The organism is Janthinobacterium violaceinigrum (genome assembly GCF_009208555.1).
In the GTDB taxonomy this organism is placed as follows: domain Bacteria; phylum Pseudomonadota; class Gammaproteobacteria; order Burkholderiales; family Burkholderiaceae_D; genus Janthinobacterium; species Janthinobacterium violaceinigrum.
In genome coordinates, this window is the sequence record NZ_WFLI01000010.1 from 1 (window position 1) to 206,853 (window position 206,853).

General features: G+C 63.5%; 172 protein-coding genes and 12 tRNA genes. 124 read left to right on the plus strand and 60 right to left on the minus strand.

Going from position 1 to position 206,853, the window contains the following annotated elements; genetic code table 11:
* Positions 1-93 precede the first annotated feature (93 nt).
* The 9 genes from GCN75_RS10660 to GCN75_RS10700 all read left to right on the plus strand — a co-directional run bounded on the left by GCN75_RS10660 (position 94) and on the right by GCN75_RS10700 (position 10,916).
* Entirely contained in the window at positions 94-459 is a 366-nt protein-coding gene (locus tag GCN75_RS10660) for a hypothetical protein (RefSeq protein WP_226941301.1), read from the plus strand.
* Positions 460-469: 10 nt separating this feature from the next.
* Positions 470-2,110, plus strand: a complete 1,641-nt coding sequence (locus GCN75_RS10665) for a GMC family oxidoreductase (protein ID WP_152282515.1) — start codon at positions 470-472, stop codon at positions 2,108-2,110.
* Positions 2,107-3,066, plus strand: coding sequence for an esterase/lipase family protein (locus GCN75_RS10670; protein ID WP_152282516.1), 960 nt, complete (start codon positions 2,107-2,109; stop codon positions 3,064-3,066). Before GCN75_RS10665 ends, GCN75_RS10670 begins: the two co-directional genes overlap by 4 nt.
* A 301-nt stretch (positions 3,067-3,367) precedes the next feature.
* Positions 3,368-7,006, plus strand: coding sequence for an EAL domain-containing protein (locus GCN75_RS10675; protein ID WP_152282517.1), 3,639 nt, complete (start codon positions 3,368-3,370; stop codon positions 7,004-7,006).
* 149 nt (positions 7,007-7,155) lie between these two features.
* Positions 7,156-7,821: a phasin family protein gene (locus GCN75_RS10680; RefSeq protein ID WP_152282518.1), complete on the plus strand. Its 666-nt coding sequence runs from the start codon at positions 7,156-7,158 to the stop codon at positions 7,819-7,821.
* Between the two features lie 139 nt (positions 7,822-7,960).
* A complete protein-coding gene (locus GCN75_RS10685; RefSeq protein ID WP_034758777.1) occupies positions 7,961-8,632 on the plus strand; it encodes a TetR/AcrR family transcriptional regulator in 672 nt (223 codons plus the stop codon).
* A gap of 49 nt (positions 8,633-8,681) precedes the next feature.
* Positions 8,682-9,455 (plus strand): tetratricopeptide repeat protein, encoded by a 774-nt coding sequence (locus GCN75_RS10690; RefSeq protein WP_152282519.1) that lies wholly within the window; start codon positions 8,682-8,684, stop codon positions 9,453-9,455.
* 11 nt (positions 9,456-9,466) lie between these two features.
* Positions 9,467-10,012 (plus strand): LOG family protein, encoded by a 546-nt coding sequence (locus GCN75_RS10695; protein WP_193317465.1) that lies wholly within the window; start codon positions 9,467-9,469, stop codon positions 10,010-10,012.
* A 301-nt stretch (positions 10,013-10,313) separates the two neighbouring features.
* Positions 10,314-10,916, plus strand: a complete 603-nt coding sequence (locus GCN75_RS10700; RefSeq protein ID WP_405002801.1) for a PEP-CTERM sorting domain-containing protein — start codon at positions 10,314-10,316, stop codon at positions 10,914-10,916.
* A gap of 132 nt (positions 10,917-11,048) precedes the next feature.
* Here GCN75_RS10700 and GCN75_RS10705 read toward each other — a convergent pair whose 3' ends face one another.
* The 3 genes from GCN75_RS10705 to GCN75_RS10715 form a co-directional block, all read right to left on the minus strand.
* Positions 11,049-11,561, minus strand: coding sequence for a YgjP-like metallopeptidase domain-containing protein (locus GCN75_RS10705; RefSeq protein WP_152282639.1), 513 nt, complete (start codon positions 11,559-11,561; stop codon positions 11,049-11,051).
* A gap of 148 nt (positions 11,562-11,709) precedes the next feature.
* Positions 11,710-12,123 (minus strand): KGG domain-containing protein, encoded by a 414-nt coding sequence (locus GCN75_RS10710; protein WP_152282521.1) that lies wholly within the window; start codon positions 12,121-12,123, stop codon positions 11,710-11,712.
* A 35-nt stretch (positions 12,124-12,158) separates the two neighbouring features.
* Positions 12,159-12,671 carry a phasin family protein gene (locus tag GCN75_RS10715; protein ID WP_152282522.1) on the minus strand — a complete coding sequence of 171 codons (513 nt, stop codon included), beginning with the start codon at positions 12,669-12,671 and terminating at the stop codon, positions 12,159-12,161.
* A gap of 345 nt (positions 12,672-13,016) precedes the next feature.
* On the opposite strand from GCN75_RS10715, the gene purU reads away from it, so the two are divergent.
* On the plus strand, positions 13,017-13,898 hold the full coding sequence (purU, locus tag GCN75_RS10720) for a formyltetrahydrofolate deformylase (RefSeq protein WP_152282523.1): 882 nt from the start codon (positions 13,017-13,019) through the stop codon (positions 13,896-13,898).
* A gap of 50 nt (positions 13,899-13,948) precedes the next feature.
* Complete coding sequence (locus GCN75_RS10725) at positions 13,949-14,491, plus strand: YaeQ family protein (RefSeq protein ID WP_070291303.1); 543 nt, start codon at positions 13,949-13,951, stop codon at positions 14,489-14,491.
* Positions 14,492-14,551: 60 nt separating this feature from the next.
* On the opposite strand, the gene GCN75_RS10730 is transcribed toward GCN75_RS10725, so the two are convergent.
* The gene (locus tag GCN75_RS10730; RefSeq protein ID WP_152282524.1) at positions 14,552-15,337 is read right to left on the minus strand and encodes a head GIN domain-containing protein; all 786 of its coding nucleotides are present in this window, start codon (positions 15,335-15,337) and stop codon (positions 14,552-14,554) included.
* A 188-nt stretch (positions 15,338-15,525) separates the two neighbouring features.
* Between GCN75_RS10730 and GCN75_RS10735 the strand changes: the two genes are divergently transcribed.
* Entirely contained in the window at positions 15,526-16,161 is a 636-nt protein-coding gene (locus GCN75_RS10735; protein ID WP_152282525.1) for an SAM-dependent methyltransferase, read from the plus strand.
* Positions 16,162-16,275: 114 nt separating this feature from the next.
* On the opposite strand, the gene GCN75_RS10740 is transcribed toward GCN75_RS10735, so the two are convergent.
* Both GCN75_RS10740 and GCN75_RS10745 read right to left on the minus strand, forming a co-directional pair.
* Positions 16,276-17,550: a c-type cytochrome gene (locus tag GCN75_RS10740; protein WP_152282526.1), complete on the minus strand. Its 1,275-nt coding sequence runs from the start codon at positions 17,548-17,550 to the stop codon at positions 16,276-16,278.
* Entirely contained in the window at positions 17,547-18,281 is a 735-nt protein-coding gene (locus GCN75_RS10745) for a c-type cytochrome (RefSeq protein ID WP_152282527.1), read from the minus strand. The genes GCN75_RS10740 and GCN75_RS10745 overlap by 4 nt, the downstream gene beginning before the upstream one ends.
* Positions 18,282-18,421: 140 nt before the next feature.
* Here GCN75_RS10745 and GCN75_RS10750 point away from each other — a divergent pair, with 140 nt between their 5' ends.
* On the plus strand, positions 18,422-19,834 hold the full coding sequence (locus GCN75_RS10750; RefSeq protein WP_152282528.1) for an aminotransferase-like domain-containing protein: 1,413 nt from the start codon (positions 18,422-18,424) through the stop codon (positions 19,832-19,834).
* A gap of 101 nt (positions 19,835-19,935) precedes the next feature.
* Positions 19,936-20,283, plus strand: coding sequence for a DUF4870 domain-containing protein (locus tag GCN75_RS10755; RefSeq protein WP_152258157.1), 348 nt, complete (start codon positions 19,936-19,938; stop codon positions 20,281-20,283).
* 21 nt (positions 20,284-20,304) lie between these two features.
* On the opposite strand, the gene GCN75_RS10760 is transcribed toward GCN75_RS10755, so the two are convergent.
* Genes GCN75_RS10760 through GCN75_RS10770 form a run of 3 tightly spaced genes read right to left on the minus strand, consistent with a single transcriptional unit; the run spans position 20,305 to position 21,944 of the window.
* Positions 20,305-20,733: an SMI1/KNR4 family protein gene (locus GCN75_RS10760; RefSeq protein ID WP_152282529.1), complete on the minus strand. Its 429-nt coding sequence runs from the start codon at positions 20,731-20,733 to the stop codon at positions 20,305-20,307.
* 44 nt (positions 20,734-20,777) lie between these two features.
* Positions 20,778-21,425 (minus strand): 3'-5' exonuclease, encoded by a 648-nt coding sequence (locus tag GCN75_RS10765; protein ID WP_152282530.1) that lies wholly within the window; start codon positions 21,423-21,425, stop codon positions 20,778-20,780.
* 9 nt (positions 21,426-21,434) lie between these two features.
* Positions 21,435-21,944, minus strand: coding sequence for a ProQ/FINO family protein (locus GCN75_RS10770; RefSeq protein WP_034758713.1), 510 nt, complete (start codon positions 21,942-21,944; stop codon positions 21,435-21,437).
* Positions 21,945-22,505: 561 nt separating this feature from the next.
* Between GCN75_RS10770 and rpoD the strand changes: the two genes are divergently transcribed.
* Complete coding sequence (rpoD, locus tag GCN75_RS10775) at positions 22,506-25,049, plus strand: RNA polymerase sigma factor RpoD (protein ID WP_152282531.1); 2,544 nt, start codon at positions 22,506-22,508, stop codon at positions 25,047-25,049.
* Between the two features lie 66 nt (positions 25,050-25,115).
* On the opposite strand, the gene GCN75_RS10780 is transcribed toward rpoD, so the two are convergent.
* From GCN75_RS10780 to ppc, 3 genes are all read right to left on the minus strand, one after another.
* Positions 25,116-26,255 carry an HAF repeat-containing protein gene (locus GCN75_RS10780; RefSeq protein WP_152282532.1) on the minus strand — a complete coding sequence of 380 codons (1,140 nt, stop codon included), beginning with the start codon at positions 26,253-26,255 and terminating at the stop codon, positions 25,116-25,118.
* A 55-nt stretch (positions 26,256-26,310) separates the two neighbouring features.
* On the minus strand, positions 26,311-28,104 hold the full coding sequence (locus GCN75_RS10785) for a PAS domain-containing sensor histidine kinase (protein ID WP_193317455.1): 1,794 nt from the start codon (positions 28,102-28,104) through the stop codon (positions 26,311-26,313).
* Between the two features lie 175 nt (positions 28,105-28,279).
* Positions 28,280-31,120 (minus strand): phosphoenolpyruvate carboxylase, encoded by a 2,841-nt coding sequence (gene ppc / locus GCN75_RS10790; RefSeq protein WP_152282534.1) that lies wholly within the window; start codon positions 31,118-31,120, stop codon positions 28,280-28,282.
* Positions 31,121-31,363: 243 nt separating this feature from the next.
* Here ppc and hemC point away from each other — a divergent pair, with 243 nt between their 5' ends.
* From hemC to GCN75_RS10810, 4 genes are read left to right on the plus strand one after another with little or no spacing between them, the layout of a single operon-like run.
* Positions 31,364-32,368 carry a hydroxymethylbilane synthase gene (gene hemC, locus GCN75_RS10795; protein WP_152282535.1) on the plus strand — a complete coding sequence of 335 codons (1,005 nt, stop codon included), beginning with the start codon at positions 31,364-31,366 and terminating at the stop codon, positions 32,366-32,368.
* Positions 32,361-33,143, plus strand: coding sequence for a uroporphyrinogen-III synthase (locus GCN75_RS10800; RefSeq protein WP_152282536.1), 783 nt, complete (start codon positions 32,361-32,363; stop codon positions 33,141-33,143). Before hemC ends, GCN75_RS10800 begins: the two co-directional genes overlap by 8 nt.
* On the plus strand, positions 33,140-34,294 hold the full coding sequence (locus tag GCN75_RS10805; RefSeq protein WP_152282537.1) for a uroporphyrinogen-III C-methyltransferase: 1,155 nt from the start codon (positions 33,140-33,142) through the stop codon (positions 34,292-34,294). Before GCN75_RS10800 ends, GCN75_RS10805 begins: the two co-directional genes overlap by 4 nt.
* Before the next feature lie 4 nt (positions 34,295-34,298).
* On the plus strand, positions 34,299-35,495 hold the full coding sequence (locus GCN75_RS10810; protein ID WP_152282538.1) for a heme biosynthesis protein HemY: 1,197 nt from the start codon (positions 34,299-34,301) through the stop codon (positions 35,493-35,495).
* A 109-nt stretch (positions 35,496-35,604) separates the two neighbouring features.
* On the opposite strand, the gene GCN75_RS10815 is transcribed toward GCN75_RS10810, so the two are convergent.
* Positions 35,605-38,031 carry a membrane-bound PQQ-dependent dehydrogenase, glucose/quinate/shikimate family gene (locus GCN75_RS10815; protein WP_193317456.1) on the minus strand — a complete coding sequence of 809 codons (2,427 nt, stop codon included), beginning with the start codon at positions 38,029-38,031 and terminating at the stop codon, positions 35,605-35,607.
* A 659-nt stretch (positions 38,032-38,690) separates the two neighbouring features.
* Here GCN75_RS10815 and ppa point away from each other — a divergent pair.
* On the plus strand, positions 38,691-39,239 hold the full coding sequence (gene ppa / locus GCN75_RS10820; protein WP_071324543.1) for an inorganic diphosphatase: 549 nt from the start codon (positions 38,691-38,693) through the stop codon (positions 39,237-39,239).
* 215 nt (positions 39,240-39,454) lie between these two features.
* On the plus strand, positions 39,455-40,015 hold the full coding sequence (locus GCN75_RS10825) for an HdeD family acid-resistance protein (RefSeq protein ID WP_152282540.1): 561 nt from the start codon (positions 39,455-39,457) through the stop codon (positions 40,013-40,015).
* A gap of 56 nt (positions 40,016-40,071) precedes the next feature.
* Here GCN75_RS10825 and GCN75_RS10830 read toward each other — a convergent pair whose 3' ends face one another.
* Complete coding sequence (locus GCN75_RS10830) at positions 40,072-41,229, minus strand: GNAT family N-acetyltransferase (RefSeq protein ID WP_152282640.1); 1,158 nt, start codon at positions 41,227-41,229, stop codon at positions 40,072-40,074.
* Positions 41,230-41,331: 102 nt separating this feature from the next.
* On the opposite strand from GCN75_RS10830, the gene GCN75_RS10835 reads away from it, so the two are divergent.
* Both GCN75_RS10835 and GCN75_RS10840 read left to right on the plus strand, forming a co-directional pair.
* Positions 41,332-42,948, plus strand: coding sequence for an NAD+ synthase (locus GCN75_RS10835; RefSeq protein WP_152282541.1), 1,617 nt, complete (start codon positions 41,332-41,334; stop codon positions 42,946-42,948).
* Positions 42,949-42,989: 41 nt separating this feature from the next.
* Complete coding sequence (locus GCN75_RS10840) at positions 42,990-43,328, plus strand: P-II family nitrogen regulator (RefSeq protein ID WP_034758685.1); 339 nt, start codon at positions 42,990-42,992, stop codon at positions 43,326-43,328.
* A gap of 25 nt (positions 43,329-43,353) precedes the next feature.
* Here the strand turns inward: GCN75_RS10840 and GCN75_RS10845 are convergent, their stop codons facing one another.
* From GCN75_RS10845 to trxB, 3 genes are all read right to left on the minus strand, one after another.
* Positions 43,354-43,983, minus strand: coding sequence for a trimeric intracellular cation channel family protein (locus GCN75_RS10845; RefSeq protein WP_034786156.1), 630 nt, complete (start codon positions 43,981-43,983; stop codon positions 43,354-43,356).
* Between the two features lie 123 nt (positions 43,984-44,106).
* Positions 44,107-44,781: a Smr/MutS family protein gene (locus GCN75_RS10850; protein WP_152282542.1), complete on the minus strand. Its 675-nt coding sequence runs from the start codon at positions 44,779-44,781 to the stop codon at positions 44,107-44,109.
* Positions 44,782-44,788: 7 nt separating this feature from the next.
* Complete coding sequence (gene trxB / locus GCN75_RS10855; RefSeq protein ID WP_034786153.1) at positions 44,789-45,742, minus strand: thioredoxin-disulfide reductase; 954 nt, start codon at positions 45,740-45,742, stop codon at positions 44,789-44,791.
* 216 nt (positions 45,743-45,958) lie between these two features.
* Here trxB and GCN75_RS10860 point away from each other — a divergent pair, with 216 nt between their 5' ends.
* From GCN75_RS10860 to GCN75_RS10870, 3 genes are all read left to right on the plus strand, one after another.
* Entirely contained in the window at positions 45,959-48,313 is a 2,355-nt protein-coding gene (locus GCN75_RS10860; RefSeq protein ID WP_152282543.1) for a DNA translocase FtsK, read from the plus strand.
* A gap of 19 nt (positions 48,314-48,332) precedes the next feature.
* Positions 48,333-48,989, plus strand: coding sequence for an outer membrane lipoprotein chaperone LolA (gene lolA, locus GCN75_RS10865; protein ID WP_152258174.1), 657 nt, complete (start codon positions 48,333-48,335; stop codon positions 48,987-48,989).
* A 69-nt stretch (positions 48,990-49,058) separates the two neighbouring features.
* Positions 49,059-50,366 (plus strand): replication-associated recombination protein A, encoded by a 1,308-nt coding sequence (locus tag GCN75_RS10870; protein WP_152282544.1) that lies wholly within the window; start codon positions 49,059-49,061, stop codon positions 50,364-50,366.
* 3 nt (positions 50,367-50,369) lie between these two features.
* Here the strand turns inward: GCN75_RS10870 and GCN75_RS10875 are convergent, their stop codons facing one another.
* Together GCN75_RS10875 and GCN75_RS10880 are read right to left on the minus strand one after the other, a co-directional pair.
* Entirely contained in the window at positions 50,370-51,110 is a 741-nt protein-coding gene (locus GCN75_RS10875) for an NAD-dependent epimerase/dehydratase family protein (RefSeq protein WP_152282545.1), read from the minus strand.
* Positions 51,107-51,397, minus strand: coding sequence for a DUF2917 domain-containing protein (locus tag GCN75_RS10880; RefSeq protein ID WP_193317457.1), 291 nt, complete (start codon positions 51,395-51,397; stop codon positions 51,107-51,109). Before GCN75_RS10880 ends, GCN75_RS10875 begins: the two co-directional genes overlap by 4 nt.
* Before the next feature lie 180 nt (positions 51,398-51,577).
* On the opposite strand from GCN75_RS10880, the gene GCN75_RS10885 reads away from it, so the two are divergent.
* The 5 genes from GCN75_RS10885 (at position 51,578) to GCN75_RS10905 (ending at position 55,427) form a co-directional block, all read left to right on the plus strand.
* On the plus strand, positions 51,578-52,999 hold the full coding sequence (locus tag GCN75_RS10885; RefSeq protein ID WP_152258178.1) for an aminotransferase-like domain-containing protein: 1,422 nt from the start codon (positions 51,578-51,580) through the stop codon (positions 52,997-52,999).
* A gap of 149 nt (positions 53,000-53,148) precedes the next feature.
* Positions 53,149-53,352 carry a hypothetical protein gene (locus GCN75_RS10890; protein ID WP_152282547.1) on the plus strand — a complete coding sequence of 68 codons (204 nt, stop codon included), beginning with the start codon at positions 53,149-53,151 and terminating at the stop codon, positions 53,350-53,352.
* 147 nt (positions 53,353-53,499) lie between these two features.
* Positions 53,500-54,789, plus strand: a complete 1,290-nt coding sequence (serS, locus tag GCN75_RS10895) for a serine--tRNA ligase (RefSeq protein WP_152282548.1) — start codon at positions 53,500-53,502, stop codon at positions 54,787-54,789.
* 111 nt (positions 54,790-54,900) lie between these two features.
* Positions 54,901-54,990 (plus strand) — tRNA-Ser (locus GCN75_RS10900).
* A 347-nt stretch (positions 54,991-55,337) separates the two neighbouring features.
* A tRNA-Ser gene (locus GCN75_RS10905) sits at positions 55,338-55,427 on the plus strand.
* A gap of 162 nt (positions 55,428-55,589) precedes the next feature.
* Here the strand turns inward: GCN75_RS10905 and GCN75_RS10910 are convergent.
* Positions 55,590-56,210, minus strand: a complete 621-nt coding sequence (locus tag GCN75_RS10910; RefSeq protein ID WP_152282549.1) for a hypothetical protein — start codon at positions 56,208-56,210, stop codon at positions 55,590-55,592.
* Positions 56,211-56,337: 127 nt separating this feature from the next.
* Here GCN75_RS10910 and hisC point away from each other — a divergent pair, with 127 nt between their 5' ends.
* From hisC to GCN75_RS10965, 11 genes are all read left to right on the plus strand, one after another.
* The gene (gene hisC / locus GCN75_RS10915) at positions 56,338-57,393 is read left to right on the plus strand and encodes a histidinol-phosphate transaminase (protein ID WP_152282550.1); all 1,056 of its coding nucleotides are present in this window, start codon (positions 56,338-56,340) and stop codon (positions 57,391-57,393) included.
* 154 nt (positions 57,394-57,547) lie between these two features.
* Positions 57,548-57,877, plus strand: a complete 330-nt coding sequence (locus GCN75_RS10920) for a PadR family transcriptional regulator (protein ID WP_152282551.1) — start codon at positions 57,548-57,550, stop codon at positions 57,875-57,877.
* 11 nt (positions 57,878-57,888) lie between these two features.
* On the plus strand, positions 57,889-58,419 hold the full coding sequence (locus GCN75_RS10925) for a DUF2812 domain-containing protein (RefSeq protein WP_152282552.1): 531 nt from the start codon (positions 57,889-57,891) through the stop codon (positions 58,417-58,419).
* An 80-nt stretch (positions 58,420-58,499) separates the two neighbouring features.
* Complete coding sequence (locus GCN75_RS10930; RefSeq protein ID WP_152282553.1) at positions 58,500-59,369, plus strand: NAD(P)-dependent oxidoreductase; 870 nt, start codon at positions 58,500-58,502, stop codon at positions 59,367-59,369.
* Between the two features lie 204 nt (positions 59,370-59,573).
* Positions 59,574-60,638: a YeiH family protein gene (locus tag GCN75_RS10935; protein WP_099664805.1), complete on the plus strand. Its 1,065-nt coding sequence runs from the start codon at positions 59,574-59,576 to the stop codon at positions 60,636-60,638.
* 16 nt (positions 60,639-60,654) lie between these two features.
* Complete coding sequence (locus GCN75_RS10940; protein WP_152282554.1) at positions 60,655-62,004, plus strand: D-amino acid dehydrogenase; 1,350 nt, start codon at positions 60,655-60,657, stop codon at positions 62,002-62,004.
* 29 nt (positions 62,005-62,033) lie between these two features.
* A complete protein-coding gene (locus GCN75_RS10945; RefSeq protein ID WP_152282555.1) occupies positions 62,034-62,843 on the plus strand; it encodes a thiazole synthase in 810 nt (269 codons plus the stop codon).
* 83 nt (positions 62,844-62,926) lie between these two features.
* Positions 62,927-63,937, plus strand: coding sequence for a porin (locus tag GCN75_RS10950; RefSeq protein ID WP_152282556.1), 1,011 nt, complete (start codon positions 62,927-62,929; stop codon positions 63,935-63,937).
* 226 nt (positions 63,938-64,163) lie between these two features.
* Positions 64,164-65,978: a sulfoacetaldehyde acetyltransferase gene (gene xsc / locus GCN75_RS10955; protein ID WP_152282557.1), complete on the plus strand. Its 1,815-nt coding sequence runs from the start codon at positions 64,164-64,166 to the stop codon at positions 65,976-65,978.
* A gap of 216 nt (positions 65,979-66,194) precedes the next feature.
* On the plus strand, positions 66,195-67,196 hold the full coding sequence (gene pta / locus GCN75_RS10960) for a phosphate acetyltransferase (RefSeq protein WP_152282558.1): 1,002 nt from the start codon (positions 66,195-66,197) through the stop codon (positions 67,194-67,196).
* Position 67,197: 1 nt separating this feature from the next.
* On the plus strand, positions 67,198-67,959 hold the full coding sequence (locus GCN75_RS10965) for a sulfite exporter TauE/SafE family protein (protein WP_226941287.1): 762 nt from the start codon (positions 67,198-67,200) through the stop codon (positions 67,957-67,959).
* On the opposite strand, the gene GCN75_RS10970 is transcribed toward GCN75_RS10965, so the two are convergent.
* Positions 67,956-69,353 carry an RtcB family protein gene (locus GCN75_RS10970; protein ID WP_193317458.1) on the minus strand — a complete coding sequence of 466 codons (1,398 nt, stop codon included), beginning with the start codon at positions 69,351-69,353 and terminating at the stop codon, positions 67,956-67,958. The genes GCN75_RS10965 and GCN75_RS10970 overlap by 4 nt on opposite strands.
* A gap of 447 nt (positions 69,354-69,800) precedes the next feature.
* Here GCN75_RS10970 and GCN75_RS10975 point away from each other — a divergent pair, with 447 nt between their 5' ends.
* The 3 genes from GCN75_RS10975 to GCN75_RS10985 all read left to right on the plus strand — a co-directional run bounded on the left by GCN75_RS10975 (position 69,801) and on the right by GCN75_RS10985 (position 72,973).
* Positions 69,801-70,688, plus strand: coding sequence for an RNA ligase family protein (locus GCN75_RS10975; RefSeq protein ID WP_152282561.1), 888 nt, complete (start codon positions 69,801-69,803; stop codon positions 70,686-70,688).
* Positions 70,685-71,824, plus strand: a complete 1,140-nt coding sequence (locus GCN75_RS10980; RefSeq protein WP_152282562.1) for an AAA family ATPase — start codon at positions 70,685-70,687, stop codon at positions 71,822-71,824. Before GCN75_RS10975 ends, GCN75_RS10980 begins: the two co-directional genes overlap by 4 nt.
* Positions 71,825-72,052: 228 nt before the next feature.
* Complete coding sequence (locus tag GCN75_RS10985) at positions 72,053-72,973, plus strand: NAD(P)H-binding protein (RefSeq protein ID WP_193317459.1); 921 nt, start codon at positions 72,053-72,055, stop codon at positions 72,971-72,973.
* Between the two features lie 3 nt (positions 72,974-72,976).
* Here the strand turns inward: GCN75_RS10985 and GCN75_RS10990 are convergent, their stop codons facing one another.
* The 3 genes from GCN75_RS10990 to GCN75_RS11000 are packed head-to-tail and all read right to left on the minus strand — an operon-like array spanning position 72,977 to position 76,553.
* Positions 72,977-74,707, minus strand: coding sequence for a cobaltochelatase CobT-related protein (locus GCN75_RS10990; RefSeq protein WP_152282564.1), 1,731 nt, complete (start codon positions 74,705-74,707; stop codon positions 72,977-72,979).
* A complete protein-coding gene (locus GCN75_RS10995) occupies positions 74,704-75,678 on the minus strand; it encodes an AAA family ATPase (protein WP_226941288.1) in 975 nt (324 codons plus the stop codon). Before GCN75_RS10995 ends, GCN75_RS10990 begins: the two co-directional genes overlap by 4 nt.
* 38 nt (positions 75,679-75,716) lie before the next feature.
* Entirely contained in the window at positions 75,717-76,553 is an 837-nt protein-coding gene (locus GCN75_RS11000) for an IclR family transcriptional regulator (RefSeq protein WP_369811606.1), read from the minus strand.
* A 213-nt stretch (positions 76,554-76,766) separates the two neighbouring features.
* Between GCN75_RS11000 and xsc (GCN75_RS11005) the strand changes: the two genes are divergently transcribed.
* The 14 genes from xsc (GCN75_RS11005) to GCN75_RS11070 all read left to right on the plus strand — a co-directional run bounded on the left by xsc (GCN75_RS11005) (position 76,767) and on the right by GCN75_RS11070 (position 104,302).
* On the plus strand, positions 76,767-78,584 hold the full coding sequence (xsc, locus tag GCN75_RS11005) for a sulfoacetaldehyde acetyltransferase (RefSeq protein WP_152282642.1): 1,818 nt from the start codon (positions 76,767-76,769) through the stop codon (positions 78,582-78,584).
* A 297-nt stretch (positions 78,585-78,881) separates the two neighbouring features.
* Complete coding sequence (locus GCN75_RS11010) at positions 78,882-79,286, plus strand: nuclear transport factor 2 family protein (protein ID WP_152258195.1); 405 nt, start codon at positions 78,882-78,884, stop codon at positions 79,284-79,286.
* 25 nt (positions 79,287-79,311) lie between these two features.
* Positions 79,312-80,751, plus strand: a complete 1,440-nt coding sequence (locus tag GCN75_RS11015) for an NAD(P)/FAD-dependent oxidoreductase (protein WP_152282565.1) — start codon at positions 79,312-79,314, stop codon at positions 80,749-80,751.
* Positions 80,752-80,876: 125 nt separating this feature from the next.
* A complete protein-coding gene (tauA, locus tag GCN75_RS11020) occupies positions 80,877-81,929 on the plus strand; it encodes a taurine ABC transporter substrate-binding protein (RefSeq protein ID WP_405002802.1) in 1,053 nt (350 codons plus the stop codon).
* Positions 81,930-82,013: 84 nt separating this feature from the next.
* Entirely contained in the window at positions 82,014-82,829 is an 816-nt protein-coding gene (locus tag GCN75_RS11025; RefSeq protein ID WP_070219220.1) for a taurine ABC transporter ATP-binding protein, read from the plus strand.
* A gap of 79 nt (positions 82,830-82,908) precedes the next feature.
* A complete protein-coding gene (locus GCN75_RS11030; RefSeq protein WP_058049276.1) occupies positions 82,909-83,703 on the plus strand; it encodes an ABC transporter permease subunit in 795 nt (264 codons plus the stop codon).
* A gap of 280 nt (positions 83,704-83,983) precedes the next feature.
* A complete protein-coding gene (locus GCN75_RS11035) occupies positions 83,984-85,417 on the plus strand; it encodes an amino acid permease (protein WP_152282567.1) in 1,434 nt (477 codons plus the stop codon).
* The gene (gene sorA / locus GCN75_RS11040) at positions 85,410-86,630 is read left to right on the plus strand and encodes a SorA family sulfite dehydrogenase catalytic subunit (RefSeq protein WP_152282568.1); all 1,221 of its coding nucleotides are present in this window, start codon (positions 85,410-85,412) and stop codon (positions 86,628-86,630) included. Before GCN75_RS11035 ends, sorA begins: the two co-directional genes overlap by 8 nt.
* 10 nt (positions 86,631-86,640) lie before the next feature.
* Positions 86,641-87,258: a SorB family sulfite dehydrogenase c-type cytochrome subunit gene (gene sorB, locus GCN75_RS11045; RefSeq protein WP_152282569.1), complete on the plus strand. Its 618-nt coding sequence runs from the start codon at positions 86,641-86,643 to the stop codon at positions 87,256-87,258.
* Between the two features lie 661 nt (positions 87,259-87,919).
* Entirely contained in the window at positions 87,920-89,578 is a 1,659-nt protein-coding gene (locus GCN75_RS11050; RefSeq protein WP_226941290.1) for a ShlB/FhaC/HecB family hemolysin secretion/activation protein, read from the plus strand.
* Positions 89,579-89,722: 144 nt separating this feature from the next.
* On the plus strand, positions 89,723-99,067 hold the full coding sequence (locus GCN75_RS11055; protein ID WP_193317461.1) for a YDG domain-containing protein: 9,345 nt from the start codon (positions 89,723-89,725) through the stop codon (positions 99,065-99,067).
* A gap of 153 nt (positions 99,068-99,220) precedes the next feature.
* Complete coding sequence (locus GCN75_RS11060; protein WP_152282572.1) at positions 99,221-100,063, plus strand: sulfotransferase family protein; 843 nt, start codon at positions 99,221-99,223, stop codon at positions 100,061-100,063.
* 289 nt (positions 100,064-100,352) lie between these two features.
* Positions 100,353-101,810, plus strand: coding sequence for a glycoside hydrolase family 19 protein (locus tag GCN75_RS11065; protein WP_226941292.1), 1,458 nt, complete (start codon positions 100,353-100,355; stop codon positions 101,808-101,810).
* Positions 101,811-101,923: 113 nt separating this feature from the next.
* The gene (locus GCN75_RS11070; RefSeq protein WP_152282573.1) at positions 101,924-104,302 is read left to right on the plus strand and encodes a chitinase C-terminal domain-containing protein; all 2,379 of its coding nucleotides are present in this window, start codon (positions 101,924-101,926) and stop codon (positions 104,300-104,302) included.
* Between the two features lie 119 nt (positions 104,303-104,421).
* Here GCN75_RS11070 and GCN75_RS11075 read toward each other — a convergent pair whose 3' ends face one another.
* Positions 104,422-105,690, minus strand: a complete 1,269-nt coding sequence (locus GCN75_RS11075; protein ID WP_152282574.1) for a maltoporin — start codon at positions 105,688-105,690, stop codon at positions 104,422-104,424.
* A 310-nt stretch (positions 105,691-106,000) separates the two neighbouring features.
* On the opposite strand from GCN75_RS11075, the gene GCN75_RS11080 reads away from it, so the two are divergent.
* The 8 genes from GCN75_RS11080 to GCN75_RS11115 all read left to right on the plus strand — a co-directional run bounded on the left by GCN75_RS11080 (position 106,001) and on the right by GCN75_RS11115 (position 115,837).
* Positions 106,001-107,311: an ABC transporter substrate-binding protein gene (locus GCN75_RS11080; protein ID WP_152282575.1), complete on the plus strand. Its 1,311-nt coding sequence runs from the start codon at positions 106,001-106,003 to the stop codon at positions 107,309-107,311.
* 115 nt (positions 107,312-107,426) lie between these two features.
* Entirely contained in the window at positions 107,427-108,287 is an 861-nt protein-coding gene (locus tag GCN75_RS11085) for a carbohydrate ABC transporter permease (protein WP_152282576.1), read from the plus strand.
* 10 nt (positions 108,288-108,297) lie between these two features.
* A complete protein-coding gene (locus GCN75_RS11090; protein WP_070219870.1) occupies positions 108,298-109,116 on the plus strand; it encodes a carbohydrate ABC transporter permease in 819 nt (272 codons plus the stop codon).
* A gap of 147 nt (positions 109,117-109,263) precedes the next feature.
* A complete protein-coding gene (locus GCN75_RS11095) occupies positions 109,264-110,313 on the plus strand; it encodes an ABC transporter ATP-binding protein (protein WP_152282577.1) in 1,050 nt (349 codons plus the stop codon).
* Positions 110,313-111,794: a mannitol dehydrogenase family protein gene (locus GCN75_RS11100; RefSeq protein WP_193317462.1), complete on the plus strand. Its 1,482-nt coding sequence runs from the start codon at positions 110,313-110,315 to the stop codon at positions 111,792-111,794. Before GCN75_RS11095 ends, GCN75_RS11100 begins: the two co-directional genes overlap by 1 nt.
* 15 nt (positions 111,795-111,809) lie before the next feature.
* The gene (locus tag GCN75_RS11105) at positions 111,810-112,727 is read left to right on the plus strand and encodes a helix-turn-helix domain-containing protein (protein ID WP_152257202.1); all 918 of its coding nucleotides are present in this window, start codon (positions 111,810-111,812) and stop codon (positions 112,725-112,727) included.
* 55 nt (positions 112,728-112,782) lie between these two features.
* The gene (locus GCN75_RS11110; RefSeq protein ID WP_152282578.1) at positions 112,783-113,709 is read left to right on the plus strand and encodes a helix-turn-helix domain-containing protein; all 927 of its coding nucleotides are present in this window, start codon (positions 112,783-112,785) and stop codon (positions 113,707-113,709) included.
* 73 nt (positions 113,710-113,782) lie between these two features.
* Positions 113,783-115,837 carry an esterase-like activity of phytase family protein gene (locus GCN75_RS11115; RefSeq protein WP_152282579.1) on the plus strand — a complete coding sequence of 685 codons (2,055 nt, stop codon included), beginning with the start codon at positions 113,783-113,785 and terminating at the stop codon, positions 115,835-115,837.
* 170 nt (positions 115,838-116,007) lie between these two features.
* Here GCN75_RS11115 and GCN75_RS11120 read toward each other — a convergent pair whose 3' ends face one another.
* Together GCN75_RS11120 and GCN75_RS11125 are read right to left on the minus strand one after the other, a co-directional pair.
* A complete protein-coding gene (locus GCN75_RS11120) occupies positions 116,008-118,092 on the minus strand; it encodes a S9 family peptidase (protein ID WP_152282580.1) in 2,085 nt (694 codons plus the stop codon).
* Between the two features lie 118 nt (positions 118,093-118,210).
* Positions 118,211-118,918: a glutathione S-transferase family protein gene (locus tag GCN75_RS11125; RefSeq protein ID WP_152282581.1), complete on the minus strand. Its 708-nt coding sequence runs from the start codon at positions 118,916-118,918 to the stop codon at positions 118,211-118,213.
* Between the two features lie 114 nt (positions 118,919-119,032).
* On the opposite strand from GCN75_RS11125, the gene GCN75_RS11130 reads away from it, so the two are divergent.
* From GCN75_RS11130 to GCN75_RS11140, 3 genes are all read left to right on the plus strand, one after another.
* Positions 119,033-119,398, plus strand: a complete 366-nt coding sequence (locus tag GCN75_RS11130; protein ID WP_152282582.1) for a winged helix-turn-helix transcriptional regulator — start codon at positions 119,033-119,035, stop codon at positions 119,396-119,398.
* Positions 119,399-119,459: 61 nt separating this feature from the next.
* The gene (locus GCN75_RS11135; RefSeq protein ID WP_152282583.1) at positions 119,460-120,056 is read left to right on the plus strand and encodes a hypothetical protein; all 597 of its coding nucleotides are present in this window, start codon (positions 119,460-119,462) and stop codon (positions 120,054-120,056) included.
* Positions 120,057-120,303: 247 nt separating this feature from the next.
* A complete protein-coding gene (locus tag GCN75_RS11140) occupies positions 120,304-121,956 on the plus strand; it encodes a methyl-accepting chemotaxis protein (protein ID WP_152282584.1) in 1,653 nt (550 codons plus the stop codon).
* Here the strand turns inward: GCN75_RS11140 and GCN75_RS11145 are convergent.
* From GCN75_RS11145 to GCN75_RS11155, 3 genes are all read right to left on the minus strand, one after another.
* Positions 121,928-122,812, minus strand: coding sequence for a DUF2071 domain-containing protein (locus tag GCN75_RS11145; protein WP_226941293.1), 885 nt, complete (start codon positions 122,810-122,812; stop codon positions 121,928-121,930). The genes GCN75_RS11140 and GCN75_RS11145 overlap by 29 nt on opposite strands.
* Positions 122,813-122,879: 67 nt before the next feature.
* Positions 122,880-123,662, minus strand: a complete 783-nt coding sequence (locus GCN75_RS11150; protein WP_152282585.1) for a 3-hydroxybutyrate dehydrogenase — start codon at positions 123,660-123,662, stop codon at positions 122,880-122,882.
* Between the two features lie 92 nt (positions 123,663-123,754).
* The gene (locus tag GCN75_RS11155; protein ID WP_152282586.1) at positions 123,755-124,831 is read right to left on the minus strand and encodes an AraC family transcriptional regulator; all 1,077 of its coding nucleotides are present in this window, start codon (positions 124,829-124,831) and stop codon (positions 123,755-123,757) included.
* A gap of 127 nt (positions 124,832-124,958) precedes the next feature.
* On the opposite strand from GCN75_RS11155, the gene GCN75_RS11160 reads away from it, so the two are divergent.
* From GCN75_RS11160 to GCN75_RS11180, 5 genes are all read left to right on the plus strand, one after another.
* Positions 124,959-126,569: an FAD-binding oxidoreductase gene (locus GCN75_RS11160; protein WP_152282587.1), complete on the plus strand. Its 1,611-nt coding sequence runs from the start codon at positions 124,959-124,961 to the stop codon at positions 126,567-126,569.
* Positions 126,566-128,149 (plus strand): glycerol-3-phosphate dehydrogenase/oxidase, encoded by a 1,584-nt coding sequence (locus GCN75_RS11165; RefSeq protein WP_152282588.1) that lies wholly within the window; start codon positions 126,566-126,568, stop codon positions 128,147-128,149. The genes GCN75_RS11160 and GCN75_RS11165 overlap by 4 nt, the downstream gene beginning before the upstream one ends.
* Before the next feature lie 72 nt (positions 128,150-128,221).
* Entirely contained in the window at positions 128,222-128,527 is a 306-nt protein-coding gene (locus GCN75_RS11170; RefSeq protein ID WP_152282589.1) for a hypothetical protein, read from the plus strand.
* Between the two features lie 3 nt (positions 128,528-128,530).
* Positions 128,531-130,108 carry an FGGY-family carbohydrate kinase gene (locus tag GCN75_RS11175; protein ID WP_152282590.1) on the plus strand — a complete coding sequence of 526 codons (1,578 nt, stop codon included), beginning with the start codon at positions 128,531-128,533 and terminating at the stop codon, positions 130,106-130,108.
* Between the two features lie 251 nt (positions 130,109-130,359).
* The gene (locus GCN75_RS11180; protein ID WP_152282591.1) at positions 130,360-132,663 is read left to right on the plus strand and encodes a TonB-dependent hemoglobin/transferrin/lactoferrin family receptor; all 2,304 of its coding nucleotides are present in this window, start codon (positions 130,360-130,362) and stop codon (positions 132,661-132,663) included.
* A 113-nt stretch (positions 132,664-132,776) separates the two neighbouring features.
* Here GCN75_RS11180 and GCN75_RS11185 read toward each other — a convergent pair whose 3' ends face one another.
* Complete coding sequence (locus GCN75_RS11185; protein ID WP_152282592.1) at positions 132,777-134,135, minus strand: diguanylate cyclase domain-containing protein; 1,359 nt, start codon at positions 134,133-134,135, stop codon at positions 132,777-132,779.
* Between GCN75_RS11185 and GCN75_RS11190 the strand changes: the two genes are divergently transcribed.
* Positions 134,019-134,450 carry a hypothetical protein gene (locus GCN75_RS11190; RefSeq protein ID WP_193317468.1) on the plus strand — a complete coding sequence of 144 codons (432 nt, stop codon included), beginning with the start codon at positions 134,019-134,021 and terminating at the stop codon, positions 134,448-134,450. The two genes, GCN75_RS11185 and GCN75_RS11190, sit on opposite strands and share 117 nt — an antisense overlap.
* A gap of 89 nt (positions 134,451-134,539) precedes the next feature.
* Here GCN75_RS11190 and GCN75_RS11195 read toward each other — a convergent pair whose 3' ends face one another.
* A complete protein-coding gene (locus GCN75_RS11195; RefSeq protein ID WP_152282594.1) occupies positions 134,540-135,733 on the minus strand; it encodes an aminotransferase-like domain-containing protein in 1,194 nt (397 codons plus the stop codon).
* 176 nt (positions 135,734-135,909) lie between these two features.
* A complete protein-coding gene (locus GCN75_RS11200) occupies positions 135,910-136,821 on the minus strand; it encodes a DMT family transporter (protein WP_152282595.1) in 912 nt (303 codons plus the stop codon).
* Between the two features lie 134 nt (positions 136,822-136,955).
* Here GCN75_RS11200 and GCN75_RS11205 point away from each other — a divergent pair, with 134 nt between their 5' ends.
* The 4 genes from GCN75_RS11205 to GCN75_RS11220 all read left to right on the plus strand — a co-directional run bounded on the left by GCN75_RS11205 (position 136,956) and on the right by GCN75_RS11220 (position 141,292).
* Positions 136,956-138,374, plus strand: coding sequence for an aminotransferase-like domain-containing protein (locus GCN75_RS11205; RefSeq protein WP_226941294.1), 1,419 nt, complete (start codon positions 136,956-136,958; stop codon positions 138,372-138,374).
* A gap of 98 nt (positions 138,375-138,472) precedes the next feature.
* The gene (htpG, locus tag GCN75_RS11210) at positions 138,473-140,392 is read left to right on the plus strand and encodes a molecular chaperone HtpG (protein WP_152282596.1); all 1,920 of its coding nucleotides are present in this window, start codon (positions 138,473-138,475) and stop codon (positions 140,390-140,392) included.
* A 187-nt stretch (positions 140,393-140,579) separates the two neighbouring features.
* The gene (locus tag GCN75_RS11215; protein WP_152282597.1) at positions 140,580-140,930 is read left to right on the plus strand and encodes a hypothetical protein; all 351 of its coding nucleotides are present in this window, start codon (positions 140,580-140,582) and stop codon (positions 140,928-140,930) included.
* Positions 140,927-141,292 (plus strand): hypothetical protein, encoded by a 366-nt coding sequence (locus tag GCN75_RS11220; RefSeq protein WP_152282598.1) that lies wholly within the window; start codon positions 140,927-140,929, stop codon positions 141,290-141,292. Before GCN75_RS11215 ends, GCN75_RS11220 begins: the two co-directional genes overlap by 4 nt.
* On the opposite strand, the gene GCN75_RS11225 is transcribed toward GCN75_RS11220, so the two are convergent.
* Complete coding sequence (locus tag GCN75_RS11225; RefSeq protein WP_152282599.1) at positions 141,269-142,000, minus strand: alpha/beta fold hydrolase; 732 nt, start codon at positions 141,998-142,000, stop codon at positions 141,269-141,271. The two genes, GCN75_RS11220 and GCN75_RS11225, sit on opposite strands and share 24 nt — an antisense overlap.
* Positions 142,001-142,134: 134 nt before the next feature.
* On the opposite strand from GCN75_RS11225, the gene GCN75_RS11230 reads away from it, so the two are divergent.
* The gene (locus GCN75_RS11230) at positions 142,135-143,172 is read left to right on the plus strand and encodes a hypothetical protein (protein ID WP_152282600.1); all 1,038 of its coding nucleotides are present in this window, start codon (positions 142,135-142,137) and stop codon (positions 143,170-143,172) included.
* A gap of 2 nt (positions 143,173-143,174) precedes the next feature.
* Here the strand turns inward: GCN75_RS11230 and GCN75_RS11235 are convergent, their stop codons facing one another.
* From GCN75_RS11235 to kynU, 5 genes are all read right to left on the minus strand, one after another.
* Complete coding sequence (locus tag GCN75_RS11235; protein WP_152282601.1) at positions 143,175-144,200, minus strand: leucine-rich repeat domain-containing protein; 1,026 nt, start codon at positions 144,198-144,200, stop codon at positions 143,175-143,177.
* 2 nt (positions 144,201-144,202) lie between these two features.
* Positions 144,203-146,257, minus strand: a complete 2,055-nt coding sequence (locus GCN75_RS11240) for a toxin-antitoxin system YwqK family antitoxin (protein WP_152282602.1) — start codon at positions 146,255-146,257, stop codon at positions 144,203-144,205.
* A gap of 95 nt (positions 146,258-146,352) precedes the next feature.
* On the minus strand, positions 146,353-146,898 hold the full coding sequence (locus GCN75_RS11245) for an RBBP9/YdeN family alpha/beta hydrolase (RefSeq protein ID WP_152282603.1): 546 nt from the start codon (positions 146,896-146,898) through the stop codon (positions 146,353-146,355).
* Between the two features lie 139 nt (positions 146,899-147,037).
* Complete coding sequence (gene kynA / locus GCN75_RS11250) at positions 147,038-147,928, minus strand: tryptophan 2,3-dioxygenase (protein ID WP_152282604.1); 891 nt, start codon at positions 147,926-147,928, stop codon at positions 147,038-147,040.
* A gap of 8 nt (positions 147,929-147,936) precedes the next feature.
* Positions 147,937-149,187, minus strand: a complete 1,251-nt coding sequence (gene kynU / locus GCN75_RS11255; protein WP_152257171.1) for a kynureninase — start codon at positions 149,185-149,187, stop codon at positions 147,937-147,939.
* 607 nt (positions 149,188-149,794) lie between these two features.
* Between kynU and flhD the strand changes: the two genes are divergently transcribed.
* The 14 genes from flhD to cheY all read left to right on the plus strand — a co-directional run bounded on the left by flhD (position 149,795) and on the right by cheY (position 162,735).
* Positions 149,795-150,112 carry a flagellar transcriptional regulator FlhD gene (gene flhD, locus GCN75_RS11260; protein ID WP_034758381.1) on the plus strand — a complete coding sequence of 106 codons (318 nt, stop codon included), beginning with the start codon at positions 149,795-149,797 and terminating at the stop codon, positions 150,110-150,112.
* A 51-nt stretch (positions 150,113-150,163) separates the two neighbouring features.
* Positions 150,164-150,727, plus strand: a complete 564-nt coding sequence (flhC, locus tag GCN75_RS11265) for a flagellar transcriptional regulator FlhC (RefSeq protein WP_152282605.1) — start codon at positions 150,164-150,166, stop codon at positions 150,725-150,727.
* A gap of 109 nt (positions 150,728-150,836) precedes the next feature.
* On the plus strand, positions 150,837-151,598 hold the full coding sequence (locus tag GCN75_RS11270) for a class I SAM-dependent methyltransferase (protein WP_152282606.1): 762 nt from the start codon (positions 150,837-150,839) through the stop codon (positions 151,596-151,598).
* Positions 151,599-151,816: 218 nt separating this feature from the next.
* Positions 151,817-152,677, plus strand: coding sequence for a flagellar motor stator protein MotA (motA, locus tag GCN75_RS11275; protein ID WP_152257168.1), 861 nt, complete (start codon positions 151,817-151,819; stop codon positions 152,675-152,677).
* A 58-nt stretch (positions 152,678-152,735) separates the two neighbouring features.
* Entirely contained in the window at positions 152,736-153,713 is a 978-nt protein-coding gene (motB, locus tag GCN75_RS11280; protein WP_152282607.1) for a flagellar motor protein MotB, read from the plus strand.
* 46 nt (positions 153,714-153,759) lie between these two features.
* A complete protein-coding gene (locus GCN75_RS11285) occupies positions 153,760-154,308 on the plus strand; it encodes a chemotaxis protein (RefSeq protein WP_152257165.1) in 549 nt (182 codons plus the stop codon).
* Between the two features lie 83 nt (positions 154,309-154,391).
* The gene (locus GCN75_RS11290) at positions 154,392-154,757 is read left to right on the plus strand and encodes a response regulator (protein ID WP_034758362.1); all 366 of its coding nucleotides are present in this window, start codon (positions 154,392-154,394) and stop codon (positions 154,755-154,757) included.
* Positions 154,758-154,800: 43 nt separating this feature from the next.
* A complete protein-coding gene (gene cheA / locus GCN75_RS11295; RefSeq protein ID WP_152282608.1) occupies positions 154,801-157,002 on the plus strand; it encodes a chemotaxis protein CheA in 2,202 nt (733 codons plus the stop codon).
* Positions 157,003-157,032: 30 nt separating this feature from the next.
* The gene (locus GCN75_RS11300; protein ID WP_152257163.1) at positions 157,033-157,539 is read left to right on the plus strand and encodes a chemotaxis protein CheW; all 507 of its coding nucleotides are present in this window, start codon (positions 157,033-157,035) and stop codon (positions 157,537-157,539) included.
* Between the two features lie 195 nt (positions 157,540-157,734).
* Entirely contained in the window at positions 157,735-159,447 is a 1,713-nt protein-coding gene (locus GCN75_RS11305; protein ID WP_152282609.1) for a methyl-accepting chemotaxis protein, read from the plus strand.
* Between the two features lie 70 nt (positions 159,448-159,517).
* Positions 159,518-160,390, plus strand: coding sequence for a CheR family methyltransferase (locus GCN75_RS11310; protein WP_070278818.1), 873 nt, complete (start codon positions 159,518-159,520; stop codon positions 160,388-160,390).
* Between the two features lie 9 nt (positions 160,391-160,399).
* A complete protein-coding gene (gene cheD, locus GCN75_RS11315) occupies positions 160,400-161,008 on the plus strand; it encodes a chemoreceptor glutamine deamidase CheD (protein ID WP_131378402.1) in 609 nt (202 codons plus the stop codon).
* Between the two features lie 110 nt (positions 161,009-161,118).
* Complete coding sequence (locus GCN75_RS11320) at positions 161,119-162,189, plus strand: protein-glutamate methylesterase/protein-glutamine glutaminase (protein WP_152282610.1); 1,071 nt, start codon at positions 161,119-161,121, stop codon at positions 162,187-162,189.
* Positions 162,190-162,336: 147 nt separating this feature from the next.
* Positions 162,337-162,735: a chemotaxis response regulator CheY gene (cheY, locus tag GCN75_RS11325; RefSeq protein WP_010396677.1), complete on the plus strand. Its 399-nt coding sequence runs from the start codon at positions 162,337-162,339 to the stop codon at positions 162,733-162,735.
* A 73-nt stretch (positions 162,736-162,808) separates the two neighbouring features.
* Here the strand turns inward: cheY and GCN75_RS11330 are convergent, their stop codons facing one another.
* Positions 162,809-163,561: an SDR family oxidoreductase gene (locus tag GCN75_RS11330; protein WP_152282611.1), complete on the minus strand. Its 753-nt coding sequence runs from the start codon at positions 163,559-163,561 to the stop codon at positions 162,809-162,811.
* A gap of 294 nt (positions 163,562-163,855) precedes the next feature.
* Here GCN75_RS11330 and GCN75_RS11335 point away from each other — a divergent pair, with 294 nt between their 5' ends.
* Positions 163,856-164,320: a hypothetical protein gene (locus tag GCN75_RS11335; RefSeq protein ID WP_152282612.1), complete on the plus strand. Its 465-nt coding sequence runs from the start codon at positions 163,856-163,858 to the stop codon at positions 164,318-164,320.
* A 77-nt stretch (positions 164,321-164,397) separates the two neighbouring features.
* On the opposite strand, the gene panC is transcribed toward GCN75_RS11335, so the two are convergent.
* From panC to metG, 5 genes are all read right to left on the minus strand, one after another.
* Positions 164,398-165,237: a pantoate--beta-alanine ligase gene (gene panC / locus GCN75_RS11340; protein WP_152282613.1), complete on the minus strand. Its 840-nt coding sequence runs from the start codon at positions 165,235-165,237 to the stop codon at positions 164,398-164,400.
* A 54-nt stretch (positions 165,238-165,291) separates the two neighbouring features.
* Positions 165,292-166,224, minus strand: coding sequence for a segregation and condensation protein A (locus GCN75_RS11345; protein WP_152282614.1), 933 nt, complete (start codon positions 166,222-166,224; stop codon positions 165,292-165,294).
* Between the two features lie 17 nt (positions 166,225-166,241).
* Positions 166,242-166,451 (minus strand): DUF3460 family protein, encoded by a 210-nt coding sequence (locus GCN75_RS11350; RefSeq protein ID WP_035826611.1) that lies wholly within the window; start codon positions 166,449-166,451, stop codon positions 166,242-166,244.
* Between the two features lie 108 nt (positions 166,452-166,559).
* Positions 166,560-167,039 (minus strand): GNAT family N-acetyltransferase, encoded by a 480-nt coding sequence (locus tag GCN75_RS11355; protein ID WP_152257213.1) that lies wholly within the window; start codon positions 167,037-167,039, stop codon positions 166,560-166,562.
* Positions 167,040-167,058: 19 nt separating this feature from the next.
* Entirely contained in the window at positions 167,059-169,221 is a 2,163-nt protein-coding gene (metG, locus tag GCN75_RS11360; protein WP_152257154.1) for a methionine--tRNA ligase, read from the minus strand.
* 160 nt (positions 169,222-169,381) lie between these two features.
* On the opposite strand from metG, the gene apbC reads away from it, so the two are divergent.
* The 4 genes from apbC to GCN75_RS11380 all read left to right on the plus strand — a co-directional run bounded on the left by apbC (position 169,382) and on the right by GCN75_RS11380 (position 174,013).
* Positions 169,382-170,470: an iron-sulfur cluster carrier protein ApbC gene (gene apbC / locus GCN75_RS11365; RefSeq protein WP_128139888.1), complete on the plus strand. Its 1,089-nt coding sequence runs from the start codon at positions 169,382-169,384 to the stop codon at positions 170,468-170,470.
* A 148-nt stretch (positions 170,471-170,618) separates the two neighbouring features.
* Positions 170,619-171,026: a DUF4399 domain-containing protein gene (locus tag GCN75_RS11370; protein ID WP_152257152.1), complete on the plus strand. Its 408-nt coding sequence runs from the start codon at positions 170,619-170,621 to the stop codon at positions 171,024-171,026.
* A gap of 175 nt (positions 171,027-171,201) precedes the next feature.
* Complete coding sequence (locus GCN75_RS11375; protein WP_152282615.1) at positions 171,202-172,890, plus strand: alkaline phosphatase family protein; 1,689 nt, start codon at positions 171,202-171,204, stop codon at positions 172,888-172,890.
* A 160-nt stretch (positions 172,891-173,050) separates the two neighbouring features.
* Positions 173,051-174,013, plus strand: coding sequence for a hypothetical protein (locus GCN75_RS11380; RefSeq protein WP_152257151.1), 963 nt, complete (start codon positions 173,051-173,053; stop codon positions 174,011-174,013).
* Between the two features lie 15 nt (positions 174,014-174,028).
* On the opposite strand, the gene GCN75_RS11385 is transcribed toward GCN75_RS11380, so the two are convergent.
* The gene (locus tag GCN75_RS11385) at positions 174,029-175,591 is read right to left on the minus strand and encodes a phospholipase D family protein (protein ID WP_152282616.1); all 1,563 of its coding nucleotides are present in this window, start codon (positions 175,589-175,591) and stop codon (positions 174,029-174,031) included.
* A 62-nt stretch (positions 175,592-175,653) separates the two neighbouring features.
* Entirely contained in the window at positions 175,654-176,892 is a 1,239-nt protein-coding gene (lysA, locus tag GCN75_RS11390) for a diaminopimelate decarboxylase (RefSeq protein WP_152282617.1), read from the minus strand.
* 102 nt (positions 176,893-176,994) lie between these two features.
* Between lysA and GCN75_RS11395 the strand changes: the two genes are divergently transcribed.
* The 18 genes from GCN75_RS11395 to aqpZ all read left to right on the plus strand — a co-directional run bounded on the left by GCN75_RS11395 (position 176,995) and on the right by aqpZ (position 188,240).
* Positions 176,995-177,906 carry a LysR family transcriptional regulator gene (locus GCN75_RS11395; protein WP_152282618.1) on the plus strand — a complete coding sequence of 304 codons (912 nt, stop codon included), beginning with the start codon at positions 176,995-176,997 and terminating at the stop codon, positions 177,904-177,906.
* Positions 177,907-177,976: 70 nt separating this feature from the next.
* On the plus strand, positions 177,977-179,383 hold the full coding sequence (gltX, locus tag GCN75_RS11400; protein WP_152282619.1) for a glutamate--tRNA ligase: 1,407 nt from the start codon (positions 177,977-177,979) through the stop codon (positions 179,381-179,383).
* Between the two features lie 124 nt (positions 179,384-179,507).
* Positions 179,508-179,583, plus strand: a tRNA-Ala gene (locus tag GCN75_RS11405).
* 67 nt (positions 179,584-179,650) lie between these two features.
* Positions 179,651-179,726 (plus strand) — tRNA-Glu (locus tag GCN75_RS11410).
* A gap of 134 nt (positions 179,727-179,860) precedes the next feature.
* Positions 179,861-179,936 (plus strand) — tRNA-Ala (locus GCN75_RS11415).
* Positions 179,937-179,974: 38 nt separating this feature from the next.
* Positions 179,975-180,050, plus strand: a tRNA-Glu gene (locus GCN75_RS11420).
* A gap of 49 nt (positions 180,051-180,099) precedes the next feature.
* A tRNA-Ala gene (locus GCN75_RS11425) sits at positions 180,100-180,175 on the plus strand.
* A gap of 807 nt (positions 180,176-180,982) precedes the next feature.
* A complete protein-coding gene (locus tag GCN75_RS11430; protein ID WP_226941295.1) occupies positions 180,983-181,933 on the plus strand; it encodes a DUF5694 domain-containing protein in 951 nt (316 codons plus the stop codon).
* Positions 181,934-182,174: 241 nt separating this feature from the next.
* Positions 182,175-182,250 (plus strand) — tRNA-Glu (locus GCN75_RS11435).
* Positions 182,251-182,374: 124 nt separating this feature from the next.
* Positions 182,375-182,450 (plus strand) — tRNA-Glu (locus GCN75_RS11440).
* A gap of 57 nt (positions 182,451-182,507) precedes the next feature.
* Positions 182,508-182,583: transfer RNA gene (locus GCN75_RS11445), tRNA-Glu, on the plus strand.
* 100 nt (positions 182,584-182,683) lie between these two features.
* On the plus strand, positions 182,684-183,853 hold the full coding sequence (gene earP / locus GCN75_RS11450) for an elongation factor P maturation arginine rhamnosyltransferase EarP (protein WP_152282621.1): 1,170 nt from the start codon (positions 182,684-182,686) through the stop codon (positions 183,851-183,853).
* Positions 183,854-183,989: 136 nt separating this feature from the next.
* A complete protein-coding gene (locus GCN75_RS11455; RefSeq protein ID WP_034778059.1) occupies positions 183,990-184,565 on the plus strand; it encodes an elongation factor P in 576 nt (191 codons plus the stop codon).
* A 207-nt stretch (positions 184,566-184,772) separates the two neighbouring features.
* Positions 184,773-185,951: an amidase family protein gene (locus tag GCN75_RS11460; protein WP_226941297.1), complete on the plus strand. Its 1,179-nt coding sequence runs from the start codon at positions 184,773-184,775 to the stop codon at positions 185,949-185,951.
* Positions 185,952-185,979: 28 nt separating this feature from the next.
* Entirely contained in the window at positions 185,980-186,390 is a 411-nt protein-coding gene (locus GCN75_RS11465) for a hypothetical protein (protein ID WP_152282622.1), read from the plus strand.
* Positions 186,391-186,455: 65 nt separating this feature from the next.
* Positions 186,456-186,914, plus strand: a complete 459-nt coding sequence (locus GCN75_RS11470; protein ID WP_193317463.1) for an Ivy family c-type lysozyme inhibitor — start codon at positions 186,456-186,458, stop codon at positions 186,912-186,914.
* Positions 186,914-187,324 (plus strand): GNAT family N-acetyltransferase, encoded by a 411-nt coding sequence (locus tag GCN75_RS11475; protein WP_152282624.1) that lies wholly within the window; start codon positions 186,914-186,916, stop codon positions 187,322-187,324. The genes GCN75_RS11470 and GCN75_RS11475 overlap by 1 nt, the downstream gene beginning before the upstream one ends.
* Positions 187,325-187,544: 220 nt before the next feature.
* The gene (gene aqpZ / locus GCN75_RS11480; RefSeq protein ID WP_152282625.1) at positions 187,545-188,240 is read left to right on the plus strand and encodes an aquaporin Z; all 696 of its coding nucleotides are present in this window, start codon (positions 187,545-187,547) and stop codon (positions 188,238-188,240) included.
* A gap of 37 nt (positions 188,241-188,277) precedes the next feature.
* On the opposite strand, the gene GCN75_RS11485 is transcribed toward aqpZ, so the two are convergent.
* Complete coding sequence (locus tag GCN75_RS11485; protein WP_152282626.1) at positions 188,278-189,108, minus strand: AraC family transcriptional regulator; 831 nt, start codon at positions 189,106-189,108, stop codon at positions 188,278-188,280.
* A gap of 127 nt (positions 189,109-189,235) precedes the next feature.
* Between GCN75_RS11485 and GCN75_RS11490 the strand changes: the two genes are divergently transcribed.
* The 4 genes from GCN75_RS11490 (at position 189,236) to GCN75_RS11505 (ending at position 193,268) form a co-directional block, all read left to right on the plus strand.
* Entirely contained in the window at positions 189,236-190,477 is a 1,242-nt protein-coding gene (locus tag GCN75_RS11490) for an MFS transporter (protein WP_152282627.1), read from the plus strand.
* Between the two features lie 236 nt (positions 190,478-190,713).
* The gene (cysS, locus tag GCN75_RS11495) at positions 190,714-192,090 is read left to right on the plus strand and encodes a cysteine--tRNA ligase (protein WP_152282628.1); all 1,377 of its coding nucleotides are present in this window, start codon (positions 190,714-190,716) and stop codon (positions 192,088-192,090) included.
* Positions 192,091-192,145: 55 nt separating this feature from the next.
* Positions 192,146-192,724 (plus strand): hypothetical protein, encoded by a 579-nt coding sequence (locus GCN75_RS11500; RefSeq protein WP_152282629.1) that lies wholly within the window; start codon positions 192,146-192,148, stop codon positions 192,722-192,724.
* Positions 192,717-193,268 carry a hypothetical protein gene (locus GCN75_RS11505; protein ID WP_152282630.1) on the plus strand — a complete coding sequence of 184 codons (552 nt, stop codon included), beginning with the start codon at positions 192,717-192,719 and terminating at the stop codon, positions 193,266-193,268. Before GCN75_RS11500 ends, GCN75_RS11505 begins: the two co-directional genes overlap by 8 nt.
* Here the strand turns inward: GCN75_RS11505 and dbpA are convergent.
* From dbpA to GCN75_RS11535, 6 genes are all read right to left on the minus strand, one after another.
* The gene (dbpA, locus tag GCN75_RS11510; protein ID WP_152282631.1) at positions 193,255-194,682 is read right to left on the minus strand and encodes an ATP-dependent RNA helicase DbpA; all 1,428 of its coding nucleotides are present in this window, start codon (positions 194,680-194,682) and stop codon (positions 193,255-193,257) included. The genes GCN75_RS11505 and dbpA overlap by 14 nt on opposite strands.
* Before the next feature lie 109 nt (positions 194,683-194,791).
* Complete coding sequence (locus GCN75_RS11515; protein WP_152257135.1) at positions 194,792-195,028, minus strand: hypothetical protein; 237 nt, start codon at positions 195,026-195,028, stop codon at positions 194,792-194,794.
* Positions 195,029-195,240: 212 nt separating this feature from the next.
* Entirely contained in the window at positions 195,241-196,932 is a 1,692-nt protein-coding gene (locus GCN75_RS11520) for an acid phosphatase (RefSeq protein WP_405002803.1), read from the minus strand.
* A gap of 75 nt (positions 196,933-197,007) precedes the next feature.
* A complete protein-coding gene (locus GCN75_RS11525) occupies positions 197,008-199,452 on the minus strand; it encodes a TonB-dependent siderophore receptor (RefSeq protein WP_226941299.1) in 2,445 nt (814 codons plus the stop codon).
* Between the two features lie 159 nt (positions 199,453-199,611).
* Positions 199,612-200,634: a FecR domain-containing protein gene (locus tag GCN75_RS11530; RefSeq protein ID WP_152282633.1), complete on the minus strand. Its 1,023-nt coding sequence runs from the start codon at positions 200,632-200,634 to the stop codon at positions 199,612-199,614.
* 1 nt (position 200,635) lies between these two features.
* The gene (locus tag GCN75_RS11535; protein ID WP_152282634.1) at positions 200,636-201,154 is read right to left on the minus strand and encodes a sigma-70 family RNA polymerase sigma factor; all 519 of its coding nucleotides are present in this window, start codon (positions 201,152-201,154) and stop codon (positions 200,636-200,638) included.
* A 271-nt stretch (positions 201,155-201,425) separates the two neighbouring features.
* Here GCN75_RS11535 and GCN75_RS11540 point away from each other — a divergent pair, with 271 nt between their 5' ends.
* Positions 201,426-202,043, plus strand: coding sequence for a hypothetical protein (locus GCN75_RS11540; protein WP_152282635.1), 618 nt, complete (start codon positions 201,426-201,428; stop codon positions 202,041-202,043).
* A 59-nt stretch (positions 202,044-202,102) separates the two neighbouring features.
* On the opposite strand, the gene GCN75_RS11545 is transcribed toward GCN75_RS11540, so the two are convergent.
* The 5 genes from GCN75_RS11545 to GCN75_RS11565 all read right to left on the minus strand — a co-directional run bounded on the left by GCN75_RS11545 (position 202,103) and on the right by GCN75_RS11565 (position 204,897).
* Positions 202,103-202,179: transfer RNA gene (locus GCN75_RS11545), tRNA-Met, on the minus strand.
* A 142-nt stretch (positions 202,180-202,321) separates the two neighbouring features.
* A tRNA-Met gene (locus GCN75_RS11550) sits at positions 202,322-202,398 on the minus strand.
* A 101-nt stretch (positions 202,399-202,499) separates the two neighbouring features.
* Complete coding sequence (locus GCN75_RS11555; protein WP_152282636.1) at positions 202,500-203,678, minus strand: methyltransferase; 1,179 nt, start codon at positions 203,676-203,678, stop codon at positions 202,500-202,502.
* Positions 203,679-203,737: 59 nt separating this feature from the next.
* The gene (locus tag GCN75_RS11560) at positions 203,738-204,616 is read right to left on the minus strand and encodes a hypothetical protein (protein ID WP_152282637.1); all 879 of its coding nucleotides are present in this window, start codon (positions 204,614-204,616) and stop codon (positions 203,738-203,740) included.
* A gap of 71 nt (positions 204,617-204,687) precedes the next feature.
* On the minus strand, positions 204,688-204,897 hold the full coding sequence (locus GCN75_RS11565; protein ID WP_034755039.1) for a hypothetical protein: 210 nt from the start codon (positions 204,895-204,897) through the stop codon (positions 204,688-204,690).
* Between the two features lie 178 nt (positions 204,898-205,075).
* On the opposite strand from GCN75_RS11565, the gene GCN75_RS29165 reads away from it, so the two are divergent.
* Positions 205,076-205,243, plus strand: coding sequence for a hypothetical protein (locus tag GCN75_RS29165; RefSeq protein ID WP_193317067.1), 168 nt, complete (start codon positions 205,076-205,078; stop codon positions 205,241-205,243).
* 16 nt (positions 205,244-205,259) lie between these two features.
* Here the strand turns inward: GCN75_RS29165 and GCN75_RS29920 are convergent.
* Positions 205,260-206,853 (minus strand): SbcC/MukB-like Walker B domain-containing protein (locus GCN75_RS29920; protein WP_319633286.1); only part of this gene is annotated, 1,594 nt, incomplete at its 5' end.

The window sequence follows — 206,853 nt, forward strand, 5'->3', positions numbered from 1 at the left end:
TGCTGCGCAAGGTGAGCCTGCTGTGCAGCGACCAGGTCGACCTTGTCGGGCGATGGCGAGGCGCGCGCGGCGCTGGCGGCCATCGTGCCGGCCATGCTGGGCGAGGCCTTGCCGCCATCGCAAGCGGCGGCGCGGGCGGCGGCGCTCGATGGCGCCATCGCCGGCGTGGAGACGGCCATCCATGGCTTGCCCCTGGCGGCCCAGCAAGAGGTGCAGGACCTGTTCGGCTTGCTGGCGCTGGCGCCCGCGCGGCGCTTTGTCGCCGGCGTAAAAGATGGCTGGCGCGAAGCCGATCCGGCCCAGGTGGCGGCCTTTCTGCAGTCGTGGCGCACGCACCGCCTGGCCACCCTGCAGACGGCCTACCTGGCCCTGCACGACCTGATCCTCGGCGCCTGGTATGCCGATGCCGCCCACTGGGCCGCCATCGGCTACCCGGGACCGCTGCCCGAACTGAGCTGACAAGGCCACCATGAGCACATCTCCCATACCCGACCCCATCGCCATCGGCGTGGCCAGCGGCTGGCACGTCACCGACGCCAGCAGCATGACGGAAGACCGCACGCTGGAGGCTGACGTAGTCGTCATCGGCAGCGGCGCCGGCGGCGGCGTGACGGCGGAAATCCTCGCGCTGGCCGGCCTGAAAGTGCTGATCGTCGAAGAGGGCGGCCTGAAGTCCTCGCGCGACTTCAAGATGCGCGAAGCGGACGCGTATCCCGCGCTGTACCAGGAGTCGGCTGCGCGCAAGACGCGCGACAAGGCCATCAATATCCTGCAGGGACGCACGGTGGGCGGTTCCACCACCGTCAACTGGACCTCGAGTTTTCGCACGCCGCCCGGCACCCTGGAATACTGGCGCAAGCATTTCGGCCTGGTTGGCTACTCGGTGGACGCCATGGCGCCGTGGTTCGCCATGATGGAGCGGCGCCTGCACGTGAGCGACTGGGCCGCGCCGCCCAATGAAAACAACGACTTGCTGCGCCGTGGCGCTACCGCGCTGGGCATACCCACGGCCGCCATCCGGCGCAACGTGAACGGCTGCTGGAACCTCGGCTACTGCGGCATGGGCTGCCCCACGAACGCCAAGCAGTCGATGCTGGTGACGACGATACCCGCGGCGCTGGCGCTGGGCGCGGGCCTGCTCGTGCATGCGCGCGCCCAGCGTTTCCTCTTCAAGGGCGAGCGCATCGACAGCCTGCAGGTGACGGCGCTCGACGGGGCGGGCCAGGCGCCCACGGGCGTGCGCATCACGGTGCGCGCCAAACACTTCGTGCTGGCCGGCGGCGCCATCAACTCGCCGGCGCTGCTGCTGCGCTCGCAGGCGCCCGACCCGCACGGTTTGCTGGGCCGGCGCACCTTCCTGCATCCGACGGTGATCTCGGCGGGGCTGTTCCCGCAGCGGGTCGACGCGTATGCGGGCGCGCCGCAGACGATCTATTCCGATCACTTCCTGCACACGGCGCCCATCGATGGCCCCATCGGCTACAAGCTCGAAGCGCCGCCCCTGCACCCGCTGCTGATGGCCACCACCATGGGCGGCTTCGGCGACGAACATGCGCGCACCATGCGCGAATTCCCCCATGCGCATGGCTTGCTGGCGCTGCTGCGCGACGGTTTTCACCACGATTCGGCGGGCGGCAGCGTGTCGCTCGACGGCTTCGGCGCGCCCGTGCTCGACTATCCGCTCACGCCCTTCATCTGGGATGGCGTGCGGCGCGCGCTGCTGACGATGGCGGAAATCCAGTTCGCGGCCGGCGCGCGGAGCGTGTATCCCGTGCACGAGCTGGCCAGCCACTACACCAGCTGGGCGCAGGCGAAACAGGCCATCGGCGACTTGCCGATGCAGGCGCTGCTGGCCCGGGTGGTGTCGGCCCACGTGATGGGCGGCTGCGCCATGTCGGACGATGCGCGCCTGGGTGTGACGGGCGCCGATGGCCGCTACCACGGCGTGCGCAACCTGTCCGTGCACGACGGCTCGCTGTTTCCCACCTCGATAGGCGCCAATCCGCAGCTGACGATCTATGCGCTGGCCGCGCGCCTGGCCAGCGGCCTGGCGCAGCAATTGACGGGAAAACCGGCCCCCGTGCCCATGCCCGCCCCAGCGGCCGCATGATCGCGCGCATCCTCAGGTGGCTGATGCTGCTGCAGGTGCTGGCCGTGCTGGCGGTGGCATACCTGGCCAGGCAGGCGTGGGGCGTGGCCTCGCCGGTGCTGGCCCTGCTGCTGGCGGCCGCCATGCTGCTGGCCGTGCGCGCGCTGATCGTGGCGCGCAATTTCTGGGAAAGCCGGCGCCAGGGCAGTCCCGTGCCGCCCGCTTGCCAGCTGGACGCCCTGGGCGCCGCGCGCCTGTTTGTCGGCGAGCTGCGCGCCACGCTGTGGACCTCGTCGTGGGGCATGCTGCGCCCGCGCCTGCATGCGGCCGACGGCATCGCGGCTGGCCAGGGCTTGCCGGTGCTGCTGGTGCACGGTTATGTGTGCAATGGCGGCTACTGGACAAAGCTGAGCCGGGAGCTGGCCCAGGCGGGCATCGTGCACAAGGCGATCGACCTGGAACCCATCGATGCCAGCATCGACGGCTACGTGGCGCAAGTGGAGCAGGCGCTGCAGGCGTTGTGCACGCTCACGGGCAAGCCGCAAGCCATCATCGTCGCGCACAGCATGGGCGGCCTGGTGGCGCGTGCCTGGCTGCGCCACTACGGCGCCGCCCGCGTGGCGCGCATCATTACCATCGGCACGCCGCACCACGGCACGGCGCTGGCCAAGCTGGCGGCGGGGACGAATGCGCGCCAGATGAGCCGTATCGATGGCGCGCCCAGCGGCTGGCTGACGCAGCTGGCCGCCAGCGAGACGGAGGAAACGCGGGCCCTGATCACGTCGATTTACTCGCACCACGATAATATTGTCGCGCCACAATCATCGGCGCATTTGCCCGGCGCGCGCAATCTTGCCTTCGGCGGCATCGGCCACGTGGCGCTGGCCAGCGATGCGCGCGTGCTGCGTCAGCTGTTAGCGGAAATCACTATCAAGTACGAAGCCGCCCAGCCCCCGTCTTGCCCCCATTTTCCCTGAGTCGTGTTGTGTTTTATCTGCATGGCAAGACTGTCTGTTTTGACTCTGCTGTTGCCTCCGTTTAACAGGCGCACGCCTAGAAAATCCTGTTTTCCACTGGCGTCCTGTATTAAGCTAGCATCAGGAAGGCAGCGGCCAGCGATGATTGCCGAGGCCGCAGTTGCCGCCCCATGGCGTTCCGTACGCGACATATTTGCGGGGGGCATGGCAGAATGTTGTAGGATTATTATGTTGACCGCGCAAGCGGAAAGATGGGTGCAGGCAGAAAATGAGTCCATGCAGTTTTTATTGGGGGTGCTAATTGTCCGCACGTATCCTGATTATCGAAGATAACGCCACCAATATGGAATTGATGGTGTACCTGTTGCGTGCCTTCGGGTACACGCCGCTGGCCGCCTATGACGGCGAAGAGGGCGTGCGCATGGCGCGCAGCGAATTGCCGGACTTGATCATCTGCGACGTGCATTTGCCCAAGCTCGACGGCTATGGCGTGGTGGCGGAGCTGAAGAAAGACCCGCTGCTGCGCAAGATCCCTGCCCTGGCCGTGACGGCGCTGGCCATGGTGGGCGACCGCGAACGCCTGCTCGAAGCGGGCTTCAACGGGTATATCGGCAAACCGATCGAGCCCGACCTGTTCGTGGCGGAGCTGGAATCTTTTTTACCCGGGGCGCCGTCGACGCCAGTTAAAAACGACATAGCTACGATACTGATCGTCGATGATCATGTGCTGAACCGCGAGTTCCTGACCGCGCTGCTGGGCTACGGCGGCCACCGCCTGCTGGAGGCGGCCAATGGCGCCGACGCGCTGGAAGTGCTGCGCACGGAGCGGCCGGACCTGATCATCTCCGACATCCTGATGCCGAACATGGACGGCTACGAATTCGTCACGCGCGTGCATGCCGATCCCGCGCTGGCCGACGTGCCCATCATCTTCTATACGGCCACCTACCGCGAGCAGGAAGCGATCTTGCTGGCGCAGGCGTGCGGCGTGCGCTGGGTGCTGCCCAAGCCGTCCGACCCCGAAGTCATCGTGCGCACGGTCAATGAAGCGCTGGGACTGATGCCGGCGGCGACGCAGGTGCCGGACGCGCCGGGCGCCGGCGGCAGCACGGCCCCGCCCGCCACGGGCAAGCTGGCCGGCATCGAGCACCAGGTCAGCGGCTACCTCGACGAACTCGAGTCCAGCAGCCAGCAGATTTCGCAGCTGGCCAGCCAGCGCGAGGGCCAGGCCGCCATTCCCGAAGACCTGGCCATCATGACGGAGCGCCTGTCGCGTTCTCTATCGAGCCTGCAGGCGGTGAGCCTGCGCCTGACGGCCCTGATCGAACTGGGCATCGAGCTGGGCGCCGAACGCGATCCGCGCGCCTTGATCGAGGCGGGCTGCAAGGTGGCGCAGAATATCTGCGTCTCCAAATACGCCTGCATCGGCGTGCTGGAAGAGGGCGCCGAAAAGCTCAGTTATTTTTCCTCGTGCGGCGCCGAGAAAAACCTCGAACGCATCGCCAGCGCGCCGCGCACGGGCATCCTGAGCCGCTTGCTGGAACAGCGCCAGCCCTACCGGGTGAACGGCTTGAAGGGCGACCCCGGCGCGCTGGGCCTGCCCGATACGCACCCGCCCGTGCACTCTTTCCTGGGCGTCGCCATCGCCTCGCGCGAACGCAGCCACGGCTGGCTGTACCTGGTCGACAAGCTGGGAGCGAACGAGTTTTCCGAAGTCGACGAGCGCGTCGCCGCCACGGTGGCGGCGCAGATCGCCGTCGCCTACGACAACCTGCTGCTGTACGACGAGATCAAGCGCCACCACGAGCAGCTGACCCTGGACATGGCGGCGCGCATCCGCCTCGATGAAGACTTGCGCCGCTTCCGCCTGGCGATGGACGCCACGGCGGACGCGATTTTCCTCGTCGACCGCGCCGGCATGTGCTTCGTCGACGTCAACCAGACTGCCTGCCGCATGCTGGGCTTCGAGCGCGAGGATTTCCTGCGCGTGGGGCCGGGCCGCGCGAGCGAGGGCGAGACGCAGCTGGAAGAACTGTACAACAAGCTGCTGGCGGGCGACCAGGGCGGCCCCATGACGGAATTGCAGCTGCAGCGCAAGGATGGCTCGCCGCTGTCGGTGGAAGTGCAGCGGCGCACCCTGCGCTCGGGGCAGAGCTGGATCCTGGTGGCCGTGGCGCGCGATATCACCGAGCGCAAGGATGCCGAGCAGCGCCTGATGAAGCTGGCCCATTTCGATACCTTGACGGGCTTGCCGAACCGCAGCCAGTTCTACGCCTCGCTGACCCATTCGCTGGCCCAGGCGGCCGAACACCAGTGGGCCGTGGCCGTGCTGTTCATGGACATCGACCGCTTCAAGAATATCAACGACACCTTGGGCCACACCATCGGCGACGACCTGCTGCGCCAGTTTTCCAGCCGCCTCGTCGATTGCCTGCGCGTGCGCGACACCATCGGCCGCTTTGGCGGCGATGAATTTGCCACCATCCTGCTGCTGCCCGAAGGCGCCCAGCATGCCGTGGGCGTGGTCGACAAGATCCGCGAAGCAATGCGCAAGCCCTTCGACTTGCAGGGGCACGAGGTGACGGTCACGGTCAGCATCGGCATTTCCGTGTACCCCGACGATGGCGTCGATGCCGACACCCTGATCCAATATGCCGACACGGCCATGTACCGCGCCAAGGAAGCGGGCCGCGATGCCTTCCGCTTCTTCACGGCGGAAATGAACGCGCAGTCGATGGCGCGGCTGGACATGGAAAACGCGCTGCGGCGCGCCATCGACAACGAGGAATTCGTGCTGTTCTTCCAGCCCAAGGTGAACATCATCTCGGGACGCATCAGCGGTGCCGAGGCGCTGATACGCTGGCGCCGCCCCGGCCACGGCATGGTGTCGCCGGCCCTGTTCATCCCCCTGCTGGAAGAAACGGGGCTGATCGTGCGCGTCGGTAACTGGGTGCTCGACGAGGCTTGCAGGAAGATCAGCGAATGGGGCGCCAGCAGCATCGGCCCCGTGCACCTGTCGGTGAATGTGTCGGGCATCCAGTTTTTCGTCGGCGGCCTGGAAGAAGAGGTGCTCAAGGCGATCCGCAAGCACGAGATCGCGCCCGAGCTGCTGGAACTGGAGCTGACGGAAAGCTCGCTGATGTCGAATGCCGAGGAAACCATCGCCGTGCTGCGCAACCTGAAGGCGCTGGGCATCCAGATTTCCATCGACGATTTCGGCACCGGCTATTCCAGCCTGGCCTACCTGAAGCGCTTCCCCATCGACAAGCTGAAGATCGATATCGCCTTCGTGCGCGAAGTGACCAGCAATCCGGACGACGCGGCCATCGTGCTGGCCATCATCAGCATGGCGCACAGCATGAAGCTCGAGGTGATCGCCGAAGGCGTGGAAAACGATGCGCAGCTGGCCTACCTGCGGCGCCACGGCTGCGACGAGATGCAGGGCTATTATTTCAGCCGCCCCGTGCCGCACGAGGAGTTCGAGCAGATGCTGATGGGCGGCAAGCTGCTGCAGGCGCCGCAGGATGCCGGCGGGGAAGAGCAGCAAACCTTGCTGATCGTCGACGACGATGTCTTCATGCTCGACGTGCTCAGCGACTTCCTGGCGCAGGACGGCTACCGCATCCTCACGGCGCAGACGGCGGCCGAGGGCTTCGACATCCTCGCGCGCCACAAGGTGCAGGTGATCCTGTGCGACCAGTGCATGCCGCTCATGAGCGGCACCGAATTCATGGAGCGGGTCAAGCACCTGTGCCCCGACACCTTCCGCATCATGCTGTCGGCCTTTGCCGACCTGACCCCCATCATGGCGGCCATCAACCGCGGCGCCGTCGACCGCTTCTATACGAAGCCGTGGAAAGGCGCCGTGCTGCGCGAGAATATCCGCGAAGGCTTCCGCCTGCACAAGCTGCTGCACGGCCCCGTGAAAGCGGCGGCCTAGGCACCGCCGCGCAAGCCGCCGGCCGGGCGTGCGCTGGCGCACGTTTAGAAGCCAATTTCTATCGAATTAGACTCCCGTCTCTAGTTTTGCTCACTAGAATAAAAAACATCCATGATGTGGCATGGCCTTTCAGATGACGGGAGCTGGCGATGGTGAAGAAATTGAAGGAGCTGACGGAAGACAAGGAACTGGCAAGCGCCGTGCGCTCGTCCGCGCAGCAGATCTGGCAAGCGGGCCTCGGGGCCTTTGCCAAGGCGCAGGAAGAGGGTGGTCGCGTGTTTTCCAAGCTGGTCAAGGAAGGCACGGAATTCCAGAAGCGGGCCGAAGACAAGGTGGCCGGTGTCAGCGACAGCGTCAGCAAGCTGGCCGATGGCGTGGGCAAGCAGGCCAGCGGGTCCTGGGACAAGCTCGAACAAGTGTTTGAAGAGCGCGTCGCGCGCGCGCTGGCCACCATCGGCGTGCCCCGGCAAGACGATATCACCGCGCTGCACGCAAAGATCGATGCCTTGAGCCTGCAGGTGGCGGCGTTGTCGGCCAAGGCCGCGCCGGTGGCCAAACCGAAGACTGCGGCCAAGCCCGCCGTGAAGGCGGCGCCGAAAGCGGCACCGAAAACCGTCTCGAAAGCGGTGCCGAAAGCCGCGCCGAAAACAGTCGTCGCCAAGGCCCCGGCCAAGCCGGCAGCCAAGGCTGCGCCGCGTGCCGCGGCCACGCCTGCGAGCAAGGCAGTGAGCAAGCCAGCAAGCAAACCAGAAAGCAAGGCGGCGAGCAAGCCAGTGACTAAGTCTTCGGCGCAGAAAAAAGCACCGTCCGCCTGAGTTGGCGCCGCATCCTGCCCGGCCTGCTCGCGCAGGCTTTTTTTTGCCTCCGGTTTTCACCGGCGCCGGGGGGCGGAGTGTTTCATTACGGCTATTTTAGGTGGTATGCTTGCGGCAGAACACAGAGAGATTGCCCGCCATGCTACAAAAAGCACCACGCCGTACCCGCGAACGCATCCTGGAGTTGTCGCTGCGCCTGTTCAATGAGTTTGGTGAGCCGAATATCACGACGACCGTGATTGCGGAAGAGATGAACATTTCGCCGGGAAACCTGTATTACCACTTCCGCAACAAGGACGACATCGTCAATTCGATCTTCGTCCAGTTCGAGGCGGAAATCGAACGCATCCTGACCGTGCCCGACGGGCGCCGTTCGAATATCGAGGATGTCTGGCTGTACCTGCACCTGATGTTCGAACTGATCTGGCGCTACCGCTTTTTCTATCGCGACCTCAACGATTTGCTGTCGCGCAACCGCAAGCTGGAACTGCACTTCAAGCTGATCCTGGCGCACAAGATCAAGGTGGCCACGCAGCTGTGCGAAGATTTGCGCAGTGAACAGTCGCTGGAAGCGTCGGACATGGAAGTCGCTGCGATGGCGACGAATATGGTGGTCGTTGCCACCTACTGGCTGTCGTACGAGTATGTGCGCAACCCGCGCAAGTACAGCGAGCAGCAATCGATGTCCGATGCGCTGGCACGCGGCTGCTACCAGGTGCTGTCCCTGATCGGGCCGTATTTACGCAACGAAACGCATTTGTTGTTTCGCAAACTGTCGGAAGAGTATGTGACCAAACTCAAGAACGACTGACGGGGCCGCTGGCGGCAAGGCGGCAAGTCGTTATTTACAGGAGAGATGTATGGCTTGGAAACAATTTCCCTATCCGGATGACGCATATGTCTACACGCCGCAGACCCTGGCGGCGGCCTGGGCCCGCCTGCATGCGGGCGACGTGGAACCCTTTCCCACGCACCCGGCATTGGTGCAAGCCTGGCTGGCCTTTCACGCGGGCGACTTCGAGCGCGCGGCCAAGCTGGGCCTGGCCGTTGGCGTGCCCGGCTATGCGGTAGCGCACAAGGCCACCTGCATCTACGCCACGCACCTGGAAGTGAGCGACAGCCAGAAACTCGACATGTACGAAGAAGTGGCGGAACGCTGCGAGCGCCAGCAGAGTGAGCAGCCGGACAATCCGGCCGGTTACTACTGGCATGCCTACAGCCTGGGCCGCTATGCGCTGGGCACTTCCGTCGTCAAGGCCCTGGCGCAGGGCATGGGCGCGCGCGTGCGCAACAGCCTGGACCGCACGATGACGGTGGCGCCCATGCATGCGGAAGCGCATATTGCGTTTGGGATTTATCATACGGAAATTATCGACAAGGTCGGTGCCATGATCGGCAACCTGACGTATGGCGCCAACAAGGAAGACGGCTATCAGCACTTCAAGACGGCGCTGGCCCTGACGCCGTATTCGGCGCTGGCGCACAGCGAATATGCGCGCGCCTTGAACATGCTCGACGGAAAGAAAAAGCTGGCGGAAGCGCTGGCCCTGTATGAAAAGGCGGCCGACTGCGTGGCTCTGGACGCCAAGGAACGCCTCGAGGTCGAGGCGGCGATCGATGAACTGAAAGGGTAAGGATTACTGTGATCAAGGCTTTATGTGTGTACTGCGGCGCCAATGCGGGCGTCTCGCCGGACTATGCCGTGGCGGCGCGCGAACTGGCGCGCGTGCTGGTGGCGGAAAATATTTCACTGGTATATGGCGGCGGCAAGGTTGGCCTGATGGGCGTGATCGCCGATGAAGTGCTGCGCCTGGGCGGCGAAGTGACGGGCGTGATTCCCACCCAACTGGTCGAACGCGAAGTGGGGCACACGGGCTTGACGCGCCAGTTCATCGTGAAGGACATGCATGAGCGCAAGGCGATGATGGCCAGCCTGTCCGACGCCTTCATCGCCATGCCCGGCGGCTATGGCACCCTGGAAGAACTGTTCGAGATGCTCACGTGGGCCCAGCTGGGCCTGCATGCCAAGCCCATCGGCTTGCTCAATGTCGACGGTTTTTATGACGGCTTGATTGCTTTCGTGCAAAACGGCAAGGAGCAGGGCTTCATCCGTCCGCAGCACGCGGCCTTCCTCAACGCCGATGCCGATCCGGCAGCGCTGGTGCAGCGCCTGAAGGAGTGCGCACCCTAGCGCCACCGTAGCCCAGCGAGACAGCCATGCCCTGAAAAGTGCATGGCTTTTTTTATTTCTACACGGAAAAATTGATCAAGCTCAATAAATTAATTAATAAAAATATGGCCACAATGTTTCCTATGAGGCATGTTTTTTTGAAAATGAAGATGCTTTTTATGCATTAATGTGTTCTACTGGAATTGTTCAAAAGACAGGCATGTCGGACACCCAGCGAGGCGCCTCCCGTTTCCCGCTACGACGCCTAAGTATTGCAAGTTGCCACAACCTCGCTACTTCATCATTTTGAAAGGATGCAATTGTGAAACCAATGACCCTCTTGCGCGCGACTGCTGTCGCTGCCATCCTCGCCGCCGGCGGCGCCCACGCTCAAACCACCATCATCGGCTTTGATCCGCTGGAACAACCCGGCATCCTCGGCTCCGTCTTCGATTCCTATTCCGAAGGCGGCTACAATTTCGACAGCAGCTTCCTGGGCTTGCTCAGTTCTGCCCATCAAAGCAACTTTGCCTATGCGGGCTCGGCCGGCCTTGGCGCCACGGTGCTGACGACAACCACATTGAGCCGTAACGATGGGGCCGCATTCTCGCTGAGCTCGATCAGCCTGGCCGATTTCGTGAGCTTGCCTGGCCCCTACGACGTGACGTTCGTCGGCAATAAGGTAGGCGGCGGCACGGTGACCCAGACCTTCAGCCTCGATGGCAGCCATAATTTCAGCAATTACACGTTCACGGGTTTCAACAACCTGCTCTCGGCAACGTGGCAGGAGGGCGCCTTGCACACCTTCCAGGTCGACAATGTTGCCGCCAGCGTCAGCGCCGTGCCGGAACCGGCCACCTACGGCATGATGCTGGGCGGACTGGGTCTGCTGGCCTTCCTGCGCCGCCGCAAGAACGCCGCCTGAGCCTGACGCCACCTGATACCGGCCACGCCGGCGCATGCGCAAGCCGCCGCCCGTTTTAGCCGGCGGCGATGCCCACAGGCTGGCGCCCGTCACAACGCCCCGGAGTTCCTCCGGGGCGTTGTCATTCGTGCGTCACGACCACAGACGCTGGCCGGACAGGTCGAGCTGGGTCAGGTACAGGCGCACGTCGAATTCGTACTGGTGGTACTGCGGTTCCATATACGTGCACAGCTTGTAGAATGCCTTGTCGTGCTGTTTTTCCTTCACATGCGCCAGTTCGTGCACGGCGATCATGCGCAGGAATTCCAGCGGCACTTCCTTGAACATGGTGGCCACGCGGATTTCATGCTTGGCCTTGAGCTTGCCGCCTTGCACGCGCGAGATCGAGGTATGCAAGCCCAGCGCATGCTGGATCACATGGATCTTGCTGTCGAACGCCACCTTGTTGATGGGTTCGGCATTGCGCAGGAATTCATTCTTCAAGTCTTGCACGTACTGGTACAGCGCCTTGTCGTTGCGCACATCGTGCGCATTCGGGTAGCGTTTTAACAGGACGTCGCCCAGCTTGTCCTGTGCGATCAGTTGCTGCACTTGCGATTGCGTTTGTTCGGAATAGGCGCTCAGGTATTTCAGGGATGGCTGCATGCGGGGACGGGCGGGATGGAAGGCGAGGCGAGAATGTACCATACCGCCGCGTCCGGCGCTGCGCCAGTCCCGGCACGGGGTTGCCATGGCCGCCCCGTGCCGTCGTCAAGCGCCCCGTGCTGCCGGGTCGGTCAGCCCGGTAGCCCGGTCAGCCCTTGTCGTCTTCGTCCTTGCCGCCCTGCCGGCCAGTGCGCCCCTGTTCGGTGCGCCCTTGCTCGGTGCTGCCGGCGCGCGTGGCCGTGCCGCTGCGGTTTTCATTGGCGCGTTGGGCCGATTGCCGGCTTTCGCCACCCTTGCGGCCGATTTCCGCCATGTGTTCACGGTTGCGGCTGACGGCTTCGCCGCCTTTCTGCCCGGCCCGGCGCGCTTCTTCCGAGTCGAATTCATGTGCCGTGCCCTTTTGATGGGCTGCCTGGCCGCCCTTGCTGGCGATTTCGCGTTGCTGCTCCTCATTCATGGCGGCAAAGCCCCGTTTGCTCGTGCCTTTGGCGCTGCCCGATTCGCCCGCTTTCTGGCTGCTGCCAGCGCCTTTGCCTTGCTCATTACCTTGATTGTTAGCCATGTCGGTCTCCTTGCTGTCGAGTGGGTATCAGATGCTCAATGCGCCTGATCGGATTGTCTGCCCGTATCGCGGCTGCGGCCCGCGCCGTCGCGGTGGCCCGTGATCTGCATTTTTTCGATCATTTCACGCTGGCGCTGCGTGGCTTTTTCCGTTTCTTCGGCCGTCTTGCGCACCACTTCATCAGCGAAGGCCACGGCCGTGCGGCTGGTTTCGGGCAGGTGGTTCTCTGCCGTGCGGTTCATTTCGACATTGGCGTTGGCGACGAGATTGCCGAGTTGCTGCTGGTACTGGCGCAGCTTGTCGCTACCCGGCTGCAACTGGGCCGCGGCCAGCGACAGGAACTCGCCCGTGTCGCGCGCGCACAGCAGTCGCTGGCTGGCGTTGCTCCATTCCTGCAGCAGGTCTTGCGCCAGCCGCAGGTGCAGTTCGCTCAATTGCTGCGCCGTATCGAACAGCTTGCGCGACAGTTCCGTAGCGAAATTGCACTGGGCCTCCAGATGGGACTTCAGGGCGGGGCTGAGACTGGGGGGAATACTGTTTGTGAACATGTTCTACCTCAATGAAAAACTGATCCAGGAAACACCCGGTGCACCGGATGCGGCGTATGGTGAGACAAGCAAAGGGATAGACGCCGGATGGCGTGCCAGGTTCCACGCCAGATGCCGGTTTGGCGCGAGAATGGTGCCTGGCTGAGGGAAAAACGCGATGACTTTGCGTTAGATCAAATGAACGTGAATTGGCTTGCCGCCGTCGGCCGCCATGCTGCTTGTGTGGAAAATGCAGGTTTACGGGCCCGGCCGTGCGACAATAGCCGGCTCGCGGCAGCGCAGCCGATGGCCGGCGCGCGTGGCTGAGCCGAGCATAGCCCTACTTTTTTGCCTTATTCCGCGACCATGACGCATCCCGAATACATCCTGACCCTGTCCTGCCTGGACCAGCGCGGCATCGTGCACCGCGTGTCCGGCTTCCTGGCCGAACGCGGCTGCAACATCCTCGATTCCGCCCAGTTCGGCGACCAGGAATCCCAGCTGTTCTTCATGCGCGTGCATTTCGCGCTGGAAGACGGCGCCGTCAGCGACGCCCAGCTGCGCAGCGACTTTGCCGACCTGTCGCAAGCCATGCAGTTGAATGGCCCTTTCCACGGCCAGCTGCACGATGCGCGCGTCAAGCCGCGCGTGATGCTGATGGTGTCGAAGATCGGCCATTGCCTGAACGATTTGCTGTTCCGCTACAAGAGCGGCTTGCTGAACGTGGAAATTCCCGCCATCGTGTCGAACCACATGGAGTTCTACCAGCTGGCGGCCAGCTACAATATTCCGTTCCACCACCTGCCGCTGGCGGCGGGCGCGCCGGAAGCGGCCAAGCTGGCGCAGGAAGCGAAGATCGTCGACTTGATGGACACGCACAAGATCGACCTGGTGGTGCTGGCGCGCTACATGCAGATCCTGTCGCCGGGCCTGTGCCAGGCGCTGGACGGCCGCGCCATCAATATCCACCATTCCTTCCTGCCCAGCTTCAAGGGCGCCAAGCCGTATGCGCAGGCGCACCACCGCGGCGTCAAGCTGATCGGCGCGACGGCCCACTTCGTCACAGGCGACCTGGATGAAGGCCCGATCATCGAACAGGACGTCGAGCGCGTTGACCACGCGATGGATGCGGAGACCCTGACGGCCATCGGCCGCGACGTCGAGTGCGTGGTGCTGGCGCGCGCCGTCAAATGGTTCGTCGAGCACCGCATCCTGAAAAATGGCGACAAGACGGTCGTCTTCCGCTAAATTGGCGGACAGCATTTACTTACCTGATTGATTACTGAGACAGAAATACGATGGCCCTTAAAGCAACAATTTTCAAAGCCGATCTGCAGATCGCCGACATGGACCGCAATTACTACCAGGATCACGCGCTGACCCTGGCGCGCCACCCGTCCGAAACGGACGAGCGCATGATGGTGCGCCTGCTGGCATTTGCCATCCACGCCGACGAGGCGCTGACCTTCACCAAGGGCCTGTTCGACACGGAGGAGCCCGACCTGTGGCAGAAGGATCTGACGGGCGCCATCCAGCTGTGGATCGAGGTGGGCCAGCCGGACGAAAAACGCATTCTGAAGGCCTGCGGCCGTTCGGAACAGGTGATCGTCTACAGCTATGGCGCAACCAGCCACATCTGGTGGAAGCAGATCGCGAACAAGCTGGAACGGGCGAAGAACCTGACCGTGATCAATTTGCCGTCGGAAGCGGCGCAAGACATGAGCAAGCTGGCGCAGCGCACGATGCAGCTGCAGTGCACGATCCAGGATGGCCAGATCTGGCTGACGGACAGCGTCAACACGGTGCTGATCGACCGCGAACCGGTGAAGCCGGCCCGCTGATTCCGGCTGTGTGCAATGCAAAAAGCCCGGAGCGATCCGGGCTTTTGTCATTGCGGGCGCTTAATTCGGCGCCGCGCCCAGGCGTCGGATGCTGCTCGAACGCTGCATGCTGCGGCTGATGCGCGGGTCGCCGTAGTAGCTGACTTCGCCCGAGCCGCCGATGCTGATGGTCAGGTCGTCCTTGGCCCACACTTCCGCCTCGCCCGAGCCGCCGATGCTCACCTGCACTTCGCGCGCGCCCAGGCGGCCTGCCTGGATATTGCCCGAGCCGCCGATCGATGCCGTCAGCTGCTCCGTCTTGCCGCTGGCCTTGAAGTTGCCGCTGCCGCCGATGGCCACGGACACCATGCGGCTGTCGAGATCGCGCGCGTGGATGGAGCCGGAGCCGCCCACGTCGAAGCGCAGCTTCTCTGCGCGCAAGCCCGTCGCCGTGATGTTGCCCGAACCGCCCACGCTGATGCGCTCCACCTGGCGCGCCTGGATGACGATGTTCAGGCTGCTCTGGCGGAAATTCGCGTTGCGCTTGGCGGGGCGGATGCGCAGGGTGCCGTTTTCCACCGCCGTCTCGATCAGGGGCAGGATATTGTCGTCGGCTTCGATGGTGATGCTATCCGTGTTGCCGATGCGCAGCTCGACCGTGCCCGGCACGTTCAGCGCCACGCCATGGAAACTGCCGACCTCGCGCGTCTGCTTTTGCAGCTTGCCGCTGCCCTGGATGCTGTTGCCGGAAATCCAGTCGAGCGGCGACGCCAGCGCCGGCGTGGCCGGAAGGGCCAGCGCGCAGGCGGCCAGCAGCAGGGCGGTGGCGGCACGGGCCTGGCGGGGATGGAAAAGTGGATGTGTCATTCTTGCTCCCTGTTTTGAATTGGTATGCCTGCATGGTATGCGAGCCGGCCGCGCTTGCGTACCGCGCTGCGACAGACTGCGGCAGCGGCGGCACAGAATGCAGGAGGATGCGACAGGATGGCATGAGGTATCATGCGGGTATTGGACATACGACGACCGGCAGGTGCCGGTCCCACTACTGGAATTACATGCTGATCATCACCATCAAACAGGGCAAGGAAAAGAGCTTGCTGGGCCAATCGTGGATTTACGCGTCCGCGATTGAAAAAGTCGAAGGCAAGCCGCAGGAAAAAATGAAGCCGGGCTCGACTGCCATCGTGCAAAGCTCGTCGAAGCAGTTCATCGCCCGCGCCGCCTACAATTCGAAGTCGCAGATCCGCGCGCGCATCTGGAGCTTCAAGGAAGACGAACCCGTCGACCACGCGCTGATCAAGCGCCGGGTCAAGGCCGCCATCGAGAAAAAATTAACTGCCATTAAGAAAGCGGGCGAGAACCAGCTGCTGACCCTGATCAAGGGCGAAGACGAGGGCTTGCCGGGCCTGGTGGTGCAGCTGTTTGGCGGCGTGCAAGGCTACCTGATCTGCGAATTCAACGCGGGCGGCGTCGATGCGTGGAAAGTGGCCATCGTGCAATCGCTGATGGCCTCCACGGGCTGCGCGAACGTGTACGAGCGTTGCGACGACCTGATGCGCAAGGGCGAAGGCTTGCCCCTGATCGACGGCGCCCTGGCCGGCGAAGAGCCGCCCGATGAAGTCATGCTGACAGACAATGGCGTGCGCTATGCGCTGGACCTGAAGACGGGGCACAAGAGCAAGTTCCGTTGAGGACTGCTGTTTGCGATGAAAAAAACCGGCGCTGGCCGGTTTTTTTTCGTATGCGTGCCTGCAAGACGTTTAGGGCAAGGCGATGCAAGCCGCCATGGACGTCCTGCAGGCGCCTTACTCCAGCGGCACGCTGCGGTATTTGTTCACCTCCAGCGCCGACACGGCGGGCGCATCATTGCCCCACGAGGCGCGCAGATACGTGACCACGGCGGCCACTTCGGCGTCATCCATGACGGGGCCGAACGGCGGCATGCCGTAGGGGCGCGGGTTGCCGCTGGTTCCGGGCGCGAAGCCGCCGTTGAGCACGAGGCGAATGGCGTTGACGGCCGAGACGGTTGTCAGCGCACGGTTGCCGGCCAGCGGCGGGTAGCCGGGCGGCACGCCCTTGCCGTCGTCCCCATGGCAGCTTGCGCATTGCGCCTCGTACAGCTTGGCGCCCAGCGCCAGTTGCTGCCGGGCTTGCTCCGACGTGTCGCGCGGCGTCCGTTTGACCGCTTGCGCGGGGCCGGGCAAGCTTTTCAGGTACACGGCCATCGCCTGCACGTCGGCCGAGCCCATGTGCTGCAAGCTTTGCCGCACCACCTCGGCCATGGGGCCGAAGACGGTGGCGCGCGGCGACACGCCCGTTTGCAGCAATTCCACGATATGCGCCGTGTCCCAGTCGCCCAGGCCCGCTTCCGCGTCCGACGTCAGCGACGGCGCGTACCAGCCCAGCACGGGGATCAGGCCGCCCGACAGGCCGTCGTCGCTGCCGCCCAGGGTGGTGCGGCTGCTATGGCAGGCGCTGCAGTGGCCCAGGCCCTGCACCAGGTAGGCGCCGCGGTTCCATTCCATGCTTTTTTCCGTCAGCGGCTGGTACACGCCCTGCTTGAAGTACAGCGCGCGCCAGGCGGCCAGCGCGATCTGCTGGTTGTAGGGGAAGCGCAGCGCGTGCGGCGCGTTTGCCTGCCGGTGCGGCGGCACGCTCTGGAAATACGCGTACAGGGCGTCGCTGTCTTCGCGCTGCACCTTGGTGTAGTTGGTGTAAGGAAAGGCCGGATACAGCAGGCGGCCGTCTTTCGACTTGCCGTTGTGGATGGCGCGCCAGAAATCGTCGGCCGTCCAGCTGCCGATGCCCGTTTCCCTGTCGGCCGTGATGTTGGGCGAGAGCACCTTGCCGAACGGCGTCTGCAAGGCCCGTCCCCCCGCGTACGGCACGCCGCCGCGCGTCGTGTGGCAAGCCATGCAGTCGCCCGCCTTGGCCAGGTAGGCGCCGCGCGCGACCAGTTGGTCCCGGCTCAGGGTGCTGGCAACAGCGGGCGGGCCTAGGTCGTCGTCCGGGTACAGCAGGAATGTGGCGCTGCCGCCGGCGATCAGCACGAGGCCGGCCGCGATCATCCATTTTTTCATGGCGCCACCTGTGCGCTGGAACCGGGTACGCCGCCGCAGTGCAGCGGCAAGGGCAGGGCGATGCTGGCGGCGGGGCGCGCGTCGGCGCTGGCCACCTGCGTACCCAGCCAGGCCGAGACGGCACCCACGTCGGCGTCCGACAGGCGCTGGGCCACTTGCGCCATGCAGTCGGGTGCGTGGGCGCGGCGGATGCCGTTCTTCCACGCGCCCAGCTGGGCGTTGATGTAGTCGCGCGGCAAGCCCAGCAAGCCGGGGATGGCGGGCGCCACGCCGGCCAGCTTCTCGCCGTGACAGGCGATACAGGCAGGAATCTTCTTGCCGGGATCGCCGTGCAGCACCAGCTGCTTGCCCCGCGCCAGGGCTGCCGTGCCGGCCCCGCTGGGCTGGGCCGGCGGCGGGGCAGGGTGCTGCGCCGCGAAGTGATCGGCGATTTCACGTAGGTAGTCGTCCGGCAAGTGCTCGACCATGTAGTTCATCATCGGATACTGGCGCCTTCCCTCGCGGAAATTGAGCAGCTGGTTGTACAGGTAGCCGGCCGGCTTGCCGGCGATGCGGGGAAAGAAGGCGTCGTGGCGTTCCTTAGGCGCATGGCAGGCCGTGCACGCCTTGATGCGCTGTTCCAGGCTGTCGTGGCTGGCGGAGACGGCGGCGGGCGCGGCCAGCACCATGCCGGGCAGCGCGGCGGCCAGGGCCAGCAGGGAGAGGGAATGCAGTTGCCTGGAAAGTCGCATGGAAAGATCACCTGTCTCGTCGGTCGGTATGGCGTGCCGGTGTTGCTCCCCGGATGTTGTTACCCTAGCATATAACGTGTGCTGTCACGGTGACAGGATCAGTTGTGCAATAAAACTACGGATCAGTTTGAGGAGCAGGGTTGAAACGATATGAGGAATTGGCGGAAGAAGTGGCCGCCATGATAGCCACGCAGCTGTTGCTGCCGGGCGATAAATTGCCCTCCGTGCGCCAGCAGCATGCGCGCAGGGGCGTGAGCCCGTCGACGGTGTTCCAGGCCTACTATTTGCTCGAGGCGCGGGGCATGATCGTCTCGCGTCCCCGCTCCGGCTATTACGTGGCGCCGCAGCGCGCCGCGCTGGCCCCCGAGCCGGACAGCTCGCATCCGCTCGAGGCCAGCACCACCGTCGATGTCAGCGACCTCGTGTTCGAAGTGCTGGGCGCCGCGGGCGCGCGCGATATCGTGCCCTTCGGTTCGGCCTTTCCCAGTCCCCATCTGTTCCCGATGGAACGGCTGGCACGGGCCGTGTCGGCCAGCATGCGCCGCCTCGACCCGTGGAGCACCGTCACCGATTTATCCCTGGGCAATGCCGAACTGCGCCGCCAGATCGCCCTGCGCTACCAGCTCGACGGCGTACCCGTTTCCAGCGACGACATCGTCATCACGAATGGCGCGCTGGAAGCGCTGAACCTGTGCCTGCAAGCCGTCACGCGGCCCGGCGACACGGTGCTGATCGAGTCGCCCAGCTTCTATGCCTGTCTGCAGGCGCTGGAGCGGCTGGAACTCAAAGCTGTCGAGATCGCCACCAGCCCGCGCGACGGGGTCGACCTGGCGGCACTCGAGGAATTGCTGCAGCGTCACCAGCCCAAGGCGTGTTGGCTGATGACGAGCTTTCAGAATCCCCTGGGCAGCCTGATGCCGCCGGAAAAGAAGCGCGCGTTGGTCGCGTTGCTGGCGCGCCATGGCGTGCCCCTGATCGAGGATGACGTGTATGGCGAGCTGTACTTCGGCAAACAGCGCCCGGGCTTGACGAAAAGCCACGACAGCGCGGGGCTCGTCATGCATTGCAGCTCGTTTTCCAAGACCCTGGCGCCCGGTTTCCGGCTGGGCTGGGCCGTGGCGGGCCGTTACGCGCGCCAGGTCGAGCGATTGAAACTGACGACCAGCCTGTCGGCGCCGATTCCGCTGCAGATGGCGCTGGCCGATTACCTGGCGCAGGGCGGCTACGACCGCCATTTGCGCCAGCTGCGGCTGACCCTGGCGGCGCAGCAAAACACCATGCTGCAAGCGATCGCCGTGCATTTTCCGCCTGGCACGCGGGTCACGCGGCCGCAGGGCGGCTATTTCGTCTGGGTGGAGATGCCCGCCAGTGTCGACGCGCTGGCCTTGCACCGCAGCGCGCTGGCGGCCGGCATCAGCATCGCGCCCGGCCCCATCTTTTCCGCCACGCGCGCGTTTCGCCACTGCGTCCGCCTCAATTACGGCCACCCGTGGAGCCCGCAGCTGGAAGAGGCCATCGCCACCCTGGGACGGCTGGCGCAGGCGGCGGCATAAGGGCGCATGCAAAAAAAGTCCCTGGTGGCAGCAAGTGTTTCATTCCAAAAAGAAATATTGCTGTTATATTGATGTATCTATAACTAATGATGGGAATGATAATGGATAACACGCAGCCGGAAGTGGGTCGTACGCAAGATACGACGATCGCCATCCTGTCCCACGTTGGCGGCCTGTTCACCAGCTGGGTGGCGCCGCTGATCATTTATTTGATCAAGAAAGACGATGCGGATAAATTCTCGGCCGAGAACGCCCGCGAAGCGCTCAATTTCCAGATCACCCTGATCATCTGGTATTTCGCCTGCTTCATCCTGTCGTTCGTGCTGATCGGCCTGTTCCTGTTCTGGGTGGTGGCGCTGGCCAACCTGGTGTGCTCGATCGTCGCGGCCGTCAAGGCCAGCAACGGCGTCACCTACCGCTATCCCTTGACCTTGCGCCTCGTCAAGTAAGGCTGTACGGCCTGCCGGGTGTCAGCCCGGGCGGCCGGGCAGCGCCAGGAATGCGGCAAAGCCGGGCGCCACCGTGGTGGTGGCGCCGGTTTCGTGCGACCACAGCACGACTGCCGGTTCGCCCGTCGCCTCCGTTTGCGCATAGTCAAAACAATAGTAATCGCCCGTGCCGAATTGGGCAAAGGGCAGCAGGCTGCCGGCGTCGGTGCCGGACCCGTCCATATTCTCCAGCCACTGCTGCCAGTCTTCCTGGTAGTGGCGCGTAATCGATTCCCACGTCTTGCGCGCGTTGGCCGCATCGTAGACGGGAAACACGCTCAAGGCACCCAGCGCGCGGCCATTGTTCACCAATAACCATTGCACGAAGGACGGGGGCAGCGCGCGCCCCAGCGCCTGTTCGGCGGCCGCGATCGCGGCGGGCGTGGTGCCGGTCGATGTATTTTTGTTCATGAGAATATGTGACGGTGCCGGCCAGGCGCGGTGGCTGTACCGGTTCAGGCAGGCACGGCGGGCGGCGCCGGCGGCGTGCTGGCGCGCGGGGCCTTCTGCGGCGCGACCTTGCCGCCGTCAGCGATCCAGCGGCGGTACACGCGCAGGGCCACTTGCGCATCGTCGGCCGCGTACAGGATCTGCTTTTCCGTCAGGCGCGCGGTGGCCCAGTTGGTGGTGGAGATCTTTTTCGATTTCTGCAGGTGCAGGCCGAAGAACTTGGCCACGGCCGTCTTCGCGCCCAGGTCGTTGCGCTGGCCGCCGCGCAGGGCGACGGACAGGTCGAGCACCTGGGCCGGCGCGATGCCCAGCTTGTTGCGCAGGCGCTTGACGTCGTCGGACAGGCCGAAGCCCACCTTCAAGGTGGTGGTCGATTCGAGGATGGCTTTCAGTTCGGCCAGGGCCGGGGCCGGCGTGCTGCCCACCTGGAACAGGTAGGCGATGTCGTCGGTGGCCAGCTGGATCAGGTGCGGTCCCGTGGAGGACTCGCCCTTGACGAACGTCGGCTTCGATTCCGTATCGAAGCCGATGGCGTCCGCTGCCAGCAGGGCAGCCATGGCTGCCCTGGCGTCGTCACTGGTGCGTACCAGCTTGACGTGGTCGAGTGCGATGCCTTGATACGGGGGCAGTGGCGGTGCGGCAGCTGTGTCCATGAAACCGGATCAGCCTTTGCGCGAGAATTTCGCGGTCAGCTGATTCAGTTTTTCCAGGCGCAAACGGTTCGCTTCTTCGGCGGCAGCGGCGTCGCGTTCGGCTTTCTTGCGCTCGGCTTCTTTCTTGAAGCGTTGCTGCAATACTTGCGTGGCGTGGTCGCGGTGCGTTTGCGTCACTTCCGCGCCGGCTGTGCCGTCGAGGTCGTAGCGTACCTTGGCTTTTTCCATCACGCGCAGGTAGCGCAGCGAACCCGTGTGGATGCCCAGCGCCGTGCGCATCAGCTTGCGGTCCAGGTCCGGCAGGCGCGCCAGGATCTGCTTGTCGATACCGATCGACAAGGGCAGGCAATCGCGGAATGGCGGGAATTGCTCCTGGAACTGCTTGAGCAGCGCGCGCGCGGTCAGGCCGGCAGGCGCCGGCGTGGTCGCTGCGGCCGGTGCCGCCGCTGGGGCTGCATCGACTGGCGTGTCAGGAGTGGTGGCTTGCTGGTCTGGCGTGGAGCTGGTCATCGACATCATTGGTTGGGCTATAAAAGGGGAGCATAGCACGCGCCACAGGCAAGTGCATTGTCTTTTTTGGCAACTTGCACTGCGATAGGCGGGTCCGCACTACAGCGGCCACAGCGCGAAATGCGGGAAATGTGTATAATGTCGGCTTGCGCTGATGACTGGACCCCATGTTTGACGGTCTGGCTCAGGTGTGCAGGGGATAGGAGCAGTGCGGTGCAGGGCCATGATTATTGACATTTTTGATATCAGATATTTTGCTTATCAATTATCCAGATAACTGGCCTTCGTGCATAATCTTGCTCTCCGCTGTGTCTTCACTGAACAACAATAGATTCAAGCCCGTTCTGGTACGGGCTTTTTTTCATTCCGCAATGTACATCGCTTATTTATCTGACCCGGCTTCGGCCCCGCCGCCGCTGGATGCGCGGGCTTTGAACGTCCCGATAGACAGGCGCCGCTGCCGTTAACGGCAGCCGCAACAATACGCTCCATCGAGTCCGGTTTCGCAGGCTTAGGTGGAATCATTCACTTCGCGCCGACACCATCTGGTCTCGCATTAAGAGATATCTCATGAAGAATACGCCAAAAACTTTAACGTTGTCCGCCAAGGCGCCACGCCCAGCCGCGGCACCGCTTGCCGTACCAAAAACGACTTTATCTTACTTCATCGATAATGCGCAAGCGAATCCGGAAGCCACCGTCACGACGGCGCCTACCGTTGTCACCGTCGTCAAGAAAAGCCGCTCGCGCCTGGCTGCCGTGCCGCCCGCCGAAACGGTAGCGGAAGCAGCGGTTGCCGCGCCCGTGGCCGAGGCTGCCGAAGCCGTAGAAGCGGCGCCCGCCAAGACGCCGAGCGTCAAGGTGGCGCCAAGCGCCAAGGCAGCGCCTGCGCCGCGCAAGGTCAGCGAAAGCGCCGCCACGAACAAAGTGGTGACGGCAGCCCGTTCGAAAGTCGTGCGCGCCAAGCCCGAAGCGGCGCCCGTGACCATCATTACCGGTGCGCAAGTGGTCAGCAAGACCACGGACGCCGATGCCCTGGCCGCCATCGATACTTCGAATTACTTCTTGCCGACCGTCAAGGTTCCGGGCCGCCGCGGCCGCAAGCCCAGCGAATTCACGCCGGAAAACGATGAAGTGGCAGCACTGAACGCCGTCGAGCGCGCCGAACTGAAGGCCGTGTCGAAAGCGCGCGACCGCAAGGCCAAGGGCGGCCTGGCGGACGCGCTGGGAGATCCGGAAGCATCGGCAGCGGACCTGGAACGCCGTCGCAAGCAGATCACGGGCTTGATCAACATGGGCAAGGAACGCGGTTTCCTCACCTATGCCGAGATCAATGACCAATTGCCAGAAAACATCATCGATCCGGAAGCCATCGAAGGCATCATCGCCACGTTCAACGACATGGGCATCGCCGTCTACGAGCGCGCCCCTGACGCGGAAAGCCTGTTGTTGACCGACAACGTCGCCACCGTCACCAGCGACGATGAAGTGGAAGCGGCTGCCGCGACCGCCCTGTCGACGGTCGATTCCGACTTCGGCCGCACCACCGACCCTGTGCGCATGTACATGCGTGAAATGGGCGCCGTGGCGCTGCTGACGCGCGAAGGCGAGATCGAGATCGCCAAGCGCATCGAAGGCGGCCTGAAGGACATGATCCAGGCGATTTCCGCCTGCCCCACCACGATCGGCGAAATCGTTGCCCTGTCGCAAAAAATCGCGCGCGACGAAATCAAGGTCGATGAAGTGGTCGACGGCTTTGTCGATTTGAACGAAAGCAATGCTCCGGCACCTGCTGCCGCCGCGCCTGTCGCCGCCAGCGGCGACGACGAGGAAGAGGAAGAGGAAGCCGAGGAAGAAGACGGCGACGCCAATGGCGGCGCGGCCGGTTTCTCCAGCGAGCAATTGGCCCAGCTGAAAAAGAATGCGTTGGAGAAATTCAACGTCATTTCCACGCAGTACGACAAGATGCGCAAGGCGCCCGAGGGTTACAACTCGAAAGCCTACGTCAAGGCGCAGGAAGCCATTTCGCAGGAATTGCTGGGCATCCGCTTCACGGCCAAGGTCGTGGAAAAGCTGTGCGACACCCTGCGCGGCCAGATGGAAGAAGTGCGCCACATCGAGCGCGCCGTGCTGGAATTGTGCGTGAACAAATGCGGCATGCCGCGCGCCCACTTCATCAAGGTATTCCCGGGCAATGAATGCGACCTGGAATGGGTCGACCGCGAAGTCGACTGCAAGTACCCGTACAGCGCCATCCTCAGCCGCAACGTGCCTGCCGTCAAGGAACTGCAAAAGAAGATGATCGACCTGCAAGCGCGCGTGGCCCTGCCGCTGGCGGACTTGCGCAAGATCAACAAGCAGATGGCTGCCGGCGAAAAGCGCGCCCGTCACGCGAAACGCGAAATGACGGTCGCCAACTTGCGCCTGGTCATTTCGATCGCCAAGAAATACATCAACCGCGGCTTGCAATTCCTCGACCTGATCCAGGAAGGCAACATCGGCTTGCTGAAGGCCGTCGACAAGTTCGAATACCGCCGCGGCTACAAGTTCTCGACCTACGCCACCTGGTGGATCCGCCAGGCCATCACGCGGTCGATCGCCGACATGGCCCGCACCATCCGCGTGCCCGTGCACATGATCGAAACGATCAACAAGATGAACCGCATCTCGCGCCAGATCATGCAGGAAACGGGCAGCGAGCCGGACCTGGCGACCCTGGCCGTCAAGATGGAAATGCCGGAGAACAAGGTGCGCGAAATCATGAAGATCGCGAAAGAGCCGATTTCCATGGAAACGCCGATGGGCGAAGATGGCGATTCGCAACTGGGCGACTTCATCGAAGACAACACCACCCTGGCGCCGCTGGACGCCGCGCTGCACGCGTCGATGCGCAACGTGATCAAGGAAGTGCTGGACTCCCTGACGCCGCGCGAAGCGAAAGTGCTGCGTATGCGTTATGGCGTGGAAATGTCGAACGACCACACGCTGGAAGAAGTGGGCAAGCAGTTCGACGTGACGCGCGAGCGTATCCGCCAGATCGAAGCGAAAGCCATGAGCAAGCTGCGCCAGCCTTCGCGTTCGGACAAGCTGAAAACCTTCTTGACTCAAAATTAAGTAGTCAACAGGCAATAAAAAAGGAGGCGCGGGCCTCCTTTTTTTACGCTCGTGCCGCGCGCGGCCTTACAGGAAGTGCATGCGCTGGCCCGCCAGGCCCGCGCGGTGGCGGCGCTGCAGCTTGTACAGCAGCACGCCGCTGGCGGAGATGAGGAAGGTGATGACCAGCCAGTCCAGCGGGTTGCTGCGGTGCGGCGCGGGAGCCGCCTGCGACGGCACGGCGAAGGCCTGGAACTTGTGCCCCGTGTAGATGGCGCCCACCACCAGGCCCGCATCCGTGATCTTGTTGGTCAGATACAGGCCGTCGTCGCGGCGGCGCACCGTCATCACGCCTTCCTTGTAGACAAAAGTCATCGGCTCATAGCCGTTGATGTTGACGCTGCCGACCACGTGTCCGGCCGCGTTGACGGCCGTGGCGTAGCTGTCGCCCTGGCCGATCAGGGCGCCCAGGTCGAGCATGCGCTTGCCGTCCCAGGCAAATGCGTGCCAGCGGCGTTTCTCCGTTTCCGACGCACCCACGATCAGGCCCGCGTCATTGATGGCGGTGGCCGAGCTGATGCGTCCGCCGGGCAGGGTGCCGATTTCCTGCATGCCCGTGCCGGGCCGGTAGACGAAGGCGCGGCGGAAGCCGTCGCTGCGCTGCGCCGTGCCCACCACCACGCCATGCGTGTTCAGACCGCTGGCATAGCTGCTGGCGCCGCCCAGGGTGCCCAGGTCTTGCAGGCTGTGATCGGCTTTCGTGACGAAGGCGTGGAAGTCGCCGCCGCTCGTATCGGCATAGCCGGCGATCGTGCCGTCGCGCGTGATGGCCGTGGCATAGCTGCTGGTGCCGCCCAGGGTGCCCAGGTCGCGCATGCCGCCCGCATCCTCAAAGCGGAAGGCATGCCAGGCGCCGCTGGCCGTCTGCGCGGAACCCACCACCACGCCATGGGTATTGATGGCCTTGGTGAAACCTTCATTGCCGCCCAAGGTGCCCAGCTCGCGGATGCGGCCATGCTGATACGTCACGGCGCGGCGCCGTCCTTCTTCCTCCAGGATGACGCCGGCCACCAGGCCAGCGGGATTGAGGTCGGATGCGATGCTGCCATTGCCATCCCTTTCGCCAAAGCCGCGTTCGGCATAGATGGCGGCGCTGGCGCCGGGAACGGCGGCCAGCAGGAGCAGGCCGAGCAATGGGGTGCGGAAGCAGGAGAACCGTGGCAGCATGTTAGTTTCCTCAAAGAAAAAACCCACTATACTTTTTTATGCTGAAAATGCATACTTAATTTGCTACTGTTTTTACTAATTTTTGTATTTCATCATTGTCGGCCGGCGCGGCAGCCTGCTGCGGCAGATAGATGGCCAGCGCCGTGCCCCGGCCCGCCTGGCTGTCGATGCGCAGCTCGCCGCCCAGTGCGTGGACTCGTTCGCGTATGCTTTTCAGGCCGAAGGCGGCCCGCTTGCCGTGGTCGCCCGGCTGCATGCCGATGCCGTTGTCGCTGATGCGCAGCACGATGGCGTCTGCATCCTGCGCCAGCGCCACTTCCACTTCGCTGGCCTGGGCGTGGCGCACGATGTTCGACAGCGATTCCTGCAGGACGCGGAAGATGGCCGACGTCTGGCGCTGGTCCAGGCCCAGGTCGGGCGCCTCGCTGTCGAGCGTGAGGCGGTAGCGGATGGGACCGCGGTTCTCCATCTGGCGTATCAGCCATTCGGCTGCCGGGCCCAGTCCCAGTTCCAGGGTGCTCGGGTGCAAGTCGTTGATGATGGTGCGCACGGAACGGATGGTGGTGTCGATGGTGTCGAGCACGCGCTGCGCGTGGCGGTGCAGGCGCGGGTGGGTGCGGGCCGTGCGCGCATGCAGCAGCGACACATCGATGCGCAGCACCATCAGGTTCTGGCCCAGGTCGTCGTGGATGTCGAGCGCGATGCGGCGCCTTTCCTCTTCCTTGATGGTCTGCTGGTGGTCGGTCAGTTCGCGCAGCTGGGCCAGGGTGCGTTCCAGGTTTTCCTCGTTGCGCTTGCTGTCGGTGATGTCGATGGCCATGGCGATGATCATCTGCGGCTGGCCGTCCGCGTCGAACACGGGTTTCTTGTGCGTCTGCAGCAAGCGATTTTCCTGCAGCTGCGCGTTCCATACCAGTTCTTCGCGGATCACCACCTGGCGGCTGGCAAACGCTTCCTGGTCCGCCGCCTGAAAGTCTTTGGTCTGTTCCTCGGGAAAATGCTGGACGTCGCGTCCTTCGGCGATGTCTTGCTGGCGGACGCCCCATTGCTGTTCGCAAGCCTGGTTCATCAGCACGACGCGCGAATCGGCATCCTTGAGGAACAGCGACAGGGGCATCATGGAAATGATGTCCTGCAGCCGCTCTTCGCTGCGGGCCAGCGCCGCTTCCGTTTGCGCGCGCATGGCGATTTCCGCGGACAGCTGGATATTCAGGTCGAGCAGCTGGGCCGTGCGCAGGGCCACGCGGTTTTCCAGCTCCGCATGGGCCAGGCTCAATGCGTGTTCGGCCCGCTTGTGTTCGGTGATGTCGCTGATCAGCACGAGCGCGCCCGTCAGGCGTCCCTGGCGGTCGTGCAGGCGCCGCCCGCTGAGCATGGCCCAGCGGTCCGTGCCGTCGCTGTGCTGGAAATGCAGTTCGCCCATGCAGCTTTGCTCGGCCGCGCGGCGTAGCGGACACAGGCGCTGCAAGGTGGCTTCATCGTGGAATTCATCCATCGAGTGGCCCAGCAAGGCTTCCGGCGGGAGGCCCAGCATGTCGCACAGCCGCTGGTTGATCTGCAAGATCGTGCCTTGCGCATCCGTCTGCCACATGCCGTCCTGGGCCGTCTCGGCCAGGTCGCGGTAGCGCATGGCGCTGGCGTCGAGCTGCTGGCGCGTGCTGGCCAGGTGGGTGCGCAGCTTGTGCATCAGCCACAGGGCCGTGCTGGCGGCAGCCAGCAGCAGCAGGGCCAGCCCGGCGTGCTCCCAGAAACCGAGCTCCGACCAGGCTACGCCCGCCAGCCAGCCCAGCATGATCAGGACGAGGGCGGCGCATGCCGCGCTCAGCGTTTCAATTGACCATTTGCTCATCCGCGTCCCTGGCGTCATGGTTGGCCGCTGCGGTGCGCAGGGGGCCGGAGTGGGGAAGTATCCGACGCTAGTGTAATACCAGATGTTGTTTTCTTGAGAATATTTTTCCAACAGGAAAGCAAAAAGGCCGGCCCTTGCGGTGCCGGCCCCTGCTTGCCGATGGCCGTCGGCGCGATCAGCCCGTGTTGCGCAGGCCTGCGGCCACGCCGTTGATCGACAGCTGGATGCCGCGGTGCACGCGCTCGTCGATCCGGCTTTCCGCCGACAGGGCGCGGTTGCGCTTGATCAATTCCACCTGCAAGTGGTTCAGCGGGTCGAGATAGGCAAAGCGGTTCTGGATCGAGCGGGCCAGCAGCGGATTGCCCGCCAGGCGCTCCGTATTGCCGGTGATCAGTTCCAGGCAGCGCAAGGTGTTGCCGTGCTCGTCAGTGATGCGCTTGTAGATGCGTTCGCGCAAGCCCTGGTCCGCCACCAGTTCCGCGTAGCGCGAGGCAATGGCCAGGTCCGTCTTGGCCAGCACCATGTCCATGTTCGACAGCAGCGTGGCAAAGAATGGCCAGCGCGCGTACATGGCGCGCAGGGTGGCGATCTTTTCATCTTTCGTGCCGCCTTCCGCCTCGTTGATCCAGGCCTCGATGGCGCTGCCGAAGCCGAACCAGCCCGGCAGCAGCAAGCGGCACTGGCCCCAGGAAAAGCCCCAGGGAATGGCGCGCAAGTCTTCGATGCGCTGGTTGGCCTTGCGCGAAGCGGGGCGCGAACCGAGGTTCAGCTCGGCGATTTCCGCGATCGGCGTGGCCGAGAAGAAATACTCCGTAAAGCCCGGCGTCTCGTACACGAGGTGGCGGTAAGCGTGGTAGGCCAGGTCCGACAGCTGCGCCATCACGGCTTCGAACTGCGCCAGCTCGCTGGCATGGGCCGGGCTGGCCGCCTGCGGCGCCAGGCTCGCTTCCAGGGTGGCCGCGACCAGCAATTCCAGGTTGCGCCGGCCGATTTCCGCATTGGAAAACTTCGAGGCGATGATCTCGCCCTGTTCCGTCAGGCGGATCTGGCCGTTGACGGTGCCCGGCGGCTGGGCCAGGATGGCTTCGTAGCTGGGTCCGCCGCCGCGGCCCACGGTGCCGCCGCGGCCATGGAACAGGCGCAGCTTGACGCCCGCCTTCTGGAAGTCCGCGACCAGCGCCAGTTCCGCCTTGTACAGTTCCCAGTTCGACGTGAGGAAGCCGCCATCCTTGTTCGAATCGGAATAGCCGAGCATGACTTCCTGCAGCTGTCCCTGCTTGGCGATCAATTGCTGGACCAGCGGCAAGGCCATGAGCTGGCTCATGATGCCGGCCGCGCGCTGCAGGTCCGGTATCGTTTCGAACAGGGGGATGACCATCAGCTCGCAGCGGCTGTCGCCAGTCTGCCAGTCCGTGCGCAGCAAGCCCGTTTCCTTTTGCAGCAGCAGCACTTCCAGCAGGTCGGACACGGTTTCCGTGTGCGAGATGATGTAGTTGCGGATGGCCCGCGCGCCGTAGCGCTGGCGGATGTCGCGCGCCGCGCGCAGGATGGCCAGTTCGGAATCCGTTTCCGTGGCGTAGCTGATGTAGGGCGAGTACAGCAGGCGGGGCTGGGCCAGTTCGCTCAGCAGCAGCGCTTCCTTGTCCGCCTCGGACAGGGCCGTGTAGTCGGCGGCCACGCCGCTTTTGGCGAACAGGTCGGCCAGCACGCGCTCGTGCACGTCGGACGTCTGGCGCATGTCCAGCGAGGCCAGGTGGAAGCCGAAGATGTCGGCCGCGCGCGCCAGCGTGGCCAGGCGGGGGCGCACGAGGGCGGCGCCGTGGTGCGATTCGAGCGAGGCGACGATGGTGCGCAGGTCGGCCACGAACGCGGCCGCGTCAGGATAGGCGGCCGCCGCGCCCACTTCCTTGCGCAGGATGTTGGTGGCGCCCAGGGCGCGCGCGGTGGCGGCCAGGCGCGCATAGATGCCGATCAGGGCGCGGCGGTACGGTTCGTCGCTGCGGTGGGGCGAAGCGTCCGGCGACTGGTCGGCCAGCGCCTGCAGTTCGGCGCTCACGCCCACCATCAGGGTCGAGACGGACAGTTCCGCGCCCAGAGTGTGCACTTCGTCGAGGTAGAAATCGAGGATGGTGGTGGCGTGGCGCGCCAGCGCATGCTGCATGGTGCCCGCATTGACGTTGGGATTGCCGTCGCGGTCGCCGCCGATCCAGCTGCCCATCTGCACGTAGGCGGCATTGATCGGTTCGATGGTGCCGTCGCCGTTCGGGTATTCGGCGGCGATATCGTCCTCGATATCGTCATACAGGCCCGGCAGCTCGCGCAAGAAGGTGATGCGGTAATAGGACAGGGCGTTTTCGATCTCGTCGGCCACCGTCAGCTTCGAGTAGCGCAGCATGCGCGTCTGCCACAGGGTGGCCACGCGCGAGCGCAGCAGCTGCATATTGGCTTGCCGTTCCTTCGGCGTCTGCGGCAGGTCGCGCTCGGCCAGCAGGCGGGCGATGTCGTGTTCGGCGTCGAGGATGCTCTTGCGCTGCACTTCCGTCGGGTGGGCCGTCAGCACGGGAGCGATCAGCGCGTCCTGGAAGAAGGTGTCGACCGTCTTGCGGGGCACGCCGGCCAGGCGCAGTTTTTTCAGCGCGAAGCTGACGCTGCCCTTTTGCGCGGGCGAGCCGGCCAGCAGGTGGGCGCGGCGGCGGCGGATGTGGTGCTGGTCTTCCGCGATATTGGCCAGGTGCGAAAAATAGGAAAAGGCGCGCACGACGGAAATCGTCTGTTCGCGGCTCAGTTCCTTGAGCATGGCGTCGAGTTCCAGCGCGGCGCCCGCGTCCGCTTCGCGGCGGAAGCGCACGGAGGTCTGGCGTATGGTTTCCACCACATTGAAGACGGCGTCGCCTTCCTGTTCGCGCAGCACGTCGCCCAGCAGGCGGCCCAGCAGGCGGATGTCTTCTTTCAGTGGGGCGTCCTTGTCGGAGCCGGCCGCTGGAACTATTTCTGGTGCTACTGCGTCATTGAGCATAATAAAGAACCAAAGTAAGTGTAAAAGCAAGGGAATGAGGATCGCACCGGGCGTTTGGCCGCAGAGGGGAGGGGGCGCATGATAAAATTTGTGGTCTTCAACATGGACGCTAGCCTGACTTGGCCTTCTAGGCTAAGCGATAACGATTATAGCGACGCCAGGCGCCATCCGATACAAAATTGATATCAGACGGGCGAAATGGCAACGATAATGACAACGACAGCCACAGCGAAAGAACTTGTTTTGAAAGCATCCGAATTGACCCCGAACGAATTGCATATTCCTGCCCGCCTGGTGATCGCCACGCGCGAGAGCCGCCTTGCCATGTGGCAAGCTGAACACGTGCGCGCCCGCCTGGCCGCCCTGTATCCGCAGTGTAGCGTTGAAATTCTCGGCATGACCACACGCGGCGACCAGATTCTCGACCGCGCCCTGTCCAAGGTAGGCGGCAAGGGCCTGTTCGTCAAGGAGCTGGAAGTGGCGATGGAAGAAGGCCGCGCCGACCTGGCCGTGCATTCGCTGAAAGACGTGCCGATGGAGTTGCCGGAAGGCTTTGCCCTGGCCGCCATCCTCGAGCGCGAAGACCCGCGCGATGCGTTCGTGTCCAACGATTACGCCAGCCTGGCCGAGTTGCCGCACGGCGCCGTCGTGGGCACCAGCAGCCTGCGCCGCCAGTCGCTGATCGCCGCGCGCTATCCGCACCTGACGATTCTGCCCCTGCGCGGCAACCTCGACACGCGCTTGGGCAAGCTGGACCGTGGCGACTACGCGGCCATCATCCTGGCCGCCGCCGGCCTGAAACGCCTGGGCCTGGCGTCGCGCATCCGCGCCGTGCTGGCGCCGGAAGACAGCCTGCCGGCCGCCGGCCAGGGCGCCATGGCGATCGAGATCCGCGGCGCACGCGCCGACGGCGCCGACCTGACGCGCCTGCTGGCGCCGCTGAACCATACGGCCACGGCGCACGCCGTCACGGCCGAGCGCAAGGTGTCGAAGATCTTCGGCGGCAGCTGCCAGATTCCCCTGGCCGCGTTCGCCACCGTCGACGGCGAACAGATGCGCCTGCGCGCCATGGTCGCCACGCCGGACGGCGCGCGCATGGCCAGCGCCGATGTCAGCGGTGCGGCCGATGCGCCGGAACTGCTGGGCGAACAGGTGGCCGAACTGCTGCGCGGGCAAGATGCCGCCGGCATCCTCGCCTCGTGTGCCGTGACGCCCGACAACCATGAAGGCCTGGCGCCGCATGCCTGACACCGTGGTGATCACGCGGCCCGCGGCGCAAGCGGGGCCGCTGGCGGCCCGGATCGCGGCGCTGGGCTGGCCCGTGACCCTGCTGCCGCTGCTGGAAATTCACGCGCTTGACGGCGCAGACGAGTGCGCGCAGCTGCAAGCCGTGCTGGCCCGCCTGCGCGACTATGACCTGGTGGCGTTCGTTTCGCCCAACGCCATCGACTGCGTCTTTGCCCACCTGCCCGCCTGGCCGGCCGGCCTGCCGCTGGCCGTGGTGGGCGAGGGCAGCCGTCTGGCGCTGGCCGCCCACGGCGTCACGGACGCGAATGCGGCCATCACGAGTCCGCTGGATACGGCGCGCAGCGATTCCGAACACCTGTTATTGGCGCTGGACTTGCCGGCCCTGCACGGCAAGCGCGTGCTGATCGTGCGCGGCGATGGCGGACGCGATTACCTGGCCGACGGCTTGCGCGCGGCCGGTGCCAGTGTCGAGTTCGTCACCGCCTACCGGCGCAAGGTGCCGAGGCTGACCCCCGCCTTGCGGGCGACCCTGGAAAACCTGTTGCAGCATAATAACGACTGGATCATCACCAGCTCGGAAGCGCTGCGCGGCTTGCTGGCGCTGCTCGAGGAATTGGATGGCAAAAAGATAGCTGTTGCGAAAATGCAACAGCAGCATCTGATCGTGCCGCACGCCCGCATTGCACAAACGGCGGCGGCCTTGGGTTTTGCCCGTGTCACCCTGACAGGATCAGGCGACGCAGGAGTGCTCGCCGCGTTACAATCACGACCATGAACGAAATGCCTACACTCTCCGAACCGAATGCAACGCCTGGCAGCGCCGTGAAGACGGCGCCGCAGGCGGCCGACCAACCCGCTGGCCGTGCGCCGACCCTGCTCGAACAGCTGCAAAAGCCCATGAGCATTGCCGTCATCGTGCTGGCCGTGCTGCTGGCTGCGCAAAGCTGGTCGACCAGCAAGCAGATCCGCAACCTGCGCGAAGAAGTGGCCAAGCGCCTGCAAAAAGGCGATGTCAGCAATGCCGAAACGGGCGTGCTGGCGCGCAACGTGCAAGAAGGCACGAAAGAGCTGCAAATCAAGGTGGGCGCGCTGGAAAACCGCCAGAGCGAAACGCAAAGCCAGCAGCTGGCGCTTGAGCAACTGTATAACGACCTGTCGAAGAACCGCGACGAGTGGGCGCTGACGGAAATCGAGCAAGTGCTGTCGACGGCCAGCCAGCAGCTGCAACTGGCCGGCAACGTGCCCGGCGCGCTGATCGCCCTGCAAAACGCGGACCGCAGCCTGTCGCGCTCCGACAAGCCGCAATTCATCACCATCCGCCGCGCCATCGGCCGCGACATGGAAAAACTCAAGGCCCTGCCCAGCGTCGATTCGACGGGCGTGGCCCTGCGCCTCGATGCCGTGATCGCCCAGATCGACTCGCTGCCGATGCTGTCCGATGAAACGCCGGCCTTGCCGGCCGCACCGGAAAAACCGGGCAAGGCCAAGGCCAAGCCGGCGCGCGATGCTAGCGGCAAGCTGGTGGGACCGCCGGAGCCGGAACCGCTGCTGCAAAGAGTACGCGACGGCTTCAATACGTGGAGCGGCGACATGTGGAGCGATGTGCGTCAATTGATCCGCATCCGCCGCGTCGATACGCCGGAAGCGCTGATGCTGTCGCCGACGCAATCGTATTTCTTGCGCGAAAACGTCAAGCTGCGCCTGCTCAATGCCCGCATGGCCTTGTTGTCGCGTAATGAAACGGCGTTCCGCAACGACTTGATCGCTGCCCAGGATGCGCTGGCCAAGTATTTCGATACGCGCGCCAAGAGCACGCAGACGGCGCAAGCGCTGCTGCGCCAGGTGCAGGCCAGCAACCTGGCCATCGAAATGCCAACCTTGTCCGACAGCCTGACGGCTGTGCGCAACTACAAAGCGAAGTCCTGAGCCCATGCGTCTATTTCTCTGGTTACTCGCCCTGATGGCCGCGGCGATCGGTATCGCCGTGACGGCCCGTTTCAACCCCGGCAACGTGGTGCTGTTCTATCCGCCATACCGCATCGACCTGTCGCTGAACTTCTTCCTGTTGATGCAGGTCGTGCTGTTCGTGCTGCTGTACCTGCTGGTGCGCGCCGTGCGCGCCACCGTGCGCATGCCGGCGCAAGTGGCGGCCTACCGCCGGCGCAAGCGTGAGCGCGATGGCAACAAGGGCTTGCGCGAAGCCTTGAAAGCCCTGTTCGAAGGGCGTTTCGGCCATGCGGAAAAAGCCGCCTTGCGCGCCGCCGAACTGGAAGAAAATGCGGGCCTGGCCGCGCTGATCGGCGCGCGCGCCGCGCATCGCATGCGCCAGTCCGAACGCCGCGACAGCTGGCTGGCCCGCGTCGAGGACGACGCCAGCCTGAAGACGGCCCGGTTGATGACGGTGACGGAATTGCTGGTCGACGACCACCAGCCGGAAGCGGCGCTGGCCGCCGTGCGCGAACTCAACGCCAGCGGCACGCGCCACATCCACGCGCTGCAATGGTCGCTCAAGGCCGAGCAGCAGGCGAAGAACTGGCCGGAAGTGCTGCGTCTCGTGCGCTCGCTGGACAAGCACCGCGCCCTGCATCCGGCCCTGTCGTCGCGCCTGCGCGAGCTGGCCTACGACCATTTGCTGTCCGACCCGTCGCATGACGCCGAATCGCTGATGCGCGTCTGGTCCACCGTGCCCAGCGCGGACAGGGTCAAGCCGTATATCGCCTGCCGCGCCGCCACGGCCCTGAATGCGCGCGGCCTGCACGACGAAGCGCGCCTCGTGTGCGAAGAGTCGCTGGCCGCCGACTGGGACGAGCGCGTCGTGCGCGCTTACCGCGAAGCGGCGGCGCCAGCCGGCACGCCGGCCCTGCTGCTGCAGATCGAACATTGCGAGCAATGGATGAAGCAGCGTCCGCTGGATGCGGAACTGGCGCTGACCCTGGGCACCTTGTGCCTCAAGCAAAAGCTGTGGGGCAAGGCCCAGCGCCACCTGGAACAGGCGCTGTCCGACGCGAACGAGCCGCAAATGGTGCGCGACGCCCACCTGAAGCTGGCGCAGATGCACGATGCCTTGCAGCAGACGGAACAGGCCGCCGCCCATTACCGGCAGTGCGCGCTGGCCACCATCCTGTAAGCCGTTTTATCAGCCAATTCGCCAGACGTAAAAAAGCCGTTCAGTGCAGACTGAACGGCTTTTTTTATGCGCACGCCATGGCGGCGTGCGCTGCTTTACTTCTTCTGGCTTACTTCTTCGCTGCGGCAGTACCTTCCGGCAAGGCATACGCGATCAGGGTGTCGCTCATCTTCGTGCCCAGCGAACCGTGGCCGCCGGCCATGACGACGACGAACTGGCGTCCCGACTTGTTCGACACATAGCTCATCGGCGTAGCCTGGCCGCCTGCCGGCAAGCGGGCTTTCCAGATCACCTTGCCGTTGCTGACGTCGTAGCCGCGGATGTAGTAGTCGAGCGTGCTGCTGAGGAAGGTCACGCCGCCACCCGTGGTGACCATGCCGCCCAGGCTGGGCACGCCCAGCGGCAAGGGGATCGGCACGGGACCGCTGTCGCGCGTGGTGCCGTTCTTGTGCATCCACACTTTTTTCATGGTGCGCAGGTCGACGGCGGCCACATAGCCCCACGGCGGTGCCTGGCATGGGAAGCCCAGCGGCGACAAGAATGCCTTGATTTCCACGGCGAACGGTACGCCCGTCTGCGGCTGCAAGCCCATTTCGCCGCCCGTACCGCCCTTGGCCGTCGTTTCCGCGCGCGGCACGAGTTTTTCCAGGAAGCCCATGTAGTCAGGGTTGACGATCAACAACTGGCGCACGGGGTCGATGGCTGCGCCGCCCCATTCGAAGATGCCCAGCGGGCCCGGCGAGATGACGGCGCCCTTGCCCGCCGTTTGCGGCGTGAACGGGCCTTCATAGCGGCGTTCCTTGAAGATGATGCGGCAGGCGAGCTGGTCGAACGGCGTCGTGCCCCACATGTCCGCTTCGCTGATATTGCGCTCAGGCAGGAAGGTGAGGGCCGAGAACGGCTGCGTGGGCGACAGGGTGTCGCCAGCGGCAGGATTGCTCGTTGGCACGGGTTTTTCCGGCGCCGGCACCACCAGGCTGCCGTCGCGGCGGTCGATCACGTAGATGTCGCCCCGTTTTGTCGTGGCCACCACGGACGGTACCTTGCCTTTTGGCGTGTCGATGTCGACCAGGCTGGGCTGGCCGCCGATGTCCATGTCCCAGATATCGTGGTGCACGGTCTGGTAGACCCAGCGCACCTTGCCCGTCGCCAGGTCCAGCGCGACGATGGCGCTGTTGAATTTCTCGCCATTCTTGTTGCGGTTACCGCCCCAGGTATCGGGGGTTTCATTGCCCATCGGAATGTAGACCATGCCCAGCTTTTCATCGATGCTGGCCACGCCCCACGAATTGGGCGAGTTGTTGGTGTAGTTCTTGCCTTCAGGGAAGGGCTGCGTATCTTCCGGCGTGGCCGGGTCCCAGTTCCACAGCAGCTTGCCCGTGACGGGATCGTAGCCGCGGATCACGCCCGAAGGCTCTTCCGTCGAGTGGTTGTCCGTCACGCTGGCGGCGATCACGGCCACGTTTTGCGCCACGGCCGGCGGCGAGGTGGGCATCAGGAAACCGCGCTTGATCATGGCCATGTTTTTATACAGGTTGACGACGCCGTTGTTGCCAAAGCTCTTGCACGACTCGCCCGTATCGGCGTTGACGGCGATCATGGTGCCATCCATGGTGGGTGCCAGGATGCGGCGCGGGCATTCCATGCTGGCGGCCTCGGGGGCAGGGTTGTTCTTCGCGCGGCCCGCGTTGACGTCCCAGTAGGCGACACCGCGGCAGATCATGTGCTGGTAGCTGGCCGCATCGCGGTTGATCTTCGGATCGTGGCGCCAGAGCTCCTTGCCCGTGTCCGGGTTCAGGGCGATGACGATATTGTGCGGCGTGCACAGGTACAGCATGTCGTTGACCTTCAGCGGCGTGACTTCATTGGCGATTTCGCCCGGGTCGTTGGGGCCCTTGAAGTCGCCCGTGTGGTAGGTCCAGGCCTCTTTCAGGCCGGAAATATTGGCGGGCGTGATCTGCGCGGCAGGCGCGTAGCGGTCGCCATAGCCGGAGCGGCCATAGGCGGACCAGTCGTTGTGCTCGACGCCGGGCGCCAGGTCGCCGGTGGCCGTGGCGGCCATGTTCTCGGCCGGCACGTCGCCATGCAGGTCATGGTAGTCCTGGAACAGGGCGATGACGCCGGCGATGACGGTCAGGGCCACCGCGGCGGACAGGGCCGTCTTGCCGGCCGACGGCTGTTTCGCTGCGGCGGGTGGCGCCAGGCGGCGGCTGACGAAGGGCAGCAGCAGCCAGACGGCGGCGGCAAACCAGATGTCGAGGCGCGGCAGCAATTGCCACCAGTCGAATTTCACTTCAATGAGGGACCAGACCAGGGTGGCGAACAGCAGCAGCGCCATGAACGGTTGCGCGCTGCGCTTGCCCTGGAACACCAATACGCCGGCCACGAGCATGCCGATGCCGGCCAGCAAGTAGTACCAGGAGCCGCCAAGACTGGCCAGCCAGATGCCGCCGCCCAGCAGGGCGAGGCCAAGCAGAATGAAAATAACGCCGGTGACCTTTAATAAAGGACCGGGCCGGAAAGAGGGAATCATCATATTCCTTTTTGCAAGGATTTATCGGTGGCGCCTGGGTGGCGCCATATTGAATTCAGGGAAGGCGTCGATTGCAGAATATACAAAGTTTGGAATCACCAGAATGTGACAGTTTATCAGAATTGATGATTATCTTCCGGTCGTGCCATTTTTTGGCAGGCACGCCATTTGAATCAAATAAATGCTTCAAATAAGCGCAAATATTATGCTGGATCAGGGGCTTGCGGGGCTGGAAGGCAGGCGGGGCGGCGATGTTTGGAGAGTGGCGCAATAATGGGAGTGGATTGCGGAGCGGGCCATAATAAATCTGTTGTTATAAGTGGCTGCAAAAAATGCAATGCCAATTATAATAACCACGTTTATCGAGCGGGAATATTCAAATGGAAATATGCAGGGGTTTTCCGTATTAATTAAGATGTATGCGTAGTATTGCTTAGGTGTTTATGCTTATTATTTCCTGTGCCTTGTTTATTCTCTCGCCAGGCAGGCGCGGCGGCCGGGAAAGGCAAATGGGCGGCAGGCTGCGCGCGTTGGGCTATGGTCCATGGCACTGTTGCTGGCGTGATGCGCAAAACGCCGGCGGGCCGCTGCTGCATCGCACAAGCTGCCTGTACTTCGCTATAATTGCGCGGTTAAAACACAATCCGCTAATGAGGAACCCCATGAGTTTGAATAACGTCTCTTCCGGCCGCGATCTGCCGAACGATTTCAACGTCGTCATCGAAATCCCGATGAACGCCGATCCGATCAAGTACGAAGTCGACAAGGAAAGCGGCGCGATCTTCGTCGATCGCTTCATGGGTACCGCCATGCATTACCCGTGCAACTACGGCTACGTGCCGAACACCCTGTCGCCCGATGGCGACCCGGTCGACGTGCTGGTCATCACCCCGTTCCCGCTGATCCCTGGCGTGGTCGTGCGCTGCCGTCCTATCGGCGTGCTGAAAATGACCGACGAGTCGGGCGAAGACGCGAAAGTGCTGGCCGTGCCAGTCGACAAGGTCCTGTCGATCTACAGCCACTGGCAAAAGCCGGAAGACTTGAACGAACTGCGCCTGCGCCAGATCCAGCATTTCTTCGAGCACTACAAAGATCTGGAAAAAGGCAAATGGGTCAAGATCGACGGCTGGTATGGTCCTGAAGTCGCCAAGGAAGAAATCCTCGGCGGCGTCGCCGCCTACAAGGCAGATGCTGAGAAAGCCGCTTCCTAAGTAATCCCCCGCGCGGAACACGGCGGCTTGCCGCCCGTTTCCTGCCGTGTGCGAGTAAAAAACGCCCCCTGCTATGATGGCCGGAGGCGTTTTTTTTTTTGCCGACAACATCAGGCTTCCGATGGCTGAAGCTGTTTGAGTGCGTCTAATTTGTTGTCAAAAATTCAATTTCGCAATAATTAAGGGGAGGTGATATGTATTCTGAGCATTTATTGATGCGTTCCTGGTGGGTGCTGGCCCTGCGTGGCCTGGCGGCGCTCGCCTTTGGCGCGATCACCCTGGCCTGGCCCGGCGTGACGGTGTTGTCGCTGCTGATGGTGTTTGCCGCGTATGCGCTGCTCGGCGGCGGCGTGTCCGTCGTCGGCGCGTTCAGCAACCGCAAGCATGGCGGCGACTGGTGGGCCTTGCTGCTGCTGGGCATCTGCGGCCTGGCCGTCGGTATCCTGACCATCGTCTACCCGCTGCTGACGACGTTTGCCTTGATCGTCATGATCGGCGTCAATGCCCTCGTGTCGGGCGTGTTCGATATCGTGCTGGCGATCCGTTTGCGCAAGGTCATCCATGGTGAATGGCTGCTGGTGCTCAATGCCGTCATTTCCATCCTGTTCGGCATCCTGATCCTCGTCTTCCCCGCGGCCGGCACGTTTGCCCTCGTGTGGATGATCGGCGTGTATGCCTTGCTGACGGGTATCTTGCTGCTGACCTTGGCGTGGCGCGCGTACAAGCTGAAAAAGGACGGCGCCTTCGGCAGCCATTCCGGCCGCTCGGCCGCCTGATCCCGCTTGCGTGTCCGCGAGCGCTCCCCGCCAGCCGGCCGGGAGCGCTTTTGCTTTCAGGGCGCCGTTGCGGCGCGAAACGGGCTGTGCTCGTTCAATTCATCGAGGTAGGCATCGATGCCGCCCCGTTCCCGTTCGAGGAAGCGCTGCACGGCGTCGGCAAAGGCCGGGTGCGCCAGCCAGTGGGCGGACCAGGTCTTTTGCGGCAGGAAGCCCCGCGCCATCTTGTGCTCTCCTTGCGCGCCCCCTTCGAAGGTGGCGATGCCGTTGGCGATGCAAAACTCCAGCGGCTGGTAATACGCCGTCTCGAAATGCAGGCAGGGCACGTGCTCGAGCGCGCCCCAGTAGCGGCCATACAGGGTGTCGTCCGTGTGGATCACGAGCGAGGCGGCAATGGCCCGGCCTTCGCGCTCGGCGATCACCAGTAAAATGTTCTGCGGCATGGTGGCGCCGATGCGGCGGAAGAAGTCCAGCGACAGATAGGGCGAGGACCGGTGTTCCGCATAGGTATTGCTGTAGCAGCGGTGGAACAGCTTCCAGTCGGCATCCGTCGCCTCCACCCCGCGCACCTGGCGCATGACGACGCCCGCTTCCTGCACCTTGCGCCGCTCGGCACGGATATTCTTGCGCTTCTTGTGTTCCAGGGTGGCCAGGAATTGCTCGAAATCCGTGTAGCCGGGATTGAGCCAGTGAAACTGCACGCCACTACGCATCAAATAGCCGGCTTCCGCCAGCTGGCGCGCCTCGCTTTCCGGCGGGAACAGGATGTGGCAGGACGACACCTCGGCCGCTTGCTGTTGCGCCTGCAGGAAGGCCAGCAGGGCGGCGCGCGCCTGGCCATTGCGGGCCAGCAAGCGCGTGCCGCTGACGGGCGTAAATGGTATCGCGGACAATAGTTTCGGGTAATATTCAAGGCCATGCTGCTGATAGGCATCGGCCCAGGCCCAGTCGAACACGTATTCGCCATACGAGTGCTGCTTCAGGTACAGGGGCAGGGCGGCGGCCAGGGTCTCGCCTTGCCACAGTGCCAGGTAATTCGGTTGCCAGCCCGTGTCGGCGCTGGCGCAGCCGGACTCGTGCAGCGCGTGCAGAAAGGCGTAGGAAAGGAAGGGATTGACCTCCGCCTTGGCCTCCGCCTGGCTTGCCAGCAGTTCAGACCAGGCCGCTTCGCCAATTTCAGCCAGGGTCGAGACGATAGCCGTGCGATAATTCATTGTTGTAGTGTGCATTCATCACTCTCGGGGCGCCACCACCGGCCTGCGCGCCCCTGTCTTGTTCTTGTTTAATAAAATTAATAAAACGAAATTTCCACCATCATGACAGTCAAAGTCGCAATTGCTCAAATGAATAGTACGGTCGGCGATCTGGCCGGCAACCGTGCCAAGATCTTCGACCTTTCCCGCCGCGCCTTTGAAGCGGGCGCCGATATCGTGCTCACGCCGGAACTGTCGCTGGTCGGCTATCCACCCGAGGACCTGCTGCTGCGCAATGCATTCTACGCAAAAACGCAGGAAGCGTTTGCGGGGCTGGCCGCCGATCTTGCCCAGTTCAAGGATTTGCACGTGGTGGTGGGCTTGCCCCTGCAAGATGAAAAGGGCGTGCGCCACAATGCCGCCTCCGTGCTGCTGAACGGCGAAGTGCTGGGCACCTACCGCAAGCACGATTTGCCGAACACGACCGTGTTCGATGAAAAACGTTACTTTACCTCGTCCGACCAGGCGTTCGTGTTTGGCGTGAAGGGCGTGCGTTTCGGCATCAATATCTGCGAAGACACGTGGTTCGAGCATGCGCCCATGCGCGCCCGCGCCGCTGGCGCGCAAGTGCTGCTGGTGCCGAATGGCTCGCCCTACCATATGAACAAGCAGCATTTGCGCTATGAAACCATGCGCCAGAACGTCAGCGCGCAAGGCATGGCGCTCGTGTACGCCAACCTGGTGGGTGGCCAGGATGAGCTGATCTTCGATGGCGACTCGTTTGTCATGGATGCGGCCGGCACGATCTGCGCCCAGCTGCGCCATTTCGAGGAAGACTTGCAACTGGTCGAGTTCGACGGCGCCACGCCCGTGCCGCAGGCGCTGGCTGCGCCGCTGACGACGGAAGCGCAGGTGTACCAGGCGCTGGTGCTGGGCGTGCGCGACTACATCGGCAAGAACGGCTTCCCCGGCGTGCTGATCGGCATGTCGGGCGGCGTCGATTCCGCCCTGACCTTGGCCATCGCCGTCGATGCGCTGGGCGCCGACAAGGTGCGCGCCGTCATGATGCCGTCGCAATTTACGGCCGATATCTCGTGGATCGACTCGCGCGACATGGTAAAACGCCTCAATGTGCGCTACGATGAAATTCCGATCAAGCAAACCTTCGACGCTTTCCGCGCCACCCTGGCCGGCGAGTTCGCGGGGCTGGCGGAAGACGCGACGGAAGAAAACATCCAGGCCCGCATCCGCGGCACCTTGCTGATGGCCCTGTCGAACAAGCATGGCAGCATCGTGCTGACGACGGGCAACAAGAGCGAGATGGCCGTCGGCTATTGCACCCTGTACGGCGACATGGCAGGCGGCTTTGCCGTCATCAAGGATATCGCCAAGACCCTCGTGTACCGCCTGTGCGCGTACCGCAACGGGGTGTCGGAGGTGATACCCGAGCGCATCTTGACGCGGGGACCGTCGGCCGAATTGCGCGCCGACCAGCTGGACCAGGATTCCTTGCCGCCGTATGACGTGCTCGACGGCATCATGCAGCTGTACATGGAAGAAAACCGGCCGATCGCCGACATTATCGAGGCTGGCTACCCGCCGGCCGACGTGGCGAAAATCACGCGCCTGATCAAGATCAATGAATACAAGCGGCGCCAGTCGCCGGTGGGCATCCGCGTCACGCACCGTGGCTTTGGCCGCGACTGGCGTTACCCCATCACGTCGAAGTTTTACGAATAAGCAGCCATCTGTCCACAATCCAACAATTTTAAGGAGTAGCCATGAAACAGATTACCGCCATCATCAAACCATTCAAGCTCGACGAAGTACGCGAGGCTTTGGCCGATGTGAACGTGACGGGCTTGACCGTGACGGAAGTGAAGGGCTTTGGCCGCCAGAAGGGCCATACCGAGCTGTACCGTGGCGCCGAGTACGTGGTCGACTTCTTGCCGAAAGTTAAAGTCGAAGTGGTGGTGGACGACAGCGTGTCGGAACTGGTGGTCGACGCCATCATCAAGGCTGCCCGCACGGGCAAGATCGGCGATGGCAAGATCTTCGTGCGCGACGTGGAGCAGGTCATCCGCATCCGCACGGGCGAGACCGGCCCCGACGCGGTGTAAGTGTTTCAGCTGGGGCCGCTGACTTTCAGCGCCCCAGCCGCATGTCGAATTTCCAGCAAATCAGGCGCAAGATCGTGATGCCGCTGGCGCTGGTCCACAGCGCGAAGTCGTGCTCGGCGCCGAAATGCATCTGCAGCAAATAAGCCCAGCAGCCGAAAAACGCGCAGATGGCGTAGGGTTTGCCGTCACGAAACACCATCGGCACTTCGTTGCAGACGATGTCGCGCATCACGCCGCCGAAAATCCCCGTAATCACCCCCATCATCGAGGCAATAAAGATCGGCATGCCGGCACGCATCGCTTCAGCCACCCCCGCGATGGCAAACATGCCCAGGCCGATGGCGTCGGCAATGACGATCAGGCGTTCCGAGACGATCTGGCGCAAATGCTGGATCAGGGGAGCGGCCGTCAGGGCCAGCACGAAGATGAGAATGGCGTATTCCTGGTGCGAAACCCAGAACAGAGGCCGCTTGTCGAGCAGGATGTCGCGCAGGGTGCCGCCGCCGAATGCCGTGATGAAGGCCACGACGAACACGCCGACCAGGTCCATGCGCTTGCGGCGCGCTTCGATGAAGCCGGAAAACGCGCCCACCAGGATGGCGATGACCTCAATGATCTTGATCAGCGAGCCAGGCGGCAATTGGGGTGGCATCATGGGTGGAGCGCTTGAGCAGGAAATAATTGTCACAGGTTAACATGACACGGCCCCGAATGGTGACAAACGGGGCCGTGTGCGGTGCGGAACTGGTGACTGAATGGTAATTGCTTGCTGTCAAGCCTAGCGGATGGGCTGCAAGGCTGCCGAGAGCAGCACGACGAGGGCGCCATCGCCCCCTTCGGAGCGGCGTGCCTGGCAAAAGGCGATGACTTCATCCTTTTGCACGAGCCAGCTGTGCACCATCGATTTCAAGACCGGTTCCTGGCCTTTCGAGCCGAAACCCTTGCCGTGGATCACGCGCACGCAGCGCAGCTTGCGCCGCGCCGCCTGGTTCAGGAAGGCGCCGATGCCGTCGCGTGCCTCGTCGCGGCGCAAGCCGTGCAAGTCCAGCTCATCCTGGATGGGCCAGTGGCCCTTGCGCATCTTCTTGACCACGTCCGGTCCCACGCCGGGGCGGGCGTAGTTCAGGGCGGGATCGTTTTCCAGGTAATGGTCGACCTCGAACAAGTCCGACAGCGACTCGCGCAGCACGGCCGCGTCGTCCTCTGCCGGCGTCAGCTTGCGCGCCGGCTGCTGGGCGCTTGCCGTACCCGTCTTCGGCAGGCTGGGCACGTAGCGGTCCGACTCGGGCAGGCGCTTGACGCCGCCGATGCTGGCCTTGAACAGATTGCTTTCCACGGCCTGCACCTGGACTTGCCTGGCGCGCTCCGCTTCAGCCTGGGCGCGCGCGTCCGCCTGTTCCTTGAGCTGCTTGCTGACCGCTTTCAGGTCGGCAAAGTCTTTCATCGACGCCATGCGACGCTTACTCCTGGCCTTCCAGGTAGCGCTGGGCGTCCAGTGCTGCCATGCAACCCGTACCGGCGCTGGTGATGGCCTGGCGGTAGATATGGTCCTGCACGTCGCCGGCGGCAAACACGCCCGGCGCGCTGGTGGCGGTGGCCATGCCTTCCAGGCCCGTTTTCGTCTTGATGTAGCCGTTGTGCATTTCCAGCTGGCCTTCGAAGATGCCCGTGTTCGGCTTGTGGCCGATGGCGATGAATACGCCGTGCACGCTCAATGCCTCGACCTTGCCGTCGATGGTCGATTTGATGTTCAGGCCCGTGACGCCGCCTTCGTTGCCCGTCACTTCGTCCAGGGTGTGGTTATATTTCAACACGATCTTGCCTTCGGCAACCTTGGCGTTCAGGCGGTCGATCAGGATCGCTTCCGCGCGGAACTTGTCGCGGCGGTGGATCAGGGTGACTTTATTGGCGATATTCGACAGGTACAGCGCTTCTTCCACGGCCGTATTGCCGCCGCCGACTACGGCCACTTCCTGGTTGCGGTAGAAGAAACCATCGCAGGTGGCGCAGGCGGACACGCCCTTGCCCATGAATTCCGCTTCCGATGGCAGGCCCAGGTATTGCGCGGACGCGCCCGTGGCGATGATCAGGGTGTCGCACGTGTATTCGTGGCTGTCGCCCTTCAGGCGGATCGGTTTTTCGTTCAGGAACGTGGTGTGGATGTGGTCAAACACGATTTCCGTATTGAAGCGCTCGGCGTGCTGCAGCAAGCGCTGCATCAGGTCCGGGCCTTGCACGCCCATGGGGTCGCCGGGCCAGTTTTCCACGTCGGTGGTGGTCATCAGCTGGCCGCCTTGTTCCACGCCGGTCACCAGCATCGGGTTCAGGTTGGCGCGCGCGGCGTAGACGGCGGCGCTGTAGCCGGCGGGGCCGGAGCCGAGGATCAAAACGCGGGCGTGTTTGGTAGTGGTCATAATGAGGCTTCTCTATGAGTGGGGTCTATCCGAATTGGGGGCATACGCGCGAAGAACAAGGGCGTATTGCGCTTGCGCAAGCAATCCCCGATTATAGACCAAGCCGCCTGTGGCGACGAATCGTGGGGCCGCCCGGGGCATATATGGCTTAGAATACTTCCTTATTATGGGAAATTCCCTTTCAGAAACATTTTTCACCTTGCAGCGCTTCCCAGAATGACTAAACCAGCCCAGGCCAATCAAAATAGCTACACCCGTAAACCGGTCGAACGCCGGCCCCTGCCCAACCGGCTGGTGCGGCTGCTGTCCGAGGCGCGCTGGTTCGCGCTGGCCGCGTTTGCCCTGTATTTCGTGCTGATACTGGCCAGCTTCCACAAGCTCGACCCGGGCTGGTCGCATGCCACGTCCGTCGACAAGGTCGCCAACCTGGGCGGCAAGCTGGGCGCGACCCTGTCCGATCTGTTGCTGTATATCTTCGGCTTTTCCGCCTGGTGGTGGTGCGTCTGGCTGCTGCGCACGGTGTGGAATGGCTATCGCCGCCTGAGTAAGCGCTTCCTGCTGGAAGAGGAAGACGTGGAGCGCGAGCACCATGTCGAGATGCTGATCCGCATCGTCGGCTTTTCCATCATGCTGATCGGCAGCATGGGCCTCGAATACCTGCGCATGGCGAAAAGCCTGCACGTGCAGCTGCCGCGCGAGCCGGGCGGCGTGCTGGGCCAGCTAGTGGGCCACTCGGCCCACGTGGCCTTTGGTTTCACGGGCGCCACTTTATTACTGTTGCTGCTGTTCGGCCTCGGTTTCAGCCTGTTCTTCCATGTGTCCTGGCTGCAAGTGGCCGAGCGCATCGGCGGTGCCATCGAAGACGCTTTCAACTGGTTCGTGCTGCGCTACCAGGACCGCGAAGACCGTCGCCAGGGCGAAGTGGCCGCCGTGCGCCGCGACGAAGTGGTGGTCATCGAACGGGCCAAGCACGTGGAAAAGCACGTGGCTGCGCCGCCCATGAAGATCGAGCCGCAGGTGGTGACCGTGGTGAAATCGGAACGCGTGGAAAAAGAGCGCCAGGCCCATCTGTTCGAAGGCCTGGGCGATGGCAAGCTGCCGCCCCTGTCGCTGCTGGACGAAGCGCCGCCCGTGGTGGAAACGGTGTCCGTGGAAACGCTGGAATTCACGAGCCGTCTGATCGAAAAGAAATTGTCGGACTTTGGCGTGGATGCCAAGGTAGTGGCCGCTTACCCCGGGCCCGTCGTCACGCGCTATGAAATCGAGCCGGCCACGGGCGTCAAGGGCAGCCAGATCGTGGGCCTGGCGCGCGACCTGGCCCGTTCGCTGTCGCTCACGTCCATCCGCGTGGTGGAAACCATTCCCGGCAAGAATTACATGGCTTTGGAGTTGCCGAACAGCAAGCGCCAGATCGTGCGCCTGACGGAAATCCTCGGCTCCAAGGTCTACAACGATGGCGTGTCCAGCCTGACGATTGCGCTGGGCAAGGATATCGCGGGCAAGCCCGTCGTGGCCGACCTGGCCAAGATGCCCCACTTGCTGGTGGCCGGTACCACCGGTTCCGGCAAATCCGTGGGCATCAATGCGACGATCCTGTCGCTGCTGTACAAATCCGACCCGCTCGACGTGCGCCTGATCCTGATCGATCCGAAGATGCTGGAAATGTCCGTCTACGAAGGCATTCCCCATTTGCTGGCGCCCGTCGTGACGGACATGCGCCAGGCCGGCCATGCGCTGAACTGGGCCGTGAACGAGATGGAACGCCGCTACAAGCTGATGAGCAAGATGGGCGTGCGTAACCTGGCCGGCTACAACGCCAAGATTGCCGACGCGAAAAAGCGCGAAGAGCACATCCCGAATCCGTTCAGCCTGACGCCGGATTCGCCGGAACCGCTGGAAAAACTGCCGACCATCGTCATCATCATCGACGAGCTGGCCGATCTGATGATGGTGGTGGGCAAAAAAGTCGAGGAATTGATCGCGCGTATCGCGCAAAAGGCGCGCGCCGCCGGCTTGCACTTGATTCTGGCCACTCAGCGCCCATCTGTAGATGTGATCACGGGCTTGATCAAGGCGAACATTCCCACGCGTATCGCCTTCCAGGTGTCGTCCAAGATCGACTCGCGCACCATTCTCGACCAGATGGGCGCGGAAACCCTGCTGGGCATGGGCGACATGCTGTACATGCCGCCCGGCACCGGCTTGCCGATGCGCGTGCACGGCGCGTTTGTTTCCGATGAGGAAGTCCACCGCGTCGTCAGCCATTTGAAGCTGCAGGGCGAACCGAATTACATCGAGGGCATCCTCGAAGGCGGCACCCTGGAAGGCGACGGCGCCGAAGGCGGCGTGCCGGGCGAGGGCGGCGGCGAGGCCGATGCCCTGTACGACCAGGCCGTGGCGGTGGTGCTGAAAAACCGCCGCGCCTCGATTTCGCTGGTGCAGCGTCATTTGCGCATCGGCTACAACCGCGCCGCCCGCCTGCTTGAGCAGATGGAGCAGAGCGGGGTGGTATCAACCATGCAATCCAACGGCAACCGGGACATCCTGGTGCCGGCGGCCAGTGCGGAATAAGACAAGAAGGATAGAAAGAATGCAGAACACGACTTTCGCAGCAAAAATGATGATCGGTGCGGCCAGTGTCGCCTGCAGCCTGCTGTTCGCGGCCAGCGCCTCGGCCAGCGCCCTCGAGCAATTCAAGAGCTTTGCCGCCGGCACCAAGTCGGCCAAGGGCGAGTTCGTGCAGCGCCAGGTCAAGAAGGCGGACGCCAGCGGCAAGGCGAAAGTGTCGACGCCAGCCAGCGGCACCTTCGAGTTTGCCCGCCCAGGCAAGTTCATCTGGACTTATCTGAAGCCGTACGAGCAGCTGCTGCAAGCGGACGGCGACAAGCTGTATATCTACGACAAGGACTTGAGCCAGGTGACGGTCAAGAAACTGGGCGACGCGCTCGGTTCTTCGCCCGCTGCCATCCTGTTTGGCAGCAACGACCTGGAAAAGAATTTCACCCTGGCGGAAGCGGGTACGCGCGACGGCCTGGAATGGCTGAAAGCCACGCCGAAAGCCAAGGATACGACGTTCGACGAAATCACCATCGGCCTGCGCAACGGCGTGCCCGAAGCGATGGAATTGCGCGACTCGTTCGGTCAGACGTCGGTGCTGGCGTTCAAGAACTTCCAGAAAAATCCGGCCTTATCCGCCGATCACTTTAAATTTGTCATGCCCAAGGGCGCGGATGTGATTAATAATTAATTTTTCGCAGACTGTCATTGACCGGCCTCGCACCATGCGGGGCCTTTGCATTCTTACCCGGTAAATATTATGGCGGATCTCTTTTCCACCGCACCGCGCCAGCCGCTGGCCGAAGCCTTGCGGCCATCCACCCTGAACGAAGTCATCGGCCAGACGCATTTGCTGGGCGCGGGCAAGCCGCTGCGCCTCGCGTTCGAGGCGGGCAAGGCCCATTCGATGATCCTCTGGGGACCGCCCGGCGTGGGCAAGACCACCCTGGCGCGCCTGATGGCGAACGCGTTCGACAGCGAATTCATCGCGCTGTCGGCCGTGTTTGCCGGCGTAAAAGATATCCGCGCCGCCATGGACCAGGCCCGCCACAGCCTGGACCAGTTCGGCAAGCACACTTTATTGTTCGTCGATGAAATCCACCGGTTTAACAAGTCGCAGCAGGACGCCTTGCTGCCCTTCGTGGAATCGGGCCTCGTGACCTTCATCGGCGCGACGACGGAAAACCCCAGCTTTGAAGTCAATTCGGCGCTGCTGTCGCGCGCGCAAGTGTATGTACTCAAATCGCTCAACGAAGACGAGATGAAGCAGTTGCTGGCCAAGGCGCAGTCGACGGCCCTGACGCACCTGACGTTTGACGCAGCGGCGGCCGACACCCTGATCGGCTATGCGGATGGCGATGCGCGGCGCTTCTTGAACTTGCTGGAGCAGGCCGAGACGGCCGCCAGCTCGACGGGCACGACCACGATCGACGCGGCTTTCGTCGACAACGCGCTGACCCTCAATTCGCGCCGTTTCGACAAGGGCGGCGACAATTTCTATGACCAGATTTCTGCCCTGCACAAGTCCGTGCGCGGTTCGAACCCCGATGCGGCCCTGTACTGGTTTTGCCGCATGATCGACGGCGGCGCCGACCCCCGCTACCTGTCGCGGCGCATCGTGCGCATGGCCTGGGAAGACATCGGCCTGGCCGACCCCCGCGCCCTGACCATGGCCAACGACGCGGCGGAAACGTATGAACGCCTGGGTTCGCCAGAAGGCGAGCTGGCGCTGGGCCAGGCCGTGATCTACCTGGCCATTGCCGCGAAGAGCAATGCCGGCTACAACGCCTTCAACACGGCCATGGCCTTCGTCAAGAAAGATAAATCGAAGGAAGTGCCCGTGCACTTGCGTAATGCGCCGACCAAGCTGATGAAGGAACTGGGCTACGGCCACGCCTACCGCTACGCGCATGACGAGCCCGATGCCTATGCGGCAGGAGAAACATATTTTCCGGACGGCATGGCGGAGCCGGGCTGGTACCAGCCCGTGCCCCGCGGCCTGGAAAGCAAGATCGCCGATAAATTGGCGTGGTTGCGCGAGCTGGACAGGAAGGCAGGGAAGGGCTGAGGCTTACAGGCCCAGCAAAGTAAAACCGTCATCCTGCGGCGCGTAGCCCACCAGCTGGCGCGTCGCCGCAATCGACAGCCGCTTGTAGCGGTTGTCCGACACGCCATGCACGACGTGGTAGCCGGGCGGCACGTCAGCGCTGATGCAACGGGCCAGCAACTGCACCACGTCGCGTTCGCTGATGAAGGCGGCGATGTCGCGTGCGCTGTGCTGTTGACCATGCTCAAACCGCGCCACGTTGGCGATGCGCACGGCAATCGCCGTCATGCCATGCTGGTGCGCGAACGCGGAGGCCACGCCTTCGCCGAAGGCCTTGCTGGCGCCATACATATTGGCGGGCCGGGCCGGCATGTGCTCGTGCACCTGCACATCGAGCGGATAGCCTTCGATGGCTTGCGCACTGCTGGCAAACACCACTCTTTTCACGCCTTGCGCCTGTGCCGCGCGGAAGATGTTGTGCGTGCCGATGATGTTCGGCTGCAGCAGCTGCGTGTCGAAGTCGGCGCTGGCATGGGGCACGCCGGCCAGGTGCAGCACCACGTCGATATCGGCGCAGGCGGCCAGGCAGGCGGCGTAGTCGCCCACGTCGAGCGGAATGGACGGGCAGGGCGCTGGCGCCAGCCCGTCAGTGTGCAGGTCGGCCAGGCGCAGGGAGAATTCCCCGTGCCGGCGCTTCCAGAAAACGGTGCCGATGACGCCGGCGGCGCCCGTGACGAGGACGCGCAGTGGTGATGCTTGAGTCATGTATTCCTAATATGCAAGGTGTGAGGCAGTGCCAGGTTCAGCCAGCGCAGCAGGGCGGGACGCGGTGCGGCCGTGCCATGGACGCGGATGTGTCCGCTACCCACGGCTTCGACCAGCACCAGGCCGTCATTCGGGATCGTGTAGCGCTCGCCGCTGCGCAGCACGCAATCCTCGAACTGGGCGTAGGCCGTGATCCACGCCGTGCCGGACAGGCATTCGATCACCTTCGCATGCGCTTTTTCCAGGCGCAAGGGCCGTTCGCTGCGTAATTCATGGTCGGTATGCATGGCATCGCTCCTGTTGTGCTGACAGGAACAGCTTAGGCCCTTGCTGCCAACCATGACAGATGCAGGAAAACGAAATTGTGATGAATACAGTGCACTTCATCGTACACTGTGCTTGTCAAAAAACTCGGTAACTGTATCTGTGCGGGCCACGCGCGGCAGCCGCATACTGAAGGGATGAACATGAGTACGCACACGAATCTGTACGAGCATCTGGCCAACGAGCTGGGCGCCCTGATCGACGCGCGCGTATTCGCGCCCGGCGACCGCCTGCCGTCGATCCGCCACCTGGCGCAGCAAAAGCGCATCTCCATCAGTACCGTGATGCAAGCCTTGCGCCTGATGGAAGACCGGGGGCAGGTCGATGCGCGGCCCCAGTCCGGCTATTTCGTGCGCCACCGGGCGCCGCGCCGGCCCTGCAGCGCGGACGCCCAGCACTTGAAGGAGCCGGCCTTTGTCGGCATCAACAACCTCTTGATGCGCGTGCTGAAGGAGAACGAGACGCGCGACGTGGTGCAGCTGGGCACGGCCTGGCCGCCCGACGAGATTCTGCCCATCAAACGCATGCAGCGCACCATCAGCGCCGTGGCGCGGCGCGATCCCGTCCTGCTCAGCAAGGTCAGCTGCTATGACATCAGCGAAGGCAATTTCCTGCGCCAGGTCACGCGTCGCGCGCTGGACTGGGGCAAGCTGGACCCGCAAGAAATCGTCGTGACGAATTCCTGCACGGAAGCGATCAGCCTGTGCCTGCGCGCCGTGGCCAAGCCGGGCGACACCATCGCCATCGAGTCGGCCACGTATTTCGTGCTGCTGCAGATGATCGAAAGCCTGGGCATGAAGGCGCTGGAAATTCCCACCGACCCGAAGACGGGACCGTCGCTCGACGCGCTGGAGCTGGCCCTGCGCGCCGGCCTCGTGCAAGCGTGTCTGTTCGTGCCGAACGCGAACAATCCGCTCGGTTGCGTCATGCCGGAAGCAAACAAGAAGCGGCTGGCGGGCCTGCTGTCGGAATTCAATATTCCGTTGGTGGAAGACGACGTGTATGGCGACCTGTGCTTTGCACCGCAGCGTCCGTGGCCCGTGAAAGCCTACGACACGAGCGGCAACGTCTTATTGTGCTCCTCGTTTTCCAAGGCCATCACGCCCGCGTCGCGCGTGGGCTACGTGCTGGCCGGGCGTTTCGCCCAGGAAGTGGCCCTGCTCAAGACCGTGTCGAGCGGTGCCACCAGCCATTTCTTCCAGGCCGTGCTGGCCGACTTTTTGGAAGGCAGCAGCTACGACCAGCAATTGCGCAAGATGCGGCGCACGCTGGTGCAGCGCATCGCGCGCATGTCCGACGCCGTGGCGGCGCACTTTCCGGCGGACTGCATGCTGTCCGAGCCGCAGGGCGGTTTTGTGCTGTGGGTACAGATGCCGCCGCAAGTCGATGCGCTGGCCCTGCACGGCCAGGCCATCGCGGAAGGCGTGGCGTATATGCCGGGCCAGTTGTTCTCGGCTTCGGGCAAGTTCGGCAATTATCTGCGCCTCAATTGCGGCAATGCGTGGACGCCGCGCATCGAGCAGGCTATCGGCCGTCTGGGGCGTCTGGTCAAGGACGCCTTGTAACTGTTCCCCGCGCTTCAGTCCCCGTTTTTCACCGTTCGCTCCCTGTTTTTCGCCGCTGGTCGCAAGCCGGTGGCGTCTTGCCTACGCGTTGGCTAAAGTACCACCATACCAAGCGCAGTCAAATAAACAAACCAACCAGGAGTTACATCATGAACGCACTGAAAAACATGGAAATCGCCTTTATCGCCGCCGCCGTCATCGCGATCGGCACCAGCTTCGCCACCGCCGGCGCGAATACGGTCGAGGTGAGCGCCAGCAGCACCGTGATCGCCCAGGCTGCCGACAGCAAGATGCCGGTCGTTACCGTCAGCGCCCGCCGCCTGACGGCTGCCGAAAAAGCGGCCTTTATCTGAGCGCCAGCCTGAGCATCGGATGTAAAGCGGGCGCGGGTGCCCAGCCAGGCTGCCATGACGATGGCGGGCCGTGTGCAAAACTCATAATGAACTGAACGGGTCTTGGTACAATGGATGCTTTCGATACATCGGCACCGCCATCCACCCATGATAGATATCCAACTTCTCCGTAAAGACATCGCCACTGTTGCCGCCCGCCTGGCAACGCGCAAATTCCAGCTCGACGTGGCAGGTTTCAACGCCCTCGAAGCCGAACGCAAGGCGATCCAGACGCGCACCGAAGAGCTGCAGGGCAAGCGCAACGCGCTGTCCAAGCAAATCGGCATGTTGAAAGGCAAGGGGGAAGACACCTCGGTCGTGATGGCGCAAGTGGCTGGCCTGGGCGACGAATTGAAAGCCGATGAAGCAGCGCTGACCCTCGTGCAAGCCAAGCTGAGCGAATTCATCATGGCCGTGCCGAACCTGCCGCACGAATCGGCCCCCGTGGGTACGGACGAGTCGGGCAACGTGGAAGTGCGCAAAGTGGGCACGCCGCGCACCTTCGATTTCGAAGTCAAGGATCACGTCGACGTGGGCGCCCCGCTGGGCCTGGACTTCGAAGTGGCCACCAAGCTGACCGGTTCGCGCTTCTCCGTCATGAAGGGCGGCATCGCCCGCCTGCACCGCGCGCTGGCGCAATTCATGCTCAACACGCACGTGGACGAGCATGGCTACACGGAATGCTATACCCCTTACATGGTCAATGCCGATTCGCTGCGCGGCACGGGCCAGCTGCCGAAATTCGAAGCCGATCTGTTCTCGGTGAAAAAAGGCGGCGTGGAAGGCGAGGGCGAGACCTTCTACCTGATCCCCACCTCGGAAGTGTCGCTGACCAACATCGCGCGCGACGAGATCCTGGCGCTTGACCAGCTGCCCCTGAAAATGACGGCCCATACGCCATGCTTCCGCTCGGAAGCGGGCAGCTACGGCCGCGACACGCGCGGCATGATCCGCCAGCACCAGTTCGACAAGGTGGAAATGGTACAGGTCGTGCATCCGGACACGTCGTACCAGGTGCTGGAAGAAATGGTCGGCCACGCGGAAACGATTCTGCAACGCCTGGGCTTGCCATACCGCGTGATGTCGCTGTGCACGGGCGACATGGGCTTTACGGCCACCAAGACCTTCGACCTGGAAGTGTGGCTGCCGGCGCAGAACACCTACCGCGAAATCTCGTCCCTGTCGAACACGGAAGCCTTCCAGGCCCGCCGCATGCAGGCGCGTTTCCGCAACGCGGCCGGCAAGCCGGAACTGGTGCACACCCTGAACGGCTCCGGCCTGGCAGTGGGCCGCACCCTGGTCGCCGTGTTGGAAAACTACCAGCAGGCAGACGGCAGCGTCGAGATCCCGCCAGTGCTGCGTCCGTATATGGGCGGCCTGACGCATCTGAAGGCATAAAAGCTTCAGGCAGCCCGGTGAATGGAAGGCGCAAAATAGTCCTTCCATTTTCTCAAGCGGCTGCTATAATCTTGCCTTCCCGCAGCAATGCAGGAAAAGACCGCAGCAAATGGAGAGGTGGCAGAGTGGTCGAATGTACTTGACTCGAAATCAAGCGTACGTTAAATCGTACCGTGGGTTCGAATCCCACCCTCTCCGCCAGAACAAATAAAAAAAGCTCCCGCAAGGGAGCTTTTTTTATTTGTGGCGGCGAAGAGGAGCAAGGCGCCTGCGCGCCTTGCGCGTGGGATTCGAAGACGAGCGCGTATTCGCGCGAGGCTCCCCGAATCGTCAAATTGGTTTTCACGCATGCACCAAGGCGGCGCCTGCAAAGACGAGCCGCTCCTTGGGCGAGGCTCTCCGAATCGCCCAATTGGTTTTTTGCTTGGGCTAGCCGCCCGCAGTTGCAAATCGCCAATAAAACCCCTACCCAACTGAACAATCCCCATGCTAAAATAGCGCCTCGTTCAAACAGGCACGCCAGTTTGAATGAATAGACCGCAGTAAACGGAGAGGTGGCAGAGTGGTCGAATGTACTTGACTCGAAATCAAGCGTACGTTAAATCGTACCGTGGGTTCGAATCCCACCCTCTCCGCCAGAATACATAAAAAAAGCTCCCGCAAGGGAGCTTTTTTTATGCCCACAACAGATGCCAGCCACCAGCGCATCAAGTCCAGGTAGAAAAACCGCCCAAAGCGCGCAGCGCAAGGCGATTTTTCCTCCATTCAGGGTTGAAAAGCCAGCCGCCCACTACCGCAAGCTAGTGCACGAGCCTCGCCACCGCAAACGCCACGCCCGCCATGGCAATGATCGTTCCCACACACGACAGGATGACAGCCGACTTCGCCTCAGCCACATCGGACCTGGTCGCATAATTGGAGCGCACCACAGCGAGGTCCAGTTTCAAGCCACTGACATCCGTCTTGAGAACGCCGACATCCGTTTTCACGTCAGCAACATCCACCTTGAGACCAGCCACATCCACCTTGATGTCAGCCACATCGGCGTTTATATCCTTAACGTCCAGTTTTACACTGGCCATGTCTTTTGCCAGTGCGTTGACTTGCTCGTCCATGGCGTCATCCTCCGTGCTTGTCACTGAATGCTCCTCGCTTTTTTCACCGCTGTCAAACAGTGTCCCGAGGGTATCGCGCATGGCTTTGCTATTGCTTGCCAAGCGTTGCGCCAGCGCCATCACGTGCTGCAAGTCGGCGATTTCTTCGCCCTGTAGCTGGTCTGTGGCAGTCTGCAATTCGACGGTGATCTGTTCGCTGAGACTGGCTGCGACCTGCAGCCACGCATTGATCTTGCGCTGGCGTGACTGTTGCGTCAGCGCGCCATGCCGCGACCGCGTATCGCTCAGCTTGTGCATGCTGTTCATGCCACGTCCTCTTCAGTCTGGGGCCGATGCCGATGCTGTCCACGCTACCCCTTGCCGATGGCGCCCGCCTTGACCCTCCTCAGCCTATGGTAATCTACCCGATCCCCCCATCCCGCGAACCCAAGCAATGAGCCGATTCTGGAGCACCATCGTCAGCGAGCTGACCCCCTACGTCCCCGGCGAGCAGCCGAAGCTGCCCGACCTGGTCAAACTCAACACCAACGAAAATCCCTACGGCCCGTCGCCGCACGTGCTGGCAGCGCTGCGCGAAGCTGCCAACGACAGCCTGCGCCTGTACCCGGATCCCACGGCGAGCGAACTGAAGCAAACCCTGGCCGACTACCATGGCCTGAACAGCGCGCAAGTGTTCGTCGGCAATGGTTCCGACGAAGTGCTGGCGCTGGCTTTCATGGCCCTGCTCAAGCACGATGCGCCGCTGCTGTTCCCCGACATCAGCTACAGCTTCTATCCCGTGTATTGCAAGCTGTATGGCATCGATTACCGCACGGTAGCACTCGACGAGTCCATGCGCATCCGTCCGCAAGACTACCAGGGGCCATGCGGCGCCATCATCTTCCCCAATCCCAATGCGCCCACGGGCGTGGACTTGCCGCTGGCCGGCGTGGAAACCCTGTTGCGCGAGCATCTCGACGCCGTGGTGGTGGTCGATGAAGCGTATGTGGATTTCGGCGGCGACAGTGCCGTGGCCCTGGTCGACCGTTATCCGAACCTGCTGGTGGTGCAGACGTTCTCGAAATCGCGCTCGTTGGCCGGTTTGCGCGTGGGGTCCGCCTTCGGGCATCCGGACTTGATCGAGGCGCTGGAACGGGTGAAGAACAGTTTCAACTCGTATCCGCTGGACCGGCTGGCCCTGGCCGGCGCCGTCGCCTCGCTGCGCGACGAAGCGTATTTCCAGCAGACGCGCCAGGCCGTCATCGCCAGCCGCGAACAGCTGACGGCGGACCTGGCGGCGCTGGGCTTCGAGGTGCTGCCATCGGTGGCCAACTTCGTGTTTGCCCATCACCCGCAGCATGGCGCGGCGCAGCTGGCGGCCGGCTTGCGCGCCCGTTCCGTGATCGTGCGCCATTTCAATGCGCCGCGCATCAGCCAATATTTGCGCATCAGCATCGGCAACGTGGGCGAATGCGCGGCCCTGCTGGCGGCGCTTCGCGATCTGGTGTAATTCCTCCCTCCCATCCGCCGCCGTGCATGGCGGCGGTGACGTCCAGCCCCTTCCTGCTTGTCAAAAAGAATAGATATTGCAGTCATGCGTGATATTATATCGTTGATCGATATAGCGATTCACGCTATACCGATGTCCGTACTATGGGAGAAAAATGGATGCGTCGATAGAAAAGCTGCTGCCCTTGTCGGAAGCCACGTACTACATCCTGCTGGCCTTGCGCGAGCCGGCGCATGGCTACGCCATCATGCAGCAGGTCGAAGCTATCAGCGAAGGGGCCGTCAAGATCGGCCCGGGCACCCTGTACGGGGCATTTGCCAACCTGGAAAAGCAGGGACTGATCGAGATGGTGCGGGAAGCCGAGCGGCGCAAGATCTACACCATGACGGACCTCGGGCGCCATGTGCTGCTGGCGCAATTGCGGCGCTTGCGCGTGATGGTGCGCGTGGGTGAGGCGGATGCGCCATTCTTATCAACATACTGAGGTGAAACAGGATGAGTGAACAACGGTCGCATGTGTATAAATGGTTCATCGAACTCGATGACGGTCACATCGAGGAATGGCTGCGCGCGCAGGCCCGGGCGGGATGGCATTTGCAGAAGTTCCACATGCCGTGCCGGTTTACGTTCGTGCGGGGCGAACCCGCCGACAATGTTTACCGCTTCGACTCGTTTCCCGCATGGAAGCGCAGCAGCGATTATGAGCAGCTCTGCCAGGATGCCGGCTGGGAGCTGGTGTTTTGCTGGTGGGGCAGTTATTGCTGGCGCAAGCCTGCGGCAGACGGCAAGCCGAATGACATCTATACGGATACGCCATCGAAGATCGCCAGGCAGCAACGCTTGCTGACGTACTTCGGCCTCACCGGTTTGTTGTTGATGTACAACCTTATGGGCAGCAGCGACCGCGAGATGGACACGCTGCGCATGGTGCTGACGGGCGTGCAGCTGGCCCTGGTCTTGCCCATGTCCTATCTGATCTGGCGCACCATCGGCCGCCTGCAGCGCCTGCGTAGGCAGGCGCTGTAGACGCAGCGGCCGCTGGCAACTGCCACGCACGGCCATTTGTGCAACAATAATCGGATTCATACATCGACAGGACGGACAATATGGCAAAAGTGGCATTCATCGGTTTGGGCGTCATGGGTTTCCCTATGGCAGGTCACCTGGCGGCGGGCGGGCACGACGTCACCGTGTACAACCGCAACCCGGCCCGCGCGGCCGCCTGGCTGGAACAGCACAAGGGCAAGAGCGCCGCCACGCCGGCCGCGGCCGCAGCAGGCGCCGAGTTCGTCTTCACCTGCATCGGCAACGATAACGACCTGTACCAGGTCATCCTGGAAGAGGGCGGCTTGCTGTCCGCCATGGCGCCGGGCAGCATCCTGATCGACCATACGACGGCCTCGGCCGAAGCGGCGCGCACCATCCATGCGGCAGCGAAAGAGCAGGGTGTGTTCTTCCTCGACGCGCCCGTGTCCGGCGGCCAGGCGGGCGCGGAAAACGGCAAGCTGACGGTGATGGTGGGCGGCGACGCGGAAGCGTATGCCCGGGCCGAGCCCGTCATCGCCCTGTTCTCGCGCGCCGTCACCTATATGGGAGCCTCCGGTTCCGGCCAGCTGACGAAGATGGTCAACCAGATCTGCATCGCGGGCCTCGTGCAAGCCTTGAGCGAAGGCATCGCCTTTGCGGAAAACGCGGGCCTGGATGCGGCCTTGGTGGTGGACGTGATTTCCAAGGGCGCGGCGCAGTCGTGGCAGCTGGAAAACCGGGGCAAGACCATGATCGAGCGCAAGTTCGACTTCGGCTTCGCCGTCGACCTGATGCGCAAGGACCTGGGCATCTGCCTCGCCGAAGCCAAGCGCAATGGCAGCGACTTGCCCGTGACCACCTTGACGGACCAGTTCTATGGCGAAGTGCAGCAGGCGGGCGGCAACCGCTTTGATACGTCCAGCCTGATTACCCGCCTGAACAAAAAGTAATCTTTCAAGCACCAGCAACGGCGGCGCGTCCCTGCAAAGGGCCGCGCCGCTTGTCGTTTACGGCGTCCATGTCATTAAAACGTCAGTTTCCGGAACATCCGGTTTCGATTTTCATGGAAAAGCATGGACTTCGCTAGCTCATCGTGTATTATTAAAAAACGAGATGAAATGTCCCAATTTTTAAAACATTATGAGCGGACCCGCATGAAAACCAACTCCTCAGCGATAACACGCGTTGTCGACAAGAATATTCCCTACCTGTCTTCCGCCGTCGCCATCTGGCGTCCCCGCGCCGTGCTGCGCAGCTGGCCCGGCGTGGCCATTGCGCTGGTGATTGCCCTGTCGGCCACCTTTATTTCCAGCAATTACGGCGGCCCCCAGCTGCTGTATGCGCTGTTCTTCGGCCTGGCCTTCCACTTCCTCGCGTCCGATCCCACCTGCAAGCCCGGTATCGAGTTTTGCAGCAAGGTGCTGCTGCGCACGGGCGTGGCCCTGCTGGGCGCGCGCATCACCTTCAACCAGATCGCCTCGGTCGGCGTGACGCCCTTGCTGATCGTCGTCGGCGGGCTGATCGCCACCTTGGGTTTCGGCTATATGCTGGCCAGGTGGCTCAAGCGGCCCATCACGGAAGGGATTTTGTCGGGCGGCTCCGTGGCCATCTGCGGCGCTTCGGCCGCGCTGGCCATCTCGGCCGTGCTGCCGCAAACCAAGGAAAACGAAAAATTCACCCTGCTCACCGTGGTGGGCGTGACGTCGCTATCCACCCTGGCCATGATCGTCTATCCGCTGCTGGTCAAGCTGCTGGGCTTTGACCCGACGGAAGCGGGCGTGTTCATCGGCGGCACCATCCATGACGTGGCGCAGGTGGTGGGGGCGGGCTATCTGGTCAGCAACCACACGGGCGACGTGGCCACCTTCGTCAAGCTGACGCGCGTGGCCTGCCTCGTGCCCGTCGTGCTGGGCCTGTCGATCATGTTCAAGCGCAAGGACGGCAAGAGCGAAGTCGATGCGCCGCCGCTGGTGCCGTTCTTCCTGATCGGCTTTGTCTGGCTGGTGATTACCAACAGCCTGGGCCTGATTCCGCAGGAAGTGAATGGCTGGATCAACAATGCTTCGCGCGCCTGCCTCGTCATCGCCATCGCAGCCCTGGGCGTGAAGACATCGTTCCAGTCGCTGGCTTCGCTGGGCTGGCGTCCCGTGATCATGCTGGTGATGGAGACCGTGTGGATCGCCGCTTTCGTCGCCATCGCCGTGCTGCTGACGCGCTGAGCGAGCCGGGTCCGTCATGAAGATCCTTGTCCTCGGCGCCGGCGTGGTCGGCACGGCCACGGCCTGGTATTTGCGCCAGGCGGGCCACGACGTGCGCGTGCTCGAGCGCCAGGCGGGCGCCGCACAGGAAACGAGCTTCGGCAACGGCGGACAGATATCCGTCTCGCACGCGGAACCGTGGGCCAATCCCGCCACCCTGCGCAAGGTCGTGCGCTGGCTGGGCAAGGACGACGCGCCGCTGCTGTTCCGGCCCCGCCTGGACCCGCTGCAATGGCAATGGGTATTGCACTACCTGCGCGAATGCCTGCCGTCGCGGGTGGCGCGCAATATGCGCCAGATCGTCGCGCTGGCCGAGTACAGCCGGCAGAGTTTGCAGGCATTGCGCCGCGAAACCGGCATCGTTTACGACCACCTGGAGCGGGGCATCCTGCATTTCTATACGGACCAGCAGGAGTTTGATAAATCGCAGTCCGGCGCCGCGCTGCTGCGCGAGCTGGGCTGCCCGCGCAACACCGTCAGCGCCGACGAGGTGATCCGCATCGAGCCGGCCCTGGCCCACGCGCGCAGCCGCATCGTGGGCGGCGACTTCACGGCCACCGACGAGTCGGGCGATGTGCACTTGTTTACCACGGCGCTGGCCGCGCGCGCCGCCGCGGCCGGCGTGGATTTTTGCTTCGGCAGCACCGTGACGCGCTTGCTGGCAGACGGCGAAAGAGTCACTGGCGCGGAGTGTATCGACGCGCAAGGGCGCCACCGCCTGGAGCACGCCGATGCCGTGGTGGTGGCCATGGGCAGCTTTTCCGCGCCCCTGCTGCAGCCGCTGGGCATCCGGCTGATGCTGTATCCGGGCAAGGGATACTCTGCCACCTATCCGATTCTCGACCCTGTCAGCGCACCGACCGTCTCGCTGACGGACGACGGCCACAAGCTCGTGTTTTCGCGCCTGGGCGAACGCCTGCGCGTGGCGGGCACGTGCGAGCTGAACGGCTACACGCGCGAACTGAACCCGCTGCGCTGCGCCGCCATCACGCGCCGCGTGCAGGCGCTGTTTCCCCATGCCTGCGATTACAGCGATCCCGTCTACTGGGCCGGCCTGCGCCCCCTGACGCCGTCGAACGTGCCCTACATCGGCGCCACGCGCTACCGCCAGCTGTTTCTCAACACGGGCCACGGCACCCTGGGCTGGACCATGGGCTGCGGTGCGGGCAGGGCGTTGGCCGACCTCGTGTCGGGAAGGCGGCCCGACGTCGATTTTGCGTTTTGCGGGCAACGCTTGGCACCGCAGTCTGCGGCAGAGGCATTCCGGGGTCAGACCCGCCGGGGGAATATGCCCCAATGGGGCACATTCCGATCCCGCAAGGACTGACCCCAGCTTTAACTTAGGAGAGCACCACGATGAGAGACGACGCCACCCCCGCACAAAACGGCCTGACCCTGGCCGGCACCACCTACCAGTCGCGCCTGCTGGTGGGTACGGGCAAGTACAAGGATTTCGAGGAAACGCGCCTGGCCATCGAGGAGAGCGGCGCCGAGATCGTCACCGTGACGATACGCAGGGTCAACATCGGCCAGGAAAAGGGCGAGCCCAACCTGCTCGACTTCATCCCGCCGTCGAAATACACGATTCTGCCCAACACAGGCGGCTGCTACAACGCGCGCGACGCCGTCTACACCTTGCAACTGGCGCGCGAGCTGCTGGGCGGCCACCCGCTGTGCAAGCTGGAAGTGCTGGGCGATGAAAAGACCCTGTTCCCGAACATGCCGGAAACCTTGAAGGCGGCCGGGGAGCTGGTGCGCGACGGCTTCCAGGTGATGGTGTATTGCAGCGACGACCCCATTCAGGCGCGCATGCTGGAAGACCTGGGCTGCATCGCCGTCATGCCGCTGGCGTCACTGATCGGCTCGGGCATGGGCATTCTGAATCCATGGAATTTGTCCCTGATCATCGAGCAAGCCACGGTACCCGTGCTGGTCGACGCGGGCGTGGGCACGGCGTCGGACGCGGCTATCGCCATGGAGCTGGGCTGCGACGGCATCCTGATGAATACCGCCATCGCGGCGGCGCGCGAACCGATACGCATGGCGCGCGCCATGAAACTGGCAGTGCAGGGCGGGCGCGAGGCTTATCTGGCCGGACGCATGCCCCGGAGAGCGAACGCCATGAGCGCTTCGCCCTCGTCGCCCATGGCCGGGCTGATCGCCTGAGCCGCCGCATTGACCCGTAGTTGCAGCACCGTAGTTGATTATCGTTTCAAGCGTTTATAAAAACCACAATATCTGGAGATGACATGAAACACACACTCGTAGCGGCGGCCATCCTGGCCACATTCTTCGCCGGCAGCGCCAGCGCCCAGTCGTCCGTCACCGTGTACGGCTTGCTCGACGCGGGCCTCACATCGGAACACGGCGGCGCGGACGGTTCCGTCACCAAGCTGGCCACCGGCGTGCAGTCGGGCAGCCGCATCGGCTTCAAGGGCACGGAAGACCTGGGCAACAACCTGAAGGCCAATTTCTTGCTGGAAAATGGTCTCGACCTCGACACGGGTGCCTACCGCCAGGGCGCCTTGTTCGGACGCAAGGCCTACGTGGGCCTGTCGGGCGGCTTCGGCGCCGTGAATATCGGCTTGCAGCACAACCCGCTGTTCACCGCGCTGGACAATATCGACCCGTTCGAGACGGGCATGACGGGCGCCTCGATCAACCTGATGAGCGTGGCCAGCCTGCGCACGAAAAATTCCATCATGTACGAAACGCCGAAGGTGAACGGCTTGTCGGCTGCCGTCATGTACGGCCTCGGCGAAAAGCCGGACAGCAACACCCTGGGCCGCACCATCGACTTTTCCATCGATTACGCCAACGGCCCGCTCGTGCTGACCCTGGCCCACGACAACCGCAAGGACACGCCGCTGAACACGGCGAAAGTCACCTTGCTGGGCGGTACCTACGACTTCGGCCCCGCCAAGCTGCACGCCGCGTATGAAACGGACAAGGACGATGCGGGCACGGATTTCCGCGACTACATGCTGGGCGTGTCGGCGCCCGTGGGCGCGGCGGGCAGCGTGATGGCCTCGTACATCCGCAAGGATGACCGCACGAATATGCGCCGCGGCGGGCGCCAGCTGGCCATCGGCTACACCTATGCCTTGTCCAAACGCACGAATCTGTACACCTCGTACGGCCGCATCAACAACGATGGCGCAGGCACCAATTTCGTCGGCGACGCGTCCAGCGGCGGCAGCGTGCCCTTGCCCGGCCATAACTCGAGCGCCTTCACGGCCGGCATGCGCCTGAAGTTCTAAGGCGCACGGCAGGCGACACCGGTGGCGGCTTATCTGTTGCGGATAAGCCGCCATTGTTGTTTCAGGAATGGACCTTGCTCACGGATTCCGGATTCAGGAATGAAACAGTCCGAATTTTCGTGAATTTTCATTGACAGCGCATTTCGCAACCGTTAAATTGAACACGTATTTCAAATATCGGAACAAAATATACCGATTTTTCATAAAACTGTAAGGAGACTGAGCCATGACCGATTTGTCCGACCAAAAAGCCGCCGCCGCTGCCGTTCCCGTTGGCCCGCAAAAGATGACGCCTTCCGAAGCGTTCGTGGAAACCCTGGCCGCCAATGGCGTGACCGACATGTTCGGCATCATGGGCTCGGCCTTCATGGACCCGATGGACATCTTTGCCCCGGCCGGCATCCGCCTGATCCCTGTCGTGCACGAGCAGGGCGCGGGCCACATGGCCGACGGCTATGCCCGCGTCTCGGGCCGCCATGGCGTGGTCATCGGCCAGAACGGTCCCGGCATCAGCAATTGCGTGACCGCCATCGCTGCCGCCTACTGGGCGCACACTCCCGTCGTCATCATCACGCCGGAAACGGGCACGATGAGCATGGGCCTGGGCGGCTTCCAGGAAGCGAACCAGCTGCCCATGTTCGAGGAATTTACGAAATACCAGGGCCACGTGACCAATCCCGCCCGCATGGCGGAATTCACGGGCCGCTGTTTTGACCGCGCCATGTCGGAGATGGGGCCGACGCAGCTGAACATCCCGCGCGACTATTTCTATGGCGAAATCAAGGCCGAGATCCCGAAACCGAACCGCCTGGACCGCGGCGCGGGTGGCGAACAAAGCCTCGACGATGCGGCCGAGCTGCTGGCGCAAGCCAAGTTCCCTGTGATCATCTCGGGCGGCGGCGTCGTCATGGGCGAAGCCATCGAGGAATGCAAGGCGCTGGCCGAGCGCCTCGGTGCGCCCGTCGTCAACAGCTATCTGCACAACGACTCCTTCCCCGCCAGCCACCCGCTGTGGTGCGGCCCGCTCGGCTACCAAGGATCGAAGGCGGCGATGAAACTGATCGCCCAGGCCGACGTCGTCGTGGCCCTCGGTTCGCGCCTGGGACCGTTCGGCACCCTGCCGCAGCACGGCATGGATTACTGGCCGAAAAACGCGAAGATCATCCAGATCGATGCGGACAACAAGATGCTGGGCCTGGTGAAAAAGATTTCGGTGGGCATCTGCGGCGACGCCAAGGCGGCGGCCAAGGCCATCCTGTCCCGCCTGGACGGCAAGAAGCTCGATTGCGACGCCACGCGCGAAGACCGCTATGCCACCGTGCAGGCCGAGAAGGCCGCGTGGGAAGAGGAATTGACGAACTGGACGCACGAAAAAGATGCGTACAGCCTGGACATGATCGAGGAACAGAAGAAAGAGCCGGGCAATTACCTGCATCCGCGCCAGGTCTTGCGCGAACTGGAAAAAGCCATGCCGGAGGACGTGATGGTGTCGACGGACATCGGCAACATCAACTCGGTGGCCAACAGCTACCTGCGCTTTGAAAAGCCGCGCAGCTTCTTTGCGGCGATGAGCTTTGGCAACTGCGGCTATGCCTTCCCGACCATCATCGGCGCGAAAGTGGCCGCACCGCACCGTCCGGCCGTGTCGTATGCGGGCGACGGCGCCTGGGGCATGAGCTTGATGGAAACGATGACCTGCGTGCGCCACAACATTCCTGTCACGGCCGTGGTGTTCCACAACCGCCAGTGGGGCGCGGAAAAGAAAAACCAGGTGGATTTCTACAACCGCCGCTTCGTCGCCGGAGAACTGGACAACCAGAGCTTTGCGGAAATCGCGCGGGCCATGGGCGCCGAAGGCATCACGGTCGACAAGCTGGAAGACGTGGGCCCGGCCCTGAAGAAGGCGATCGACATGCAGATGAATGAAGGCAAGACGACCATCATTGAAATCATGTGCACGCGCGAGCTGGGCGACCCGTTCCGCCGCGATGCGCTGAGCAAGCCGATCCGTCACCTGGATAAATATAAAGACTACGTCTGATTTGCTGGTGTTGTTGGATTACGCCCTCTGGGCTAATCCAACCTACCCAACCTACGCGACTGTGTAGGTCGGATTAGCCGGGCCTCGGCCCGGCGTAATCCGACACCACCCTGACCGATCCTTGTATGACCCCGGCAATCGCGCCGGGTTTTATGTGCCGGAACCATGTTTCATGCTTCCATGGTTCCGGTACTTTTTTACCGAATTGGAGTTCCCATGAAAGCCCTGCACCGCATCATCGCCCAGGCCCGCGCCGTGCCGAAACATATCGTGTTGTGCGAGGGCGACGATGCGCGCGTGCTGCAGGCGGCCGCGCGCGCCGCTGCCGACGGCCTGGCGCATGTCACCATCGTGGGCAAGCCGGCCGCCATCTTCGCGCTGGCGCGCGAACATGCGCTGGATCTCGATGCCGTGCGCCTGGTCGACCCGGCAACTTCCGATGAATCGGAGCACTATGCCCAGCAGTTGTTCGTGCTGCGCCAAGCCAAGGGCATGACGGTGGAACAGGCGCGCATCGCCGTGCAAGCCCCCCTGTGCTACGCCAACCTGATGGTGCGCCTGGGCGACGCGGACGGCTGCGTGGCGGGGGCCGTGCACACGACGGCCGACGTGGTGCGCAGCGCCATCCAGATCATCGGCGTCGATCCCGCCTTCAAGCTGGTATCCAGCTTTTTCCTGATGATGCTGTGCGAACCTTTCCACAGCCTCAAGGGCGGTTTCATCTTTTCCGACTGCGCCCTCGTGGTCGACCCGAAGGCCGAGGAGCTGGCCGACATCGCCATGGCCGCCGCCGACAGCGCGCAAGCCTTGCTGATGGAAGAGCCGCGCGTGGCCATGCTGTCGTTTTCCACCAGCGGCAGCGCCCACCATGCGGCCGTCGACAAGGTGCATGCGGCCACGGACCGGGTCAAGGCCCAGCGTCCGCTGCTGGCCATCGATGGCGACGTGCAGCTCGATGCGGCCATCGTGGCCGAGATTTCGCAGAGAAAAGTCAAGGATTCCGTCGTCAACGGCCGCGCCAATGTGCTGGTATTTCCGAACCTGGACGCGGGCAATATCGGCTATAAACTGGCCGAGCGCATGGGCGGCGCCGTCGCCATCGGTCCCTTGCTGCAAGGCTTGAACAAGCCGGCCAACGACTTGTCGCGCGGCTGCAGCGCCGACGACGTGTATAACGTGATTGCCGTCACGGCCGTGCAGGCCCAGGGTGGGCGCTGAGTTGTTCAGCCTACCTGTGCTGGCGCTGCTGGGGGTGGTGGCAGCAGGCACGTATTTCCAGACCGTCACGGGTTTTGGATTGGGCATGATCGTCATGGGCGTGGCCAGCGGACTGGGCCTGGCGCCCGTGCCTGCGCTGGCGGCCCTCGTCAGTTTGCTGTCCCTGGCCAATTGCCTGGTGGCCTTGCCGGGCGCCTTGCACCACCTGGACTGGCGCGCCATCCGCGCAGCCAGCATCGGCTTGCTGCCGGCCATGGCGGCCGGCGTCTTGCTATTGGGATATCTGGACCAGGCGTATGCACCTGTGCTGAAACTCTTGCTGGGCGCGGCCATCGTGTATGGCGGCGTCAGCATTTTGCTGCAGGCGCCGCCGGGGCCGGGCGCGGCCGACAAGCGCAGTTTCTTCATCAGCGGCGTGTGCGGCGGCCTGTTTTCCGGCCTGTTCTCGCTGGCGGGACCGCCGCTCGTGTACCAGTTTTATCGCCAGGAAATGAGTTTGACAACCATCCGCTACAGCCTGATCTTCCTGTTCGCCATCAGCGCGGGCGGACGCTCGCTGATGGCAGCCAGCCAGGGCCAGCTCGATGGGAAAGTCTTGCTGCTGTGCGTGCTGGCCCTGCCTGTCGGCGTGCTGGCCACCATGGCCGGCAAGCGCTATCCGCCGCCGATCGCCCAGCGCGGCATGCGCCGCATCGCGTTTGCCGTGCTGACCGCCATCGGCCTCTCGCTGATGGCGGCGGCCGTGCCGCAGCTGCTGGCCTAGGCCTTGAACGTCAATAAAGGTTTCAGTCGGGCCACCGATTGCAGCAAGCCCGCTTCCTCCTGCGCGGCGATGACGGGACCGATCTTTTTATAGGCCATCGGCGCTTCCTCGACGCGGCGTTCCTCGCGCAAAGTCACGCACTGGAACGCCATCTCGTCGCCGCCCACCGTGGGCCGCATGGCGCGCATGGCTTGGCGGCGGATGCTGCGCCCCGCGCCATGCGAACACGACCACAGCCAGTCGGGATTGCCCATGCCCGTGGCCACATAGGAATAATCGCCCATGGAGCCGGGGATCAGCGCCAGGTCGCCCGCGCGCGCCGGCGTGGCGCCCTTGCGGTGGATGTTCATGCCGTGCTCGCGCAGGATGACGTTGTGCGGCACGTCCACCACCAGGCGCGAGCTGTCGTGCGCATACACCTGCGACAGGCTGTCGCGTACCAGCTCGGCCAATACCATGCGGTTGACCCAGGCATAGCGCGACGCCACGCCCATGGCGTCCATGTACTCGCCGGCCAGTTCGCCCGTCAAGCCGTACAGGCCCGATTGCGGGTGGCGCAGGCCTTTCGGCCACGCCTCTCTGGCGCGGTCCATCCAGCGGCTGCCCACAAAAAAGCCCACGTCGCGGCTGCCGCTGTGGATCATGACGACCACTTCGCCCGGCACCAGCCCGTGCCGGTACGCGGCATGGCGGTCCATGACGGCATCGACCACCTGGATTTCCACGAAATGGTTGCCCGATCCCGTGATGCCCAGGCTGGGGTCGCGTATCACTTCGCGCGTGCCCACCAGCGCTTCGGGCGCATGGCGCAGGCCGCCGCCCAGTTCGCGCAGGGCGATGCAATCGTCGAGCTCGCGCAGCAAGCGCGCCTTGTCGACGCGGGGCCACAAGCCCTCATTGTGCAGGCTGTCGATGAACGCTTCCGGCCCCACGTCGAACAGGGCGGCAAACGCTTTCGAGCGCAGCGGCACGTTGCGGCCGTCTTCCAGCAGCACGTGCTTGAGCTTGCCGAGCAGCTGCGGCTTGCGCGCCTCGAACTGCGCCAGGCTCAAGCCCGTCGTGATCAGGCGCATGCCGCAGGCGATGTCCGTGCCGGGGATGGCGGGAATCACCATGTCGGCACTGGTGGCAACGATGCTGCCCACGGGCGCAATGCTGCCCGGATGGAAGTCGGGCGTGGCGCAGGCCTTGCACACATGGCCATCCTGGCCAGGCACGGCAACGACGGCAAATTCCATTAGCTGGCGCACGGCTTTTTCCTCGAGTGGAAAGTTGTGGGGCAACAGTACGGACGCCTGGGCGTGCGGATTGCTGAGTGTATAAATACCGTCGGCATAGGCGACAGCGATGCCCTGGCGGCGCAGGGCTTTTTGTAATCTGGATAGGGGAAACACGATTCTGCTCCGGAAATAACGAATGCACGGCCTTTTTGCAAGGGCCATGTTTGTTTTCCACGCAGCAGCGACAGGAAGTGCCGCCAGCTTAGCAAATTTTGTGCGGATTGCAAAGCGGCCGGCCCCGACAGTGCGTACGAGGGGGCGCACGATACGGATCAGCCACTTGCAAAATAATCAAACAGCCTTTATATTCGCGGTTCTTTCTCGAACCTCTTCCTTATTGGAGCCAAAAGTGCCTCGCTTCTTCGCCATCACCTGCTAACGCTGACGAAATGCTCTCTGCAGCATCGTTCGGCGCGTTGACGCCCCCGATTGCTGCGGCACTGTTTTTGCTCCTTCCGCACACGTATCCAGGACCACCGTCCTGATCGTCCACGCCCGAACACGTCGTCAGCACCCCTGACCCTGTATGGACACGCCCCGGTGAACGCGGCGTGGGACGCTATGTTTTTACAATCTTTGCCCTTATTTAAATACCCGCGCACGCCGCACCTGGAAGGCTCGCGCCTGCAGGACGGCGACGACGGCTCGGACCAGATGCCCCTGAAAAAGCTGGCCGGCCAGTACGTCGTCATCGAGGAAAAAATCGATGGCGCCAACTCCGCCGTGTCGTTCAGCGATGCGGGCGAGGTGCTGCTGCAGTCGCGCGGCCACTACCTGGCGGGCGGCGGCAGCGAACGCCAGTTCAACCTGTTGAAACCGTGGGCGCATGCGCACGAACACGCCTTGCTGGGCTTGCTGGAAGACCAGTATGTGCTGTTTGGCGAATGGGCCTACAGCAAGCACTCCGTGTTTTACGACCGCTTGCCCCATTACTTCAACGAGTTCGACGTGTATTGCCGCCGCAGCCAGATGTTTTTGTCCACGGCGCGCCGCCACGCCATGCTGGCCGGTTCGCCCGTGCTGTCCGTGCCCGTGCTGTATGCGGGCGCCATGCCCGCGTCGCCGAAACAGCTATGGCAGCTGCTGCGCCATTCGCTGGCCAAGTCCCGCTTGTGGCGCGACGCTTTCGAAGGCGTGGTGGCGCGCGAGCGCCTGCCGCTGGACCTGTGCTGGAAACAGACGGACAAGTCCGACCACGCGGAAGGCTTGTACCTGAAAGTGGAAGACGACGAGCAGGTGCTGGCCCGCTACAAGCTGGTGCGGCACGACTTTACGCAAACCATCCTCGACAGCGGCTCGCACCACAGCACGCGGCCATTGATCCCGAATCTGCTGGCCGAGGGCGTCGACCTGTATGCGCCGCAGCCGCTGGTCACATGGGAGAGCCTGGGCCTGCATACCTGCCGCTCGTTCGACGAGCTGGCAGCATTTTCAAGGAGTACAAAATGAACTGGAAACAGTTACAGCAACTGGTGCCACCAGCAGGGCAGTCGCCCGATTTCGAAGCCTGCCTGGCGGCCTTCCCGCAGCTGGAGCTGGCCAAGACGACGCCGCAAAACCCCGTCTACCACGCGGAAGGCGACGTGTGGACGCATACGATGATGGTGGTGGAATCCTTGCTGGCCATGCCCAGCTACCAGGCGGCCACGCGGGCGGAACAGGAAATCGTCTTCCTGGCGGCCTTGCTGCACGACGTGGCCAAGTGCAGCACCACGGTGATCGACCCCGTCACGGGCGCCATCGGCCAGCCGGGCCACTCGCGCAAGGGCGCCCTCGATGCGCGCATCGCCCTGTGGGACTATGCCGTGCCGTTTGCCGCGCGCGAAGAAATCTGCCGCCTGATCAATGTGCATCAGGTGCCGTTCTTTGCGCTGGAATCGTCGCGGCGTGGCGTGACGCCCGAGTTCACCGTGCGCGAGCTGTCGTGGCAGGTCGATATCCCCCTGCTGGCCATGCTGGCCGAGGCCGATATCCGCGGCAGGATCTGTCCCGATCCGCAGCGCATTTTAGATGCCATCGAGCTGTTCCGCGAACTGGCGCGCGAAGAGGGCTGCTACGGCCAGCGGCGCGCCTTTGTCGATGACCACACGCGCGTGAAATACTTTCGCGGCGCCGAGGCGCATCCCGACTACCCGCTGTTCCAGGAAGCGGGCTCGCACGTGATCGTCATGTCGGGCTTGCCCGCGTCGGGCAAGAATACATGGGTGGACAAGCACCATCCGCGCCTGCCCGTCGTCTCCTTCGACGATGCGCGCATCGCGCTGGGCTTGAAGCATGGCAAGAACGAGGGGCAGGTGGGCGACTATGCGGAAGAGCGGGCGCGCGAACTGCTGCGCAAGGGCGAACCGTTCGTGTGGAACGCCACGCATCTGTCCAAACTGATGCGCGAAAAGACGCTCAACCTGCTGTACAAATACCACGCGCAGGTGGAACTCGTGTACCTGGAGCAGCCGCGCAAGGAGCTGCTGCGGCGTAACGGCCAGCGCGACACTTCGCTCAGCAACAAGAAGCTGCAAGCGATGCTGTGGAACTGGGAAATCCCGCTGCCCATGGAAGCGCATGCCGTGCGCTACTGCGTCGACTAGGTCTGCCGCCGTCAAGCGCCATCGAAAGCGCTTGACCGGCCGGGCGCCACGCGCCATGCTGGGCGCATGATCATTGTTTTCCCTTCTTTCCTGTAAGCCTGCCGCAGCTTTGCCCCGCAAGGGGCGGGCCGCCGCATGGCCATCGCTGATCTCACCATCTCACCATTTCATCGTCGCGCGCTGCCGCTCCATCCGGGGTGCGCCTGCGCGCGCCACAAGGAAACGAACATGAAAACAATGCATCTCGCCGTCGCCGTCGCCGGCGCGTCCGGCCAGCTGGGCTCCCTCGTCGTCAATGAGCTTGCCAGCCAGTGTGCCGGCCATCCCGGCACGACGCTTGCGGCCATTACCCGCACGCCGGAGCGCCACGCCGCGTGGCAGGCGCAGGGCATCGACGTGCGCTGGGGCGACTTTGACCAGCCGCAGGGCCTGGCCGCGGCCTTCCACGGCGTCGGGCGCCTGCTGTTGATCAGCACGAATGTCATCGACGGCACGGGCCGCCGCATTGCGCAGCACCAGCATGCCATCGAGGCGGCGCGCCAGGCGGGCGTGGTGCATATCGTCTACACCTCGTTCCTGCAGCCGGAGGATGGCAAGCGCTCGCTGCTGAACGACGACCACCGGGCCACGGAAGCGTTGCTGGCCGCCAGCGGCATCGCCCATACGATCTTGCGCAATGCGTTTTACCAGGACTTGCTGCTGGCGGTGCTGGGCGCTGCCGCCGTCGACGGCCAGTTGCGCACGGCGATGGGAGCAGGCCATGTGTCGTACGTGGCGCGCGAGGATTGTGCGCATGCGGCCGCCGCTGCCCTGGCCGATGGCTATTCCGGCAACCGTATCCTGGACATCACGGGACCCGCTTCCCTCGATGCGCCGGCGCTGGCCGCCATCGCCGCCCGGCTGTTCGGCAAGCCTGTCGAGGTCGTGCACCTCGACATGGACGCGCGCGCACGCCATTTCATCACGTCCGGCATGCCGGCGCCGATGGCACAGATGCTGGCGGGTATCGAGCGCTGGCTGGCCACCGATGCCATGCACATCGTCAGCGATGACTATCGCGTGCTGACGGGCCGGCAGGCGTCGCCCGTGCCAGCGTTTTTGCATGCGCATCGCCAGCAGTTGCTGGCACCGGCGCTGCCGCCGGCATAGCGGCTATCGTTTTCGCCCGCCAATCAGCTGGGCGATCTCGCTGAACAGCTCATTGTTCAGCGAGGCGGGCAGGGTGGTGGCCAGGCTGCGGCTGTAGTAGGCGCCCAGCTCCAGGCCCAGTCCCAGCCCGCAGATTTCCACGGCGCCCTGTGCCTCGCGGCGCGCCACCACTTGTTTCAGATGTTGCGCCAGGTAAAACTCGTCGTTGGCCAGGTTCGTGGCTGTATCCATCGGGCAACCGTCGGACACGACGAGCAGGATGCGCCGCCGCTCGGGCCGCGCCAGCATGCGCGCACACGCCCAGTCCACGGCTTCGCCATCGACGCCTTCGCGGTACAGGTCTGCTTTCAGCAGGGCCGCGATGTCGGGGCGTGCGCGGCGCCAGCTGGTCTCGCCATCCTTGAAGACCATGTGCACGAGCTCGTTCAAGCGGCCCGGCTGGGCGGGCGAGCGGGCGCGCATCCAGTCGCGTTTGACTCTTCCCCCGTTCCACGCGCCCGTCGTAAAACCCAGCAACTCCGTGGCGATGCCCGCCTGGTCCAGCGCGCGCAATAGAATGTCGAGTAGCACGGCCACGGAGTCCGCATGCGTTTTCATGGAACCGGAGCAATCGACGAGAAAGGTGACGAGGCAATCGGCCTGCGGCAGGAATTGTTCCTTGCGAAACAGCCGGCGTTCTGACGGCGAGCTGATCAGCTGCGCCAGACGCCGGCCATCGATATAGCCTTCCTCTTCGCCGAACGACCAGCCATCGCGCCGGGGCACGGCCAGCAGCTGGCTGAAACGCCGCGCCAGGCGGGCCGTGTTGATGCCCAGGCTGGCGATGCGCGCATCCATGCGTTCGCGGTACTCGAGCAGCAGGGCGCGGCGCACCAGTTCGCCCGCTTGTTCTTCGCGGTCATACGCCGTGGAATACGCTTTGTAGGCGCCATCGCTGTCGCGCATGGCGCGGCTGTCGCCCAGCGGGGCCGCATCGGGAATGTGGTCGTTGTCGCTATCGAAATCGAGCAGCAGCTTGAAGGCCGCCTGTGCCTTGGCGTCGCCCGCTTCGTCCTGCTGGCCATCGCGCGCCGCCTGTGCCTCTTGCAGCATGGCGTCGACGGCATGGGCGATGGCCAGAGAGTGGCGCGCAAAGGCCGCCTGGTCCATGCGGTGGCGGCGCAATCCCGCCAGGTCGCCGCTCAATGCGGAGGAAACGGACCAGCGCGTCGCTTCGATGAAATCTTCCGTCTTTTCCAGCACGGGCCGGGCCGTCAAACGCGACCAGCACATCTGGAACACCGTGTACAGCAGCAAGCCCGACGCGCCTTCGGCCAGGCCGGAATCGTAGAACGCGTGCGACCAAGCCGTGAAACGGTGGCGCAGGTTGCCGATCACGCCCGCGTGCTGCTCGGGCGCCAGGGTTTCCACCCTCAACTGTTCCAGCAATTCGAAGACGAGGCGCGCCACCGGTGCCAAAGGACACAGCGACTTGTGCAAGGCCGCATCCGTATGCAGCAAACGCAGGGCCACGCTGTCGGCCGCGCCCCGCAGCGACGGCAGGTCCTGCAGGGCCGCATCGGCTTGCAGATGGGCAGCGTGGATGGGCAGGGGGCGGTGGCCGTCGTGCAGGCGCCGGCCCCGGTAGCGGATGGCGGCAACGCCGCTCAGTGCGCGGATGGCGCCCGCGCACAGCTCGTCCGTTTCCTGCTGTTCGCGCGTGTAGGGGGCAGGCGCCGTCGCTTCCGTGCTCATGCCTGGCTCGCCAGCAATTCCTCATTGAAACAGCGCTGGTAATACTCGGCCACCATGGGGCGCTCGGCCTCGTCGCATTTGTTGAGGAAGGACAGGCGGAAGGCCAGCGCCGGGTCGCGGAAGATCTGGCAGTTTTCCGCCCACGTGATGACGGTCCGTGGCGACATCAGGCAGGCCAGGTCGCCCGCCGCATAGCCGTGGCGCGTGAGGCTGGCCACGGCCACCATGGCGGCGGCCAGCTGGCGGCCCGCCTCGTCGTTCATGGCGGGAACCCTGGCCAGCACGATTGCCGCTTCTTCCGCCTGCGGCAGATAGTTCAAGGTGGCAACGATATTCCAGCGGTCGATCTGCGCGTGATTGAGCACTTGCGTGCCGTGGTACATGCCGTTCAGGTTACCCAATCCTACCGTATTCGAGGTGGCGAACAAACGGAAGTGGGGATGCGGCGTGATGACCCGGTTCTGGTCGAGCAGGGTGAACTTGCCGTCGCGCTCGAGGATGCGCTGGATGACGAACATCACGTCGGGGCGGCCCGCGTCGTACTCGTCGAAGATCAGGGCCACGGGGCGCTGCAGGGACCAGGGCACGATGCCTTCCTGGAATTCCGTCACCTGCTGCTGTTCGCGCAGCACGATGGCGTCCTTGCCGACCAGGTCCAGGCGGCTGATGTGGCCATCGAGGTTGACGCGCACGCAGGGCCAGTTCAGGCGGGCCGCCACCTGCTCGATATGCGTGGACTTGCCCGTGCCGTGCAAGCCTTGCACCATCACGCGGCGGTTGTGGGTGAAGCCGGCCAGGATCGCCAGGGTCACGTCCCGGTTGAAGCGGTAGGCGGGGTCGATGTCGGGCACGTGCGGATCGCGCTCCGTGAAGACGGGCACGAGCAGGTCGCTGTCGATATGGAACAGGCTGCGCACGGACTGCAAGGTTTGCGCCGCTGCGGCGGGGGGATGTTGGCGTGAATCTGGCACCTTGTTCTCCTGTGAAACCGCAGCGGGGCGCTACGGGGTTATGAATTACCTGCCTGTAATGCGTCGTCGTCCCCGCCTGTCGTCGGCATGGTTTCCGATTCGATGGCGGCCAGGGCTTGCGCGGCGCGTTGCAATGCTGGCAAGAAATGTAAAGCCTTGTCGTGCGTCAAACGGATGATGGGCGCCTGGATGGCCACGGCCAGGTTTGAGCGGCCATTCGGGTTCGGCACCAGCACGGCCACGCAGAGCAGGCCGGGCAGGAATTCCTCGTCGTCCAGCGCATAACCGTTGCGGCGCACCAGTTCCAGTTCGCGCTCGAGCTTGACGGGGTCCGTTTCCGTCTTGTCCGTAAAGCGCGTCAATTCCATGTGGCCCAGCAGGCGGCGCCGTTGCACGGGCGTCATCTGTGCCAGGAACAGCTTGCCGCTGGACGAGCAGTGGGCCGGTACGCGCGAACCCGGATGCAGGTAGAAGCGCAGCGGCGCCGCCGTTTCCACCCGGTCCAGGTACACCACTTCGCTGCCGCTGAAGGCCGTCAGGTTGCAGCTTTCGCCCACTTCCTCGACCAGCTGGCGCAAGACCATGCGGCGGGCGCCATGGAACGTGTTGTTAATCAGCAGGTTCGACGCCAGGCGGCGCAGGCGCACGCCCGTGCTGTAGTGGCGGCCATCGCTTTCGCGCTGCAGCACGCCCACGCTTTCCAGCTGTTGCAGCATGCGGTGCAGGGTGGGTTTCGGTAATCCTGTTTCTTCCACCAGCGCTTGCAGCGACAGCAACTGGTCTTTTTCGGCAATCACTTCCAGCAAGGCAAACAAACGCATCGTGGGCGTGTCGCCTTCCAGTTTTTCCGGCTCAAGTTTTGGGGATGAAATCATGTCCATGGTGGCCTCGGTTGGGTAGCTCTGAGTGTGACGTCAGCTTATTTCATTTTCGAACTCAAATTGTACCGTTTCCTTGAAAATCTGTTTGACTTTTGATTGCTGAACGCTTAAATTGAATTGTATATCAAATTTCGGAACAAAATATACCGATTTTTAATAAATTCGTTGCAGTTCATCACCACAGACCAGGAGACACCCATGAATGACATGACAGAACAAAAAGCCGCCGCCGCAGCCGCTACCGCAGCAACCCCCACAGGCCCGCAAAAGATGACGCCTTCCGAAGCGTTCGTGGAAACCCTGGCCGCCAATGGCGTGACCGACATGTTCGGCATCATGGGCTCGGCCTTCATGGACCCGATGGATATCTTTGCCCCCGCCGGCATCCGCCTGATTCCCGTCGTGCACGAGCAGGGCGCCGGCCACATGGCCGACGGCTATGCCCGCGTCTCGGGCCGCCATGGCGTGGTCATCGGCCAGAACGGTCCCGGCATCAGCAATTGCGTCACGGCCATCGCCGCCGCCTACTGGGCGCACACCCCCGTCGTGATCATCACGCCCGAGACGGGCACGATGAGCATGGGCCTGGGCGGCTTCCAGGAAGCGAACCAGCTGCCCATGTTCGAGGAATTCACCAAGTACCAGGGCCACGTGACCAATCCGGCCCGCATGGCGGAATTTACGGGCCGCTGTTTTGACCGCGCCATGTCGGAAATGGGCCCGACGCAGCTGAACATCCCGCGCGACTATTTCTATGGCGAAATCAAGGCCGAGATCCCGAAACCGAACCGCCTGGACCGCGGCGCGGGCGGCGAGCAAAGCCTCGACGATGCGGCGGAATTGCTGGCGCAGGCCAAGTTCCCTGTGATTATCTCGGGCGGCGGCGTCGTCATGGGCGAAGCCATCGAAGAATGCAAGGCGCTGGCCGAACGCCTCGGTGCCCCAGTCGTCAACAGCTATCTGCACAATGATTCGTTCCCCGCCAGCCACCCGCTGTGGTGTGGCCCGCTGGGCTATCAAGGTTCGAAGGCGGCGATGAAACTGATCGCGCAGGCCGACGTCGTCGTGGCCCTCGGTTCGCGCCTGGGGCCGTTCGGCACCCTGCCGCAGCACGGCATGGATTACTGGCCGAAAAACGCCAAGATCATCCAGATCGACGCGGACAACAAGATGCTGGGTCTGGTGAAAAAGATTTCGGTGGGCATCTGCGGCGACGCCAAGGCGGCCGCCAAGGCCATCCTGTCCCGCCTCGATGGCAAGAAGCTCGATTGCGACGCCACGCGCGAAGAACGCTACGCCACCGTGCAAGCGGAAAAGGCCGCGTGGGAAGAGGAATTGACGAACTGGACGCACGAAAAAGATGCGTACAGCCTGGACATGATCGAAGAGCAGAAGAAAGAGCCGGGCAACTACCTGCACCCGCGCCAGGTCTTGCGCGAGCTGGAAAAAGCCATGCCGGAAGACGTGATGGTGTCGACCGATATCGGCAACATCAACTCGGTGGCCAATAGCTATCTGCGCTTTGAAAAGCCGCGCAGCTTCTTTGCGGCGATGAGCTTTGGCAACTGCGGCTATGCGTTCCCGACCATCATCGGCGCCAAGGTGGCAGCACCGCACCGTCCGGCCGTATCGTATGCGGGCGACGGCGCCTGGGGCATGAGCTTGATGGAAACCATGACCTGCGTGCGCCACAACATTCCCGTCACGGCCGTGGTGTTCCACAACCGCCAGTGGGGCGCGGAAAAGAAAAACCAGGTGGATTTTTACAACCGCCGCTTCGTCGCCGGTGAACTCGACAACCAGAGCTTTGCGGAAATCGCGCGGGCCATGGGCGCCGAAGGCATCACGGTCGACAAGCTGGAAGACGTGGGCCCGGCCCTGAAGAAGGCGATCGACATGCAGATGAATGAAGGCAAGACCACCATCATTGAAATCATGTGCACGCGCGAGCTGGGCGACCCGTTCCGCCGCGATGCGCTGAGCAAGCCGATCCGTCACCTGGACAAGTACAAAGACTACGTCTAAGTATCCCCAAAGCGGGGACTGGGGTCGGTCGCTTTGCGATCGGCATGCCTCCCACTGGGAGGCATGCCCCCTGCAAGGTCTGACCCAGGCATTTGGCGCCAGCCCGGCGTCATCCGGCACTGCACTGTGACGAAATTCTCACACATTGTCACTTCAGTATCGCAATTTCAATAAAGAATACAAAGCGTCCCGGTATTTGGATTATTTGATTTGACAAGCACCCGCATTAGGCTTAAATTCAATAAAAATACTAAAAAACGGAACGAAAAGTACCAAATTTGACTTACGGAGACAAAAATGAATACACGCGTACCCACCGATGCCGTTACCACGGACTTCCTGCAAGCGTTCGGCGATGCCTGGAACCGCCACGATATCGAGGCCCTGATGGCTGCCATGGCCGACGATTGCGAATTCCACGCCGTCGCCGGTCCTGAACTTCTGGGCAAGAGCTTCATCGGCCGCGACGCCGTGCGTGCCGGCTTCGAGCTGGCCTGGCAAACCTTTCCTGACGCTGCCTGGCTCAATCCCGTGCATTTCGTCAGCGGCGAACGGGGCGTGACGGAGTCGACGTTTGCGGGCACCAAGGCGGACGGCACGCGCATCGAAGCGCGCATGGTCGATATCTTCACCTTCCGCGACGGCAAGATCGCCGTCAAGAATGCTTTCCGCAAGGATCGCCCACCCGTCGTCACAGTCTGAGCCAGCACGTTCACCAGGAATGACCATGAACAAACCTGTCGACACCCCGCCTGGCGTAATGGGCAACAGCACCGCCGCCCGCACGCCCTACGATCCCGCCTTCGATCCGCTGGTGGCCCAGCGCCCCGGCCACGGCAATGCCTACGCGCCCACCTACTGGATCGGCACGGCCGGCGAGCCGCCCGCCGACGACGGTCCCATCACGCATGACATCGACGTCGACGTGGCCATCATCGGCTCGGGTTTTACGGGCCTGTCCTGCGCCATCTTCCTGGCCCAGGAACACGGCATCAAGGCCACCGTGCTGGAAGCGAACCGGGTCAGCTGGGGCTGCAGCACGCGCAACGGCGGCCAGGCCCAGTGCACGACGGGCCGCCTGAAGCGCTCGCAGTGGATAGACCGCTACGGCCTGGACACGGCCCTGAAGCTGCACACGGAAGTGTGCGACGCGATGGAAACGTTCAAGAAGATCACGGCCGACATCGATTGCGACCCGCAGCCGGGCGGCCACCTGTACATCGCCCACAAGGCGAAAGCCATGCCCGCGCTGGAAAAAGAAGCCAAGGTCATGCGCGAGATCTTCAAGTACGATGCGCGCATCCTCGACGCCGACACCGTCAAGCGCGAATTCGTCGACGACAAGGAAGCGGCCGGCGCGCTGCACGAGCCGGAAGGCATCGGCATCCACGCGGGCAAGCTGGCCTTCGGCTACCTGCGCAAGGCGCGCGCGCTGGGCGCCAAGGTGCACCCATCGAGCCCCGTGATGGGCTGGGAAACGCGCAATGGCGTGCATTACCTGCAAACGCCGGGCGGCGTGGTGCGCGCCCGTTCCGTGGCCGTGGCCACGGGCGGCTACACCTCGCCCCATCTGCATCCGCAAGTGAAGAACCGCTTGCTGCCGATTCTGTCGAACTCGCTCGTCACGCGCCCTTTGACCCCGGCGGAAATCGCGGCGTGCAATTTCCGCACCCACCAGGTGATCACGGATACGCGCATCCTGCGCCACTACTACCGCCTGATGCCGGACAACCGCGTGCAGATCGGCAGCCGCAGCGCCATCACGGGCGCCGACGCGCCGGACGACAAATACAAACAGTTTTTGATCAACGATCTGCACCGCAAGTTCCCCGCGCTGACGGGCATCGCCATCGATTACTCGTGGTGGGGCTGGGTCGACGTCAGCCACGACATGATGCCGCGCATCGTGCAGCCGGACCCGAAGCAATCGATCTTCTATTCGCTCGGTTACGGCGGCAACGGCGTCATGTACTCGGCGCAGGCAGGGCGGCGCATGGCCGAGCGCATCGCGGGCAAGGCCAGCGACACGGGCTTGCCGATCTTCAATTCGAAACTGCCGTATCCCAACATGATGGAACTGGTCGAGTCGCAAGCGTTCGCCCCGTTCCGCCGCCTGGGCCAGCGCTTCCTGTACCGCTGGTATCACTTGAAGGATGAAGTGTTTTAAATCGTTTTAAATCGCAGTAGCCGTACTAAGCCGCCGCATGAGTTGACATAGAGCAACCAGCGGCGCCTCCCGCAAGGGATGAGATTGCCCGCACGTTCACACATAACAATAACTTGGAGTGAGACATGAACACAAATACGAGCAAAAACACGGTATCTTCAACGATGCGCCGCGCCGTCCTCGGCACCCTGGTGCTGGGCGTCGCCCTTGCCTCCAGCGGCACGGCCTTCGCGCAAGGCAAGGAAGTGACGATTGCCTACCAGGAAATCAACGGTCCCTTCCTCGTGGCCATCGCCAGCGGCGAAGTGGAAAAAACCACGGGCTACAAGATCAACTGGCGCAAGTTCGACTCGGGCGCCAAGGTGGCCACCGGCATGGCGTCCGGCGACGTGCAGATCGGCGTCATCGGTTCGAGTCCCCTGACGGCGGCCGTCAGCCGCGGCGTCGACCTGCAGCTGTTCTGGATCATCGACGACATCAATGAAGCCGAAGCGATGGTGGCCCGCAACGGTGCCGGTATCAGCAAGCCGACGGACTTGCGCGGCAAGAAGATCGCCGTGCCATTCGTTTCCACCACGCACTTCCACACCATGTTTGCGCTGGAAAACTGGGGCATCAAGCCCACGGAAGTGAAATTGCTCAACATGCAGCCGAACCAGATCGCCGCCGCTTGGGAACGGGGCGACATCGACGCGGCCTTCGTATGGGACCCGGCCTTGAGCAAGCTCAAGCAAAACGGCAAGGTACTCGTCACTTCGGGCGAACTGAGCAAGAAGGGCAAGGCCACGTTTGACGGCATGGCCGTCGAGCGCGCCTGGGGCGAAGCGAACGCGGACTTTATGGCCAAGTTCGTCAAGGTGATGGCCGCGGCCGACGCCGACTACCGCGCCAATCCGAAGGCGTGGACCGTCGATTCCCCGCAGGTGAAAGCCAACGTCAAGCATTCGGGCGCGGCCGCCAAGGACGTGGCTGCTTCCGTGGCCCTGTACGCCTATCCCTCGCTGCAGGAACAGGCGTCGCCCGCCTGGCTCGGTGGCGGCGCGAAGGGCGGCGTGGCGCAAGCCTTGCTGGCCACGGCGCAATTTTTGAAGGGCGAAGGCAAGATCGACGCCCTGGCGCCGGATTATGCCAAATATGTGACACCCAGGTATGCACAGGCCGCCGGCCTGCTGAAGTAAACGTTGTGCGGTGGCGCGCCGGCGGGCGCGCTGACTGAACAAAGTGCGTTGAACTGAAGTGACTACACCTATGCGGGGCACACGATGGAAAATCTCTACGTCAAGGATGTCAGCGTGATTTATCCGGGCAAGACGGCCGGTGAACGCGTACATGCCTTAAACAATATCAATCTGACCATTAACAGCGGCGACTTCGTCGTCGCGCTGGGCGCCTCGGGCTGCGGCAAGACCACCTTGCTGAGCCTGATGGCAGGCTTTATCGCCCCGTCCAAGGGCGAGATCATGCTCGGCGACAACAAGGTGGAAGGGCCGGGCGCCGACCGTGGCGTCGTGTTCCAGAAACATGCCTTGCTGCCCTGGCTGAACGTGATGGAAAACGTGGAATTCGGCCTGAAGCTGCAAGGCGTGCCGAAAGCCGTGCGGCGCGAACAGGCGGCCAAGAACCTGGCGCTCGTGGGTTTGAAGGACTTTCACGACAATATGATTTATCAATTGTCGGGCGGCATGCAGCAGCGCGTCGGCATCGCCCGCGCCCTGACCAGCAATCCCGCCATGCTGCTGATGGATGAACCGATGGCGGCGCTCGATGCGCTGACGCGCGAAACCATCCAGGAATTGCTGCTCGATATCTGGGCCAAATCCAGCACCATGTTCTTCTTCATTACCCACAGCGTCGACGAGGCGCTGTTCCTGGCGAACCGGCTGATCGTCATGTCACCCCGTCCGGGCCGCATCACGCACACGTATGAACTCGATTTCAACAAGCGCTTCCTCGAGTGCCGCGATGCGCGCGCCGTGAAATCGAGCCCGGACTTCATCAAGATGCGCGAAACGGTGCTCAACATCATTTATGGCGACGAGCGCGCCGTCAATAAAGAGCTGGAGGTGTCCCATGCATAGCCCATCCGTCGTGGGATTTCCTCCCACCACTGCCAAGCGCGCCGGCTTTTTCTCGCGCCTGTTCGCCCCCCGCTGCGCCATGCCGGGCGAAGCGTTCGGCGCGCCGGGGCAGGGCAATTCCAGCCGCATCGCCACCGTCACCGTCATCGCCGTGCTCCTGCTGTGGTTTGGCGTAACGGCCAGCGGCATGGTCAAGCCGCTGTTCCTGCCGTCGCCGCAAGCCGTGTACGAGAAATTCATCATGGCGGCCACCACCGGTTTCGGCGGCGCCACCCTGTGGGAACACACGGTAGCCAGCCTGGTGCGCGTGTTCGGCGCCTTCGGCCTGGCCTGCCTGTTCGCCATTCCCGTCGGCGTGATGATGGGCGTCAACCGCGTGGCGCGGGGCATCTTCGATCCCTTGATCGAGTTCTACCGTCCGCTGCCGCCCCTTGCTTACTTGCCACTGGTTATCATCTGGTTCGGCATCGGCGAGTTTTCGAAGGTCTACCTGATCTTCCTGGCCATCTTTGCACCGATGGCGATTGCGGCCCGCGCCGGCGTCAGCTCTGTTTCACTGGAGCAAATCCACGCGGCCTACTCGATGGGCGCTACCCGTTTCCAGGTGATCGTGCACGTGATTTTGCGCGCGGCGATACCGGAAATCCTCACTGGCATGCGCATCGGCATCGGCGTGGGCTGGACCACCCTGGTGGCGGGCGAAATGGTGGCAGCCACGCGCGGCCTCGGTTACATGGTGCTGAGCGCCTCCGAGTTCCTGGCCAGCGATGTGGTGATCATGGGCATTATCGTGATCGGCTTCTTTGCTTTCCTGTTTGATTTGATGATGCGTTACCTCGAACGTACCCTCGTGCCATGGAAGGGCAAGGTGTAAGACGTTCCTGGGAGTGGCGCGCACGCCACAAGTGTTGCCGCCGCTCCCATTTTTTTAACCCGCCATACCCGTACTTACCCTCCAGCGCGCTTGCCCCTTGGCTGCCGCGCCGGGCCGCTGCATTTCCAGATTGACTTATGGAATGCGGCCAACCAGACTGATTCACACGATGTATCGATGCTGCTTGACGGTGTTGCCTAAATAAAACAAAGCCGCGCGGCAAGAACAAGCCGCAGCAGGCAGGGCGCACCGGGCTTCAGAGATTTTCAGGAGACAAAACATGATTAGCGAATCGCATAACAGTACCGGCTTGCAGCACTCGCTCAAGCAACGCCACATGAGCATGATCGCCATCGGCGGCGTGATCGGCGCCGGCCTCTTTGTCGGCAGCGGCGTCATCGCCAAGGCCGCCGGCCCGGCCGCCATCCTTTCCTTCCTGCTCACGGGCGGCCTCGTCGTCCTGATCATGCGCATGCTGGGCGAGCTGGCCTCGTCCCTGCCCGTGGTCGGCTCCTTCTACGAATATGCGCGCCTGGCCTTCGACGACAAGCCGAAAGTGTCGAAATTCCTCGGCTTCATGAGCGGCTGGATGTACTGGTATTTCTGGGTCGTCGTCGTGGCCCTGGAAGCCATCGCCGGCGCCAAGCTGGTCAACTTCTGGCTGCCCGACGTGCCATCGTGGTCGATCAGCCTCGTGTTGCTCGTGTCGATGACGGTGCTCAACTTGTTCTCGGTGAAAGCGTTTGGCGAATTCGAGTTCTGGTTCGCCTCGATCAAGGTGGTCGCCATCATCGTCTTCCTGTTCGTCGGTGCCCTGTTCATCACGGGCAGCTTGCCTAACAGCATCCCAACCCTGGGCTTTTTGACCAGCAATGGCGGCTTCATGCCCCACGGCTGGGGTCCCGTGCTCAGTGGCGCCGTCGCCGCCACGGCCTTTTATTCGGGCGCCGAGATCGTCACCATTGCCGCCGCCGAAACGTCGGACCCGGCCAAGGCCATCGCCCGCGCCACCAATTCCGTCATCACGCGCGTGCTGATGTTCTATGTGGGTTCCATGTTTGTCGTCGTCTGCATCGTGCCCTGGGATTCGCCGGCCATCGCCACGCCGTTCGTCAGCGCCCTGACCGTCATGAACATTCCGTACGCGGCCCACATCATGAACGCCATCATCCTGACGGCCGTGCTGTCAGCCTTGAATTCCAGCCTGTACGCCTCGTCGCGCATGATCTTTGCGCTGACGCGCCGCGGCGACGCGCCCACGGGCCTGGTGAAACTGAGCAAGAATGGCGTGCCCATCCGCGCCATCCTGTTCAGCACCTTGTTTGCCTACTTCGCCATTGCCGTCTCGTATGTGTCGGCCGACCTCGTGTTCCCGTTCATCGTCAATTCCTACGGCATCCTGATCCTGTTTGTCTACCTGCTCATTGCGATATCTCAATTGCGCCTGCGCCGCCGCCTGGAACGCGAATGCCCGGAACGCATCAAGGTGCGCATGTGGCTGTTCCCCTATCTGACGTATTTCACCATCATCGCCATGCTGGTGATTCTGGGCGCCATGAGCGTGTCGTCCGATACGGAGCAGCGCGTGTCGTTCTGGTTCGGCCTGTTGAGCGTGGTCATCATGAGCGTCATGTACTACATCAAGAAGCTGGTCAACGACGACCGCAACGGCGGGGAAGCGGCCGACACCAAAGTGGAGCTCAAACATGTCTGACACGACCTTGTTGCCCGCAGGCCGGCGCCGTTTCCTGCGCACGACGGCCGCCCTGGGCGCCGCCGCAGCGGCGGGGCCGGGCCTGGCCGCTTCCGTCACTTTGCCGTTTGAAAATGGCGAACGCGAACTGGTGGCCTTCCCGCAAAAGCGCCCGCTGATCCTGCTGACCAGCCGTCCGCCCCAGCTGGAAACGCCGTTCGGCGTCTTCAATGAAGGGGCGATCACGCCCAACGACGCGTTTTTCGTGCGCTACCACTGGAGCGGCTTGCCCACCAGCATAGACGGCGGCAGCTACCGCTTGCGCATCGCCGGCCTGGTCAAGACGCCGCTGGACTTGTCGCTGGCGGAACTGAAACAGCTGGCCGAGCCCGTCGACGTGGTGGCCGTGACGCAATGCTCGGGCAACAGCCGCGGCTTCTTTGCCCCGCGCGCGAATGGCGGGCAGCTGGGCAATGGCGCCATGGGCAATGCCCGCTGGACGGGCATCCCCCTGAAAACCGTGCTGGAAAAGGCGGGAATACAGCCTGGCGCCGTGCAGGTGGCTTTCAATGGCCTGGAAACGCCGCCCGTGGGCGACGGTCCCGACTTTCAAAAAGCCTTGTCGGTCGAGCACATCATGGCCGGCGACGTGATGCTGGCCTGGGCCATGAATGGCGAGGACATTCCCTTTCTCAACGGCTATCCGCTGCGCCTGATCGTGCCCGGCTATTACGGCACTTACTGGGTCAAGCACCTGAGCGACATCACGGTGCTGGACAAGCCCTTCGACGGTTTCTGGATGAGCACGGGCTACCGCATTCCCGACAACGGCTCCGGCTTCATCGAGCCGGGCGCGCCCGTGGGCAAGACGACGCCCATCAGCCGCCTCAACGTGCGCTCCTTCATTACCAGCGTGCAAGATGGCGCGCAGATCAAGGCGGGGCGCGACCTGGCCTTGCGCGGCATCGCCTTCGACAGCGGCCACGGCATCAGCGAGGTGACCGTGTCGCTGGACGGGGGCCAGAGCTGGCAGGAAGCAAGGCTGGGCAAGGACCTGGGGCGCTTTTCGTTCCGCGAGTGGACCATGGTCATGAAGGCGCCGCGCAAGGGCAAGCATGTGCTGATGGTGCGCGCCGTCAACCGCATCGGCCAGAGCCAGCCCATGAAAGCCCTGTGGAATCCCATGGGTTATATGCGCAACGTGGTGGAAACCACGCGCATCCAGGCAGTGTGAGGAGAATCAAATGCCGATAAGAACACTCGCCGCCGCCGTGGCCCTGATGCTGGCGGGCAGCGCGGGCGCGCTGGAAATCCACTTGCCGCCGGAAACGGCGGCGTATAAACCCAGCGACTTGCCTGGCTACCAGTTGGTGCAGCGCAACTGCATGACATGCCACGCGGCCCAGTATGCATCGAGCCAGCCGCCTGCCTCGCCGCGCGCCTACTGGGAAGCGACCGTGAAGAAGATGAAAAAGCCGTTCGGCGCGCAGTTTGCCGATGAAGACATGCCGGCCATGGTCGATTACCTGGTGAAAACCTATGGCGACGAGCGGGGCGCCGCAGCGCCTGCCGTGGCCAAAACCGCCGCAGCAGCTCCGGCTGCGGCTGCCAGCGGCAAGGATGTCAAGACCTTGCTGGCGGCGAATGGCTGCATGGCGTGCCATGCCCTCGACCAGAAAGTGGTCGGCCCCGGTTTTACCGAGGTGGCAGCCAGGTACAAGGGCAAGGATGGTGTTGCTGCCGTGGCGGCGAATATCCGCAATGGCGGCGCCGGCAAGTGGGGCCCCGTGCCCATGCCGCCGTTCAGCCAGCTCAGCGAAGCCGATGCGGCGACCCTGGCGAAATACGTGCTGTCCAGGTAGCGCCTGGCCGGATCAGCCCGGCACCATCTTTCATTTCCCCGCCTTCTTCGCAGCCACCCGGCATGCCAGCTCCGCGCTGACGTGCCGGCTGGGCCTCCCATTTTCTTCGCAGCGCTGACCATCGCGTGCCCGCAGTGGCATTGTCAAGTGATGGGTTTTAAACTCGCCGTATATTTTTAATATCTCATTTTTGCAAGAATGTGACATGCCAGCGTGCAGTACAAAAGTACTGAGCTGGAGGCATATCTTCATGTCGTAAAAATAACAATGTTTTATATTGCGATAATAATAATCCACCCTCCCTTTTTCCATGGTTTGGCCTGCGTGGAATAGCATCTTGGTAGTGGCAGACGGTCAACGTTGTTGCACAAAGACAACGAGTTTTTCTTTGAAACACAGCATTTTTAGGCCACTTCGCGGATGTTGGCGCTGTATGCATACGGGCTGCACCAATACGGTGAAAGAGACCCCCGGACAGGTATTTTCCCCTTCAATGGCGCGCTAAAATGGATCAATGTTGCTGATGGGAACTTTATTCTTTCATTGTCATTGTATTTAACATTGATATTAAAAAAGTATTTTCCATTCAGCTCTTGTATTCCCCGTCAGTGCAGCCGGAAGCGGCGAGCCTGGCGCGGGCGCGCCGCCTGAAAGGATGACCTTGAACACCAAATTACTTCCGCTGACCCTGTTGTTGATGATCCAGACCGCCTGGGCCGTCGATCCTCCTGGCGCCGGCAGCCAGTTGCAGCAGATTCCCGCCGCACCGCCGTTGCCGAAAGCGCCGCCCGCCATCCGTGTCCAGCAGGGCAACGTGCCCGCCACCACGGTGGGCGACACCACGCGCATCACCGTGCAGCGCCTGCAGATCACGGCGCCGCCAGTCTTCACCGAGAGCGAACTGGTGGCCGCCACGGGATTTACCGCAGGCAGCGAACTGACCCTGGGCGAGCTGCGCGCCATGGCGTCCAAAATTGCCAGCTATTACCAGAACCGCGGCTATTTCCTCGCGCAAGCCTATCTGCCCGCGCAAGATATCCAGGATGGCGTCGTCACGATCAACGTCTTGCCTGGCCAGTATGGCCAGGTACAACTGCGCAACCAGAGCAATCTGTCCAACGGCCTGGCCGGCACCGTGCTGGCGGGCCTGGACGGGCAGGCGATTGCCACGGCGCCGCTCGAGCGCCGCTTGCTGCTGCTGTCGGACTTGCCGGGTGTGCAGGTGAGCTCGACCCTGGCGCCGGGGGCGTCCTTGGGCGCGTCCGACCTGATCGTCGACGTGCAGCCGGGATCGCGGTTCAACGGCAGCATCGACCTGGACAACCAGGGCAACCGCTACACGGGCCGCAACCGCGTTGGCGCTACCCTGAACATCAATGAACTGGCCGGCATCGGCGACGTGGCCACCGTGCGCGCATTCACCTCGGCCGACGGCTTGAACTATGGCCGCCTGGCCTACCAGGGGCAGGCAGGCTTGCTGCGCCTGGGCGGCGCCTACACGTATATGGACTACAAGCTGGGCAAGGAATTTGCCGTGCTCGACGCCAAGGGAACGGCGAAGATCGCCAGCGCGTACGGCAGTTATCCGCTGGTCCGCTCGCGCAGCAACAACCTGTATGCGCAGGTCAGCTATGACGACAAGACTTTCCAGGACCGCACGGAATCGACGGGCAGCGTCAACGACAAGAAGGCCAAGGTGTGGATGCTGAATCTGAATGGCGACAGCAAGGATGGCTGGGGCGGTGGCGGCGCGAGCACGTATTCCGTCACGTACACCACGGGCAAGATCGATATCGAGACGCCGGTAGCGTTGCTGATCGACCAGTTGACGGTGAAGAGCAACGGCCACTTCAACAAGCTCGCCTTCAATGGCGCGCGCGTGCAAAGCCTGGGCGGCGAGACGAGCCTGTTCGGCACCCTCAGTGGCCAGGCCGCGTCGAAAAACCTCGACGTATCGGAAAAGATGGGCATCGGCGGCGTGGGCGGCGTGCGCGCCTATCCGGGCGGCGAGGCGTATGGCGACCAGGGTTATGTGTTGAACCTGGAACTGCGCCAGAACGTGACGGCGTTCACGGCCTTTCCCGGCCAGTTGCAGGTGCTGGCGTTTGCCGACACGGGCAGCGTCAAGCTGAACCGCGATGCCTGGAGCGCCGGCGAGAACCGCCGCACCCTGAGCGGGGCTGGTGTGGGCGCGACGTGGACGGGCGCCAACGCGCTCGTGCTGAAGGCGTATTACGCGCACAAGCTGGGCAATGCCAAGGCGACCTCGGCACCGGATGCGGCAGGCCGCTTCTGGCTGCAAGCCGTCAAGTACTTTTAAAAACCTACTGCGCGTCGCGATTTGCAGCTTGCGATGCTCACTGTGCGTGCGCACAGCTGCGCTTCTCAGCCGCAACTCACATCCGCTCGCTACGGTTTTTTAGATGTTGAAAATAAATTAAATCAAGATTATCAGGACACTGCCATGAACCGCATCTACCGCTCCATCTGGAACCAGGCCACCGGCGCTTACGCCGCCGTTTCCGAAAACGTCAAATCCGCCGGCAAGCGCTCGATGCCGGGCAGCAGCGGGGGCGGCGCGCATTTCGCCCTGACCAGCATGGCGGCGGCGCTGATGCTCGGGTATGGTTCCCTGGCCCTGGCGGGGCCGGCGGGCGGCACGGTGGTGGCGGGCCAGGCTTCCATCAATGGTACGCCGGGCAATACCGTGATCCAACAGGGCAGCCAGAACGCCGTCATCAACTGGGCCAGTTTTAATATCGGCAAGGGCGAATCGGTGCAGTTCCAGCAGCCCAACAGCAATGCGGTGGCCCTGAACCGCGTGCTGGGCAATGACGGCACGACCATCCTGGGCAACTTGTCGGCCAATGGCAAGGTGTTCATCGTCAACCCGAACGGCGTGCTGTTCGGCCACGGCGCGTCCGTGAACACGGCGGGCCTGGTGGCCTCGACCCTCGATATCAGCAACGCCGACTTCATGGCGGGCAAGTACCAGTTTGCCGGCAATGGCACGGGTAAAGTCTTGAACCAGGGCAGCATCAGCGCGCCGGGCGGCTATGTGGCCTTGCTGGGCGCTAATGTGTCGAATGAGGGCACGATCCAGGCCCGCCTGGGCTCGGTAGCCCTGGCGGCGGGCCGCGCCATCACCCTGGACGTGGCGGGCGATGGCTTGCTGAACGTGGCGGTGGACCGGGGCGCCGTGGGCGCGCTGGTCAATAACGGCGGCTTGATCCAGGCCGATGGCGGCAGCGTGGTCCTGACGGCGCAGGCGGCGGGCGACTTGCTGAAAACCGTCGTCAACAACACGGGCGTGATCGAGGCACACAGCATCGACACGCGCGGCGGCACGATCAAGCTGCTGGGCGACATGCAAAGCGGCACGGTGAACGCGGCGGGCACCCTGGACGCCAGCGCGCCGGAGGGCGGCAATGGCGGCTTCATCGACACCTCGGCCGCGCACGTGAAGATCGACGATGGTCTGAAGGTGACGACGGCATCGGCCAAGGGCTTGTCCGGCACCTGGCTGATCGATCCGACCGATTTCAATATCGCCGTTTCCGGCGGCGACATGACGGGCACTTTCCTGAGCAACTCCTTGAAATCGGGCAATGTGCAGATCCAGAGCGTCTCGGGCGGCAGCGGCACGCAGGGCAATATCAACGTCAACGACAACATCAACTGGACGGCCAACAAGCTGACCCTGACGGCGCAAAACAATATCAATATCAACAAGGCCATGCGCGGCGCGGGCACGGCCAGCCTGGCGCTCGAATATGGCCAGAGCGGGGTCGCCGCCGGCAATCTGTCCACCTACAACGTCAAGGCGGAAGTCGACCTGCCATCGGGTAACAATTTCAGCACCAAGCTGGGCAGTAACGGCAGCGTGACCGTGTATCAGGTGATCAACAGCCTGGGCGCTTTCAACAGCACGAGCGGCAACGATGTGCAGGGCATGCAGGGCAATTTGTCCGGCAACTATGTACTGGGCAGCAATATCGATGCCAGCGCCACGGGCAGCTGGGACATTGGCAAGGGATTTGTGCCCATCGGCAGCGCCGTGACGCCCTTCACGGGCAAGTTTGACGGCCTGGGGCATGAGCTGTATGGCTTGACCATCAACCGCCCCGAGATGCCGGTGGGGATGTTCGGCAACATCGGTACCGCCGGCAGCGTGCGCAACCTGAGCTTGAGCAATGTCAATATTTCGGGTTCGCAAGCCGTGTTCAGCGCCAGCTACACGGATATTGGCGCGCTGGCGGGGCGCAACAACGGCACCATCGAGAACGTGGCCAGCAGCGGCGCCGTGCATGGTTCCGGCTATATCAACATGGGCGCGCTGGTGGGCACCAATGCCGGCACGCTCAGCAACAGCCGCGCCGCCGGCACCGTCGTTGCCGGCGCGTATGGCGCCGCCGGCGGCCTGGTGGGCGTGAATGCGGCAGGCGGCTTGATCAAGGGCAGTTCCAGCGCCGTGGCCACCACCTCGGCCAATTATTTCGCCGGCGGTCTGGCAGTCTTCAACCGCGGCACGATCAGCGACAGCTACGCCACGGGCGCCATCAGCGTCGGCAGTGCTGGCGGCAGCTATGGCGGCGGCCTGGCCGCCATTAACGACGCCACCGGCGTGGTGACGAACAGCTATGCCACGGGCAATGTCACGGGTGTATCCGGCTTGGGCGGCCTGCTGGGCAGGATAGAGTCGGGCGGCACGGTCGATAACAGCTATGCCACCGGCAATGTGACAGGCACTGGCAATAACATCGGCGGCCTGGTCGGCTTGTCGTATGGCCCGATACGCAACAGCTACGCTACCGGCAATGTGACTGCCAATTCCACCGTGGGCGGTGTCGTCGGCTACAACCTTTCGACAATGACGAACGTCTATTACTCTGGCAAGCTCACGGCGGGGGGGGCCAGCGTCGGCATGATCGTCGGCGACAACAACGGCGGCACGGTGACGAATGCCTATTTCGACAAGAGCTTGAATGGCGCGATCGCCGCCATCGGCGTGACTGGCAACGCTGCCACCTCGAACGCGCTGGGCCTAACCAGTGCGCAGATGTTGCAAGGCAGTAATTTCGCAGGTTTCAATTTCACTAGCACTGCCGGTGCGGCGGGCAACAACTGGGTGATCGTCAGCGGCGATGGTTCCATCAATGGCGCGAGCGCCGGTACGCGCCCCATGCTGGCGTCGGAGTGGTCGAACACCATCAATTCCACGCACCAGCTGCAATTGATGGCAATGAACAAGGCCGCCAGCTACACGCTGGGCAGCAGCTTCAGCGCAGCCAGCACGGCGGCGAACGGCAACGATGTGTGGGGCGGTACGGGCTTTATTCCCGTCGGTACGGCAGGTTCGGCCTTCACGGGCAGCCTGGACGGCACCGGCCATATCATTTCCAGCCTGAACATCGCCAAGGCGGGCGCGAGCAACGTGGGCCTGTTCGGCGCCATCGGCAGCGGGGGCGTGGTGGCGAATATCGGCTTGTCCGGCGGCAGCGTAGCGGGCGGCACGAATGTGGGCGCCTTGGCCGGCAGCAATGCGGGCACGATCAGCGGCAGCTTTGCCACCAGCGGCGTGACGAGCACCTCCACCGGAGGTGGCCTGGTGGGCAGCAATACGGGCACGGTCGTAAACAGCTATGCCAGCGGCGCCGTGAGCGGCGGCGGCACCGTCGGCGGCCTGGTCGGCAGCAATGGCGGCAGCATCGCCACCAGCTACGCGAACGGCAGCGTGAGCGGTGTCAGCAGCGTGGGCGGCCTGGCAGGCGCCAATGCGGGCAGCGTCACGGGCAGCTACTGGGACACACAGAGCAGCAGCCAGGGGACCAGCGCGGGCGGCACGGCCATGACGACGGCGCAGATGAAAAACCTGTCGAACTACACGGGGGCGGGCTGGGAATTGGCGCAGATGTGGGTGGTCTACGATGGCCAGAGCGCGCCTTTCCTGCGCTCGTTCATGAAGCAGATCGCCGTGCGCGTTTCCTACGACAGCAAGGTGTATGACGGCGTGGCCTATGGGGGCGGCAGCAATAGCGTCACCTACTCGAACACGGTGGCAGGCGCCAGTCTGCTGGGCACGCCCGTGTATGCGGGCAATGCCACTGGCGCTGTCAACGCAGGAACGTATGGCGTGTCGGCCAGCGGCCTGTACTCGTCGGGCGGCCAGTCCGGCTATGCGATCAGCTATATTGATGGCGGCCTGGTGATTACGCCCAAGTCCGTAACCCTGAGCGGCGCGGCCGTGACGGGCAAGGTCTACGACGGCACGACCACGGCCTCCATCAGCGGTACCCTGAATGGCGTGCTGGCTGGCGACCTGGCCAATGTAAGTTCGGCCGTGAGCGGCACGTATGCGAGCAAGAATGCAGGCAGTAACATTGCCGTGACAACCAATGCCACCCTGGGCGGCAGCGCCGGCGGCAATTATGCGCTCGTACCTGTCGTTGGCTTGACGGGCAACATCGGCAAGGCCACCATCAGCGGCGTGACCGGCATCGTGGCCGGCAACAAGACGTATGACGGCAGCGCCGCCGCCAGCCTGAACACGGCAGGCGCCACGTTTGCGGGCATGGTAGGCGGCGACAGCTTGACGGTGTCGGGCGCCAGCGGCAGCTTTGCCGACAAGAATGCGGGCAACGGCAAGGCCGTCAGCATCAGCGGTATTGTTCTGGGCGGCCTTGACGCGGGCAATTACAACTTGACGGGCACGACGGCCAGCAGCGCAGCCGATATCAGCAAGGCCAACATCACGGGCGTGGCGGGCATCGTGGCCGGCAACAAGGTGTACGACGGCAGTGCCGCCGCCAGCCTGAACACGGCAGGGGCCACGTTTGCGGGCATGGTGGGCGGCGACAGCCTGACGGTGTCGGGCGCCAGCGGCAGCTTCGTCGACAAGAATGCCGCCAACGGCAAGACGGTCAATGTCAGCGGCATGAGCTTGGGCGGCACGGACGCCGATAACTATAATTTGCTCAGCAGCACGACCAGCACGACGGCCAACATCAGCAAGGCCACCATTGCCAGCGTCGGCGGCATCGTGGCTGGCAACAAGACGTATGATGGCACTGCCGCCGCCAGCCTGAACACGGCGGGCGCCACGTTTGCCGGCATGCTCGGTGGCGACAGCTTGACGGTCTCGGGCGCCAGCGGCAGTTTTGCCGACAAGAATGCGGGCAATGGCAAGGCCGTCAGCATCAGCGGTATTGTTCTGGGCGGCCTTGACGCGGGCAATTACAACCTGACGGGCACCACGGCCAGCAGCACAGCCGATATCAGCAAGGCCACCATCAGCGGCGTGGCCGGCATCGTCGCCGGCAACAAGGTGTATGACGGCAGCGCCGCCGCCAGCCTGAATACGGCAGGCGCCACGTTTACGGGCATGGTGGGCGGCGACAGCTTGACGGTGTCGGGCGCCAGCGGCAGCTTTGCCGACAAGAACGCGGGCAATGGCAAGACGGTCAATGTCAGCGGCATCACCTTGGGCGGCACGGATGCCGGCAACTACAACCTGACCAGCAGCACGGCCAGCAGCAGCGCGAATATCAGCAAGGCCAACATCAATGGCGTGACCGGCATTGTTGCTGAAAATAAAGTGTATGACGGCAATGCCACTGCCAGCCTGAATACGGCGGGCGCCGCATTTGCGGGCATGGTGGCCGGCGACAGCTTGAGCGTGTCAGGCGCCAGCGGTAGTTTTGCCGACAAGAATGCGGGCAATGGCAAGGTGGTCAGCATCAGCGGCATCGCGCTGGGCGGCACGGATGCGGGCAACTACAACCTGACCGGCACCACGGCCAGCAGCAGTGCCGATATCGGCAAGGCCACCATCGCCAGCGTGAGTGGCCTGGTGGCTGGCAACAAGGTGTACGACGGTAACATGACCGCCAGCCTGAACACTGCAGGCGCCGCTTTCAGCGGCATGGTGGCCGGCGACAACCTGACGGTGTCCAACGCGGTCGGCACGTTCAGCGACAAGAACGCGGGCAATGGCAAAGTCGTCAATGTCAGCGGCATCGTGCTGGGCGGCACGGATGCGGGCAATTACAACCTGGCCAGCGACACGGCCGCCAGCAGTGCGAATATCAGCGCCAAGGCGTTGACATTGACGGGCTTGAGTGGCGGCAATAAAGTCTACGATGGCACGGCCAATGCGAGCCTGACCGGCGGCACCTTGAATGGCCTGGTCAACGCGGAAACTCTGGCCTTTATCGTCCAGGGTGCAAGTTACAGCGACAAGAACGCGGGCACGGGCAAGACCATTACGGTTGGCGGCGTGACCTTGAACGATGGCACCGGCCTGGCCAGCAACTACACGCTCAGTGCGCCTGCCAGCCTGACGGGCGATATCACGAAGGCAACGATTTCCGGTATTAGCGGTTTGACTGCCTTGGACAAGGTCTATAACGGCAACCTCAACGTCAGCCTCAGTCCCAGCCTGGCTGTCATCAATGGCAAGATTGCGGGCGACGACGTGCAATTGTTCAGTGCGAACGGGGCGTTCACGGATAAGAACGTGGGAAGCAACAAGACCGTCAATATCACCAATATTGCCCTGTCCGGCAGCGACCTGGGAAATTACAATTTCATCAACAACACGGCCAGCGCCACGGCCAGTATCAGGCCCAAGGCAGTCACGCTCTCCGGTGTGACGGCGGGCAATAAGGTCTACGATGGCACGACGGCGGCCGTGTTGTCGGGCGGAACCTTGAGCGGCATGGTCGCGGGTGAAACGCTGGGCTTCAGCGGCGGCGTCGGGACCTTCAGCGACAAGAACGCGGGCACGGGCAAGCTGGTCACGATCAGCGGTACTGTCTTGCAGGATGGCACTGGCCTGGCCAGCAATTACACCTTCACCAGCCCAGGCAATGTGAGCGCCAACATCGGCAAGGCAAGCATCAGCAGTGTGACGAACGTGGGCGTCAATAACAAGACTTACGACGGCCTGGCGGATGCCACGCTCACGGGCGTGGCCACCTTCAATGGCAAGATCGGCAACGATAGCCTGACGTTGTCCGGCAGCGGTGCCTTTGGCGACAAGAATGCGGGCAATGGCAAGACTGTCAATGTCAGCGGCATCACCCTCGGTGGCGCGGACGCGGGCAACTACACCCTGGCCAGCACGACGTCCAGCAGCGTGGCCGATATCACGCCGAAAGCCCTGACGGTGACGGGCCAGGTGGCGGGCAACAAGGTCTACGACGGCAATGCGGTGGCGCAACTTACCGGCGGCAGCCTGAGCGGCCTGGTGGGCGACGAAACCCTGGGCATCGGCGGCCAGACGGCCGCGTTCAGCGACAAGAACGCGGGCAGTGCGAAGGCCGTGACGGTCAGCGGCACCACCTTGCTCGACGGCTCCGGTTCGGCCAGCAATTACACGGTCAGCAACCCGACGGGCTTGACGGCCAGCATCACGCCGAAAGCCCTGACGGTCGTGGGCCAGGTGGCGGGCAACAAGGTCTACGACGGCAATGCGGTGGCGCAACTCATCGGCGGCAGCCTGGCCGGCCTGGTGGGCGACGAAACCCTGGCCATCGGCGGGCAGACGGCCGCGTTCAGCGACAAGAATGCGGGCAGTGCGAAGGCCGTGACGGTCAGCGGCACCACCTTGCTCGACGGTTCCGGTTCGGCCAGCAATTACACGGTCAGCAACCCGACGGGCTTGACGGCCAGCATCACGCCGAAAGCCCTGACGGTCGTGGGCCAGGTGGCGGGCAACAAGGTCTATGATGGCAATGCGGTGGCGCAACTCATCAGCGGCAGCCTGAGCGGCCTGGTGGGCGACGAAACCCTGGCCATCGGCGGGCAGACGGCAGCGTTCAGCGACAAGAATGCGGGCAGTGCGAAGGCCGTGACGGTCAGCGGCACCACCTTGCTCGATGGTACTGGGGCGGCCAGCAACTACACGGTCAGCAACCCGACGGGCTTGACGGCCAGCATCACGCCGAAAGCCCTGACGGTGACGGGCCAGGTGGCGGGCAACAAGGTCTACGACGGCAATGCGGTGGCGCTACTCACCGGCGGCAGCCTGAGCGGCCTGGTGGGCGACGAAACCCTGGCCATCGGCGGCCAGACGGCAGCGTTCAACGACAAGAATGCGGGCAGTGCGAAGGCCGTGACGGTCAGCGGCACCACCTTGCTCGACGGCTCCGGTTCGGCCAGCAACTACACGGTCAGCAATCCGACGGGCTTGACGGCCAGCATCACGCCGAAAGCCCTGACGGTCACGGGCCAGGTGGCGGGCAACAAGGTCTACGACGGCAATGCGGTGGCGCAACTCACCGGCGGCAGCCTGGCCGGCCTGGTGGGCGGCGAAACCCTGGCCATCGGCGGCCAGACGGCGGCCTTCAGCGACAAGAATGCGGGCAGTGCGAAGGCCGTGACGGTCAGCGGCACCACCTTGTTCGACGGCTCCGGTTCGGCCAGCAACTACACGGTCAGCAACCCGACGGGCTTGACGGCCAGTATCACGCCGAAAGCCCTGACGGTCACGGGCCAGGTGGCGGGCAACAAGGTCTACGACGGCAATGCGGTGGCGCAACTTATCGGCGGCAGCCTGAGCGGCCTGGTGGGCGACGAAACCCTGGCCATCGGCGGCCAGACGGCAGCGTTCAGCGACAAGAATGCGGGCAGTGCGAAGGCCGTGACGGTCAGCGGCACCACCTTGTTCGACGGCTCCGGTTCGGCCAGCAACTACACGGTCAGCAACCCGATGGGCTTGACGGCCAGCATCACGCCAGCATCGATCAGCGCCATTGCCGGTATCGTGGCAGCGAACAAGGTGTACGACGGCAGCACGGCGGCCAGCCTGAACCTGGCGGGGGCCAGCTTCAATGGCATGGTGGCCGGCGATGCCTTGAGCCTGGCCAGCGGCCCCGTCGTCGGTACATTCGGCGACAAGAATGCCGCAGCGGGCAAGACCGTGACCATCAGCGGTCTGGGCCTGGGCGGCGCCGATGCGGGCAACTATGTACTGGCCAGCAACCTGGCCAGTACCACGGCGGATATCACGCCCGCCACCCTGACGGTCAGTGCCAGTGCCCTCAACAAGGTGTATGACGCCACCACGAATGCCGTGGTCACGCTGCGCGACAACCGCATCGGCAATGATCAGCTGAGCATTGCCAGCAATGGCGCCAGCTTCGGCGACAAGAATGCGGGCTTGGGCAAGACGGTGACGGTGGCCGGCATACGCCTGAGCGGCGCGGATGCGGGCAATTATGTGGTCAACAGCACCGCCAGCAGCACGGCCACGATTGCGCAGGCAGCGCTGACGGTGAAGGTCGACAACGCTGAAAAAGACCAGGGACGCGCCAATCCCGACTTCAGCGCCGTCTACAGCGGCTTGCTCGGTGGCGACACGCTGGCCGCTGAAGTGAGCGGCAAGCTGGTGTTCAGCACGCCGGCGACGACGGCTTCCGCGGCAGGCAACTATCTGGTATCGGCATCGGGCCAGGCGTCGAACAACTATGCGCTGAACTATGTTGACGGCGTGTTGAAAGTCAAGCCGACGGAAGCGTTGCAAAGCGCTGTCGCGAGCGTGATTGCGGCTGTCGCCGTGGCGCCGTCGCAAGGCAATATGGTGCAGGCCGACATGATCGCCAGTGGCGAGGCAGCGCCAGGCAAGTCCTCCGTTACGCAGGAGGCGCCGCGCGAGGCAGAGCAGGGCGCCGCAGGCAGCGCACCGGTGGTGCAGCTGGCGGGCAATGTGGTCGGCAATGTCTTGCCGGGCCTGCGCCTGAGCGTGGTCGATAGCGGGCTGCGCTTGCCGGCCGAGGCTGCTGGCGGCCCGCGCCAGGACAGCCAGTAAGGCACGCTGCGTCTCCCAGCGGGGACGGGGAAATGCCGCTTCGTGTTTCGAAGCGGCATTTTTTTATGCCGCCGCGCCGTTGCAACACTCATATAATTGCTGCACCATCCTGTTTTCCTTCAGAAGCGCAGCGCTGAACAGAAAGTACATCGCATGACATCCAATTTCATCGGCGTGGCCGGCCTGCCGCGCGCCGGCTCTACCTTGCTGTGCCAACTGCTGGCGCAGCATCCCGACCTGCATTGCGAAGGCAATAGTTCCCCCCTGTGCAATGCCTTGCTGGGCATGCGGCGCATGGTCAGCGACGATGCCTTCTTCCTGTCGCAACTCGATACGACATTCGAGACCAGCTACGGCCACCTGAAGACGGCCATGCAGGGTTTCTTGCGCGGCTGGTATCGGGACTGCGACAAGCAGGGCGTGGTCGACAAGAACCGCGCCTGGCTGCACTGTGTGGAAATGCTGCTGCAACTGGCGCCGGAAGCGAAAATCATCGTCTGCGTGCGCGAACTGGGGCAAGTTTACGGCTCCATCGAGGCGCAGCACCAGCGCACCATCCTGCTCGACTTCGTCGATCACCTGGCCGACTTCGACCGCCTTGGGCGGGCGGACATGCTGTTTGCCAAGGATCGCACCATCGGTGCCCCCTTGAGTTCGCTGCAGGCCGTGCTGGACCTGCCCATCGAGGTACAGCAGAAACTGTATTTCGTGCGCTTCGAAGACTTGATGGCGCGGCCCGTGGAATGCATGTCGCACCTGTACGCATGGCTGGGGCTGGCACCATTCCAGATCGACCCGCAGGCGCTGGCAGTGGGCATCCAGGAAAGCGACAGCCACTACCGCATGAAATACACGCACCGCCAGCAAGCCACCATCAGTGCGCCCAAGCAGCATGCGATTCCACCGCGCATCCAGGCGCAAATCGAAAGCGCGTATGGCTGGTTTTATGAGCTGTATTACCCGGAAATAGTGCAATCGGCGCCGAAACCGGCCTGATTCTGGCGCGGCAGTGCTAATACCACTTGCCGCGCCATCGCTTGCGCGGTATTGCCGGTAGCGCTCGCGGAATCTTCCTTTTTTTCCCTCCCCATTCTTCGCCTGTCACGGCGTGGCAAGACCGCCTGAAGTCACTGGTATTGTAAATAACAGCGTTATGCAAAACCACTTGACTACCAATTTTTAGCGTCGCATTCTCTGTGCAGAAAGCCGACGCTTCGCTGTGCTTTCTTTACGTACAACATAAAAAGCTACTTCGATAGTTTTCGTATAACGTTCAGGAGACATTGTGAAGACACGGCAAATTAGCCGGCTGGCCTCGCCTTTGATGGCTGGCCTGCTGGGCAGCGCGCTGCTCGCTTGCGGCGGCAATTCCACCACCGAACCCCCATCGACCCTGCTGGCCGTCACGGCCGCCAGCGACAGTTGCGCGGCCTGGAGCGCCAGCGCCGTCTACACGGCAGGGCAGTGCGCCGTCTATGACGGCAAGGTGTACCGGGCCAAATGGTGGGTGCAGGGCACGGCGCCGAACAACGACCAGTGGGGACCGTGGAGCCTCGATACCACCACACCCACCCCGACGCCAACGCCGACACCCACTCCAACACCGACGCCGACGCCGACGCCCACTCCAACGCCGACACCGACGCCAGGCGTCCCCACCAGGGCCCAGGCCGAGGCCAACGAGGCGGCGCTGACGAACAACGATTTCTTCCGCAAGGTCAAGGCGTCGATCCGCACCCTGGGCAATGCGGCCGTCGAGGCCGTGCAGCCTGGCCTGGCCAGCAATCCCCTCAACGTCAAGCGCGTCGAGCGCCTGCTGCCGGCGGCGAAGTGGGATTACTATTTTGCCGCGCGCGACGCCAGCTACACCTACCAGCGCTTCCTGCAGGCCGTGGCCAAGTTCCCCGCCGTGTGCGACGACTACAGCGACGGGCGCAATGCGGACGCCATCTGCCGCCACAGCCTGGCCACCATGTTTGCCCACTTCGGGCAGGAAACGGGCGACCACAACGCGAGCAGCCCGCTGCCGCAATGGCGCCAGGGCTTGAAGTATTTGCGCGAGCTGGGCTGCGACGAAACGGGCGCCGGCTGCGGCTACAACGTCGAGTGCGCCGACCCCGTCTTCAACAAGGTCTGGACCTGCGGCACGAATGCCGACGGCAGCTTCAAGAAATACTTTGGCCGCGGCGCCAAGCAGCTGTCGTACAACTACAACTACGGCCCCTTCTCGCAAGCCATGCATGACGGCGACCAGTCCGTACTGCTGAAAAACCCGGACCTGGTGGCCTCGACCTGGCTGAACCTGGCCTCGGCCACGTTCTTCTTTGTCTATCCGCAACCGCCGAAGCCGTCGATGCTGCACGTGCTCGACGGCACGTGGGTGCCGAACGCGGCCGATACGGCGGCCGGCGCGGGCAATAACTTTGCCACCACCATCATGATCATCAATGCCGAATGCGGGCAGGGCACGGAAAAGCAGGCCGCGCAAAACCGCATCGATTACTACAAGCAATTTGCCACGGACATGGGCTGGAATTATTCCGGCGAACAATTGTCGTGCGCCAATATGCAGCGTTTCACCCCGGCCAGTTCCGCTTCCTACAACATCTATTGGGAAAAGAACTGGAGCGCCGGTGGCGACAACCAATGCCAGCTGGTCAGCTATCAAACCCCGTACAGCGCCTTGCAGGCGGGGAACTACGTGAAATGCGTGGAAGCCAACTGGAATGTGAAGTTGCAGTAGCAGTAAAGCAGCAAATGCCAGCCAGGGATAACAGTTGACAAGAGCCCCACGAGGGGCCTGCAACAAGCTCGCAATGTACTAGCTGTACAAACCATAATGGAGACAGACACCACATGAAATCGAATGCATTATTGATGGCCCTGCTTAGCGGCGTGCTCGTCGCTTGCGGCGGGGGCCAGGATGGCACCACCGCCACGCCGAACAGCCTGCACGCCACCGTCGACGCTTGCGCCGTCTGGGATGCCGCCACCGTCTACACGGGCGGCCAGTGCGTGACTTACCAGGGCGTCACCTACAAGGCCAAGTGGTGGACGCAGGGCAATGTCCCCAGCGCCAACGACCAGTGGGGACCTTGGGCCGTGACGGATACGCCGACCCCGACCCCGACACCAACGCCGACACCAACGCCGACACCAACGCCGACGCCGACGCCGACGCCAACACCAACGCCGACCCCGACACCGACCCCAACGCCGACCCCGACCCCGACCCCGACACCAACGCCGACGCCGACGCCCACGGCTTGCCGTCCCGACGGCTTGATCTCGGCCGTGCCGAATGTGCCTTATTGCAAGGTGTACGACGCGAATGGCCGCGAAGTGCTGGGCAATGGCTTGAACCGGCGCATCGTCGGCTATTTCGCCAGCTGGCGCACGGGCGTCGATGGCAGTCCCACGTATCTGGTGAATAACCTGCCGTGGGACAAGATCACCCACCTGAACTATGCGTTCGCCACCGTCGATGCAGCCACGTCGAAGATCGCCATCGGCAGCGGCGCGGCCAATCCCGACACGGGCCTCACGTGGCCGAACGTGCCGGCCGCCGCCATGGACCCGTCCTTGCCGTACAAGGGCCACTTCAACCTGCTGTCGCAATACAAGAAGAAGTATCCGGGCGTGAAACTGATGATTTCCGTGGGCGGCTGGGCCGGCAGCGGCGGCTTCTACACGGCCACGACGAATGCGGACGGCAGCGTGAACACGGCCGGCATCAATACCCTGGCCGATTCCATGGTGGCGTTCGTGCGCCAATACAACTTCTTCGATGGCGTCGATGTCGATTACGAACATCCGACCACCAACAATGAAGCGGGCAATCCGAACGACTTCGCCGTCTCGAAACCGCGCCTGGCGGGCCTGATGACGAGCTACAACGTGCTGCTGAAAGTGCTGCGCCAGAAGCTCGACGAAGCCGCCGTGCAGGACAACAAGTATTACCTGCTGACCATCGCCGGTTCCGCCTCGGGCTGGGTCTTGCGCGGCGAGGAAAACATGTCGGGATTGAAATATCTCGATTACGCCAGCCTGATGTCGTATGACTTGCACGGCGCGTGGAACCAGTACGTGGGACCGAACGCGGCGCTGTTTGACGACGGCAACGACGGTGAATTGCGTGCCGGTAATGCCTACCAGTTCCAGAACATCGGTTACCTGAACACGGACTGGGCCTACCGCTACTACCGTGGCGCCATGCAGGCGGGGCGCATCAATATCGGCGTGCCGTTCTATACGCGGGGCTGGAAGGATGTGACGGGCGGCACCAACGGCCTGTGGGGTACGACGCCGTTGATCAGCTCCACGGTCACGTGCGCCGGCACCAAGACGTGCGGCACGGGCGCCACCGGCATCGACAACGTGTGGTTCGACCTGGACTCGCAGGGCAAACCGACGCCCGGCGGCGGCAACCCCATCTGGCATGCGCTGAACTTGCAGAACGGTATCGTGCCGAGCTACCTGGACGCGTATAAAGTCACGGACAAGGCGCTGGTGGGTACCTATGTGCCGTACTACAGCAGCACCATGGTGGCGCCGTGGCTGTGGAATGCGACCAAAAAAGTGTTCATTTCCACGGAAACCACGCAATCGATCGCGGCCAAGGCCCAGTACATCGTCAACAACAACATTGGCGGCGTGATGATCTGGGAAATGGCGGGCGACTATGCCTGGGATGCCACGCGCAATGGCGGCAAGGGCGAGTATTTCATGGGCACCACCCTGACGGACGTGCTGTACCAGGCCTTCCGCACGGCTGGCGTGTATGGCAACAAGCGCGCCGAAATCGCCATGCCGGGCACGGCGGCCAACGTCAGCATCACCCTTGGTGGCTGGAAGCTGGGCGATAACAACTTCCCCATCAACCCGGTGATGACGGTGAAGAACAACACGACGACCACCTTGCCGGGCGGCACCGTGGTGGAATTCGACTATCCCGTTTCCGCGCCATCGGACATGAGCGACCAGTCGGGCTTCGGTTTGACGGTGATCAATGCCGGCTACACGGGGCCGAACAATATCGGCGGCTTCACGAAGAACTACAACCGGGCCCGCTTTGCGATTCCGGCCTGGCAATCGCTGGCGCCGGGCGGCTCCGTGGCGCTGACCTTGAACTATCGTTTGCCGATCTCGGGACCGGCCAACTACACGGTCACCGTGGGCGGCACCAAGTATGCGCTGACGCAGGAGTATCCGGAATTGCCGGTGGCGCTGCCGTAAGGTTGCTGATGTCGTAAAGTAAAAAGGGCGGAACCGCGGTTCCGCCCTTTTTTTGACCCTGATGCAAGTACCGGGGTCGGACACTCAGGGTCCGACCCCGGCATGCTTCTGGGTTCAGCTTAGAACCACGTCTCCACCTGGAAACCGTAGGACGTGCCGCTGGTATTGTTGTTGTAGATCGGGCCGCCGTTGTTCGACGCGTTGACCGAGGCGGTGGCCGCATCGTTCCATTTGCCGTAGGTGACAAAGGCGCGCAGTTCAGGACGCGACCACAGGCCAGGACCGGCCGAGATCGTCGGCGCGATGGTCAGCTTGGTCAGGCGCTTGGCCGGCAGGCCGCCCGCTTGCGTCACGCGGTCCGTGCCCAGTTCGCCCACCAGCTTGAAGTTGTTGGTGAATGCGTACACAGGGCGCACGCCGACCGAGGTCCAGGTCGAGGAACCGTTGGCGTTCGACTCGTCTTTTTGCCACAGGGCGACGAATTCCATGCCGAAGTTGGCCATGGGCTGGATCGCCATGTCATTGAAGATGCGCGTGCGCTTGACGTCCGAACCGAAATTGGTGTCGCCCGACGCGCCGAACTGCGCGCCCTTGCCCGTGCCGGGACCGACGCCGTACTGCACGCCGAAGGTATTGCCGCCGCCGAAGACTTTGGCTTGACGGTGGAAGGCCGACAGCTGCCAGCCGTTGTGTTTCTTGCCGTATAAGTCGTTGTCCTTGCCTTCGCCGATGATGTAGGTGGCGGCCAGGTCCAGGGTGCCGTTTTCATTGACGGGAATCTCGCCGTAGATGAAGTTCTGGCGCACGGCGGACTTGGTGCTGACGACGCCGGTCGGCGACACGGTGTTGATGTCGTTGTCCTTGAAGAAGGCATACGAGAATTTACCAGGGCCGGCAGGAATGCGGTCCAGACCGGCACCCGTGCCGTTCATATTGATGTATTGCAAGTCCAGCATGTGGATGTCAGGACGGTAGTAGAAACGTTTACCGATCCAGGCCGTGCCGCCGTTCAGGAAATCGAGTCCCTGCGCTTCGACGTAGGCCTTGACGATGCCCAGCTTGTTGTCGCCGAAATCCGAGTTTGGCGCGTAAGCGTTGACCCAGATGGTGGCCAGGTAGTTCACGCCGCCGGAATTGGCGATGGACTTGGTGTAGCCGAATTCCGTGTAGGCGTCGCACTCATTGCCCAGACGGTATTTCATGGTATTGCCGCCCAGGCCGAAGCAGCCTTGCGAACCGCCGTCGCCCGACGTATTGCTGCCGGCGCCAGCGCGCAGGTAGCCGTGGAAGCCTTCGGCATCGGATGGGTACATGGGGTCGGCCATGGCGGAAGCGCTGGCGATGGCCAGCAGCAGGACAGGCAAGGTTTTCAATGCAGTGCGATTCATGCGGTCTCCAGAGGAATGTAGGTGGTAGCGCTGGCGTCCCGCAGGACGGCCACCGCGCACGGTCTAATGCCGAAAACCAAGTCTAGCAGCGCTTTTTTAACCAGCCTGATACAAAACGAACAAGTGACGATACTTTCTTTCAGAGTGTTGTTTTTGCTGCATACCGATACTCTCGCGCATAGTGGACCTGCAAAAGAGTATCGAATTGCGGTTTTGGAGTATCAGAAAGTATCAAAGCCTGGTGCTACATTGTGGTCGTGGTGCTAAGTACCTGAGCATTGCCAACGACAAAAAACACTGGAGACACACAATGAAACGTTCCGCCATTGCCGCGCTGTGCGCCGGCGCCTTTTGCCTCAGCTCGTCCGCTTTTGCCGCCACCGACCTGGTCATCGCCACCGTCAACAACGGCCACATGATCGAAATGCAAAAGCTCAGCAAATTCTTTGAACAAGCCAATCCCGACATCAAGCTCAAGTGGGTGACCCTGGAAGAGGGCGTCTTGCGCCAGCGCATGACGACCGATATCGCCACCAAGGGCGGCCAGTTCGACGTGATGACCATCGGCCTGTATGAAACCCCCATCTGGGGCAAGAAAAACTGGCTGATTCCCATCAAGCCGGATGCCAAATACGATATCGACGACTTGCTGCCGGCCATCCGCGAGGGGCTCTCCGGCGACGGCAAGCTGTATGCATCGCCGTTCTACGGCGAAAGCTCGATGATCATGTACCGCAGCGATCTGGTCAAAAAGGCAGGCGTGACGATCGAGGACCGCCCCACCTGGAACCAGCTGCGCGACGTGGCGGCCAAGCTGCACGATCCGGCCAATGGCGTGTACGGCATCTGCCTGCGCGGCAAGCCGGGCTGGGGCGACAACATGGCCCTGATCACCACCATGGCCAATTCCTATGGCGGCCAGCTGTTCGACATGCAATGGAAGCCGCAATTCACGAGCAAGCCGTGGAAAGACGCCGTCACCATGTATGTGGACCTGATGAAGAAGTACGGCCCACCGGGCGCGGCTGCCAACAGTTTTAATGAAAACCTCGCGCTGTTTAACCAGGGCAAGTGCGGCATCTGGATCGACGCGACGATTGCCGCGTCCTTCATCACGGATCCCAAGCAAAGCAAGGTGGCCGACAAGGTGGCGTTCGCCCAGTCGCCCATCGGCGTGACGGAGCGGGGCGCCAACTGGCTGTGGATCTGGTCGCTGGCCATTCCCTCGAGCTCCAGGCATCCGAATGAGGCGCAGCGCTTCATCAACTGGGCCACGTCGCCCGACTACGTGAAACTGGTGGCCAAGGAAACGAGCTGGGCCAACGTGCCGACCGGCACGCGCAAGTCCACGTATGCGAGCCCCGAATTCCAGAAAGTGGCGAAATTTGCCGCCGCCGAAGGCAAGGCCCTGGCCACCACGCGCGCCGTGCAAAGCACCTTGCCGCCATCGCCATATGTGGGTGTGCAATTCGCCTCGATCCCCGAATTCCAGGTGATCGGCGTGGCGGCCGGCCAGCAGATGGCGGCTGCACTGCTGGGCAAGGTGACGGTGGAGCAGGCGCTGGAATTGTCGCAGCAGACGGCCGAGCGGGAAATGCGCAAGGGCGGGTACTACAAGTAAGCCTGCTGCATAGTTTGCGTACCCCAACGGCATAAATCTGGGGTCGGACCCTGAGGGTCCGACCCCGGTACTTTAGCTTTGCGGGTTATCGGTTCACCTGTCCCAAGAGAATATTATGAAACGCATTATCCCCCGGACTTTGCTGACGCCGGCCGTGGTCGCCGTCTCCGTCATTTCCGTGATCCCGTTATTGATCACCTTGTACTACTCGTTCGTGCGTTATTCGATGCTCGATCCCAGCGGCCATCCTTTCCATGGCCTGGCCAATTTCCATTTTTTCTTTACCGATGCCTCGTTCCTGCCGGCATTGCAGAATACTTTTACCCTGCTGTTTTCCGTCATGCTCGTTACGGTGGTGCTGGGCACGGCGCTGGGCTTGCTGATCAATGAAGCGTTTCCGGGGCGCGCCGTCGTGCGCGTGCTGCTGATTTCGCCGTTTCTCGTCATGCCGGCCGTCAATGCCCTGATGTGGAAAAACATGCTGCTCAACCCGATCTACGGCCTGTTCGCGCAGATCAGCATCTTCTTTGGCGCCACGCCCGTCGACTGGCTGTCGGCTCACCCCTTGTTTTCCATCATCATGATGGTCTCGTGGCAATGGCTGCCGTTTGCCTGCCTGATCTTTATGACGGCCCTGCAATCGATGGACCGCGAGCAGCTGGAAGCGGCCCGCATGGATGGCGCCACGTACGTGCAGCAATTGCGCTACCTCTACATTCCCCACCTGGGCCGCGCCGTCTCGGTGGTGCTGATGATCGAGATGATCTTTTTGCTGTCGATCTTTGCGGAAATCTTTACCACCACGGGCGGCGGTCCCGGCTTCGACACGACCACCATCACCTTCATGATCTATCAGCAGGCACTGCTGTCCTATGACGTGGGAGCGGCCTCGGCCGGCGCCCTGTTCGCCGTGCTCATCGCCAACATCGCCGCCTTCTTCCTGATGCGCGTCATCGGCAAGAATCTGTCGAAATAAGGAGACCTTGATGCATAGCAAACTCAATCTGTATGGCCGCACGGCCGCCGCCTGGCTGTGTGCGCTGCTGCTGTTCTTTCCCATCTTCTGGCTGGGCCTGATGGCCTTCAAGACGGAAGGGCAAGCCATTTCCACGCCGCCATTGCTGTTTTTTACGCCCACCCTCGACAGCTTCCGCGAAGTGCTGGCGCGCGACAATTACTTCGGCTACGCGTGGAATTCGCTGTTTACCAGCGTCGTCTCGACGGCCATCGGCCTGTTGATCGCCATCCCGGCCGCGTATTCGATGGCCTTCTTTCCCACGGGCGGCACCATCGGCTTGCTGAAATTCATGCTCAGCTCGCGCTACATGCCGGGCGTGGGCGCACTGATGCCCATCTATATCTGCTACCAGTACTTCGGCCTGCTCGATACGCGCATCGGCCTGACCATCATGTTCATGCTGATGAATTTGCCCATCATGATCTGGCTGCTGTACACGAGCATGAAGGAGCTGCCGCGCGAAATCCTGGAAGCGTCGCGCATGGATGGCGCCACCGTGTGGGATGAATTCCGTCATGTGGTGCTGCCCCTGTCCGTGGGCGGCATCGCGTCCACGGCCCTCGTGTGCATGGTGTGGTCGTGGAATGAATCGTTCTGGTCGCTGAACCTGGGCGCTTCCAACGCGGGCACCCTGGCCTGGTTGATCGCCTCGTATTCGAGCCCGGAAGGCTTGTTCTGGGCCAAATTGTCGGCCGCGTCGCTGATGGCGATCGCGCCCATCATGGCGCTGGGCTGGTTCTGCCAAAAACAACTGGTCCAGGGTATGACCTTTGGCGCAGTCAAGTAAATGATGCCTCCATAAACCTACTGCGCGGCCCAATTTCGGCTCTCCGTTGCTCACTGTGCATGCGCACAGCCCCGCTACTCAAACCGAACTTGAACCGCTCGCTACGGTTTCTGGAAGCATCGAAAACAAATTAGAAATGAGACTATCATGGCTTACCTTCAACTGAGCAATATCGAGAAATTCTTTGGCGAGCACCGCGCCATCAAGGGCATCGACCTGGAAATCCGGCAGGGCGAATTCGTCGTCTTCGTGGGCCCGTCCGGCTGCGGCAAGTCCACCTTGCTGCGCCTGATCGCGGGCCTGGAGCCGATCGACGGCGGCAAGCTGTCGCTCGACGGGCGCGACATCACGGCCCTGCCATCGTCCAAGCGCGACCTGGCGATGGTGTTCCAGTCGTATGCGCTGTACCCGCACATGACGGTGTTCCAGAACATGTCGTTCGCGCTGAAACTGGCCGGCGTCGATCCGGCCATCATCCGCGAGAAGGTCGACAAGGCCGCCGCCATCCTCGACCTGGGGAAATACCTGGAACGCACGCCGAAGGAGCTGTCGGGCGGCCAGCGCCAGCGCGTGGCCATCGGCCGCGCCATCGTGCGCGACCCGAAGGTGTTCCTGTTCGATGAACCGCTGTCGAACCTCGATGCGGCCCTGCGCGTGCAGACGCGCATCGAGATCGCCAAGCTGCACCGCGAGCTGGGCGCCACCACCATCTATGTCACGCACGACCAGGTCGAGGCGATGACCCTGGCCGACCGCGTGGTGGTGCTGCGCGACGGGCAGATCGAGCAGCATGGCTCGCCATTGGAACTGTATGACCGTCCCGCCAACCGCTTTGTCGCGCAATTCATCGGCACGCCCAGCATGAACGTGGTGCCGGCCGACGCGGCACCGCAGCTGCTGGCGCAGGCGGGCAGCGCGGCGCAGGCCGACGGCTTTGTCGGCATCCGCCCCGAACACGTGCACCTGGGCGCGGCGCAGCCGGGCAGCGTGCCCGTCACCGTCGACCTGGTCGAATCCCTGGGCGTGGAAACCCTCACCTACGTGCGCCTGCCGAACAATGTGCAGGTGGTGTCGCGCGGCGCGGAGCGCAGCAGCCTGCAGCCGGGCCAGCAGACGCACCTGACGTTCGAGCCGGGCTTCGTGCATTATTTCGACCGCGCCGGCGAGACCTATGCGGCCGCGAAAGGAGCGCTGTAATGGAAGCCATCGCATTGAACCAGGCGAACCTGGCGCGCCTGCCCGCCAATGTCGCCGTGCCCGCGTATGCGCGCGGCGCGCTCGTGGCCAGCATCGTGCATATCGGCGTGGGCGGTTTTTTCCGCGCCCACCAGGCCGTGTACCTCGACGATTTGCTGGCCTTGTCCGGCCATGAGCACGCGCAGTGGGGCTATTGCGGCGTGGGCCTGCTGGCGCATGATGCGGCCATGCGCGACGCCATGCAGGCGCAGGATGGCTTGTACACGGTGGTCGAGCGCAGCGCCGCCGGCGATAGCGCGCGCATCATCGGCAGCATTGGCGAGTACCTGTACGCCCCCGACGAGCCGCAGGCCGTGCTGGAAAAGCTGGCCGACCCCGGCACGCGCATCGTCGCGCTCACCATTACCGAGGGCGGCTACTACGTGAACCAGGGCACGGGCGAGTTTGACGCCGGCCATGCCGACATCGTCTACGAACTGGCGCACCCCGAGGCGCCGCGCTGCTCGTTCGGCTACCTGGCCGCCGCCCTGGCCCTGCGCCACCAGCGTGGCCTGGCGCCGTTTACCATCATGTCCTGCGATAACCTGCAAAACAATGGCGACGTGACGCGCAAGATGCTGCTGGCCTTTGTCGCCCTGCGCGACGGGGAGCTGGCGCGCTGGCTGGCCATGCATGGCAGCTTCCCCAACAGCATGGTCGACCGCATCACGCCGGCCACCACGGACGAACACCGGGCACTGGTGCGCGAGCGTTTCGGCATCGTCGACGCCTGGCCCGTCGTGTGCGAACCGTTCCGCCAGTGGGTCATCGAGGATGAATTCCCGCAGGGCCGGCCGGCCTGGGAAAAGGTGGGGGCGCAGATGACGCACGACGTGCTGCCATATGAAAAGATGAAGCTGCGCCTCTTGAATGCCAGCCACCAGGCGCTGTGCTACATTGGCATGCAGCTCGGTTACACGTTTGCGCATGAAGCGATGGGCGATCCCGGCATCCGCCGGCTGGTGCGGCGCATGATGGATGACGAGGTCACGCCGCTGCTCGATACGGTGGAAGGCATCGACCTGGCGCAGTACAAGGACACCTTGATCGAGCGCTTCTCGAATCCGGCCGTGCGCGACCAGCTGGCGCGCATCGGCACGGAGGGTTCCGCGCGCATCCCGAAATTCGTGCTGCCGTCCGTGCGCGAAGCGCTGGCCCAGGGCGGCGCCATCAAGCTGCTGGCCTTCACGGTGGCGTGTTGGTTCCGCTACCTGGAAGGCCATGACGAGCAGGGGCGCGAGATGCCATTGAACGATCCGTATGCGGCGCGCCTGCGCGCGCTGGCGCTGCAGGGCGGCGCGGATGCCGCGGCGCTGCTGTCCTTGCGTGAGCTGTTCGGCGACTTGAGCGACACGCCGGTGTTCACGCAGGCGGTGGGCGAGGCGCTGGCCAGCCTGTACGGGCTGGGCGCGCGCGCGGCGCTGGAACAGCGCGTCGCCTGACGGGGAGGGCGCGCCATGCCACGCAAGGCCGATGCCGCATTGCCGCAGATGGAGCTGGAACAGCAGCGCGACGCCACGCCCGGCTTCGAGCCGAAAGGCAGTTTCGGCTTCATCCGCTACCTGGAGCACGGCTTTCCGAATTCGCTGGTGCGCTGGCACTATCACGACGAGTACGAACTGCACCTGATCGTCGAGACGAGCGGCAAGGTCTTCGTGGGCGACTACATCGGCCAGTTCACGCCCGGCCACCTGGTGCTGACGGGGCCCCGCGTGCCGCACAACTGGGTGTCGCTGGACACGCCGGCTGAAGGCGTGGCCCTGCGCGACATGGTGATCCAGTTTTCGCACCCGCCGCTGGCCTCGATGGCGGCCGTCATCCCGGAATTGAAAGGGATTTTCCCGCTGCTGCAGCGCGCGCTGCACGGCGTGGAATTCTTCGGCGTCAGCGAGCTGTCGCTGCGGCGCTTCCAGCGCATCCGCGACAGCAGCGGCCTGCCGCGCTTCATCGAGTTCCTCACCTTGCTGGGCGAACTGGCGCAGACCAGCGACTACCAGCTGCTGTCGACGGTGCCCATGCAGTCGAGCGACGACGACGTGGCCCTGGCGCGCATCAGCTCGGCCATCAACTTCATCGTGCACAATTACAGCAGCCAGTTTTCGCTGAAACAGCTGGCCGAACAGGTGGACATGCCCGAGCGGACGTTTTCGCGCTTCTTCCGCAGTGCCACGGGCAACAGCTTCACGGATTTCGTCAACCGCCTGCGCATCAACAAGGCGTGCCAGCTGCTGATGGAGACGGAGCGCTATGTCAGCAACATCTGCTACGAGGCGGGATTCAACAACGTGGCCAATTTCAACCGGCGCTTCCTGGAATTGAAGGGCATGACGCCGAAGGAGTTTCGCCAGCAGGCGCTGGGACGTTTTGGCGCATGAGGCTTTTTGAGGTACATTGGATGGCACAGGCGGGGACAGCCTGGGAGAGACGAACATGGAACACCTGTGGCAGAAGGACAGCGAGCGCAAGGCGCCCGAGCTGGAACGCGAAAGCTACGACGGCATCATCAATTACCTGGAACATGGCTATCCCAGCTCGCGCGTGCGCTGGCACTGCCATGAAGAGTACGAGCTGCACCTGATCGTCGCCACCAGCGGGCGATTGTTCGTGGGCGACTATATCGGCGAATTCTCGCCCGGCCACCTGGTGCTGACGGGGCCGCGCCTGCCGCACAACTGGATTTCCAACGTGATGCCGGAAGGGGGCGTGGCCCTGCGCGACATGATCGTGCAGTTCGCCCATGCGCCGCTGGCGGGCGCCGCGCGCGTCATCCCCGAACTGCGCGAGCTGCTGCCGCTGCTGGAGCGTTCCAGCTACGGCGTGGAGTTTTTCGAGATGGGCGCGGAAGCGGAGCAGCACCTGGCGCGCATCCGCGCCACGCATGGCGCCGAGCGCTTCGCCGAATTCGTCCAGCTGATGAGCAAGCTGGCGCGCACGGCCAACTACCGCCTGCTGTCGAGCGCCTCCCTGCGCTCGTACGACGACGATGCCACCCTGGCCAAGGTCAATTCCGTCCTCAACTACATCACGGACAATTACCGCGAGCCGATTTCGGCGGAAATGCTGGCCGAGCAGGTGGGCATGTCGCTGAGCAAGTTCTCGCGCTTCTTCCGCAAGGCCACGGGCAACAGTTTTACGGATTTCATCAGCCGGCTGCGCATCAACAAGGCGTGCCAGCTGCTGATGGATACCGATCACTATGTGTCGAACGTCTGCTATGACGTGGGTTTCCAGAACGTGGCCAACTTCAATCGCCGCTTTTTGCAGGTGAAGGGCGTCACGCCCAAGGAATTCCGGCGCCAGGCGGACGGCCGCTTTGGCGGCATCGGCGGACCCGTGGCGGATGCGCCACAGGCCTAGCCGCTGTCATTGCCTTGTAACTTTGATTAGTTATGCTCCTCGGCTGACTCCACCCACCTTAGCCGAGGAATGCATGAAGATTGCCGTAACGCCCATCCCGAAATTGACCCTGCTGGCCCTGGCCGCCGGCCTGACCCTGGCTGCCTGCGGCGGCAGCGACAATGCGCCGGCGGAGCCTTCCAAGCCCGTGGCGCAGACGGGCGTGTTCCTGGACGGCGCGGTGGAAGGCCTCGATTATGTGGCCGGCAGCGCGGCCAAGGCCAGCACCAATGCCAAGGGCGAATTCATTTGCAACCCCGGCGATACGGTGGCCTTCAGCGTGGGCGGCCTGGCCCTGGGCTCGGCGCCATGCGGCGCCATCGTCACGCCGCTGGCCCTGGCCGCCAGCACGAACGTGGCGGACGACAAGGTCGTCAACCGCCTGCTGGCGCTGCAACTGCTCGATGACGACAGCGATCCGTCGAACGGCATCAGGCTGACGGCCGAAGTGAAGGCGGCGCTGGCCGGCAAGACCCTGGACTTTGCCGGCGCCCCGGCCGTTTTCAACGCGGCACTGGCCGCACACCTGGGCAGCGTGGGCGGCAAGTTCGCCAGCCGTACGGTCGATGCCGAGCGCCGCGCCCTCGTGCGCGAGCATTTCGAAGATACCCTCGCCTCCAAGGCGGGCGCTCCCGTCAACGAGGCGCTGACGCAGGCCAATCCCGTGGGCGAAGTGAAAGTCACGGTGACGCGCTACCAGATCCAGGCGGCCGACAAATACTACGTGCCGTATGAAGGCGCGAATGCCAAGATCAAGGGCGAATTCCCGAACGGCTTTTTGCCGTCGTACGGTTCGGGCCTGGCCTACAAGGGCAAGAACGCGGCCGGCGACCTGGAATTCTACGGCTTGACGGACCGCGGCCCGAACGGCGACGGCCCGCTGGTGCCCGACCCATCGGGCAAGGGCACCATCGGCAGCAAGATCTTCCCGTCACCCAGTTTTACCCCGTCGTTTGGCGTGATCACGGTGGGCAAGAATGGCGCCGTGCTGGCGTCGAGCACGCCGATCAAGGTGTCCGCCACGGTCAACAGCTCGGGCTTGCCCGTGCCCGTGGGCTCGGTGGGCAACTCGGCCGAGATTCCCGTCATGGATGCGATGAAGTTCGATGCAAGCGGCAAGGCCGTCTTCAATGCGGGCGGCCTCGATTCGGAAGCCATCGTCGTCGATGCGAAGCGCAATGCGCTGTGGGTGTCGGACGAATACGGTCCCTTCATCGTCAAGATCGACGCCGCCACGGGCGTTATCCAGGCCAAGTACGAGCCGGGCAAGGGCTTGCCGGCGCTGTTCGCCAAGCGCCGCGCGAACCGCGGCATGGAAGGCATGACCCTGGACGCGAGCAACGACAAGCTGTACGCCTTCCTGCAAAGCCCCCTGTCCGACGGCACGGCCATGTATTCGGTGACGAAGAAGGCCGAGCAGGTCGAGCGCTTCGCCCGCTTCACGCGCTGGATCGAATTCGACCCGACCACGGGCACCAGCGGCAAGATGTATGCGTATCCGCTCAATGCCGCCGACTACCAGGATGGCCGCACGGGCAACGCCAAGCTGGGCGACATGGTGGCGCTGGGCGGCGGCAAGTTCCTCGTCATCGAGCAGGGCGCCGCGCCGTCGGGCAAGGTGTTCAACAAGCTGATGCTGGTCGAATTGAAGGGCGCCACCGATATTGCGGCTGCCGCCTTCAACGCGACGACGTCCGACCTGGAAAAGAGCAGCATGGGCGGCGCGGCCGTCAATGGCGCCGACTGGGCGGCTGTCACGCCGCTGAAGAAAACCCTGCTGCTGGACTTGAACGCCATCGGCTGGGCAGCGGAAAAGGCGGAAGGCCTGACCCTGGTCGACGACTCCACCATCGCGCTGGCCAACGACAATGACTTCGGCCTGAAAACCAAGATCTTTGACGCGAATGGCGTGGAAGTGGCCGACGCCGACGTGACCAAGTGCACTGTCGACGCCAACGGCGCCATCGTCACCAGCAGCGCCGTCGGCTGCACCGCTGGCAACACCATCCGCGTGGCGCGCGGCGACGACCGCGAACGCCCAAGCCGGCTGTGGATCGTGAAGTTCGCCAAGGCGCTCAATACGTATTGATGTAGTTTGATGGACGTAAAAAAGCCGCCCCGCACAAGTAGTGTGCCGGGCGGCTTTTTTTTTTTAACCCTTGACGGCGAAAAACCGGGGTCGGTCGCTTCGCGATCGGAATACGTCCCACTGGGACGTATTCCCCCATCGGGCCTGCCCCCTGATTTTGCTTTTTCGGCTTATTTCTTTGTGTACGTATTCAACCAATCGAGCACCGTGTGATGCCACAGCAGCGAATTGGCCGGTTTCAGCACCCAGTGGTTTTCATCCGGGAAGACCAGCAGCTTGCTCGGGATGCCACGGCGCTGCAGCGCCGTGAAGGTACCCAGGCCTTGCGCGGTGGGGATGCGGAAGTCCAGGTCGCCCTGTACCACCAGCATCGGCGTCTTCCAGTTCTTCACGAAGTTCACGGGATTGAACTGCTCGTACTTGGCTGGCGCGTCGTAGTAGGTGCCGCCGTTTTCCCACTCGGTGAACCACAGTTCTTCCGTCGCGTAAGCCATGCCGCGGTTGTCGAACACGCCGTCGTGGTTGACTAGGCATTTGAAGCCGTCCGGCCAGTTGCCGGCGATCCAGTTCATCATGTAGCCGCCGTACGACGCGCCCAGCGCGCAGCTGCGTTCGCGGTCCAGCCATGGGAACTTCCTGGTGGCCGCTTCCAGGCCTTTTTGCAGGTCGATCAGCGGCTTGCCGCCCCAGTCGCCGCTGATGGCGTCCGTGAACTTCTGGCCATAGCCGGTGGAGCCGTGGAAGTCGATGAAGACGGTGGCGTAGCCGGCGCCCGCATACACTTGCGGATTCCAGCGGTAGCTCCAGCTGTTGCCGAAGCTGCCCTGCGGGCCACCATGCACGAGGAAGGCGATCGGATACTTTTCGCCGGCCTTGGCATTCCATGGCTTCATCACGTGGCCGTAGACGGTTTCGCCATCGGCGCCCGCAAACGAAAACTGTTCATATTCGCCGAAACGCACGTCGGCCAGGGCCGCCGCATTCTGTTTCGTCAGCTGCACCATCGGCGCCGTTTCCGACTTCGCATCAAGCTTGCGCGTGTACAGCTGCGCGCCCGACGACAGGCTGGCTTGCGCCAGCACGATGGTATTGCCGCGCACGTCGAAGCCGCCCACGGCGCCCTTGCCCGTCAGCGCGGCGACCTTGCCGCTGGCCGCGTCGATGTGGAACAGGCGGTGCTGGCCCACGTCATCGGCGGCGACGAGGACGGCCTTGCCGTCCGGCGTCCAGCGGAAGTCGGCCACGGAGCGGTCCCAGTCGTCGGCCACGGTGCGCTTCTTGCCTGTGGCGACATCCATCAAGACCAGGTGGAAGCGGTCCGCCTCGAAGCCAGGCTTGGTCATGGCGACATAGGCGAGGGTGCGGCCATCGGGCGAGTAGGTGGCTTTGGCATCCCAGGCCGGATTGTCGGCCGTGAGATTGCGCGGCGCCTGGCCGCCGATAGCCGGAATCGTGTAGACGTCGAAGTTGGTCGACCACGATTCCGTGCGGCCGGCCACGCGCACGGAGAAGGCCACGGTCTTGCCGTCCGGGCTGAAGTTGTATTCGCTGTTGTCGCCGAACGGCTTCGACGGCGCGTCGCCATCGAGGGTGCCGCTCAGGCTGACGGGTGCGGCGCTGACCTTGCCGGTGGCGTCGATGGGCGCCGAGTACAGCGCGTTGCGGCGGCCGTCGGCCCAGGTATCCCAGTGGCGCACGAACATCTGGTCGTAGACCATGCCGCTGGCCTTGTTCTTGGCCTTTTCATCGAGGCGTTTTTTCGTGCAGGCGAGGTCCGCGCAATCGAGGAAGACGCCCATGCTGAAGGCCAGGCGGTCGCCCTGCGGCGACAGACGGTAGGTGTCCACGTCCAGCGCCAGGTCGGTGACCTTGGCCGCTTCGCCGCCGTTCAGGGGCAGCTGCCACACTTGCGAGGAGCCGGAACGGCCGGACAGGAAGTAGATGGCGTCGCCGTTCGGCGACCATTGCGGGTCGCTGGCGCTGGCTTCGCCGCGCGTGAGCTGGCGCGGCGCCGCGTTGGGCGCGCGCAGGTCGATCATCCACAGCTGCGTGTTGCCGCGGTTCTTGTCCAGGTTGGTGGTGCGCACCGTGTAGACGACGCGCGTGGCGTCCGGCGACAGCACGGGGCTGCCCACCCGTTCCATGGCAACCATGTCTTCCACGGTGAAGCCGCGCGGCGCGGCCAGCGCAGGCAAGGCGGCGGTGGTGGCCATGGCGGCACCGAATGCTCCCAAGAGCAGCAGACGTAAACTCATTCAAACTCCCGATTTTTATGACGACGTTGTCGATATGGTATTGACGTGGCCGGCTGTACCGCCGGCAGCCCGACATCATAGCAATAAAGAGCCGCCAGCATGGGGAGTTGACCGCCGGTTATCCGGCTGGCAGTGCCAGTTGGTCGAGCGGCACGTGGCCCAGGAAGCCGCCCTGGCTGTGTGCCGGCACGCCGTGCTCGATGGCGTGGGCAAAGCGGATGCCGGGGTCCGTTTCCAGCGTCGCCAGCACGCGCGCCACGTTCGGATAGCTTGCCAGGCTGGCCAGCTGCAGCGGTTCGGCCCAGCGCGCCGTGGCGGCCAGGTAGGCGTCGGCGATGCCTGGCGCCGTGTCCGAGGCCAGCCAGCTGCGGCCGGTCAGCAGGCGCTCCAGGTGGGCCAGGCTTTTGTTGACCTTTTCGATGGCCATCTCGCGCCAGACGGCCGCGCGCGCATCGCTTTCCGGCGCGCGCGCCGCCTGGAAGGCGGGCATGAAGGCCGCGTGAAACGTCGTGTGCAGGAAGGACAGCACGCTGTTCAGGCGGTCGTAGCCGGGCGTGCCTTGCGCATAGCCCAGGCCTTTGTGCGGCGCGCGGGCGGCGATGTGCAGCAGGATCGCCATGCTTTCCAGCAGCGGCGTGCCCGCGTGCGTGAGCAGGGCCGGCGTCTGGCCCAGGGGATTGATGGCGAGAAAGGCGGGATGCTGCTTGCTGGCCGGATCGCGCGCTTCCACGCGGGCCAGGCGATACGGCAAGCCGCTCCATTCGAGGGCGGCGATGGCGGCAAACGAGCAGCCGAACGGCACGCTGTAGATCAGGGTGGTTTCCAAGTCGAGACTCCATATGGGCTGAGGGAAGGGCAGTCTAGCCCCTGTGGTTACTATTTGGAAGAAGGCAGAATAATGTGGTATAGGTACATTTTTTATACCAGATAGGGCATGCACATGAAAGACAATGTCTCCGGCTGCGCCGTGGAAGAAGCCATGCGGTTGCTGGGCGGGCGCTGGCGCATCGTGCTGCTCAGCTATCTGATGGGGGGAGCGAAGCGCTTCAGTGAAATCCGCCGCGCCGTGCCGAATATCTCGCAACGCATGCTGACCCTGGACTTGCGCGCGCTGGAAGAGGCGGGCTTGCTGACGCGCACGGTCTACGCGGAAGTGCCCGTGAAGGTGGAATACCGGCTGACGGACGAGGGCCTGCGCCTGCGGGAACTGGTCGAGATGCTGCGCGCCATCGGCTTGCGCCTGCGGGGACAAGCGGACGGGGGCGGGGCTTTTCTCGCGCCCGATGCGGTGAATCATTCCCAATAGAAACAGCTGATTTGATGCAAAGTGCTAGACTGCCGGCCTTTGACCACGACTCTCGACACCCATGCGCCTGACTGCCTTTGCCCTGACCGCCGCCGCCCTGTTCACCACCTTGCCCGCGCAGGCGGCAACCATGCCGACACTCGAACAAATCCACGCCGCCGTGCAGGTGGGCGTGGCCAAGACCCAAGCCAAGATGCAATCGACTATGCCGGTACCGATCGCCGTCAAGGTCACCAGCTTGACCGGCTGCCAGGATTCGCAGGAAGTGCCAGGCGAAGTGGTGTGCCTGGTCGCCATGCGCGGGGGCATGCGCGATGCTTTCATGGTGCTGCCGTTGCGCAACGAGAACGGTACCTGGGTGGGTGTCGAGCGCAAGGACGCCAAGTTCGCGGGACCGTCGCCGGCCGAGGCGCAAGCGATGATACGCGCCTGGGCCAAGGAAGAAGTGGCGCGCAATCCGGAAGCGGCCAAGGATGTGCAGATGCAGGAAGCGCAGAGTACCATGCAAGTGAAAGCCGTCAACGAGTGCGAGGTCAAGCGCAAGACGGGCTACCTCGTGTGCGATACGGAATTGAGCGTGCCGAGCCGCCCTGACGGCATCAAGACGGAACTGACATTCATGTTGGAAGGCGCCGGCTGGCGCTACGTGCCCCGTTAAGCGCCGCGCCGTTTGCCGCCGGGACAGCCACACTGTTCCGGCGCCGCTCCCGCCATCCCCCTGCGGCCACGCTGCCGCCTGCAATATTTGCAGATTCGCAAGGCAATTTCGCAAGTAAAAATTGCCGATTTAAATTAATAATTAAATATTAAAATTAAGATATCGGTGCAGACTGCCGCCGGCTTCCTGCCGTCCTGCATTTGCCCGCTTCCCCGTGCCGGCACGGGCTACAGCCAAGGATCCGACCATGCGACTCAATCTTCCCGTCAGCGATACCGAGATCAATCTGAGCGATACCGAGACCATCGTCTCGACTACCGACTTGCAAGGCAATATCACGTATGCCAACCCGTATTTCATCGCCGTCAGTGGCTATAGCGCCGAGGAATTGATCGGCGCGCCGCAAAATATCCTGCGCCACCCGGACATGCCGGCGGAAGCGTTTGCCGATTTCTGGGCCACCATCCGTTCGGGGCGTTCGTGGAGCGGCATGGTGAAAAACCGCTGCAAGAATGGCGATTACTACTGGGTGCTGGCAAATGTCACGCCCGTGGTCGAGGATGGCGTGGCCGTCGGCTACATGTCCGTGCGCACCAAGCCCACGCGCCAGCAGGTGGCGCAGGCGTCCGCCCTGTACGCGCGCATCAAGGCGGGCCAGGCCGACGGCATCGTCATCAGCCAGGGTGCGGCCGTGCGCACGGGTTGGCTGGCCCGGCTGGCCAGCTTGCGCGATTTGCCGCTGGGCAAGCGCATCGGCTGGAACCTGGGCTTGCTGAGCCTGGTATTGCTGCTGCAGCTGGCGTGGAATGCGGGCGTGCTGCCGGCCGGCGCGGGCGGCTGGCTGACGGGCTTGTCCGTGGCGGCCTTGTGTGCAACCCTGTATTTCTGGCACAGCCTGCACCGTGCCGTGCTGCAGCCGCTGCAGCAGGCGCGCCAGGCTTGCGACGTGATGGCGGGTGGCGACCTGACGGGCGAGCTCGACACGACGCGGCGCGACGAGATGGGGCAATTGCTGCGTTCGCTGCGCCAGTTGCGCGTGAATCTGCACTCCATCGTGGGCGATGTGCGCGGTAATTTCTTGCGCATCAGCATGGCCAGCCAGGAAATCGCCGCCGGCAATATGGACTTGTCGGGGCGCACGGAAGCGCAGGCGTCCGCCCTGCAGCAGACGGCCTCGAGCATGGAGCAGCTGGCCGCCACGGTGCAGCAAAACAGCGGCAACGCCGTGCAGGCCAGCGACATGGCGGGCAAGGTGCATGGCCTGGCGGGGCGGGGCGGCGAGATCGTCGGCCAGATGGTGAACATGATGGCGGACATTGACGCCTCGTCGAAGAAGATCGGCGATATCACGGGCATCATCGAGGGCATCGCCTTCCAGACGAATATCCTGGCCTTGAACGCGGCCGTGGAAGCGGCGCGCGCGGGCGACCAGGGGCGGGGCTTTGCCGTCGTGGCGGGCGAAGTGCGCAGCCTGGCCCACCGCAGCGCGGCAGCCGCCACGGAAATCAAGCAATTGATCACGGCGTCGCTGGAGCAGGTGCAGGCGGGCGCGAAGCTGGCGCAGCAGGCGGGCGTCAGCAGCGCCGAGATGCTGGGCGCCGTGCAGGGCGTGCACGGCATCATGGAAGAGATCGCTTCCGCCTCGCGCGAGCAAAGCCACGGCATCGGCCAGGTCAACATGGCCGTCACGCAGATGGATGAAGTGACGCAGCAGAACGCGGCGCTGGTGGAGGAATCGGCGGCTGCTTCGGCGTCCTTGCAGGACCAGACCTTGCAGCTGGAGCAAGCGATGGCCTTGTTCAAGCTGGACCGGCGGCGCGGCGGTCAGGCAAGCGCCGCCACTTCCCCGCGCACGGGGGAGCGCCGCCGCGCTACAGCAGGCGCTCTGACAACGCCTTGAACGGGATCTTGCGCACGAGGAAGGCAAACGGCGGGGACAGGGGCGGCAACTGTCCCAGCAAACCGCAGTCGGCGCGCAAGGCCGTCAGTGCTTGCACCTGATCCAGATCAACGGGCAAGTCGATTTCGCCGAAGACCAGCTTGCCGTTGCGGGGCACGTGCGCGATGGCCGCATCCTGGCAGGCGAGAAAGGCGACGGCGTCGTGCCAGTTGCCGAATAGTTGCTGCCAATCCGTATCGAGCGCACGCTCCGCAGCGATGTCGGCCTGTACGTCCAGCGACGGGGCGCTGCCGGCGCCGCCGGCAATGCTGCAGCGGGCTTGCGTGGCAGTGACGTCCAGGGTCATGCCGGCAGCCAGGTGCGTGGGCAGGATATCGCTGAACAGCCGCGTGCCCAGCGCATGGGGCAGGCTATCCATGATGTTTTTCAGGAAGTAGACGCAGGGCACGGCGGGCGCGCCCGGCGGCGTGTGGTCCAGGTACAGGCGCCAGTTGCTTTGCAGGGGCGATGGCAGCAGGCGGCGCAGCGGGCCCGGCAGGGCAGGGCCGAAGTGCCCGTGGCGGTAGGTCAGCACCGTGAACGGCGTCTTGCCGTCGCGCTGCCACAAGGTCACGCCGGCGGGCAGCAGTTGCTGCGCGGCCTGCGCGTCGACGAGCCAGCTTACGTACACGACGTCGCGCACGTCGCTATGCAGGGTGACGAAAGGCAGGCGGGACAGGATGGCCTGGCGGACATCGGCAAAGTGCGTGCAGTTGGCGAGCGCGGCAAACAGGCGCCCCGGCCAGCCCGCGCGCGGGTGGCGGTAAGTGTTGTCTTGCAATGGAAAAGCTTTCGGGTGGAATACGGAAAGGTGCATACGCTTGCGCGGCAACGCCCGCCCACATCATCGCGCACAGCGCAGCTGATTTGGGCGGGCGTGACGATTACTGCATGTGCCAGCCGTGGCTGACGACGATGGACTGGCCGCTCAGTGCCGTCGACGGGAACGCCGCCAGGAAGATGGCCGTTTGCGCCACGTCCTGCGTGGTGGTGAATTCGCCGTCGATGGTTTCCTTCAGCATCACGTTCTTGATCACTTCCTCTTCCGTGATCTTCAGCTGGGCCGCCTGTTCGGGGATTTGCTTGTCGACCAGCGGCGTGCGCACGAAGCCGGGGCAGATGACGTTGGCGCGGATATGGTCTTTCGCGCCTTCCTTGGCCACCACCTTGGCCAGGCCCAGCAAACCGTGCTTGGCGGCCACATAGGCGCTCTTGAACGGCGAGCCTTCGTGCGAGTGCACGGAACCCATGTAGATGATGGCGCCGCCGCGGCCCGCCTTGATCATTTCGCGCATGCAGGCGCGCGTGGTGAGGAAGGCGCCGTCCAGGTGGATGGCCAGCATCTTTTTCCACTGGTCGAACGGGTAGTCGACGACGGGGCTGATGATCTGGATGCCCGCGTTGCTGATCAGGATATCGATGCCGCCGAAGTGGGCCGCGGCATCCGCCACGCCCTGGTCGACTTGTGCTTCGCTGGAAACATCCATGGCGACGGCAAATGCCTGGCCGCCCGATTGCTTGATTTCCTCGGCCGTCTTGCTGGCCGCTTCCAGGGCCAGGTCGGCGATGACGACCTTGGCGCCCTGTTTCGCGTATTCAATGGCCATTTCCTTGCCGATACCACTGGCGGCGCCGGTAATCAGTGCGACTTTGTCTTTGAGTTGCATATTAATCCTTTGCATTGCGGGTTGGAGTGATCGTGGGAGGTCAGACTATGCCAGTATAGCCAGAAAATGCGCCAGGCATGGCCCGCGCACGCCTATACGTCCGCTTGCCTGGCCTGCAATTCCTGCAGGCGCCAGGCGCCGGGATTGGTGCCCGTCCACACGCGAAACGCGTGGTTGAAGGCGCTCTGTTCCTGGTAGCCAAGCAGGAAGGCGATGTCGACCAGCGACAGGCCAGGCTGGCGCAGATAATCGCGCGCCAGGCCGTACCTGGCCTGGTCCAGCAGGGCCTGGAAACTGGTGCCCGCGTCGGCCAGCTTGCGCTGCAGGGTGCGCGGCGTGACGGCCAAGGCGGCGGCAACGGTGGCCAGCCGGGCGGAACCCTGGCGCAAGCCGCCCACGATGGCTGCATGCACCTGCGCTTCGATGCCGCCGCCCGTCCCCGCTTCGGCCTGGCGCTGCGCCAGCAGCTGTTCCGCATGCTGGCACAGCACGGGGTACAGGCTGACGTCCGCGTTCGGCACGGGCCAGTCCAGCAATTGCGCGTCGAAGGTGGCCGTGTTGGCGGGTGCGCCGAAGGCGGGCAGGCTGCCCAGCACGCGCACGTATTCGTCGCGGTGCGCCTCGTGGCGCAGCAGCTCGCCGCCGCCATCGTGCGTGAACGCCAGCTGGGCCGGCGGCAGCGGCATGCCCGCCAGCCAGTCGCCGCACACGCGGATGCCGGCAAAGACGCTGTCGACCAGGTGCCGGCTGGCGCCCGGGTAGTTGCTTGCCCAGCGGTAATGCGCGACGGCGCCGTCGCGCTGCAGGGTCGAGCGGCCCAGGTCGTGCGCCAGCCGTTCATAGCGGGCCGTCTGTTCCAGCGCCTGGCCCACGTTGCTGCAACTGAGCAGTATCAAACCGTAGGCGCTGTAGGTGCCCATGCGCACGCGCTGGCCCACGTGCAGGCCGAAATGCGCGTCGCCCGCCAGCTGGGCGCCCGCATCGAGCAGGCGCACGTAATCGCGCGCGGCCAGGCTGGCCGCGGACGCTTCCAGGTTGTGCGGCGCCACGCCGGCCGCCTGCGCCAGCGTGGCCGCTGCGATGCCGTGCGCGCTGGCCGCTTCCAGCAGCGGCTGCAGATAGGCGCCGGCGACCCGGCCTTCCGCGTGGTGGCTGTCAGTGCCTGGCATGATGGAACAATGCGATTGTCATGAAAAACCAATACCCCTGGCCTGTGGCGGCATATGCTGTTGATCTGGCAAGGACAGTATAGCAAGCCGCCGTGGCGCGCAACTGGGACTGCACAGGGGGAAACCGATGCAACGCTGGAATGGCTGGGGGGACGAGAGCGTCACGTACGCGCTGAGTGCGGAGGCGCTGGCATTCCTGGGCGAGCGCCTGGGGCTGGGCAGTCCCATTCACGACGCGACCTTTGACGACGCCTGCGCGCAGGTGCCCGCGTCGCGCCTGGCGCCGCATCCGCTGATCGATACCCGGCCTGCCACGCGCGTGCGCCATGCGCTCGGCCAAAGCCTGCCCGACTGGTTCAAGCTGCGCCACGGCCGCATCGGCGCGGTGCCCGATGGCGTGGCCTTTCCCGACAGCGCGCTGCAGGTGCGCCAGCTGCTCGAGTATGCGCGCCACGCCTGCGTGGCCGTGATACCGCACGGCGGCGGCACCAGTGTGGCCGGGCACCTGACGGTGGCGGCGGGGCCGCGTCCCGTGCTGTCGCTGAGCCTCCAGCGGCTGTCTGCGCTGGGCCACCTGGACCGCGAGGCGCAGCTGGCCACGTTCGGCGCGGGCGTCTACGGCCCCGACCTGGAAGCGCAGCTGCGCGCGCATGGCTATACGCTGGGCCACTATCCGCAGTCGTTCGAATACTCCACCCTGGGCGGCTGGATCGCCACGCGCTCGTCGGGCCAGCAATCATTGCGCTATGGCCGCATCGAGCAGCTGTTCGCGGGCGGCGAGGTGGAAACGCCTTGCGGCACCTTGACCATCCCCACGTTTCCCGCTTCGGCGGCCGGCATCGATCTGCGCGAAATGGTGCTCGGCTCCGAAGGGCGGCTGGGCATCCTGACGCAGGCCACCGTGCGCGTCTCGCCGCTGCCGCCCCATGAAGCGTTCCACGCCGTGTTTTTCCCCGACTGGGGCCAGGCACAGGCGGCCGTGCGGGCGCTGGCCCAGGCGCGCCTGCCCCTGTGCATGCTGCGCCTGTCGAACGCGCTGGAAACGCAGACCATGCTGACCCTGGCCGGCCACAAGAAGCTGGTGGGCCTGTTGGAGCGCTACCTGTCCCTGCGCGGTTGCGGCGACAGCAAATGCATGCTGATGGTGGGCGTCAGCGGGGAAGAAAAGCCGGCGCGCACGGCCCTGCGCGGCGCGCTGGCGCTGGCCCGCCGGCACAGGGGCGTGCACGTGGGGCGGCACATGGGCGACAAGTGGAAGCAGGGCCGCTTTCGCAATGTCTACCTGCGCAATGGCGCCTGGGAGCACGGTTACGTCATCGATACGGTGGAAACGGCCGTCGACTGGTCCCGCGTGGCGCCGATGATGGCGGCGCTGGAGCAGGCGGGGGCTGGCGCGCTGGCCGCGCACGGCGAGCAGGTGCACGCCTACACGCACCTGTCGCACGTGTATGCGCAGGGCGCCAGCGTCTACACCACGTATGTGTACCGGCTGGCGCCCACGTACGAGGAAAACATGGCGCGCTGGCGCAGCCTGAAGGATGCGGCCAGCGCCGCCATCGTGGCCAACGGCGGCACCATCAGCCACCAGCATGGCGTGGGCACGGACCACGCGCCGTGGCTGGCAGCGGAAAAGGGAGAGCTGGGCATCGCGGCCATGCGCGCGCTGTTCCGCCAGTTCGACCCGCAGGGCATGATGAACCCCGGCAAACTGCTGCCCGAAGCGGGAGGCGGCCTGTGAACGCCGCCGCGCCGCGCAGGGCGGATCTGCCTGGCGTGCTGGCGCGCGAATGGGATGTGCTGATCGTCGGCGGCGGCATCACGGGCGCCGGCATCCTGCTGGAAGCGGCCCGGCGCGGCTTGACGGCGCTGCTGGTGGAGCAGCGCGATTTCGCCTGGGGCACGTCGAGCCGCTCCTCGAAGCTGGTGCACGGCGGCTTGCGCTATCTGAAGCAGGGCCAGTTTGCGATGACGCGCGAGTCGGTGCATGAGCGGCAAGCCTTGCTGACGGATGCGGCAGGGCTGGTCGAGCCGCAAGGCTTTGCCTTCGGCGACTACGCCGGCAGGAAACCGGGCCGGCGCCAGTTCATGCTGGGGCTGGCCATCTATGACGTGATGGCGGGCCGGCGCGCGCGCCGCTATGTCGATGCGGCGGATTTTTGCATGCTGGCGCCGCACGTCCAGCGCGAAGGGCTGCGGGGCGGCATGCTGTACCAGGACGCCAAGACGGACGATGCGCGCCTGGTGCTGCGCGTGCTGCAGGAAGCGCGCCGCCATGGCGGCGTGGCCGTCAATTACCTGGGCGTGGCATCGCTGCTGCGCGAAGATGGCAAGGTCGTCGGCGCCACCTTGAACGATGCGCTCGATGGCGCAGTGTCCGCCGTGTGCGCGCGCCTGGTGATCAGCGCCACGGGCGCCTGGGCCGACGGCTTGCGCGGCCAGGCGGGAGAAAAACCGAAGCTGCGGCCCCTGCGCGGCAGCCATCTGCTGCTGCCCGCCTGGCGTTTGCCGCTGGCGCAGGCCGTCAGCCTGATGCATCCGCGCGATGGCCGCCCCGTCTTCGCCTATCCCTGGGAAGGCGTGACCCTGGTGGGCACCACCGATGTGGACCACCGCGCCAGCCTGGACCTGGAACCGGCCATCACGCGTGCCGAACTCGATTACCTGCTGGCGGCGCTGCGCTGGCAGTTTCCGCAGCTGGCGCTGGGCGAAGACGATGTGCTGGCCACGTTTGCCGGCGTGCGTCCCGTGATCGACAGCGGCCAGCTTGACCCGTCGAAGGAAGCGCGCGAACATGCGCTGTGGCTGGAAAACGGCTTGCTGACGGTGGCGGGCGGCAAGCTGACGACGTTCCGCGTGATCGCCCTCGACGCGCTGCGCCAGGCCGCGCCGCTGCTGCCGGGCTGGCAGGCGGATTTGCGTCCGCAACCCATTTTCGATGCCGCGCCGCCCCTGTCGGGCAAGGCCCTGGCGCTCGATGGCGAACAGCGCGCGCGCTTGCTGGGCCGCCATGGCGCGGCCGCGCAGGCGCTGTGCGATGCGGCGCACGAGGGCGAGCTGGCGCCGGTTCCCGGCACGCAGACCCTGTGGGCGCAGCTGCGCTGGGGCGCGCGCAGCGAGGACGTGCAGCACCTGGACGACCTGCTGCTGCGGCGCACGCGCCTCGGTTTGCAGCTAGCCGGCGGCGCGCTTGCTATCATGCCGCGCCTGCGCAGCATCTGCCAGCGCGAACTGGGGTGGGATGATGTACGCTGGGATGCGGAGCAGGCGCGCTACCTGGCCCTGTGGCGCAGTCATTACAGCGTGCCGCAAGGCGAATGACGCAATGATAAAAACAGCAGCGATACAAGCAACGATAAAAATATAAAAGAGGAGAGCATCATCGAGACCACCTTGTTTGGCCAGCCCCTGGCGCTGGGCGATGCCCGCATCACCTATGACAGCCTGTCGCCGCTGGACCTGCGCCAGAGCGTGGCCGCCCTCGTCGACGACCTGGGGGAGGACCTGCTGCAGATCACGTGCGCGAATGGCGACATCGTCGACGTGGGCTGGTATCCGGCCTGGCATGCGCAGGGGCGCTTGCGCGTGGTGGCCGTGCGGGGACAGGACTGGGAAGCGCCCGTGTTCAGCGCGCAGCCGGAAAAAGATCCGCAGGCGCTGCTGCAGGCGCTGCGCGCCGCGCTGGCCAGCGTGGCCTGAGCCATGGCTGCCGCACAGGGCAATGGCCCGTATATCCTCTCCATCGATAACGGCACGCAAAGCGTGCGCGCGCTGCTGTTCGACCGAGACGGCACGCTGGCGGCCAAGGCGCAAGTCTTCCTCGAACCGTATTACTCCGAGCACCCGGGCTGGGCCGAGCATGACGCCGACGGCTACTGGCAAGCCGTGTGCGAAGCGTGCCAGCAGCTGTGGCGCGGCACGGACATCGCCAGATCCTCGGTGGCCGGCGTGGCCGTCACCACGCAGCGCGGCACGGTGGTCAATGTGGACCGGGAGGGCCAGCCTTTGCGGCCCGCCATCACCTGGCTGGACCAGCGCAGCACGCACCAGATTCCCCAGCTGGCGCCGTGGTGGCGCGCCGCTTTCCGCGTCACGCGCCTCGATGGCACGATTGCGTATTTCCGCCGCGAGGCCGAAATCAACTGGATCAGCGCGCACCAGCCCGACATCTGGCGCCGCACGCATAAATTCCTGCTGCTGTCGGGTTTTCTGAATCACCGCCTGTGCGGCAATTACGTCGATTCGACGGGATCGCAAGTGGCCTACATCCCGTTCGACTACAAGCGCCACGCGTGGGCCGGGCGCTTCGACTGGAAATGGCAGGCGCTGGCGATTCAACGCGCCATGCTGCCCGAGCTGGTGACGCCGGGCACGCGCATGGGCGCCATCACGGCCGCTGCGGCCGCGGCGACGGGCATCCCGGAAGGTACCCCCTTGCTGGCGGCGGCCGCCGACAAGGCGTGCGAAGTGCTGGGCGCCGGCTGCGTGGAGCCGCACGTGGCGTGCCTGAGCTACGGCACCACGGCCACCATCAACACGACCAACCGCAAGTACGTGGAAGTGACGCGCTTCATCCCGCCGTATCCGGCCGCCATGCCGGGCGCCTACAGCACGGAAGTGCAGATCTTCCGCGGCTACTGGATGGTCAACTGGTTCAAGGAGCAGTTCGGCGACCGCGAACGGGCCGCCGCGGCCGAAGACGGCACGGGTTTGTCCGCCGAGGCGCTGTTCGACCGCCTGGTCGAGGCTGTGCCGCCCGGTTCCATGGGTCTGATGCTGCAGCCGTACTGGAGCCCCGGCATCAAGGTGCCGGGACCGGAAGCGAAGGGCGCCATGATCGGCTTTGGCGACGTGCACACGCGCGCACACATCTACCGCGCCATCCTCGAAGGCCTGGCGTATGCGCTGCGCGAAGGCAAGGAGCGCATCGAGCAGCGCAGCGGCATTGCCATCACGGAGCTGCGCATCGCGGGCGGCGGCTCGCAAAGCGACGCGGCCATGCAGCTGACGGCCGATATCTTCGGCTTGCCCGCCGCGCGCGCTCACGTGTATGAAAGCTCGGGCCTGGGCGCCGCCATCGCCGCCGCCGTGGGCCTGGGCTGGCATGCGGATTTCCCCGCCGCCGTGCAGGCCATGACGCGCAAGGGCAGGGTGTTCCAGCCCCATCCCGAACACAGCCAGACTTACGAGCAGCTGTACCGGCGCGTGTACCGCAAGATGTATGCGCGGCTGCAGCCCCTGTACCGCGAGATTGCCGACATCACCGGCTATCCTGAATAAGCAGCCATCAAATCGTATTGCGAATCATTCGCATTGAGGTTATGATGTGTTCCGCATTTCACTAAGGCAATACATCCCCGGTGAGTGCGCTACGCCGCCGGCCACGCGCCGGCGCGTTTTCGCGCGGGCAGAATGCCGCCGCCACGCTCCCTTCAACGCCGCCGCTTGATCGTGCACTGTCTGTTCCCTCTGCCCAGCATTTTTTCATTCCAGAAGCATGAAGTAGTGAGCAACCCCAGGCAAGGATAGCAATGAAGATCAGCAGCAAACAAGGATGGTGCGCCACGGCGCGTACGGGCGGATTGACGCCGATGGCCGCCGCGCTGGCACTGGTGCTGGGCAGCGTGGGCGGCAGCGCCTGGGCGGCCGACAAGGCCGGCAAGGACGACGCGGCAAAGAACGACACGCAGATGCCCGCCATCAGCGTGTTTGGCGACGCCATCAGCGCCGGCACGGCCGGACGTTCGTACATCAGCAGCGCCGACATCGAACGCCAGCAAGCGGACAACGTGGCCTCGCTGCTCGACACCTTGCCCGGCGTGGACCTGGCCGGCACGGCCCGTCCCAGCGGCCAGAGCCTCAATATCTGGGGCTTCAATAAAGTCCAGGACGTGAAGGTCATCCTCGACGGCGTGCCCAAGGGGTTCGAAAAATACCGCCAGGGTTCCATCTTCATCGAGCCTGAGCTGATCAAGCAGATCGAAGTGAACAAGGGTGCGCATACCAGCCTGTATGGCAATGGCGGCTTCGGCGGCGTCATCACGGTCGAGACCAAGGATGCGCAGGACTTGCTGGAAGGCGGCGAGAACGTGGGCGCCATGGTGAAGTATTCGCGCCACTCGAACAATGGGGAAAACGACGCCACCGTGGCCGTCTACGGCCGCACGGCCGATGGCCGCTTCGATGCGATGGCGTTTACCACGCAGCGCAAGTCGGACGATTTGCGCAAACCCGATGGCAAGCCTTTCCGCTTTTCCGCCATCGATGCGCCATCGAGTCTGGCGAAACTGAATATCCGGTTGACGCCGGAGCAGCTGCTGACCCTGACGGCGATGAAGAGCGGCAGCACGGGCTGGGGCCCGTTCGCCGCCATGGGCGAGGACGTGCCCACGCCGACCGAGGCGGAAATCAGGAAGTACGGGCTGGAAGAGGCGTGGCAGCGCAAGGCCGTGTACCGCGACCAGAACGACGACACGTATTCCGTGAAATGGCAGTATGCGCCGCAGGACAACCCGTGGATCAAGCTGACGGCCAGCGCCGGCTATTCGCACACGGACCAGCATGACAAGCGCCTGCCATCGGCGTCGCTGGGTTCCTACCTGGGGTCGCTGGGCAACGAGAGCTGGGCTTCGTATGTGGACCGCATCGCCGAAGTGCGCAACGAAAGCGTGTTTTCCACGGGCGCCGTATCGCACGTGCTGCAAACGGGCCTGCAATGGCACAAGAACGTGCGCGACACCCTGATGTACTACCCGTCGTCGACGGCGCTGAAGGACCCCACGTATAACTATGGCTATTTCCAGCCCTACTACATGCCGGCCGGGCGCCAGGAGACCACGGGCCTGTATCTGCAGGACGCGATGACCTATGGCAGCGTCACCTTGACGGCGGCGCTGCGCCATGACCGTGTCGTTTCCGAGGGCGTGCCGAACAAGGCGTCGCGCTACAACAGCCCGCTGCCCGAGGCGGGCCACGATTTCCGCGAAAAGGCGCACGAGGACTGGTCGCCCCGCCTGGGCCTGTTCTGGAAGGCGTCCGGCACGCTGGCGCTGTTCGGCGACTTGAGCCGCACCTGGCGCGCGCCGACGATCGACGAGATGTATTCGAATGAATACTATGTCTCGTCCAGGCTTGGTTCATCCACGCCGGGCACCAGCCGCGACCTGGCCGTGGAGCGGGTGACAGCCGTGCGCATGGGCGCCATGCTGCACCACCAGAACGTGTTCATGGAACGCGACGACGTGCAGCTGCGCCTGACTGCCTACCGCAACAAGGTCAGCGACAACATCGGCCCGCGCCTGGGCATCCTGATCGAAGGCTATGTGCCGGGATCGGGCAAGGTGCCGCCGGCCCTGTCCGACTACCGCAACCTGGCCGGCTTCCATACGCAGGGCGTGGAAGTCGAGTCCTATTACAACTCGCCGCGCCTGTTTGCCAGCGCCTCGCTGTCGAAGCAGCGCGGCACGCGCACCGGATCGCAGCGCGACCCGTGGGGCGCGGACGAACCCGTGTCGACGATCGCGCCGGACAAGCTGATGGCGGGCCTGGGCTGGCGCATGCCGGACCTGGGCGCCAGCATCGGCTGGCAGGGCCGCTTCGTGGCCAAACAGGACCGTGTCCTGCCGGTGGGCAATGTGTACCGCTTGCCGCCGTCGAAAGGCTATGCGCTGCACACCCTGTTCGCTGCGTGGAATGGCCGGCAGGGCATCTGGCGCGGCACGGAAGTGCGGCTGACGGTCGACAATGTCTTCAACCGCAATTACATGCCCTACCTGAGCGAGGCGGTGACGGGCGTGGGACGCAATGCAAAGCTGAGTGTGTCGAGGAAGTTCTGATTTGCGTCAAGAATGGCGGGCCGGAGACGCGGGCCTGAGAAAATGCCGATGGCAGCGTTGCAGCTCCTTGCCCTCGCTATTTTTCAGGCCCGCTTGGCCCGGGCCCGACAACATCACCGCAGCACCAGCGCCTTGACCGTCTCCCAGGCCGTGCTGCCCGACTGCATGGCGCGCACCTGGTTGCGGCCTCCTTCCTTGGCCGCGTACAGGGCGCGGTCGGCGGCGACGAACAGGGCCTTGCGGTCGTCCAGCTGGTGCGGCTCGATGGTGGCCACGCCGATGCTGACGGTGATCCACGGCGAGGTGCTGGAGCGCGGGTGCGGCAGTTGCAGCGCTTCGATGTGCGTGCGGATGGCCTCGGCCAGCAGCATGGCGTTGCCGGCGTCCGTGTCGGCGAACAGCAGGACGAATTCCTCGCCACCGTAGCGGGCCGCCAGGTCGCCCGGGCGCGCGGCGTGCGAATCGATGGCTTGCGCCACCTGCTGCAGGCAGCTGTCGCCGGCCGGGTGGCCCAGGCTGTCGTTGTACAGCTTGAAATGGTCGACGTCGAGCACCACCAGCGACAGGGCGCTGCCGCCACGCACGGCGCGCTGCCACTCTTTTTCCAGGAAGCTGTCGAAATGCCGGCGGTTGGCGATCTTCGTCAGCGGGTCGAGATAGGCGGCGCGCTGCAGCGCGTCTTCCGACTGCTTGTGGTGCGTGATGTCGTGCAGCAGGCCGATATACAGGGGCTGGCGCAGATACATGGGCGTCAGGGTCAGGTCCATGCTGAGCGCCTCGCCGTTACGGTGGCGGATGGCCACTTCGCGCGTGCCGTGGTTGTGCGCCGTCTCCGGATTGGCCGCGTACATGGCGAAGTAATCGAGGTATTCCTGCGTCACGAGAGGGCTGAGCAGCTCGGCGATGGAGCGCCCGGCCAGTTCGTTTTCGCGGTAGCCCAGGTACTGGTCGCAGGCGGGATTGGTGTACTGGATGCGGCCATCGGCCTCGATGATCAGCAAGCCCTCGGCCATGTTGTTGACGATGGTGCGCAGGCGCTCGGCCTGTTCCTGCTGCGTTTCATTGTTGCTGCGGATTTGCAGCTGGGCGCGCACGCGCGCGCACACTTCGGCCATGCGCAGCGGCTTGCCGATGTAATCGACGGCGCCGCAGTCGAAGCCGGCCACCACGTCTTCCGTCTCCGTCTTGGCGCTCATGAAGATGACGGGGATGCGCTGCGTCAGCGGGTGCTGCTTGAGGCGGCGGCAGGTTTCGATGCCATCCATGTCCGGCATCAGCACGTCGAGCAGGATCAGGTCGGGATGGGCGCGCTGGGCGATGGCCAGCGCCCGTTCGCCGGACGTGGCGACATAGGTTTGATACCCCTGTTCGCTCATCAGCTTGCGCAGCAGCTCAAGGTTGGCCGGCGCATCATCGACAATCAAAATGGCGGCTACACGCCGCTGGGAATGCCCCACACTGCCTGGACTCATTGCTTCCGGCCTTCTCGGATGTATTCTGCGATGCCAGCAGTTGCTGCACTTTCGGCGCTGCCGAAGCCCTGCATGCCGTGGCCGCCGCGGATGGCGGCAGGCAGGGTGGCAGCGGGAGTGTGGCCCTGGCCGCAGACCGCGGACCGTGAGCGCATGTACACGTGCAGTCAAAGGCTGACCGGGTTCAAATCTGATACAGCGCTCAAATCATACCGCTTTGCTAATTTTTTGGGTGAAAAATCGCTGCCGAGCGAGGCGATGAAATATTATTTTTATGCTACTTTTAAAAATAAATACACGAAGTTGCTGTCGTGAACGCGGATTTTAGGCGGAATAGATGCGTGCCCGTTGACGCCCGGGCAGCAGGGATGCGCCCCGCGGCATGCGGGGCGCAAGGGAGGCAATTACATTTTTGCGGCGATCAGCTTGCCCAGGATGGCGATGCCTTCGCGGATGCGTTCCGGCGGCACCGTCACGAACGACAGGCGCAAGGTGTGCGTGTCCGGCGTGTTCGCGTAGAACGGCGCGCCCGGCACGAAGGCCACCTTGTTGGCGATGGCTTCGTCGAGCAGTTGCATCGCATCGATGTGTTTCGGCAGGGTGACCCAGATGAACATGCCGCCTTCCGGTTTCGTCCAGGTGACGCCGGCCGGGAAGTGCTCTTCCAGCGCCGACAGCATGGCCTGGCACTGGTTGCCGTACAGGCTGCGGATGCTGGGGATATGGCGGTCCAGGAAGCCATCCTTGATCACTTCATGCACGACCATCTGCGTCAGCTGCGAGGTGTGCAGGTCGGCTGCCTGCTTGGCCAGTTCCAGGCGGCGCACCAGCGGCATCGGCGCCACCACGTAGCCCAGGCGGATGCCGGGCGTGAGCACTTTCGAGAACGAACCCATGTAGATCACGCCGTCCGGATTCATGTTGATCATCTTCGGATACGGCTCGCCGCTGTAGCTGAGGGCGCCGTACGGATCATCCTCGATCAGGGGCAGGCCGTGGCGGGCGCAGGTTTCCACCAGTTCCACGCGGCGCGCCACGGACAGGCTGCGGCCCGTGGGGTTCTGGAAGTTCGGCAGCGCGTACAACAGGCGCGCGCCCTCGGCGACGGGGTTGACCGACGACGGCACCAGGCCTTCGTCATCGGTGTCGACGGAAACGAATTCGGGACGGTAGACGGAAAACGCCTGCAGGGCGCCCAGGTAGCTGGGGGTTTCCACCAGGACCTTGCTGCCTTCGTCGATCAGGACCTTGCCCAGCAAGTCCAGCGCCTGCTGCGAGCCGGACGTCATCAGCACCTGTTCCGGCGCGATGGTGCTGCCAGTACTGGAGAGCGAGTCGGCGATCCACTGGCGCAGCGGCAGGTAGCCGTCGGTGGGACCGTATTGCAGGGCCACCTTGCCATTGTTCGACAGGACCTTGTCGAAGGCCGTCTTCATTTCTTCCACAGGGAAGGTGGCGGGCGAGGGCAGGCCGCCGGCAAACGAGATGATCTCGGGACGCTGCGTGATCTTCAGGATTTCGCGGATGAACGAGCTTTGCAGCTGTTCCGCGCGTTCGGCAAAGCGCCATTGGATCGGATTCGGATTTTCAATTTTCATACGAGTCTCACAGAAGATGCCGAGCTGCGCCGGCTGGATTTGTTGGCCCGCTTGTGGCGGTGCGTGCGCGAGCGGCGCCGGATAGGCGCCGCCAAGGTGCTGCGGTATTGTACGGCTTGCACGCCGCTCTGCCCATCCGCACGCGCAAGGGCGTTGCAAATGGGCGTCAAGCAGCGTTACTTCAGCTTGCGTCCGATCGCCACCACGGCGATCACGGCGCCGGCAAACAGCAGGCTGGCGCCTTCGAGCGGCTCGTGCAGCAGCACGGCCGCGCCCACCAGGGTGAGGAAAGGCTGCAGCAGCTGCGTCTGTCCCACGCGGGCCACGCCGCCCAGCGCCATGCCCCGGTACCAGAAAAAGAAACCGATAAACATGGAAAACACGGAGATGTAGGCAAAGCCCAGCCAGGCCGCGGCGCTGGCCTGCGCCATCAGCGCGCGCTGCGGCCAGGCGCTCCACAGCACCACGGGCAAGACAAAAGGCACGGCCAGCAGCAGCGCCCAGGAAATCACGTGCTGGCCCGGCATGGCTTGCGCCAGGCGCCCCCCTTCCGCGTAGCCGAGCGCGCCCAGCAGCACGGCGGCGAACATCAGCCAGTCGGCCAGGTGGAAGCTGCCGCCGCCCTGGCGCAGGGCGAAGGCCACCACCAGCGCCGTGCCGAGCAGGGCCATCAGCCAGAACGCGGGGGACGGGCGTTCCTTGCCGCGCAGTACGGCAAACACGGCCGTGGCCAGCGGCAGGATGCCCACCAGCACGGCGCCGTGCGAAGCGGGCAGGCTGCGCATGGCGATCGACGTCAGCCAGGGGAAACCCAGCACGCAGCCCAGCGAGACGAGCGCCAGCGGCAGCCACTGCTCGCGCCGCGGCAGGGGCGCGCGCTGGTGCCAGAGCCACAGCCCGGCCAGGCTGGCGGCCACCAGGGCGCGGCCCAGGGCGACAAAAGTGGGGTCGAGTTCGGCCACGGCCAGGCGCGTAAACGGCAGGGTCAGGCTGAAGAGGGCGACGGCGATCAGGCCCAGCAACAGGCCTTGGCGGTCGGCGCCAAGGCGCAGGGAGTGGCTGGAGGAAGTGCTGGCGTGCGATGGCATGGGTATCCTGGTACGGGTGGCATGGGTGAAGGCGGCGGGGTGGATGAATGCGCCCCATCCTGCTATCCTAGAGCCGAATAGCAATACAGTACAAATACACTTTCACGCATAATTTCACATACTGTCATGGTCAAATGAGTCATACACTTCCTTTGCTGTCGCGCGCCTCGGGCGAAACCCTGATCGACCAGATCGCGCGCTCGCTGGCGGCGCGCATCGATGACAAGCTGCTGCGCGGCGGCGCGCGCATGCCGTCGATCCGCCAGTGCGCCGCCACGCTGGGCGTGTCGTGCGCCACGGTGGTGGCCAGTTACGACAAGCTGGTGGCGCGCGGCTATCTCGAATCGCGGCGCGGCGCCGGCTTTTTCGTGCGCGAGCGTTCGCCCCTGAATACGCCGGTGCCGCCCGCTGGCGTGCTGGATGCGGCGGCGCAGCCCATGGACGTGGTGTGGCTGATCCGTAATATGTTCCGCCAGACGCCGGCCATCCCCGCGCCCGGCTCCGGCATGCTGCCCGCCGAATGGCTCGATGGCGACCTGGTGGCGCGCGCCTTGCGCGACGTCAGCCGCCAGCCCGGCAATTTGCTGCTGGGCTACGGCGCACCGCAGGGTTTCCTGCCGCTGCGCCAGCAGCTGCAACTGAAGCTGGCGGAGATGGAAATCGCCTGCCCGCCCGAACAGATCGTCACCACGGTGGGCGTGATGCAGGCGCTGGACCTGGTGGCGCGCGAGTTCGTGCGTCCCGGTGAAACGATTTTCGTCGACGATCCTGCGTATTGGCTGATGTTCGGCGCGTTTGCCGCCATGGGCATGCACGTCATCGGCATCCCGCGCCTGGCCGACGGCCCTGACATCGCCGTGCTGGCCGAGCTGGCGGCCCTGCACCGCCCCAGGCTGTACGTGATCAATTCGGTGCTGCACAACCCCAGTTCGACGTCGCTGTCGGCGGCCAAGGCTTTCCAGGTGCTGCGCCTGGCCGAACAGCACGACTTCCTGCTCGTCGAAGATGATATCTATTGCGACATGCACCCGGGCGGCGCCGTGCAGCCGGCCACGCGCCTGGCTGCGCTGGACCAGCTGCGCCGCGTGATTTACCTGGGCGGCTTTTCCAAGAGCCTGGCGGCGAACCTGCGCGTGGGCTTCATCGCCACCTCGCCGGAGCGGGCGCAGCGCCTGGCCGACCGCAAGATGCTGGCCACCTTGACCACCAGCGACATCGGCGAGCGCGTGGTGTACAAAATCCTCTCGCAGGGGCTGTACCGCAAGCATGCGGAGCGCCTGCGCGCGCGGCTCGACAAGGTGCGCGAGAGCACGTACCGCAAGGTCGAGCAGGCGGGCCTGCGTTTCGATCCTGCGCCGGCCGGCATGTTCGTGTGGGCCGATGCGGGTTGCGACACGAATCTGCTGGCCGAAAAGGCGCTGGCCGAGGGGCTGGTGCTGGCGCCGGGCAGCCTGTTTTCCCCGCGCCAGCTGCCGTCGACCCGCATGCGCCTGAACCTGGCCACCGTGCAGGATGAGCGCATCTGGGCATTCCTGGGCCGCGCACTGCGGTAAACTGGACATTTCATGACATTCGGCAGGGGCTCTTGAAATCGCCTGTAGCATCCCCAACTCCGTAGAATCCGTCCCATCCACAAGACTATGAGGTAAAAATGGCTGTCTCCGAAAAGCAAACCCTGGGTTTTCAGACCGAAGTGAAGCAGATGCTGCACCTGATGATCCATTCCCTGTACTCGAACAAGGAAATCTTCCTGCGCGAATTGATCTCGAACGCGTCCGACGCGGCCGACAAATTGCGCTTTGAAGCGATCGATAACGACGCCCTGTACGGCAACGATCACGAATTGAAGATCAAGGTCAGCTTCGACAAGGATGCGCGCACCATCACCATTTCCGACAACGGCATCGGCATGACCCGCGACGAGGCGATCTCGCACCTGGGCACCATCGCCAAGTCGGGCACCAAGGAATTCTTCGGCAAGCTGTCGGGCGACCAGCAGCAGGACGCGGCCCTGATCGGCCAGTTCGGCGTGGGCTTCTATTCCGGCTTCATCGTGGCCGACAAGATCACCGTCGAAACGCGCCGCGCCGGCGTGGACGCCTCCGAAGGCGTGCGCTGGGAGTCAAGCGGCGAAGGCGACTACAGCATCGAATCGATCGACAAGCCATCGCGCGGCACGGACATCATCCTGCACCTGCGCGAAGGCGAGGACGAGTTGCTGTCGAGCTGGAAGATCAAATCCATCATCCGCAAGTATTCGGACCATATCTCGCTGCCGATCGTGATGCAGAAGGAAGAGTGGGACGAAGAGAAAAAAGAAACCGTCCTGAAAGACGAATTCGAAACCGTCAACCAGGCCAGCGCCCTGTGGGCCCGCAACAAGGCCGACATTACGCCGGAACAGTACGACGAGTTCTACAAGCATGTGTCGCACGACTTCCAGGCGCCGCTCACGCACACGCACAACCGCGTCGAAGGCCGCAGCGAGTACACGCAGCTGCTGTACATCCCGGCCAAGGCACCGTTCGACATGTGGGACCGCAACAAGCGCGGCGGCATCAAGCTGTACGTCAAGCGCGTCTTCATCATGGACGATGCCGAGCAATTGATGCCGACCTACCTGCGTTTCGTGCGCGGGGTGATCGACTCGGCCGACCTGCCGCTGAACGTATCGCGTGAAATTCTGCAGGAATCGCGCGACGTGAAAGTGATCCGCGAAGGCTCGACCAAGCGCGTGCTGGGCATGCTGGAAGAACTGGCGAACGCGGACGAGCAGGACAAGAAAGACAAGTACGCCGTCTTCTGGAAGGAATTCGGCCAGGTGCTGAAAGAAGGCATCGGCGAAGATGCGGCCAACAAGGAGCGTCTGGCCAAGCTGCTGCGCTTTGCCTCGACGGCCAACGACAGCGATGAGCAAATCACCTCGTTCGCCGACTACGTGGCGCGCATGAAGGAAGGCCAGGACAAGATCTACTACGTCACGGCCGACAATTACGCCGCCGCCAAGAACAGCCCGCACCTGGAAATCTTCCGCAAGAAGGGTGTCGAAGTGCTGCTGCTGACGGACCGTGTCGATGAATGGATGCTGTCCTTCCTGCAGGATTTCGAAGGCAAGGAACTGGTCTCCGTCGCCAAGGGCGGCCTGGATCTGGGCGCGCTGGAAGACGAAGCGGAAAAGAAAGAGCACGAAGAAACGGAAACCTCGTACGCCGACCTGGTAGGCAAGATGAAGACCGTGCTGGCCGACAAGGCCAAGGACGTGCGCGTGACGTTCCGCCTGACCGATTCGCCAGCCTGCCTGGTGGCCGATGAAAACGAATTGTCGGGCAACCTGCTGCGCATGCTCAAAGCTGCGGGCCAGAGCGCGCCGGAATCGAAGCCGATTCTGGAAATCAATCCGAACCACCCGCTGGTGACGCGTTTGAAGTATGAAGACGCGGAAGGCGGCAAGTTCGGCGACTGGGCCAACATCCTGTTCGACCAGGCCATGCTGGCCGAAGGCGGTTCGCTGGCCGATCCGGCCAGTTTCGTGAAACGCCTGAACGAATTGCTGCTCAATACGGCGAAGTAATTTCCTGACCGCAAACGTCGGCAAGCCGGCCCTTTCCTCGTGAAAGGGCCGGCTTTTTTTATGCTACAGTGCGCGATTATTTTATTTTATGGAAAAAGCAATGGCGCATTGCCCGGCATGTGACAGTTCCAACGTTCAACGCCTCTCCATGGTGCATGCCTCCGGCATTTCAGGCACATCGACCCATATGTCGGGCAGGATAGATGGTGATTTCATCCACGGCCATGCGCATACGCACAGCCAGACCTTGCTGTCGCGCCAGGCCGCCAGGCCGACGATGCAGACCCACCAGAAGGCAGGGCTGATCGTGCTGGGCGTGATCATTTTTGTCATCGCCGCCGTCGTCTTTTACCAGGCTGGCGCAAATGGCCTGTTCTGGATCTTCGTGGCAGGGGGCGTCGCGTCCATCGCCTTGTCGCAAACGACCTTCGTCGCCAATTGGGACAAGGAGGCCGCCGCCCTGCAGGACAAATATGCGCGCACTTTCATGTGCCATGCCTGCGGCCACCGCTTCGTTCCCGTACTCAAGCAGCCATGAAAATCCGTTTGATGGCGGGCCTGGGCGCGCATGCGCTGGGCTGCCTGCTGTTTATCGCGTTGAGCTGGCTGGGATTTTTCCTGTACACGCAGCTGTTCGGCAGCCTTGGCTCGCGCGGCGTGGCGGGCGGCCTGGCCTTGCTGCTGGTGTTTTATGTGTATGCGGGCACGAATCTGTTGCTGGCGCTGCTGCCGCCTGGCAGGATGAAAGCGCTGCTGTGCGGCTTGCTGGGTGCGGCCGTGCTCGCGTATCTGCTGCCCCAGCATCCGCTGCGGGCCATCTACTTCAGCGTGCTGTCGGGCAGCTTGAGCTGGCTGGCCGTGCTGGCCAGCGCGCGTTTAAGCGGATACCTGCGCGGCTGACAGGGCGTTGACAAAGGCGGCGACGGCGCCGGCTGCCGCTGCCGGCGCCGCCTGCAGCAGCATGTGCGGCGCGGCGATATCGGCCAGCTGCGTGCCCGGTGCCAGGCGCGCGATGTGCAGCGCATTGGCGGGCGGCACCAGGCGGTCGTGGTGGGCGCGCAGATACAGTACGGGCAGGCTGCCGCGCGCGAAGCTGCGCGAGGCGTCGGTTTCCAGCACGGCGCGCAGGCGCTGGCGCAGCACGCCAGGGGGTACCTGCGCCAGCGCCCCCGCCAGCTCTGCCTGCAATTGCGGCGTGGCATAGGGTGCCAGCAGCGCCTGGCGCAGGGCGAAGCCGGGCAGGGCGCCAAAGGGGAGCAGATCCAGCAGGTGGCGCAGCGGCGCCAGCATCGGGCGCGGATTGCGCACGAACGAACAGCACAGGACCAGGGCTTGCATGCCGGGCGGCGGCGCGGCGCGCAGGGCGGCGCCCAGCGGTCCCGAAAACGACTCGGCCAGCACCACGAAAGGGCGGTCGCGCGGCAGGCGCTCGCGCACGAACGCTTCCAGTGCCGCGTAGTCCAGCGGTACGGCCGGGTAGGCGATGGCCCGGGTGCCGATGGCTGCCTGCGCGTGCAGGGCGGCCTCAAAATGCCGGAACAGACTGGCCGTGCCATCCATGCCGGGCAGGAGGACAAGCAGGGGCGAGGCAGGGGATGGTATCGTCATTGCGGCCATCATAGCAGCCCCGCCGGCGCACGCGCCGTCCGCCAGCCGCGCCGCATGGGGGCTGAGGCCATGCTAGAATCGCCGGCGCGCCCTGCGTGGCCGCAATTGCGGCCAAATCCCCGACTGACAGAATCATGCATATCATCTTTTCGAATTACCGCACCCTGGGCGGCGCCGTGCTGGCAGCGGCCTGCGTCCTTTCCCAGCCCGCCTGTGCCACGGCGGCACCCTCGGCGCCGGCCGGGAAAAGCCTGTCTTCGCTGCTGGCCGGCGGCCCCTTGCCGCGCCTGAGCGAAGACCCGCAAGTGCGCGCCGTCCTGTTCGACTTCTTCGGTTACGCGCGCGGCAGCTACACGGAAGACGATGAACTGCTGCTGGCGCAGGCGCTCGAGGCGATCAGCGAAAAGCGCGACGCCACGCGCACCGTGCTGGCCGATGGCCGCCAGCTGCTGGCGTCGATGAATGACCGCAAGCAGGGCCGCGAACGGGGCGCCATGCTGCTCGACAAGCGCGGCGCCATCATCGCCTTTGGCCTCGTCAACGGCCATTGCCACCTTGAGGGGCAGCCGCTGGCGAAAGTCTGCAATCCCGATCCGAACGCGGTGCTGACGGTCTTTCACCGCAAGGGCATGCTGGTCGGCGAAGCGGCGCCCTTGCTGGCCTGGGCCCGGCAATTGCCGCCCATGCTGGCGCTGATCGCGGGCGACAAGGAAGCGGGCGCCGACGGGCAGAAGATCGCCACGGTCGAATATGTGCTGGCGCAGCCGGCCTTGCCGGGCTGGAACCGCGCCCAGTTGCCGCCCGCGTATCCGCCCGCGCTGCTGCCGCTGCTGCTCGATAAATCCACGGTGCTGACGTCGGCCGGCGCGGGCGTGTTTGCCTATCCCCTCACCTTGAAGGGCAAGAAACAGAACAATGTGCTGGACCATGCCGAAGGCCGCCCGCCGCGCGACCTGGAAGTGGCGCTGCGCAGCTATGCCAGTTTTGACACGGTGGTGGAGCGCTACCGCCAGCTGGCCAAGGGCGCCCGGCTGCAGCGCAACGAGCGCACGGCCTACCTCGATGGCGACATGGGGCAGGGCAGCTACCGCGTCTACATCCGCAACACGGGTCCTGACGGCGTGATGATCGACGTGGCGCTGTGGCAGCGCAAGCTGGCGGCCAGCCGCTGATTTCAGCCAGGGCGCGGCTGCTCGTAGCCCAGTTGCACCAGCTGCGCGGCGATGGCGTCGTCGCGTGTCTTCCTGCCGGTGCGCAGGCGCGCATGCGTCAGGGACGGGGGCAAGCCATGCGCCAGCAAGGCGTCGATGTCGAGCATGGTCTCGGATGCCGACAACTGGCGCAGGGCGGGCAAGGTGGCGAGGCCGGGCAGGCTGTCGAGCGTCTTGCAGGTGTGCAGGTTCAGGCGTTCAAGCACGGGATTGGGCCCCAGCGCGATCTGCCGCAGCTTGATCTGGTCTTCCACCCATAGCGCCTGCAGCAGCGGGAAGCGGCCGATGTCGCCCAGCGTTTCCAGGCCGCGCACGCGTATCACTTCCAGTTTCCTCAGCAGCGGCGCCTCGATGTGCGCGATCGATGCGCGGCCGCCCAGCTGCAGCAGCAGCCTTTCCAGGCGGGCCATCTGCGAAATGAAATCCAGCGGCACCTTGTTCTTGATACGGTACAGCGACAGCTCGTGCAGCGCGGGCAGGCCGGCCACGGTGTCGATGTGCTGGTGGTGGCCCTCGATGACCAGGCTGGCCAGGTGCGCATAGTGGCGCAGGGGCGCCAGGTCGATATTGTCCCTGGCCGACTCGCCCAGATGCAGGTATTCGAGGCCGCGCAAATTCTCCAGCTGCAGGATGTCGGCTTGCGCCAGTTCGTACACGCCCAGGCTCAGGCGCTTCAGGTGGCGTAGTTCACCCAGCGCTTCCAGGTGGATGGCTTGCCGGTGGTAGTCGATGGACAGGCTGGCCACATGCGGCAGCGCGCGCAGGATGCGCGCATCGAACACCCTCGGGTCGTAACCGTAGATGCGGATGGTCAGCGCCGTGCCGCAGGTGGCGGCCAGGGCGTCGAGGTCGGCCAGCAGCGGTTCCGGCTCGGCCAGGGTATTGAACTGCACCAGCACCTGCTTGCCAGCGGCGATGGCGGCGCGGATCGCCGCGGCGTCGATGCGCTCGGGGTTCTGGATGCACTGCGGCCGTTCTGCTTGCGTCATGATCACAATCCTATGGGGTAGGTAACCTGCCTGGGGGGCGGACAGCCTTCCGGCCCCGGGAACGTCTGCTTGCCCGTGTCATCGTAGCGCTTGCCGCAATCGACGAGCACGCGCTTGCGGAAGATGAAAATGCTGGCCACCTTGCCGTTCGGGTGGTAGCAGATATTGTCGCCGTCGCGGTCGGTCGACGCGTAGCTGTTCATGGTTTGGCCATTCACCGTGCGCGTGCTGTGGCCGCTGCGCGGCTCCGTGCATTTGAGCTGGCCGCTTTCGTAGTACACGTTGAAGACGGAGGTATCGGCAGCGCGGTCGACCAGCAGTTCGTTCTTGCGCTTGCCGTTCGGGTAGTTCTCGTATCCCTCCTGGCGCTGGCCGTACTGGAAGGCGTAGTAAGACTGCGGTTTGCCGTCCGGGTAGTACATGTGGTGGTACTCGCACACGTCGTCGCGCGTGCTGCCGTATTCCTGGAAGGTGCAGCGGTGGATGTCGTTGAACAGCTGGCCGTCTTCATAGTATTCGCGCAGGTGCGTGAGCAGGCGGCCCTGGTCGATGACGGCCAGGCGTTCCGGCTTGCCGTTCGGGTAGTAGCGCGCGTCCAGGCCCTGCTTCTTGCCGTTGTCCCACAAGGTGTCGAGGCGCAGGATCTTGCCGCTGTCGTCGAACGCCTGTTCGCGCCCGTCCAGCTGGCCGCTGCGGAAGGTGGCCGTGTAGACCACGTATTCCTTGCCGGCGGGGCCCAGGTAGCGCGTGCGCGCGCCGTCCAGCATGCCCGCCTGGTAATGGTCGCGCAGGCGCAGCGCGCCGCTGGCGTCCGTGTCGACCGCCTCGCCCTGCTTCTTGCCGTTCACGAAAGTGACGCTTTGCGTGGCCTTGTCCTTGAGCTTGAGCTTCCACGGGCCGTCGCGCAAGCCGTCGATGAAGTTGCCGTCGCCGTCTTCCGTGATCCACGGCCCATGGCGCGTGCCGTTGACGTAGTTGCCGCGCGTGCGCAGCTGGCCTCCCATGCTGCGTTCGTGCGGGCCATTGAGCTGGCCGCCCGCATAGGTATCGAAACCCGTGACTTCGTCTTCGTCGGCATAGTTGACGACCGTCCAGCGGCCTTCGCGCTTGCCGGCCCGGTACATGCCGCTCTCGCTCTGCCTTGGGTAATCGAAGCGCCACAGGCCTTCCTGCAGGCCGTCGACGAAATGGCCTTTTTCGCTGCCTTCATGCATGCCTTCGCGCACCCACAGCCCCTGGCGCTTGCCTTTCACGTACTGGCCCCGTTCGACCACCGAGCCATCGTCCCAGGCCAGGCTGTAGAAGATCGACGGGCCGTCTTCGCTGCCCGTGAACTGCTGCGGCGCCGTTTCCCACGTCACTTGCCACAGGCGGTAATTGGGCAGGATGCCGGCGCCCGCATCGCTGTACAGGGTATAGCTGGCCGTCAGGTAGCGCTCGCCTTTTTTCAGGAAGGTTTTCTTGTAGGTGATGGCGTCCGTGCTGCCGGCGGCCACGGGCTTGCCGTCATCGCTGTAGTAGCCGACGATGGTGCCTTGCGTATGGTCGATGGCGTCGAAGTCCGCATTGCCGCTCTTGCCCCGCGCGACGCTGTAGTCCATGGGCGCCAGCTTGGCCAGCGCCGCCTTGACTTGCCCTGCATTGGGATTGGTGCTTTGCGCCGCGATGCGGTTCAGGGCCGGCTGCAAGCCGTCGAGGCGCCGGTATTTGCCGGAACTGCGGTGGTAGCGGTAGGCGCGCAAGCCATTCTTGTCGCCCTGGCGGAACAGCACCAGCATGGTTTGCACGCTGTCGTTCGTCTCCTTGTCCAGCGAGGCGTAGAAGACGGAGCGGATGACGGCGTTGCCGAACTGGTCGAGCAGGACGGGTTTCGCGCTGCCGCCCTTGCACTCGCAATAGTAGCCATTCACGCCATCCTTTTCCTTGAGGAAGGCGATATCGAAGCCGCTGTCCTGCGACGCGCTGATGGCGGGATGGGCGAGGCTCTTGCCTTCATAAAAGGGCGCGCCGTGGGCCAGCGCAGAGCAGAGGAGCAAGGGCAAAAGCAGACGTTTCATCGTGGGGCTGGCGCCGGGCGCCGCAATGGAAAGGCCACGATTCTGCCTGCGTTCTTACTTGTGGGCAAATACGGGCCTATCGTGCGCGCCCCGGTTCAGGGCTGGTGCGCGGCGCAGAAGTCCAGCAGCAGCTGTTCGCCTTCGGGCCAGGGGCCGTAGCCCGCATCGCCGTTGATATGGCCGGCGTCGCCGATCATGGTCAGTTCGCTGCCCCAGGCGGCGGCAAACGCGCGTGCGCGCGCGAAGCTGACGTAGGGATCATCGCCGCTGGCGACTACCAGGCTGGGAAACGGCAAGGCTTGCAGCGGCATGGGCGCAAAGCCCGTCGTGCCCGCAGGGTAGGAGGGCGCTTCCACGTCGCTGGGGGCGACGAGGAAGGCGCCGGCGATCCTGTGCGGCGAGCCGCTGGCAGCCCAGTGGGCCACCAGCGCGCAGGCCAGGCTGTGCGCGGCCAGCACGGGCGGGCGCGGGCAGGCGGCAATGGCGCGGTCGAGTTCCGTCACCCACTCGTCCTTGTCCGGCGTCTGCCATTGCCCGTGCGGCACGCGCGACCATTGCGGGTGGCGCGCTTCCCAACGGGTTTGCCAGTGCTGCGGCCCGGAATTCCACAGGCCGGCCAGGGTCAGGATCAGAGGCGACATCATTTTTCCTTATAAATAAATGCCGGACAAAATCGTGGCGAGCGGCAGTGGATTGTAGTCGAGACGCGCAGCTGTGCGCATGCACAGTGAGCATCGCAGGCCGCAAGGCGCGCCGCGCAGTAGATTTGGTCTGGCACTTTTAAAGTTCGGTGCGTAGGGCGAACAACTCCGGGAACAATACCACGTCGAGCATCTTGCGCAAGTAGCTCACGCCCGCCGTGCCGCCCGTGCCCGTCTTGAAGCCGATGATGCGTTCCACCGTCGTAACATGGCGGAAGCGCCAGAAGCGGAAGGCCGTTTCCAGGTCCACCAGCTTTTCGGCTAGTTCGTACAGGGCCCAGTGTTTCGACGGGTCGCGGTAGACTTCCAGCCAGGCCGCCTTGACCGAGGCGTCGGCGCTGGTCGGCAGGGTCCAGTCGGCATCGAGGCGCTCGGGAGCGATGGGCAGGCCGCTGCGCGCCAGCAGCTTGATGGCTTCATCGTAGACGGACGGCGTGCGCAGGGCGGCGTCGAGCACCTTGTAGGTGTCGGGCGCCGTCGTATGCACGTTGAGCAGGGCGGCGTTCTTGTTCCCCAAGATGAATTCGATTTCGCGGTACTGGAAGGACTGGAAGCCGGACGAGGCGCCCAGGTAGGGCCGGATGGCCGTGTATTCGGGCGGCGTCATGGTGGCCAGCACGTCCCAGGCATGCACCAGCTGGTCCATGATGCGCGCCACGCGGGCCAGCATCTTGAAGGCGGGCGCCAGGTCGCCGCTTTGCAGGTTGGCGCGCACGGCATGCATTTCGTGCAGCATCAGCTTCATCCACAGTTCGCTGGTCTGGTGCTGCACGATGAACAGCATTTCATTGTGGTTGGGCGAGAGCGGATGCTGGGCCGTGAGGATGCGGTCCAGCGCCAGGTAGTTGCCATAGCTCATCGATTCGCTGAAATCCATCTGCGCGCCATGCCACTCGGCGCCTTGCTGGCCGCCAGCGTGCATGGGGCAGCCGCTGCTGTTTTCCTTGTTCATATTCTTGTCGTCGCTCATGGGATGGATCAGGTGACGGCGTCGCGCTTGGCGGCGATGTCGTAGGCTTGGGTGTCGAGGATGTCGCGCAGGATTTCCACGGCATCCCACACGTCGGCAAAGCTCGTGTACAGGGGCGTGAAACCGAAGCGCATGATGGCCGGCTCGCGGTAGTCGCCGATCACGCCGCGCGCGATCAGCGCCTGCATCACGGCATAGCCGTGCGGGTGCGTGAAGCTGACCTGGCTGCCGCGCCGCGCATGTTCGCGCGGCGTGACGAGGCCCAGCGGATGGCTGGCGCAGCGCTGTTCCACCAGCGCGATGAACAGGTCCGTCAGGGCCAGCGACTTGTGGCGGATGGCTTCCATGCTCGTCTGCGCGAAGATCTCCAGGCCGCATTCGACCAGGGCCAGCGAGAGAATCGGCTGCGTGCCGCACAGGGCGCGGGCGATGCCGTCGGCCGGCGCAAAGCCCGGATCCATGGCGAACGGCGTGGCGTGGCCCCACCAGCCGGACAGCGGCTGGCGGAAGCGCGCCTGGTGCTTTTCCGGCACCCAGATGAAGGCGGGCGAGCCGGGGCCGCCATTCAGGTATTTATAGGTGCAGCCGACGGCCAGGTCGGCGCCGGCGCCGTTCAGGTCCAGCGGCACGGCGCCGGCCGAATGGGCCAGGTCCCACAGCGCCAGCGCCCCTTGCGCGTGGCAATGGCTGCTGATGGCGGCCATGTCGTGCTGGTAGCCGGTGCGGTAGTTGACGTGCGTGAGCATGGCGACGGCGCAATCGGCGTCGATGGCTTGCGCCAGTTCCTCGGGACTGTCGACCAGGCGCAGCTGGTAGCCCCGGTCCAGCCAGGCCGCCAGGCCTTGTGCCATGTACAGGTCGGTGGGGAAGTTGCTGCGTTCGCTGACGATGCTCCTGCGCGCGGCATGGGCGGGATCGGCGGCCTGCATCTGCAGGGCGGCGGCCAGCGCCTTGAACAGGTTGACGGAGGTGGTGTCGGTGATCACCACTTCGCCCGTGCCGGCGCCCAGCAGCGGGGCCAGGCGGTCGCCCAGGCGCTTGGGCAGGTCGAACCAGCCAGCCGTATTCCAGCTGCGGATCAGGTCCGTGCCCCATTCGGCCGTGATGACGTGCTGGGCACGGGCCAGCGCTGCCTTCGGCCGCGCACCCAGGGAATTGCCGTCGAGGTAAATCACGCCTTGCGGCAAGTCGAATTGCTGGCGCAGGGGCGCCAGACGATCATCGAGGTCGCGCGCGCTGCAGTCATGTCGAGAAATCATGGTGGCTTTCATTTTGGTACTTATCTGAATGGCACGATATTGCTTGAAGCCTAAAGTATTGTGCGGAAGCAGGCAGTGTAGCAAATCCCTGCCGCAAAGCGGTATTTCTGCCCTGGATGCAGCGTGAAAATAGCCGCCCTGCGGGGCGTCAACGAAAAAAATCACGATTTTTCAAAATATTTTCAAATAACCCTAAAGTTTTGCCAGACGCCGCCGTCAACGATTACATGAACGGTGTCAAACCGGTCAAAAACGGATGGGACTTTTTTTAAATATTTTTCAAAAAAGCCCTAAAGTTCCTGCCAAGGCAGCCGTTATCTAGGTAAGTAGGCTTGATTTCGGTCAAGTTGTTGTAAAAAAGTGATATTTATTGCAGGCCTGAAACGGGGTAAATCCCGCACCGCGCCCATCCCCCACATCCGCGCCGTTACTGGCGTGCGACCATGATCGAGCAGTGTTTGTCAGACAAACACCTACGGTCCCATCCGCTATTCCCCGACCAAAAATACAGTGCTTTGCCTCTGTTGCGTTTGATGTTGCTCCTGCAGAATGTATCTCACTGGCAACACACAACGCCAGCTGAATTCAACGGATTGAGGAGATGGAAATGACTGCTAACGATATGATGGCTGAGATTCGCGACGCTAACCTGAGCTACCTGATGCTGGCCCAGCAAATGATTCGTGCGGACAAGGTAACAGCCATCTTCCGTTTGGGCATAGCCGCCGAAATCGCCGAACTGATCGAAGGCATGAGCAACGCGCAGATCCTGAAACTGGCAGGCGGCAACATGATGCTGGCCCGCTTCCGTTTCGACGACAGCGCCATCCTGGGCATGTTGACGAACTACAATAAAGACCGTTCGCTGGCGCAATCGCACGCCGCCATCCTGATGGCTGGCCAAGGCGTCGAAGAAATCGCATAACGTCAATCTCGTCATTCAGAGTCGGTATCAGTCAGTAGTGGAGCACACAGCATGGCCAAGAAAAGTGTCGTATCGGAAGCGCAAGAAATCCAGCTGGCCATCGAATTGATACAGCTGGGCGCACGCCTGCAACTGCTGGAGACGGAAGTCTCGCTGTCGCGCGAACGCCTGCTGAATCTGTACAAGGAATTGAAGGGCGTCTCGCCGCCCAAGGGCATGCTGCCGTTTTCCACCGACTGGTTCCTCACCTGGCAACCGAATATCCACTCCTCGCTGTTCATCAATATCCACAAGTTCCTTATCGACCACGCAGGCGCCACCGGCATCGAAGCCGTGATGAAGGCATACAAGCTGTATCTGGAGCAGATGCCGCCCGAAGCGGGAGAAGAGCCGCTGCTGTCGCTGACGCGGGCCTGGACGCTCGTGCGCTTTTTCAGCAGCAAGATGCTGGACATGGCGCCCTGCGGCAAGTGCGGCGGCAAGTTTGTCGTCAACTGCCTCGACCTGAACGCCGATTATGTCTGCGGCCTGTGCCACATGCCTTCGCGTGCCGGCAAGACCAAGAAGGCGCGCGATGAGGCGGCCGCCGTTGCGCCGCCCGGCGTCGTCGCCTGATCCTGTCCCCAACATAGCCTCATGGAAAGCCGGAGCGGTCGCCAGACCGGACTCCGGCTTTTTCATGGCGCTTTCGCTTACACTGGCGTTTTCCTCCGGCGACTGTCCCATGCTGCAACAAATCCTGCGCGCGCCCGCGCTCAAGGCCATCCTGATCCAGGTGCTGGCCTTTCCCTTGATGTTGCTATTGGTATATGGCCTGGCGCGCGCCGGCCTGGCCATGTCGCTGCCGGTGGTGGCGTTGCTGCAGGGCGTGCTGGCCGCGCTCCTGACGTGGCGCGTGGGCCTGGCGCGCTGGTGGTGCGCGATCGGCCTGCTGTTTGCGCCCGCCTTGCTGGCCGCCAGCCTCCTCGATTGGCCTCCCGCCGTGTTCCTGGCGGCCTTTGTTTTCCTATTGAGCCTGTACTGGTCCACCTTCCGCACGCAAGTGCCGTTTTACCCGTCCGGCCCGAAAGTCTGGCAGGCGGTGGCCGAGTTGATTGCGGACCGCCCCGGCGTGCGGCTGGTCGATATCGGCAGCGGCCTGGGCGGCCTGGTGCTGGACTTGGCGCGGCGCCGGCCCGACGGGCAGTTTTGCGGCATCGAACTGGCGCCGCTGCCGTGGCTGGCCAGCCGCTTGCGTGCGCGGCTGACGGGCAGCGGCGCGCGTTTCCTGCGCGGCGATTACGCGGCGCTCGATTTCGGCCGCTACGATGTGGTCTTTGCCTACCTGTCGCCCGCGGCGATGGCAGCCCTGTGGATCAAGGCGGAAACGGAAATGTTGCCCGGTAGCATGCTTCTTAGTTACGAATTCCAGATTGCCGCGCGCGCGCCCGATAAGACCATCGCCGCCACAGAGGGTGGTCCTTTGCTTTACATATGGTGCTTTTAAGCAATTGTCTGCGTTATTTGCTTGCCCGTAGGGCAATCTCACGTTATTGTAGTTCCACACGGCATTTTCTCGGAATTACCTTGAAAAGCGGGGCATTTCAATTAACTTCCAGTTACTTTTTTTGCCGCTGTCTGCGCCGGCGGGGCCGCCGCCAGAAGACAGTACAGGTTTGAACATGCCGGGCATACAGTCCCGGCCATTATTGGGAGTCAGGGCACTTGTTAGTCATAATCGGATACATCATCGTCTGCGCCTCGGTTTTTGGCGGCTTCGCGTTGGCCGGCGGCCATCTGGCGGCGCTGTTCCAGCCGCTGGAGTTGCTGATGATCGGCGGCGCCGCCCTGGGCGCCTTCCTTGTTGGTAACAATAACAAGGCCATCAAGGCCACCCTGGCCGCCTTGCCCAGCCTGTTCAAGGGCTCGCGCTATACCAAAGAGCTGTACATGGAGCTGATGTCGCTGCTGTTCGAAGTGCTCAGCAAGGTGCGCAAGGAAGGCTTGATGTCGATCGAAGGCGATATCGACAGCCCGCAGGAAAGCCCTTTGTTTTCCAAGTATCCGGCCGTGCTGGCCGACCATCACATTGTCGAATTCATGACCGATTACCTGCGCCTGATGGTATCGGGCAACATGGATGCCTTCCAGATCGAAAACCTGATGGATAACGAAATCGAGACGCACCATCACGAAGGCGCCGTGCCGGCCCACGTGATTGCCAAGGTAGGCGATGGCTTGCCCGCTTTCGGTATCGTCGCCGCCGTCATGGGCGTGGTGCATACGATGGAATCGGTGGGCATACCGCCGGCCGAGCTGGGCATGCTGATCGCGCACGCGCTGGTCGGCACCTTCCTCGGCATCCTGCTGGCCTACGGTTTCGTGGGTCCCCTGGCCAGCCTGCTGGAGCAGAAGCTGGAAGAGTCGAGCAAGATGTTCCAGTGCGTGAAAGTGACCCTGCTGGCCAGCCTGAACGGCTATGCGCCGGCGCTGGCCGTGGAGTTCGGCCGCAAGGTGCTGTTCTCGACCGAGCGTCCGACGTTCAACGAGCTGGAAGACCACATCAAGAAATCGAAAACGAAGTAAGCAGTGAAAATACGCCTGGACACCATGAGTCATATGCAGCACACGGAAGGGGGACGCCATGGCCGATGAAGGCATGCGCCCGATTATCGTCAAGCGTATCAAGAAGACGGCTGGCGGACACCATGGCGGGGCGTGGAAAATCGCCTACGCCGACTTTGTCACGGCCATGATGGCCTTTTTCCTGCTGATGTGGTTGCTGGGCTCCACCTCGAAGGGCGACTTGAACGGCATCTCCGAATTCTTCAAGACGCCGCTGAAAGTGGCGATGGCGGGCGGCTCCGGCAGCGGCGAGAGCAATTCCGTGATCCAGGGCGGCGGGCAGGACCTGTCGCGCCAGGATGGCCAGGTACGCAAGGCGCAGGAAGAGCAGCAGCGCAAGTCCTTCGACCTCAATTCCGCCAAGGCCGCGCTGGAACGCGAGGAAGGCCGGCGCCTGCAGGCATTGAAGGCGCGCATCGAAGCGACCATCGACGCCAATCCCCTGCTGAAAAAATACAAGAACCAATTGCTGCTCGATATCACCAGCGAAGGCTTGCGCATCCAGATCGTCGACGAGCAGAACCGTCCGATGTTTGCGCTCGCCAATGCGAATCTGCAGCCGTACACCAAGGAAATCCTGCATGCCATCGGCTCCGTGCTCAATGAAGTGCCGAACCGCATCGGCCTGTCCGGGCATACGGATTCGACGCCCTACATGAGCGATGCCGGCTACAGCAACTGGGAATTATCGGCGGACCGCGCGAATGCGTCGCGGCGCGAACTGGTGATTGGCGGCATGAAGGAAGAAAAAGTATTGCGCGTGGTGGGACTGGGTTCGGCCGCCCACCTGGACAAGCTCGACCCCTTCAATCCGATCAACCGGCGCATCAGCATCATCGTCATGAACAAACGCACGGAAGAAAATGTCCTGCGCGATGGTTCGGCGATCGAGCTGCCCGTGACGGATGCCGCTGCCGCCGCCGTGGCGACAGGGCTGGCGGCCGGTGCGCCACCCGCGGCGGCACCAGCCCCCAGCCCGGCAGCGGCGAAAAAATAACACGCAAGGCTATCGACGCGTGGTGTATTGAAACAATGAGACCTTTATGACAAGAAAGAAAATACTTGGCTCGCATGTAAAGCGCCTGCTGTCTGGCGTGTCGGACCATGGCCGCAAGCACTTGACGGAGGTGGAAACCGACCTGGTGCAGACCGGCATCTTGCTGGAAGAGGCGATCGAGAAGCTGTCCTTCAATTTCATGGCGATACACGCAGCCGTCGCTGCGCAGCAGGACACCATCGCCCTGCTGCTCGAAGGCGGTATTCCGGCCGAGCAGCAGCGTGAAAAACTGCTGGCGCTGCAGGATGAGGTGGGGGGCTACGTGAATGCCGCCATCACCAGCCTGCAGTTCCAGGACATGACCAGCCAGCTGATCGAGCGCACCCTGAAACGCGTGACGGGCTTGCGCGAGTTCCTGGGGACCCTGGGCTCGCATGGCGCGGAGATGTTGCCAGAAAGCGACAATGAAGAAATTGTCGCCTTGCTGGGGCGGGTCAGCATGGCGCTGGCGATTCAAAGCCTGGAGTTGCGCAGCGTGCTGCGCAAGGCTGTCAGTCAACAGCATTTGGAAAGTGGCGACATCGAGCTGTTCTAGCATGAGGATGCGGAACGCTTGCGGTTGCATGGATTGATTAATCAAATACTCGGGCAGGATGCCCGGAATAAGTGGGAGCAAAGATGGCCAAAACGATACTTGCAGTGGACGATTCCAGCTCATTGCGCCAGATGGTGGCGTTCAGTCTGAAAGCCGCCGGTTACCAGGTGGTGGAGGCCGTCGACGGCCAGGACGGACTGGAAAAAGCCAAGCTGCAAACCGTGGACCTGGTATTGACGGACCAGAACATGCCGCGCATGGATGGCCTGGAGCTGATCAAGCTGCTGCGCGAACTGCCGACCTACCAGAAGGTACCCATCCTGATGCTGACGACGGAATCGTCGGACGAAATGAAATCGAAGGGACGTGCCGCCGGCGCCAATGGCTGGCTGGTCAAGCCATTCGATCCGCAACGCCTGATCGAAGTGGTCAAGAAGGTGATCGGCTGATGCCAGCCGCGCAGCACAACGATGCAATTGACGGAGTCACCCTATGACCATCGATATTAGCCAGTTTTTTCAGGTCTTTTTCGATGAGGCCGAAGAACTGCTGGCTGAAAAAGAACGGCTGCTGCTGGCCGTCGATATTGCGGCGCCCGACGCCGAAGACCTGAATGCCATTTTCCGTACCGCCCATTCGATCAAGGGCGGCGCATCGACGTTCGGCCTCTCCGACATGAGCGAGGTGACGCACATCCTCGAGTCGCTGCTCGACCGCATCCGCCAGGGCCAGATGGCCCTGACGGCGGAACACGTCGACGCCTTCCTGGCCGCCAAGGACATCCTCAAGATGCAGCTCGACGGCCATCGCCTGGGCAGCGCCGTGGACCAGGACGCCGTGGCGAACGTGCGCATGATGCTGCAGTCGTTCTCGCAGGACGTGCCCGTGGCTGCGCTTACGCCCGTCGCGCCGGCCTTCCATACGGCGGAAAAGGAAACCGTCAGCCACGCCGGCGGCCAGCGCTACCGCCTGGAGCTGCCGAAGATGGAAGAGCGCGAAGTCGATGCGCTGGCGGCCGAACTGGGCTTGCTGGGCGACGTCGCCGTGTCCGCCTTGCCCGACGCGCGCAAGGTGCTGGAAGTGACGACGCATGAAAGCCTGGACGATATCCTGGCCATCTGCTCGTTCGTGCTCAATCCCGACGACATGGTGATCACGCAGGCGCCGCCGCTGGCGCCAGGCGAAGCGGAAGCGGCCCGCGCGGCGCAGGAAAAAGCCCAGGGCTACGGTTTCTTCGACCCGCTGCCGGCGACGCCTGCGGCGCAGGGCGCAACGGACCCCGGCTACGGTTTTTTCCAGCCGCTCGAGGATATCCGCGCCGCCGCCGGCGTGCAGAGCGACGCCGAACGGGGCTACGGTTTCTTCCAGCCCCTCGAACAGATTCGCGCCGATGCGGCCAAGGCGGGCAACGCCGGCGCCGCCGCCACGCCGGCCGTGGCGAGCGCCGTGGCCGAAGCGGAGCAGGAAAAGAAGCCGGCCAAGAAAGAGGGCGACAAGGCCGGTGCCGAGTCGTCGTCGATCCGCGTCTCGATCGAAAAGGTCGACCAGTTGATCAACCTGGTGGGCGAGCTGGTGATCACGCAGGCGATGATCGAGCAGCGCGCCAGCGCGCTCGACCCGATGCTGCATGAAAAACTGCTCGACAGCGTCAGCCACCTGACGCGCAATACGCGCGACTTGCAGGAAGCGGTGATGTCGATCCGCATGATGCCGATGGATTTCGTGTTCTCGCGCTTCCCCCGCATGGTGCGCGACCTGGCCACGAAACTGGGCAAGAAGGTCGATTTCATCACGAATGGCGCGGCCACGGAGCTGGACAAGGGCCTGATCGAGCGCATCGTCGATCCGCTCACGCACCTGGTGCGCAACAGCATCGACCATGGCGTGGAAATGCCGGCCGCCCGCGTGGCCGCCGGCAAGACGGAAGCGGGCCGCTTGTTCCTCTCGGCCAGCCATCAGGGCGGCAACATCATCATCGAAGTCTCCGATGACGGCGCTGGGCTGAACCGCGAGCGCATCCTTGCCAAGGCCGCGCAGCAGGGCCTGGACGTGTCCGAGTCGATGAGCGACGCCGAAGTGTGGCAGCTGATCTTCGCGCCCGGCTTTTCCACGGCCGAAGCGGTCACCGACGTGTCGGGCCGCGGCGTGGGCATGGATGTCGTCAAGCGCAATATCAGCGCCATGGGCGGCGTGGTCGACATCCGTTCGGCGAAGGGTTTCGGCACGACGATTTCCATCTCGCTGCCGCTGACCCTGGCCATCCTGGACGGCATGTCGATCCGCGTGGGCGACGAAGTGTATATTTTGCCGCTGGGCTTTGTCATCGAATCCTTGCAGCCGGCCGTTGAGGATATCAAGGACATCGCTGGCCGCGGTCAGGTGGTGAAGGTGCGCGGCGAATACCTGCCGCTGATCCCGCTGTACCAGATGTTCGACATCGCGCCGCGCTTTACCAGTCCCTCGGAAGGCATCTGCGTGATCCTCGAGACGGAAGGGCGCAAGGCGGCCCTGTTTGTCGACGACCTGGTGGGCCAGCAGCAGGTCGTGGTGAAAAACCTCGAATCGAATTACCGCAAGGTGGTGGGCATTTCCGGCGCCACCATCCTGGGCGATGGCGGCGTGTCGCTGATTCTCGATGTCGCCGCCCTGATCCGCTCCTCTCGCCAGCTGGCTGACGAGTCCATTTTTTCGTAATACCGATAGATAAAGATAGGAAAACGCACCATGTCAGATACTCAACAAACATCCGGAAGCAATGCGGGCGACGGCAAGGACATCGCCGGCCGTGAATTCCTGGCCTTCACCTTGGGCTCCGAAGAGTACGGCATCGATATCCTGAAGGTCCAGGAAATCCGTGGTTACGAAGCGGTCACCCGCATCGCCAATGCGCCTGAATTCATCAAGGGCGTGATCAACCTGCGCGGCATCATCATTCCCGTGGTCGACATGCGCATCAAGTTCAACCTGGGCACGCCCGTGTATGACCAGTTCACGGTGGTGATCATCCTGAACATCGGCGGACGCATCGTCGGCATGGTCGTCGACAGCGTTTCCGACGTGACCACCCTGAGCCCGGAGCAGGTCAAGCCGGCGCCGGAAATGGGCACCGCCTTCTCGACCGACTACATGATCGGCCTGGGCACCATCGACGAACGCATGCTGATCCTGGTCGATATCGACAAGCTGATGTCGAGCAGCGAGATGGGCCTGATCGACAAGCTGGCGGCGTAAGCGGCCGGACGGCAGCAAGGCGGCGCCCGGTGCGCCGTCGCTTCACCACGCAAAGAATCACTACAGATATGCATGTACCGGCGCGGGCAGTACCCAGAGGCGCGCCGGCAGGCTGCAAGGTCCGATAGAGACCCGGCCATAACACGGCGCCGTCCGGTTGAACGGGCGCCGTTCACATAAATATTGGAGACTGTAATGAGTTTGCGCGATTTTAAGATAGGCACCCGGCTGGGCATAGGTTTCGGCAGCATCCTGGCCATCCTGGTGGTAGTGATCGTTTCGGCGAATGCACTGAATTACCGTAACAAGGCCCAGTTGCTCACGGGCCTGGCACTGGCAAGCGAAAAGAATACGCAGGCGTCGCTGATGAAAAGCGCGATGCTGGAAACGGGTATCGCCATGCGCAATATCGGCTTGCAGGGCGACGTGGGCCTGATGCAGGTGGAAGAGGGCAAGGTGCGCGAGCAGCGCAAGCTGTACGACGGCGCGCGCGGCAAGCTGGCCAGCCTGGGCTTGTCCGACGGCGAGAAAACGCTGCTGGCCAATATCGCCAAGGTCGACGGCGAAGTCGATGCCGCCTTCAAGGAAGCGATGGGGCAGGTGCTGGCGTTTAACAGCGAGGGCGCGGCCAAGGTGATTGCCACCCGCATCGACCCCTTGAACAAGGCGACCCTGGCCGACATCAACAAGTTGCTCGACTTGCAGCATGTGGCCCAGCAAAGCTTCATGGACGACTCGCTGGCGGCCGATGCGCGCCTGATGACGGTGCTGTTCATCCTGGGCGGCGCGGCGGTGGCGATCGGCGCCTGGTGCGCCATCTTCATCACGCGTTCGATCACGGTGCCGCTGTCGGGCGCCCTGGCCGTGGCGCAGAAGGTGGCGGCCGGCGAGCTGACGTCGCGCGTGGTGGTCGAAGGCAAGGATGAAACGAGCGCGCTGCAGCAGGCGCTCAAGGACATGAACGAGAGCCTGGTGCAGACCGTCAGCGACGTGCGCAAGGGCACGGAAACCATCACCGTGGCGTCCAGCGAGATCGCCAGCGGCAATGCGGACCTGTCGGCGCGCACGGAAACGCAGGCCAGTTCGCTCGAAGAGACGGCGTCGTCGATGGAAGAGCTGACGTCGACCGTGAAGCAGAACGCGGACAACGCGCGCCAGGCCAATCAGTTGGCCGTGTCGGCATCGTCGGTGGCGGAGCAGGGTGGCAAGGTGGTGGCGCAGGTGGTCGATACCATGGGTTCCATCAAGGACAGTTCGCGCAAGATCGTCGATATCATCGGCGTCATCGACGGCATCGCGTTCCAGACGAACATCCTGGCCTTGAATGCGGCAGTCGAAGCGGCGCGCGCAGGCGAGCAGGGTCGCGGCTTTGCCGTGGTGGCGTCGGAAGTGCGCAACCTGGCGCAACGTTCGGCCGGCGCGGCGAAAGAGATCAAGGGCCTGATCGGCGATTCGGTCGACAAGGTCGATGCGGGCAGCCGCCTGGTGGACGAGGCGGGACAGACCATGGGCCTGATCGTCACGTCGATCCGGCAAGTGGCCGACATCATGGGCGAGATCACGGCGGCAACGCAGGAACAGAGCCATGGCATCGAGGAAGTCAACCAGGCCATCGCGCAGATGGACCAGATGACGCAGCAGAACGCGGCGCTGGTCGAGGAAGCGGCGGCAGCGGCCGAGAGCATGCAGGACCAGGCGCAGAGACTGGCCGACGCCGTCAGCATCTTCAAGCTGGGCGGCGAGAGCATGGCGCCGGCGGCCAGGCCCGTACCCCTGACGGTGGCGGCACGGCCGGTACCAGGTGTGGCGGCAACCGTGCGGCAGGTGGCAAAGGCGGCGCAGGCCGGCACGCCACCGCCCGCGAAAAAGCTGGCGGCAGCCGGCGGCGACGATTGGGAAGAGTTCTGACGCCAACCCGATCCCGCTAGTTATACTTGCAAAGGCATTGGTCAGAGTAGTCATAGAGAGGTAAAAACAAATGCCGCAAACTAAAACGGATTCGGTCAAGGAATTTGACTTTACTGGCAAGGACTTCGAGCGGGTCCGCGCCATGATTTACAAGCGGGCCGGCATCGCGCTGGCCGACAGCAAGCAGGAGATGGTCTACAGCCGCCTGGCCAGGCGCCTGCGCGCGACCGGCATCTCCTCGTTCGTCCGCTACCTGGACGACCTGGAAGCGGGCCGCATGGGCGACGAGTGGGAAGCGTTCACGAATGCGCTGACGACCAACCTGACGTCGTTCTTCCGCGAGGCGCATCACTTCCCGCTGCTGGCCGAGCATGTGAAAAAACTGAGCGGGCCGATCACCATCTGGTGTTCGGCCAGTTCCACCGGCGAGGAGCCGTATTCGATCGCCATGACGGTGTGCGAGGCGTTCAATACGCTCACGCCGCCCGTCACCATCATCGCCACGGATATCGACACGAACGTGCTGGCCACGGCCGCCAATGGCGTCTACAACCTGGACCGGCTCGACAAGATGCCGGCCGACCGTGCGCGGCGCTTTTTCTTGCGCGGCAAGGGCGATCGCGAGGGGCAGGTGCGGGTGCGCCCGGAACTGCGCCAGATGATCACCTTCAAGCCGCTCAACCTGCTGGCCGACAGCTGGCCCCTGACGGGCCAGTTCGACGTCATCTTTTGCCGTAACGTGATGATTTATTTTGACAAGGCGACGCAGCGCAAGATCCTGTCGCGCTTTGTGCCGTTGATGAAGTCCGATGCCCTGCTGTTTGCGGGCCATTCGGAGAATTTTCTGTACGTGTCGGATTCATTGAAGCTGCGCGGTAAAACAGTCTATGAGCTCGATCAGCCACGGGGCGCCGCACCCAAGGCATCGTCGCATCGTACATGAGAGTGAAATATGAGCCTGGAACCCAAAGAGCAATTTGCCACTAACGTCTATTACGACAGGACGTTCAATTGTGACGCCGCCAAGATCTTGCCTGGTGAGTATTACTTTACCAACAAGGACATGCTGATCGTCACCGTGCTCGGCTCCTGCGTCTCGGCCTGCATCCGCGACCGCGTCACTGGCCTGGGCGGCATGAATCACTTCATGCTGCCCGACGGCGGCAGCGATCCGAATAGCCCGATCTCGGCGTCGATGCGCTATGGCACCTACGCCATGGAGATCCTGATCAACGATTTGCTGAAGGCGGGCGCGCGGCGCGAGAACATGGAAGCGAAAGTGTTCGGCGGCGGCGCCGTGCTGCGCGGCTTCACGGCGATCAACGTGGGCGAACGCAATGCGGCCTTCGTCATCAATTACCTGAAGGCGGAAAAGATGCGCGTGGTGGCCGAGGACCTGAACGACATCCACCCGCGCAAGGTGTATTTCTTCCCCCGCAGCGGCAAGGTCCTGGTGAAAAAGCTGATGCAGACGCATAACGATACACTGGTGCGCCGCGAACTCGATTACGCCAGCCGTCTCAAGGTTGCGCCGGTGGGCGGCGAGATCGAACTGTTTTAACTGCCGGAGCAAAACCTGCCGGGCGCGGGCTTCTGTCCCATGCGCCATGCAGGTTTGCCAGGCGTTCTTACCGATTTAGAATAAGGGCTGCAAGGCCTGGAAGGATAACTATGAAGATCAAGGTATTGATCGTGGATGATTCGGCGCTGATCCGCAGCGTCATGACGGAAATCGTGAACAGCCAGCCCGACATGGAAGTGGTGGGCGCGGCGCCCGATCCGCTGGTGGCGCGCGAGATGATCAAGCAGACCAACCCCGACGTGCTGACCCTCGACGTCGAGATGCCGAAAATGGATGGCCTGGACTTCCTGGAAAAGCTGATGCGTCTGCGTCCGATGCCGGTGCTGATGGTGTCGTCGCTGACGGAGCGCGGTTCGGAAATCACCATGCGCGCGCTGGAACTGGGCGCCGTTGATTTCGTCACCAAGCCGAAGATCTCGATCCAGAGCGGCATGCGCGAATACACGGACATGATCGCCGACAAGATCCGTGCCGCCTCGAAGGCACGCATCCGCGCGCGCACCCTGCCATCGGCCGGCGACAAGGTGGCCGCACCGCTGCCTGCGCTGCGCAGTCCATTGACGTCGAGCGAAAAGCTGATCATCGTGGGCGCCTCGACGGGCGGCACGGAAGCGATCCGCGAATTCCTCATGCAGATGCCGTCCGATTGCCCCGGCATCCTGATCACGCAGCACATGCCCGAAGGGTTTACGCGCTCGTTTGCGCGCCGCCTCGATTCGCTGTGCAAGATCTCGGTGCAGGAAGCGGCCGGCGGCGAACGGGTGCTGCCCGGCCACGCCTACATCGCGCCCGGCCATTCGCACCTGACCTTGACGCGCAGCGGCGCCAACTACATGACCAAGATCGACCAGGGCGAACCCGTCAACCGCCACCGTCCGTCCGTCGACGTGCTGTTCCGGTCAGCCGCGCAATCGGCCGGCAAGAATGCCGTCGGCGTGATCCTGACGGGCATGGGCAAGGATGGCGCGCAAGGCATGTTGGAGATGAAGGCTGCGGGAGCGTATAATTTTGCGCAGGATGAAGCCAGTTGCGTGGTGTTCGGCATGCCGCGCGAGGCGATCGCCATCGGTGCTGCGCATGAGGTCGGCGCTCTGACGGCGCTGCCGGGCATGGTGCTGGGACACCTGGCTGCGCATGGCATGCGCGCTTTGCGCGTGTAAGCCACGTTTTATATGATCTGAGGCAAGTTTGTTCGCCTAAAAGCAACGAAAATGCTATCCTACAACTTGCTGCCGTAGTGTCGACCATAATGTCGGCATTCATGTCGATATTATTAACAAACCGCTACAGAAACAACGGAGTTATTCATGGCTGATCCAAAGATGAAATTTTTAGTCGTTGACGATTTTTCGACGATGCGCCGCATTGTCCGGAATCTGTTGAAGGAACTGGGTTATGCCAACGTCGATGAGGCGGAAGACGGCGTGATGGGCCTGGCCAAGCTGCGCGCGGAATCGTACGATTTCGTCGTCTCGGACTGGAACATGCCAAACATGGATGGCCTGACGATGCTGCAGCATATCCGCGCCGATCCCGCACTGGCCAAGCTGCCCGTGCTGATGGTCACCGCCGAAGCGAAAAAAGAAAACATCATCGCCGCCGCGCAAGCGGGCGCCAGCGGTTATGTGGTCAAGCCGTTCACGGCCGCGACCCTCGATGAAAAGCTGAACAAGATTTTCGAGAAGCTGGAAAAAGCCGGCGCCTGATCACGGCTTGCCACGCTTGAAAAAAAACGCTGCCGGTGCGAACCGGCAGCGTTTTTTTTCGTCCGCAGGAATTTCAGACCAGTCCGCCATTTGCGCGCAGCGTCTGGCCATTCACCCAACGGCCATCGGGCCCGGCCAAGAAGACCACGGCGGCCGCGATGTCGTCCGGCGTGCCCAGGCGTTCCAGGGGCGCCATCTTGCTCATGCGCTCTATCGTTTCCTCCGTCTTGCCGTTCAAGAACAGGGCCGTGGCCGTGGGGCCGGGAGCGACGGCGTTGACGGTGATGTCCTTGCCGCGCAATTCCTTGGCAAAGATATTCGTCATCGTCTCGATGGCCGCCTTGGTGGCGCCGTAGACGGAGTAGCCGGGCAGGGCCAGGCCGATCACGCTGGTCGAAAAGTTGATGACGCTGCCGCCGCGGCGCAAGCGCGTCGCCGCCTGGCGCATGGTGTTGAAGCTGCCCTTGACGTTGATGGCGAACAGGCGGTCGAAGGTGGCGTCGTCCGTGACGGCCAGGGTGGGCAACACGGGCGGCATGATGCCGGCGTTGTTGACCAGCACGTCAACGCCGCCGAAGGCCGCTTCGGCCCCATCGAACAGGGCTTGCACGTCGGCCACATCGGCCACGTTGGCCCTGACCGCGACGGCACTGCCGCCGTCGGCCGCGATGGCCGCCACCAGCTGCTCCGCTTCGGCCTTGCCGCTGGCGTAATTGACGACGACCTGCATGCCGTCGCGCGCCAGGCGGCGGGCGATGGCCGCGCCTATGCCGCGCGAGGCGCCCGTGACGATGGCAACTCTGGCGGAATGGGATGCTGTGTTCATGGTGCTTCTCCTGTCATGGTGGGAGGCCCGTATGCCGTCGCTGCGAGCCAGTGCCCCCATTGTGATCTTTATCCGTTTGCGGATAAAGATGGGGATGCTGCTTTCAGTGTGCAAATCATATCAACAATTGCGGCCGGCCTGCCTGCTGCGGACACGCATGCTCACCTTGACTGCAAGTAATTGCGCAACGGAATGAAATATTTCCTAAAGTTAACTTTACACGTCAAATAATTTGGCCCATGATCGCTGCACTATTCCACCTCTGTCCCCGACCCCGACAAGAAGGAGCGCACCATGCGCCGAGCACCCGTATTATTTTTTGCCTTGAGCACCACTCTGCTGGCAGCCTGCGGCGTGAGCCTGGAACAGGCGAGTGTCGCCCCCGTCATCGCCGAGGCGCAGCCAGCGGAGGCCCGCGACGGGGCCGTGCAGCCGTTTGCTGACGGCGACGGCCGGCATGCCTATCTGCACCGCGTGGGAGGGCATGACTATGTCAGCCTGAGCCAGGATGGCCCGCAGGGGGGCTTGCCGATACTCACGGGGGCGCAGCGCGGTGCGCACGCCATCCGCCTGCTGGCAGCCGATCCGGCCCAGGCGCGGGCCATCCTGCGCAGCCTGAGGCTGCCTGCGAACCAGCGCAAGCTGTGGGCGGGACAGGAAATCGTGCTCGATGCCGCCAGTTATGACATGTTGCAAGCGGCACGCGGCCGCAACAAGCCCCTGTTTGCGGAACTCAGGCTGGTGGGGATGGAGAAGTAAGGAAAAGAAACAGAAACAGAAACAGAAACAGAAACGGGACCGAATGGCCCCGTCGCGGTGACGCTTGGAGATGGCGCCTAGATTTCCAGGTTGTCGATCAGGCGGGTCTGGCCCAGCTTGGCGGCGGCCAGCACCACCAGCGGTTCGCCGGCAGCCAGCTCTGCCGCGTTCGGCGCCTGCAGGTTGGCGCGCTTGCGCACGGCGATGTAGTCCGATTTCCAGCCGCGGCCGTCGAGCAGCTGCATGACCGCCTGTTCCAGTTCGCCCACGGCCAGGTTGCCCTTGCGTACTTCTTCAGCGACGAAGTTAAGGCCCTTGTACAGCTCCGGCGCTTCCGCCCGTTCGCTTTCCGACAGATACATATTGCGCGACGACAAGGCCAGGCCATCGTCGGCCCGGTAGGTTTCGGCGGCGATGATTTCCGTCGGCAGCGCGAACTGGCGCGCCATGTTGCGGATGATCATCAGCTGCTGGTAATCCTTCTTGCCGAACACGGCCACTCTGGGACCCACGCACGAGAACAGCTTGGTGACGACCGTGCACACGCCTTCGAAGAAGCCGGGGCGGAATTCGCCTTCCAGGGTATTGCCCAGGTCATCGGGCGGGCGCACGCGGTATTCCTGCGGTTCCGGGTACAGTTCCTTTTCCGTGGGCGCGAACAGCACGTACACGCCTTCCTTTTCCAGCTTGGCGATGTCGGCCGCCATGGTGCGCGGATATTTCTCGAAGTCTTCGTTCGGGCCGAACTGCAGGCGGTTCACGAAGATCGAGGCGACGACGGGGTCGCCATGCTTGCGCGCCAGGCGCATCAGCGATAGATGGCCTTCATGCAGGTTGCCCATGGTGGGGACGAACGCCGTGCGCAGCTGTCCGCTGAGCTGGTCGCGCAATTCTTCGATGTCGGAAATAATTTTCATGGATTGCTTTCGCTAAAACCCCGTTGTACGGTGGTCAGTGACAAAGGGAGGGGATCAGGCGGGCGAATAGGCCAGCCGGACGTAGATGGGGGCAAACGGTTCGGCTTGCGTAATTTCGATCAGGGTTTCCTTGGCCAGTTCCAGCAGGGCCACGAAGTTGACGACCACCACGGGCACGCCGCCGGCAATGTCGAACAGTTCGCTGAACTCGACGAAGCGCGACGATTGCAAGTGGCGCAGGATGCTCGACATGTGCTCGCGCACGGACAGTTCCTGGCGGCTGATGCGGTGATGCTGGGTCAGCTTGGCGCGTTTCAGCACGTCGAGCCACGCCTGCTGCAAGTCCACCGGTTCCACGTCGGGCCAGGTGGGCGTCAGGCTTTGCTCGATGAAAATCTGCGTGCGCACGAAATCGCGTTCGAACTGGGGAATGGCGTTCAGGTCGTAGGCGGCCAGCTTGATCTGCTCGTACTCGAGCAGGCGGCGCACCAGTTCGGCACGGGGGTCGCCGCCATCTTCCTCGACGTCGCTCTTGCGCGAAGGCAAGAGCATGCGCGACTTGATCTCGATCAGCATGGCCGCCATCAACAGGTACTCGGCGGCCAGTTCCAGGTTGCGCACACGGATCTGGTCCACATATTTCAGATATTGCAGGGTCACCTGCGCCATCGGGATATCGAGGATGTTGAAGTTTTGCTTGCGGATCAGATAGAGCAGCAAGTCGAGCGGGCCTTCGAAGGCTTCGAGGAAGATTTCCAGCGCGTCCGGCGGAATGTACAGATCCGTCGGCATGCGCATCATCGGCTCGCCATACAGGCGGGCGATGCCCAGCGGGTCGGCGGCGGGCGCCGCGTCCGTTACTGCCGTGGCCGATGCTGCAGGGTCGCCGCTGCCGTCGCCGTCAGCGACAGGTACGGGCGACTCGATGACTGCGCCGGCACCGGAAGCGTCCACTTCCGGCGTGACTGCAGACTCTTCAGGCAACATCGTGCCGGTTCCAGATCTTAGTTCTTGTTCTGGTAAACGTAAGCCTGTTGCTTGACAGCCGATGCCAGCTGGCGCTCCTGCTCATCGATGCTGACGGCCGGCTTGTCCCACAGCAGGGCGCGGCCCGCTTGCTGGCCCGCTTCCATGCCAGGATTCTTGGCCTTCAGTTCGGCGATGAACAAGGTGTGGTCGGATACGTAGTTGGTGTGTTTTGCAGGCAGTTTCATATTCTCTTCTGAGTGTCTTATAAGTAAGGTCAGCCGGCCGTATTTTACCGCGCCGTATCGCTTGGCGGGTTGTTGTATCGGCAAGTCCAGGGGCGAAATTGCTAAAAATCAATAACGCAGCAGGCGCCGCATCACCATCGGCGCCGGTTCGGCGGGGTTGGCGTGCGAATATTCCAGTTCTTCGGCCAGCTCGAATTCGAAGGCCGCATAAAAATCGAGCAGCTTGCGCTGGTCGCGCCGCACGGCCAGGCGCAATTCCTCGGCCTGGCACGAGAGGCCGTGATGAATGATGGCTTCCAGCAAGTGCTGCGAAACGTGGCTGCCCCGGTAGGCGGGCAGCACGCCCATGCGGGAAATCTTCCAGATGGCGGGATCGCTGTCGAGCGGCATCCAGCGCAGCGAGCCGGCTGGAATGTCGTCGATCAGCAACAGAAAACCGCCGCCGTGGCGCAATTGCTCTTCCACTTGCTGCGCCGTCTCGTGGTGTCCACTGGACGAGGCGGCCACCTTGCCGGCCCACGCGGCGCGGGTCAGGTCGGCTATCAGCTGTGCATCGGCATTTGTTGCTTCGCGCACCACGATATTCATCATCGGTTCCTGTCTGTCCTTAGCGGATGCGCATGCCAGGTTCGGCGCCTGGCCACGGGTTCAGGATGTAGATGCCCGGATTCGCCTTCTCGTCAGCGGCGGAGGCCGCCATGACCATGCCTTCGGAAATGCCGAACTTCATCTTGCGCGGCGCCAGGTTGGCCACCAGCACCGTCAGCTTGCCGATCAGCTCTTCCGGCTGGTAGGCCGAGCGGATACCCGAGAACACATTGCGCAAACGGCCTTCGCCCGCATCCAGGGTCAGGCGCAGCAGCTTGTCCGAGCCGTCCACCAGTTCGCAGTTGACGATCTTGGCGATGCGCAGGTCGACCTTGAGGAAGTCGTCGATCTTGATCTCGGGTGCCAGTTCCTCGATGGCGGAAGCCGGTGTTTCCGCAACCGGCGCAGGTGCAGCGTCGTTGGCGGCGTCGGCTGCCGGTGCCGCCACGGCGGCCGCTTGCGGCGCGTCAAACAGCGCTTCGATCATCTTTGCATCCATGCGCGTCATCAAATGGCTGTAGGCGCCGATGGTGCGGCCCAGCATGCTGTTCGAGACGGCGTCGCCGAACACTTGCGTGTCGGCCCAGGTGAATTCGGCGTCGTTGAGGAACGAGGCCACGTTCTTCGCCACGCCCGGCAGCACCGGCGACAGCAGGATCGTCAGCTGGCGGAACAGGATCAGGGCCGTGGTGCACACGTCGTGCAGCTCGGCCGTCTTGTCCGCATCCTTGGCCAGGATCCATGGCTTGTTTTCATCGACATACTGGTTGGTGATGTCGGCGATTTCCATGATTTCGCGCAAGGCCTTGCCGAATTCGCGGTTCTCGAAGTGCGCGGCGATGCTGGCCTGGCGCTCGACGATGACGCCGTTGACGTCCACCGTCAGCGCGCGGTTGATCCAGCTTTGCGCGCCTTCCGACAGCGTCGACGCCAGCTTGCCGTCGAAACGCTTGGCGATGAAACCGGCGCAGCGGCTGGCGATGTTCACGTATTTGCCGATCAGGTCGCTGTTCACGCGGGCCACGAAATCGTCGCCGTTGAAGTCCAGGTCTTCCACTTTCGAGTTCAGCTTGAAGGCGATGTAGTAGCGCAGCCATTCCGGGTTCATGCCCAGGTCCAGGTAGCGCAGCGGCGAAATGCCCGTGCCGCGCGACTTCGACATCTTTTCGTTGTTGACCGTCAGGAAGCCGTGGACATTGACTTTCAGTTTGTCGATCACCGGGTGGCCGGCAAATTTCAGCATGGCGGGCCAGAACAGCAAATGGAAGGACACGATGTCCTTGCCGATGAAGTGAATTTGTTCCGTGGCAGGATCGTTCAGCAAGGCGTCGAAATCGAGGCCTTTCTTGTCGCAATAGTTTTTCAGGCTGGCCAGGTAGCCGACGGGCGCGTCCATCCACACATAGAAGAACTTGCCCGGCGCATCGGGAATCGGGATGCCGAAGTAGGGCGCATCGCGCGAGATATCCCAGTCGGCCAGCTTTTCGCCCGCTTCGCCCAGCCATTCGCTGACCTTGTTGACCATTTCAGGCTGCAAGCGGCCTGGCGTGTTGAGCCAATCCTTGAGGAATTCGAAGCAGCGCGGGTCGGACAGCTTGAAGAAATACTGTTCCGACGGCTTCATCACGGGCGTCGCATTGGTAAACACGGAGAACGGATTGACCAGGTCGGTCGGCTGGTAGGCGGCGCCGCACACTTCGCAATTGTCGCCGTACTGGTTCTTGGCGCCGCATTTCGGGCATTCGCCCTTGATGTTGCGGTCGGCCAGGAACATGCCTTTCACGGGGTCGAAGAAGCGGTCGACGGTTTTCGTGACGATCAGGCCCGTATCGCGCAGCTTGCGGTAGATCGATTGCGACAGGTCGACGTTTTCCGGCGAGTCGGTCGAATACCAGTTGTCGAAGGCGATATGGAAGCCGTCCAGGTACTGGGCGCGGCCGGCGGCGATATTGGCGACGAATTGCTGCGGCGTGATGCCTTCCTTTTCGGCGGCGATCATGATGGGCGTGCCATGCGTATCGTCGGCGCCCACAAAGTGCACTTCACGGCCGGCTGCGCCATCGCGTTGCATTCGCTGGAACCGGACCCAGATATCGGCCTGGATGTATTCCATGATGTGGCCAATGTGAAAAGCGGCGTTTGCGTAAGGCAGGGCAGTGGTGACGAACAGCTTGCGAGTCATGATTGATGCACTTTTGGGATGGATAATAGGACATTTTAACAGCGGAAAGGCAATATGAGCAGATGCAGCGCTGGCAAGTGATGCTTTTGCCGCCATCGCGCCATGCAAATTTGCGCTAGACTGCGCGTATTGCATATATGTAGTACACACGGAGATTTACATGAGCATCACAGTAGAAGACGTCAAGGCCGCGCTGGCCCAGGTTATTGATCCAAATACACATAAAGATTTCGTTTCCAGCAAAACCGTCAAGAATCTGAAGGTCGATGGCAATGATATTTCCCTCGACATCGAGCTGGGCTATCCGGCGAAAAGCCAGATCGACCTGATCCGCAAATCCGTGCTGGCCGCGCTGCGCGTGCTGCCGGGCGTGGGCAATGTCAGCGTGGGCGTGTCGTCGAAAATCATTTCGCACACGGTGCAACGCGGCTTGAAGCCGATGAGCAACGTGAAAAACATCATCGCCGTCGCGTCCGGCAAGGGCGGCGTTGGCAAATCGACCACGGCCGTCAACCTGGCCCTGGCCCTGGCCGCCGAAGGCGCCACCGTCGGCATGCTGGACGCCGATATCTATGGCCCGTCGCAGCCGATGATGCTGGGCATCAGCGGCCAGCCGAAGACGCTCGATGGCAAAAGCATGGAGCCGATGGAAAACCACGGCCTGCAAGTGTCGTCGATCGGCTTCATGATCGATCCGGACGAACCGATGGTATGGCGCGGTCCCATGGTCACGCAAGCCTTGCAGCAGCTGCTGGACCAGACCAACTGGCGCGACCTCGATTACCTGATCGTCGACATGCCGCCAGGCACGGGCGACATTCAACTGACCCTGTCGCAAAAAGTACCCGTCACGGGCGCCGTGATTGTGACCACGCCGCAGGATATCGCGCTGCTGGACGCGCGCAAGGGCTTGAAAATGTTCGAGAAAGTCGGCATCCCGATCCTGGGCGTGGTGGAAAACATGAGCACGCACATCTGCTCGAACTGCGGCCATGCGGAAGAAATCTTCGGCGCCGGCGGCGGCGCGAAGATGTGCGCGGACTTCGGCGTGGAATTCCTCGGCGCCTTGCCGCTGACCATGGCCATCCGCCAGCAGACGGATTCCGGTACGCCGACCGTCGTGGCCGAGCCGGAAGGTCCCGTCGCCGTGATCTACAAGCAGATCGCCCGCACCATCGCGATCAAGGTGGCGGAAAAGGCCAAGGATATGACGAGCAAGTTCCCTAGCATCGTCATCAAGAATGACTAAACGATAGCAAGCCTTAACCCAAGGCAGAGACTGGGGTCGAACCCTCAGGGTTCGACCCCGGCCCTTCATGGGTTAACAATCCTGCGCCACTGCCAGCAGGAATATGGTTTCATGCAGTCCGTGTTGTTATTAAACAAGAGGAGACATCATGCAATTGACCACCGTATTCCTGCGCCAAGCCGCAGCCGTGATTGCGGGCAGCCTGCTGGCCGCCAGCGCGTTTGCCCAATCCGTTTCGTTTGTCGAGCCCGTCGATGGCGCGACCGTCAGCAGCCCATTCAAAGTGAAATTTGCCGTCAGCGGCATGGACGTCAAGCCGGCCGGCGACATGACGGCGAAGACGGGCCACCATCATTTGCTCATCAATATGGGGCCGATGAAGGCGGGCGAGATGATCCCCATGGACGATAAACATTTGCACTTCGGCAAAGGACAGACGGAAACGGATGTGACCTTGCCGCCCGGCCAGTACACCTTGACCATGCAGTTCGCCAACGGCGCGCACCAGTCGTATGGACCGGAGTTGAGCAAAAGCATCAAGGTGACGGTTAAGTAGCCGCCCAGCCATTCCGCGCAACACCGCGACAGGCCGGATTCCCGCAGGAGTCCGGCCTTTTTCATAATATTGCTTATTGTCATCATTACGTCATATAGTCGGCGTATGCTGCCCGGTGGCCAGCGTATGGCATCCCGATGGCATTCCTATAACGAGTTCTGATAAACGAGCGGATATGACGAAACATTTCTCCCTTTCCCGGCAACTGGCGCAGGCGCTGCTGCTGGCGGCTGGCGTGGCGGCCAGCCAGGCGCATGCGGCCAAGGCCGTTCCTGCTGCTTCTGCCGGTGTGGCGCAGCCGAAGCTGGTGGTGGTGCTGGTGGTGGACGGTTTGCCGCAGGAGCAGGTGACGCGCTACCGCGACCAGTTCGGCCAGGGCGGCTTCCGCCGCCTGCTGGAGCAGGGCGCGTGGTTCAGCGATGCGCACCAGGCGCATGGCATCACGGTCACCGCCATCGGCCATTCGGCCGTGCTGTCGGGCGCCTATCCTTACCAGCATGGCGTGATCGGCAATAACTGGATCGATCCCGTCACGAAGAAATCCGTGTACTGCACCGAGGACGGCAATTTCCATTACATCGGCGAAGAAACGCAGCCCGACGATGGCACCTCGCCGGTCAAGCTGCGCGTGAGCACCCTGGGCGACGAGCTGCGCTACTCCACGGGCGACAAGGCCAAGGTCGTCACCGTGTCGGGCAAGGACCGCGGCGCCATCCTGCTGGCCGGGAAAACGGGCACGGCGTATATGTACATGGAAAAGACGGGCAATTTCGCCAGCAGCACCTACTATATGCAGCAGCACCCGCAATGGGTGCAGCGCTACCAGGCCGCCAGGCCGCAGGACCGCTATTACGGCAAGAGCTGGACGCCCTTGCTGGCCGACGGCGCCTACGCTGGCGATGCGCGCGATGACATCGTGCCGGCCAAGCCGGGCACGCGCAACACCTTCCCGTTTGCCTATTACAGCGACAGCGGCAAGCTCGATGGCGAATACTACAGCCGCCTGAAGGCCGGTCCCTTCCTCGACGAGCTGACCCTGGAATTTGCCCGCGCCGCCATCGATGGCGAGAACCTGGGCCGCAACCCGGCCGGCGTGCCCGATATCCTGGGCGTGAGCCTGTCCGCGCACGATTACGTGAACCATGCCTACGGCCCGGAAAGCAAGATGTCGCACGACCACCTGCAGCGCCTGGACCGCATGCTGGCCGGTTTCTTTGCCGACCTCGATAAAAAAGTCGGCATGGATAACGTGCTGGTGGTGCTGACGGCCGACCATGGCTTTGCCAACGTGCCCGAATTTACGGAAGCGCGCGGCGGCTTTTCCGCCAAGCGCATCGACGGCGCCAAACTGGTCGATGCCCTGAACCAGCACCTGGCCACGACCCTGGGCGTGGACAAGCTGGTCACCGTATCGTCGCTGCCGAATATCTATCTCGATTACGCGCTGGCGGAAAAGAGCGGCATCCAGCGCACGGCCCTGGAAGACGCGGCGGCCCGCTTCCTGCTGCAGCAGGACGGCCTGGCGCAAGTCTATACGCGCACGCAGATGGAAACGGGAGCCGTGGCCACGCGCATGGATACCCTGATGCGCCGCGCCTGGAATCGCCAGCTGTCGGGCGACCTGATGGTGGTCACGAAACCGGCCTGGTACTTCGGCAAGGGCGTGGGCGGCACCTCGCACGGCACGCCGTACACGTACGATACGAACGTGCCGCTGATGGTGTTCGGCCCGCGCTGGATCAAGCCGGGCGCCTATGGCCAGTACGCGGAAGTGGTCGACATCGCCCCGACCCTGGCGCACCTGCTGCGCGTGCGCCAGCCGTCGGCGTCGGAAGGGCGGGTGTTGATGGAGGTGGTGCGGTAGTTCAGGCATAGAGGTGTATCGTTGATGTAAAGGCCAGGCTTGCGTTTTCACGGAAGCCTGTTTTTTTATTGATTTAAGAGTTGTAAGTCGACAAATATCAATAGGCACGCAAAGTTCTTGACGGATAGTGAAATTTCTTTATTTCACGATGAGGACGTCAATGAACAGTTCACTATTCAAATGTTGTTGTATGGCATTGATGTGGATTTTGCTGCCGGGGTGCGTCGTGCCACACTTCGATCATGCCTCATATGACTATTATTATGCCGTTCCCTTGAAGGCCGACAAGCCGTGGCTAAGTCTGAGCAACGGGCTTGATCTGCATGCCTATAACAAATGTGAGCATAGTGAAGTGCCGCCAAAATGTGACCCGCCGGGTTTTTGGGTGATGGAGCGACCGCAGAAGCCGGATTGGCATGAGATAGGTCGCTACAGAGTGAGCGTGTGGCATCCCGGCAAGTTGCAGTTTCAACCAATGCTTTCGGCCTATGCCAACACGACGTATCGTGCAGTTAGTCTTGTTAAAGAAGAATCACGCAAAATATATTTGCTTCGGCCTGGGTTTGGCGGTGACGAGCGCCGATCACTGGAAGGAAACGACGCTGGTGTTGTTGCAATCGATTTGCGGCCAAACGCATTATGTAGCACGGATGAGCCTGTACCACGCCTTATTGTCTTTGATGCCGATAATATATGGGTATTTGCGGAGTATGAATCAGACTGCCGAAAGGATCTGCAGGCCGATTTCGCCCCGCTTGATATATTGAACTTTGAGGACAGCGATCAGTTTAATGCTATTTTGCGTAAACCGATGAAACTGTTTTACCTCAGCTCCAGCGTGGTAGGTCAGTCAGATTTTGGTCAACCGCGCACGGTTTTACGGGATGCTGATCTCCCGAATGAAAGTACGCGCAAGACCGTGCGCTTGTCCGAGGTCGTCCGATTACAGAGCACGATGTTCCGGCTTGAGACCACACCGGCGCCACCTCTGTTGCCAGTACCGGATTATCCCAATTTTTATTGTCACTACTCAGATACGGTTATTGGTTTGAGAATGATATTTTTTGATGGTGAGAAACCATACCCCGACCTTAAATATTGTCGGCCATTTCGCGGGAAATGACATAGGCTGCGTGCTTTACAGTAGCCAATCAATCGGCAGCAGCGACAGGATCGCCACCCCCATGCGCTTCCACACGCTGGTGCCCGGTTCCGTGTCGTAGCGCGTGGTGCCGCCGCCGGCGTCGCGGGCGATCCAGTACAGCGCGCCGTCGTCGCCAAGCAGCACCTGGTAGGCGCGCTGCGGGATCGTGGTGCGCATGGCTAGGCCCAGCTGGCTGGCCAGCGCGGGGCTGTCGATGACGAGGCCCATTTCCGTGTTCAGCTCGATCGAGCGCGGATCGAAATTGAACGAGCCGACAAAGATGCGCCGGTCATCGACGGCAAAGGTCTTCGCATGCAGGCTCGATGCGGAGCTGCCGAAGCGGCCCGGCTGTTCGCGCGCGTCGCCCTGTTCCCACGAACGGCGCGATTCATACAGCAGCACGCCCGCTTCCAGCAGCGGCTTTCTCCACTTCGCATAGCCCGCATGCACGGCCGCCACGTCGGTCGCTTCCAGCGCATTCGTCAGGATGCGCACGCCCACGCCTTTTTTCGCCAGGTCGGCAAAGGCCTGGGTGCCGGCCATGCCGGGCACGAAATACGGCGACACCAGGTCCACTTCCTTTTCCGGCACGCCCAGCAGGTTCTGCAGGTTTTCCGCCACCCCCGTGCCTGGCCGGGCCTTGTCCAGCACCTTGGCCGGATCGTCGCTGACCATGCGCGTCTTTGCCCATTCGAAGGGCAGGGTGCGTTCCATCATCTGCCTGACGAAGGGCGAGGTGCGCAGCGCCTGCACGTAGGCCTCGGCCGCCTGAGTATCGTCGATGCGGTCCGCCTCGGCGGCGATGGTGGTCGAGTCGCCATCGACAGGGCTGGTCAGCAGCAGGCTGGCCGGGTAGGCCGAGGCGCTGTTCCAGTAGCGGTCGAATTCATGCGAGACCTCGTCGACGACGGGGCCGACGGCCAGCACATCCAGGTCGGCAAACAGCACGTCGCCGGCCGCGCCAAAATATTCATCGCCCACATTGCGTCCGCCCACGATGGTGGCCTGGTTATCGGCCGTGAACGATTTGTTGTGCATGCGCCGGTTGAGACGGGAAAAATCCGTGGCAAAGGCCAGCGCGCGCGGCGCGCGGGGCACGAAGGGATTGAACAGGCGGATTTCCAGGTTGTGCTGCTTGCCCAGCATGGCCAGGGTCTGGTCCAGTCCCGCCGTGTTGTTATCGTCGAGCAGCAGGCGCACGCGCACGCCCCGCTCGGCGGCCTGGCGCAGAGCATCGAACAGCAGGGTGCCCGTGATGTCCTTGTGCCAGATGTAGTACTGCACGTCCAGGCTGCGCTGGGCCGCGGCGGCCAGCAAGGCACGCGCGGCAAAGGCGTCGCGCCCGTCGACCAGCGGGTAGATGCCGGACACGCCCGGATGCTGCGCCACCAGGGGCGCAATGGCCGTGGCCAGCTGGGTGTGCCCTGTATCGGTGATGACGCTGGAGGGGATGCGGCCTTCCAGCGAGGGCAGCGCAGCGCAGCCGGCGAGGAGGGCGGACAGCAGCAGCGGCAGCAGCAAGGCGGCGCTGCGCGAGGGAAGTACTTGGACGGGCATGGCGGGCTTTCATCGGGTTGCCCCGATGTTAGCAGATGCGCATGCCCGCACGGGGCAAGGTGTTACAACTGTTCCAGCGCGATCAGCTCGGCCACCGTCTGGCGGCGGCGGATCAAGCGGGAGTGCTCGCCATCGACCAGGTATTCGGCCGCATGGGGACGGCTGTTGTAGTTCGACGACATCGATGCGCCATACGCGCCCGCGCCTTCGAAGACGACATAGTCGCCCACCTGCGCTGCCGGCAGCAGCCGGGTTTCCACCACGCCGCCGTCGCGCTGCGTAAATACGTCGCCCGATTCGCACAGGGGGCCGCCGACCACGGTGGCGCGCTGCGCGTCCAGCGCGCGGCCGTCATGCGCGATGACCGACATTTCATGGTAGCTGCCGTACATGGCAGGGCGCATCAGTTCATTGAAGCCCGTATCGAGCAAGGTGAAATGGTTGCCGCCCATTTGCTTGGTGGCGCGCACTTCGGCCACCAGCAGGCCCGCGTCGGCCACGAGGAAGCGGCCCGGTTCGATTTCCAGGTGCACGGGGTGGCCCAGGTGCGCCTCGATCTGCTTGCGCGCCGCGTCCCACAGCTGGAAGTAGTGGTCCGTGTCGACGGGCTGCTCGCCTTCGCGGTAGGGCACGGACAAGCCGCCGCCCGTGGAAATGGCTTCCAGGTCGTGGCCCATGTTTTTCACCAGGTCGACCATGGTGCCGCAGACGGTTTCCAGGTGGCTGTAGTCGACGCCCGAGCCGATGTGCATGTGCAGGCCCACCAGGTGCAGGCCATGCGCGCGGATGACGGCCAGCGCCTCCGGCAGCTCTTCATGCCAGATGCCGTGCTTGCTGTTTTCGCCGCCCGTATTCGTCTTGTTGCTGTGGCCATGGCCATAGCCGGGATTGATGCGCAGCCAGACGCGGTGGCCGGGCGACACGGGGCCCAGCTGGCGCAGCATGTCGACGGAGCCGCAATTGACTTCGATCTTCGCCGCCGCCACGCGCGCCAGGGTGGCGCGGTCGAACAGGTCGCAGGTGAATACCAGGCCGGCGGCGCCATTCGTTTGCGCCGGCGTAAATCCTGCCTGCAGCGCGCGCTCGATCTCGCCCAGCGAGACGGCGTCCACGTGTACGCCCGCTTCGCGCATCAGCGCGAGCAGATGGATGTTCGAATTGGCTTTTTGCGCAAAGCGCACGGTGTCGAACTGGGCCAGCTGGGCGATGCGCGCGCGGATGGTGGCCGCGTCATACACCCACAGCGGCGTGCCGTGTTCCTGGGCGAGTTGGGCGAGGGTCTGGTCGGTGACGGGTTTCATCGTGTGCTTTCGGGGGAATGGGGGAATGGCTGCATGATGGCCGATTGCGCTTCGTATATAAAATATCCATTTAAGCCTACCTTATTCATTTATGATATGGGCATGACTATTTCCCTGCGCCATATCGAAGTGTTCCGCGCCATCATGACGACGGGCAGCGTGACGGCCGCCGCCGCCATGCTGCACACGTCGCAGCCCACCGTCAGCCGCGAGTTGGCGCGCCTCGAGCATTTGACGGGTCTGACCCTGTTCGAGCGCGAACGGGGGCGGCTGCGCCCCACGGCCCAGGCGCTGCAGCTGTTCGAGGAAGTGCAGCGCGCGTATTTCGGCCTGGAGCGCATCGTCAGCACGGCGGCGGCCCTGCGCCAGTTCGACCAGGGGCAGTTGTCGATCGCCTGCCTGCCCGTGTTTTCCCAGTCGCTGCTGCCGCAGGCGTGCAAGCGCTTCGTCGCCGATTTTCCCAAGGTGAGCATCAGCATCACGCCGCAGGAGTCGCCGCTGCTGGAAGAGTGGCTGTCGGCGCAGCGCCACGATATCGGCCTGACGGAGGTGGGCAGCGCGCCGCCGGGCACCACATTGAGTACCCTGATGTCCGTCGATGAAGTGTGCGTGCTGCCCGACGGCCATGACCTGGCGGCGAAAGCCGTGCTGCAGCCGGCGGACTTCGCGGGCCAGCCTTTCATCAGCCTGGCCGCCGTCGACCCTTACCGCCAGCAGATCGACGCCATCTTCGCGCAGGCGGGCGTGGAGCGGCGCATGGCGCTCGACACGCACAGCGCCGCCTCCGTCTGCGCCATGGTGCGCGAAGGCGTGGGACTGGCCATCGTCAATCCGCTCACTGCGCTCGACTATGCGGGGCAGGGCTTGCAGATACGCCGCTTTGCCGTGTCCTTGCCGTTCACGGTGAATCTCGTGAAACCTTTGCACCGGCCCCTGTCGCAGCTCGTCGCCCTGTTCGAGCAGGCGCTGCAGGCGCAGGCGGACGCCGTCAAGCGGCGCTTGCAGCTGCTCTAGGCGCGCCGGTGGAGCGGCGGCGGTCAACAGAGTAAAATGGTGTTTTCTTAATTTAAGCCTGATTACTTCGATGACCACCACTGCTACTCCTGTCCGTACCCGTTTCGCTCCCAGCCCGACCGGCTATCTGCACCTGGGCGGCGCCCGCACCGCTTTGTACAGCTGGGCGTATGCCCGTCACTTCGGCGGCACCTTCGTGCTGCGCATCGAAGACACGGACGTGGAACGTTCGACGCCGGAAGCCGTGCAAGCCATCATCGAAGGCATGAAGTGGCTGGGCCTGGACCACGACGAAGGCCCGTTCTACCAGATGCAGCGCATGGACCGCTACCGCGAAGTGGTGGCGCAGATGCTGGCCGAAGGCACGGCGTATCACTGCTACTCGTCGCCGGAAGAAGTCGAAGCGATGCGCGAGCGCATGCGCGCCGCCGGCGAAAAGCCGCGCTACGACGGCACCTGGCGTCCGGAACCGGGCAAGACCTTGCCTGCCGTGCCGGCGGACCGCAAGCCCGTCGTGCGCTTCAAGAATCCCCTCGACGGCGACGTGAGCTGGGACGACGTGGTCAAGGGCACGATCACGATTTCCAACCGCGAGCTGGACGACCTGGTGATCGCCCGCCCGGACGGCACGCCAACGTACAACTTCTGCGTGGCCGTCGATGACTGGGACATGCAGATCACCCATGTGATCCGCGGCGACGACCATGTCAACAACACCCCGCGCCAGATCAACATCCTGCGCGCCATCGGCGCACCGCTGCCCCTGTATGGCCACTTGCCGATGATCCTGGGCGCGGATGGCGAGAAGCTGTCGAAGCGCCATGGCGCCGTCAGCGTGATGGATTACCCTGCGCAGGGCTTCCTGCCGGAAGCGATGCTGAACTACCTGGCGCGCCTGGGCTGGAGCCATGGCGACGATGAAGTGTTTTCGACCGAGCAGTTCTGCGAGTGGTTCAACCTGAACCACCTGTCGAAATCGGCGGCGCAGTTCAACAATGAAAAACTGGCCTGGCTGAACAACCACTATATCAAGCAGGCCGACAATACCCGCCTGGCCGACTTGGCGCGCCCGCAAATGCTGGCCGCCGGCGCCGTCTTCGAAGGTGCGCCGGACCTGGCGCAAGTGCTGGGCATGATGAAAGAGCGCGCCAACACCGTCAACGAACTGGCTGCCGCCTCGATGCTGTTCTTCCGCGAGCCGCAACCGGAAGCGGAGCTGGCCGCGCAGCACATCACGGATGCCATCAAACCCGTGCTGGCGCAGTTTGCCGAACGCATCGCCACGGTGGAGTGGAGCAAGGAAGCCGTGGCCGCCATGATCAAGGAAGTGCTGGCCGCGAACACCATCAAGATGCCGCTGCTGGCCATGCCTTTGCGCCTGACCCTGACGGGCCAGCTGCAGACGCCGGCCATCGACCAGGTGGTGGTGATCTTCGGCCGCGAGACCGTGCTGGCGCGCCTGGCAAAGTGGCTGTAATCGCCGCGCCGAATTGAGCGTGTAAATGCGGTGCAGAAACCGCCCCTATGAAAAGTTGCTCATAGACGAAAAAGGGTATTTGCAGAGTGAAACTTCTTTGCTATACTCTTGTTTCTGCACCAACGGGGGTATAGCTCAGCTGGGAGAGCGCTTGCATGGCATGCAAGAGGTCAGCGGTTCGATCCCGCTTACCTCCACCAGCAGCAAAATCGCAGTCAGGTTTTGTTAGTCGTTGAAGTGGTGCAGTTGTTGTTTGGAAGTTCCGCGGTCCCCATCGTCTAGAGGCCTAGGACATCACCCTTTCACGGTGAGTACAGGGGTTCGAATCCCCTTGGGGACGCCAGGTAGTTGTGGTATAGTAGTGGCAGTTGTTTGTACTGATTGTTGTAAGTTCAGGCCGGTAAAAAACGGGTTCTGGATGGAAAGCAAGTAGTGGAACAAAGTCGCCAAGTGCGGCTTTTATTATTTCTGCGCCCGGGGGGTATAGCTCAGCTGGGAGAGCGCTTGCATGGCATGCAAGAGGTCAGCGGTTCGATCCCGCTTACCTCCACCAACAGCGCAGAAGTAAAGTGGTAAAACTGTAGTACCGAGGTCCCCATCGTCTAGAGGCCTAGGACATCACCCTTTCACGGTGAGTACAGGGGTTCGAATCCCCTTGGGGACGCCAGTTCAGTCTGGTGTTGTGGTTGTAAGAAGTAGCAGTGTTTCTGCGCCCGGGGGGTATAGCTCAGCTGGGAGAGCGCTTGCATGGCATGCAAGAGGTCAGCGGTTCGATCCCGCTTACCTCCACCAACAGCGCAGAACTCACATGGTAATCAAAGTCGCCTCGAGCGGCTTTTTTTATGCCTGGAATATTTCCGCCATACCCCTCGGGGAATATGACTAAGCTGTTAGTGTGCTTGCATGGCATGCAAGAGGTCAACGGTTCGATCCCGCTTACCTCCACCAGCAGCGCAGAAATTACATGGTAATCAAAGTCGCCTCGAGCGGCTTTTTTTTATGTCTGGAATATTTCCGCCATACCCCTCGGGGAATATGGCTAAGCTGTTAGTGTGCTTGCATGGCATGCAAGAGGTCAGCTATTCGATCCCGCTTGCCTCCACCAACAGCGCAGAAACGGGTAGGTAGTCAATAAATCAAAGTCGCCTCGAGCGGCTTTTTTTATTTGAGTCAGCGATTTCTGCGCAAAATGTCGGAGTTAGCTCCCGCAAACCTCCAGCAACAGCGCAAAACGGGTCGTGAATAAATCAAAGTCGCCTTGAGCGGCTTTTTTATTTCCGGTGCATTTCCGTCAACCTCCGCCAATGGCATCCAAGTCACACGATATTCAACGTCGCCCCGCGCGGTTTTTTTTGTTTCTATTGGTTGCTTGGCTATAACTGACAGTGATTTGCGGAGCGGTTAAAGTTGGCAGGCAGGTTCAATTTTGCATGACCTGCCATTAAAAATGGACCATTACATTCAGGAGACAGGATGCACCGCGTATTTGCCAGTTTTTTTCTTGCTGCCATCATGCACGTTCCCGCACATGCGGAGGCGCCCCTTGCGGCGAAATTCGACCCCGGTGCGCTGAAGTTGCAAAAGGGGCCGTTCAATGACGTGCTGGTGCTCGGTTCGCCCCATTTGGCGCAATTGCCAAAATCGTTTGATCCGTCTCAATTGAGCTTGCTCAACGAGCGCCTGGCGGGCTGGCGGCCGGACGCGATTGCGATCGAGGCGCTTTCCGGCTTGCAATGCGCTTACTTGCGCGCCTATCCGCAGCGCTATGGCGATACGGTGAAAACCTATTGCCATGACACTGCTGTCGCGCGGGCCGCCACGGGGCTCGATGTGGTGGCGGCCACGGCGCAGGCGCAGAGTTTACTGGCTGCCTGGCCGGCGGCGCCATCCGCCGCCCAGCGGCGCACATTGGCTTCCCTGTTCCTGGCCGGCGGCGAGCGTGCATCGGCGCTGGTGCAATGGCTGCGCCTGCCTGCGGAAGAGCGGCGCGCCGGCGACGGCCTGAGCGAACCCCTGGTCGCGGACCTCAATTCCCTGCGGGAGGAGCGCAACGAGGATTATCAAATTGCTGCCGTGCTGGCGGCGAAGAGCGGGCACGAGCGGGTGTATGGCATGGATGACCACACGGCCGATATGCCTGTTGCCGATGTGAAGGCGTATGCCAAGGCGATCAGGGCGGCCTGGGATAATCCCTTTTCGGCGGAGCGCAAGCGCATCCACGCCGGGTTTGAAGGGCAATTGACTACGCCGGCCGGCGTGCTGGCGATCTACCGCGCCTATAACGGACGCGCGGAGGCGGATCTGGCAGTTCGTGGCGATTTTGGTGCGGCGCTGGAAGAGCCGTCGCCACAGCGTTATGGCCGCAACTACGTGGCCTCCTGGGAAGTGCGTAACTTGCGCATGGCATCGAACATCCGCGAAATCATGGCGGCGCGCCCGGGTATGCGCACCCTGGTCATCGTCGGCGCCTCCCACAAGGGTTATCTGGAGGCGTATCTGGGGCAGATGCATGACGTGCGCATCGCCAGTACGGACGATATCTTGCGTTAATGAATGCTTTTGCCGCGCCAGGCGGTTGGCGCGGTTTTTCCTGCGTACTTGGCGTGCCGCCGCTTCCATATCTTCCTGCCATCATCCTGTCCCCATAGGGAGCGATGATTCAAATAAGGCGGAAAAAAGAAGGCCAGCAGTTGATTTCGTGAATCGCTTCGTGTTAAACTTCGCGCACGCTTTTTTGAGGGGCTAAGCAAAGCCTTCAACGAAGAGTCCGCTGAGAGTAAAACCAGCACAGGTCCCCATCGTCTAGAGGCCTAGGACATCACCCTTTCACGGTGAGTACAGGGGTTCGAATCCCCTTGGGGACGCCAGGATTTAGTTGTAAAGCAAGAGTGCAGTGCTGAACGGGCCTGACAAGTCAGGCTTTTTTTGTTTCTGCAATATTGCTGCAGTACCGGGTCAGGATGCGAAATAGTGCATTCAGGACAGATTTCTGTCCCCATCGTCTAGAGGCCTAGGACATCACCCTTTCACGGTGAGTACAGGGGTTCGAATCCCCTTGGGGACGCCAGATTCGCAAGTAGTAACAGGTCGGGATGCAAAGCAGCGCATCCAGGACAGATTTTCTGTCCCCATCGTCTAGAGGCCTAGGACATCACCCTTTCACGGTGAGTACAGGGGTTCGAATCCCCTTGGGGACGCCAGACCGGCTGAATCAGCCAACAAAAAAGCCGCCTGGTAACAGTGCGGCTTTTTTGTTGTTTGCCAGCATGCCAACTTTCCCCTTCTTTTTTTTGCCTGCCCATGCCATTACCTAGCGATCGCGCACCATCTTTGGCCATCTTCTGTAAAGTCGTCGACAACTACGGCGATATCGGCATTTGCTGGCGGTTGGCGCGGCAGTTGAGCTGCGAGCACGGCGTGGCCGTGACCCTGTGGGTCGACGATTTGCCGAGCTTCCGGCGCATTTGCCCCGCGATCGACGTGGCGGCGGAGTTGCAGCAGGCGTCCGGCGTCACGGTGCGCCACTGGCGCGGCCAGGATGGCGTGTTTGCGCCCGCCGATGTCGCCGATATCGTCATCGAGTTTTTTGCCTGCGACATTCCGCCCGGCTATATCGCCGCCATGGCGCAGTGCGCGCCGCAGCCGGTGTGGCTGAACCTGGAAGGCTTGACGGCGGAAGAGTGGGTCGAGGGCTGCCACGCGCTGACCTCGCCGCGCCACGGCATGATCAAGCATTTCTTCTTTCCCGGCTTCACGGACAAGACGGGCGGCTTGCTGCGCGAAGCGGCGCTGGACGAAAAAAGGCTGGCATTCCAGGCCGATACGGGGGCCATGGCGGCATTCCTGGGGCAATTCGGCGTAACTGCGGCGCAGATGTCTGCCTTGAAGGTATCGCTGTTCTGCTACCCGTCCGCCCCCGCTGCCGAGCTGTTTTCCGTATGGCAGGCGGGTAGCGAACCCGTGACGTGCCTGGTGCCGGAAGGCGTCGCGTTCGATGCCGTTCAGGCATTTATCGGCGACGATGCGGCTGTCGCCGGGGCGGCGCGCACGCGCGGCGCGCTTACCGTGCGCGTGCTGCCGTTCGTGCCGCAAGACGATTACGACCGCCTGCTGTGGGCGTGCGACGTCAATCTCGTGCGCGGCGAAGACTCGTTCGTGCGCGCGCAATGGGCGGGCCAGCCTTTTCTCTGGCATATCTACCTGCAGGATGAAAACTTGCACCACGTGAAATTGCGCGCCTTCCTGCAGCGCTATGCGGTGGACGGGGAGGGGCCCATAGCCAGCCTCGTGCAGGCGGCCCTGGCCTGGAATGGCGCCAGCGCGGACGCCATGCCGTGGGCGCAGCTGTGGCCCGCATTGCGGGCCGATCTGCCGCGCATCCGGGCACGGGCGCAGGCTTGGCAGCAGCAGATGCAGGCTCATGGTGATCTGGCAAGTAACCTGCTGGCGTTCGCTGGCGCGACGAGATAGGCGCTTGCCCAAAATTAAGGTAAAATGCCCGGTTATTTCTAACGTATTTTTAACCGATCAAACGCAAGCTTGCGGCGCCGATGGCGCACAGGCGGCAGATGGTCTTCATGCAACCCCACTTTTTACGTACATTCCTATGAAACCCGCAAAAGAAATTCGTGTTGGCAATATCATCATGGTCGACAGCAAGCCAATGATCGTGTTGCGTTCTGATGTCAACGGTTCGAGCCGCACGGGCTTCACCTACAAATGGAAGATGAAAAATCTTCTGACGAACACCCCGATGGAAAACGTGTTCCGCGGCGACGACAAGTTTGACGTTGTTGTTCTGGATAAAAAGCCAGTGACGTATTCGTACTTCGCCGACCCGCTGTTCGTCTTCATGGACGCCGAGTACAACCAGTACGAAATCGAAGAAGAAAACCTGGGCGAAGCGCTGAACTACCTGAAAGATGGCATGGAATGCGAAGCCATTTTCTACGACGGCAAGGCTATCTCCGTTGAACTGCCTACGACCATCGCCCGTCAAGTGGTGTACTCGGAGCCAGCGGTCAAGGGCAACACGTCGGGCAACGTCCTGAAAGAAGCCAAGATCGAAAACGCCATCGACGCGCACCGCCACACCGTGCAAGTGCCGCTGTTCGTGGCACAGGACGACGTCATCGAAATCGACACCCGTACCAACGAATACAAGCGTGTCGTACGCAACTGATAGATCGCCACACTGCGCGGTTCGCAGGGTCCGGCATACGCCGGCCTGGCTTGCTCCAGTGTTCGACCATCAAGAAACGCTGCCTTCGGGCAGCGTTTTTTTTTGCTTAAAAAATAATTCCATTCAACAACAATTGAGTTGCAAGGACTGCTATGCTATGGCTGGCACATTGTTGCGCTAGAAACATTGAAGTTCCCTGGAGATACTATGCAGCGTAGTCACATGTTGCGCAATGGCGCGTACCGGGGCGTGACGCCTGCCGCGGCCACGCCGGCACGCGTGTCGCGTCCAGTGCTGGCCCGTGCCACGGCGCCAGCCAGCCCCATGGCCCATCTGCTCGATGCCGGCGTGTTGCCGCAACAGCAGATGATGCAGGCAGGCAAGCTCAGTTCCCATGCGCTGACGTCGCAGTATTTGGCACGTATCCGCTCGCTGTCGAGCACGGGCGCGCGTGCCTATCCCGGCATTGAAATCAATCCCGATGCACTGAAAATTGCCCTGGAAATGGACCGCGAGCGCCAGGTGCACAAGGTGCGCGGCCCCTTGCATGGCATCCCCATCGTCTTGCGCGACAATATTGCCACGGGCGACCGCATGAAGACGCGCACGCAGGCGCCCCTGGCCACGCAGGCCAGCTGCGATTCCTTTGTTGCCGCACGCTTGCGCGCGGCCGGCGCCGTCATCATCGGCAAAAGCAATCTGCGCCAGTGGGCCGCCGTCAGCGTGCCGCATGCCAGTGCCAGCTGGGCCGGGCTGACCATCCTGGCCGTGGACAGTGCGGCGGACGGTTCCATCGTCGCGCCGGCTTCACACTGCGGCCTGGTGGCCATCAAGCCCACGGGCAGGGCCGCGGCGGGGCAGGGCGCAGAGCCGGCCACGGCCGGGCCGATGGCGCCCAGCGTGCGCGAGGCGGCCTGGCTGCTCGCCGCCCTGACGGGCGAACGCCTGGCCGATGGTGCGGTGCTCGATGCCGCCGGCTTGCATGGGCGCCGCATCGGCGTGGCGCGCAGCCTGTTCGGCGCGTGCGCGGAAACCGATGCCGTGATCGAACAAGCGCTGCTGGTGTTGCGCGAACAGGGCGCCGAACTGATCGAGCCGCCGTCCGCCTCCGAGCCCGGCGGCATCGAGGCCTTGCTGCGCGTGCATGCGCTCGATGCGCTGGTGGGGCCCACTTGCCATGGCGTAGCGCAGGCGCAGTCCGCCTTGCCGCATATCACGGTGCCGGCCGGCGTGGTCCACGGCCTGCCCGTCGGCTTGTCCTTCATCGGCCCGGCGCATGGTGAAATGCCCCTCATTGCGATGGCATATGCGTATGAACAGGCGACCTTGCACCGGCGCACGCCGGCGCTGCCGTCAAGCATCACCCTGGCGCTGCGTCAGCCATGACCATTCTTTTCGTTTTCCTTTGATAACTATGCTTGCAACCTTGCTGCTGAGCGCGGCCATCGCCGCCACCCCGACTCCTTTCGATGCCGCGCAACTGTCCGGCAGCTGGTCCGACAGCGTCAATACGAGCAGTGTGTGCGAAGAAGCGCGGCACTTTACGCGCATGCAGCTGTCTGACGATCATCAGCGACTGGCGATCTTCAGCGACCGCACCTGGAAAAGCAAGCTGGGTGAAACCAACCGCTTTGCCGCCACGGTGGTGGCGGAAACGGAGCGCAGCCTGACTTTACGCTATGACAATGAAACCCGCCTCAATGCCGCTGGCAAGCTGGTGGAATGGCAGTTGATCATCGTCGCGCCCGGCGTGTACCGCTGGCGCGAGACGGGCTGGGCGGAAGGCAAGGTCAACGGGGTCGTCGGCATTCGCTGCTCTCCGTGATGCCGTTGCGCAAGCATGCCATTCTGCTATGCTGCCCCCATTATTCGATGTTTTTAGGAGTTTTCATGTCCGTACGTTTGCTGCTGCCCCTGTTCCTGGGCGCTGCCGTGGCGCTGGCCGCCGTGCCGGCGCACGCCCGCACGCCCAAACTGTCGCTGATCGAACAAGCGCAAAGCTGCGATGGGGGCCACACTTGCCCGTATTTCCCCGACGCCTACAAGGCCGATTACGCTTTTCGCAATGCCTTCAACGTGGGCTTGAAAAAGGCTGGCCTGAAGCGCCAGCGCTGGGTGCCGAATGGCGTGGCCAGCCCGCTCAAGCCCGTCGAGATCGACGGCAAGGCACGCCTGCTGAGCAGTGTCTGCGAGCCGCACAATTGCGGCCACCGCTACAGCATCCTGTACGACCCGGCCGAGCGCAGCATGACGGGCGTGTATGTGGGCAGCGATGGCAAGGGGGGCTCGCGCACCGTGTACTTCGGCGAGCCCAGCATCGCCGAAGCCGATTTGCTGCTCAAGAACTGATGCACGCGCCGCTGCGCATTTCCAGCGAGCGCGACGCGCTGGATCTCCCCATGATCCACCGCTACCTGAGCGAGCAATCGTACTGGAAGCGGGGCGTGACGCTGGAGACGGTGCGCAAGGGTATCGCCAACGCGCTTTGTTTCGGCGGCTATGTGGATGGCCAGCAAGTGGCGTTTGCCAGGGTCATCACCGATTACACGGATTTTGCCTATCTGCGCGACGTGTTTGTGCTGCCGCAATACCAGGGGCGCGGCTATGGCAAGCAGATGGTGGCTGCCGTGCTGGGCGACGCGCGTTTGCGCGATGTCGCCTGGATGCTGGGCACCGATGACGCGCATGGCCTGTATGCAAGCTTTGGTTTTGCGCCGCTGGAGGCGCCGCACAAGTACATGCGCCGTCCCGCGCCATAGGAATTATCAAAACAACCTTTTTGTGTCAAGAGAACTATTAACATTATTGTACGCAATAGTGTTGCATTGATAATGACAACATGTCATTATGCGCGCTCTGCAGCGTGCGGTGCGTTGTTGGTGCTGTACTTTGCCATCGCCCTCGGGCGCGGGCAAAGGTGGTGAGCGGTCCGATTGGTCGTCCCTGGCACGTTTTCTCGTCACTTTAAAGGAATACATCATGAAACAATATGGAGCCGAGTTCCTCGGCACGTTCTGGCTGGTGCTGGGCGGTTGCGGCAGCGCCGTGCTGGCCGCTGCCTTTCCCGGTCTAGGCATCGGTTTTGCCGGCGTGGCGCTGGCGTTTGGCCTGACGGTGCTGACCATGGCCTACGCCATCGGTCACATCTCGGGCTGCCACCTGAATCCTGCCGTGTCGATCGGCCTGTGGGCCGGCGGCCGTTTTCCTGCCAATCAGCTGCTGCCGTACATCATCGCGCAAGTGCTGGGCGCCATCGTGGCCGGCGGCGTGCTGTACGTGATCGCCAGCGGCCAGGCCGGTTTCGATGTCAGCAAGGGCTTTGCCTCGAACGGCTTCGGCGCCCATTCGCCGGGCGGCTATTCGATGCTGTCGGCGCTCGTCATTGAAATCGTGCTGACGATGTTCTTCCTGATCGTCATCCTGGGCGCCACCGACAAGCGCGCCCCGGCCGGCTTCGCCCCGTTGCCGATCGGCCTGGCGCTGACCCTGATCCACCTGATCAGCATTCCCGTCACCAACACCTCCGTCAACCCGGCCCGCAGCACGGGCGTGGCCCTGTACGTGGGCGACTGGGCGACCAGCCAGCTGTGGCTGTTCTGGCTGGCCCCCATCATTGGCGCCTTGCTGGGCGCGCTGGCCTACCGCCTGATTGCCGGCGAAAAAGAATCAGCTTGAGCATGTAAAAAAAGCAGCCCGCGGGCTGCTTTTTCGTTTAGTCGGCGGCGCGCCACTCGCTCAGGTAGTGCTGCGGCGTGCGCCCCAGGATGCGGCGGAACATGGCGCTGAACGCGCTGGGACTGGCGTAGCCCAGCGCATAGGCGATGGCCGCCACGCCTTCGCCCCGGTCCAGGCGGCAGAAGGCCTCGGCCAGGTGGACTTGCTGCAGCCATTGGCGGTAGTGCAAGCCCGTTTCCTTGGGAAACAAACGAATCAGGGTGCGCGCGCTGGCGCCCGCATCCTGCGCCCAGTCCTCGATGCTGCGCCGGCTGCCGGGCGCGTTCATGATGGCCGAGCAGACGGCCACCAGGCGGCGGTCGCGGGGCCAGGGTATGGCGATGGGCACGGTATCGGCCGCCGTCAGTTCCGACAGGATCAGGTGCGCCAGCCAGTCGCCGCGCCCCGCCAGCGCATATTCGATCGGTTCTGCCAGCAAGGCCAGGATCAGTTCGCGCAGCAGCCGGCTCACTTCCAGCACCTTGCAATCGGAGCCGTACGGGGCAGCCACCTGCGCATCGATATACACGGTGCGCATGCTCAGTTCGCTCAAGATGTGGACTTCATGCACGACCCCCACGGGGATCAGCAGCGCGCGCCGGGGCGGCAGTATCCACACGCCGTGCTCGGTGGAAACGCGCATTACGCCTTCCGTCGCATACAGCAGTTGCGCCCGCACATGGCTGTGCGGCGCCGTATAGTCGCCCGGCGCATATTGCTTCGACATGGCCGTCACGGGACGCGGCACGTGCTGGTAATCGTGCGAGCTGGTGCTGCGGCTGAACGGCACGCCATCGGGGTGGGTCTGGGCGGGGTGGTGGGTGTACATGTGGGCCGTTGATTTGTCTCGCAGTTGTCACTTAAGCGACGATTATTGGAAGTTATCAGTTCAGTGACCATACTATACTGGGTTCTTTGCCGGGCCGCCCGCCGTGCCCGATCATTGCGGATGACACATGCACACAACCACACCTGCCCCAGCACTGGCCAAGTCCGTGCCGGCGGCCCCCTCGCTTCATAGTTCCCAACAACAATCTGGTCTGGCCATGCACATCCTGGGCGCCGTCGCCTTCGTGCATTTGCTCAATGACTTGATCCAGGCCTTGTTGCCGTCGATTTATCCGATGCTGAAAGCCGAGTTTTCACTCAGTTTTACCCAGGTCGGCCTTATAACCCTGACGTTCCAGTGCACGGCATCGCTGCTGCAGCCGTGGATCGGCTTGTACACGGACCGCCGTCCGCTGCCATTCCTGCTGCCGGTAGGCATGTGCTTTACCCTGGCCGGCGTGTTGATGCTGTCCATCGTCTCGACCTTCCCGACCCTGCTGATCGCCTCGGGCCTGATCGGCGTCGGTTCCTCGACCTTCCATCCGGAAGCGTCGCGCGTGGCGCGCATGGCGTCGGGCGGGCGCTACGGCTTTGCCCAGTCGCTGTTCCAGGTGGGCGGCAATGTGGGCTCCGCGCTGGGGCCGCTGCTGGCGGCTGCCGTCATCGTGGGCCGCGGGCAGGGCAATATCGCCTGGTTCAGCCTGCTGGCCGTGCTGGCCATCGGCGTGCTGTACAAGGTCAGCCACTGGTATAGCGGCCACCTGGCCAGCTTCAAGCCGAAGGCGGGCGGCCACGGGCCGAATTTGTCGCGCAACAAGGTGATGGGCGCGCTGGGCGTGCTGGCCCTGCTCGTGTTCTCGAAGTACATCTACATGGCCAGCCTGTCGAGCTACTACACGTTTTACCTGATCGACAAATTCCATCTGTCCATCGGCGCGGCGCAGCTGTACCTGTTCCTGTTCCTTGCCGCCGTGGCGGCCGGCACGTTCATGGGCGGTCCCATCGGCGACCGCATCGGCCGCAAGCGCGTGATCTGGATTTCCATCCTGGGCGCCGCCCCGTTCACCCTGCTGCTGCCGTATGTGGACCTGTTCTGGACGGCCGTGCTGACGGTGATCATCGGTTTCGTGATTTCTTCCGCGTTTTCCGCCATCGTCGTGTTTGCGCAGGAGCTGGTGCCGGGCAAGGTGGGCATGATCGCGGGGATCTTCTTTGGCCTGATGTTCGGCGTGTCCGGCATCGCCGCGGCCGCCATGGGCCACCTGGCCGACGTGGCGGGCATCGCCTACGTGTACAAGATCTGCTCCTACCTGCCGCTGCTGGGCATCCTGACGGTGCTGCTGCCGCATATCGAGCAGGCGAAAAAATAAGCGCGCATCGCGGGAGTGCTTGACGGCCCGCCCGCGTGCATGCGATATTTGTCTCATGTTCACTTCCATCCTCCATCCAGTTCCTGCATACGGCGCCGCTGCTGCGCTGTGTCCGTGCGCCTGGCCCCGTGAGGATGCGGCCCTGCGCCGTTAAACTTTTACTCCTCATTCGATGGCCACAGTGTTGAAAAACCTGTGGCCATTTTCTTTTTCCGCAGCGTTCACGAGAGTCCCGCATGACACTACACCTGTACGACACCTATAGCCGCAGCCTGCGTCCGTTCGATCCCATCGCCCCGGGCCAGGCGGGCCTGTACGCCTGCGGCCCCACCGTCTACGACTACGCGCACATCGGCAACCTGCGCACCTATCTGTTCGTCGACGGCTTGCGCCGCGCGCTCGAGTTCAATGGCCTGCGGGTGCGCCACGTGATGAACATCACGGACGTGGGCCACCTGACGTCGGATGCGGACAGCGGCGACGACAAGGTCGAAGCGCGCAGCCGGCGCAGCGGCAAGTCGGCGTGGGAGATCGCGGCCGAGTTTACGCGCGCGTTTGAAAGCGATCTGCGCGCGTTGAATATCCTGCCGCCCACCGTCTGGTGCCGCGCCACCGAGCATATCGCGGAACAGATCGCATTCATCCTCGACCTGGAGGCGAAGGGCTATACCTACCGCACGGCCGATGGCGTGTATTTCGACACCACGCGCCAGGACGGTTACGGCAAGCTGGCGAACCTGAAGCGCGACGGCCTGCAGGCGGGCAAGCGGGTGGACCTGGGCGGCAAGCGCGATATCTGCGACTTCGCCCTGTGGAAGTTCAGCGGCGTGCCGGGCCAGCGCCAGATGGAATGGGACAGCCCGTGGGGCCTGGGTTTCCCCGGCTGGCATATCGAGTGCTCGGCCATGGCGGAAAAGCACCTGGGCACGTATTTCGACATCCATTGCGGCGGCGAAGACCACGTGGCCGTCCACCACAGCAACGAGATCGCGCAAACGGAAGCGCGCCACGGCACGCGCCTGGCCAACTTCTGGCTGCATGGCGCCTTCCTGAAAACCCAGGATGCGAAGATGTCGAAGTCCGCGGGCGACTTTTTGCGCCTGCAAAGCCTGGTGGAGCAGGGCATCGATCCGCTGGCCTACCGCTACCTGTGCCTGGGTGCCCACTACCGCAGCAGCCTCAATTTCACGGACGACGCCTTGCGTGCCGCCGCCAGCGGCCTGGCGCGCCTGCGCGCCGCCGTGCACGGCCTGGGCCAGGCGCATGGCGAGGCCGATCCCGCGTGGTTGGCGCATTTTGCGGCCTGCGTCAACGACGACTTGAACTATCCGCGCGCGCTGGCCGTGGCCTGGGAACTGCTGAAAAGCGAGCTGCCCGACGGCGTGAAAAAGGCGACCATGGCCCGCTTCGATGCGGCTCTGGGGCTCGATCTGTTGGACTGGCAGCCGGCGCAGGTGGAAGTGCCGCCGCCCGTGCAGGCGTGGATGGCGCAGCGGGCCAGTGCCCGCGCGCAGCGCCTGTGGGCCGAGGCGGACCGTTTGCGCGCACTGGCGCGCGCGGCCGGCTATGACATCGAGGATACGCCGCAGGGCCAGCGGGCGCGCCTTCTGTGACGAGGCTATCCGTGCCCGTGCGGCATAATGGCCGCCTGATGAATGGGGAGATGCCGTGAAGCGTGGTGTGCTGTTGCTCAGTTGTTGTCTTGTTTTCCCGTCCGTACAGGCGGCCAGGGCGTGTCCCGGCTTTCCCGCGCTGGCCGCGTCCGGCGAGGCGCTGCTGGCGCAAGTGCGCGCGCTGCCGCCCGCCGGCATCGACCGGGAAGTGCAGGCGTGCGCGCCGAGGACGGTCATCGACTTCGCCTACAGCGGCGGAGTGCTGTGCCGCTTCGGTGCCGGCACGGAAGCCGTGGAGGCGGCGACGGCTGCCGTCACGCGCCTGGCCGATGGCGGCGAACTGGTCGAATACCTGTATCTGTTCCCGTATGCGCCGGACTCGCACGCGCGCTTGCTGGCGCTGCTGGCCGCGCGCTTCAATCAAGTCGACAAGGCGGCCTGGCCCGCCTTCCTGCAAGGTGCGACGCCGGGCAAGGAAACCACGGCCCTGTTCACGCATGGCGGCTTCTACATCTCGCTGGGCAAACCCACGGAAGGCGATCCTGCCGCATGGTATTCGAACGTGATCTTTGAAAAGGTGGATATGCCCGCGCTGGGCGTGCGCAAGGTGTGCCAGGAGGGGCGCGATGGCTGAAGCGGACGCCTTTCCGGCGGCATGGGCCGGCACCGTGGCGCAGCTGCTGCCTGCGCTGTCCGATGGCCAGCTGCACGCGCCGTCGGCGCCGTTTGAGGTGCTGCAGGATGGCCGGCTGCTGCGCATCCCCGTGCGCACCTATTACCGCCGCGAGCAGCTGCTGGCCTGCGCGCAGCTGCCCGGCGACGCGGGCGCGATCGCCCTGTGCCTGGGCACGCGCCATCATGACGGCCACCTGCGTGAACACTGCGTGGCGCAGCTGTTGCTGCAGCAGCGGGCCTGGATGGCGCCGTTCGTCGTGCACCTGTGCGGCGAATATGTGCTGGAGATCGTGGAGAGAATCGGCGCGGCGCTGCCGGCCTGGAATGCGCAGGCGCTGGCGCGCTACCTGCGGGAGAATCCCGCGTATGTGGCCACCCTGGAGCGGCGCACCGTCAGCTACTGGAGCTGCTACTACCGCCATCGCTATCCCGTGTGGGACGATTATCCGGGGCGCAGGGCCATGGCGGCCCTGCGCGGCTTGCAGGATCTTACGCTTCGATAAAGCGCATCTTGAAGCTGCGGCCCTTGATGTTGCCGAAGTCGCGGCCCAGGGTATTACCCGCATTCAGGCGCTTGAAGGCCGCTTCGGCCACCTTGCGGTCGAGCGCCACGTAGGTCATGAACTCGAACACGTTGATCTTGCCCACCTGTTCCTTGTTCAGGCCCGCATCGCCCGTCAGCGCGCCCAGCAGATCGCCCGGGCGCAGCTTGTCCTTCTTGCCGCCCATGATGCACAGGGTGACCATGGGCGCCGGCAGCGCTTCGGCGCCATCGTCCTCGTCCAGTTCCTTCAGTTCGTGCCATTCGGCGGCGCTGTTCTGGTACTGCTCGATCAGCTTCACCCATTTTTTCTCGTTCGGCGCGCACAGCGACAGGGCCAGGCCCTTCTTGCTGCCGCGGCCCGTGCGGCCGATGCGGTGGATGTGCACTTCCGTGTCCTTCGAGACGTCGACGTTGATCACGGCGCCCAGGTCGGAAATATCGAGGCCGCGCGCGGCCACGTCGGTGGCCACCAGCACGGAGCAGCTGCGGTTGGCGAACAGCACCAGGATTTCATCGCGCTCGCGCTGTTCCAGCTCTCCGTACAGGGCCAGCGCGGAAAAGCCTTGCTGGCGCAGTTCTTCGGCCAGTTCGCGGCAATGCACCTTGGTGTTGCAGAAGGCCAGGGTCGATTCCGGCTTGAAGTGCTTCAGCAGCTTGCCGACGGCGCTGTTGCGCTCGTCGAAGCCGATTTCATAGAAGCGCTGTTTGATCTTGTCGTTGTCGTGCTGCGCTTCGACCGTCACTTCCAGCGGATTGACGAGGAACGACGCCGTGGCGCGGCGGATGTCTTCCGGATACGTGGCCGAGAACAGCAAGGTCTGGCGGCGCACAGGGCAGGCGCTGACGATGCCGGCGATTTCCTCGTAAAAGCCCATGTCCGTCATGCGGTCCGCTTCATCGAGTACCAGGGTCTGCACGTGGTTCAGGTTGATGGTGCCGCGGCCCAGGTGGTCGCGCAGGCGGCCCGGTGTGCCCACGACGATGTGGGCGCCGTGTTCCAGCGAGGCGATTTGCGGGCGCATGGGCGCACCGCCCGTCAGGGTCAGGATCTTGATGTTGCCGGCCGCGCGGGCCAGGCGGCGCAATTCATTGGCCACCTGGTCAGCCAGTTCGCGGGTGGGGCACAGCACCAGGCCTTGCACGGCAAACCAGGCCGGATTGAGCTTGTGCAGGATGCCGATGCCGAAGGCGGCGGTCTTGCCGCTGCCCGTTTTCGCCTGGGCGATCAGGTCGCGGCCATCGAGCACCGCCGGCAGGCTTTGCGCCTGGATGGTGGTCATTTCGTGGTAGCCGAGCGAGTCCAGATTGGCCAGGAAGGCGGGCGTCAGCGGCAGGCTGGCAAAGGAATTGGTGGTGTCAGTGGTGGTGTTCATAGGGGGCGGAGCCGGTAAAAAGCGGTGGATGGGCACAGTCTACAGGCATTACGCCCTTGTGCGGATGGTGGTGTGGAAGCTGGCGGCAAACGGCCGCCGGCATGGGGTGCTAATTGTCAGGCGCCCAGATGGGCAGGCCGGTCAGGTCGAGGCCGGCGTCGCGCGTCCACACGGGCAAGCCCGTGGCATCGGTCGGCTCCAGCAATTCGAGCTGCACCTGCTTCAAGGCCACCTTGCGCGCGCGCACGCGGCGCTGCGGTTCCGGCGCCGGCTCGGGCGCCTCGGGCGCTGGCGGCGGGCCGAAGCCGGGCAAGTCGATGGTGGCGTTGTCTTTTTTATCTCTCATTTCTGAACCTCTGGTCCCCGGCCGCGAAAACCCGGCGCCGGGGAGCGGGCAAAAAGCTGTCCGCTGTGTGAATACTCTGCACGCTTCGTCCACAAAACAAAAGCCCGGCTACTGGAGTCGGGCTCATTGTTGGGATAACCTGCAGGAAAACTTGTCCTGCGGATTTAAGTGCGGCACGCAGTGTATCACAGGCGTGCCGCACTGTGTGGGGCTTAGCGGAAGCTCAGCGCACCCGTCAGGTCGCCCGGCGGCAGCGCGCCACGGGCCGCGAACGCGTCATTGCGCACCTTCAAGCCTTCAAGCAGCGGCAGGTCGTGCAGGCGCGTGATCAGGCGCAGGATCGACGTCGTGTCGTAGAAACTGTGGTCGACGGCGCCTTTTTTCGCGTACGGCGAGACGACGATGGCGGGAATGCGCGTGCCCGGGCCCCAGCGGTCGCCCTTGGGCGGCGCCACGTGGTCCCACCAGCCGCCGTTTTCGTCGAACGTGATCACCACGATCATGTCCTTCCACTGCGGCGATTCCTTCAGATGCTGGATGATGTTGGCCACGTGCTGGTCGCCCGACTCGATATCCGAGTAGCCCGCGTGCAGGTTCAGGTTGCCCTGCGGCTTGTAGAAGGTCACGGCCGGCAGCTTGCCCGCCACGGCGGCAGCGAGGAATTTGTTCGAGATCGGGCTGTCGCCCGTGCCGCCGTCGCGCAGGTGCTCGGCGCGCGCCGCCGTGCCGGGGGCGAACTGCTTGAAGTAATTGAGCGGCTGGTGGTGGAACTGGAAGTTCGGCTTGCTGCCGCCGCCCTTGTGGTCGAGCGCCGCTTGCCAGCCGCCGCCATACCACGCCCAGCTGACGCCCTTGCGCGACAGCAGGTCGCCGATCGTGTCATAGGTTTGCGGCGGCAGCGTATTCGCGTCGGCCGGGTCGGCGTGCAGCGGGTCGCCGTCAAAGGCAGGGCGGATGTAGCTCGGCTGATATGGCGGCGCCATGGTGTTGACGGCATAGCCGTCCGGCGTGAGGGCGCCGTCGTTCACGTATTTCGGCTTGCCGTCCAGCGCCGAGGCGGGGCAGTCGGGCGCGATGGCCAGGCGCACGCCTTGCGGGCCGTCGGACAGCACGGCGATCTTTTTCTTCGCCGCCGTCTCGGACGCGTTGAAGTATTCGTTGGCGCGGCCCGTCACCAGGAACTGGTGGTTCATGTAGGAGCCGCCGAAGGCTGCCATGAAGAAGTTGTCGCACAGGGTGTACTGCTCGGCGATCTGCCACAGGTTCAGGTTTTTCGACGTTTCGCCGTAGTGGCCCATCACCAGGCCGCCGCTGTCGGCCCACGCGGCAAAGCCGTCGTTCTTGCCGCCGTTGATCTGCATCTGGTTGTTATAGAAGCGGTGCACGAGGTCGCGCGTGATGATGCTCTCGGGCAGGGGCTTGCCGGCCGCGTCGCTCAATTTGTAGGGCGCGTTGGGCAGGCCGGAAATCTGGTCTTCCTTGATCAGGTAATCGATGCCGCCGATATTCTGCTGGTTCGGCACGAGGCCGCCCCAGATCTTCGGCAGGGTGGCCAGCGGCTTGCCGTCGCGGTCCAGCTGCTGCGCCTGTTCTGCCGTGACGGCGGACAGGGGCGCGCTGGTGCCGGGGAAATTGGCAAACAGGTTGTTGAAGCTGCGGTTTTCCAGGTAGATCACGACCACGTTCTTGACGTGCGCCTTGAGTTTCGCGTCGAGCGAACCCTTGGCGATGGTCTTCCTGGCTGGCGCGGCGTCGGCCAGCGCGGGCAGGCTGGCGGCCAGGCCGACTGCGGAAGCGGCCTGGAAAATGCGCCGGCGCGAGGGATTGGCGGGTTGGTCGGCCGGATCGGCTGGCAGGGCGGGGGCGAGGTCCTTCACACATTCTCCTTGGGTGGCACGGGCCATGGTCTGTGCCCGTGAAGCGGAAAATTGTATCACCGGCCCCTCGATAGTGTGAAATATTCGCCCCCGTTCAGCGCATCAGAACTGGTAGCGCGCGCTCAAGGCCACCTTGCGGGCGGGGCCATGCATGCCCGAGTACCACCAGTCCGATACCGAGGCCGTGTACTTCTTGTCGAACAGGTTGGCCACGTTGACGGTCGCCGACAGCTTGTCGCTGACGTCGTAGCGCGCCATCAGGCTGGCCACCGAGTAGGCCTTCTGTTCCCAGTGCAGGGTGCGCTCGATCTGCCACGCATCGATGTCCGAATACACGCGGCTTTGCCAGTTCATGCCGCCGCCCACCGTCAGGCGATGCAGCTCGCCGGGCAGGCGGTAAGTGGTCCACAGTTTCACCAGGTGGCGCGGGAAGGTGGTCTGGATCGCCTTGCCCGTATTGTCTTCCGTCTGGCTGTACGACCACGATGCCGATATGTTCCAGTCCGGCGTGAGGGCGCCCGTCGCTTCCAGGTCCACGCCCTGCGTCCTGGCGCCCTTGATGGTGCGGTTGGCGGGATTGTTCGTGCCCGGCACGGTGTAGCCGGGGTCCGATTCGGCCAGGTTGCTCTGGCGGATCTGGTACAGCGCGGCCGAGGTGTTCAGGCGGCCATCGAGCCAGCCGCTCTTGATGCCCGCTTCGTAGGTCTTGCCCGCGCGCGGCGCCAGCAGCTTGCCATAGCGGTCTTGCGCGGCCTGCGGCTGGTAGATGGATGAATAGCTGGCGTAGAGGCTGTGCGTGGCGTCGAGGTTGAACACCAGGCCGCCATACGGCGTAAAGACGCGGCTTTCCGACGCCGGGGACTCGCCATAAAATGATACGGCAGGCGCATCCGAGATGTAGTTCTCGCTGTAGCGCAGCACCTTGGCGCCGGCGATCAGTTTCAGGCGTTCGGACAGGTTCAGGCGCGTGGCGGCATAGGCGCTGGCCTGGCGGCGCGTACTGTCGTAGGTAACGAAGGTATCGCCAAACACGGGTGCCGCGATGCGATTCCAGCTGTACAGGTTGACGGGGGTCTGCTGGATGTCCTTGTCGAAGCGGCCATCCGTCGTGCTTTGGAAGTCGTTGTAGTCCATGCCCAGCACCAGTTCGTGCTGGCGGCCGAAGGCGCTGAACGGACCGCGCACATTGACGTCCACGCTGTTGACCTTGAGCCGGTAATCGCGGTAGTCGCCGTTCAGCATCAAGCCATCGCCCGTAGCCTGGTCGGGAAAGGCGCTGCTCACGCTCATGTAGACGGCGCGCTCTTCCTGCGACGACTGCACGCGGTTGGCCGAGATTTTCAGCTTCCAGTCGTTCGCCAGCGCGTGTTCCAGGGTGGCGAAGACGTCGGTCGAATTGCTGCCGAAGCGGTTCGATCTGGCGGCCGGGCTGAAGGAGCGGGGCAGGTCCGTCATTGCGCCATTGCTGTAGAACAGGGGGAAGCCCAGGTAGGACAGCGACCCCTTCGAGCGGTTGCGCTGGTGCGTCACGCCGGCCGTCAGTTTCGTCGCGGCCGACAGGTCCGCTTCGATCACGCCATACACCACTTTCTTGTCGCGGCTATAGCTGTCGATGATGCTGTCGGCTTCCTCGTACAGCGTGACCAGGCGGCCGCGCAAGCTGCCTGCCTCGTTCAGCGGGCTGGAAGTGTCCGCCACGCCGCGCCGCTCGTCGCGGGAAGCCAGTTCACCTTCGACGGAGGCCTGGAACTGCGCCGTCGGCTTCTTGCGCACCATATTGATGGCGCCCGAGGCGTCGCCCGCGCCCGTCATCAGGCCCGAGGCGCCGCGCAGCACTTCGATGCGGTCGTACAGCGCCATGTCGGCCAGGCTTTGCGACGGTATCGCATTGAGACCCAGGTTTTCCGAGTGCGTGTTGACGCCATCGAGCTGGTAGTTGGTGATCGCATAGCCGCGCGAGGTAAAGCCGGAGCGTTCGCTGCCCAGCGAGAACAGGGTGATGCCCGGTGTCTGCGCCATCACTTGCGCGATGGTGTTCAAGCCCTGGTCCTGCATGCGCTGCTGCGTGATGACGCTGACCGACTGCGGCGTTTCCCGGATGGACAGGCCCAGCGGCGTGGCCGTGGCGATCGGCAGGGGCGAGACGTACGCGCCCGAGCCTTCGGTCGCATCCTGCAGCGCCTTGACCGACACTTCCGGCATCATCGACAGCGCCTCGCCGCCCGTCGCCGCATCGGCCGGGCGCAGCACGTAGCTGCCATTAGCGCTGCGCTCGGCCTTCAGGCCCGTGCCGCGCAGCACGCCGTTCAGGGCGGCCAGCACGTCGTGGCGGCCCGTCAGGCCCGCGGATGTCTTGCCCTGCGTTTGCTCCGGCGTGAAGCTGAGGATGACCCTGGACTGGCCGGCGACCTGGCGCAGCGCCGCTGCCAGGTCGCCGGCCGGCACCTGGAAGTCCTGGCTGGCCGCTGGCGCTGCCGCCCTTTCCTGCGCCAGGGCTGGCGCCTGAACGTTCAGCAGCAGGGCCGAACCGATGAAGACGAGTTGCATGGCATGCGCCATGCGCTTGATGCGCGGCCGGGACCGGGAAGACAGAACTGGAGACATGGTTACCTTGTGGTGTAGTCGTCAAAAAGAACGTTGCCTACACAGGTCACGCGAGAAGCGGAAACGGGTAAGTTTTTTTTGCGGCGGACTCAAAATAAATGCTCAGCGCTTCTGGCGCGCTTCCACCTGCACCCAGTAGCGCGTGCGCAGGCGCACGTCGACGGGCAGGGAATTGGGCAGCGACAGCAGCACGGCGTCCAGGTCGGCCAGCGGGAAGACGCCGGAAATGCGCAGCGCGGCGACGGCGTCGTCGCAGCCCAGCAAGCCGTGGCGGTGGCGGCTCAGTTCATGCAGGAAGTCGCGCAGCGGCATGGCGTCGGCCAGCAGCAGTCCCTGGCGCCAGGCCCAGATGTCGGGCGAGACGGCATGCGCGGGCAGCAGCTGCTGCGCCGTCATGCCGCCGCCCTGGCCCGCCTGGAGGACCAGGCTGGCGTCTCCGTGGCGCGGCAGCAGCCGGACGGCGCCTTCTTCGACGGCGACCTGGGTGCTGCCATCCGCCTGGCGTACCGAGTAGCGCGTGCCCAGCGCCTGCGCGTGGCCTTGCGCCGTTTCGACGAGGAAGGGGCGGTAGGGCAGGCCCGCTTCGCGGGCGGTGGCGATGAATACTTCGCCCTGCACCAGCTGCAGCAGACGCTGCGTGCCGCTGAAGCGGACGTTCACGGCGCTGCCGCTGTTCAGGTGCAGCTGGCTGCCGTCGGGCAGGGTCAGTTCGCGGCGCTCGCCCACGCCCGTGGACAGGTCGGCCAGCGCGGCGCGGGCAAAGTCGGGCGCGTAGGGCGAACGCGCGCCGAACCAGCCCGTGATGCCGATTGTGGAAATCCACGCCAGCAGCTGCAGGCTGTTGCGGCGCGAGAGGGGCGAGGCAGGGCGGGAACGCACATTGGGGCCTGGCAGCAGCGCCTTGCGGCTGGCCTGGGCATCGAGTTCGCGCAAGCCGCCGCTGACGCTTTCGATGTGCTGCCACGCCCGTTCATGGTCGGGATGCGCCCGGCGCCATTCTTGCCAGGCCGTTTTTTCCGCCGGCGTGGCGACGCCGCTCATCAGGGTGGTCAGCCATTCGGCGGCCTGCATGGCGATGGCCAGGTCGATGGGCCGGCCCTGGGCGTAGACGGTGGCGCCCCGCATCTCAGGGGGCGGCAAAATCGGGCACGGCAAAAAAGCACAGCAGATTGGCCTTGCTCAGGTATTTTTTGACGGAGTGCGTGGTGGTGCCCAGTTCGGCGGCGATGTCGGCGTAGCTCATGCCGTCCAGGTGGGCCAGCAGGAAGGCGGCCTTGGCCTTGGCGGAAAGCTTGTCCAGCGCGCGGTCGATCAGCTGCAGCGATTCGAGCACGATGGACATCGCTTCCGGCGAGGGCGTGCAGCCTTGCGGTTGATGCAGCAGCGCGTCGAGGTAGGCCCGTTCGAGCTCCTCGCGCCGGCAATGATTGGCCAGCAGGCGCTTGGCGATGGTGGCCAGGAACGGACGCGGCTGGGCGATCCCGGCACTGCTGCGCGCAACGAAGATCTTGATGAAGGTATCCTGCGCCAGGTCGCCGGCCAGCCCCGCATCGTGCAGGCGGCGCTTCAGCCAGTGCAGCAGCCACGAGTGGTGCTCGGCATACAGGGCCTGGAAATCGGACGGCGGGGAAGGGGCGGACAGCATGCGTACAGGACGCCTTAATCTAAATGAGAATTGTTCTCATAATAGCGCAGCGCTGCACGCCAGGCAACCGGGAAAATGGGGCGTTGCTGAAATGCGACTGTGCACGGGGCCGCGCGCGGTGGCGGATTTGCGCTGCCGCACGGCAGATGTAAAAGTTTCCTTGGCGCAAGCTTTCATGTGAGAAAATGCGGGCTGTCGATGTGGCGCGGAGCGAAAAATGATGTGGATGGTTGGCGGTGCCCTGGTTCTCCTGGTCGCCAGATTCTTATGGTTGGCCTACTTTCACCGGGTGAACGCGATGTCGCGCCAGGCGGAAGTGATGAACTGGCTCGACATCGGCCGGGTGTCGAATGCCGATGGCGGCAAGGATATTTTGTTGGCGAGAAATGAGCGCGGTGCCCGGATCGACTGGCGCACGGGCGAGGTCTGGCTGATGAATCCCAAGGTGGCGGAGCCGTTTGCCGATTTCCTCGCCGTCGAGCGCTGGCTGACGATGCGCGACATGGGCAACAAGGCGCCGGTCGCAATGGCTGCTGCGCCCGCGCCAGAAGCAGCGGAGCCTGAAGCGGCGCCGGACGCCGGGCCCGCGCGCGATACCTTGCCCGCTTTCCAGCAAAAGGTCGATGACTGCCTGGCCAAGGCGGAGGGCGGCCAGGAATTACTGGAAACCAAGCAGGCCTTCGAGGCGGGCAGCGAGCCATATCTTGAAGCGTCGACGGCATTGAGCACGACGGCGCTCGAGCTCGATGTTTCGCCAGCCATGGTGGCCACGTTTCATATCAGCGCGTTTGCCGCCCTGGCGGAAACGGCGGGAGCGGACAAGCTGGAACGGGTAGCGGCCAGCCTGCATGCGGCGGCCAGGCAGATCAGGGCAAGCGCCGCCGCATAAAGGCTGCCAGCAATGAAAAAGCCGCTGATCTTTTGCAAGTATCAGCGGCTTTCAAGTATTGGTTGCGGGGACAGGATTTGAACCTGTGACCTTCGGGTTATGAGCCCGACGAGCTGCCAGACTGCTCCACCCCGCAGGCGAATTATATATGAGTTTGCTGCATTGCGAAAGAGCTGATCGCCACTGAGGGGATTTGGCTTGCATGATGGCCACGGATATACCGCGACGCAATGGAAAAAGCCGCTGATCTTTTGCAAGAATCAGCGGCTTTCCGGTATTGGTTGCGGGGACAGGATTTGAACCTGTGACCTTCGGGTTATGAGCCCGACGAGCTGCCAGACTGCTCCACCCCGCAGGCGAATTATAGCGGGGTTTGCTGCAATGCGCAATGGCCGTGTCTTGCGCCCGGCTTCCAGTCCCTCCAGTCCCTTTTCAAGTCCCGGTTTTGGCTGCGTTTCAGGCCGCGGCCAGGCGCCACAGCGACGTGACTTCCTTCGAGCGGGCCGCGTGCAGGCTGTCCGTGGCGTCCTGCGCGCGCGGGTGCGTGGGTTTCACGTCCAGGCGGTCGACGACCTTCAAGCCCGCCTGCGCTATCCACTCGAGCAATTGCGCGCGCGGGCGCAGGCCCAGGTGCTCGGCCAGGTCCGATAAAATCAGCCAGCCTTCGCCGTTTGGCTCCAGGTGGCCGGCCAGGCCGGCGAGGAAGCCGCGCAGCATGCGGCTGTCCGGATCGTAGACGGCGTATTCGATGGGCGAGCTGGGGCGCGCGGGCAGCCATGGCGGATTGCACACGACCAGCGGCGCGCGGCCGGCGGGAAACAGGTCGGCCTGCACCACGTCGACCTTGTCCTGCAAGTCGAGGCGGGCCAGGTTTTCGCGCGCGCAGGACAGGGCGCGCGGGTCCTGGTCGGTGGCGACGATGCGGGCGACGCCGCGCTGCGCCAGCACGGCGGCCAGCACGCCCGTGCCCGTACCGATGTCGAAGGCCAGGCTGGCGCGCGCAGGCAGGGGCGCGTCGGCCACCAGGCCCACGTATTCGCCGCGGATGGGCGCGAACACGCCGTAATGGGGATGGATGCGCTGGCCCAGGGCCGGCAGTTCCACGCCCGTGCGGCGCCATTCGTGCGCGCCGATCAGGCCCAGCAGCTCGCGCAGCGAAGCGACGAAGGCGTCTTCGCCACGGCCATACGCTTCATTGCACGCCAGTTTCACGTCCGGCGCGCGGCGCAGCGGGATCGTGTAATCGGCATCAAAAGGCAGCAGCAGCATGGCCAGGGTGCGCGCGCGCTGCGACTGGGCCTGGCGGTGCAGGTGGAACGCTTCCGTGGCGGTGGGTTCCGGTTTTGCCAGCTTGGCGGCCTTGGCCTTCTTGCTGGGCTTGTCATTCTTGTGGTCGGCGCGCCGCGCCAGCGCCTGCAGCAGCTGGCGCGCGTTCTGGAAGTCGCCGCGCCACAGCATGGCGGTGCCTTCGCAGGCCAGGCGGTAGGCCTGGTCGGCCGTCGTGCGGTCGTCGGCGATGACGACGCGCTTGGGCGGCGGCATGCCGCTTTCCGAACGCCAGCGGGCCGAATGTTCGGCGCCGTTTTCGCTCCAGTGGATCTGCGGATGAACGGTAGGTGAAGAGGTGTCGGACATGGGACTCAATCGATAGAAGGTGGGCGCGCGGCATGGTCGCCTGCGCAGGCCGTCTTCCATTATACGTCGCTGGCCGTGCTCTTTGCGGTGTCCGTGCCATAGGCCAGTGCCAGCGCGCGGGCGCGCGCCTGCTCTTCCGGCGTGGATGCTGGCGCTTTCTTGCCCGCCTCGGCGGCATCAAAGCTTCTGTCCGGCTGCACCAGCTTGAGCAGACGCAAGCTCAGGCTGCCCGCCAGGTCGCCTTCCTTGCCGCTGGCGCTGGCCCCATCGGATGGGCTGGCGGTGGAATTGCCATTGAAGATGCTGCTTTGTAATTGCTGGCCCAGCAACTGGAACAGGTCGTGCAGATTGCCTGCGAAGTGCGTGGCGGGCAACTCTTTGGCGGGCAGGGTGCCGTCATCGGCGGAGCTGGCTTCTTCGTCGGCTTCTTGCGTTTGCTCAAGGACGCCTGCGCTGATGTTCGACTGGTATTGCACTTCCAGTTCGAAGTCGAAGGTCTGGCCATCGGCCGTGGTGATCTTGCCCTTGCCGATGAAATGCGCGTTTTCATCGAGGCTGAAGGCGGCGGCGCGGCTGCTGCCGCTGGCGCCCGAGACGCTGGCGCTTCCGCTGCTGACGCTGGAGCCGGCCTGCAGGTCGACCGAATCGAAGGCGATGCTGGCGCCGTCGCCGAACAGCTGGCGCGTCATGGTGGAGAGAAAATCCTGCGCCACGTCGACGGTGGCGTTGCCCAGTGTATCCGTGCGCTGTTCCAGCCCCTTGGCCGACAGGTCCAGGCCATTTTTCGACAGGGCCACCACGTCCTGCGCCGTGCGCTGCATCAGGGGCGAAGCGGCGAGCCCGGCCGTGCCGGCGCCCGTTTTTTGCGGCGTTTGCCCTGGCACGGTAGTGGCGGCAGGCTGGCGCGAGCCGGAAAGGAGGGCGGGAAGCTGGGACATGGTCGGTTCTAGTCGGATCTATATGGGCTGTGTACTGTCATTAACGACATCCGCTGCCCATACTTTAACCATCAGTGGTGGTGCGACCAGCTACCATCTGCCGATTCCAGGTAGGACTTGACGGCATCGGCCTGGCCCGTGGCGTGACGCTTGAGTTCGCCGCATGCGCAAATGCCCTGGTAAGGCTGGATATGCGAGCAGGCGGAGACTTTCTGCAGGTAGACCTGCATGGATTTGTGACATTTTACGCACTTGAAGGTGAGGCTGCGGGCGGCTTTCATGGGTTTCCTTGAACTGTTGCGGGGCGTAGGCGGTGCCTATGCGAAGGCGGCGATTTTAACGCACTCCGGCCATCGTTACACGTTGTTGCATCTGCGCCACGCGGACGTCAACTGAATCCGCGCCATGACGTTGAGCGTATATAGGAGGTCGTCTGACCGCCATTGAAGAGGTAGCACCATGGACAAGCGTGACAAGGAAAAGCCAGCACAGCCCGCCAAGGAGCTGGTGAGGAAATGGTTGAAAGCGGAACTGGAACAGCGCCGGCCGCCGCCCGACCCCGAGCAGATCCGCCGCGAACTGGGCTGGGATTTACTCAGGCTGGGCCGCGAACCGCTGCCTCGATGACGCCTTTGCCACGCCGTTAGCGCACCGTCACCACGCTCTTGCCGCCGGACCCCGGCTGCACGAGGATACGGGTGGCGATGCGTTCCGTCATTTCCTGCACGTGCGAGATGACGCCCACCTTGCGTCCCATCGCTTGCAAGCCGTCGAGCGCATCCATGGCCACGCGCAGGGTTTCCGTGTCCAGGCTGCCGAAGCCTTCGTCGATGAACAGCGATTCCACGCGCACGCGGTTCGAGGACAGCGAGGCCAGGCCCAGCGCCAGGGCCAGCGAGACGAGGAACGATTCGCCGCCCGACAGCGAGTGCACGGAGCGCAGTTCGCCGCCCATGTCCTGGTCGCGCACCATCAGGCCCAGCGATGGATTGTTCGGGTTGTCGATGCGTTCCAGCTGGTAGCGGCGCGCCAGGTGGGCCAAGTGGGCGTTGGCGTAGCCGAGCAGCACTTCCAGCGTGAATTGCTGTGCGTAGTTGCGAAATTTCTTGCCGTCGGCTGAGCCGATCAGTTCATTCAGGCTGGCCCAGCGCCGCTCGACGAGGGCTTGCGCCTCGATTTGCGCCAGCATCGCTTGCGCGCTGTGGCGCCTTGCATCGTCCTGCGCGATGGCCAGGCGCAGGCGCGTCGCTTCCTGGTTCGCTGCCTGGCGTTCGGCGCCAAGCGCGTCGAGCGCGGCCTGCAGCACGGCCTCGTCCGTTTCCAGCGTTTCCGGTGGCCGCTCCAGGTGGTCGGCATGCCGCTGCCGGCGTTCGGCCAGCACGGAGAGCGCCGTCGTGTGGCGGTCGGCGATGACTTGCAGGGCGGCCCGTTCCGCGCGCATGGCTTCCGGCGCGACGTCCAGGTGCGCGCGCAAGCCGGCCAGGTCGGCGGGCGCATGGGATGGATGGGCAAGCTGGAACTGGCGCAGCCAGTGCTCCAGCGCTGCCGCCGCGTCGTGGCCCTGCTGGCGCAAGGCGTCCAGGCGCAGCGCCGTTTGCGCGCATGCCTCGTCGAGGCGCGCGCGCGCCTGACCGGCCGCTTGCGCCGCCGCCTGCTGCTGCGCCAGCCGATCTTTTGCCTGCGCGATGGCGCCGGCCAGCGCGCGTTCCACGTCGGCCACGGGCTGGCCATCCCATAGCGCCGCGCGCTGCGCGTGCAGCGCCTTCAGCTGCGCGTCCAGGGCGGCAAATGCCGTGTGCGCCTCCAGTGCCAGTTGCGCCGTCGTGTGCGCGGCCGCGCCGGCCGCCTCCAGTTGCGCGGCCAGGGTCGCCAGCGCGTGGCTGCGGCTGTCCTGCTCCGCGTGCTGCTTCAGCCATTGCCGGCTTTCCGTTTCGCGCGCCGCGCGGAAGGCGGCGGGGCCGGCGCGCCAGCCATCTTTCCAGTCTTCGGCGCCTTCCGTGTCGGCAAAGGCCCCATCGAGCTGCGCCAGCAAGCCATCGAGTGCGCTGCGCGACGTCTCCGCCTTGTCCTGGCTGGCCGCCTGCTGCGCCTGCAACTGCGCCAGCCGCGTTTGCGTTTCGGCGGCCTGCGACAGCTGCAGGTCGGCAGGATCGAGCTGCATCAGCACTTGCCCCTTCTTCACGCTGGCTCCCACATCGACCTTGCGTGCCACGATCTTGCCGCCCACGCGGAAACCC

Coding starts and splice junctions, on each gene's coding strand:
- GCN75_RS11030 (WP_058049276.1), top strand. CDS start 82,909: ATGCCGGGCGAAGCGTTCGGCGCGCCGGGGCAGGGCAATTCCAGCCGC.
- kynA (WP_152282604.1), bottom strand. CDS start 147,928: ATGAGCGACGACAAGAATATGAACAAGGAAAACAGCAGCGGCTGCCCC.
- GCN75_RS10945 (WP_152282555.1), top strand. CDS start 62,034: ATGAGAGACGACGCCACCCCCGCACAAAACGGCCTGACCCTGGCCGGC.
- GCN75_RS11375 (WP_152282615.1), top strand. CDS start 171,202: ATGACGAAACATTTCTCCCTTTCCCGGCAACTGGCGCAGGCGCTGCTG.
- ppc (WP_152282534.1), bottom strand. CDS start 31,120: ATGCTCAATGACGCAGTAGCACCAGAAATAGTTCCAGCGGCCGGCTCC.
- GCN75_RS10925 (WP_152282552.1), top strand. CDS start 57,889: ATGAGTGAACAACGGTCGCATGTGTATAAATGGTTCATCGAACTCGAT.
- GCN75_RS10985 (WP_193317459.1), top strand. CDS start 72,053: ATGAAAACAATGCATCTCGCCGTCGCCGTCGCCGGCGCGTCCGGCCAG.
- GCN75_RS10910 (WP_152282549.1), bottom strand. CDS start 56,210: ATGAACAGCATGCACAAGCTGAGCGATACGCGGTCGCGGCATGGCGCG.
- GCN75_RS10755 (WP_152258157.1), top strand. CDS start 19,936: ATGGATAACACGCAGCCGGAAGTGGGTCGTACGCAAGATACGACGATC.
- GCN75_RS10950 (WP_152282556.1), top strand. CDS start 62,927: ATGAAACACACACTCGTAGCGGCGGCCATCCTGGCCACATTCTTCGCC.
- tauA (WP_405002802.1), top strand. CDS start 80,877: ATGAACACAAATACGAGCAAAAACACGGTATCTTCAACGATGCGCCGC.
- GCN75_RS11095 (WP_152282577.1), top strand. CDS start 109,264: ATGGCTTACCTTCAACTGAGCAATATCGAGAAATTCTTTGGCGAGCAC.
- GCN75_RS11270 (WP_152282606.1), top strand. CDS start 150,837: ATGCTGCAACAAATCCTGCGCGCGCCCGCGCTCAAGGCCATCCTGATC.
- GCN75_RS10725 (WP_070291303.1), top strand. CDS start 13,949: ATGGCCCTTAAAGCAACAATTTTCAAAGCCGATCTGCAGATCGCCGAC.
- GCN75_RS11525 (WP_226941299.1), bottom strand. CDS start 199,452: ATGCAACTCGTCTTCATCGGTTCGGCCCTGCTGCTGAACGTTCAGGCG.
- GCN75_RS11395 (WP_152282618.1), top strand. CDS start 176,995: ATGACTATTTCCCTGCGCCATATCGAAGTGTTCCGCGCCATCATGACG.
- earP (WP_152282621.1), top strand. CDS start 182,684: ATGCCATTACCTAGCGATCGCGCACCATCTTTGGCCATCTTCTGTAAA.
- htpG (WP_152282596.1), top strand. CDS start 138,473: ATGGCTGTCTCCGAAAAGCAAACCCTGGGTTTTCAGACCGAAGTGAAG.
- GCN75_RS10745 (WP_152282527.1), bottom strand. CDS start 18,281: ATGCGACTTTCCAGGCAACTGCATTCCCTCTCCCTGCTGGCCCTGGCC.
- GCN75_RS10875 (WP_152282545.1), bottom strand. CDS start 51,110: ATGACTCAAGCATCACCACTGCGCGTCCTCGTCACGGGCGCCGCCGGC.
- GCN75_RS11145 (WP_226941293.1), bottom strand. CDS start 122,812: ATGCACCTTTCCGTATTCCACCCGAAAGCTTTTCCATTGCAAGACAAC.
- GCN75_RS10710 (WP_152282521.1), bottom strand. CDS start 12,123: ATGGCTAACAATCAAGGTAATGAGCAAGGCAAAGGCGCTGGCAGCAGC.
- cheA (WP_152282608.1), top strand. CDS start 154,801: ATGACCATCGATATTAGCCAGTTTTTTCAGGTCTTTTTCGATGAGGCC.
- GCN75_RS11520 (WP_405002803.1), bottom strand. CDS start 196,932: ATGGCCCGTGCCACCCAAGGAGAATGTGTGAAGGACCTCGCCCCCGCC.
- cheY (WP_010396677.1), top strand. CDS start 162,337: ATGGCTGATCCAAAGATGAAATTTTTAGTCGTTGACGATTTTTCGACG.
- GCN75_RS11470 (WP_193317463.1), top strand. CDS start 186,456: ATGTCCGTACGTTTGCTGCTGCCCCTGTTCCTGGGCGCTGCCGTGGCG.
- GCN75_RS11475 (WP_152282624.1), top strand. CDS start 186,914: ATGCACGCGCCGCTGCGCATTTCCAGCGAGCGCGACGCGCTGGATCTC.
- GCN75_RS11105 (WP_152257202.1), top strand. CDS start 111,810: ATGCCACGCAAGGCCGATGCCGCATTGCCGCAGATGGAGCTGGAACAG.
- GCN75_RS10785 (WP_193317455.1), bottom strand. CDS start 28,104: ATGAGCAAATGGTCAATTGAAACGCTGAGCGCGGCATGCGCCGCCCTC.
- GCN75_RS11215 (WP_152282597.1), top strand. CDS start 140,580: ATGTCGGGCAGGATAGATGGTGATTTCATCCACGGCCATGCGCATACG.
- GCN75_RS10680 (WP_152282518.1), top strand. CDS start 7,156: ATGGTGAAGAAATTGAAGGAGCTGACGGAAGACAAGGAACTGGCAAGC.
- GCN75_RS10810 (WP_152282538.1), top strand. CDS start 34,299: ATGCGTCTATTTCTCTGGTTACTCGCCCTGATGGCCGCGGCGATCGGT.
- GCN75_RS11485 (WP_152282626.1), bottom strand. CDS start 189,108: ATGTACACCCACCACCCCGCCCAGACCCACCCCGATGGCGTGCCGTTC.
- hisC (WP_152282550.1), top strand. CDS start 56,338: ATGAGCCGATTCTGGAGCACCATCGTCAGCGAGCTGACCCCCTACGTC.
- GCN75_RS11335 (WP_152282612.1), top strand. CDS start 163,856: ATGCGCCGAGCACCCGTATTATTTTTTGCCTTGAGCACCACTCTGCTG.
- GCN75_RS11195 (WP_152282594.1), bottom strand. CDS start 135,733: ATGAAAATTGAAAATCCGAATCCGATCCAATGGCGCTTTGCCGAACGC.
- rpoD (WP_152282531.1), top strand. CDS start 22,506: ATGAAGAATACGCCAAAAACTTTAACGTTGTCCGCCAAGGCGCCACGC.
- GCN75_RS10780 (WP_152282532.1), bottom strand. CDS start 26,255: ATGCTGCCACGGTTCTCCTGCTTCCGCACCCCATTGCTCGGCCTGCTC.
- GCN75_RS11150 (WP_152282585.1), bottom strand. CDS start 123,662: ATGCAACTCAAAGACAAAGTCGCACTGATTACCGGCGCCGCCAGTGGT.
- GCN75_RS11290 (WP_034758362.1), top strand. CDS start 154,392: ATGGCCAAAACGATACTTGCAGTGGACGATTCCAGCTCATTGCGCCAG.
- lolA (WP_152258174.1), top strand. CDS start 48,333: ATGCAGAACACGACTTTCGCAGCAAAAATGATGATCGGTGCGGCCAGT.
- motB (WP_152282607.1), top strand. CDS start 152,736: ATGGCCGATGAAGGCATGCGCCCGATTATCGTCAAGCGTATCAAGAAG.
- GCN75_RS11220 (WP_152282598.1), top strand. CDS start 140,927: ATGAAAATCCGTTTGATGGCGGGCCTGGGCGCGCATGCGCTGGGCTGC.
- GCN75_RS10990 (WP_152282564.1), bottom strand. CDS start 74,707: ATGAGCACGGAAGCGACGGCGCCTGCCCCCTACACGCGCGAACAGCAG.
- GCN75_RS11230 (WP_152282600.1), top strand. CDS start 142,135: ATGCATATCATCTTTTCGAATTACCGCACCCTGGGCGGCGCCGTGCTG.
- GCN75_RS10715 (WP_152282522.1), bottom strand. CDS start 12,671: ATGTTCACAAACAGTATTCCCCCCAGTCTCAGCCCCGCCCTGAAGTCC.
- GCN75_RS11160 (WP_152282587.1), top strand. CDS start 124,959: ATGCAACGCTGGAATGGCTGGGGGGACGAGAGCGTCACGTACGCGCTG.
- GCN75_RS11085 (WP_152282576.1), top strand. CDS start 107,427: ATGAAACGCATTATCCCCCGGACTTTGCTGACGCCGGCCGTGGTCGCC.
- GCN75_RS11225 (WP_152282599.1), bottom strand. CDS start 142,000: ATGACGATACCATCCCCTGCCTCGCCCCTGCTTGTCCTCCTGCCCGGC.
- GCN75_RS11560 (WP_152282637.1), bottom strand. CDS start 204,616: ATGTCCCAGCTTCCCGCCCTCCTTTCCGGCTCGCGCCAGCCTGCCGCC.
- GCN75_RS11000 (WP_369811606.1), bottom strand. CDS start 76,553: ATGATTTCATCCCCAAAACTTGAGCCGGAAAAACTGGAAGGCGACACG.
- GCN75_RS11025 (WP_070219220.1), top strand. CDS start 82,014: ATGGAAAATCTCTACGTCAAGGATGTCAGCGTGATTTATCCGGGCAAG.
- GCN75_RS11535 (WP_152282634.1), bottom strand. CDS start 201,154: ATGCTGTCCGCCCCTTCCCCGCCGTCCGATTTCCAGGCCCTGTATGCC.
- GCN75_RS10705 (WP_152282639.1), bottom strand. CDS start 11,561: ATGCAGCCATCCCTGAAATACCTGAGCGCCTATTCCGAACAAACGCAA.
- GCN75_RS11300 (WP_152257163.1), top strand. CDS start 157,033: ATGTCAGATACTCAACAAACATCCGGAAGCAATGCGGGCGACGGCAAG.
- GCN75_RS11305 (WP_152282609.1), top strand. CDS start 157,735: ATGAGTTTGCGCGATTTTAAGATAGGCACCCGGCTGGGCATAGGTTTC.
- cysS (WP_152282628.1), top strand. CDS start 190,714: ATGACACTACACCTGTACGACACCTATAGCCGCAGCCTGCGTCCGTTC.
- GCN75_RS11465 (WP_152282622.1), top strand. CDS start 185,980: ATGCTTGCAACCTTGCTGCTGAGCGCGGCCATCGCCGCCACCCCGACT.
- GCN75_RS11015 (WP_152282565.1), top strand. CDS start 79,312: ATGAACAAACCTGTCGACACCCCGCCTGGCGTAATGGGCAACAGCACC.
- flhD (WP_034758381.1), top strand. CDS start 149,795: ATGACTGCTAACGATATGATGGCTGAGATTCGCGACGCTAACCTGAGC.
- apbC (WP_128139888.1), top strand. CDS start 169,382: ATGAGCATCACAGTAGAAGACGTCAAGGCCGCGCTGGCCCAGGTTATT.
- metG (WP_152257154.1), bottom strand. CDS start 169,221: ATGACTCGCAAGCTGTTCGTCACCACTGCCCTGCCTTACGCAAACGCC.
- gltX (WP_152282619.1), top strand. CDS start 177,977: ATGACCACCACTGCTACTCCTGTCCGTACCCGTTTCGCTCCCAGCCCG.
- GCN75_RS11345 (WP_152282614.1), bottom strand. CDS start 166,224: ATGTTGCCTGAAGAGTCTGCAGTCACGCCGGAAGTGGACGCTTCCGGT.
- GCN75_RS11075 (WP_152282574.1), bottom strand. CDS start 105,690: ATGAATCGCACTGCATTGAAAACCTTGCCTGTCCTGCTGCTGGCCATC.
- GCN75_RS10840 (WP_034758685.1), top strand. CDS start 42,990: ATGAAACAGATTACCGCCATCATCAAACCATTCAAGCTCGACGAAGTA.
- GCN75_RS11055 (WP_193317461.1), top strand. CDS start 89,723: ATGAACCGCATCTACCGCTCCATCTGGAACCAGGCCACCGGCGCTTAC.
- GCN75_RS10920 (WP_152282551.1), top strand. CDS start 57,548: ATGGATGCGTCGATAGAAAAGCTGCTGCCCTTGTCGGAAGCCACGTAC.
- GCN75_RS10670 (WP_152282516.1), top strand. CDS start 2,107: ATGATCGCGCGCATCCTCAGGTGGCTGATGCTGCTGCAGGTGCTGGCC.
- GCN75_RS10845 (WP_034786156.1), bottom strand. CDS start 43,983: ATGATGCCACCCCAATTGCCGCCTGGCTCGCTGATCAAGATCATTGAG.
- GCN75_RS11330 (WP_152282611.1), bottom strand. CDS start 163,561: ATGAACACAGCATCCCATTCCGCCAGAGTTGCCATCGTCACGGGCGCC.
- GCN75_RS11115 (WP_152282579.1), top strand. CDS start 113,783: ATGAAGATTGCCGTAACGCCCATCCCGAAATTGACCCTGCTGGCCCTG.
- GCN75_RS11565 (WP_034755039.1), bottom strand. CDS start 204,897: ATGAAAGCCGCCCGCAGCCTCACCTTCAAGTGCGTAAAATGTCACAAA.
- GCN75_RS10740 (WP_152282526.1), bottom strand. CDS start 17,550: ATGAAAAAATGGATGATCGCGGCCGGCCTCGTGCTGATCGCCGGCGGC.
- GCN75_RS11035 (WP_152282567.1), top strand. CDS start 83,984: ATGATTAGCGAATCGCATAACAGTACCGGCTTGCAGCACTCGCTCAAG.
- GCN75_RS10860 (WP_152282543.1), top strand. CDS start 45,959: ATGACTAAACCAGCCCAGGCCAATCAAAATAGCTACACCCGTAAACCG.
- GCN75_RS10690 (WP_152282519.1), top strand. CDS start 8,682: ATGGCTTGGAAACAATTTCCCTATCCGGATGACGCATATGTCTACACG.
- GCN75_RS11285 (WP_152257165.1), top strand. CDS start 153,760: ATGACAAGAAAGAAAATACTTGGCTCGCATGTAAAGCGCCTGCTGTCT.
- GCN75_RS29165 (WP_193317067.1), top strand. CDS start 205,076: ATGGACAAGCGTGACAAGGAAAAGCCAGCACAGCCCGCCAAGGAGCTG.
- GCN75_RS10800 (WP_152282536.1), top strand. CDS start 32,361: ATGCCTGACACCGTGGTGATCACGCGGCCCGCGGCGCAAGCGGGGCCG.
- GCN75_RS10890 (WP_152282547.1), top strand. CDS start 53,149: ATGAACGCACTGAAAAACATGGAAATCGCCTTTATCGCCGCCGCCGTC.
- GCN75_RS10935 (WP_099664805.1), top strand. CDS start 59,574: ATGAAAACCAACTCCTCAGCGATAACACGCGTTGTCGACAAGAATATT.
- GCN75_RS11110 (WP_152282578.1), top strand. CDS start 112,783: ATGGAACACCTGTGGCAGAAGGACAGCGAGCGCAAGGCGCCCGAGCTG.
- GCN75_RS10765 (WP_152282530.1), bottom strand. CDS start 21,425: ATGGACACAGCTGCCGCACCGCCACTGCCCCCGTATCAAGGCATCGCA.
- GCN75_RS10885 (WP_152258178.1), top strand. CDS start 51,578: ATGAGTACGCACACGAATCTGTACGAGCATCTGGCCAACGAGCTGGGC.
- trxB (WP_034786153.1), bottom strand. CDS start 45,742: ATGACCACTACCAAACACGCCCGCGTTTTGATCCTCGGCTCCGGCCCC.
- GCN75_RS11515 (WP_152257135.1), bottom strand. CDS start 195,028: ATGAGAGATAAAAAAGACAACGCCACCATCGACTTGCCCGGCTTCGGC.
- GCN75_RS11060 (WP_152282572.1), top strand. CDS start 99,221: ATGACATCCAATTTCATCGGCGTGGCCGGCCTGCCGCGCGCCGGCTCT.
- purU (WP_152282523.1), top strand. CDS start 13,017: ATGACGCATCCCGAATACATCCTGACCCTGTCCTGCCTGGACCAGCGC.
- lysA (WP_152282617.1), bottom strand. CDS start 176,892: ATGAAACCCGTCACCGACCAGACCCTCGCCCAACTCGCCCAGGAACAC.
- GCN75_RS11385 (WP_152282616.1), bottom strand. CDS start 175,591: ATGCCCGTCCAAGTACTTCCCTCGCGCAGCGCCGCCTTGCTGCTGCCG.
- GCN75_RS11130 (WP_152282582.1), top strand. CDS start 119,033: ATGAAAGACAATGTCTCCGGCTGCGCCGTGGAAGAAGCCATGCGGTTG.
- dbpA (WP_152282631.1), bottom strand. CDS start 194,682: ATGAACACCACCACTGACACCACCAATTCCTTTGCCAGCCTGCCGCTG.
- GCN75_RS11310 (WP_070278818.1), top strand. CDS start 159,518: ATGCCGCAAACTAAAACGGATTCGGTCAAGGAATTTGACTTTACTGGC.
- GCN75_RS10930 (WP_152282553.1), top strand. CDS start 58,500: ATGGCAAAAGTGGCATTCATCGGTTTGGGCGTCATGGGTTTCCCTATG.
- cheD (WP_131378402.1), top strand. CDS start 160,400: ATGAGCCTGGAACCCAAAGAGCAATTTGCCACTAACGTCTATTACGAC.
- GCN75_RS10870 (WP_152282544.1), top strand. CDS start 49,059: ATGGCGGATCTCTTTTCCACCGCACCGCGCCAGCCGCTGGCCGAAGCC.
- GCN75_RS10940 (WP_152282554.1), top strand. CDS start 60,655: ATGAAGATCCTTGTCCTCGGCGCCGGCGTGGTCGGCACGGCCACGGCC.
- ppa (WP_071324543.1), top strand. CDS start 38,691: ATGAGTTTGAATAACGTCTCTTCCGGCCGCGATCTGCCGAACGATTTC.
- GCN75_RS11010 (WP_152258195.1), top strand. CDS start 78,882: ATGAATACACGCGTACCCACCGATGCCGTTACCACGGACTTCCTGCAA.
- GCN75_RS11245 (WP_152282603.1), bottom strand. CDS start 146,898: ATGTCGCCTCTGATCCTGACCCTGGCCGGCCTGTGGAATTCCGGGCCG.
- sorA (WP_152282568.1), top strand. CDS start 85,410: ATGTCTGACACGACCTTGTTGCCCGCAGGCCGGCGCCGTTTCCTGCGC.
- GCN75_RS11155 (WP_152282586.1), bottom strand. CDS start 124,831: ATGCCAGGCACTGACAGCCACCACGCGGAAGGCCGGGTCGCCGGCGCC.
- xsc (WP_152282642.1), top strand. CDS start 76,767: ATGACAGAACAAAAAGCCGCCGCCGCAGCCGCTACCGCAGCAACCCCC.
- GCN75_RS11355 (WP_152257213.1), bottom strand. CDS start 167,039: ATGAATATCGTGGTGCGCGAAGCAACAAATGCCGATGCACAGCTGATA.
- GCN75_RS10760 (WP_152282529.1), bottom strand. CDS start 20,733: ATGAACAAAAATACATCGACCGGCACCACGCCCGCCGCGATCGCGGCC.
- GCN75_RS11070 (WP_152282573.1), top strand. CDS start 101,924: ATGAAATCGAATGCATTATTGATGGCCCTGCTTAGCGGCGTGCTCGTC.
- GCN75_RS11555 (WP_152282636.1), bottom strand. CDS start 203,678: ATGTCCGACACCTCTTCACCTACCGTTCATCCGCAGATCCACTGGAGC.
- GCN75_RS10735 (WP_152282525.1), top strand. CDS start 15,526: ATGCTGATCATCACCATCAAACAGGGCAAGGAAAAGAGCTTGCTGGGC.
- GCN75_RS10660 (WP_226941301.1), top strand. CDS start 94: ATGCTGGGCGAGGCCTTGCCGCCATCGCAAGCGGCGGCGCGGGCGGCG.
- sorB (WP_152282569.1), top strand. CDS start 86,641: ATGCCGATAAGAACACTCGCCGCCGCCGTGGCCCTGATGCTGGCGGGC.
- GCN75_RS11200 (WP_152282595.1), bottom strand. CDS start 136,821: ATGCCATCGCACGCCAGCACTTCCTCCAGCCACTCCCTGCGCCTTGGC.
- GCN75_RS10835 (WP_152282541.1), top strand. CDS start 41,332: ATGACAGTCAAAGTCGCAATTGCTCAAATGAATAGTACGGTCGGCGAT.
- GCN75_RS10880 (WP_193317457.1), bottom strand. CDS start 51,397: ATGCATACCGACCATGAATTACGCAGCGAACGGCCCTTGCGCCTGGAA.
- GCN75_RS11460 (WP_226941297.1), top strand. CDS start 184,773: ATGCAGCGTAGTCACATGTTGCGCAATGGCGCGTACCGGGGCGTGACG.
- GCN75_RS10975 (WP_152282561.1), top strand. CDS start 69,801: ATGTTTTTACAATCTTTGCCCTTATTTAAATACCCGCGCACGCCGCAC.
- GCN75_RS10815 (WP_193317456.1), bottom strand. CDS start 38,031: ATGATGATTCCCTCTTTCCGGCCCGGTCCTTTATTAAAGGTCACCGGC.
- kynU (WP_152257171.1), bottom strand. CDS start 149,187: ATGATTTCTCGACATGACTGCAGCGCGCGCGACCTCGATGATCGTCTG.
- GCN75_RS11490 (WP_152282627.1), top strand. CDS start 189,236: ATGCACACAACCACACCTGCCCCAGCACTGGCCAAGTCCGTGCCGGCG.
- GCN75_RS10770 (WP_034758713.1), bottom strand. CDS start 21,944: ATGATGTCGATGACCAGCTCCACGCCAGACCAGCAAGCCACCACTCCT.
- GCN75_RS11530 (WP_152282633.1), bottom strand. CDS start 200,634: ATGCGGGGCGCCACCGTCTACGCCCAGGGCCGGCCCATCGACCTGGCC.
- GCN75_RS10830 (WP_152282640.1), bottom strand. CDS start 41,229: ATGAATTATCGCACGGCTATCGTCTCGACCCTGGCTGAAATTGGCGAA.
- flhC (WP_152282605.1), top strand. CDS start 150,164: ATGGCCAAGAAAAGTGTCGTATCGGAAGCGCAAGAAATCCAGCTGGCC.
- xsc (WP_152282557.1), top strand. CDS start 64,164: ATGACCGATTTGTCCGACCAAAAAGCCGCCGCCGCTGCCGTTCCCGTT.
- GCN75_RS11240 (WP_152282602.1), bottom strand. CDS start 146,257: ATGAAACGTCTGCTTTTGCCCTTGCTCCTCTGCTCTGCGCTGGCCCAC.
- pta (WP_152282558.1), top strand. CDS start 66,195: ATGAAAGCCCTGCACCGCATCATCGCCCAGGCCCGCGCCGTGCCGAAA.
- GCN75_RS11120 (WP_152282580.1), bottom strand. CDS start 118,092: ATGAGTTTACGTCTGCTGCTCTTGGGAGCATTCGGTGCCGCCATGGCC.
- panC (WP_152282613.1), bottom strand. CDS start 165,237: ATGAAAATTATTTCCGACATCGAAGAATTGCGCGACCAGCTCAGCGGA.
- GCN75_RS11175 (WP_152282590.1), top strand. CDS start 128,531: ATGGCTGCCGCACAGGGCAATGGCCCGTATATCCTCTCCATCGATAAC.
- GCN75_RS10805 (WP_152282537.1), top strand. CDS start 33,140: ATGAACGAAATGCCTACACTCTCCGAACCGAATGCAACGCCTGGCAGC.
- GCN75_RS10685 (WP_034758777.1), top strand. CDS start 7,961: ATGCTACAAAAAGCACCACGCCGTACCCGCGAACGCATCCTGGAGTTG.
- GCN75_RS11455 (WP_034778059.1), top strand. CDS start 183,990: ATGAAACCCGCAAAAGAAATTCGTGTTGGCAATATCATCATGGTCGAC.
- GCN75_RS10730 (WP_152282524.1), bottom strand. CDS start 15,337: ATGACACATCCACTTTTCCATCCCCGCCAGGCCCGTGCCGCCACCGCC.
- GCN75_RS10665 (WP_152282515.1), top strand. CDS start 470: ATGAGCACATCTCCCATACCCGACCCCATCGCCATCGGCGTGGCCAGC.
- GCN75_RS11350 (WP_035826611.1), bottom strand. CDS start 166,451: ATGAAACTGCCTGCAAAACACACCAACTACGTATCCGACCACACCTTG.
- GCN75_RS10825 (WP_152282540.1), top strand. CDS start 39,455: ATGCGTTCCTGGTGGGTGCTGGCCCTGCGTGGCCTGGCGGCGCTCGCC.
- GCN75_RS10980 (WP_152282562.1), top strand. CDS start 70,685: ATGAACTGGAAACAGTTACAGCAACTGGTGCCACCAGCAGGGCAGTCG.
- GCN75_RS11135 (WP_152282583.1), top strand. CDS start 119,460: ATGCGCCTGACTGCCTTTGCCCTGACCGCCGCCGCCCTGTTCACCACC.
- GCN75_RS11320 (WP_152282610.1), top strand. CDS start 161,119: ATGAAGATCAAGGTATTGATCGTGGATGATTCGGCGCTGATCCGCAGC.
- GCN75_RS11185 (WP_152282592.1), bottom strand. CDS start 134,135: ATGAGTCCAGGCAGTGTGGGGCATTCCCAGCGGCGTGTAGCCGCCATT.
- aqpZ (WP_152282625.1), top strand. CDS start 187,545: ATGAAACAATATGGAGCCGAGTTCCTCGGCACGTTCTGGCTGGTGCTG.
- GCN75_RS11100 (WP_193317462.1), top strand. CDS start 110,313: ATGGAAGCCATCGCATTGAACCAGGCGAACCTGGCGCGCCTGCCCGCC.
- GCN75_RS11180 (WP_152282591.1), top strand. CDS start 130,360: ATGAAGATCAGCAGCAAACAAGGATGGTGCGCCACGGCGCGTACGGGC.
- GCN75_RS11080 (WP_152282575.1), top strand. CDS start 106,001: ATGAAACGTTCCGCCATTGCCGCGCTGTGCGCCGGCGCCTTTTGCCTC.
- GCN75_RS10850 (WP_152282542.1), bottom strand. CDS start 44,781: ATGGCGTCGATGAAAGACTTTGCCGACCTGAAAGCGGTCAGCAAGCAG.
- GCN75_RS11205 (WP_226941294.1), top strand. CDS start 136,956: ATGAGTCATACACTTCCTTTGCTGTCGCGCGCCTCGGGCGAAACCCTG.
- GCN75_RS11505 (WP_152282630.1), top strand. CDS start 192,717: ATGGCTGAAGCGGACGCCTTTCCGGCGGCATGGGCCGGCACCGTGGCG.
- GCN75_RS11380 (WP_152257151.1), top strand. CDS start 173,051: ATGAACAGTTCACTATTCAAATGTTGTTGTATGGCATTGATGTGGATT.
- GCN75_RS11370 (WP_152257152.1), top strand. CDS start 170,619: ATGCAATTGACCACCGTATTCCTGCGCCAAGCCGCAGCCGTGATTGCG.
- GCN75_RS11090 (WP_070219870.1), top strand. CDS start 108,298: ATGCATAGCAAACTCAATCTGTATGGCCGCACGGCCGCCGCCTGGCTG.
- GCN75_RS11235 (WP_152282601.1), bottom strand. CDS start 144,200: ATGACGCAAGCAGAACGGCCGCAGTGCATCCAGAACCCCGAGCGCATC.
- GCN75_RS11140 (WP_152282584.1), top strand. CDS start 120,304: ATGCGACTCAATCTTCCCGTCAGCGATACCGAGATCAATCTGAGCGAT.
- serS (WP_152282548.1), top strand. CDS start 53,500: ATGATAGATATCCAACTTCTCCGTAAAGACATCGCCACTGTTGCCGCC.